The 230686-nt window shown below is 38.1% G+C and carries 222 protein-coding genes, 4 pseudogenes and 1 other annotated feature (2 of these 227 running past the window's edge); of the genes and pseudogenes, 162 read left to right on the forward strand and 64 right to left on the reverse strand.

Going from position 1 to position 230686, the window contains the following annotated elements; translation table 11 throughout:
- The 13 genes and pseudogenes from IGI63_RS09460 to IGI63_RS09520 form a co-directional block, all read right to left on the reverse strand.
- On the reverse strand, positions 1–35 hold the 5' portion of the coding sequence (locus tag IGI63_RS09460) for a site-specific DNA-methyltransferase (protein WP_002403332.1). Its footprint begins 991 nt before the window's first position; the window shows 35 of its 1026 coding nt (coding positions 1–35); the start codon lies at positions 33–35; the stop codon falls past the left edge of the window.
- A 17-nt stretch (positions 36–52) separates the two neighbouring features.
- Positions 53–571, reverse strand: coding sequence for a hypothetical protein (locus IGI63_RS09465; protein ID WP_002403333.1), 519 nt, complete (start codon positions 569–571; stop codon positions 53–55).
- A gap of 6 nt (positions 572–577) precedes the next feature.
- Positions 578–832: a hypothetical protein gene (locus tag IGI63_RS09470; RefSeq protein ID WP_002403334.1), complete on the reverse strand. Its 255-nt coding sequence runs from the start codon at positions 830–832 to the stop codon at positions 578–580.
- Between the two features lie 27 nt (positions 833–859).
- Positions 860–2839: a site-specific DNA-methyltransferase gene (locus tag IGI63_RS09475; protein WP_002403335.1), complete on the reverse strand. Its 1980-nt coding sequence runs from the start codon at positions 2837–2839 to the stop codon at positions 860–862.
- A gap of 27 nt (positions 2840–2866) precedes the next feature.
- Entirely contained in the window at positions 2867–3574 is a 708-nt protein-coding gene (locus IGI63_RS09480) for a DUF4391 domain-containing protein (RefSeq protein ID WP_010717427.1), read from the reverse strand.
- A 15-nt stretch (positions 3575–3589) separates the two neighbouring features.
- Positions 3590–6847 (reverse strand): helicase-related protein, encoded by a 3258-nt coding sequence (locus IGI63_RS09485; protein ID WP_429975726.1) that lies wholly within the window; start codon positions 6845–6847, stop codon positions 3590–3592.
- A 47-nt stretch (positions 6848–6894) separates the two neighbouring features.
- Positions 6895–7095, reverse strand: coding sequence for a helix-turn-helix domain-containing protein (locus tag IGI63_RS09490; protein ID WP_002403339.1), 201 nt, complete (start codon positions 7093–7095; stop codon positions 6895–6897).
- Positions 7096–7444: 349 nt separating this feature from the next.
- Positions 7445–8065, reverse strand: a pseudogene (locus IGI63_RS09495) (site-specific DNA-methyltransferase); the annotation flags it as partial.
- A gap of 198 nt (positions 8066–8263) precedes the next feature.
- Positions 8264–8854 (reverse strand): annotated as a pseudogene (locus IGI63_RS09500) (type I restriction-modification system subunit M N-terminal domain-containing protein); the annotation flags it as partial.
- A 498-nt stretch (positions 8855–9352) separates the two neighbouring features.
- Positions 9353–10078, reverse strand: coding sequence for a hypothetical protein (locus IGI63_RS09505; protein ID WP_002403342.1), 726 nt, complete (start codon positions 10076–10078; stop codon positions 9353–9355).
- A 153-nt stretch (positions 10079–10231) separates the two neighbouring features.
- Positions 10232–10558, reverse strand: a complete 327-nt coding sequence (locus IGI63_RS09510) for a hypothetical protein (protein ID WP_034691945.1) — start codon at positions 10556–10558, stop codon at positions 10232–10234.
- 45 nt (positions 10559–10603) lie between these two features.
- The gene (locus tag IGI63_RS09515; protein WP_010717431.1) at positions 10604–10966 is read right to left on the reverse strand and encodes a zinc ribbon domain-containing protein; all 363 of its coding nucleotides are present in this window, start codon (positions 10964–10966) and stop codon (positions 10604–10606) included.
- Between the two features lie 36 nt (positions 10967–11002).
- Entirely contained in the window at positions 11003–11218 is a 216-nt protein-coding gene (locus tag IGI63_RS09520; protein WP_002404111.1) for a helix-turn-helix transcriptional regulator, read from the reverse strand.
- A 127-nt stretch (positions 11219–11345) separates the two neighbouring features.
- Here IGI63_RS09520 and IGI63_RS09525 point away from each other — a divergent pair, with 127 nt between their 5' ends.
- Complete coding sequence (locus tag IGI63_RS09525; RefSeq protein ID WP_002403347.1) at positions 11346–11681, forward strand: helix-turn-helix domain-containing protein; 336 nt, start codon at positions 11346–11348, stop codon at positions 11679–11681.
- A gap of 75 nt (positions 11682–11756) precedes the next feature.
- On the opposite strand, the gene IGI63_RS09530 is transcribed toward IGI63_RS09525, so the two are convergent.
- Positions 11757–13754: a hypothetical protein gene (locus IGI63_RS09530; protein ID WP_429975727.1), complete on the reverse strand. Its 1998-nt coding sequence runs from the start codon at positions 13752–13754 to the stop codon at positions 11757–11759.
- A gap of 93 nt (positions 13755–13847) precedes the next feature.
- Entirely contained in the window at positions 13848–14126 is a 279-nt protein-coding gene (locus IGI63_RS09535; RefSeq protein WP_010717432.1) for a helix-turn-helix domain-containing protein, read from the reverse strand.
- A gap of 233 nt (positions 14127–14359) precedes the next feature.
- Between IGI63_RS09535 and IGI63_RS09540 the strand changes: the two genes are divergently transcribed.
- Positions 14360–15088, forward strand: coding sequence for a helix-turn-helix domain-containing protein (locus tag IGI63_RS09540; RefSeq protein ID WP_002403351.1), 729 nt, complete (start codon positions 14360–14362; stop codon positions 15086–15088).
- A 129-nt stretch (positions 15089–15217) separates the two neighbouring features.
- Positions 15218–16381, forward strand: a complete 1164-nt coding sequence (locus tag IGI63_RS09545) for a tyrosine-type recombinase/integrase (protein WP_429975728.1) — start codon at positions 15218–15220, stop codon at positions 16379–16381.
- 76 nt (positions 16382–16457) lie between these two features.
- Here IGI63_RS09545 and mnmG read toward each other — a convergent pair whose 3' ends face one another.
- From mnmG to IGI63_RS09620, 15 genes and pseudogenes are all read right to left on the reverse strand, one after another.
- Positions 16458–18356: a tRNA uridine-5-carboxymethylaminomethyl(34) synthesis enzyme MnmG gene (gene mnmG, locus IGI63_RS09550; RefSeq protein WP_429975729.1), complete on the reverse strand. Its 1899-nt coding sequence runs from the start codon at positions 18354–18356 to the stop codon at positions 16458–16460.
- Between the two features lie 19 nt (positions 18357–18375).
- The gene (gene mnmE, locus IGI63_RS09555) at positions 18376–19773 is read right to left on the reverse strand and encodes a tRNA uridine-5-carboxymethylaminomethyl(34) synthesis GTPase MnmE (RefSeq protein ID WP_002355989.1); all 1398 of its coding nucleotides are present in this window, start codon (positions 19771–19773) and stop codon (positions 18376–18378) included.
- Between the two features lie 232 nt (positions 19774–20005).
- Positions 20006–24430 carry an Ig-like domain-containing protein gene (locus IGI63_RS09560; RefSeq protein WP_429975730.1) on the reverse strand — a complete coding sequence of 1475 codons (4425 nt, stop codon included), beginning with the start codon at positions 24428–24430 and terminating at the stop codon, positions 20006–20008.
- 741 nt (positions 24431–25171) lie between these two features.
- Complete coding sequence (gene citG / locus IGI63_RS09565) at positions 25172–26041, reverse strand: triphosphoribosyl-dephospho-CoA synthase CitG (RefSeq protein WP_002355991.1); 870 nt, start codon at positions 26039–26041, stop codon at positions 25172–25174.
- A 6-nt stretch (positions 26042–26047) separates the two neighbouring features.
- Positions 26048–27219 (reverse strand): annotated as a pseudogene (locus IGI63_RS09570) (NAD(P)-dependent malic enzyme).
- Between the two features lie 117 nt (positions 27220–27336).
- Positions 27337–28734: an oxaloacetate decarboxylase subunit alpha gene (locus tag IGI63_RS09575; protein WP_002359205.1), complete on the reverse strand. Its 1398-nt coding sequence runs from the start codon at positions 28732–28734 to the stop codon at positions 27337–27339.
- Positions 28727–29263 carry a citrate lyase holo-[acyl-carrier protein] synthase gene (gene citX / locus IGI63_RS09580; protein ID WP_002386428.1) on the reverse strand — a complete coding sequence of 179 codons (537 nt, stop codon included), beginning with the start codon at positions 29261–29263 and terminating at the stop codon, positions 28727–28729. Before citX ends, IGI63_RS09575 begins: the two co-directional genes overlap by 8 nt.
- Complete coding sequence (gene citF, locus IGI63_RS09585; RefSeq protein WP_002355996.1) at positions 29256–30788, reverse strand: citrate lyase subunit alpha; 1533 nt, start codon at positions 30786–30788, stop codon at positions 29256–29258. The genes citX and citF overlap by 8 nt, the downstream gene beginning before the upstream one ends.
- Before the next feature lie 2 nt (positions 30789–30790).
- Complete coding sequence (citE, locus tag IGI63_RS09590) at positions 30791–31678, reverse strand: citrate (pro-3S)-lyase subunit beta (protein ID WP_002355998.1); 888 nt, start codon at positions 31676–31678, stop codon at positions 30791–30793.
- Positions 31666–31974, reverse strand: a complete 309-nt coding sequence (gene citD / locus IGI63_RS09595; RefSeq protein WP_002355999.1) for a citrate lyase acyl carrier protein — start codon at positions 31972–31974, stop codon at positions 31666–31668. Before citD ends, citE begins: the two co-directional genes overlap by 13 nt.
- 5 nt (positions 31975–31979) lie before the next feature.
- A complete protein-coding gene (citC, locus tag IGI63_RS09600; protein WP_002410311.1) occupies positions 31980–32972 on the reverse strand; it encodes a [citrate (pro-3S)-lyase] ligase in 993 nt (330 codons plus the stop codon).
- A gap of 32 nt (positions 32973–33004) precedes the next feature.
- Positions 33005–33139 carry an OadG-related small transporter subunit gene (locus IGI63_RS09605; RefSeq protein WP_002356001.1) on the reverse strand — a complete coding sequence of 45 codons (135 nt, stop codon included), beginning with the start codon at positions 33137–33139 and terminating at the stop codon, positions 33005–33007.
- Positions 33140–33160: 21 nt separating this feature from the next.
- On the reverse strand, positions 33161–34276 hold the full coding sequence (locus IGI63_RS09610; protein ID WP_002383526.1) for a sodium ion-translocating decarboxylase subunit beta: 1116 nt from the start codon (positions 34274–34276) through the stop codon (positions 33161–33163).
- A gap of 29 nt (positions 34277–34305) precedes the next feature.
- Positions 34306–34707 carry an acetyl-CoA carboxylase biotin carboxyl carrier protein subunit gene (locus tag IGI63_RS09615; protein ID WP_002363547.1) on the reverse strand — a complete coding sequence of 134 codons (402 nt, stop codon included), beginning with the start codon at positions 34705–34707 and terminating at the stop codon, positions 34306–34308.
- Positions 34691–35053, reverse strand: coding sequence for a hypothetical protein (locus IGI63_RS09620; protein WP_202256382.1), 363 nt, complete (start codon positions 35051–35053; stop codon positions 34691–34693). The genes IGI63_RS09615 and IGI63_RS09620 overlap by 17 nt, the downstream gene beginning before the upstream one ends.
- Before the next feature lie 404 nt (positions 35054–35457).
- Here IGI63_RS09620 and IGI63_RS09625 point away from each other — a divergent pair.
- A pseudogene (locus IGI63_RS09625) lies at positions 35458–36856 on the forward strand (CitMHS family transporter).
- 133 nt (positions 36857–36989) lie between these two features.
- On the forward strand, positions 36990–37685 hold the full coding sequence (locus IGI63_RS09630; RefSeq protein WP_429975731.1) for a GntR family transcriptional regulator: 696 nt from the start codon (positions 36990–36992) through the stop codon (positions 37683–37685).
- A gap of 43 nt (positions 37686–37728) precedes the next feature.
- On the opposite strand, the gene IGI63_RS09635 is transcribed toward IGI63_RS09630, so the two are convergent.
- From IGI63_RS09635 to rpmH, 5 genes are all read right to left on the reverse strand, one after another.
- Positions 37729–38451 (reverse strand): response regulator transcription factor, encoded by a 723-nt coding sequence (locus IGI63_RS09635; RefSeq protein WP_002363545.1) that lies wholly within the window; start codon positions 38449–38451, stop codon positions 37729–37731.
- 244 nt (positions 38452–38695) lie between these two features.
- On the reverse strand, positions 38696–39472 hold the full coding sequence (gene jag, locus IGI63_RS09640; RefSeq protein WP_002361456.1) for an RNA-binding cell elongation regulator Jag/EloR: 777 nt from the start codon (positions 39470–39472) through the stop codon (positions 38696–38698).
- Positions 39473–39486: 14 nt separating this feature from the next.
- Entirely contained in the window at positions 39487–40314 is an 828-nt protein-coding gene (locus tag IGI63_RS09645) for a YidC/Oxa1 family membrane protein insertase (RefSeq protein WP_429975732.1), read from the reverse strand.
- Entirely contained in the window at positions 40314–40670 is a 357-nt protein-coding gene (gene rnpA, locus IGI63_RS09650; RefSeq protein WP_002356011.1) for a ribonuclease P protein component, read from the reverse strand. The genes IGI63_RS09645 and rnpA overlap by 1 nt, the downstream gene beginning before the upstream one ends.
- Positions 40671–40873: 203 nt before the next feature.
- Positions 40874–41008, reverse strand: a complete 135-nt coding sequence (gene rpmH, locus IGI63_RS09655) for a 50S ribosomal protein L34 (protein ID WP_002356012.1) — start codon at positions 41006–41008, stop codon at positions 40874–40876.
- Between the two features lie 522 nt (positions 41009–41530).
- On the opposite strand from rpmH, the gene dnaA reads away from it, so the two are divergent.
- From dnaA to IGI63_RS09755, 20 genes are all read left to right on the forward strand, one after another.
- Entirely contained in the window at positions 41531–42874 is a 1344-nt protein-coding gene (gene dnaA, locus IGI63_RS09660; protein ID WP_002356013.1) for a chromosomal replication initiator protein DnaA, read from the forward strand.
- Between the two features lie 201 nt (positions 42875–43075).
- Positions 43076–44206, forward strand: coding sequence for a DNA polymerase III subunit beta (gene dnaN / locus IGI63_RS09665; RefSeq protein WP_002356014.1), 1131 nt, complete (start codon positions 43076–43078; stop codon positions 44204–44206).
- Between the two features lie 579 nt (positions 44207–44785).
- A complete protein-coding gene (yaaA, locus tag IGI63_RS09670) occupies positions 44786–45031 on the forward strand; it encodes a S4 domain-containing protein YaaA (RefSeq protein ID WP_002356015.1) in 246 nt (81 codons plus the stop codon).
- Positions 45018–46145, forward strand: coding sequence for a DNA replication/repair protein RecF (gene recF / locus IGI63_RS09675; RefSeq protein WP_002356016.1), 1128 nt, complete (start codon positions 45018–45020; stop codon positions 46143–46145). The genes yaaA and recF overlap by 14 nt, the downstream gene beginning before the upstream one ends.
- Entirely contained in the window at positions 46142–48091 is a 1950-nt protein-coding gene (gyrB, locus tag IGI63_RS09680) for a DNA topoisomerase (ATP-hydrolyzing) subunit B (protein WP_002359210.1), read from the forward strand. The genes recF and gyrB overlap by 4 nt, the downstream gene beginning before the upstream one ends.
- Positions 48092–48146: 55 nt before the next feature.
- Positions 48147–50648 carry a DNA gyrase subunit A gene (gyrA, locus tag IGI63_RS09685; RefSeq protein WP_002361457.1) on the forward strand — a complete coding sequence of 834 codons (2502 nt, stop codon included), beginning with the start codon at positions 48147–48149 and terminating at the stop codon, positions 50646–50648.
- A 174-nt stretch (positions 50649–50822) separates the two neighbouring features.
- Entirely contained in the window at positions 50823–51125 is a 303-nt protein-coding gene (gene rpsF, locus IGI63_RS09690) for a 30S ribosomal protein S6 (RefSeq protein ID WP_002356019.1), read from the forward strand.
- A 44-nt stretch (positions 51126–51169) separates the two neighbouring features.
- Complete coding sequence (gene ssb / locus IGI63_RS09695) at positions 51170–51736, forward strand: single-stranded DNA-binding protein (protein WP_002364599.1); 567 nt, start codon at positions 51170–51172, stop codon at positions 51734–51736.
- Between the two features lie 25 nt (positions 51737–51761).
- Positions 51762–52001 (forward strand): 30S ribosomal protein S18, encoded by a 240-nt coding sequence (rpsR, locus tag IGI63_RS09700; RefSeq protein WP_002356021.1) that lies wholly within the window; start codon positions 51762–51764, stop codon positions 51999–52001.
- A 156-nt stretch (positions 52002–52157) separates the two neighbouring features.
- On the forward strand, positions 52158–54182 hold the full coding sequence (locus tag IGI63_RS09705) for a DHH family phosphoesterase (RefSeq protein ID WP_429975733.1): 2025 nt from the start codon (positions 52158–52160) through the stop codon (positions 54180–54182).
- A gap of 5 nt (positions 54183–54187) precedes the next feature.
- A complete protein-coding gene (gene rplI, locus IGI63_RS09710; RefSeq protein ID WP_002356023.1) occupies positions 54188–54640 on the forward strand; it encodes a 50S ribosomal protein L9 in 453 nt (150 codons plus the stop codon).
- A gap of 272 nt (positions 54641–54912) precedes the next feature.
- On the forward strand, positions 54913–56280 hold the full coding sequence (gene dnaB, locus IGI63_RS09715; protein ID WP_002381331.1) for a replicative DNA helicase: 1368 nt from the start codon (positions 54913–54915) through the stop codon (positions 56278–56280).
- Positions 56281–56516: 236 nt separating this feature from the next.
- Complete coding sequence (locus IGI63_RS09720) at positions 56517–57809, forward strand: adenylosuccinate synthase (protein ID WP_002359213.1); 1293 nt, start codon at positions 56517–56519, stop codon at positions 57807–57809.
- 124 nt (positions 57810–57933) lie between these two features.
- Positions 57934–58803, forward strand: coding sequence for a DegV family protein (locus IGI63_RS09725; RefSeq protein ID WP_429975734.1), 870 nt, complete (start codon positions 57934–57936; stop codon positions 58801–58803).
- A gap of 196 nt (positions 58804–58999) precedes the next feature.
- A complete protein-coding gene (locus IGI63_RS09730; RefSeq protein ID WP_174115138.1) occupies positions 59000–60898 on the forward strand; it encodes an ATP-dependent nuclease in 1899 nt (632 codons plus the stop codon).
- A 4-nt stretch (positions 60899–60902) separates the two neighbouring features.
- On the forward strand, positions 60903–61181 hold the full coding sequence (locus IGI63_RS09735) for a UvrD-helicase domain-containing protein (protein WP_429975735.1): 279 nt from the start codon (positions 60903–60905) through the stop codon (positions 61179–61181).
- A gap of 26 nt (positions 61182–61207) precedes the next feature.
- Entirely contained in the window at positions 61208–62782 is a 1575-nt protein-coding gene (locus tag IGI63_RS09740) for a UvrD-helicase domain-containing protein (RefSeq protein WP_429975992.1), read from the forward strand.
- A 23-nt stretch (positions 62783–62805) separates the two neighbouring features.
- Entirely contained in the window at positions 62806–63180 is a 375-nt protein-coding gene (locus IGI63_RS09745; RefSeq protein ID WP_429975736.1) for a HEPN/Toprim-associated domain-containing protein, read from the forward strand.
- Between the two features lie 64 nt (positions 63181–63244).
- Positions 63245–63532: a HEPN/Toprim-associated domain-containing protein gene (locus IGI63_RS09750; RefSeq protein ID WP_429975993.1), complete on the forward strand. Its 288-nt coding sequence runs from the start codon at positions 63245–63247 to the stop codon at positions 63530–63532.
- Positions 63472–63726 (forward strand): hypothetical protein, encoded by a 255-nt coding sequence (locus IGI63_RS09755; RefSeq protein WP_429975998.1) that lies wholly within the window; start codon positions 63472–63474, stop codon positions 63724–63726. The genes IGI63_RS09750 and IGI63_RS09755 overlap by 61 nt, the downstream gene beginning before the upstream one ends.
- A 300-nt stretch (positions 63727–64026) precedes the next feature.
- On the opposite strand, the gene IGI63_RS09760 is transcribed toward IGI63_RS09755, so the two are convergent.
- Positions 64027–65658, reverse strand: coding sequence for an ABC-F family ATP-binding cassette domain-containing protein (locus IGI63_RS09760; RefSeq protein WP_002359215.1), 1632 nt, complete (start codon positions 65656–65658; stop codon positions 64027–64029).
- Between the two features lie 252 nt (positions 65659–65910).
- Between IGI63_RS09760 and IGI63_RS09765 the strand changes: the two genes are divergently transcribed.
- The 7 genes from IGI63_RS09765 to IGI63_RS09795 all read left to right on the forward strand — a co-directional run bounded on the left by IGI63_RS09765 (position 65911) and on the right by IGI63_RS09795 (position 73824).
- Positions 65911–68796, forward strand: coding sequence for a sigma 54-interacting transcriptional regulator (locus IGI63_RS09765; RefSeq protein ID WP_002356028.1), 2886 nt, complete (start codon positions 65911–65913; stop codon positions 68794–68796).
- A 202-nt stretch (positions 68797–68998) separates the two neighbouring features.
- Positions 68999–69511, forward strand: coding sequence for a mannose/fructose/sorbose PTS transporter subunit IIB (locus IGI63_RS09770; RefSeq protein ID WP_002385473.1), 513 nt, complete (start codon positions 68999–69001; stop codon positions 69509–69511).
- A gap of 234 nt (positions 69512–69745) precedes the next feature.
- Positions 69746–70738: a mannose/fructose/sorbose PTS transporter subunit IIA gene (locus IGI63_RS09775; RefSeq protein ID WP_002356030.1), complete on the forward strand. Its 993-nt coding sequence runs from the start codon at positions 69746–69748 to the stop codon at positions 70736–70738.
- Positions 70739–70772: 34 nt separating this feature from the next.
- Positions 70773–71576 carry a PTS mannose/fructose/sorbose transporter subunit IIC gene (locus IGI63_RS09780; RefSeq protein ID WP_002356031.1) on the forward strand — a complete coding sequence of 268 codons (804 nt, stop codon included), beginning with the start codon at positions 70773–70775 and terminating at the stop codon, positions 71574–71576.
- Positions 71577–71598: 22 nt separating this feature from the next.
- Positions 71599–72510 carry a PTS system mannose/fructose/sorbose family transporter subunit IID gene (locus IGI63_RS09785; protein WP_002356032.1) on the forward strand — a complete coding sequence of 304 codons (912 nt, stop codon included), beginning with the start codon at positions 71599–71601 and terminating at the stop codon, positions 72508–72510.
- A gap of 161 nt (positions 72511–72671) precedes the next feature.
- Positions 72672–73049, forward strand: coding sequence for a DUF956 family protein (locus tag IGI63_RS09790; RefSeq protein WP_002356033.1), 378 nt, complete (start codon positions 72672–72674; stop codon positions 73047–73049).
- Positions 73050–73296: 247 nt separating this feature from the next.
- Positions 73297–73824 carry an HdeD family acid-resistance protein gene (locus IGI63_RS09795; RefSeq protein ID WP_002356034.1) on the forward strand — a complete coding sequence of 176 codons (528 nt, stop codon included), beginning with the start codon at positions 73297–73299 and terminating at the stop codon, positions 73822–73824.
- 47 nt (positions 73825–73871) lie between these two features.
- On the opposite strand, the gene IGI63_RS09800 is transcribed toward IGI63_RS09795, so the two are convergent.
- Complete coding sequence (locus IGI63_RS09800; RefSeq protein WP_002381332.1) at positions 73872–74075, reverse strand: hypothetical protein; 204 nt, start codon at positions 74073–74075, stop codon at positions 73872–73874.
- A gap of 197 nt (positions 74076–74272) precedes the next feature.
- Between IGI63_RS09800 and IGI63_RS09805 the strand changes: the two genes are divergently transcribed.
- The 5 genes from IGI63_RS09805 to mprF all read left to right on the forward strand — a co-directional run bounded on the left by IGI63_RS09805 (position 74273) and on the right by mprF (position 81252).
- Positions 74273–75043 carry a MurR/RpiR family transcriptional regulator gene (locus IGI63_RS09805; protein WP_289853868.1) on the forward strand — a complete coding sequence of 257 codons (771 nt, stop codon included), beginning with the start codon at positions 74273–74275 and terminating at the stop codon, positions 75041–75043.
- Between the two features lie 148 nt (positions 75044–75191).
- A complete protein-coding gene (malX, locus tag IGI63_RS09810; protein ID WP_429975737.1) occupies positions 75192–76760 on the forward strand; it encodes a maltose/glucose-specific PTS transporter subunit IIBC in 1569 nt (522 codons plus the stop codon).
- A gap of 14 nt (positions 76761–76774) precedes the next feature.
- Positions 76775–77989, forward strand: coding sequence for a MalY/PatB family protein (locus IGI63_RS09815; protein ID WP_142961123.1), 1215 nt, complete (start codon positions 76775–76777; stop codon positions 77987–77989).
- A 99-nt stretch (positions 77990–78088) separates the two neighbouring features.
- On the forward strand, positions 78089–78469 hold the full coding sequence (locus IGI63_RS09820) for a RidA family protein (RefSeq protein WP_429975738.1): 381 nt from the start codon (positions 78089–78091) through the stop codon (positions 78467–78469).
- Between the two features lie 191 nt (positions 78470–78660).
- Positions 78661–81252: a bifunctional lysylphosphatidylglycerol flippase/synthetase MprF gene (gene mprF, locus IGI63_RS09825; protein WP_002378676.1), complete on the forward strand. Its 2592-nt coding sequence runs from the start codon at positions 78661–78663 to the stop codon at positions 81250–81252.
- A gap of 36 nt (positions 81253–81288) precedes the next feature.
- On the opposite strand, the gene IGI63_RS09830 is transcribed toward mprF, so the two are convergent.
- The 3 genes from IGI63_RS09830 to IGI63_RS09840 all read right to left on the reverse strand — a co-directional run bounded on the left by IGI63_RS09830 (position 81289) and on the right by IGI63_RS09840 (position 85678).
- Positions 81289–83904 carry a YfhO family protein gene (locus IGI63_RS09830; protein WP_002361467.1) on the reverse strand — a complete coding sequence of 872 codons (2616 nt, stop codon included), beginning with the start codon at positions 83902–83904 and terminating at the stop codon, positions 81289–81291.
- 789 nt (positions 83905–84693) lie between these two features.
- The gene (locus tag IGI63_RS09835) at positions 84694–85203 is read right to left on the reverse strand and encodes a ClbS/DfsB family four-helix bundle protein (RefSeq protein WP_002364588.1); all 510 of its coding nucleotides are present in this window, start codon (positions 85201–85203) and stop codon (positions 84694–84696) included.
- Positions 85204–85210: 7 nt separating this feature from the next.
- Positions 85211–85678, reverse strand: a complete 468-nt coding sequence (locus tag IGI63_RS09840) for a VOC family protein (RefSeq protein WP_429975739.1) — start codon at positions 85676–85678, stop codon at positions 85211–85213.
- A gap of 64 nt (positions 85679–85742) precedes the next feature.
- Here IGI63_RS09840 and IGI63_RS09845 point away from each other — a divergent pair, with 64 nt between their 5' ends.
- Positions 85743–86690 (forward strand): helix-turn-helix transcriptional regulator, encoded by a 948-nt coding sequence (locus tag IGI63_RS09845; protein ID WP_002385468.1) that lies wholly within the window; start codon positions 85743–85745, stop codon positions 86688–86690.
- 91 nt (positions 86691–86781) lie between these two features.
- Here IGI63_RS09845 and IGI63_RS09850 read toward each other — a convergent pair whose 3' ends face one another.
- Both IGI63_RS09850 and proB read right to left on the reverse strand, forming a co-directional pair.
- Positions 86782–88035, reverse strand: a complete 1254-nt coding sequence (locus tag IGI63_RS09850; protein WP_002385467.1) for a glutamate-5-semialdehyde dehydrogenase — start codon at positions 88033–88035, stop codon at positions 86782–86784.
- Positions 88022–88837, reverse strand: a complete 816-nt coding sequence (gene proB, locus IGI63_RS09855) for a glutamate 5-kinase (RefSeq protein WP_002389550.1) — start codon at positions 88835–88837, stop codon at positions 88022–88024. The genes IGI63_RS09850 and proB overlap by 14 nt, the downstream gene beginning before the upstream one ends.
- A 319-nt stretch (positions 88838–89156) precedes the next feature.
- On the opposite strand from proB, the gene IGI63_RS09860 reads away from it, so the two are divergent.
- The 20 genes from IGI63_RS09860 to IGI63_RS09955 all read left to right on the forward strand — a co-directional run bounded on the left by IGI63_RS09860 (position 89157) and on the right by IGI63_RS09955 (position 112182).
- Positions 89157–89642, forward strand: a complete 486-nt coding sequence (locus IGI63_RS09860) for a dUTP diphosphatase (RefSeq protein ID WP_002361472.1) — start codon at positions 89157–89159, stop codon at positions 89640–89642.
- Between the two features lie 78 nt (positions 89643–89720).
- Positions 89721–91091, forward strand: coding sequence for a DNA repair protein RadA (gene radA / locus IGI63_RS09865; protein WP_002356050.1), 1371 nt, complete (start codon positions 89721–89723; stop codon positions 91089–91091).
- 100 nt (positions 91092–91191) lie between these two features.
- Positions 91192–92337 carry a PIN/TRAM domain-containing protein gene (locus tag IGI63_RS09870; RefSeq protein WP_002368622.1) on the forward strand — a complete coding sequence of 382 codons (1146 nt, stop codon included), beginning with the start codon at positions 91192–91194 and terminating at the stop codon, positions 92335–92337.
- A gap of 18 nt (positions 92338–92355) precedes the next feature.
- Positions 92356–92829 (forward strand): 2-C-methyl-D-erythritol 2,4-cyclodiphosphate synthase, encoded by a 474-nt coding sequence (gene ispF / locus IGI63_RS09875; protein WP_002356052.1) that lies wholly within the window; start codon positions 92356–92358, stop codon positions 92827–92829.
- A gap of 52 nt (positions 92830–92881) precedes the next feature.
- Positions 92882–94339, forward strand: coding sequence for a glutamate--tRNA ligase (gene gltX, locus IGI63_RS09880; protein ID WP_002381335.1), 1458 nt, complete (start codon positions 92882–92884; stop codon positions 94337–94339).
- Positions 94338–94544: a binding site (T-box leader), on the forward strand. It overlaps the preceding gene by 2 nt.
- A gap of 64 nt (positions 94545–94608) precedes the next feature.
- Entirely contained in the window at positions 94609–95148 is a 540-nt protein-coding gene (epsC, locus tag IGI63_RS09885) for a serine O-acetyltransferase EpsC (RefSeq protein ID WP_002356054.1), read from the forward strand.
- On the forward strand, positions 95141–96553 hold the full coding sequence (cysS, locus tag IGI63_RS09890) for a cysteine--tRNA ligase (protein ID WP_429975740.1): 1413 nt from the start codon (positions 95141–95143) through the stop codon (positions 96551–96553). Before epsC ends, cysS begins: the two co-directional genes overlap by 8 nt.
- Positions 96550–96948, forward strand: a complete 399-nt coding sequence (locus IGI63_RS09895; RefSeq protein ID WP_002356056.1) for a Mini-ribonuclease 3 — start codon at positions 96550–96552, stop codon at positions 96946–96948. The genes cysS and IGI63_RS09895 overlap by 4 nt, the downstream gene beginning before the upstream one ends.
- Complete coding sequence (gene rlmB / locus IGI63_RS09900) at positions 96938–97795, forward strand: 23S rRNA (guanosine(2251)-2'-O)-methyltransferase RlmB (RefSeq protein WP_429975741.1); 858 nt, start codon at positions 96938–96940, stop codon at positions 97793–97795. The genes IGI63_RS09895 and rlmB overlap by 11 nt, the downstream gene beginning before the upstream one ends.
- 14 nt (positions 97796–97809) lie before the next feature.
- Complete coding sequence (locus IGI63_RS09905; RefSeq protein WP_002356058.1) at positions 97810–98340, forward strand: NYN domain-containing protein; 531 nt, start codon at positions 97810–97812, stop codon at positions 98338–98340.
- An 85-nt stretch (positions 98341–98425) separates the two neighbouring features.
- A complete protein-coding gene (locus tag IGI63_RS09910; RefSeq protein ID WP_002356059.1) occupies positions 98426–98992 on the forward strand; it encodes a sigma-70 family RNA polymerase sigma factor in 567 nt (188 codons plus the stop codon).
- A 57-nt stretch (positions 98993–99049) separates the two neighbouring features.
- Positions 99050–99352, forward strand: coding sequence for a Veg family protein (locus IGI63_RS09915; protein WP_002383497.1), 303 nt, complete (start codon positions 99050–99052; stop codon positions 99350–99352).
- A gap of 180 nt (positions 99353–99532) precedes the next feature.
- Entirely contained in the window at positions 99533–100384 is an 852-nt protein-coding gene (gene ispE / locus IGI63_RS09920; RefSeq protein ID WP_002356061.1) for a 4-(cytidine 5'-diphospho)-2-C-methyl-D-erythritol kinase, read from the forward strand.
- Positions 100385–100550: 166 nt separating this feature from the next.
- Entirely contained in the window at positions 100551–101504 is a 954-nt protein-coding gene (locus IGI63_RS09925; RefSeq protein WP_002367576.1) for a metal ABC transporter substrate-binding protein, read from the forward strand.
- A gap of 25 nt (positions 101505–101529) precedes the next feature.
- On the forward strand, positions 101530–102222 hold the full coding sequence (locus IGI63_RS09930; RefSeq protein ID WP_002356064.1) for a metal ABC transporter ATP-binding protein: 693 nt from the start codon (positions 101530–101532) through the stop codon (positions 102220–102222).
- 161 nt (positions 102223–102383) lie between these two features.
- Positions 102384–103223 carry a metal ABC transporter permease gene (locus IGI63_RS09935; RefSeq protein WP_002383493.1) on the forward strand — a complete coding sequence of 280 codons (840 nt, stop codon included), beginning with the start codon at positions 102384–102386 and terminating at the stop codon, positions 103221–103223.
- 143 nt (positions 103224–103366) lie between these two features.
- Entirely contained in the window at positions 103367–104188 is an 822-nt protein-coding gene (gene purR, locus IGI63_RS09940) for a pur operon repressor (protein ID WP_002381336.1), read from the forward strand.
- A 201-nt stretch (positions 104189–104389) separates the two neighbouring features.
- A complete protein-coding gene (glmU, locus tag IGI63_RS09945) occupies positions 104390–105775 on the forward strand; it encodes a bifunctional UDP-N-acetylglucosamine diphosphorylase/glucosamine-1-phosphate N-acetyltransferase GlmU (protein WP_002361483.1) in 1386 nt (461 codons plus the stop codon).
- Between the two features lie 440 nt (positions 105776–106215).
- Positions 106216–110367, forward strand: a complete 4152-nt coding sequence (locus IGI63_RS09950; protein ID WP_429975742.1) for a 5'-nucleotidase C-terminal domain-containing protein — start codon at positions 106216–106218, stop codon at positions 110365–110367.
- A 135-nt stretch (positions 110368–110502) separates the two neighbouring features.
- A complete protein-coding gene (locus IGI63_RS09955; protein WP_002361487.1) occupies positions 110503–112182 on the forward strand; it encodes a peptide ABC transporter substrate-binding protein in 1680 nt (559 codons plus the stop codon).
- Positions 112183–112228: 46 nt separating this feature from the next.
- Here IGI63_RS09955 and IGI63_RS09960 read toward each other — a convergent pair whose 3' ends face one another.
- Both IGI63_RS09960 and IGI63_RS09965 read right to left on the reverse strand, forming a co-directional pair.
- A complete protein-coding gene (locus IGI63_RS09960; protein ID WP_010709117.1) occupies positions 112229–112453 on the reverse strand; it encodes a DUF896 domain-containing protein in 225 nt (74 codons plus the stop codon).
- Between the two features lie 14 nt (positions 112454–112467).
- Positions 112468–113454 (reverse strand): LLM class flavin-dependent oxidoreductase, encoded by a 987-nt coding sequence (locus IGI63_RS09965; protein ID WP_002356071.1) that lies wholly within the window; start codon positions 113452–113454, stop codon positions 112468–112470.
- Positions 113455–113672: 218 nt separating this feature from the next.
- Between IGI63_RS09965 and ruvA the strand changes: the two genes are divergently transcribed.
- Positions 113673–114287 carry a Holliday junction branch migration protein RuvA gene (gene ruvA, locus IGI63_RS09970; RefSeq protein WP_002361491.1) on the forward strand — a complete coding sequence of 205 codons (615 nt, stop codon included), beginning with the start codon at positions 113673–113675 and terminating at the stop codon, positions 114285–114287.
- 12 nt (positions 114288–114299) lie between these two features.
- The gene (gene ruvB / locus IGI63_RS09975) at positions 114300–115316 is read left to right on the forward strand and encodes a Holliday junction branch migration DNA helicase RuvB (protein WP_002381340.1); all 1017 of its coding nucleotides are present in this window, start codon (positions 114300–114302) and stop codon (positions 115314–115316) included.
- 123 nt (positions 115317–115439) lie between these two features.
- Here ruvB and IGI63_RS09980 read toward each other — a convergent pair whose 3' ends face one another.
- Positions 115440–115877 (reverse strand): hypothetical protein, encoded by a 438-nt coding sequence (locus tag IGI63_RS09980; protein WP_002388691.1) that lies wholly within the window; start codon positions 115875–115877, stop codon positions 115440–115442.
- A 212-nt stretch (positions 115878–116089) separates the two neighbouring features.
- On the opposite strand from IGI63_RS09980, the gene IGI63_RS09985 reads away from it, so the two are divergent.
- The 3 genes from IGI63_RS09985 (at position 116090) to IGI63_RS09995 (ending at position 120769) form a co-directional block, all read left to right on the forward strand.
- Complete coding sequence (locus IGI63_RS09985; protein WP_002370615.1) at positions 116090–116788, forward strand: N-acetylmannosamine-6-phosphate 2-epimerase; 699 nt, start codon at positions 116090–116092, stop codon at positions 116786–116788.
- A 177-nt stretch (positions 116789–116965) separates the two neighbouring features.
- Entirely contained in the window at positions 116966–119305 is a 2340-nt protein-coding gene (gene ygjK, locus IGI63_RS09990) for an alpha-glucosidase (protein ID WP_002386404.1), read from the forward strand.
- Positions 119306–119851: 546 nt separating this feature from the next.
- Positions 119852–120769: a helix-turn-helix domain-containing protein gene (locus tag IGI63_RS09995; RefSeq protein WP_002367583.1), complete on the forward strand. Its 918-nt coding sequence runs from the start codon at positions 119852–119854 to the stop codon at positions 120767–120769.
- Between the two features lie 43 nt (positions 120770–120812).
- Here IGI63_RS09995 and IGI63_RS10000 read toward each other — a convergent pair whose 3' ends face one another.
- A complete protein-coding gene (locus tag IGI63_RS10000) occupies positions 120813–121466 on the reverse strand; it encodes a Crp/Fnr family transcriptional regulator (protein ID WP_002356081.1) in 654 nt (217 codons plus the stop codon).
- 272 nt (positions 121467–121738) lie between these two features.
- Between IGI63_RS10000 and IGI63_RS10005 the strand changes: the two genes are divergently transcribed.
- From IGI63_RS10005 to IGI63_RS10040, 8 genes are all read left to right on the forward strand, one after another.
- Positions 121739–122632, forward strand: a complete 894-nt coding sequence (locus IGI63_RS10005; protein WP_429975743.1) for an SDR family oxidoreductase — start codon at positions 121739–121741, stop codon at positions 122630–122632.
- 12 nt (positions 122633–122644) lie between these two features.
- The gene (amaP, locus tag IGI63_RS10010) at positions 122645–123217 is read left to right on the forward strand and encodes an alkaline shock response membrane anchor protein AmaP (RefSeq protein ID WP_429975744.1); all 573 of its coding nucleotides are present in this window, start codon (positions 122645–122647) and stop codon (positions 123215–123217) included.
- A 12-nt stretch (positions 123218–123229) separates the two neighbouring features.
- The gene (locus tag IGI63_RS10015) at positions 123230–123421 is read left to right on the forward strand and encodes a DUF2273 domain-containing protein (RefSeq protein ID WP_002356087.1); all 192 of its coding nucleotides are present in this window, start codon (positions 123230–123232) and stop codon (positions 123419–123421) included.
- 12 nt (positions 123422–123433) lie between these two features.
- Complete coding sequence (locus IGI63_RS10020; protein WP_002383483.1) at positions 123434–123946, forward strand: Asp23/Gls24 family envelope stress response protein; 513 nt, start codon at positions 123434–123436, stop codon at positions 123944–123946.
- Between the two features lie 58 nt (positions 123947–124004).
- Positions 124005–124565 (forward strand): Asp23/Gls24 family envelope stress response protein, encoded by a 561-nt coding sequence (locus IGI63_RS10025; RefSeq protein ID WP_002356090.1) that lies wholly within the window; start codon positions 124005–124007, stop codon positions 124563–124565.
- A 23-nt stretch (positions 124566–124588) separates the two neighbouring features.
- Positions 124589–124831: a GlsB/YeaQ/YmgE family stress response membrane protein gene (locus IGI63_RS10030; RefSeq protein ID WP_002356092.1), complete on the forward strand. Its 243-nt coding sequence runs from the start codon at positions 124589–124591 to the stop codon at positions 124829–124831.
- A 366-nt stretch (positions 124832–125197) separates the two neighbouring features.
- Complete coding sequence (locus tag IGI63_RS10035) at positions 125198–126433, forward strand: MFS transporter (RefSeq protein ID WP_353973448.1); 1236 nt, start codon at positions 125198–125200, stop codon at positions 126431–126433.
- A 20-nt stretch (positions 126434–126453) separates the two neighbouring features.
- Positions 126454–126633: a hypothetical protein gene (locus IGI63_RS10040; protein ID WP_429975745.1), complete on the forward strand. Its 180-nt coding sequence runs from the start codon at positions 126454–126456 to the stop codon at positions 126631–126633.
- Between the two features lie 356 nt (positions 126634–126989).
- Here IGI63_RS10040 and IGI63_RS10045 read toward each other — a convergent pair whose 3' ends face one another.
- Both IGI63_RS10045 and IGI63_RS10050 read right to left on the reverse strand, forming a co-directional pair.
- A complete protein-coding gene (locus IGI63_RS10045; protein WP_010709082.1) occupies positions 126990–128474 on the reverse strand; it encodes a helix-turn-helix domain-containing protein in 1485 nt (494 codons plus the stop codon).
- Positions 128468–129955 carry a helix-turn-helix domain-containing protein gene (locus IGI63_RS10050; protein ID WP_002381348.1) on the reverse strand — a complete coding sequence of 496 codons (1488 nt, stop codon included), beginning with the start codon at positions 129953–129955 and terminating at the stop codon, positions 128468–128470. Before IGI63_RS10050 ends, IGI63_RS10045 begins: the two co-directional genes overlap by 7 nt.
- A 710-nt stretch (positions 129956–130665) precedes the next feature.
- Between IGI63_RS10050 and fss1 the strand changes: the two genes are divergently transcribed.
- The 7 genes from fss1 (at position 130666) to IGI63_RS10085 (ending at position 145140) form a co-directional block, all read left to right on the forward strand.
- Positions 130666–136764, forward strand: coding sequence for a fibrinogen-binding MSCRAMM adhesin Fss1 (gene fss1 / locus IGI63_RS10055; RefSeq protein WP_429975746.1), 6099 nt, complete (start codon positions 130666–130668; stop codon positions 136762–136764).
- Positions 136765–137037: 273 nt separating this feature from the next.
- A complete protein-coding gene (locus IGI63_RS10060) occupies positions 137038–137952 on the forward strand; it encodes a diacylglycerol/lipid kinase family protein (protein WP_010818113.1) in 915 nt (304 codons plus the stop codon).
- An 82-nt stretch (positions 137953–138034) separates the two neighbouring features.
- On the forward strand, positions 138035–139540 hold the full coding sequence (locus tag IGI63_RS10065) for a helix-turn-helix domain-containing protein (RefSeq protein WP_429975747.1): 1506 nt from the start codon (positions 138035–138037) through the stop codon (positions 139538–139540).
- A gap of 344 nt (positions 139541–139884) precedes the next feature.
- Entirely contained in the window at positions 139885–140124 is a 240-nt protein-coding gene (locus tag IGI63_RS10070; protein WP_002356115.1) for a hypothetical protein, read from the forward strand.
- A complete protein-coding gene (locus IGI63_RS10075; protein WP_429975748.1) occupies positions 140121–143261 on the forward strand; it encodes a glycosyl hydrolase family 28-related protein in 3141 nt (1046 codons plus the stop codon). The genes IGI63_RS10070 and IGI63_RS10075 overlap by 4 nt, the downstream gene beginning before the upstream one ends.
- Positions 143262–143437: 176 nt before the next feature.
- On the forward strand, positions 143438–144199 hold the full coding sequence (locus tag IGI63_RS10080; RefSeq protein WP_002389593.1) for a formate/nitrite transporter family protein: 762 nt from the start codon (positions 143438–143440) through the stop codon (positions 144197–144199).
- 155 nt (positions 144200–144354) lie between these two features.
- Positions 144355–145140, forward strand: coding sequence for a hypothetical protein (locus IGI63_RS10085; protein WP_429975749.1), 786 nt, complete (start codon positions 144355–144357; stop codon positions 145138–145140).
- Positions 145141–145198: 58 nt separating this feature from the next.
- Here IGI63_RS10085 and IGI63_RS10090 read toward each other — a convergent pair whose 3' ends face one another.
- A complete protein-coding gene (locus IGI63_RS10090) occupies positions 145199–145819 on the reverse strand; it encodes a helix-turn-helix transcriptional regulator (RefSeq protein WP_429975994.1) in 621 nt (206 codons plus the stop codon).
- Positions 145820–146135: 316 nt separating this feature from the next.
- Between IGI63_RS10090 and IGI63_RS10095 the strand changes: the two genes are divergently transcribed.
- From IGI63_RS10095 to serS, 4 genes are read left to right on the forward strand one after another with little or no spacing between them, the layout of a single operon-like run.
- Complete coding sequence (locus tag IGI63_RS10095) at positions 146136–147236, forward strand: PTS sugar transporter subunit IIC (RefSeq protein ID WP_002386389.1); 1101 nt, start codon at positions 146136–146138, stop codon at positions 147234–147236.
- Complete coding sequence (gene sdaAB, locus IGI63_RS10100; protein WP_002392236.1) at positions 147223–147918, forward strand: L-serine ammonia-lyase, iron-sulfur-dependent subunit beta; 696 nt, start codon at positions 147223–147225, stop codon at positions 147916–147918. The genes IGI63_RS10095 and sdaAB overlap by 14 nt, the downstream gene beginning before the upstream one ends.
- Before the next feature lie 14 nt (positions 147919–147932).
- Positions 147933–148826, forward strand: a complete 894-nt coding sequence (gene sdaAA, locus IGI63_RS10105) for an L-serine ammonia-lyase, iron-sulfur-dependent, subunit alpha (protein ID WP_002356122.1) — start codon at positions 147933–147935, stop codon at positions 148824–148826.
- A 26-nt stretch (positions 148827–148852) separates the two neighbouring features.
- On the forward strand, positions 148853–150124 hold the full coding sequence (serS, locus tag IGI63_RS10110) for a serine--tRNA ligase (RefSeq protein ID WP_172759355.1): 1272 nt from the start codon (positions 148853–148855) through the stop codon (positions 150122–150124).
- 36 nt (positions 150125–150160) lie between these two features.
- On the opposite strand, the gene IGI63_RS10115 is transcribed toward serS, so the two are convergent.
- Both IGI63_RS10115 and IGI63_RS10120 read right to left on the reverse strand, forming a co-directional pair.
- The gene (locus IGI63_RS10115) at positions 150161–151111 is read right to left on the reverse strand and encodes an alpha/beta hydrolase (protein ID WP_002396728.1); all 951 of its coding nucleotides are present in this window, start codon (positions 151109–151111) and stop codon (positions 150161–150163) included.
- Positions 151112–151241: 130 nt separating this feature from the next.
- The gene (locus tag IGI63_RS10120; protein ID WP_002356125.1) at positions 151242–151721 is read right to left on the reverse strand and encodes an arginine repressor; all 480 of its coding nucleotides are present in this window, start codon (positions 151719–151721) and stop codon (positions 151242–151244) included.
- 218 nt (positions 151722–151939) lie between these two features.
- Between IGI63_RS10120 and IGI63_RS10125 the strand changes: the two genes are divergently transcribed.
- The 6 genes from IGI63_RS10125 to IGI63_RS10150 all read left to right on the forward strand — a co-directional run bounded on the left by IGI63_RS10125 (position 151940) and on the right by IGI63_RS10150 (position 158277).
- Complete coding sequence (locus tag IGI63_RS10125) at positions 151940–152452, forward strand: arginine repressor (protein WP_002383454.1); 513 nt, start codon at positions 151940–151942, stop codon at positions 152450–152452.
- Positions 152453–152748: 296 nt separating this feature from the next.
- Positions 152749–153975: an arginine deiminase gene (arcA, locus tag IGI63_RS10130; RefSeq protein ID WP_002356129.1), complete on the forward strand. Its 1227-nt coding sequence runs from the start codon at positions 152749–152751 to the stop codon at positions 153973–153975.
- A 25-nt stretch (positions 153976–154000) separates the two neighbouring features.
- A complete protein-coding gene (gene argF, locus IGI63_RS10135) occupies positions 154001–155023 on the forward strand; it encodes an ornithine carbamoyltransferase (protein WP_160747730.1) in 1023 nt (340 codons plus the stop codon).
- Between the two features lie 105 nt (positions 155024–155128).
- Positions 155129–156061 carry a carbamate kinase gene (gene arcC, locus IGI63_RS10140; protein WP_429975750.1) on the forward strand — a complete coding sequence of 311 codons (933 nt, stop codon included), beginning with the start codon at positions 155129–155131 and terminating at the stop codon, positions 156059–156061.
- Positions 156062–156085: 24 nt separating this feature from the next.
- A complete protein-coding gene (locus IGI63_RS10145; RefSeq protein WP_429975751.1) occupies positions 156086–156778 on the forward strand; it encodes a Crp/Fnr family transcriptional regulator in 693 nt (230 codons plus the stop codon).
- Between the two features lie 47 nt (positions 156779–156825).
- Positions 156826–158277, forward strand: coding sequence for a YfcC family protein (locus IGI63_RS10150; RefSeq protein WP_429975752.1), 1452 nt, complete (start codon positions 156826–156828; stop codon positions 158275–158277).
- 90 nt (positions 158278–158367) lie between these two features.
- Here the strand turns inward: IGI63_RS10150 and IGI63_RS10155 are convergent, their stop codons facing one another.
- Both IGI63_RS10155 and IGI63_RS10160 read right to left on the reverse strand, forming a co-directional pair.
- A complete protein-coding gene (locus IGI63_RS10155) occupies positions 158368–159048 on the reverse strand; it encodes a type 1 glutamine amidotransferase domain-containing protein (protein WP_429975753.1) in 681 nt (226 codons plus the stop codon).
- Positions 159045–159380, reverse strand: a complete 336-nt coding sequence (locus IGI63_RS10160; RefSeq protein WP_002359261.1) for an ArsR/SmtB family transcription factor — start codon at positions 159378–159380, stop codon at positions 159045–159047. The genes IGI63_RS10155 and IGI63_RS10160 overlap by 4 nt, the downstream gene beginning before the upstream one ends.
- A 179-nt stretch (positions 159381–159559) precedes the next feature.
- Between IGI63_RS10160 and IGI63_RS10165 the strand changes: the two genes are divergently transcribed.
- The 3 genes from IGI63_RS10165 to IGI63_RS10175 all read left to right on the forward strand — a co-directional run bounded on the left by IGI63_RS10165 (position 159560) and on the right by IGI63_RS10175 (position 164847).
- On the forward strand, positions 159560–160576 hold the full coding sequence (locus tag IGI63_RS10165) for an NADP-dependent oxidoreductase (protein ID WP_002407563.1): 1017 nt from the start codon (positions 159560–159562) through the stop codon (positions 160574–160576).
- Between the two features lie 210 nt (positions 160577–160786).
- Positions 160787–163294, forward strand: a complete 2508-nt coding sequence (locus tag IGI63_RS10170; protein ID WP_429975754.1) for an EndoS/ChiA family endoglycosidase — start codon at positions 160787–160789, stop codon at positions 163292–163294.
- Between the two features lie 284 nt (positions 163295–163578).
- On the forward strand, positions 163579–164847 hold the full coding sequence (locus IGI63_RS10175; protein ID WP_429975755.1) for a RidA family protein: 1269 nt from the start codon (positions 163579–163581) through the stop codon (positions 164845–164847).
- A gap of 49 nt (positions 164848–164896) precedes the next feature.
- On the opposite strand, the gene IGI63_RS10180 is transcribed toward IGI63_RS10175, so the two are convergent.
- Both IGI63_RS10180 and IGI63_RS10185 read right to left on the reverse strand, forming a co-directional pair.
- A complete protein-coding gene (locus IGI63_RS10180; RefSeq protein ID WP_429975756.1) occupies positions 164897–165340 on the reverse strand; it encodes a MepB family protein in 444 nt (147 codons plus the stop codon).
- Complete coding sequence (locus IGI63_RS10185) at positions 165337–166749, reverse strand: PLP-dependent aminotransferase family protein (protein ID WP_429975757.1); 1413 nt, start codon at positions 166747–166749, stop codon at positions 165337–165339. Before IGI63_RS10185 ends, IGI63_RS10180 begins: the two co-directional genes overlap by 4 nt.
- A 97-nt stretch (positions 166750–166846) precedes the next feature.
- On the opposite strand from IGI63_RS10185, the gene IGI63_RS10190 reads away from it, so the two are divergent.
- Positions 166847–167812, forward strand: a complete 966-nt coding sequence (locus tag IGI63_RS10190) for an ornithine cyclodeaminase family protein (RefSeq protein WP_429975758.1) — start codon at positions 166847–166849, stop codon at positions 167810–167812.
- A 1-nt stretch (position 167813) separates the two neighbouring features.
- Complete coding sequence (locus tag IGI63_RS10195) at positions 167814–168602, forward strand: PhzF family phenazine biosynthesis protein (protein ID WP_002373798.1); 789 nt, start codon at positions 167814–167816, stop codon at positions 168600–168602.
- Positions 168603–168649: 47 nt separating this feature from the next.
- Here IGI63_RS10195 and IGI63_RS10200 read toward each other — a convergent pair whose 3' ends face one another.
- Together IGI63_RS10200 and IGI63_RS10205 are read right to left on the reverse strand one after the other, a co-directional pair.
- Positions 168650–169195, reverse strand: a complete 546-nt coding sequence (locus IGI63_RS10200; RefSeq protein ID WP_002387479.1) for an ATP:cob(I)alamin adenosyltransferase — start codon at positions 169193–169195, stop codon at positions 168650–168652.
- A 150-nt stretch (positions 169196–169345) separates the two neighbouring features.
- The gene (locus IGI63_RS10205; protein WP_429975759.1) at positions 169346–169687 is read right to left on the reverse strand and encodes a hypothetical protein; all 342 of its coding nucleotides are present in this window, start codon (positions 169685–169687) and stop codon (positions 169346–169348) included.
- Positions 169688–170166: 479 nt separating this feature from the next.
- Here IGI63_RS10205 and IGI63_RS10210 point away from each other — a divergent pair, with 479 nt between their 5' ends.
- From IGI63_RS10210 to IGI63_RS10265, 12 genes are all read left to right on the forward strand, one after another.
- A complete protein-coding gene (locus tag IGI63_RS10210) occupies positions 170167–171318 on the forward strand; it encodes a retron Ec67 family RNA-directed DNA polymerase/endonuclease (protein ID WP_429975760.1) in 1152 nt (383 codons plus the stop codon).
- A 56-nt stretch (positions 171319–171374) separates the two neighbouring features.
- The gene (locus IGI63_RS10215) at positions 171375–171866 is read left to right on the forward strand and encodes a hypothetical protein (protein ID WP_429975761.1); all 492 of its coding nucleotides are present in this window, start codon (positions 171375–171377) and stop codon (positions 171864–171866) included.
- A gap of 187 nt (positions 171867–172053) precedes the next feature.
- Complete coding sequence (locus tag IGI63_RS10220) at positions 172054–173016, forward strand: hypothetical protein (protein ID WP_429975762.1); 963 nt, start codon at positions 172054–172056, stop codon at positions 173014–173016.
- A complete protein-coding gene (locus IGI63_RS10225) occupies positions 173000–173491 on the forward strand; it encodes a hypothetical protein (protein WP_429975763.1) in 492 nt (163 codons plus the stop codon). The genes IGI63_RS10220 and IGI63_RS10225 overlap by 17 nt, the downstream gene beginning before the upstream one ends.
- 531 nt (positions 173492–174022) lie before the next feature.
- On the forward strand, positions 174023–174364 hold the full coding sequence (locus tag IGI63_RS10230; protein ID WP_429975764.1) for a hypothetical protein: 342 nt from the start codon (positions 174023–174025) through the stop codon (positions 174362–174364).
- Positions 174365–174368: 4 nt separating this feature from the next.
- On the forward strand, positions 174369–175682 hold the full coding sequence (locus IGI63_RS10235) for an FtsK/SpoIIIE domain-containing protein (RefSeq protein ID WP_429975765.1): 1314 nt from the start codon (positions 174369–174371) through the stop codon (positions 175680–175682).
- Between the two features lie 168 nt (positions 175683–175850).
- A complete protein-coding gene (locus IGI63_RS10240) occupies positions 175851–176672 on the forward strand; it encodes a rolling circle replication-associated protein (RefSeq protein WP_429975766.1) in 822 nt (273 codons plus the stop codon).
- Positions 176660–176869: a DUF3173 domain-containing protein gene (locus IGI63_RS10245; RefSeq protein ID WP_429975767.1), complete on the forward strand. Its 210-nt coding sequence runs from the start codon at positions 176660–176662 to the stop codon at positions 176867–176869. The genes IGI63_RS10240 and IGI63_RS10245 overlap by 13 nt, the downstream gene beginning before the upstream one ends.
- Positions 176870–176888: 19 nt before the next feature.
- A complete protein-coding gene (locus tag IGI63_RS10250; RefSeq protein WP_429975768.1) occupies positions 176889–178058 on the forward strand; it encodes a tyrosine-type recombinase/integrase in 1170 nt (389 codons plus the stop codon).
- 14 nt (positions 178059–178072) lie between these two features.
- Positions 178073–178555: a hypothetical protein gene (locus IGI63_RS10255; RefSeq protein ID WP_429975769.1), complete on the forward strand. Its 483-nt coding sequence runs from the start codon at positions 178073–178075 to the stop codon at positions 178553–178555.
- 26 nt (positions 178556–178581) lie between these two features.
- Positions 178582–178941, forward strand: coding sequence for a hypothetical protein (locus tag IGI63_RS10260; protein WP_429975770.1), 360 nt, complete (start codon positions 178582–178584; stop codon positions 178939–178941).
- A 25-nt stretch (positions 178942–178966) separates the two neighbouring features.
- Positions 178967–179761 carry a metallophosphoesterase family protein gene (locus IGI63_RS10265; RefSeq protein ID WP_429975771.1) on the forward strand — a complete coding sequence of 265 codons (795 nt, stop codon included), beginning with the start codon at positions 178967–178969 and terminating at the stop codon, positions 179759–179761.
- Positions 179762–180000: 239 nt separating this feature from the next.
- Here the strand turns inward: IGI63_RS10265 and guaA are convergent, their stop codons facing one another.
- Positions 180001–181563: a glutamine-hydrolyzing GMP synthase gene (gene guaA, locus IGI63_RS10270; protein ID WP_002356158.1), complete on the reverse strand. Its 1563-nt coding sequence runs from the start codon at positions 181561–181563 to the stop codon at positions 180001–180003.
- A gap of 311 nt (positions 181564–181874) precedes the next feature.
- On the reverse strand, positions 181875–182798 hold the full coding sequence (gene coaA, locus IGI63_RS10275) for a type I pantothenate kinase (RefSeq protein WP_002356160.1): 924 nt from the start codon (positions 182796–182798) through the stop codon (positions 181875–181877).
- A gap of 154 nt (positions 182799–182952) precedes the next feature.
- Here coaA and IGI63_RS10280 point away from each other — a divergent pair, with 154 nt between their 5' ends.
- Both IGI63_RS10280 and IGI63_RS10285 read left to right on the forward strand, forming a co-directional pair.
- Complete coding sequence (locus IGI63_RS10280) at positions 182953–183540, forward strand: SGNH/GDSL hydrolase family protein (RefSeq protein ID WP_010823372.1); 588 nt, start codon at positions 182953–182955, stop codon at positions 183538–183540.
- A 14-nt stretch (positions 183541–183554) separates the two neighbouring features.
- Positions 183555–184163 carry a class I SAM-dependent methyltransferase gene (locus IGI63_RS10285; RefSeq protein ID WP_002356162.1) on the forward strand — a complete coding sequence of 203 codons (609 nt, stop codon included), beginning with the start codon at positions 183555–183557 and terminating at the stop codon, positions 184161–184163.
- 32 nt (positions 184164–184195) lie between these two features.
- Here IGI63_RS10285 and add read toward each other — a convergent pair whose 3' ends face one another.
- A complete protein-coding gene (add, locus tag IGI63_RS10290; RefSeq protein ID WP_002356163.1) occupies positions 184196–185227 on the reverse strand; it encodes an adenosine deaminase in 1032 nt (343 codons plus the stop codon).
- A 141-nt stretch (positions 185228–185368) separates the two neighbouring features.
- Here add and IGI63_RS10295 point away from each other — a divergent pair, with 141 nt between their 5' ends.
- From IGI63_RS10295 to deoD, 13 genes are all read left to right on the forward strand, one after another.
- Positions 185369–186376 carry a substrate-binding domain-containing protein gene (locus tag IGI63_RS10295; protein WP_002356164.1) on the forward strand — a complete coding sequence of 336 codons (1008 nt, stop codon included), beginning with the start codon at positions 185369–185371 and terminating at the stop codon, positions 186374–186376.
- Between the two features lie 140 nt (positions 186377–186516).
- Positions 186517–187818, forward strand: coding sequence for a pyrimidine-nucleoside phosphorylase (locus tag IGI63_RS10300; RefSeq protein ID WP_353631268.1), 1302 nt, complete (start codon positions 186517–186519; stop codon positions 187816–187818).
- Positions 187819–187845: 27 nt separating this feature from the next.
- Complete coding sequence (deoC, locus tag IGI63_RS10305; protein WP_002356166.1) at positions 187846–188508, forward strand: deoxyribose-phosphate aldolase; 663 nt, start codon at positions 187846–187848, stop codon at positions 188506–188508.
- Positions 188477–188941 carry a cytidine deaminase gene (locus tag IGI63_RS10310; RefSeq protein WP_002387503.1) on the forward strand — a complete coding sequence of 155 codons (465 nt, stop codon included), beginning with the start codon at positions 188477–188479 and terminating at the stop codon, positions 188939–188941. The genes deoC and IGI63_RS10310 overlap by 32 nt, the downstream gene beginning before the upstream one ends.
- Positions 188942–189036: 95 nt before the next feature.
- Positions 189037–190110: a BMP family lipoprotein gene (locus IGI63_RS10315; protein ID WP_002356168.1), complete on the forward strand. Its 1074-nt coding sequence runs from the start codon at positions 189037–189039 to the stop codon at positions 190108–190110.
- Positions 190111–190163: 53 nt separating this feature from the next.
- Positions 190164–191249 carry a BMP family lipoprotein gene (locus IGI63_RS10320; RefSeq protein WP_002356169.1) on the forward strand — a complete coding sequence of 362 codons (1086 nt, stop codon included), beginning with the start codon at positions 190164–190166 and terminating at the stop codon, positions 191247–191249.
- Between the two features lie 205 nt (positions 191250–191454).
- Entirely contained in the window at positions 191455–193023 is a 1569-nt protein-coding gene (locus IGI63_RS10325) for an ABC transporter ATP-binding protein (RefSeq protein ID WP_002381361.1), read from the forward strand.
- Positions 193016–194149: an ABC transporter permease gene (locus tag IGI63_RS10330; RefSeq protein ID WP_002356171.1), complete on the forward strand. Its 1134-nt coding sequence runs from the start codon at positions 193016–193018 to the stop codon at positions 194147–194149. Before IGI63_RS10325 ends, IGI63_RS10330 begins: the two co-directional genes overlap by 8 nt.
- On the forward strand, positions 194149–195102 hold the full coding sequence (locus tag IGI63_RS10335; protein ID WP_002356172.1) for an ABC transporter permease: 954 nt from the start codon (positions 194149–194151) through the stop codon (positions 195100–195102). The genes IGI63_RS10330 and IGI63_RS10335 overlap by 1 nt, the downstream gene beginning before the upstream one ends.
- Positions 195103–195377: 275 nt before the next feature.
- Positions 195378–195971, forward strand: a complete 594-nt coding sequence (locus IGI63_RS10340; protein ID WP_002367631.1) for a TMEM175 family protein — start codon at positions 195378–195380, stop codon at positions 195969–195971.
- 301 nt (positions 195972–196272) lie between these two features.
- Positions 196273–197439, forward strand: a complete 1167-nt coding sequence (gene deoB, locus IGI63_RS10345; protein WP_429975772.1) for a phosphopentomutase — start codon at positions 196273–196275, stop codon at positions 197437–197439.
- A 16-nt stretch (positions 197440–197455) separates the two neighbouring features.
- Complete coding sequence (locus tag IGI63_RS10350) at positions 197456–198274, forward strand: purine-nucleoside phosphorylase (RefSeq protein WP_429975773.1); 819 nt, start codon at positions 197456–197458, stop codon at positions 198272–198274.
- A gap of 17 nt (positions 198275–198291) precedes the next feature.
- The gene (gene deoD / locus IGI63_RS10355) at positions 198292–198999 is read left to right on the forward strand and encodes a purine-nucleoside phosphorylase (RefSeq protein WP_002359338.1); all 708 of its coding nucleotides are present in this window, start codon (positions 198292–198294) and stop codon (positions 198997–198999) included.
- A 39-nt stretch (positions 199000–199038) separates the two neighbouring features.
- On the opposite strand, the gene IGI63_RS10360 is transcribed toward deoD, so the two are convergent.
- A complete protein-coding gene (locus tag IGI63_RS10360) occupies positions 199039–199977 on the reverse strand; it encodes an iron-hydroxamate ABC transporter substrate-binding protein (RefSeq protein ID WP_429975774.1) in 939 nt (312 codons plus the stop codon).
- Between the two features lie 230 nt (positions 199978–200207).
- Between IGI63_RS10360 and IGI63_RS10365 the strand changes: the two genes are divergently transcribed.
- The 4 genes from IGI63_RS10365 (at position 200208) to IGI63_RS10380 (ending at position 204338) form a co-directional block, all read left to right on the forward strand.
- Positions 200208–201014: an ABC transporter ATP-binding protein gene (locus tag IGI63_RS10365; protein WP_429975775.1), complete on the forward strand. Its 807-nt coding sequence runs from the start codon at positions 200208–200210 to the stop codon at positions 201012–201014.
- The gene (locus tag IGI63_RS10370; protein WP_002356184.1) at positions 201011–202021 is read left to right on the forward strand and encodes a FecCD family ABC transporter permease; all 1011 of its coding nucleotides are present in this window, start codon (positions 201011–201013) and stop codon (positions 202019–202021) included. The genes IGI63_RS10365 and IGI63_RS10370 overlap by 4 nt, the downstream gene beginning before the upstream one ends.
- A complete protein-coding gene (locus IGI63_RS10375) occupies positions 202018–203022 on the forward strand; it encodes a FecCD family ABC transporter permease (RefSeq protein WP_002396705.1) in 1005 nt (334 codons plus the stop codon). Before IGI63_RS10370 ends, IGI63_RS10375 begins: the two co-directional genes overlap by 4 nt.
- A 128-nt stretch (positions 203023–203150) precedes the next feature.
- Positions 203151–204338 (forward strand): iron-containing alcohol dehydrogenase, encoded by a 1188-nt coding sequence (locus IGI63_RS10380; RefSeq protein ID WP_429975776.1) that lies wholly within the window; start codon positions 203151–203153, stop codon positions 204336–204338.
- Positions 204339–204394: 56 nt separating this feature from the next.
- Here the strand turns inward: IGI63_RS10380 and gpmA are convergent, their stop codons facing one another.
- From gpmA to rpiA, 3 genes are all read right to left on the reverse strand, one after another.
- The gene (gene gpmA / locus IGI63_RS10385; protein ID WP_002359343.1) at positions 204395–205081 is read right to left on the reverse strand and encodes a 2,3-diphosphoglycerate-dependent phosphoglycerate mutase; all 687 of its coding nucleotides are present in this window, start codon (positions 205079–205081) and stop codon (positions 204395–204397) included.
- A gap of 174 nt (positions 205082–205255) precedes the next feature.
- The gene (locus IGI63_RS10390) at positions 205256–205831 is read right to left on the reverse strand and encodes a recombinase family protein (protein WP_002379899.1); all 576 of its coding nucleotides are present in this window, start codon (positions 205829–205831) and stop codon (positions 205256–205258) included.
- Between the two features lie 41 nt (positions 205832–205872).
- Entirely contained in the window at positions 205873–206553 is a 681-nt protein-coding gene (rpiA, locus tag IGI63_RS10395; RefSeq protein WP_429975777.1) for a ribose-5-phosphate isomerase RpiA, read from the reverse strand.
- Between the two features lie 344 nt (positions 206554–206897).
- Here rpiA and rpsL point away from each other — a divergent pair, with 344 nt between their 5' ends.
- The 38 genes from rpsL to IGI63_RS10585 all read left to right on the forward strand — a co-directional run.
- Positions 206898–207311 carry a 30S ribosomal protein S12 gene (rpsL, locus tag IGI63_RS10400; RefSeq protein WP_002356190.1) on the forward strand — a complete coding sequence of 138 codons (414 nt, stop codon included), beginning with the start codon at positions 206898–206900 and terminating at the stop codon, positions 207309–207311.
- A 55-nt stretch (positions 207312–207366) separates the two neighbouring features.
- Positions 207367–207837, forward strand: coding sequence for a 30S ribosomal protein S7 (rpsG, locus tag IGI63_RS10405; protein WP_002356191.1), 471 nt, complete (start codon positions 207367–207369; stop codon positions 207835–207837).
- Between the two features lie 83 nt (positions 207838–207920).
- Positions 207921–210002: an elongation factor G gene (gene fusA, locus IGI63_RS10410; RefSeq protein WP_002356192.1), complete on the forward strand. Its 2082-nt coding sequence runs from the start codon at positions 207921–207923 to the stop codon at positions 210000–210002.
- A gap of 150 nt (positions 210003–210152) precedes the next feature.
- Positions 210153–211340, forward strand: coding sequence for an elongation factor Tu (gene tuf, locus IGI63_RS10415; RefSeq protein ID WP_002356194.1), 1188 nt, complete (start codon positions 210153–210155; stop codon positions 211338–211340).
- Between the two features lie 179 nt (positions 211341–211519).
- Positions 211520–212344: a bifunctional hydroxymethylpyrimidine kinase/phosphomethylpyrimidine kinase gene (thiD, locus tag IGI63_RS10420; protein ID WP_429975778.1), complete on the forward strand. Its 825-nt coding sequence runs from the start codon at positions 211520–211522 to the stop codon at positions 212342–212344.
- Positions 212345–212615: 271 nt separating this feature from the next.
- On the forward strand, positions 212616–213782 hold the full coding sequence (locus tag IGI63_RS10425) for a class I SAM-dependent methyltransferase (protein WP_429975779.1): 1167 nt from the start codon (positions 212616–212618) through the stop codon (positions 213780–213782).
- Positions 213783–214130: 348 nt separating this feature from the next.
- On the forward strand, positions 214131–214439 hold the full coding sequence (rpsJ, locus tag IGI63_RS10430; protein ID WP_002389727.1) for a 30S ribosomal protein S10: 309 nt from the start codon (positions 214131–214133) through the stop codon (positions 214437–214439).
- A gap of 21 nt (positions 214440–214460) precedes the next feature.
- Positions 214461–215090, forward strand: a complete 630-nt coding sequence (rplC, locus tag IGI63_RS10435; RefSeq protein ID WP_002356199.1) for a 50S ribosomal protein L3 — start codon at positions 214461–214463, stop codon at positions 215088–215090.
- A 25-nt stretch (positions 215091–215115) separates the two neighbouring features.
- Positions 215116–215739, forward strand: coding sequence for a 50S ribosomal protein L4 (gene rplD, locus IGI63_RS10440; RefSeq protein ID WP_002356200.1), 624 nt, complete (start codon positions 215116–215118; stop codon positions 215737–215739).
- Positions 215739–216029 (forward strand): 50S ribosomal protein L23, encoded by a 291-nt coding sequence (locus tag IGI63_RS10445; protein WP_002356203.1) that lies wholly within the window; start codon positions 215739–215741, stop codon positions 216027–216029. Before rplD ends, IGI63_RS10445 begins: the two co-directional genes overlap by 1 nt.
- A 39-nt stretch (positions 216030–216068) precedes the next feature.
- Positions 216069–216899 (forward strand): 50S ribosomal protein L2, encoded by an 831-nt coding sequence (gene rplB, locus IGI63_RS10450; RefSeq protein ID WP_002356204.1) that lies wholly within the window; start codon positions 216069–216071, stop codon positions 216897–216899.
- A gap of 42 nt (positions 216900–216941) precedes the next feature.
- Complete coding sequence (gene rpsS / locus IGI63_RS10455; RefSeq protein ID WP_002356205.1) at positions 216942–217220, forward strand: 30S ribosomal protein S19; 279 nt, start codon at positions 216942–216944, stop codon at positions 217218–217220.
- A 21-nt stretch (positions 217221–217241) separates the two neighbouring features.
- On the forward strand, positions 217242–217589 hold the full coding sequence (rplV, locus tag IGI63_RS10460; RefSeq protein WP_002356206.1) for a 50S ribosomal protein L22: 348 nt from the start codon (positions 217242–217244) through the stop codon (positions 217587–217589).
- A 66-nt stretch (positions 217590–217655) separates the two neighbouring features.
- Positions 217656–218312, forward strand: coding sequence for a 30S ribosomal protein S3 (gene rpsC / locus IGI63_RS10465; protein WP_002356207.1), 657 nt, complete (start codon positions 217656–217658; stop codon positions 218310–218312).
- 2 nt (positions 218313–218314) lie between these two features.
- Positions 218315–218749, forward strand: a complete 435-nt coding sequence (gene rplP, locus IGI63_RS10470) for a 50S ribosomal protein L16 (protein ID WP_002356208.1) — start codon at positions 218315–218317, stop codon at positions 218747–218749.
- A complete protein-coding gene (rpmC, locus tag IGI63_RS10475) occupies positions 218739–218927 on the forward strand; it encodes a 50S ribosomal protein L29 (protein ID WP_002383858.1) in 189 nt (62 codons plus the stop codon). Before rplP ends, rpmC begins: the two co-directional genes overlap by 11 nt.
- A gap of 23 nt (positions 218928–218950) precedes the next feature.
- Positions 218951–219217: a 30S ribosomal protein S17 gene (gene rpsQ / locus IGI63_RS10480; RefSeq protein WP_002359348.1), complete on the forward strand. Its 267-nt coding sequence runs from the start codon at positions 218951–218953 to the stop codon at positions 219215–219217.
- Between the two features lie 57 nt (positions 219218–219274).
- Positions 219275–219643 carry a 50S ribosomal protein L14 gene (rplN, locus tag IGI63_RS10485; protein ID WP_002356211.1) on the forward strand — a complete coding sequence of 123 codons (369 nt, stop codon included), beginning with the start codon at positions 219275–219277 and terminating at the stop codon, positions 219641–219643.
- 35 nt (positions 219644–219678) lie between these two features.
- Positions 219679–219990 carry a 50S ribosomal protein L24 gene (rplX, locus tag IGI63_RS10490; protein ID WP_002356212.1) on the forward strand — a complete coding sequence of 104 codons (312 nt, stop codon included), beginning with the start codon at positions 219679–219681 and terminating at the stop codon, positions 219988–219990.
- A gap of 25 nt (positions 219991–220015) precedes the next feature.
- The gene (gene rplE / locus IGI63_RS10495) at positions 220016–220555 is read left to right on the forward strand and encodes a 50S ribosomal protein L5 (protein WP_002356213.1); all 540 of its coding nucleotides are present in this window, start codon (positions 220016–220018) and stop codon (positions 220553–220555) included.
- Positions 220556–220573: 18 nt separating this feature from the next.
- Entirely contained in the window at positions 220574–220759 is a 186-nt protein-coding gene (locus IGI63_RS10500) for a type Z 30S ribosomal protein S14 (protein WP_002356214.1), read from the forward strand.
- Positions 220760–220794: 35 nt separating this feature from the next.
- Positions 220795–221193, forward strand: coding sequence for a 30S ribosomal protein S8 (gene rpsH, locus IGI63_RS10505; RefSeq protein ID WP_002356215.1), 399 nt, complete (start codon positions 220795–220797; stop codon positions 221191–221193).
- 31 nt (positions 221194–221224) lie between these two features.
- Positions 221225–221761 (forward strand): 50S ribosomal protein L6, encoded by a 537-nt coding sequence (gene rplF, locus IGI63_RS10510; RefSeq protein ID WP_002356217.1) that lies wholly within the window; start codon positions 221225–221227, stop codon positions 221759–221761.
- 160 nt (positions 221762–221921) lie between these two features.
- Positions 221922–222278, forward strand: a complete 357-nt coding sequence (gene rplR / locus IGI63_RS10515) for a 50S ribosomal protein L18 (RefSeq protein ID WP_002356218.1) — start codon at positions 221922–221924, stop codon at positions 222276–222278.
- A 20-nt stretch (positions 222279–222298) separates the two neighbouring features.
- Positions 222299–222799: a 30S ribosomal protein S5 gene (gene rpsE / locus IGI63_RS10520; RefSeq protein WP_002356219.1), complete on the forward strand. Its 501-nt coding sequence runs from the start codon at positions 222299–222301 to the stop codon at positions 222797–222799.
- A gap of 14 nt (positions 222800–222813) precedes the next feature.
- Positions 222814–222993, forward strand: a complete 180-nt coding sequence (gene rpmD / locus IGI63_RS10525) for a 50S ribosomal protein L30 (RefSeq protein WP_002356220.1) — start codon at positions 222814–222816, stop codon at positions 222991–222993.
- Between the two features lie 47 nt (positions 222994–223040).
- Positions 223041–223481, forward strand: coding sequence for a 50S ribosomal protein L15 (gene rplO / locus IGI63_RS10530; RefSeq protein WP_002356221.1), 441 nt, complete (start codon positions 223041–223043; stop codon positions 223479–223481).
- Complete coding sequence (secY, locus tag IGI63_RS10535; protein WP_002359350.1) at positions 223482–224780, forward strand: preprotein translocase subunit SecY; 1299 nt, start codon at positions 223482–223484, stop codon at positions 224778–224780.
- Between the two features lie 86 nt (positions 224781–224866).
- Entirely contained in the window at positions 224867–225517 is a 651-nt protein-coding gene (locus IGI63_RS10540; RefSeq protein ID WP_002356223.1) for an adenylate kinase, read from the forward strand.
- Between the two features lie 210 nt (positions 225518–225727).
- A complete protein-coding gene (gene infA, locus IGI63_RS10545; RefSeq protein ID WP_002356224.1) occupies positions 225728–225946 on the forward strand; it encodes a translation initiation factor IF-1 in 219 nt (72 codons plus the stop codon).
- Positions 225947–225978: 32 nt separating this feature from the next.
- On the forward strand, positions 225979–226095 hold the full coding sequence (rpmJ, locus tag IGI63_RS10550) for a 50S ribosomal protein L36 (RefSeq protein ID WP_002288710.1): 117 nt from the start codon (positions 225979–225981) through the stop codon (positions 226093–226095).
- 19 nt (positions 226096–226114) lie between these two features.
- Positions 226115–226480 carry a 30S ribosomal protein S13 gene (rpsM, locus tag IGI63_RS10555; protein WP_002356225.1) on the forward strand — a complete coding sequence of 122 codons (366 nt, stop codon included), beginning with the start codon at positions 226115–226117 and terminating at the stop codon, positions 226478–226480.
- A 27-nt stretch (positions 226481–226507) separates the two neighbouring features.
- Complete coding sequence (gene rpsK / locus IGI63_RS10560; RefSeq protein WP_002356226.1) at positions 226508–226897, forward strand: 30S ribosomal protein S11; 390 nt, start codon at positions 226508–226510, stop codon at positions 226895–226897.
- Between the two features lie 80 nt (positions 226898–226977).
- Complete coding sequence (locus IGI63_RS10565; protein ID WP_002356227.1) at positions 226978–227916, forward strand: DNA-directed RNA polymerase subunit alpha; 939 nt, start codon at positions 226978–226980, stop codon at positions 227914–227916.
- 73 nt (positions 227917–227989) lie between these two features.
- A complete protein-coding gene (gene rplQ / locus IGI63_RS10570) occupies positions 227990–228373 on the forward strand; it encodes a 50S ribosomal protein L17 (RefSeq protein ID WP_002356228.1) in 384 nt (127 codons plus the stop codon).
- Positions 228374–228418: 45 nt separating this feature from the next.
- Positions 228419–228631 (forward strand): hypothetical protein, encoded by a 213-nt coding sequence (locus IGI63_RS10575; RefSeq protein WP_002387511.1) that lies wholly within the window; start codon positions 228419–228421, stop codon positions 228629–228631.
- Between the two features lie 16 nt (positions 228632–228647).
- Positions 228648–229847: a hypothetical protein gene (locus IGI63_RS10580; protein WP_429975780.1), complete on the forward strand. Its 1200-nt coding sequence runs from the start codon at positions 228648–228650 to the stop codon at positions 229845–229847.
- Positions 229848–229862: 15 nt separating this feature from the next.
- On the forward strand, positions 229863–230686 hold the 5' portion of the coding sequence (locus IGI63_RS10585) for a M20 family metallopeptidase (protein ID WP_429975781.1). 352 nt of this gene lie beyond the right edge of the window; the window shows 824 of its 1176 coding nt (coding positions 1–824); the start codon lies at positions 229863–229865; its stop codon lies beyond the right edge, outside the window.

The raw sequence follows: 230686 nt of genomic DNA on the forward strand, positions 1-230686 counted from the left end.
AATTGATTAACTGGTCGTAACTTTTTACCTTCCATACCATTTTCTCCTTAATTTATCGTTCAAACAAATTATTGTATAAATCTTCAAAACTATCAACTGAATTTAAAAGATTAATTTTTGTTGTATGGTACTTTGTTTGCCCTTTACTCATCCATTTATTATAGTTACCTTTAGATATCATCTGTTGCTTATCGCAAGCCACAACTATATACAATTTGACCTTTTTAGACTTGACTAGTTCGATTGAATTTTTAGGAATTGCATCACTCAATTCATTTAGCTGTAATATTGGTCTAAAAAAGAAATCCGACATTTCTTTTGTTTTTTTACTTTCATGAGTGTAAGTGCCCAAAATATCGTACATTCTACAAAAATCAGAAATGCTAGTTTTATAAGACCATGAGTTTCGAACTTCACATTTCTTTTCTACGCTATTTTTAATGACCTTAATATCATATTCTTCCCCAGCCCTGTATTCAGAATCAGCTCGTTCTGCATCATAAATATGAATATTACTGGGTGTTTCGTTAAAAATTTGCACGAGAAATTTTGCTACTGCTAATTCTGCCAAACAACCTTAAAATTGTTTGTTTTTCTTTTCTTCTGGGGTTCGGCCCTCATCATACTGATTGTTATTATTTGTATATTTACTTTTTTCAGTTGCTATTGCCTCGACTAATGCAATATCAAAGTCCGAAGGAATAAACTCATAATAGTTTTTACTTAATTGGTCATCGTGCACTTTAACAAACTGTTCAGAAAGCAGATTATTATATAAATACTTTCTGTTTGACAAAAACCAATTATCATTTGTGTTAAAGCAATTTCCCATACTCTGTTATCCCCTCAAATTTAGTTATTAAATCGACAATATGTCGTTATAATCCACACCACCAGCGTTCAAAATTTCAATGGAATTCAACTTCTCACTGTCATTTGCAAAGCCGGTATCTTGAAGCACCACTGCCACGTTTTCAAGTTCTTCATCCTTGATGAACTCAACAATTTTCTTGGCAGCGTCACTTGTAATATTTTTACCCAAAACGATGAACAACGAACCAAACGCAATCTTATAGATATTGGCATCATCTTCAACAAACTTTTCAATTGGCAACGTCAACTCCAAGCCTTGCTTCAGCATGATTTCATAAACCAAATCATCTTCAGTTGAACCAGGTTCAAGATTGTCTTGGATTGTTCCAAGCATAGTGACCAAATCTTCAGGTTCAGTGTTCCACTTCTTGAGATTTGATTTTTCAAGTTCAAAGACTTTGAAACCGGGATCGAATGTATCCTCATTTACATTTTCACCCTTTGCTATTTTTTCACCAGCGAGTTTGATTCTTTCCTCAGCAATTTCTGTTAAAACGTGTGGCCTACCTAATTTATCAAGTACGTCTATTGCTGTTTCCAAGGTTTTAACTGCATCCTTTTGTGCCACCTTTAAAGCATCATCAAGATTTTCTGGAAGAGATACCAAAATATACTTCCTTAACTGTCCAGATGCCGTAGTTTCCATTACGGATTCGGCTGTACTTCCTGAGCCAGAGAAAAAGTCCATTATTATATCTTCATCTTCTGTATACCAATCAATGAATGTTTTCATCATTCCTACTGGTTTTGGAGAATCAAATGGTGAGTCTGGAACTCCAAATAATTCAGCTAACTTCGTAGAAACGGGACCTTGAGAACCCCAACGTTGAGTGGTTTGAGGTGATTCTGCTGAACGTCGTTTTACAACTTTTACCTTTCCCGCAGAGTTAAGATAAAATTCAACAATCTCTTGCCCCTTTGTATCAACCAATCCATCTCTATCCCCATAGAAGTACTGCTGCATTTGATTAATTTGTGTATATGCGGCCCGGATGGTTGCATCTTCTGTAGTTTTCCCATTTTCAGCTTTTAATATTCCTGAAACAACCTCAATAGATTCTACTCCATCAGTTTTTCCCACTATTTCTTTCCCATCAGGAGCATCAAATCTTGTCCCTTTTGGAAAAGTAAATTCTCCTAGAGAGTGACGTCCAGATGCCTTCTTCATTGCACCCGCTTCAAACAATTCATTGTTCTCTGAATTTGCATGTCCAATCTCATTTACATTTTTGGCATACACTACTACATACTCATGATAGACTTTAAAGCTTCCGGCTTGAGCGCTATGATTTTTATCCCAAATGAGCGTTGCAAGGTGATTCGTTTCGCCGAACAACTCATCCATAACATTCAGTAAATTTGAAACTTCATCGTCAGATATACTTATAAATATTAGCCCATCATCTGTAAGTAAATTCCTACCTAATTTCAACCTTGGGTAAATCATATTTAGCCAGTCAGTGTGGAATCTTCCGCTCGTTTCACTGTTATGAGAATACTTATGCCCATCAGAATCGACTTGACCAGTTTCCTCCAGATAGTTCTTAATCGTATCATGAAAATTATCTTGGTAGACAAAATCATGGCCTGTATTGTAGGGTGGATCCAAATATATGAGTTTCACTTTATTCGCATAAGATTTCTGCAAAATCTTCAACACCTCAAGATTATCTCCTTCGATATAAAGATTTTGCGTTTCATCCCAGTTCTTTGATTTTGCTTTATTTGGCTTCAGTGTTGCCACAGTAGGCTGCTGCGCCAGCTGCATCGCTTGCTTCTTACCGTTCCAAGTGAAGCTATAACGTTCTGGTGCCGTTTCAACTTCATCCCCAAGAATCAAGCGCAATTTATCAAAGTCGATTTTCTTCTCAGTTAGTACCTCAGGAAATAATTCCTTCAGTTTTTCAATATTTTGTTCAGTGATATCAAGAGAACTTGAAGGCACTTGAGTATTCTCATTTATCATAAACTCGATTTCCTTTCACGCTTTCACTTACTTATTAATCTTACTTGAAAGCTCCTCTTTTAACTTTTTCAATTTAATCTGCATATCAATTTTGCGATTTAACTGACGTTCCTTTTTAATTTGGCCACGCAAATCTTCAATCTGTTTCTTTAATGCATCAAGCTGGTCTTTTTCTTCACCAGTGATATTGCCAACTGCTTCACCATATTGTGACTTAGCCGTAGCTGTCGCAATCTCATCCCGAAGTCCATCATAAAAAGTTTTCAGATTCTGCCGTGGTAAATCAATCAGTGATATTTGCTGCAACACTTCTTCCAAGTTTTCATCTTGATAAACCGGGGATGGATACACATTCACCAACTTCAAAAAGCCTGTTGATAACTTCTCAAAGCGACCCGTGTAGATCGTAAAACTATCCGGTTCATCGGTGAGGATAACTAATGGATATGGAATCAGGTGTGCCAACATTTTATAGATTTTAGTCGAGTCACCTTTATCCTTGGTTTTCACATAAAGAAACTGGATTTCTCGGTAGAGTTCCTTGTCATCTTCGTACACAGCAATATGTGTATTGTCAGTTTTCAGACTGGCCAACATATAGATGCTTTGGACGGAATCTTGTAAGAATTGCTTGTCCGCCGCATTTTTCATATGTGGATAGATTTGCGTTTTTGGTAGATTTCGATTGATGATTGTAGCACTTGGAAATTTCCACCATTTGATTATGTCTTTCATTTCCAATTCGCTCACCTACCTAATAATCAAAAATGAAATTAACTCAACATCATCTAAATCATCCAATAGTTCAGTTTGGACGCTAGTACCACCAGGTGAAAACAATGAACCCATCCCTACTTCATCTTGCTTACCTCGAATTGCTTCAATCGCTTTACTCAAGATTTCAGAATAGGCACTCATGTCCTTACCACCATTCGTTTCCTCATAAAACTCATCTACAAGTGGTTGGTTGACCGTCTTTTTACCGACCGTCAGCTTTTTAAAGAAGTCAAACACTTGCTTGGCGTACATGTAGTTTATTTTGACTGTTCCATCCATTCGCATATAAACAACAATGTACGGCAAGATACTGTTTTCTTGTCCCAAGTCATTCGTCTGCTGCTTCAAGGTCAATATGACACCCGGTTCAGCTTCAGGGAAGTTGGTTGTATCCGTAATTGCATACATGCCTAGCGGCGCTTCATTCAACAACTTCTCATGCTCTTTCAAAGCATTCTGCAAATCTGCTTTGAAGTCATTGAAGGTCATGTCGGTAATGGAAATTGCCCCATTGACGTCTTCCAAATCAATGACTTGAGTTTGGAGTTGTTCCAACTGTTTCTTACGGTATTTCAAGTCGTTCATTTCTTTATTAGACTTGATATTCAACAAGTCATCTTCACCAGTTGCTGCCGTATTTAACATGACCATACGTCCCTTGACACGTTGTTCCAGATTCAGATAAGTATCCAAGTCCACATTTGGCCAGAAGTTTACTAGTTGAATCTGTTTATTACGTGAGCCAATACGGTCAATACGCCCGAAACGTTGAATGACACGTACTGGATTCCAGTGAATATCGTAGTTAATCAAGTAATCTGCATCCTGCAAGTTTTGCCCTTCAGAGATGGTATCCGTTGCAATCAACAAATCAATTTCTTTGGTTGCGTTCGGATTGATCTGGTCACGCCCTTTTGATATCGGTGAGAAGTTCGTCAAGATATCACTCATATCATTGACGGCCACACCTTTCATGGTTGTTTTGTTCGGTGTAGAACCACCCGTCACCAACGCAGAATTCAGACCATAAAGTCTTTTTACTTTGTCAGCTAAGTTCTCATAGAGATAGTTAGCCGTATCTGCAAAGGCAGTAAAGATGATTACTTTCTTGTTGTTGCCATTAATTGGATGCTCATACTTATGCTTGAGAATTTTCTCCAAGTCCATCAACTTATCATCTTTGTCCGGTGTTACTCGATGCGTGACGGTTTGCAATTCTTTCAACGTTTCAAGATCTTCATTAAGAGCTTGGGACCACTTCACCAAGTCCATATCACCAATCAATATTTTAGTTTTTGTCCCCACTGCCTGTTCGTCAAAGGCACTTTCCAAATCCTCATCATCAAAATCAGTGATACTTGGCATTTCCACGTTACCCGCTTGATGCTCTTTGATTTTTTCAAGGATACCTTCAATCCCGCCAACCATTCGGTCAAGGGTTAATCCAAACGAATAAATGGAACTTTCCAGTCGTTTGAACAAATTGGCACGAATCAATTTAGCCAAGGCTTGTTCACGGTCAACTTGCCTGAATGACGACTTCCCTTCTTTTACCTTGGTGTCATACAATTCTTCATAGCGCTTCCTTTTTGTTGAAAGCACATACTGGAGTGGTTGGTACATTGCCATGTTCAAGTAACCGATTGAATCATAAACATGCTGTAAGTCAGGGAACTGCCCTGATGCATCAATATTTGGTTTCACTGTCATTGGCTTCAAGCGTTCAGGGAAATCTCCCAATGAAGTCGTATCATAATATTTTTCAATGTGTTTCCGACTACGAGCAATCGTCAACATATCCAGTAACTTGAAATAATCCGGATTGACCTTATCAAGGAAGCTTTGCGTTGTCCGTTCATATTCATCCAGTTCCATCCATTGATTAAAAGCTTGTTGTGCTAAACGCAGTGTCGTGTCAATATCATCAACACCATACTTCGCTAACGCGTCCGTTTTGCCTTCAGTGATGAAACCAATCTGATTTTTCAAGTCATTCATTTGGTTGTTGATTGGTGTAGCTGAAAGCATCAATACTTTTGTCTTACGTCCCTTTTGAATGATATCTTCCATCAAGCGTTGATAACGTGTTTTGGTTTCACGATTGACGCTGGTATCGTTATTACGGAAGTTGTGGGATTCATCAATAACAACCAAATCAAAATCAGACCACAGAAAAGTATCCAGCTTGATTCCGTCACTTTCACCTTTATAACGGCTAAGGTCAGTGTGGTTCAAAACAGTGTAGTTAAAGTAGTCATCCACTAAAACATTTCTTACATCAGGTCGTGTATAAAGTGTCCAGTTATCCCGTAGTCGTTTTGGAGCGAGAACGAGCACTCGTTTACGTTGCAACTCAAAATATTTGATAACGGCCAAGGCTGAGAAAGTTTTACCTAACCCAACTGAATCAGCTAGAATCGCACCGTTGTATTTTTCAAGCTTACGAATTAAGCCCATCACACCATCTTTTTGAAATTGGTAAAGCTTATTCCAAATTACTGAATCCTTGAACCCAGAACCTTCTGGCGCAATATCTTGCTCATCCAATTCACTCAACTTGTCATGAAAAATATGGTAAAGCGATACAAAATAAATCCATTCAGGTGGATTTTCTTGATAAATCGTTCTGACTTTTTCAAGCACCTTGTCTGTTACTTCTTTTGACTTTTTAGGGTCATTCCAGACAGCGTCAAAGTCAGCTTTTAAACCAGCTAAGTGATTAGGTTCTCCAATAATTCCCGTCATTGAAGAAACGTTATTTGACTCTGTAAGTCCTAAGCCATCTGAAGTAAATTTGAACATTGAAGGAACTACCACATTACCTTCAATATCTGCTTCATTTTCAATCAGTAGTTCATCCAAAGCATTTTGATTTGGTCCCAGCTGATGAACCTTTACTTTTTCCTCAATCAACCTTGCCGTTTCACGAGCAATAAAAGCCGTGTTCATTTTATTTCTGAGCTTAATTTCATACTTATTTCCAGAAATATCTTCTTCACTTTGCGCAATTTCATACCGCTTTAAAAAACTAGTTTCTTCCTTCTCAAAGAAAGATTTCGTCAAAACCAAACGTAACTCCTTTGAACGCTTGATTTCCTTCTGTAATGCGTGAAAAGCAAAAATTGAAAATGCAGCCGTTTGAATACTGATTTTCGAATGTTTCGTCACCTTTTCACTTATTAAATTTTCTAGGGTGTTATCCCCCTTGTTATCAATTAATTTTAATTCCATGAGCGTCTCCCAAGGCTATAATTTTAATTCTTCTATCCTTTGCTATGTTACGCAGCCACCACTTCACAAATATCCCCGACATCACAATTCAGTGCGATGCAAATTTTAGCTAGTGTCTCAGTTGTCACTGTGCCACTATTATTTAATTTGTTGATGGTGTATTGACTAAGGTCAGCCAGTTCAGCTAAATCTTTCTTTGACATGTCTCGGTCAATTAATAACTTCCACAATTTTTTATAGCTCATCATCTTATCACCTATTTTCTCTACAATCTGATATGCCGATAATAAATATATTATATCACGATTAATATGATATTTTATACAAAAATATAGCGAACGCTTAATTATTTTACGATTGATTAGATTTTGATAAATATTTGTAGGAACGTAAATTTTAGGGGATGTTTAGGGGTGTCATAGGGTGTTAATTCGAAACCTAGGGGTGTTATATTTTTACCCCCTTGGAAATTATGCCTGTATCTCATTGATGAAATTCATCGTAAAATAAAAAAGCTTCTCAAGCCACAAGCTCAAGAACTCCCGTATTATCGTCTTTTCTAGCAGTTTGTATTTGTATCGATTGCGTGGTTTTAATATCAATGTAAATTAGCTTTACCTTTCCAGCATAATTGTCCAATAGTGAATGTAAAGCTAATAGATTATTGCCCTTAATTATCAAATTATCATTATCGATATCAAAGGCTGTATTCACATTTTCACCGTTAGGATCATAACGTTTCACTTTTTGGAATGCTTTATGGTCGAATAATTGATCTATTTCATCCTTTTCGATCACTTCATTAAGGAGTGCATCATCATAGCCATTCTCATCATCTTTCGTCATAGATGCGGTTAGCACACTATCCTTAAAAGGAAAATCTAATACTACATCTTGACTATCTTGAAGAAATTTTCCATTAGTCGTTAATCCAATACGATTTTCATATTTTGTATAGCTTGTATCCCAATAATCATTGTAAAGAATAGCTTCTTCTAGCTGTTCAATTTGAAATAATTTTTGCCCAGCAACCTCAATGAGGAAATGTTGTTTAATGTACTCTACCTCAAATAATTTACTAAGTAAGGCTTCATCATACCTGCGCAAATCATCGGATAATTTAGAACGATTTAATTCTTCACCCACAAAATACTTATCGCTAAATGAAGTAAGAATTTTTTTCAATTCATCAAATATTCTTGGTTCAATTTTCCCCATACTATTACCTTCTTTCAAACGAAAATTTTTATCGCCCTACTAATTTAGGTAACCATCATAATTTAATTTTAATAAGCGTTAATTAATATCTTTTGTAAGTATAATGTTGTTGTTTTAAGTACTAATTAATTTTGGAGTATTGGCAAAAGTGTTCAGATAATAGCTACTTTTTATGAACATTACTCATAGTTATGATATGTAAAATTCTCCGGCTTTCTTCCCTGCTTCTGAAGCAAATTGACTGATCAGAAATTCATACGCATCCCCAATCACGTCCCCATCGTGACCTAAAACTTCCACATCATTCAATTTCTTAATGACTTCGGTAATCGTCACATTTCGTTGTTGCTCATCTGTCCCTAGTTTTTTTGATTGGAGATCCACATCATCAAATAACCCATTAAATTGATTGTAGGTAGATGCCAATTGCACAAAGGCTTTATTTAGATCATTCAATTGAAACGTTGCTTGTTTTGCTTGATCTGCTAATACATTGAAAAGATACTCTGGCGCAATCGCATACCCCAAAATATCAACGATTGTTGCAATCAGATCTTCTTTTGATTCTTCATCTGAAAGTAATTCGCGATACAACATCGTTTGTTTGCTTACTGTGTCATATTCCTCTAAGGATTCATCTGCTAAAAGAACCACTTGTTCCAACAAACGATCGGATAAATATTTATAGAAAATCAGCCCCAATAAATAATTTTTATATTCTGACGCATCCATTTTGCTACGGAGATTATCTGCCGCACTAAATAATTTTTGATTTAATTCTGCACCCAAAAAGATACACTCCTATCTCTTATTTAAAGTTGCTATATACCCTCTTATTTTAGCATACTCAGTTTTAGAAAAAGAAAAAAACTTATTCTTGCTAATAAACCACGTGAGAGGAGTCTAACGTTGCTTGACATAACTTAGACTAGATCGTTAACTTATTTTTTATATTTCTACATAGTTATCTTTAGAACCATTTCAGATACATATGAAACAATTACATATGATTTTTTCATAAAAAAACAGTACTGTCTAGTAGTATAAAATATACAAATTTCTTAAAAATTTTTTCACTAAAATCACTACCTGAAACAGTCTAAAACACTTATATATCAACGTTTAATGAAACTATCTCCGTTTCATTTCAGATACAAATAAATATAGTCGGGCTCCAAATCCGAAAAAAAAATACCCCCAGTAGCTTATCCTAAGCTACTGGAGATGTATAAGTACGGTCATATAACAACGGGGTAGGGTAAATGAATGAAAAAGATGGAAGAATCATTATTCAATAACTTTTTTAAATACTTCGTTGTAATCAGTTACCTGTCCGTTCTTAAATACCACAGAATAATCTTTTTTCCCATTTTCAAGTAACCGAAGTGGAATATCTTTACCAACTTTCTCTGTCACTGCATTACTGATACCTGTTAGATTAGCTAATAAATCTGATAAGGATTGAGCATCTGTAGAAATCTCTGTATCAGTATTTATCGTGATTCCTTTATCTTCATTTACAAGTTTCCAAGTAGGTGGTATAGCTGTGTATGTTTCTACAAATGAATTAAGTTTTTCATTAAGTGGCTTCTCTTTTATATTTCCATCTAAAAACTCTATATATATGGCTTGAGCCATACTAAAACAAAGCTGACCTTGTTCCAATAATTTTACATCGTTAGTTAGTAAAGCTGTGTTCACTTTATCTATCGCTTCAAGAAGAGTATCTTTGGTGTCCCTAACAGCTTTAGGCGTGCCTTCTGGAATTTCCCTACTTGATACCTCGTCCATTTTATCTTCCATAAAACCCTTAAAATCATATCTTTCTGCCAACCCCATAGAAGTTTTTGAGAAAGTTTTCATTTCTGAGTCTATTTCTTCAATAATATTTAACATGTCTGATACATATTGTTTAGGCTGATTCGTTTTTAATCTATATGTGGTAAATATCTCAATTCCTCCAATTATCAATAAAATTGCCAAACAAATCCATAATAATTTTTTCTTTTTCATTTTTCCTCCTATACACTGCTGTTATAACAGTGACTAATGTAAAGATTTTCCCAGTAATCATCAGACTATTATTTACAGGGAATCAAAAAAACTCCTTAGTAAGCTTACACCTTTAGGAGTTCCTGTTTGGACGGTATGCATAATACATTTAAATCAATTTAACATTAACACCTCAGTATATGGTATCTCTACATATACACGGTCTTTTTTTGGATAGTACTCGACATTTATATTGATAGCACTTCCATTGTCTAACGTAGCTTTAGCCCGGTACGTGTTATCACCATTATCATGAGTGATCGTCACATCATCACATGACCGATTTAAGTTATACTGTTCTTGTAAAATCTGAGTTACCAATGGTTCAGATGACTTCTCTAGTCCAGATGAACCCGTCATTCTTGAAAAAATTATACCTATAATAGCCAATACAACGATACCTATAATGACAAACTTCTTGTTCATATTTACTTTATTCAACTTTTTATCTCCTATCTCCAAAATAATTTGCTCTTATCCCTCTTATCAGTACATTGACATCCCTAAAAGTACACCAAAGATTGCTCCAGCTACCCCTGCTATCATCAAAATCGTACCCATTTTCTCATCTTTTTCTCGATATAAGTAGCCCATAATAACAGCAACAGCACCAAATACAACAGGAATAAATGCTAACGATACTACCATAGAAATCCAACCAATAATCAAATACAGCTTCCCTGTCTCTTGTCCATGTACGATTTGTTCCTTCATTTCATTAAGTGCCTGCTCAGTACTTTTCTTTACTGCGTCTGCTCCGGTTGTCTCATCTGTTTCTTGTAGTGCTCCGCAAAACTGACAATACTTACTTTCATCTGTTATTTCTTTACCACATTTTCTACAATACATGTCTTCTCCTCCTAAAATCATTCAATTGCTTATTAGCTAACTGTTTACTTTATTAAACACATCAGAAAACAGCTCGTTTATTGGTACACTTAATATTTCAGAAAGCATTTTCATTTGATAGGGTTTAGGAATCGTTCTCCCTGTTTGCCACGAACTTACACATTGCTGTGTAACATTCATTTTTTTGGCTAACTCAGTTTGAGAAAATCCTTTTTCTTTTCTGTATCGGCTGAGATTACTTACTTTTTTCATGATTCTCCCCTCCTGTTTTATTATATACAACAATATGATGTATTTCAACTCTTAAAATATATAAAAACTTCAAGTATCATTACAAATACAACAACTTGTTGTACTCTACTGAGAAGGGGGTGTATTAATGAAACAGAAACAATATGCAAAGGTCATTAGAGAAAAGCGGAAAGCACTCGGGTGGACACAAAAAGAATTAGCTAAAAAAATCTTCTCTACACAACAGGCAGTAGCAAGATGGGAAAATTCTGTGACAGAACCTAACCTCGATAGCTTAACAGCTCTTTCTAGAGCCCTAGGAACCCCTGTAAGCCATTTTCTAGACAATGTTGTCGTAGATTATGAGGAAGAGTTTTTGGCTCTCTATCGCTCTCTTAGCACTGAAGATGCAATTCGAACAATTGACTATATGAAGCTATTAAAAAGGCAAGAAAATGAACGCAATCAGCTATTGAAAGATTGAAAAATAAATAACCCACCGAACTTTAACGGTGGGTGTATTGAGATGAAATAAGATTAAGAGCTATGGATAACCTGTCTAGTTTAATACAATTGGGGCTTTTCTCTTCCTTACTCTCCGTCCATCATCTCTTGTTACACTTGTAAATTGATAAAGAGGAACTAATTCAACTCCTGATAATATCAATTCTTTTATTACTTCATCTATCCCTGCCCCTTTTGCTAGGTAGACTAAAAAACTACTACTTGCTTTCACATTGTATAGTCTCTTAATATCCTTAGAAGCTCGTTCAAGAGTGAATCCTTGTTTAACAAAGTAGCTTCTGTTTTCTATTAAAGCATTTTTCACGCTGTTATACTCAACATTACGTAGACTTTCACAAACAGTGTCAATAAGTTCTTTCTCTGTCATTATATATGTTCCTTGCCACGATAACCCCTGTAAAACTTCATGTGCCTCATCTAGAATCAATTGTTTTTCCTTGCTGAGTTCTGACCGAAAATTTTGAGGAAATACTCTTTTAGCCTCTTTTTCGTTAAAACATATCTTAACCCATGCATAAGAAAAATATTGATATGTAAAATGAAATTTTTTCAAAAGTGGAAGGATGTCTTCATTCATTTTTTGAATTACAGAAGTTGCATTAAAAACGTCTAATCGATAGACATTGCTTCTCTTATGATTAAAGTTTCCTAACGCTTTCTCTTCCTTTAACTTATTTAGGTATTCGAGCATCTTCAAAGTAACATCTTCATCATCTAATTTTTTTATCAATCCTATAAATGTCATAAATGATAATAACTTATTACATTTATCTATGCCATAAGCTTTACCATAGTAAGAACTCATTTTTTTAGCTAGCTGTTCTCCTGACAAAATACAAGTTACACTTTCCTTACTATCATCAAAAAAATTAACATCAGAAAGCAAGATATCATAGACACGTCGCATTTCCTCTAGATAATTCTTTACTGTCCTGAAAAGCTTGTCTTCCATCGATTCAAGAGTGTCAAAAAGTACTTTTGATTCCTCTTTCAATTTTCGAAAATGTGTAGGATACAGGTCTAGGTTCTCTAATAGCCAATTAAATGTTTCTACCCGACTGTCTTTCTTTAAAATTAGCATCACAACTCCAATAAAATTTTCACTGATACCACAATTACTGGAATGACAATAAAAAATGGAATGCCCAGTTTTACTGGAAAAAATACTAGCAGATGGATTATGGTCGTCGTGAAACAGACATCTTAAGTTTTTACTTGACTTAAGTAATTTATTCATATCAATAGTTAGCAATCTTTCATAAATCTCATTGAAAGACATATCGGAGGAATCAAACAAGCAGTCTTTAAACCACTGTTTCATTTCTTCTTTGTCATCATTTTTTATCAACTTAACAAAATCAGTTTCATTGACTAGTTCATACTCTCTCCCTGAATCACTTTGACAATTTTTAGAACATGTCATAGTAAAATCAATCGGAAGCTCAGTAATATCTAACATGTTGTCTTCATTAATTATTATCACTGCGTCTGACTTATATCCTCCAAAAAACATTCTATTCGAAGCATTTACATTGTCATCACACCCAGGTATGACTTTTTTCAAGTATTCGTAAACAGCAACCATTTTACTATAGTCAGTAATTGCTTCTTTTAATAGAAAGACAATCTTGAATTTTTCTAGATTTTCAGAGTATCGAATACTTTTTTGTATCGCAAACGCAGAATTATGAACTAAATTGATAGATAAAGCCTTTTCTATGCTTAAGTATCTACTATCATCTTTACTTAAATCTACTACCTTCCCCTTCTCACCTTTAACAGTGTTATCGACATCCAGAATAATAACTCTAGTTTCTAAAAAGTCTTCACTTTTGTTGCCTTTATTCTTTGTCTTGCTTGGAATAAAGGATTGTGATGAATTTAGTATCTCTAGAAACTCATCTATTGTAACTTCTCTGTAGTTATCTAAACACCTATCTCTTACATCAGTTTTTTCTTTTTTTGTAACTGGCTTCTCTAATAGTTTTTCTTTATCCACATAGATTGGAATATTAATCATTGATGTTTCCATTTGTGTTTCCTCCTTATAAAATTCTGTTAAAGACTAAAACATACAGATAATAAAAACAAACTCTTTATTACTATATGTTTTAGTCTTATTTGTTTACTCAACCTTATACTGTTCCATGAAACTATCAATATCAGATTTTTTGAATCTAATGACCGTATCAATTTTTATAACAGGTAACCCGTATTGAGAAACATATTTTCTAATCGTTCCTACTGATACACCTAGATATTCACTTGCCTGCTGATAGTCCATATACTCTAGAGTAACTCCAGAAATAATGTCTTCTAGCATAGGCTTTAGCACTGTAATTATCTCTTTCACTTGTTGTTCAACTTGTATAGAAACAATGCTATCAATGATTTGTAGAGACATATTTCCCCCTCCTTTCGTGATTACTTGAACAAATTTTCTAAGAATTATCTTCATATTCTTTGCTCAAAATAAAAGTGTTTTGTTGTTATTAACCGATTAATCAAATAAAAAATGATTACCAGTTCATCGACATACACATAATACCTCGATAAAAAAGGGGTGTCAATATATTATATAAATTTATTTACAACACCCCTTTTTAGGGTATACTAATTTTAGGAGGTGTGGTCAATATGATAAAGCGTCCACCAATAAATTATTTAGAACGAAAAAAGATACTCGGAACAAAGATAAAAGCTATAAGAAAGAGTAAAAAATTAACACAACCAGCATTTGGTCTTATGATTAACAATGGTCAATTGATTGACAAAAAAACTATCTACGAATGGGAGAAGGGAACCTATTTACCAATACCAGAGCGATTATCCCGAATTGCTGATTTAGGAAATATAAGTATAGAGGAGTTAGTTTGTGGCAATGTAGAAGAATATATTTTGGGAATTATTCTTTATAGAGATAGCATTGTACTAGATGGTATAACATTTCCAGATAAAAACCTGTTCCAGCATCTTCGTCAACAGTTCCCGCCAGTACACTCTAATTTAGATACATGGCTAGATAGATATTCCAAATTAGAACCAGAGATGCAAGAATTTATTGCTAACAAAACTTGTAATAAAGTTAAAAATGAAAAAATTAGTCTTTTCAATATCTTAAAAATAGAAGAATTATTCATCAATGCTATTATAGAAGAATTTGACAATAACATTCTTCTGCTCACTAGCAGTATAGAGGAACAACTAGAAGAAATGATAGATGAAGGGATACATAGTCAAGCGGAAGACATGAATTATCCCGAAGAAGCTGTGAAAGAAATTACTGATAATATAAACAAGCTAAAACAAACGATTTCATCAATTGGGAAAAAATACACTAAGAAAATTTACCAGAAAAAGGAATAAATTCTTTATTAGAGCCCATCCGTACTTAGTTAAAATATTGATTTGAAAGGTGGGATACGATGAGTTGAATCCTTTATAGCTGACAAGCTCTCAGCGGGCTTTTATGGCTTTTTCAAGGAGGAATTATTAATGGCAACTATACAACAGTACAAAAAAAGTGACGGTACCACAGCTTGGCTTTACAAAGTGTATATGGGTAAAGACCCAGTGACAGGTAAAGAAAAACGGACAACACGTAGAGGATTCAAAACAAAAAAAGAAGCCTCTTTAGATTTAGCTCGATTCCAGATAGAAATCGAATCTACTGGAATAAGTCATCACTCTATCAAGACATTTAGTGAGTTATACGATTTATGGATGAACCAACACGTTAAAAATATTCGAAACACAACAGAACAACGGATTAAGAATCACTTCACAAATCAGATTCTTCCCTCTTTTGGAAAAATGAGGTTAGAGGTTATCACTCCTGCCATATGCCAAAAAATACTAACTGAGTGGTCAACGAAGTATCATTCTTATCAGAAAATAAAGAGTTACACTTCACAGGTATTCAATTACGGTATTTTGATTGGTGTAATCAAGACCAATCCAATGGAACGTACCATTACACCTAAATCTAACCATAGCTTCAATGAAATAGAAGAAGAGTTTTACACGAAAGAAGAGCTTCGACAATTCTTTGATTGCTTACAAGAATTAAAAGATGACCGTGCTCTAACGTTCTTTAGATTAGCTGCTTATACAGGAGCTAGAAAAGGAGAAATACTAGGGTTGACGTGGAAAGACATCGACTTTGATAAAAAGACTGTACAATTCAATAAAACGCTAGTAGAACTATCTGATGGCTCCCTATGTGTCAATCCTACAAAGACAGAGTCATCTAAGAGAACAATTACAATAGACGACGGGACTTTGACTATTCTTAAGAAGTGGAAACGTACCGTCATAAAAAAGAATCTTTCTCGAGGTATCAGAATCGATAATATAGATGATGTACCTGTTATCAGCACTATTAAAGCAAATAAAAAAAGGGACTTCCTGTATAAGGGCTACCCTAATCATGTAATGAGTAAAGTAGCTAGGAAGTTCCCTGATATGAAAATAATCAAAGTGCATGGCTTTAGAAAAACCCATGCCACATTGCTTTTTGAAGCAGGTGCTCAAGTAAAAGATGTGCAAGATAGATTAGGACATTCTTCATCTAAGACAACCATGGACATCTACATCCAAGTATCGAAAAATCGACAAGAAGAAACAGTTGAATTGTTCGACTCCTACATGAATGCATGATATACGGAGTCAAAAACGGAGTCAGTTGATACGATAAGGATTCATTTATTCTCAAGAATCCGTTCATATCCACTTATTATCCTTGCACTTTCGCGATTTTTCCTTGTTCGATGTAGACCATCAAAATGCTAATGTCAGCGGGGTTCACACCGCTGATACGGCTTGCTTGGGCAATCGTTTCTGGTTGGATTTTTTGTAGTTTTTGTTTTGCTTCTGTAGCCAAGCCGTTAATCGCTTGGTAATCGATGTTTTCTGGAATGCGTTTTGCTTCCATGCGTTTTAGTTTCTCAACTTTTTCCATGGCTTTTTTAATGTAGCCTTCGTACTTGATTTGAATTTCTACTTGTTCAATCACTTTTGGATCGAGCGCCTCTTCAGGTGCGGGAATAAATTGAGCGACTTCTTGATAACTGATTTCTGGGCGTTTCAGAAAATCTCTAGCTAAAATACCATCTTTTAAGCCAGCAGCGCCTTTGGTTTCCAAAAATGCTTGCACTTCTTTGGTTGGTTTAATCCGATGTTTGCCTAAGCGGGCAATTTCCGCTTCAACAGCCGCTTTTTTTACTAGATAGGCGGCATATTGTTCTTCTTTGACTAAGCCAATTTCATGACCCATTTCTGTTAAACGTAAGTCCGCATTGTCATGTCGTAAAATCAAACGATACTCCGCACGTGACGTTAATAAGCGATAAGGTTCGTTAGTGCCTTTTGTAACTAAATCGTCAATCATGACGCCAATATAGCCATCACTACGTTTTAAAACAAGAGGCTCTTTGCCTTGAATTTTCAATGCAGCATTAATTCCTGCCATCAAGCCTTGACCAGCAGCTTCTTCGTAGCCACTAGTTCCGTTCGTTTGACCTGCTGTATAAAGATTCTCAATGACCTTTGTTTCTAATGTTGGGCGTAATTGGTGAGGGACTACCACATCGTATTCAATGGCGTAACCTGTACGCATCATTTCTACTTTTTCTAATCCTTCAATAGAATAAAGCATTTCTGTTTGGACATCTTCTGGTAAAGAAGTAGATAAGCCTTGGACGTAAACTTCTTCGGTATTCAACCCTTCTGGTTCCAAGAACAATTGGTGTCTTGGTTTGTCTGCAAAACGAACAATTTTGTCCTCGATGGATGGGCAATACCGAGCGCCCACACCTTCAACAATCCCAGTAAACATTGGGGCGCGGTGTAGATTTTTTTGAATAATTTCATGCGTTGTTTCATTCGTATAAGTTAACCAACAAGGTTCTTGGTTTTGATTGTAGGCACTATCTGGCGTGCTGTAACTAAAGTGGTTGGGTTCTTTATCGCCTGGTTGTTCCTCTGTCACAGAATAATCAATCGTACTTGATTTTACTCGTGGCGGCGTTCCTGTTTTAAAGCGATCGATTTCTAAACCTAATTCTTTTAAATGATTGGCTAAACCAACGGAAGGTTGCGAATTGTTTGGTCCTGATGAATATTTTAATTCACCAATAATAATTTCGCCACGCAAGGCAGTACCGGCAGTAATCACCACTGCTTGACTACGGTATGCGGCACCTGTTGAAGTTACAACACCACGACAAACGCCATCTTCCACGATTAATTCTTCAACAATCCCTTGACGAAGGGTTAAATTTTCTTCTTTTTCAATGGTATGTTTCATTTCTGTCGCATAGGCATGTTTGTCAGCTTGCGCGCGCAACGCACGCACTGCTGGACCTTTACCAGTATTTAGCATCCGCATTTGGATGTAGGTTTTATCAATGTTTTTACCCATTTCGCCGCCTAATGCATCGATTTCTCGGACAACGACTCCTTTGGCAGGTCCACCAACAGAAGGGTTACATGGCATAAAAGCAACCATATCTAAATTAATCGTTAAAAGTAACGTTTTAACGCCCATTCGTGCGGCTGCTAAGGCTGCTTCAGAGCCAGCATGTCCAGCACCGACGACAATAACATCATATGATTCTGCTTGATATTGATTCATAAAAAATTCCTCTCTTGTCTTATTTTCCTAAACAAAATTGACTAAATAACTGTGTAATTAATTCATCTTGGACACTATCGCCGACGATTTCCCCTAAATAATCCCAACAACGGGTCATATCAATTTGAACTAAATCGACTGGCATACCTGCTTCGATGCCGTTAATCACTTCTTGTAACGAAAGCGCTGCTTGATCTAGCAAAGCAATATGACGTGTATTAGAAATATAGGTAGCATCTTTTTCGCCTGTTTGGCCGCCAAAGAAAAGATCAGCAATTTTCGCTTCTAACTGGTCTAAGCCTGTGTTTGACAACACCGAAACGGATAAAATTTCTTCTGCAGGGACTAATTCTTGTAATTCGTTAGGATCCAGTTTTGTCGGTAAGTCCATTTTATTTAAAAGAATAACGCGTTTTAAGCCTTTCGTTGCTTCCAACAGTTGACGATCTTCCTCTGTCAATTCTTCGCTTTGATTTAAGACTAACAAAATTAAATCCGAATCTGCTAACGCTTTGCGGCTACGTTCGACACCAATTCGTTCCACAATGTCTTCTGTTTCGCGAATCCCCGCTGTATCAATTAATTTTAAAGGAACGCCGCGAACGTTAACGTATTCTTCAATGACATCACGTGTCGTTCCAGCAATATCTGTAACGATGGCTTTTTCTTCTCGTAACAGATGGTTTAACAAACTGGATTTCCCGACATTTGGTCGGCCAATAATTGCTGTACTTAGACCTTCTCGCAAAATTTTTCCTTGTTTAGCGGTCGTTAATAATTGTTGAATCTGCGCTTTCACAAATTCGGCTTTTTCTAAAAGTAATTTCGTGGTTAATTCTTCGACATCATCATACTCTGGATAATCGATATTAACTTCTACTTGTGCTAAAGTATTTAAAATTTCTTGTCTTAATGAACGAATTAACGCCGACAAGTTACCATCCAATTGATTCAATGCAACATTCATCGCTTTATCTGTTTTAGCACGGATTAAGTCCATCACTGCTTCTGCTTGTGAAAGATCCATTCGGCCATTTAGAAAAGCACGTTTTGTAAATTCCCCAGGTTCGGCCATTCGTGCGCCTTCACGTAACAGTAATTGCAGTAGTTGGTTCACCACGACAATGCCGCCATGACAGTTAATTTCTACCACGTCTTCTCGTGTAAATGTTTTCGGTGCCCGCATCACAGAAAGCATGACTTCATCAATCAATTGATCGTTTTGCGGATCAACAATATGACCATAATGAATCGTGTGCGTGGGGACTTTAGCTAAATCTTTAGTGCCTGACCGATAAACTTTGTTTGCAATAGCAACTGCTTGCTCGCCACTTAAACGAACAATACTAATAGCACCTTCACCTGGCGGCGTAGAAATCGCCGCAATTGTATCAAATTCCATTGTAGCTGATTGCATAATTAGCTTCCTTTCTTCATAACAACAAAAAAAGCGCCCACTCCTCCTGCATTAAAAAATTCAGGTTGGATTTAGCACTTTCACTGCTTGTTCCTTCGATTTTCTGAAAATAGAATAGCACATTTTATTCTATTTGGCAATTTTTCTTCATTAAATGGAACGAGAAAACGTATCATTGAGTGGGGAATTCTCAACAATACGTTTTCTCATCTATAGGAATTAAAGGAGAGAGCTAGTTTTTACGTTTGCGTTTGATGATTCCCATGCTCGCAAGGAGTGCGACAAAGGCGCCAAACAAACTTGTTGTCACGGCTGAGGACTCTTTTTCACCTGTACTAGGTAAGTAGCCTGTTTTCCCGTGATTTCCAGTGCCATAACTGATGGTACTTAGTTTCGGATTGTAGCCACTACCATTTGTACCGAGGCCATTGCCTAGTGAACCTAAGCCAGAACCTGTTGTACCTAAACCAGAACCTCCATTTGGATTTGAACCTGTGTTTGAACCATTTCCATTATTCCCGCCAGTTGCGCCATTGTTTCCTGTGTTGCCGCCTGTATTGCCGTTATTTCCGCCAGTGTTACCATTGCCTCCTCCAGGATTTGTTGGGTCGGCTGGCGTCATGAAGGTTGTAGCCGTACTGTAATGTCCTGCGCCATCGGTAGCTGTCGCAAGTAAACTTTGTTGAGCAGTCGCTTGTCCCGCTGTTAATTGGATAGCGAAGTTGCCTTCAGCATCGGTGGCACCTACAGCAATCACACTTCTTAATAGTCGGTTACTAATTTGAATGATTCGGTTTGGTTCAGCTGTTCCTTTGATGAGGTAGCCGGCTTTAGACGTTCCTAAAACTGAAGAAACAGTTGGTGCCGCAATTTTAATTTCTGGTTCTCCCGCAATATCGGCTGGCGTCATAAATGTGGTTTTAGGACTCACATTTCCTTGTGTATCTGTGGTTAGTGCGGTTAATGTTTCTTTTTCTGTTGCTAACCCTGCTGCAATATGAACGGAGAAGGTACCTCCAGTAGTTGTATTGCCACTTGCCAATAATTGTTCACTGCTATTGTAAAATTGAACCGTGACATTTGGATCAGCAGTTCCAGTGACTGTATAGCCATTGGCTTTGTTTCCTTCAACCTTCGTAATAGTTGGCGCCGCTAAAACGACATCCGCTGGAATAACGGCTGTAGCTGGTTGACTTTCATTACCAGCGCCATCTTTGCTAATAATCGTAATCGTTTCTCCTGGTGTCACTACGCCAGCTGGTAGAGTCACCGTATATTGGCCGGTTTCGTTAGCAGTTGTAGCAGCAATGATGGTTCCGTCTGCGTCACGGACATCAATAGTGGTTTTGGGCTCCGCCGTTCCAGTGATTTCGTAACCTTTACCAGAATTTCCGGTAATAGAATCAATGGTTGGTGTGGCTAAGTCGGCTGGTGTAGTTGCTGTAGCCGGCTGACTTTCTTTTCCTGTTGCATTTTTCGCTACGACAGTTATTGTTTCGTTAGCTGAGGCCTTCCCTGGCTCTAAAGTCACTGTGTATTTGCCATCAGTTCCAGTAGTTGCCATGCCAAGGACTGTGCCATCGGCGTCACGCACCTCAACTGTTGTACCAACTTCTGCTGCTCCTACTACTTGATAGCCGTTTGTCGTGCTACCAGTGATTTTGTCAACAGTAGGTGTCGCGACTGGTGCATCTGGATCAGCAGGTGTTTTGAAAGCAGTCGGATTACTTTCTTTCCCAGCAGCATCTTTCGCAATGGCAGTTAAGGCTTCGTTAGCTGTTGCTGTGCCCGTCGGAAGAGTGATTGTAAATGCGCCAGCACCATCAGTCGTTCCCGTAGCAATAACTAAACCTGCTTCATTGTGAATCTCAATGGTGACATTTGGCTCTGCCGTGCCGGTTACTTGATACCCAGTGGCAGTTGTTCCTGTAACAGTCGTCACAGTTGGTGCTGCTACGGTTGCATCTTCAGGGACCGTCACTTCCGTTGGTTGACTTTCATTGCCGTCACCGTCTTTTCCAACAACTGTTAATGTATCACCAGGATTAGCGGCTCCCGCTGGAAGGTCCACAGTAAAGTTCCCTTGATCATCCGTTGTCGTTGTACCAATAATTGTTCCATCTGGGTTCCGTACTTCAATGGTGGTATTAGGGTCCGCCGTCCCAGTGATTTCATAACCAGTTGTTGAATCTCCAGTAATGTCACCAATTGTTGGTGTGGTAACATCAGCGGGTGTCATAGCTGTAGTTGGTTGACTCTCAAGTCCAGTATCATTTTTAGCAACTACATTCACTGTTTGTTTAGCTGTTGCTTTTCCTGAAGCTAACGTCACAGTATATTGGCCAGTCGGTCCAGTTGTTGCGGTGCCTAAAACTGTTCCGTCTGTTGCACGAACTTCAATGGTGGTGCCAAGTTCAGCGGTACCTGTCACTTGATATCCTTGTGTTGTATTCCCAGTAACTTTGTCGACACTTGGCGGTGCCACTACTTCATCTGCTGGTGTTTGGAAGGTTGTCGGTGTACTTGTATTGCCATCAGGATCATTGGCTAACGCTGTCAATGTTTCATTCGCATTTGCCGTCCCAGCTGGAAGGTTCACGGCAAAGGAACCAGTCCCATCAGCAGTCCCTGTTGCAATCACGTTCCCATCTGCATCACGAATTTCGATGGTAGCATTCGGATCAGCGGTGCCTGTCACCTGATAACCAGCAACTGAATTACCTGTTACTCCTGTTACAGTTGGTGCTGTAACCGTGGCATCAGCAGGAACAAGGACTTCAGTCGGTTGACTTTCATTTCCCGCGTTATCCTTTCCAATCACTGTTAACGTATCCCCAGGATTGGTCGTTCCCGTTGGTAGCGTTACAGTAAAATCACCATTCGCATCAGAGGTACCTGTACCAATGACTGCCCCAGATGGATCACGAACTTCGATTGTTGTGTTAGGGTCTGCTGTTCCTGTAATTTCATAACCCGAACCAGAGTTGCCTGTGATGTTATCAACTGTTGGTGCAGTGACATCAGCTGGTGTTGTCGCCGTTGCTGGTTGACTTTCCGTGCCACTAGCGTTTTTCGCTACAACGCTCAGCGTTTGATTTGCTGTTGCTGTTCCTGAATCTAAAGTCACTGTATATTTTCCGTCAGTTCCAGTTGTTGCAGTACCAAGGACCGTGCCAGCTGCATCGCGAACCTCAATGGTGGTGCCAACTTCAGCAGTCCCTTTGACCTCATAGCCTTTTGTTGTACTACCTGTTACAGTCTCAACAATTGGCGTCGCCACGGGCGTATTAGGATCCGCTGGTGTTTGGAACGTTGTTGGCGTACTTTCTGTACCGCTGGCGTTTTTCGCTACGGCGGTTAACGTTTCATTGGCGCCTGCTTCACCTGCGGGAATGGTAACTGTAAATGCCCCTGTCCCATCAGCAATACCTGTGCCTATCACGGTGCCTCCTGCATTTCGGATTTCAACCGTGGCATTGGCATCGGCAGTTCCTTTAACTTCGTAACCTGCTGTTGAATTGCCTGTTACTCCTGTTACGGTAGGTGCGGTTACTTCACTAGTAGTACCTGCAGCAAAATAAATGTTGGATACACCGTCTGCTGTTGCTAATAAATTAACGTCTAAAAGATCTGTTTGAACGACTGTTCCTACAAAACGAGCATCTAAATTATTGGATAAATTTTGAGGTGTTGAAACGGTAGTTGGTAAAGTAACCGTGGTTGCGCCTAGTAAAGAAGCATCCACTAACTCATTTACGCCTGAACCACCAACCGCTAATAAAGGCAAAGCACCTGAAACAGCCACGTTCACCGTGCCTTTGACAGGAAGCAAGGCTGCATTTATGGCTGTAGCGACAAGATTACTTGGGATACTGGTTCCTTTTGCCTCCAAAGCTTGAACTGCCGCATTCAAATCTTGTAAGATGTTTGAAACATTTTGGGCTAAAACTAACCCTAAACCATCACTAATTGGTGCGCTAATGTATGAGCCGTCAGCTGCTAATGTTTCCGGAGCTGTAAATGAAGCAGCACCTAAGTTTTCAATGTTATTCACTAATTCCAACTGACGATTCACTTCCGTCAAATCAATATCAACACCAGTTAAATTCCCTAAAGCCCCACTGGTAATTTGAGTAATCACATTGGTTAAATCATTGGCTGCATTCAAAACGGCGGTCAAAAAAGTAACTTTTGAAAGATCAATCGTGACATTGGTATTGATTGCTGCGCTGCCTGCTGCAGCTACATTTCCTCTTAACTCAGGAGGAACCACTAACACCGCTTGTTTTTGTCCACTAAACACAGCGGAAGCATCTGCTAAAGCGCCACCAGAAACCGTAAAATTAACTGGTTGATTTTGGTTTGCGGCTGTCCAACGATTACTCGTTGAAGTGCCACTGTCATTATTTGACGTAACATTTGATAATAGTTCGATATCCAAGACCGCTGCTGATGCACTGATTGTGCCAGAGGTAACAGCTATACTTACAGGGATTGCTAATGACGTAAATAATAAACCACTTGATATTGCTAAATTAAGCATCTTGCGTTTTGTCCATTTTTTATGCTGACTTTTCCGATTAAAATCCTCAACAATTTTCTTTTTCATCTGATCGTCCCTCTTTTCTTTAAAATAAACGATAAATACCAAGATCATTAGCTTCCCCTAGTTGTTCATCTCCCCCTTTAGCGATTTAAATGGATTTAACACCTGCAGTTTAGTACATTTCCTCAGCTTTTCAAAATATAATGCTGTGAATTTTTATATAAAAATTCATTTGATAACAAACATCCTGGATATGTTAAAAAACTCACTAATTCATTAGTGAGTTATTATACAATGAGAGGAAAATGAGGAAGTTTATACATTTCTCCTCAATCATTAAAGATAAATAAATTATTTTATTATAACTTATCGTTTGATAAATCGATAATTAAATAACGGAAAATTTTTTTATTTTTTTGAGAAATTCCACTATTATTTTTTCTGCTTCTTTGACTGTTTTTATCAATTTTATGGCTGTAAGTCATAAAAACTTTACATCAAAAAAATGACTCTAATCTATAACAATTTTTTCTGTTTTTAAGATTTTTTTTATGAAATTTTTTATATTAAAAAAATTTCATAAAAAAAGGCGACAGCCGTTTTTGAACGAATGCCGCCTTTTAGATAAACAAAAACCTGATTCTAAAAGAATCAGGTTTAGGAAAAGCAAATCAAGATTCGCTTCAACTGTTTATCATCGTATTTGTATACTCTGATAAGAATGATTTCGTAATAAAATATACTGTGTTTCGTGGTATTTGTCAATCGCTTTCTTGAATTCTCTTGAGACCTTTCCATAGGCATATAAGGTCAAAATAACTGACCAAATCAGCGTTGTAACTATCTTTTTAATTAAGGGGTCAGCCAATTTAATTTCATTAGTTTATCTAAAAACACCACCAAAATTAAAGCATCTGCACTGCCACCAATACTCCAATTTTTTTCTTTGAATAAGTGATTCAATCTTTCTAAACAAAGGGTTCCCCGTAACGTTTGTGTCCCCCCTAAAGCAAAATATTCCTGGATTAACGGTTGATATATTTCAAAAATTTGGACATTTTGACTTCGTTTAATCAAATTCGTATCCTCAACATAGAGCGATAAATAAAGGAGCGTATCAATGAGTTTTTGTTGTTGTGTGCCTTGATGTTTTTGATAATAAGGCACTCCCTGTTCAAAGACAGCGGGATAACCTTGTTGCGCCTCACCACGGATTCCAGTCAAGCCATGCTGAACAAATAGTCGTTCACCCCAAGTTAGTTTTTCTAGCTCATTCGTAGCGAGGTTTTCAAAGTCAGCCAATAAGTCTTGCGTCATTGTTTGAAGCGTTTGTTGAAACAATTGTAAGGTGCAAGGGGTCTCCCAAATCATTAAACGACCACAGATAGCTAAAAAAATACCTAGAGAAAAAATCGCTCCTTTATGTGTATTGATACCTTCTGTTGCCTCAAACATCGCTCGTTCTGCTTCTAAACCAACTTGTCGAATTGCGCGAAATGTTGCCTCAATCGGCAAATGACGTAGCTCTGTCCCAGCTTGAACGAAGGTTTCAAAATAAGGAGTCAAAACCACACTACTTTCTAAAAAAGTGAAAACATCCATATCTTGATGGGCGCCTGCATCGACTGGATCCACCAAGCCTGGTTTATTTAAACAGGTCACTTCATAGAGTAGTGCCAATTGTGCTTGCTGCGCTAATTTACTCCTTGCTTGCTTTGTCATTGCCTCTTACGTCCCTTCTTCTGCCGTGGTCTTTTCTTGTTTTATATAGTCTAGTACAGCATTAAAAACCGTGTCAACTACGCCGCCATCAAATACATTAGGTATGAATTTTTCTGCTGTGGGTTCTGAAATCATAGCGGCCAAGCTTCGTGCTACTGTCATTTGCAAACCGACATCGACTTTTCTGCCTTTCGCTGCCAATAACCCTTTAAAAAGACCTGGAAAAGCTAAAATGTTGTTCACTTGATTCAGATATTTGGAAGAACCAGTTGCTAATAAACGGACGCCATTGGCTTGGGCGAGGGCTGGTTCAATTTCTGGTTTAGGATTTGCTAAAGCAAAGATAATTGGGTCTTGGTTCATTGATTTAATCAGGGCTGGCGTTAGCACATCCGCTTCTGATAAGCCTAAAAAAACATCCTGATTGACGACAGCGGTGGCTAAATCTTTGTTTTCTACTGATGGTTTTATTACCTGTCGAAGCAAAGCACGTTGGTAAGGATTCAATGTCGGGTCTTCTTCTCTTAAAACACCTTGGCGATCTACTAAGGTGAGATGCGTAATCCCCGCTTGAATACATAACTTAGCGGTCGCTACACCAGAAGCACCAACTCCGTTAATCACCACACGTAATTCATTTAAAGGTTTTCCTTTAATTTTAGCTGCGTTAATTAGTCCAGCTAAAACGACAATGGCTGTGCCTTCTTGGTCATCATGATACACAGGAATGTTCAAACGTTGTTGAAGTTTTTCTTCAATTTCAAAACATTTTGGTGCAGAAATATCTTCTAAGTGGATTCCTGCAAAACTATTTTGTAAATTTTCAATTGTTTGAACCATCTCGTCAACTGATTTTTGTTCCAGTGCTAAAGGAATAGCATCGACCCCCGCCAAATTTTTATAAAGTAAAGCTTTGCCTTCAACAATTGGCAAGCCCGCTTGCGTGCCCATATTGCCGAGACCCAGAACAGCTGACCCATCTGTAATAACCGCAATTAACTTACCACTAATGGTCCACTCGCGCGCTAATTCATGATTTTGAGCAATCATTAAACTCAATTCTGCGACACCAGGTGTATACATTTTGGCTAAATCATGATGGTTTAATACCGCTTCTGTTGCTTCAAGACTTAGCACACCAATATTTTTTGATGAATTGCTAGAACTTCTTCTAACACATTGTCACTTCCTTTCACGGGCTGCCTTTTTTCTATTTGATGAAGCAAGGGTTTGAACAACCGTTATCGTCGCTCAAACCCTTGCTTCTTTATACATTTGCGGAGCACTTGCCCGTTCTATTCTGGCAAGTCAAGTTTGACTGTCACTTTCTGTAACGGTACATCGTAAAAAGGATCTTCGCGACGTCCTAAAAAGTCTTTTCCTTGTTGTGGGAACATCGCATATAATAGGACATCCTCTTCAGATTTTGCATATTGTTGGATTTCATTTTCTAAACTATGCAACTCTGGTTTCAATAAATCCGCTGGTCGACAAGTAATTACTTCTTCATCCCCAATGATTTTTTGCTTAATCTCTTCTGCGATAGGTGCTGGTGATTTGCCGTATTCTCCGCGCACATAATCTTTGATTTCATTCGGTATTAAGGAATATCTTTCCCCAGAAATCACATTCATTAAGGCTTGTGTTCCAACCATTTGTGAAAGCGGCGTAACTAGTGGTGGATACCCTAAATCCGCTCTTACTTTAGGTACTTCAGCTAAAACTTCTTCATATTTGTCTTGTAAACCTTGCTCCGTTAATTGACTTAATAAGTTTGATAACATACCACCAGGCACTTGATAAATCAATGTTTTCGGTTCCGTATCTTTAACTTTAGGGTTTAAAATGCCTTCACTTCTAAAACGATCACGAATCGGATTGAAATAGTCAGCAATCTCTGTTACTTTTTCCATATTTAAACCTGTTTCAAAGCCTAAATCTTCTAACGCAATGGCTACAGATTCTGTGGCTGGTTGACTCGTACCGCCAGCGAAAGAAGAGATAGCTGTATCGATGATATCCGCACCTGCTTCAGCAACTTTTAAATAGGTCATCTCAGAAATACCACTAGTCGCATGCGTATGCACCTCTAAAGGTAAATCAATGGCATCTTTCATTTTGCTCACTAATTCAAAACCCGTTTGTGGCGTCAAAACGCCTGCCATATCCTTAATACAAATGGAATCCGCTCCTGTTTGACTTAATTCTTTGGCTAATTTTACAAAGTAATCGATGGTATGAATTTCACTCGTAGTATAAGAAATCGCTGCTTGACAGTGTCCGCCAGCTTCTTTTGTTGTTTGAATTGCTGTTTGTAAATTACGGACATCATTCAAGGCATCGAAAATACGAATAATATCAATCCCATTTTCAACTGATTTTTCGACAAAGGCCCGCACCACATCATCAGCGTAATGACGATATCCTAGTAAATTTTGTCCTCGTAATAACATTTGAAGTTTGGTATTTTTAACTTCTTTGCGAATTTGGCGAAGACGTTCCCAAGGATCCTCGTTTAAATAGCGGACACAGGAATCAAACGTTGCCCCGCCCCACATTTCTAATGCATGAAATCCTGCCTCGTCCATTGTTTTAATAATCGGCAGCATATCTGAGGTTGGCATCCGTGTTGCAATTAAACTTTGTTGTCCATCCCGTAGCACCGTTTCTGTAAAACGAATTTTTTTACTCACTTGGCTGCTCCTTTCGTGTCAAAATTATTTCTGTTATTTTTTCTTGCATTGCTTCAAGACTGTGACGTCGATTTCGTCCACAGACTTTCGCCTCTTCTTGGCACATAAAACAGCGCCGTGGTGGCAAGCCTAAATCTCCTCGATGAAGGCTTTTTAGCTCCTCATTTCCCCATAAAACATCTAGGTCCACTAAACGACCATAAGGATGTGTTTCTTCAATTTTGACCATTCTTTGTTTTAATTCTTGTGGGGCTAACGAAACCGCCAAATAATATTCAGGCCCTGTTTTTTCATTCCGGTAAAAATTAACAATCGGTACTTGATCCAGCAATTGTTGCTCGACTTCGTCAATTACTTCTAAAAAAACAGCCGTTAAGGTGGGCGAATTTTTTACTTCTCCAGGAATATTCATTGTGGCAGATAAGAGACTAGCTTCTGGTGCTGTTTCTAACAACTCCTTCTGTGTGGCAGCTCTTTGTTCGCGAGCATCCAACATCTCTAAAAGTGTTACTTTTTCCCCATTAAACATTGCGTACCACATCAATTAGACTACCATCTCGGTATTCAATTAACGCAACAACTTTGTCTCCATATTTAATTGGTTCCGGGGTGCCAACAATGTTGTAGGCTTTGTCTTTCAACTCTTCTAACGTAAACTGAGGAACATCTAAGGTTTTAAAACAATCAATTAAGTCTGTTCTTTTTGGATTGATTGCAATGCCGACTTCTGTTACTACGACATCGACACTCGTACCTGGTGTAACGACTGTATTTACTTGCTCAACGATTGTTGGAATCCGTCCACGAACAAGTGGTGCAATCACTAGACTCATTTTACAAGCCATACTTGTATCGGAATGTCCGCCAGAAGCACCACGGATGACACCATCTGAACCAGTAATGACATTTACATTAAAATCTGTGTCCACTTCTAAAGCAGATAAAATAGCTGTGTCTAATTGATTAATAACCGCCCCTTTGCTAAGCGGTGAGGCATACATATTGGCATCAATTTCATAATGATTGGCATTTTCCCCTAAAGAAATAGCTGATGGATGATCAAAGTCTTGGACGTCAATAATTTTTTCTACTAAGCCTTCTTCCAAAAGTTCCACCATTGCATTCGTAATTCCGCCTAAAGCGAAACTTGCTTTAATGCCATCTTTAAGCATTTGTTCTCTCATGAACCGCGTAACTGCTAGTGAAGAGCCACCTGTTCCTGTTTGGAATGAGAAGCCTTCTTTGTAGTAAGGAGAATGTGTAATTATTTTTGCGGCATATTCAGCAATCAATAATTCTTTAGGATTCTTTGTAAAACGTGTCGCGCCTTTGGCAATTCCATCTGGATCACCAATTGCATCAATTTCTACCACATAATCAACATCTGTTTGTGGAATACTAATAGGGGTATTAGGATATGGTACTAATGTGTCAGTAATGATGACCACTTGATCCGCATATTTTGCATCGACCATCGCATATCCAAGAGAACCACAGGTAGCTTTTCCTTTGGTTCCATTCGCATTTCCATAAGCGTCTGAACTTGGTGCACCTAAGAAAGCTACATCAATATGGATATCACCTGCTGCTACTGCCCGTGCCCGGCCACCATGTGAACGAATCACCACAGGATTTTCCATGATACCTGCTGAAATAGCGGCGCCTACTTTATCTCTCAAACCTGAAGAAGTAATGTTGGTGACTACTCCATTTTTAATGTGTTCGATCAAAGGTTCATGAACATTTGCAATTGAACTAGGTGCAATCGAAATGTTTTTCAGCCCCATGGCGGCAATCTCGGCTAAAACTAAATTCATCACATAGTCTCCTTCACGGAAATGGTGATGGAAAGAGATGGTCATGCCATCTTTTAAACCTGTTTTTTCAATTGCTTCACGAATACTTCCTAAAAGTTTTGTCTCCCGAGGTTTCACTGGTTTAATTGCTCGGCTCGCTTCTTGATAAGCATCAATGTGTGCTAATTCTCCTTCATAAATGCCATATTGCTCTGCATAAGATTGAGGAATGTCTTTGCCTACTTTATTTACTACCATGTCTATATTTCCTCCTCGGTAATTAATTTAGCCGCCAATGCTAACGCAATGACCCGTTCAGCTCGTTCAACAATTGGTTTATCAACCATTTTTCCATTTACGGAGATAACACCGGAACCTTTTGCTTCGGCTTCCCGAATGCCCCAGATTACTTCCTTAGCATTCTGGATTTCTTTTTCTGTTGGCGCATAAATAGTATTAACTAATGGGATTTGACGAGGGTTAATCACCGATTTCCCATCGAAACCTAGCTGTTTAATCAAACGAACTTCGGCTTCAAAGCCTTCCGTATTGTCTACATCTGAATAGACCGTATCAATAGCTGCAATCCCAGCTGCTCGAGCGGCATGTAAAATCATGCTACGAGCAAAGAATAGTTCTTGGCCATCTGGATGGCGCCGTGTTTTCATATTGGTAACATAGTCTTCGGCGCCTAACGCGATGCCAATCAAGCGAGTTGAACTTTTGGCAATCGCGGGCGCATTTAGAACACCTTCAGCCGATTCGATAGCAGCCATCATTTTCGTTGTTCCTACGGGAATGTCATTTTGCTGTTCTACTTCTGTAATGACGGCCTCGACATCAATGATATCTTGGGCTGTTTCTGTTTTTGGTAAACGAATCACATCGACACCAGCTAAGACCATTGCTTCAATATCTTCTGCGCCACCGGCATCTAAAGCATTGATCCGAACAACAATTTCAATATTGCCATAATCGAAAGTTTTCAAAGCAGAATGGACTAAAACACGGGCAGAGTCTTTTTCTTTTAATGAAACTGCATCTTCTAAATCAAACATGATTGAATCTGCCCCATACAAAGGTGCATCTCTTAGCATTGCTGCGTTCGCTCCAGGGACAAACATCATTGTTCTTCTTAAACGTTCCATGAGTCCAACTCCTTCCAATCATACGTTTCTTTTTCAGCGCCTCGATGTAAAACTGTAATCATCCGAGCTTTGATTGTACAATCTAATGCCCCTTTATCAATCGCCTTGACCGCAACGCCTTGGACATCTAAATGTTCCAAAGTTGTCGTAATCACCTGACGAATTTGATTGCCAAATTGTTTTTCGACACTACTTTCTAATTCAATGGTATTTTCTGTTGATTCAATGGGTTGGACGGTAATCATAATATCACTTGATTCTACTGTCCCTGCAGTAGCATTTTTGATAATCTTCACTTTCTTCACCTCATTAGTTTCTTGTGTTCTACTAAGTATTGATAACTTGTTGCTGGTAAAAACTTCTTGAGTGTCTCTTTGTCGCCTTCAGCCATCGCTTTGCGAACTTTCGTCGCACTAATCAGCTCTCCATCACTCGCTAATCGCGGGACAATGGTTAGCGTTATCGTTTGTCCGAAAACTTGTTGCATTGCTTGATTGTAGACATCGGTCACTTCTGAATAAGGCTCTTCTCCCACATAACGTTGTTGAATTTCAAGTATTGGCGCAATTCTTTCTTTAAATAACGTTGCATCAAGCGTTGCTTGAATTGCAGCTACCTCTAATGGCGCTTTTTCTTTCAAAAAATAGGTAGGAAAAGTCGCAGACGAAACTAAGTAATCTTCTGTAGATAGGACTGTCACATTGGGTAAATGGGCGACCCCTTTTTGCACCATTGCGAAACGTGCTTCTTTTGAAAACAGCGATTTATCTTCAGCTAAAACAAACACATAAACGTGCGGACTTTCTTTGGCTGCTTTTTCGACTAAGTACTGATGGCCTTTCGTAAAAGGATTTGCATTCATGACAATGCTACTGGCTGGCCCTGCTTTTTTATGCTGTGTCAGGTAACCAAGATAATCGGCAAAATCTGGTTTGCCTTGCTCCATAAATAGCACCTCTTGATTCGCAACCACTTTTTGAAAGCCTAGCGACTGAAAAATTTGTTCATTTTTTGGTTTTGTATACAAAAAACTGTGTAATTGGTTTTCTTCTCTCAGTTTTTCAAGTAGATGAACCACCAATTGGGTTAACAAATTTTCAGATTGATATTTTTTACAAACGGCCACGCACTTAATCGTTTTGCCTGAAAGCGAGCCAGAGGCGATTAATGCTGTGTCATCATATATGCCAACGGTGTAATCAAGTGCTTCTGTCGTTTGCAATTCGGCTTTTTCCATTAATTCGCGCCAAGCTTGATAAGCTTTTTTATCTTTTTGCAACCAGATTCTTTTCATTGTATATACGCTGCTCACAGCAATAACCTCCTTTATTTTTTAATTGGAAATAATTTTGTTAGTAATTTAGATGCTAGATAAATGATAAATAAAACAACGAAAACGCCGCCCCAACCAAAACCTAACAGTTCAAAAGCAATTTTTAAATCTTCCATGTTAACAGACATGTATTCGTTCTCCTTTCCGTCCTATGTTAAAAAGGCTAATAGTAAGCCACCAGCAATTACAGAAGCGATTTGTCCTGAAACGTTGGCACCAGCAGCATGCATTAAAATAAAGTTTTGTGGGTCTTCATCTGTAGCCATTTTTTGAATGACCCGACTAGACATTGGGAAAGCGGAAATACCCGCAGCACCAATCATGGGATTGATTTTTTCTTTTCTAAATAAATTCAAGAATTTAGCAAAAAGCACGCCGCCGACTGAGTCCATAATAAAGGCGACTAACCCTAAGCCAATAACCATCAATGTATCGACTTTTAAGAACTCTGCATAGTTCATGCTAACGGAAATTGATAGTCCTAGCAAGATACTAATAATATTTACCAATTCATTTTGAGCTGTAATGGATAAACGATCCAAAACGCCACATTCTCTTAATAAGTTCCCAAACATTAAGAAACCAACTAATGGTAATGACACCGGCGCAATTAAACCTGCGACAATCGTAATAACAACCGGGAAAAGAATTTTCGCTGTTTGAGAAACTTCACCGGCCCGATAAGTCATACGGATCCGACGTTCGGCTTTCGTCGTCACTGCTTTAATCGCTACTGGTTGAATAATCGGAACTAACGCCATGTAGGAGTAAGCGGCAACCATTATGGCCCCCATGTATTTTGAATGTAAGGTATTTGCTACGAAAATAGACGTTGGGCCATCAGCGGCACCAATAATCCCAATCGAAGCAGCATCGTTTAAATCAAAACCTAATAAAACAGCCATAATAACTGTAAAGAAAATCCCAAACTGTGCAGCGGCACCAAACATCAACATAAACGGATTTTGTAACAATGGCCCGAAATCAATCATTGCCCCAATCCCAATAAATAATAATAACGGGAATAATTCTGTTTTTATTCCAAAATCAAAAAGAACATTAAACGGACCTGGCTCGCCGCCAGCGCTCAATACGCCGGAATTAGGAAAGTTCACTAAAATCGTTCCTAAACCCATCGGCACTAAAAGTGTTGGTTCATACTCTTTTTTTATTCCTAAATACATTAATAGTCCACCAATCAGCATCATCACAATGCGTCCTGGTTCTTGGCCCATTCCTATAACACCTTGAATCAGTGTCTCCACACAAATCACTTCCTCTTCTTAAATTAATTCTAGTTAATTGTTATTAATGGTTCCCCTGGATTCACAATTTGGCCTTGGGTAACATGAATTCCTGTTACCGTACCTGCTTTTCCTGCAACGATTTCATTTTCCATCTTCATTGCTTCTAAAATTAACAATGGTTGGTTCTCAGACACCGTATCACCAACATTGACTAATACTTTTAACACAGTTCCTGGCATTGGCGCAGGCATTGCATCTGCTCCTGCTGGGGCGGCTGGCTGTGCTGCTGGCGCTGGGGCTTCTTCAACAGCAGGGGCTGGTGTTTCTGTCGTAGCAACTGGCGCTGTTGGTTGTGGCGCAACAGGTGCTGGTTGTGGGACGCCACCGATTTCTTCCATCTCGACTAAATATTCTTTCCCATCAATTGAAATTTTAAATTTGCGTAACATAATGATCCTCCTCAAGGTTTTGTTTTGAAATTCTTTTGACAACTAGCTGAGACTCTTCTGAAAGCTCTGCAGCTATACTGGCTGCAATAATGGCAACTTCTTTTGCTTCTGGATTTCGTTTTGCGATTTTTTTGATAACAAAACGACTTTCTGGAAACTCTCCTGCTGCGATGGCAGTGGCCACAATACTTACCAATTGATATTCTTTTGGCTCAGCAGGTATATATGCTGGTATATCTATCCATCGCTTTTCCAAGTTATCCGCTTCACGATGGATAACGCTTTCATTAATCTCGGTATCCTGCGTGTGTTGCTCTTTCTTGAATAAGGACTTAAATAGGCCCATATTGTCTCTCCTTTCACTAATTCTTGGTATACGTCCATTATAGAAAAAACCGTTAAAAAACCTAGTGAAAACACTAGCTCAGATTGTTCTTTTATTGTTTATTTTGTGAAAAAAACTCTGTAAACATTGGTATATAAGCATTTATCATCCGTTAAGATTCTATTAATATTATATTAAGTTATTAATAAGAATTTGATTGTTGAATTGTTTTTTTGATGTTCTTTTTGTTTTAGGCTATTTATTCTCTGCGAAAGTTTGTATATTCTCACACTATAGACAAACACAAAAAATATTTTTTGTTGTAAACCAGAATACTGTGAAACATTTCTCATGGCTATTCTTTTTTATTAACACCGGTTGTTAACGCTTACAAAAAAGTTCTAAAAAAAGAAAGGAAGAAAAACATGTTACTCACTATTTTAGCTTATGGTATGATTATCATCTTTATGTATGTAATCATGAAAAAGAAATTGTCACCGTTTACATCTTTAGTAATTATTCCTCTTATTTTTACTTTGATTGCAATTGCAACGGGAGTAGCGAGTCCGCCACCTGGTGCTGACGGTGTCGTCCCTGAAGTCAACATTGGGAATTTCGTCTTAGATGGGATTTCAACTACTTCAAAAACTGGTATTATGTTATTATTTGCCATTCTTTACTTCTCTATTATGTTGGATGCTGGCTTGTTTGACCCAATCACTAAAAAAATGATTTACTTTGCTAAAGGCGATCCAATGAAAGTCTTGATGGCTACTGCGGTAGTTGCTGCTGCTGTTTCCTTAAACGGAGATGGAACAACCACGACCTTGATTTGCTGTTCTGCGTTTATTCCCATCTACAAAAAACTTAATATGAAATTGATGAATTTAGGTGTGCTTGTTATCTTACAAAACACCATTATGAACTTATTACCTTGGGGGCGGTCCAACAGCTCGTGCCATGGCCGTACTAGAAGTTGATGCCGACATTCTTTCTTATTTAGCACCTGGTATGATTTTATCTGTATTGTATGTTATCTTCTTTGTTGCTTATCGCATGGGGAAAAAAGAACGTGCTCGCTTAGGCGTGACAACGCTTACTGATAAAGAATTGGAAGAAATGACTATTGTTAACGATCCTGAGTTATTAGAAATTCGTCGTCCAAAGAATTTTGCGTTCAATGGTATTTTAACGATTGTCTTAATCGGTTGGTTAGTCCTAAGTTCATTCGTTGGTCAATTAGGTTTGCCTTCGTGGATTGAAATGCCACCGTTATTATTATTCCTAGTTGGTACTTGTATCGCTTTAATGATCAACTATCCAAAATTAAAAGATCAAAGCAGCCGCATCAGTGCAAATGCTGGTGACGCTGTGCAAGTAGTTATCTTAGTTTTTGCTGCTGGCGTCTTCATGGGCTTATTCCAAGGTTCTGGTATGGCCAATGCCTTAGCAAATAGCTTTGTTAATATTATTCCAAAACAATTAGCCGGCGCTTGGGGCTTAGTGATTGCGTTCATTTCAGCACCAGGAACATTCTTTATTTCAAACGATGGTTTCTATTTCGGTGTCTTACCAGTCCTAGCAGAAGCTGGACGTTCTTATGGATTTGACAATATGTCTATGGCTTTAGCTTCCTTAATGGGGCAAGCGTTCCACTTATTAAGTCCATTAGTGGCATTTATTTACTTGCTATTACGTTTAACTGGTTTAGATATAGGTCAATGGCAAAAAGAATCGGCAAAATATGCCTTAGGAATTTTCGTTATTTTCGTTGTTACAATTGTTGCTTTAGGTCACATGCCTTTATTTATTCCACAAAATTAAACGTCGTCGCTGAAACCGTAGGAGTGCCTTTTCTCCTCGGTTTTCTTTTCATTTTGTCTTTTCTTGCGTTATATTTTCATTTTTAATATTATATTTATTATCTATAAAAATAATCTATAGGGAGGTGCCTCATATGAATCCAACGGTTGAAGCAGTAAAACGGAACTTAGATTTAACCAGCAGTAAACCTCTAAAAATTTGTACCTACGAAGCCTTTAAAAAAACCATTATTTTAGGGAATATTCCTGCGGGTGAACGGATTAACGAAAAAGAATTTTCCGAGCAATTAAACATTAGTCGGACGCCCATTCGCTTTGCTTTACAAGAATTGGTCAAAGAACAATTGGTGGAAAATATACCTATAGTGGGTATCGTGGTTAAAGGGATTAGTATGAAAGATGCTTATGAAATTTATGATATTCGTAAATCTTTGGACACTTTAGCAACCATTAAAGCCATGGAACTCATGACACCAGAAGATTTTGATGAATTGGAAGCCTTACTTCTCGAAGGAGAACAATACAATAAAAATAACCAAGTAGATGACTTACTACAGAACTTTTCAGATTTTAATTCCTTTATTTATACTAAGAGTCAGATGCTACGTTTAAAAAAAATTGTGACTGATCTCCATGCTTACTTAATCTATTTCAGAGATATTGCGATTCGTGCCTCAGAACGTCGTAGTATTGCCCTAGAAGAACATTGGTTAATTTTCCGCGGAATGAAAACAAAGAATATTGACCAGATCACACTTTTAACCCATGAACATCTAAATCGTTCGCTTCAATTTATTTTGAAAGAAATGGAACGTCGGCAAATTGAATAAGCAAAAAAGACCCGCAGTCGCTCGTGCAACTGCGGGCCTTTTTTCATTTTTTTTGTACGCAACCATCTGGCGTAAAGGTATAACCAATGCCCCAAACGGTCCGAAGGTAACAAGGTTCTTTCGGGTTTTCTTCTAATTTACTTCGTAAACGATTAATAAAAACCATAATCGTATTCGCATCGACATCCCCAGTACCCCAAACACTGCTGTAAATTTGTTCTTTAGAGAATACTTGCTCGGGATTCTCCAGAAAAAATTGAATTAATTGAACTTCTTTCGAAGACAATGAAATAGGTAAATCCTTTTTAAATAGTTGATAACGACCATAATCAAAACGGAAATCGCCTACCTGTAGCTCTTCTTTTTTATAAACATTCAATTGTTTTCGAATCATTCGAGCTCGATTCAACGAAGCAATCACCTGAGCCTTAAAAACATTCAAGGAAAAAGGTTTCGTTATATAACTATCCACGCCCATTTCCAAGGCTGCAATGATATCCTCTTCTTCTTTTTTGCTACTAAAAAAGATAATTGGCACCAGTGGATATTTCTCTCTAATCATTTGGACTAAGTAGTAACCATCGCTGTCATGTTCCAAGTTATCATCTAAAATGAACAAATCAAAGGTAACTCTGGACACAATATCTTTTGTTTTTTCAATTGATTCACTTTGGTAAATAAGAATACCTGTTGATTGTAATGCTTTCCAAATCAAGCGACGAACTGCTGCATCATCATCTACAACCAGTATTTTCTCCGTACGCATACCTGTTGCTCCCCCTACGTCTCTTTACAAAACTTTTTCATTTGAATTTACTACTGGAGTAATTACTGATTATCATAACATAAAAAAAGAAACGGAGACGGCTAAAAAATCATTTAACTGGGAAAGAGCCTGGAACAGAACCAACTCCTTCGGAAATAAGCCGAAATTCTCCAAAAATTAAAAAGCAATTTTCGGAAATTCCTTCTTATTTCTCGGAGCTAAACGGTTCCGTCCCGACCTCTGTTTAAAAATACTTCTTAACTGGTTCAACCACTAAATACCGATAAGGTTCATCCCCTTCAGAATGGGTTTTGATTTGCTCATCTTTACTTAGCGTGTGATGAATTTGTTTTCTTTCAAAAGCCGGCATTGGTTCCAAGAAGACTGGCCGCCCAGTGCGTTTGGCTTTTTCCGCGGTGCGTTTCGCTAAACGTTCCAAAATTTCATGACGTTTTTCACGATAATTTCCGACATTTACAACAATCGATAGCTTATTGCTTGCAATGCGGTGAATAAAGACTTGCGCTAAATACTGTAACGCATTTAACACTTTTCCGTGTTTTCCAATCAAGATGCCTTGTTTTTCTGTTTCTAAATGGAAGATAATATTGCCATTCTCGCGCGCTATGCGAACCATGGCAGGGGCGTTCAGTTCATTTGAAATATTCGTTAAATACATCGCTAATTCAGTAATAGCAGCTTCGTCTTCCAGATTTTCTAAAGAATGTGTTGATTCCTCTGAGAGACTAGGAATTGCTTCGGTTAATTCCTCAACTGCTTCTTCCACTGCTGTTGCTTCATCGGCAACAACAATATCTTCCACTGTTTCTTCGACCGCTTCTGTGACTTGCTCACTAATCGTTGGTTCCATTGAAATTTGGGCAAGTTTTTTTCCTAGACCTAAAAATCCTTTTTTTCCTTCGTCTAACACATCAATTGTAACATCCTCTTTGGTTAAACCAAGTGCTTGTAAGCCTTTCTGCGTTGCTTCTTCGATTGTATTTCCTTCATAAATCGGCATCTGAACGACCTCCTTTATTTTTTCTTCCCTTTTTTCTTAGGACTTTTTGCTCGTTCAAGCGCTCGCTCCCGTGCTTTGGCTTGACGTGCTGCTTCCTCCCGCTCTTTACGGATTTTGAATGGATTGTTTAATAACAATGTTTGCCCTGTTTGGAAGGCATTTGAGACCACCCAGTAAAGAGGTAAACTACTGGCTAATGAAATCCCCATAAAGAAGATCATCGCTGGCATAACGTAATTCATAATTTTCAGTGAGGCATTTGTTTCTAGTTGGCTCATACTTGAAAGATACGTACTAGCAAACGTAAAGACAGCTGCTAAAATCGGTAAAATTAAATACGGATCCGGCTTATCGAGGCTTAACCACAAGAACGTTCCTTCTTTTAACTCAGGCACGCGTGAAATGGCTTGATACAAAGCCATCATGATTGGTAGTTGAACCAACAGTGGTAAACAGCCAATGTAAGGATTCACATTATTCTCTGCATACAAACGTTGCTGTTCTTCTCGGAATAAGCGTTGTGTTTCAGGATCTTTTGAAGAATATTTTTGTTGCAAGGCCTTTAATTGCGGTTGCAACTCTTGTGTTTTACGCATACTCTTCGTTTGGAAATGCATCAACGGCAATAAAATAATCCGGATGACTAACGTAAATAGGATAATCCCAATTCCGACACTGCCGCCTAATGATAGGAACTTAATCGCTTGGGCAAAATAATAAACAATGTATCGATCCCAAATTCCTGTACTACTTTCACTTACGGGCGCGGTTCCGCAGGCGGATAAAACAAAGACTAAGGTCACTAACCCAGCCATTAATAATAAGCGCTTATACTTCTTCACTACTCAATTCCCTCTCTTACATCTAATATTTTAGCTAAATTTAACACATGTGTTAAATTAGCTTTCACTTCTTCAGACGATAACTTTTCCAATCCTGGACGTGCAATCACGATAAAATCAATTTCTGGAGAGATACGGTCTTTTAATTGAAATAAACTCGCGCGGATTTTCCGCTTCACAGCATTTCTTGTGACCGCGTTTCCAATTTTCTTCCCAACAGAAATCCCCACTCGAAAATGGGCTTGTTGTGGTTTCTCTAAAACGTACACTACGAAACGACGATTTGCACAAGATTGTTTTTTATTAAACACCTGTTGAAATTCTTTTTCTTTCTTGACACGGTAGGACTTTTTCATCGGCATCCCTTTGTTTCTATATTTTTTTACTTCTTAATAATAATAGCATATTTCCGCTCTTTTTTAGTAGCCTTTTCTATAGAATCCTGCTTTCTTTTATTGAAAACAGAAAAAGAACCCTTAGTTATCTTCACATCTTCCAAAAAATTATGGAGATAACTAAGGGTTCTTAGAAATTGACTGTTTAAAAGACCAGACCATCATTAAGCAGAAATAACTTTTCTACCTTTACGACGACGGCTTGCTAATACGCGACGGCCATTTTTAGTGCTCATACGTTTACGGAATCCGTGAACTTTTTGGCGTTTACGTTTGTTTGGTTGATACGTTCTTTTCATGCAATTACACCTCCTGAAATTGTAACTATCCATCAATATATAGACATACTTTGATAGTATAACGAGTAATAGGGTCTTTTGTCAATAAAATTTAAGAAATATTTCCTGAGAAAGATTCGTTTCAATTATCCACAAATTAAATTTTCCTGTGAGTAGCTTGTGGATAGTTTTCCACATTTTTTTCTGTTCACAGCCATTTTTCCACTAGTTTTACACAAAAAAACAGCCTGTTAAAAAGTTTTGCACAGGTGTTTTTTTAGCTGTTGATAAGTTCTTGAAACATGATTGTGTCAAGCTTAATTATTCTCAACTTTTTGTGGATAACTCATTCAACAACCACTTTCTTCCGCAAGTGTCGACACCCTGTGGAAAACTTTTTTCACCCTTGTGTACTTTTTTTCCACATTGAACAATTGCTTGTGGAAAAAGTTTTAAAAAAATGCTAAAATCGACTATGCTCATTCTTTTAAGTTATCCACATTTTTTAGATAACCAAAATTTAAACATATAGGAGGTCACTGTATGCCCGACGTGGAAAGTTTTTGGCATAGCCTTGAAGAAGCCTATCAAGCGATTTTGTCGGCGCCAAGTTTTGATGCTTGGATTAAAACCACACGCCCTTTGAAATTAGACAACAATCAATTGTGGCTAGAAGTCCCTTCTGCAGTTCATCGTGATTACTGGGAAAAAAATCTTTCGGCAAAAATTGTCGAAACTGGATTTAAATTGACCGGTGCAGAAGTGATGCCCCATTTTGTTGTTGCCGATGAAAAAGACGCAGCACTGGCACAAGAACTCGAAGAACCTGCCGAAGAAGAAGTTGTTTTTAGTGAACAAAGTAAAAAAGCGATGCTTAATCCTAAGTACACTTTCGACACCTTTGTTATTGGTAAAGGAAACCAAATGGCGCACGCTGCAGCGCTTGTTGTTGCCGAGGATCCTGGTTCGATTTACAATCCCCTTTTCTTCTATGGTGGTGTAGGGTTAGGGAAAACCCATTTGATGCATGCTATTGGTCATCAAATGTTAGTGAATCAACCAGATGCCAAAGTCAAATATGTTAGTAGCGAAACGTTTACGAATGAATTTATCAACTCAATTCAAACAAAGACATCCGAACAATTTCGGAAAGAATATCGCAATGTTGACTTATTATTAGTCGATGATATTCAATTTTTGGCGGAAAAAGAAGCAACATTGGAAGAATTTTTCCATACCTTCAACGATCTTTACAATGAAAATAAACAAATTGTTTTAACAAGTGATCGCCCGCCGAATGATATTCCAAAATTACCTGAACGATTAGTTTCTCGCTTTGCTTGGGGTTTGTCTGTCGATATCACCCCGCCTGATTTAGAAACACGGATTGCAATTTTGCGCAAAAAAGCAGATGCCGAGCGTTTAGAAATTCCGGATGATACACTAAGTTATATCGCTGGTCAAATTGATTCCAACATCCGTGAATTAGAGGGTGCTTTGGTCCGCGTTCAAGCCTTTGCAACTATTAATGGAGAAGATATTACCACTAGTTTAGCGGCGGACGCCTTGAAATCTCTAAAATCAGTTGGTAGTAAAAATCAATTGTCCATTTTACAAATTCAAGAAGAAGTATCCAAATATTATCATGTGCCTCTTAAAGATTTAAAAGGGAAAAAACGGGTGAAAACAATTGTGGTTCCTCGTCAAATCTCAATGTATCTTGCTAGAGAAATGACCGACAATTCCTTGCCAAAAATTGGTGCCGAATTTGGCGGCAAAGATCATACAACGGTGATTCATGCGCACGAAAAGATTCAGCAATTATTGGAAAAAGATCCAGCGATTCAAAAAGAAGTCAGTGAAATTAAAAATTTATTGAACTCTTAGGATGTGGAAAACTAAACAAAAAAGAACAAAGTTATCCACAACTTATACACAAGTGGATAACTTAGTAAAATCAATGCTCTTTTGACTTTTCCACAGAATCAACATGCCCTATTACTTTTATTATTTATTTATATATAATATACAAAACAGTGGCGTACAAAATTAGAACGTATTGAAAATACTTAAAAAGGAGTTTACATTATGAAATTAACGGTCAAACGAAGTGTCTTTTTACAAGAATTACAAACTGTTCAACGAGCAATTTCTTCTAAAACAACGATTCCAATCTTAACAGGTGTTAAAATTGTGTTATCAGAAGATGGCTTATCACTTACTGGGAGTAACGCGGATATTTCAATTGAAAGTTTTTTAAGTAAAGATGATGAAAAAGCTCAAATGACCATTGAACGCACAGGTAGCATCGTTTTACAATCTCGTTTCTTTGGCGAAATTATTCGTAAATTACCAGAAGATATGTTCACAATGGAAGTTCTAGATAACAATCAAGTTGCAATTACTTCAGGAAAAGCTGATTTTACGGTTAATGGATTAGATGCGGATAATTATCCGCACTTACCAGTAATTGATACTCAAAACCAAATGAAATTACCTGTTCATTTATTGACAAAAATTATTAGTGAAACAGGTTTTGCTGTATCAATGCACGAAAGTCGTCCAATTTTAACTGGGGTTCACTTTATTTTAGAAAATCAAAAATTACTTGCCGTTGCGACAGATTCACATCGTTTAAGTCAACGTGTGATCCCGACAGAACAAGCAGTAGAAGACTTTAACATTGTAATTCCAGGAAAAAGTTTAACTGAACTTTCTCGTTCATTAACCAATGAAGAAGAAATGGTTGAAATCAGCATTATGGAAAACCAAGTGCTATTTAAAACAGAAACAATGTACTTCTATTCTCGTTTGTTAGAAGGAAATTATCCTGATACCAACCGTTTAATTCCAACTAGCCATAACACGCAAATTGAATTTTATGTACCAGAATTGCTTTCAGCAATCGAACGTGCCTCTTTACTTTCTCATGAAGGACGTAACAATATTGTTCGCCTTTCAATTTCACCAGATTCTGTTGTTTTATATGGAAATTCACCTGAAATTGGAAAAGTCGAAGAAGCTTTAAACTATGAAAATGTTTCTGGTGAAGCGTTGGATATTTCTTTCAACCCAGATTATATGAAAGATGCGTTGCGAGCGTTTGGCGATATGAATATTACCGTGAAATTCCTTTCTCCAATTCGTCCGTTTACATTGGAGCCAACCGAAACAGAACTAGATTTCATTCAACTAATTACACCGGTTCGTACAAATTAATCATGTTTAAAAAAGACCTTCGGAAAATCACTATGATCGCCGAAGGTTCTTTTTTGTCGTCTGTTTAAAGCCGATAAACGCTGCTAGATAAGCTTTTTAAAACTAGAATAGCTTTTACGCTAATATGATTGTGAATGTTTGAACTATCGTTTGACGAATAAATTCTGCCTTTTTTTTCGTGGATAAAGAAAAAAGCCCTTTAATTTTTCGTTTAAGGGCTGTTCATTTTTTTATGAATATTTCCTAGTGAAAGAAGTTCACGTTGCTTAAAACGACGCTCAGGCCTCTACAAGCTACTTTTCTTCATTGCGCGCCCTCTTCGTTTGTCTTTGAGTTACCCCTAATTGTTTTTTAGTTAAACGCTACTCGTCATTTCTGCCAAATCAGGCCCCTTTTTTCTCAAGAAAATATCAATTTCCGTTTTAAAATGCTTTTTAAGAGTTTTTTTATCCTAATAATATTTTCGGTCATTTAGAATTAAAATTGCTTAGAATGAAAATTAGACAGATAAATTTGTTTTCTCTTATGAAAAAGGGTATAATATATATGAGAACGTATTAGAAAAAAGAGGGATGCACATTGAAAAAAACGTTTGTTTTAGCAACTGAGTATATAACGCTTGGTCAGTTTCTTAAAGAAATCAACGTCATTGGTAGTGGCGGCCAAGCCAAATGGTATTTGGCAGATAATAGCGTGTTTGTTGATGGCGAGTTGGAAAATCGTCGCGGACGGAAACTTTATGCGGGCATGATGATTGAGATACCTGAAGAAGGTACTTTTTTTATGGTGAAAAACGGAAACGAGTCCGACGATGCGGCTGAATGAGCTGACACTTCAGCATTATCGTAATTATGAAACAGTCAGCTTAGATTTTCCAAAAACGTTAAATCTTTTTTTAGGCGAAAACGCCCAAGGAAAAACCAACTTGTTAGAAAGCATTTATGTTCTAGCAATGACACGAAGTCATCGAACCAGCAATGAAAAAGAATTAATTGGCTGGGAACAAGCAGCAGCTAAAATTAGCGGTGTGGTTGAAAAAAAGACAGGCACCGTGCCGTTGGAAATTTTAATTTCCAACAAAGGACGTAAAACCAAGGTTAATCACATTGAGCAAAAAAGGCTCAGTGCGTACATTGGGCAACTGAATGTTATTTTATTTGCCCCAGAAGATTTATCTTTGGTGAAAGGCTCACCTCAAGTCCGCCGGAAATTTATTGACATGGAACTCGGACAAGTGAGTCCTATTTATCTTTATGATCTTGTCCAATATCAGTCTGTTTTAAAGCAACGGAACCAATACCTAAAACAACTAGCTGAAAAGAAACAAACAGATACTGTTTATCTGGATATTTTGACAGAGCAGCTAGCTGAATTTGGCGGGAAAGTTCTATACGCTCGGTTAGGTTTTCTTAAAAAATTAGAACACTGGGCAAACTTACTCCATCAAAAAATTAGTCATGGACGCGAAACGCTCACCATTGACTACGCATCAAGCATCCCAATTGACAACACGGATCTTTCCTTAGAAGCACTTCAAAATCAATTGCTCCAACAATTAATGAACAATCGTAAGCGTGAATTGTTTAAAGCGAATACTTTTTTAGGCCCTCATCGTGACGATTTGCTATTTATTGTCAATGGTCAAAATGTTCAAACGTATGGCTCACAAGGCCAACAACGAACGACAGCTTTAAGTATTAAATTGGCAGAGATTGATTTGATGCATTCAGAAACAGGAGAATATCCTGTGTTATTACTAGATGATGTCATGAGTGAATTAGATAATGAACGTCAAATTCACTTGTTAGAAACGATTGAAGGCAAAGTTCAAACGTTCTTAACGACAACTAGTTTAGATCACATAAAAGACAAGCTAACAGTTGAACCAGATATTTTTTATGTTCAACAAGGCAAGATAGAAAGGAATTCAGCGACATGACAGAAGAAGAAAAAAACATGAGAGAACGTGCGCAAGAATATGACGCTAGTCAGATTCAAGTTTTGGAGGGCTTAGAAGCTGTCCGGAAACGTCCTGGTATGTACATAGGTTCTACTAGTGGCGAAGGGTTACACCACTTAGTATGGGAAATCGTTGACAACTCTATCGACGAAGCCTTAGCAGGATTTGCTAAATCAATTCAAGTAATTATCGAACCAGACGATAGTATTACTGTTATCGATGATGGTCGTGGAATTCCAGTCGGGATTCAAGCCAAAACAGGTCGCCCAGCTGTGGAAACAGTGTTTACAGTGCTACATGCCGGCGGGAAATTTGGCGGTGGCGGCTATAAAGTATCAGGTGGCTTGCACGGTGTTGGTTCCTCTGTTGTTAATGCTTTATCGACCAGTTTAGATGTTCGTGTTTATAAAGATGGCAAAGTGTATTACCAAGAATATCGTCGTGGTGCGGTTGTTGATGACCTAAAAGTTATCGAAGAAACGGATCGTCACGGAACTACTGTTCACTTTATTCCAGATCCTGAAATTTTTACAGAAACAACCGTTTATGATTTTGATAAATTAGCAACACGGGTTCGTGAATTAGCCTTTTTAAATCGAGGCTTACACATTTCAATTGAAGACCGTCGTGAAGGACAAGAAGATAAAAAAGAGTATCACTATGAAGGCGGGATTAAGAGTTATGTTGAGCATTTAAATGCCAATAAAGACGTTATTTTCCCAGAGCCAATCTTCATTGAGGGAGAGCAACAAGATATTACAGTGGAAGTGTCAATGCAGTATACAGATGGCTACCACTCAAATATTTTAAGTTTTGCCAACAATATTCATACTTATGAAGGCGGAACGCATGAATCTGGTTTTAAAACTTCTTTAACACGTGTGATTAATGACTATGCACGTAAACAAAAATTGATGAAAGAAAACGATGAAAAATTAACTGGGGAAGATGTTCGTGAAGGTTTAACCGCAGTGGTTTCCATCAAACATCCCGATCCTCAATTTGAAGGACAAACCAAAACGAAATTAGGGAACTCAGAAGTACGGACCGTTACGGATCGTTTATTCTCAGAATACTTTACAAAATTCTTAATGGAAAACCCAACAGTCGGCAAACAAATTGTCGAAAAAGGCATGTTGGCTTCAAAAGCTCGTTTAGCCGCTAAAAGAGCCCGTGAAGTCACCCGTCGTAAAGGCGCGTTAGAAATTAGCAACTTGCCAGGGAAGCTGGCTGATTGCTCAAGTAAAGATCCGGAAAAATGCGAATTATTTATCGTCGAAGGAGACTCGGCCGGCGGTTCAGCAAAACAAGGCCGTAGCCGTGAATTCCAAGCCATTTTACCAATTCGTGGGAAAATCTTGAATGTTGAGAAAGCCAGCATGGATAAAATTTTAGCCAATGAAGAAATTCGGTCATTATTTACAGCTATGGGAACAGGCTTCGGCGAAGATTTCGATGTTTCTAAAGCACGTTATCACAAACTAGTGATTATGACCGATGCCGATGTCGATGGTGCGCATATTCGAACGTTGTTATTAACCTTGTTCTATCGCTTCATGCGGCCAATTGTTGAAGCTGGTTATGTGTATATTGCCCAACCACCACTATATGGTGTGAAACAAGGGAAAAACATCACCTACGTTCAACCGGGCAAACATGCTGAAGAAGAACTAGCAAAAGTGTTAGAAGAATTACCTGCTTCACCAAAACCAAGTGTTCAACGTTACAAAGGGTTGGGTGAAATGGATGATCACCAACTTTGGGAAACAACAATGGACCCAGAAAAACGATTAATGGCGCGAGTGAGTGTCGATGATGCCATTGAAGCTGACCAAATTTTTGAAATGCTAATGGGCGATCGTGTGGAACCACGTCGTGCGTTTATCGAAGAAAATGCCCATTACGTGAAAAATTTGGATATTTAATGTGTCGCAACGTTGTAAGAGACGCTAGAACATATATTTAGAGGGGAAAAAATTCATGAGTGAAGAAATTAAAGAAAACATTCAAGACGTCAATCTGACCAGCGAAATGAAAGAATCTTTCATTGACTACGCAATGAGTGTTATCGTAGCCCGCGCGTTACCTGACGTTCGTGACGGTTTAAAACCTGTTCATCGCCGAATCTTATATGGAATGAACGAATTAGGGGTAACCCCTGATAAACCACACAAAAAATCAGCCCGGATTGTTGGGGATGTTATGGGTAAATATCACCCCCATGGGGACAGTGCGATTTACGAATCAATGGTGCGGATGGCACAACCTTTTAGTTATCGGGCTATGTTAGTTGACGGCCACGGAAACTTCGGTTCTGTCGATGGTGACGGCGCTGCCGCTATGCGTTATACCGAAGCACGTATGAGTAAAATTGCTTTAGAAATGCTACGAGATATTAACAAAAATACAGTCGATTTCCAAGGAAACTATGATGATTCAGAACAAGAACCAGTAGTCTTACCTGCTCGTTTTCCAAACTTACTAGTTAACGGAACAACGGGGATTGCGGTGGGGATGGCAACAAATATTCCACCACACAATTTAAGTGAAGTGATTGATGCAACAAGTTTATTGATGGACAATCCTGATGTAACGACGAATGAATTGATGGAAGTGTTACCTGGACCAGATTTTCCAACAGGCGGTTTAGTGATGGGAAAATCAGGGATTCGCCGAGCATATGAAACAGGGAAAGGTTCGATTACTGTTCGTGCAAAAGTTGAATTGACTGAAATGCCGAATGGAAAAGAACGTATTTTAGTAACTGAATTGCCTTATATGGTGAATAAAGCCAAATTAATCGAACGAATTTCTGAATTACACAGAGATAAACGAATTGAAGGAATTACCGATTTGCGGGATGAATCTTCTCGTGAAGGCATGCGGATCGTCATCGATGTTCGTCGAGATGTGAGTGCCTCTGTTGTGTTAAACAACTTGTACAAAATGACTGCCTTACAAACATCTTTTGGTTTTAACATGTTAGCCATCGAAAAAGGCGTACCGAAAATTTTAAGCTTGAAACGTATTTTAGAAAACTACGTCGAGCATCAAAAAGAAGTCATTACTCGCCGGACGATTTTTGACAAAAACAAAGCAGAAGCACGGGCGCATATTTTAGAAGGTCTACGAATTGCCTTAGATCATATCGATGAAATCATTGCCATTATTCGTGGATCACAATCAGATGACGAAGCAAAAGCAACGTTAATTGAACGCTTTGAATTTTCAGATCGTCAAGCGCAAGCGATTTTAGATATGCGTTTACGCCGTTTAACAGGCTTAGAACGCGACAAAATTGAAAATGAATATCAAGAGCTGTTGAAATTCATTGCGGACTTAGAGGACATTTTAGCCCGCCCAGAACGTGTCATTGAAATCATTAAAACAGAGTTAAATGACGTTCGCACAAAATTTGGTGATGCACGACGCACAGAATTATTAGTAGGTGAAGTCTTAAGTCTTGAAGATGAAGATTTAATCGAAGAAGAAGAAGTCGTGATTACATTAACCAATAACGGCTACATTAAGCGGATGGCAAACTCCGAATTCCGGGCGCAACGCCGCGGCGGACGTGGTGTCCAAGGCATGGGCGTTCATGATGATGATTTCGTGAAAAACCTAGTTTCTTGTTCAACACACGACACGTTATTATTCTTTACGAACACTGGGAAAGTTTACCGAGCAAAAGGTTACGAAATCCCTGAATACGGTAGAACAGCAAAAGGAATTCCAGTAATTAACTTACTGGGAATTGATTCTGCAGAAAAAATTCAAGCGATTATTTCTGTTGAGGGCAAAGCGGAAGCAGGTAAATACTTGTTCTTCACAACCTTAAAAGGAACCGTCAAACGGACAGCCGTAACAGCCTTTTCTAATATCCGTAGTAATGGATTAATCGCCATTAGCTTAAAAGAAGATGATGAGTTAGTTAACGTAGTAACGACTAATGGCAATCAGAAGATGATTATCGGAACACATGCAGGATACTCTGTCACATTTGATGAAAATACTGTACGTGATATGGGCCGGACAGCATCAGGCGTTCGGGGAATCCGTCTCCGCGAAAATGATTATGTGGTCGGCGCAGCGATTCTGGATGAAAATAAAGAAGTCCTAGTCATTACTGAAAATGGTTATGGTAAGCGTACAAAAGCTTCTGAATATCCAGTTAAAGGACGTGGCGGTAAAGGGATTAAGACAGCAAATATCACTGAGAAAAATGGTCCATTAGCTGGTTTAACCACGGTCAATGGGGATGAAGATATCTTGTTGATTACGAACAAAGGCGTCATTATCCGCTTTAACGTAGATTCTGTTTCTCAAACAGGACGCGCAACATTAGGGGTTCGTTTAATGAGAATGGAAGATGGTGCCAAAGTGGTAACAATGGCCGTTGTAGAACCAGAAGAAGTGGAAGAAGAAATTGTTGAAGTTGTAGAAACAACAGAAAACGAAACAACATCAGAAACAGAAGAATAACATAAAAAAGTTTCGCCAGTTGGCGAAACTTTTTTATTGGGGCTTTTCAAAACTATTTCTTGCTTTTGTCCATCAATTAGCATATAATTAGAGATTGTGAACTACCTTTTTAGGTATGTTCTCCTTGCTCTTAGCCAACTAAGAGCCTTGAAGTCCATAGGGAGGTGAAAATCAATGAGTCAAGATACGAAGTACGAAATCATGTACATTATTCGTCCGAACATTGATGAAGAAGCAAAAACTGCTTTAGTAGAACGTTTCGACACAATCTTAAAAGATAACGGAGCAGAAGTTATCGAATCTAAAGATTGGGAAAAACGCCGCTTAGCATATGAAATGAACGGATTCCGTGAAGGCATCTATCATATCGTTAATGTTACTTCTCCATCAACAGCTGGCGCAATCAACGAGTTTGATCGTTTAGCAAAAATCAATGACGATATTATCCGTCATATGATCGTGAAGGTAGAAGCATAATTTGTTTCACATGAAACATTTATTGACGAAAGGAGATGTTTTGAATGATTAATAACGTTGTATTAGTCGGAAGATTGACAAAAGATCCTGACTTACGTTACACCGCTAGTGGTTCAGCTGTTGCGACCTTTACACTTGCTGTAAACCGTAACTTTACGAATCAAAATGGTGACCGTGAAGCAGACTTTATCAACTGTGTGATTTGGCGTAAACCCGCAGAAACAATGGCTAATTATGCCCGTAAAGGTACATTATTAGGTGTTGTCGGAAGAATTCAAACTCGTAACTACGAGAACCAACAAGGTCAACGTGTCTACGTAACTGAAGTGGTTTGTGAAAACTTCCAATTGTTAGAATCTCGTTCTGCTTCAGAACAAAGAGGAACTGGCGGCGGTAGCTTTAATAACAACGAAAATGGTTATCAATCACAAAATCGTAGCTTTGGTAATAACAATGCCGGTTCTGGATTTAATAACAACAACAATAGTTTCAATCCATCATCTTCTCAGTCGCAAAACAATAACGGTATGCCTGATTTCGATAAAGATTCTGATCCATTTGGTGGCTCAGGTTCATCTATCGACATTTCAGATGATGATTTACCATTCTAAACGAATTTGATAGGAGGGAACAAGAATGGCACAACAAAGAAGAGGCGGACGTAAACGTCGGAAAGTCGACTACATCGCAGCAAACCACATCGAATACATCGATTATAAAGATACTGAATTGTTAAAACGATTCATTTCAGAACGTGGCAAAATTTTACCACGTCGTGTTACAGGTACTGGCGCTAAAAACCAACGTAAATTAACGATTGCTATTAAACGCGCACGTATCATGGGATTATTACCATTCGTTAGTGACGAACAATAATTTTATGACAATTTCCAGAACCAAAGAGCTTGCTCTTTGGTTCTTTTTTATCTTGACTAGTGTTTCACGTGAAACATAACAAGGTTCGCAGAATGAAGTGTTTTGTGATAAAATAAGGGATGAAATAACTAGTGAATCACCAGAGCAATACGCTCGTTGGAACAAGTCGCCTCAAAGGTCTGCAGAAAGATTGGAGGCAAAAAAATGCAAAAGAAGAGAATTCAAAAAAACGGTTTCTTAATTGTTGTGGGTCTTCTCTTAGTAGAATTTCTCCTCTATTTCTTACTAACAAATAAATGGCTGCTATTGGCGGTAATTATCGCATTAGATATCTTTCTCTTAGTGGTTATTCGGCTGTTGATTAGAGATGTAGAAATTACGAACGTAGAAAAGATTCAAGAAGCAAGTTCCATTGCTGAACAATCGTTGGATTATGTTGTGAATGAAGTACCTGTGGGGATTATTACGTATAACGGGGAAACACGCGCGGTAGAATGGCTTAATCCTTATGCTGCTTCTATTTTTAATAAAGACAATAAGCTAACGTTAACCGCTAGCCAAGTTACGTCTTATTTAGAATTAGCAGAACGAAACCAAGATATTTTTACGATTGACGAAAATACCTATCGCTTTAGCGTCAATAAAGAACAGCATACAATTACTTTTGAAGATATCACTAAAGAAAGTAATTTGTATCAAGAAAAAGTCGAAATGCAAACGGCTATTGGCATTGTGTCTGTCGATAATTATGATGATGTCACCGATACAATGGATGAGAAAGAAATTTCTTATTTGAATAGTTTCATTACGACGATGGTTTCTGATTGGATGGACCAATACAAAGTTTTTTATAAGCGAATCAACGCAGAACGTTATTTTTTCATTGCCCAATGGGAAGATATTCAAAAAATGATGGACGAAAAATTTTCTATTTTGGATACGATCCGTAAGGAATCAGCTAACCATGAAGTAGCCATTACGTTAAGTATGGGGATTGCTTATGGGGGGCCAACCTTAGGTCAAACCGGGACCACGGCTCAAACGAACCTAGATACAGCTTTAGTACGTGGTGGTGATCAAGTGGTTGTAAAAGAAGCCAAAGATGAAGCGAAGCCGTTATTTTTTGGTGGAAAAACGGCAGTAACGACGAAACGTTCCCAAGTACGTTCTCGCGCAATGAGCATGGCAATTAAGGGAATTATTGCGGAATCTGCTGACATCTATATTATGGGCCATCGTTATCCAGATATGGATGCGTTAGGTTCAGCATTTGGTGTTGCTCGTTTAGCCTCGTTTAATAATCGAAAAGCGTGGATTGTTTTAGATGAAAATGAAATCATTCCCGATGTCAAAAGAGTGTTAGAGGCGATTAAAGAGTACCCAGAATTAGAAGAGAGCATTATTAGTCCTAAAGAGGCCATGAAGCGCAAGAAAGAAAGTAGCTTATTAGTTATGGTAGACTACCATAAACCGTCTCTATCGATCTCACAAGAGCTCTATGAGCGTTTTGATAAAGTGGTAATCATTGATCACCATCGACGAGGAGACGAATTTCCAGCAAAACCCTTGCTTTCTTATATTGAATCTTCTGCCTCTTCTGCTTCAGAATTAGTCACAGAATTGATCGAATACCAAAGTAATAGCGCAAATAAACTGCAGGCCTTTGAAGCAACCATGATGTTGGCGGGAATTGTGGTTGATACGAAAAGTTTCAATACACGAACGACGGCGCGAACATTTGATGTGGCTAGTTATTTACGAACTTGTGGAGCAGACTCATCTTTAGTACAATATCTATTAAGTTCTGATCTTACAAGCTATCTGGAAATGAACAATTTAATCTCTAAAAGCGAATATGTCACAAAAGATACCGTCGTTGTTGCAGGGAGTGAAGACAAAGAATATGATAGTGTCACAGCTGCCAAAACAGCGGACACATTACTTTCTATGGCAGGGATTAATGCAGCATTTGTCATTACCAGGCGGACGGATCAACAGATTGGCATTAGTGCTCGGAGTAATGGTTCAATTAATGTCCAAATTATTATGGAAAATTTAGGTGGTGGCGGTCACTTTACTAATGCGGCAGTACAATTATCAAACGTAACAGTAGCAGAAGTAAAAGAGCAACTACTTGATGTAATTCGTCAAAATATTAATGAAATGTATGAACAGGAGTGAAGGAAATGAAAGTCATTTTTTTACAAGACGTTAAAGGAAAAGGAAAAAAAGGGGACGTAAAAGAAGTGCCAACTGGTTACGCCCAAAACTTTTTAATTAAAAATGGTTATGCGAAAGAAGCCAATAAAGGGAGCATGAGTGCGTTAGCGGGTCAAAAGAAAGCCCAAGAAAAACATGAAGCAGAAGTTTTAGCACAAGCAAAAGAAATGCAAGCCTTTTTAGAAGATGAAAAGACTGTTGTAGAGATCAAGGCAAAAGCTGGAGAAGACAGCCGTTTATTTGGCTCAATTCCTTCAAAACAAATTGCAGAAGCCTTAAACAAACAATACAATGTAAAATTGGATAAACGCAAAATCGAATTAGCCAACCCAATTCGTTCTCTAGGTTACACTAACGTACCAGTCAAACTACATCATGAAGTTACAGCGAAAATTAAGGTTCATGTCGTAGCGGAATAATACAATCGATAAAAAAGAAGCCGATTTCTCCGGCTTCTTTTTTATGCCTAATAAATTACTCGAATTATTTTTATAATATTTAAAAATCAAATAAACAACACTTTAAATTAACAAAAGTATTATATTTTTATTATTTGTATATTTTTTAAAATTGGAAAGTGAACTAAAAATAAAGAAATCAGCAGAGAAAAAATGTACTTTTTTTAATGAAATTGTGTTAAAATGGATAGACTAAATGAACCAGAAAGTAAGACATCGTGGGAGAGAACAAAATGAATGAATTATTGCAAGATAGGGTACCGCCACAAAATATTGAAGCGGAACAAGCCGTTTTAGGTTCTATTTTCTTAGATGCAGATGTGCTAATAGAAGCGATGGAATATGTGGAACCTAAAGATTTCTATCGTCGTAGTCATCAGTTGATTTTCCAAACGATGATGACCTTAAGCGACCGAAATGAAGCGATTGATGTGGTAACAATCAAAGATCGCCTAGAACAAGAGAATTTGTTAGAAGATGTTGGTGGACTAAGTTATCTGTCAGATTTAGCTTTAGCTGTACCGACAGCTGCCAATGTCATTTATTATGCAAAAATTGTTGAACAAAAATCGTTGCTGCGCAACTTAATCCAAACCGCTACAGAGATTGTAACTAAAGGCTTTGAGCAAGGTGAAGATGTTGAATCTATTTTGGATGATGCAGAACGAAGCATTTTAGAAGTCTCCGAAAAGCGGAATCGTAGTGGCTTTTTATCAATTTCAGATGTTCTAAATACAACTATTGCGAATATTGACCAATTATACCAAAATGATGAAGAGATTACTGGTTTACCTACAGGCTATCAAGCATTGGATAAAATGACTGCCGGCTTGCAAGCGGAAGAGCTAATTATTTTAGCGGCCCGTCCAGCGGTAGGGAAAACCGCTTTTGCATTAAATATTGCCCAAAATGTCGGCACCAAAACAGATAAAGCTGTCGCTATTTTTAGTTTAGAAATGGGGGCAGAATCATTAGTGAACCGGATGCTTTGTGCAGAAGGATCCATTGAGGCCAGCCATTTAAGAACAGGGCAATTATCTGAAGAAGAATGGCAAAACTTAATTATTGCGATGGGTAGTTTGTCCCGTGCGAATATCTATATTGATGACACACCAGGGATTAAAATTACCGAAATTCGTGCGAAATGCCGTAAATTAGCACAAGAAAAAGGCAACTTAGGTCTAATTTTGATCGACTACCTACAATTGATTGAAGGAACTGGAAAAGAGAACCGCCAACAGGAGGTTTCTGATATTTCACGTCAATTAAAAAAATTAGCGAAAGAATTAAAAGTCCCGGTTATCGCTTTGTCACAGCTTTCTCGTGGCGTGGAACAACGTCAAGATAAACGTCCTGTGTTAAGTGATATTCGTGAGTCAGGTTCCATTGAGCAAGATGCCGATATCGTTGCCTTTCTTTATCGTGATGATTACTATGATCGTGGTGAAGGAGAAGACGGCGATCATGAGCCACCAGAAGTTGACAATGTTGTAGAAGTCATCATTGAGAAAAACCGTAGTGGTGCGCGTGGAACGGTCGAATTACTTTTCATTAAAGAATATAATAAATTTTCTTCGCTTTCGCCGAGGACAGAATTTTAAAAAACGAACTCATTTTTTGAGTTCGTTTTTTTGCTTATTAAGGGATTAAAATCAGAGAGTAAAACACGAACAATATTCGTATATTTTATTATTTTACAAAAACATAGCTAAAAATGTTCGTATTTTTGACAGAAACGCTTTTGATTGTGAAAGAATATTCGATTTTTACCCTTGAAAGGGACTGGTTTTACTGGTACAATGATTCAGGACAAAAAAATTATGAACGAGGTGTTCGAATGTCATCAGTAGTAGTTGTTGGAACGCAATGGGGCGACGAAGGTAAAGGAAAAATTACAGACTTTCTAAGTGAAAACGCAGAAGTGATCGCTCGTTACCAAGGCGGAGATAACGCCGGACATACCATTAAATTCGACGGCGTAACGTATAAATTACATTTAATTCCTTCAGGGATTTTCTATAAAGAAAAAATTAGTGTAATTGGTAACGGCGTAGTTGTGAATCCAAAATCTTTAGTAAAAGAATTAGCTTATTTAAAAGAAAATAATGTTGCCACTGATAATTTACGTATTTCAGATCGTGCCCATGTCATCTTGCCGTATCATATTAAATTGGATCAATTGCAAGAAGATGCGAAAGGTGAAAACAAGATTGGGACAACGATTAAAGGAATTGGCCCAGCCTACATGGATAAAGCAGCACGGGTGGGAATCCGTATCGCTGATTTATTGGATAAAGAAATTTTTGCGGAACGTTTGCAAATCAACTTAGAAGAAAAAAATCGTCAATTCGTTAAAATGTTTGATAGCGAAGCCATTGAATTTGATGATATTTTTGAAGAATACTATGAATACGGACAACAAATTAAACAATATGTTACAGATACTTCGGTTATTTTAAACGATGCATTAGATGCTGGAAAACGGGTTTTATTTGAAGGGGCACAAGGTGTCATGTTGGATATCGATCAAGGAACCTATCCATTTGTTACTTCCTCTAATCCAGTAGCTGGTGGCGTAACTATCGGTAGTGGCGTTGGTCCATCAAAAATTAATAAAGTGGTTGGTGTCTGCAAAGCGTACACTTCACGTGTCGGTGACGGCCCATTCCCAACAGAATTATTTGATGAAACAGGAGAAACCATTCGTCGTGTCGGTAAAGAATACGGAACAACAACAGGACGTCCGCGTCGTGTCGGTTGGTTTGATTCAGTAGTTATGCGTCATTCAAAACGTGTATCAGGGATTACGAACTTGTCATTAAACTCGATTGACGTGTTAAGTGGTTTAGAAACGGTGAAAATTTGTACAGCTTATGAACTTGATGGTGAATTAATTTATCATTATCCAGCAAGCTTGAAAGAATTAAGCCGCTGTAAACCAGTTTATGAAGAATTACCAGGTTGGTCTGAAGATATCACTGGTTGCAAAACTTTAGCTGATTTACCAGCTAATGCTCGTAACTATGTGCATCGGATTTCAGAATTAGTTGGTGTGCGCATTTCAACATTCTCTGTAGGTCCAGACCGTAACCAAACGAACGTTTTAGAAAGCGTTTGGGCACAAATTTAAGCAGATTTTTAAGGGAACGTAAAGGATGGCTTATGCCAGTTCAGCCTTTACGTTCTTTTTTAATTTTATATAAAAATGAAAAACTATGGTAAAATAAAAGAAAACATGAAGGGGGCAATTGTCCGTGAATTATCAATTAGTGACAGATTCTTGTTGTGACTTGCCGTATACATACTTAAAAGAAAACCAAGTACCTTTTATTAGCATGAATATTCAAATTGACGGGAAAGAATATCGCGATGATTTAGGTGAAACGTTTGATTATCAGAACTTCTTAACGGCTATTAAAAATGGAAGTATGCCCACTACCTCTCAAGTTAATGTAGGACGCTACAATGAATTTTTCCGTCCTTTTGTGGAGCAAGGGTTACCGGTGATTTATTTAGCTTTTTCATCTGGGTTAAGTGGCTCTTATCAAAGTGCGTTGCAATCAGTAGAGATGTTAAAAGAAGAGTATGATAATGTAGAAATTCATATTATTGACACAAAAGCAGCTAGCTTAGGTCAAGGGATGTTAGTCCGAGAAGCCATTCGATTACAAATAGATGGTCATTCATTAGGAGAAGTTGTTGCCTATCTTGAAGAGCAAAAAATGAAACTTCATTCGTGGGTAACGGTAGATGATTTAAAACATTTAGAACGTGGCGGACGGATTTCTAAAACAGCGGCTGCACTTGGTGGCTTAATGAACATTAAACCAATTATTCGCGTGGATGCGGCAGGCAAACTAGCATCCGTTGGTAAAACTCGTGGACGAAACAAGTCCTTGCAAAAGATTGCGCAAGAAACGATTCAAGGCATTGTAGAGCCAATGAAACAAACACTGTTGATTGCATATGCGGGAACGAAAGATGACGCGGAAAAAGTCAAAGAATTAATTGAAAAAGAAATAGAGGTTAATGAGATACTGATTTATCCTCTAGGACCCACCATTACTAGTCATACTGGAATAGGTTGTATTGCTGTGTTTTCTTTTGGTGAAAAAAGAAAATAAAAGGTTATTCGCTTTTGTGTGTCCTGGTTTTTAGCCGTAGGTTTTTCAAGTTATCCTATCTTAATATAGTTTTTATTAAATAGTGTTTAACTGGTAACTGTCGTAGGTTCATTTGTACTAATATTTATACCTCTTATTTTCTTATTCATATAGTATAATATAGTTATTGTATACTAAAAAGACGGGATTGATCAGTATGATATTGAAACAATTAAAAATATGGAATTTTAGACAATTTTCTAGTAAAGATGATTCACCAGGGTTAGAGGTTCAATTTCATAATGGTGTAAATGTATTGATTGGAGAAAATGATTCAGGAAAAAGTACAATTATCGATGCTATAAAAATTGTGTTACAGACACAGAGTAATGAGTACATACGTATTACAGAAGACGATTTTTATTTAGACTCGGCTGGTAATAGTTCAGAAATAATTAAAATTGAATGTATTTTATCAGATTTTTCTGTTGAGGAAGCGAAGAATTTTATTGAATGGCTTCAATTCGAAAAAAATGATGCTGGCAAAACTATATATAACTTGAAACTAACATTTAAAGCTTGGAAAGAAAAAAATAGAATATTCACCGATTTGCGTGCCGGGATGATTGGTGATGGAAATAAAATGGACGGAAAAGCCCGTGAGTTATTGAAATGTACTTATTTGAAACCGCTTAGAGATGCTGAAAGAGAAATGGCTTCAAGAAAAGGCTCCAGACTGTCTCAAATTTTATATAACCATAAATCATTTCAAGAAAAAGAAAATCATAAACTAGTTGAGATAATAAAAAAAGCGAATAAAGAAATTGATCAGTATTTTATAAATGATGATGATGTGGTTTTACAAACCCTAAAAAGTAATGTTGCCGCTTTTTTAGAGAAACAGTCTAGAATAGAACCTAGCTTTGTAACATCAAACCTTCAATTAAAATCTATATTAGAGAGTCTATCTCTCAATCTTTCTGAAATAAAACCAGGTTTAGGAGTTCAAAACTTACTTTTTATAGCAGCTGAATTACTTTTACTTGGGCAATATGATGACGAAGGAATAAAGCTAGCTTTAATTGAAGAAATAGAATCCCACTTACATCCACAAGCACAACTACGATTAATTGAATATATACAAAATGAGTTCGACGACTCAGGTATTCAATTTATTTTATCTACACACAGCACCACATTATCATCCGAAATTAATATAAAAAATGCTTTGATATGTAAAAATTCAAAAGTATATTCTTTAGCGCCCGAGAATACGAAATTAGACAAAGGGGACTATCTCTTTTTGCAAAGATTCTTAGAATCTTCTAAAGCAAATATGTTTTTTTCTCAAGGTGTAATCATGGTGGAAGGTGATGCGGAAAACTTACTTCTACCAACAATCGCTAAAATAATAGATTCCAACTTATCACAATATGGAGTAAGCTTAGTAAATGTTGGCAGTATAGCATTTTTACGTTATTCAAAAATATTTTTACAGAAGAAACAGCCAGAGATACTGATGCCTGTATCTATTATTACTGATGTAGACATTAAACCTAAATGGGACCAAGAAAAGAAAGAATTAGATATTAAACTTGAATTAACACAACAAAAGAATTCTGAAATTACTTCAAATTATTCAGAGGGTACGGTAAAGACTTTTATTTCACCACATTGGACATTAGAATTTTCTCTTGCGTTAAGTTGTCTAAAAGAGGAGTTGTATAAATCAATTTTGTATGCTGAAAAAATTGCAAATAGTAACAAATATGCTTTAACGGCTAAAAAAATAGAAGAAGTAGACAATATTGTAAAGGAAAATTTATCTTCTTGGACTAGTAAAGGTTGGAGCGATTATCGTATAGCATACGAAATATATAATAATACTTTGTTAGAAAAAAACATTTCAAAAGCAATAACTGCACAATGTTTAGCAAGTCTGTTAGAATATCAAATCGTTACCACAACCACAAAAAAAGAAGAAATGTTTGATCTTAATTTATCTCAAAAGAAAATCGATACTCAGAAAAAGGAGGAGCTTGCTAAGAAATTGCGAAAAGATAAATATATAGGTTATATAGTAAAAGCAATTGATTACTCAGCAGGTAAAGATTAGATTCATGAACATTACAGATGACGATATTCAAATTTGTGAAGAGCTACTTTTGCCTTCTGGCTGTAATTTCACTGAAGAACAAATAAAATTAATAAAATGTTTAGATTCTACAGAAATAATTGCATGTCCAGGAAGCGGTAAAACTACCTTACTTTTAGCCAAATTATTGAGCGTTACCAACCATTACCCCTTAAAACATAATTCTGGCGTGTGTGTGCTTTCACATACAAATGTGGCAATAAATGAAATACAAGATAAATTTGACAAAAAATTGGCGAACTAAATTCATATCCAAATTTCATAGGAACAATTCAATCTTTTATTGATAAATTTGTAGTTTTTCCATATCTCACACGATTTACTTCTGAACAAATTTCTATATTGGACCAAGAAAGTTATTCAAATATTCTTTGGGAAACTGCCAAAGCTAATTATCCTAGTTTTGGTATCTTCTACTCATTCATTAATAAAAAAGCTGAAAACCTTCAACATATCTCAAGTCCAGTTGACTATGTAAAAGATCTGAAATCTGATTCAGATAAAAATCTGCTCTACAAAGAAAAAATAATTACGAATAAAGATAGTGAAAGTGCGAAACAATTTGCTAATTTAAAGAAATTTTTATTGACAAAAGGAATAACTAATTTCAATGATACTTACCTTTTTGCAAATCTTGCTTCTAAACATTTTGGAGAGGAATTAAATAATATACTTTCTAAGCGTTTTTCTTATGTTTTTATTGACGAATATCAAGATTGTGATGAAGTACAAAGAAATGTATTGGATACAATTTTTAACAGTTCTAATATTACGGTACAAAAAATTGGTGACATGGATCAAGCAATTTTTTGTAGCCAAAATAAGCAAAGTTCAATCTGGGTTGCTGACACCAATGCTTTGCATATGAGAGGTTCAAATAGATACCATCAAGCTATTGCTAATGAGGTAGTTAAGTTACGTACAAATCATGAAAAAATAGATTCATTAGTCACAGATAGCTCTATAAATCCGTGTTTAATTGTATTTGATGATAGTTGTATTGATGAGGTAGTTCCAACGTTTGCTAAAATTATTAAGGAAAATGAAATACTATGTTCTTCCTCTTCTTACCCTATCAAAGCTATTGGAATGATAAAAAATAGTACTGGATTGACTATTTCTGATTATTGGAAAAAATATAAGTTAAAAACTGGTAATGATACTAACTCAGATAGTTTTCCAACTTGTATAGAATCAATTAAGGAAGCATTACTTAATGGTAATTTAGCAAGTGTTCATAGTTCAATGATAAGCATTTTCAAAAAAATATTTATTTTGTGTGGCAAGAGAACCAATACCGGTGGATTGTATTCAGAATCTAGCATTAAACAATATTTATTAGATCAGACAGAAGGCTACAAAGATTTTCTATTAACATTAACTAATATAGATTTTAATAACACTATTCTTTATAAACTAATCATTGATCATATAAAAAAGGTATTGGATGAAAATGAGTTTCAATATGAAACTGTTCAAAAGTATCTAACCTCTGGTAAAGCAGAAAAAAATAATGAAAGCGTTGATTACGTTGAAGATGACTTGAAAATAATCTTTGAGACAATATATAAAACTAAAGGAGAGACTCACTTAGCCACTTTATATCTTGAAACAGAAACAAGTAACTCTTCGGATATCAAACGTGTGTTGCCATTGTTAAACAACAAGAAACTAAAAAAGAATAGTAGCTTGCTACACGAAAAAAGTCGTAAGGTTGTTTATGTTGGTTTTAGTAGGCCTTCAAAACTATTATGCTTAGCCATTCAATCAAGTACTTATGAAAAAAGCGAACAGGCCTTCAATGATTGGACAATTTACAAATGTTCTAATCCTAATATCAAATAAGAAAAATCTTTAAGGAGCATGATATGGGTACCTATATACAATTAATGGTTAATAAAACTTGTATTGATTTGGGGAAAAATAATCATTTCCAGAAACATTCTTGGTTATTTCCACCGAATAGTAAAAAGAAAATTCAGTACGAATATGCAAACAATATAATAGAAAACAAAGAAGGCTATTCAGCTAACTTAGCTAAAGTAAAGTTCAGGTTAGATAACTTGGGCTATTCATTTGCTGAAACAAAAAAAAGATACAAGAATCAATTGACTAGCTGGAATAGGGTTAATGATTTAACATTACCGTTTGAACTCTTGCTGGATATAGTAAATAGCATTGACTTAAACTTAGTTTCTGATGACTATATATTTAGTTTAAATGATGATTTAAATGGTTTTTAGGGAATATTTATGTTTCATAATTGAGCGTAATAATAAATTTAAGAAATTGAATATTTCAAATAAAATGGAAGATTATAATCATTATTATAGCTTAGATGATTTCTTAATTGAATCGCTAGATCCGTATATTTTATTAAGATTATTTTGTGAAAATAGTGAAAATTTGAAGTATAATCTTGAGTGGCAATATATAGATATTATTGAAAGTGGCTGGGCATCTTATCAAGATATTGAGGAATTTGATAAAAAGACTTTATTATCAATCATAATAAACTATATGGAGAATTACAATTGTATGCTATTGGAAAAAACAGTAAATATTATTACGAAAAAGAGTTTGATGATTGGCTAGTTAATGAGGGGCTTGTCAGAAACAAACATTACTTGAAATTATTAAAGAATGGAACCACACATAATGTATTGGTAACTCTTCCGGTTTATATAAGAAATGTGATTCATCATCCTGAAAATATTAATAATAGTTTTTCCGATGACGAATTAAATTTTTCAATAACTAAAATGCTTGAAATCATAAGTAGGATATGATTTTGTACTAAATTTAAATTATATCTTAAATAGTCTAAAAAAGACTTTCGAAAGAGAAAGTCTTTTTTTAGTATGGGCGAGTCCATCTTATTCAGTATTTTTATTTGTCCTTATGAAAGTTAACACTTTCGTTTAATCTTATTATATCAGGCTATGTTTAATAAAAAGAAAAACAGGACTTGCTTTTTAAACAAGTCCTGTAAGTTTAGCCGTAGAGTTTCTCAAGTTCTTCTATTAAAATAGTGTTCTTATTAAATAGTGTTTTATGGAACCCTAGCTTTTAATGACTTCTCTATTTTTTTAATAATCTGAACTGAATAAAACGTCCATTTGTTTTTGAATTTCTGGGTTTTCCAAGAATTCATCATAGGTTGTTTCTGCCCGATCAATGACCCCTTTATCAGAAACAGCAATAATTCGGTTCGCTAATGTTTGGATAAATTGGTGGTCATGTGAAGCAAAAAGAATTGAACCAGTGAAAGCCATCAACCCATCATTTAATGCAGTGATTGATTCTAAGTCTAAGTGGTTCGTTGGATCATCTAAAACTAAGACATTGGCTTTGGAAAGCATTAATTTTGAAAGCATGACACGCACTTTTTCGCCTCCGGAAAGAACATTGACTGGTTTTAGTACCTCTTCACCAGAGAATAACATCCGACCTAAGAAACTACGTAAGAACGTATTGTCATCTTCTTCTTTACCAGCAAATTGACGTAACCAATCTAAAATGGTTAATGGCTCTTCAAAGTCTTTGCTGTTGTCTTTTGGTAAATAAGCTTGGCTAGTTGTAACGCCCCAACGAACAGAACCTGTATCGGGAGTAATTTCGCCCATAATCACTTTGAATAACGTAGTCGTTGTAATATCTGAGTCAGCGATGAATGCCACTTTATCATCTTTTGTTAAGTTGAACGAGATATTATCTAAGATTTTTTTGCCATCAATCGTTACAGAGACATTTTCAACTTGTAATAAGTCATTGCCGATTTCACGTTCTGGTGTAAAACCAACGAATGGATAACGACGAGAGGAAGGTTGAATGTCATCTAAGGTAATTTTATCTAACATTTTTTTACGAGACGTTGCTTGTTTTGATTTTGAGGCATTGGCGCTAAAACGAGCGATAAAGTCTTGTAATTCTTTGATTTGTTCTTCTTTTTTGGCATTAGATTGTGCTTGCAATTTTGTCGCTAGTTGGCTTGATTCCAACCAGAAATCATAGTTACCAACGTAAAGTTTGATTTTACTAAAGTCTAAATCTGCCATATGAGTGCAGACTTTGTTTAGGAAATGACGGTCATGGGAAACCACGATAACGGTATTTTCAAAGTTGATTAAAAATTCTTCTAACCAATTGATTGAGCGGGTGTCTAAACCATTTGTCGGCTCGTCTAATAGTAAGACATCTGGTTTACCAAAAAGAGATTGAGCTAATAATACTTTGACTTTTTGACCAGCTGTTAATTCGCTCATTTTTTGATCATGTAATTCTTCTGGAATGTTTAGCCCTTGGAGTAAAACAGCTGCCTCAGGTTCTGCTTCCCAACCGTCAAGTTCAGCAAATTCGCCTTCTAGTTCTGCGGCACGAATCCCATCTTCATCTGAAAAATCTTCTTTCATATAGATAGCATCTTTTTCTTTCATTACTTCGTAAAGACGTTTATGTCCCATAATTACAGTTTCTAAAACAGTGTAGTCTTCGTAGTCAAAGTGATTTTGTTTCAGCGTTGCTAGTCGCTCATTAGGACCCATTGAAACCACGCCAGTTGTCGGTTGAATCTCACCTGATAAAATTTTAAGAAACGTTGATTTTCCTGCACCGTTTGCGCCGATTAAGCCGTAACAGTTGCCAGGAGTAAATTTAATATTCACTTCTTCAAAAAGTTTACGATCTGGAAATTGTAAACTTACATCATTAACAGTAATCAATTGTTTTCCTCGCTTTTAATATATTCTTGAACCTCTCTGCATTATATCGGCTACAGAACCTTTTTTCAAGGAGTTTCAATCTTTTTACAGAAACGAATAAAAAGGTGGGTTTTTTATAGAAAAAAGGCGCTTTTTTAAAATGTTTCATGTGAAACAGAAATTTTTTTCATGAAAGGGTTTTTAGTGTATTTTTTTAATGATACACTGTATCATGTAAATTAATTAGTGTATCGATTAAAGGAGCCATCAAAAATGAAGCGGATTGAAAAAATCTATCAATATGTTAAAGAGCAAACGAAGAATTTAACGCCAATGACCTTAACAAGTGATGCGGGAGTCACGACACAAGAAATTTCAGAACGTTTAAACATTCAGCGGACCAATGCTAGTAAAGATTTGAATCAACTCGTTCGTGAAGGGCGCTTGAAAAAATTATCTGGTCGACCAGTAAAATATGTCGCGCAGGTGGCGTTTCAGCATCGACCATTAACCAAGCCAGTTAAAAGTTATCGGGAAAAATCAATGGATCACTCCACAAAAACTTTTATCGAACCATTGGTTGAACCAGTAGTCACGACAAGTAAAACCCCAGAAGTTGAAGATATTTTCAAAAAAATTATCGGTTCAGCTGGAAGCATGAAAACGCCGGTGGAACAAGCCAAAGCAGCGATTTTATATCCGCCAAAAGGCTTGAATTGTTTAATTACTGGACCAACAGGTTCTGGGAAAACTTATTTTGCTCATGCCATGTTTCAGTTTGCGAAGCTGAACCAAATTGTGGCCAAAGAAAAAGAGTTTGTGGTGTTTAACTGTGCAGACTATGCGCATAATCCAGAACTTTTGATGTCGCATTTATTTGGGTATGTAGAAGGGGCCTTCACAGGCGCTACGAAAGCGAAAGAAGGGATTATTGATGAAGCAGATGGCAGCATTCTGTTTTTAGATGAAGTACATCGGTTACCACCCGAAGGACAAGAAATGATTTTTTATTTTATGGATCACGGCGTGTACGCGCGTTTAGGTGAAACAGTGAAATCACATCATGCGGATGTTCGGATTATTTGTGCTACGACGGAGAATCCTACTTCTTCTTTATTGAATACTTTTGTGCGACGCATTCCGATTATCATTCAATTACCGAACTTTAGTGACCGTCCTGCGAAAGAAAAAATTGACCTCCTAAAAGTGATGGTTTCAATGGAAGCAGCGCGGATTCAACGGCGAATCTCTTTGTCAGAAGATGTGGTCAAAGCGTTAATTGGAAGTGTTTCTTATGGAAATGTCGGTCAGCTAAAATCGAATGTGCAACTTGTGACTGCGCGAGGGTTCCTTAATCAGATGGAACAAGAGGAATTAATGATTACGATGGACGAATTAACGGACAATATTAAAGAAGGCATTATGCAACTTGCCAGTAATCGAGAAGTATTGTCGGAGTTATCGAAATATCTGGAACCGCAATTAGTGGTATCACCAAATGAATCTTTAGTAGCTATTCAGTCAGATGCCTATGAATTGCCTTACAATCTATATGAGATTATTGGAGATAAAGCGGCTCTCTTAAAAGCAGACGGCTTGGACCAAGAACTAATTAATAATTTTATTACAACGGATATCAATGTTCATTTAAAATCTTTCTACAAAGATTATGGATTCACCTTTGATACAGAAAATAAATTGGCCGAAATTGTGGACCAACGAATTATTGATGTCACTAAGAAAATTTATAATTTTGCAGCGAAGCGGTTATCGTATTCGTTTCAACCCAATTTTATTTATGCAATGAGTTTACACATTAGTTCTTTCTTGAAACGCATCCAATTAGGCAAAGATCCTAAGCATCCTTTAAATGAAAGTATTCGAAATATGGTTTTAGATTATCCAACAGAGTTTGAAACAGCGAAAGAAATTAAAAATATTATTGAAAGTAGTTATCAGATGGAGATTCCTGAATCTGAAAGTTACTATTTAGCTGTTTTGCTCATTTCTTTAAGAGAAAATCCTGAGGCTGGCCGGATTGGCATTGTCGTGGCTGCGCACGGAAATAGCACCGCTAGCAGTATGGTACAAGTAGTTTCTCAATTGTTAAATGTTGATAATTTGAAGGCTGTGGATATGCCTTTAGATATGCCACCGAAAGAAGCTTTGCGTAAAATCGTTGAAGCAGTTGGTGAAGTGAATGAAGAAAATGGCGTACTATTATTAGTGGACATGGGTTCATTAAGTACGTTTTCAGAAGAAATTGTACGCCAGACAGGCATTGATGTGCGGACAGTAGACATGGTGACCACGCCAATTGTTCTTGAAGCGGCCCGCAAAACCGCATTAATTGATACACAATTGGAAACACTTCACGAGTCTTTAAAAAACTTTCATGGCTATGCCGATATTCGCCAAAGTGAAACGAAACAAATCATTGAAAATTGGAAAACAAGAGCAATTATTGCTATCTGCGCTTCTGGAGAAGGAACTGCGCGCCGAATGAAAGAGCTTATTGAGGAAGCTGTCTTGCCACAAATAGACTGGCATTTAGAAGTGATTCCTTTGTCCATTGTAAATATGAAAGAAGTCTTGCCTAAAATTCAAGAAGACTATGAAATTATTGCGACAACTGGGATTACCAATCCCAAAATTGGTGTTCCTTATATTTCCATGGAAAATTTCTTTTCCGGTGAAGCAGAAAAAATTATTCAGCAATTACTAGCAGAGCGGAAAGAAGAAGTAATGAATAAGCCGTTGGACGAAGCGGCAGCAAAAGAAATTTGTCTAAAATATATGGAGCAAAGTTTCACTTTCATTAATGGAAAAAAAATCATTGATCTGTTGTGGTCATTCGCTAAAAATATCCAAACCCAATTAGCGATGCCAGAAGAGTACACATTTTACATCAATTTGATTATGCACACATCGGGCATGTTGGAGCGTATTTTACGGAATGATACACTGACGGTTTCAGAAAAAGAACTTGGTCGATTGGTTCAAGAGCCAATTTATCCAGTGATTGTGGCCTCAATTGAGACTATGGAAGAAGCTCTTAATATGGATGTTCCAGCAGAAGAAGTTTATTTTATCGCACAGTTAGTCAAAAATGCTCAGTGTATCGAAGATAAAATCACCGAAATTGATACACTAGATTAATACAGAAAAAACGATACACTATTTATTAGTGTATCGTTTTTTTTATTTTCTTAAAAAAACCTATAATTTTCTAGGTTTCGAACCGATACACTAAAGTTGGCACGAAACTTGCTTATAATAAGGTGTCCCTTTTTACCTAAAATTTTTAGGTAAAAAGACAAAGGTCCTAACCTTTAAAAATGAATTTAAAGGAGCATTCCCGATGGTAATGGATATTCGTTTAGCTCGAATTGATGATCGATTAATTCATGGCCAAGTAGCAACTGTTTGGGCAAAATTGACGAACATTAATCGCATTTTAGTGGTTAGTGATTCCGTTGCTCATGACAATTTGAGAAAAGCCTTGTTGGTTCAAGCTGCTCCACCTGGTGTCAAAGTAAATGTCATCACTGTTCAAAAAATGATTGATGTTTACCCTGATCCTCGTTTTGATTCGTTTCGAGCCATGTTGTTATTCACTAATCCTTTGGACGTGAAACGAGTGGTCGAAGGCGGTGTACAACTAACTTCTGTGAATATTGGCGGAATGAGTTTCAGTACAGGCAAGCGAATGATTACGAATGCAGTCGCAGTGGATGCCAACGATTTAAAAGCATTTCTGTTTTTAAATGAACAAGGTATTGAATTGGAAATTCGAAAAGTCGCAGCAGACAGCCAAGTGAATTTGATGGATTTACTGAAAAAAGAGCGTAGCAAAGAAAATAACGCCAGCTGACGTTAATTTTTACAGACGAAAGACATTGAAAGGATGTGGTGGCCTAGGACCAACATCATTGCTTCATGAACTGTATTGATAAAGGCAAGTGCTGATGTTGAAAAAAATCAAGAACTATTGAAATTTTTTCATTTATTTTTGTCAGAATCTGATTTATCTGATTTTTTTCAAAAAGTGAAAGCGTTTAGCAGTACAACCATGAAAAAAAACATCAATTATACAGGAGGTATAAAAATGGTAGGAATTATCCTAGCAAGTCACGGTGAATTTGCTGAAGGGATCTTGCAATCTGGTGCAATGATCTTTGGCGAACAAGAAAATGTAAAAGCAGTTACGTTAATGCCTAGCGAAGGTCCCGATGATGTAAAAGCAAAAATGCAAGAAGCCATTGCATCGTTTGACAATCAAGACGAAGTACTATTTTTAGTTGACCTATGGGGAGGAACACCATTTAACCAAGCGAACTCATTGTTAGAAGATCATAAAGACAAATGGGCAATCGTTGCAGGTATGAACTTACCAATGGTTATTGAAGCATATGCTTCTCGTTTCTCTATGGAATCAGCACAAGAAATTGCGACACACATTCTTGAAACAGCAAAAGATGGTGTCAAAGTTAAACCAGAAGAGTTACAACCAGCAGAAGCACCAAAAGCTGCTGCGACAGAAGATGCACAGCCAAAAGGTTCGTTACCACCAGGTACAGTTGTTGGCGATGGCAAAATTAAATTTGTGCTAGCACGTATTGATTCACGTTTATTACATGGTCAAGTAGCAACAGCTTGGACAAAAGCAACACAACCAAACAGAATTATTGTTGTTTCTGATGCCGTTGCAAAAGATGACTTACGTAAGAAATTAATCGAACAAGCAGCTCCTCCAGGAGTAAAAGCCAATGTTATTCCAATCAGTAAAATGATTGAAGTAGCGAAAGATCCACGTTTTGGCAATACAAAAGCATTATTATTATTTGAAAATCCTGAAGACGTCTTAAAAGTGGTTGAAGGCGGCGTAGAAATCCCAGAAGTAAACGTTGGTTCAATGGCTCACTCTGTTGGAAAAGTCGTTGTAAGCAAAGTATTATCAATGGGTCAAGAAGACGTTGATACGTTTGATGAATTAAAAGCCAAAGGCATCAAATTTGATGTGCGTAAAGTGCCAAATGATTCAAAAGCGAATATGGACGAAATTTTGAAAAAAGCAAAAAATGAGTTAGCAAACGCGTAACTCGCCAAATACAAATCAAAATAGGAGGCTTATCATGTCTGTTATATCAATTATTTTAGTTTTACTCGTTGCCTTTCTAGCTGGTATGGAAGGGATTTTGGATGAGTTCCAATTCCACCAACCGTTAGTAGCATGTACATTAATCGGATTAGTTACTGGTAATTTAGAAGCCGGAATTGTTTTAGGTGGTACTTTACAAATGATCGCGTTAGGTTGGGCGAACATCGGGGCTGCCGTTGCACCGGATGCCGCTTTAGCATCTGTTGCCTCAGCAATTATTTTAGTTTTAGGTGGCCAAGGTGTTAAAGGTGTTCCTTCAGCGATTGCCATCGCAGTTCCTTTAGCGGTTGCAGGTTTGTTCTTAACAATGATCGTTCGGACAGTTGCGGTTCCAATCGTTCACATGATGGATGCGGCTGCTGAAAAAGGCAACATTAAACAAGTTGAAATGTTACACATTTTCGCTGTATGTTTACAAGGTATTCGTATTGCGATTCCAGCAGGTGCTTTACTATTCATTCCTGCTGACACTGTTCGTAATTTCTTAGAATCAATGCCAGCTTGGTTAACTGATGGTATGGCTATCGGTGGTGGTATGGTCGTTGCCGTAGGTTATGCATTAGTAATCAACATGATGGCAACAAAAGAAGTATGGCCATTCTTCATTATCGGTTTCGTAGTCGCAGCGATTTCTCAATTAACATTAATCGCATTAGGTGCTTTAGGTGTCGCTTTAGCTCTTATTTACTTGAACTTATCTAAAATGGGCGGTTCTTCTAACTCAAATGGCGGAGGCAACTCTGGCGACCCATTAGGCGATATTTTAAACGACTACTAATTCTGAAGGAGGAGCAAAGAAAATGGCAGAAAAAATTCAATTAACTAAAAAAGATCGTTTAGCTGTAGCTTGGCGTTCAACATTTATCCAAGGTTCTTGGAACTATGAACGTATGCAAAACGGCGGCTGGGCATTCTCAATGATTCCAGCAATCAAAAAATTATATAAAACGAAAGAAGAACGTTCAGCGGCGTTAAAACGTCACTTAGAGTTCTTTAATACACACCCATACATTGCCTCACCAATCCTTGGTGTAACATTAGCTTTGGAAGAAGAACGTGCCAATGGCGCACCAGTTGATGACGTAGCGATTCAAGGGGTTAAAGTTGGGATGATGGGTCCTTTAGCCGGTGTCGGTGACCCAGTTTTCTGGTTTACTGTTCGTCCAATGTTAGGAGCTTTAGGTGCTTCCTTAGCAATGGGTGGTAACATCTTAGGCCCAATCTTATTCTTCGTTGCTTGGAACTTAATTCGTTGGTCATTCATGTGGTATACACAAGAGTTTGGTTACAAAGCAGGTTCTAAAATTACTGATGACCTTTCAGGTGGTTTACTACAAGATATTACAAAAGGTGCTTCTATTTTAGGGATGTTCGTACTGGCCGCATTGGTTCAACGTTGGGTATCGATTAAGTTCTTACCAATTGTTTCACAAGTTAAGTTAGACAAAGGTGCTTATATCGAGTGGGATAAACTTCCTGCTGGCGGTGAAGGAATGCATAAAGCCTTTGAACAAGTGAACCAAGGCTTGGCGCTTTCACCAACGAAAGTTACTACTTTACAAGATAACTTAGATCAATTGATTCCAGGTCTAGCACCATTACTACTTACATTCTTATGTATGTGGTTATTGAAGAAAAAAGTTAGCCCAATCGTTATCATTCTTGGTTTATTCGTAGTCGGCGTAGTCGGCCACTTAATCGGCTTATTATAAGAATGACGAAGTAAGTTCATTACTTCTAATCAAAAAAAGCGGAAGAGAAGTCGAGAAACTTTTCTTCCGCTTTTTTAAACAAAGATGTAATTTTGTTTGTTTCGATCAGGAAAGAAACGTATAATAAAGAGGAATTAGTCGAATGAAATGGAGCAGATAACATGGTACAATCATTAAACACAAAAGTTGATTTAGTTATAGATGCGACGGCATTTACAGGATTAACAGATTATGGACAAATTATGATAGGTGACCGCGGGTTTGAATTTTACCATGCCAAAGATCCACGTAAGTTTATCCAAATTCCGTGGGAAGAAGTCGATTACGTGTTGGCTTCAGTAATGTTCAAAGGAAAATGGATTCCTCGTTATGCGATTCAAACCAAGAAAAATGGGACGTATACGTTTGCTTCAAAAGAGCCGAAGCGAGTGTTACGAGCTATTCGTGAATATGTTGATCCAGATCACATGGTCCAATCTTTGAGTTTCTTTGATGTCATAAAAAGAGGGATCCTCTCGATTGGGAAAAAGAAAAAATAATTTATAACTGTTACTTTTTTATAAACTAGATGAAAAAGTAGCGGTTTTTTTGTGGGAAAACGAGGGACTTATTTATACAAAAAAGGCACAATTTTGCACCAAAAAAGAGACAATCAAGTGATACGTTGTTTTTAATGGAGTTATCATTGAAATGGTTTTCAGAAAGCACGATGAAAATATTTGACACCTTGTAAAATAGTAGTAACATAATAAGTGTAATAAATTATTTTATAGAGGAGTGAGTGTCATGGAACAACGACAACATCATGGAATGGACTGGGGTTCATTAGTATTAGGAATTCTATTTGTTCTGACTGCATTAATTTCTTTCCAAAATCCTGCCGGTAATTTAATTGCCATTGTGATGGTTTTTGCGATTTTTGCTATTATTAAAGGGATTTTCGAAATTTTTGTACGTAATCGTATGAAAGAATTGCTAGGCTACAAAGCTTATGCACCAATCATCTTAGGGATTATTGATATCCTAATTGGTGTTTACTTATTGTTTAACTTAAATATTGGTGTCGCTGTGTTACCATTTGTTTTTGCAATTTGGTTTTTATTCGACTCAATTTTCGGCTTATTTACTTTAGATTTTGCTAAACGAGTAAGCACAGGTTACTTCTGGTTCACATTAATTGTTGACGTTTTAGGGATTATCTTAGGTGTAATGTTATTATTTAATCCATTGTCTTCAGCATTAACTCTAAGCTTCTTAGTTGGCTTCTACTTTATGATGTTTGGTATTAGCAATATTGTATATGCTTTTAGATAAAAGAAGTAAAAAAAACAGGTTTTCCGAAAAGGAAAACCTGTTTTTTTTTAATAACGACGGCGGCAGTTGCCATTATTTCCCGAAATTGTTCGAACAAGCCACACGATAATCGCTACGGGAACTAAAATTTTTACTGCTAGCCACAATAAGCTTCCCACGATACCGACAACGGCACTGAAGAGTGAACCGACAACTAAAAATAAAAGGACCACTAAAAGAATATTTATAAACATTGGTCGTTGATTATTCATACGTACTACCTCCAAATTTTTCCTGTTTTCTATATACAGAGTATAGCAAGAACACGCAACAAGTACCTCCATCGGAAGGCTGATTTTTTTCTCTGGCGAATGATGGAGCCGCTGTTGATTATTTTGGACTTTCTTATTGAAATAATCAGAATATTCTGGTGTATAATTATAAAAAAGGATTTAAAGTGAGGGATTGGATGTTGACTGAAGGATTAATCGCTTTGTTAGAAAAGAAACGAAATGATTTAAGTAAAATTGAAAATCAAGTACTGGATTATATTTTGACGCATATGACGGAAATTAGTTCACAAACCATTTATGAGGTGGCGCAGGCGTTGTTTGTCTCAACAGCCACTATTTCTCGAACAGCAAAACACTTAGGTTATCGAGGCTTCCAAGAATTAAAATACGCGATCGTCCAATCGGTGCAGAGCGAGAGCACAGAAAGCGATAGTCGTAGTTTTCAAGCCATTACACAACAGTTGATCGCCAATGTGCAAGACAGTTTTCAACAAATGGATGAAGCCAAAGTCGCGGAAATGCTTAAAATGATTGAGCGTGCGAATACGATTGAAGTGTTCGGTGTTGGTGGCAGTTTTCCTATTTGTACTGATTTTGCACGAAAGCTAACATTTTTAGGAAAAAAAGCCTATGCACGATCTGATTGGGATGAACAAGCGGCAGCAGTTAAGAATCTGGATGGACAGGATTTAGCCATTTTTGTCAGTTATACAGGAGAAACTAAGGGGATTTTAGCGTATGCACGTGTAGCGCAGGAACAGCAAGTGCCGATGATTAGTTTGATTTCGACTAAAGGAAGCACCTTGGAAAAATTGTCGACGACGACGTTATTTGCCAAAGGGACGACACGTTATCATCAGCGCGTGGATTTAAGTTCAAGAATTGCTGTCATTTGTTTGTTCGATACGGTTTTATTAATGTATGCAGAGGCAAAGCAGCCGCGGTAATTTTATGCAACACCATACTAAATGATGTAAGGGGATACATAAAGAGTGTAGCCTCTTTTTTCTTTGTTTTGGGCTAGTTATAATGAGGGCAATGAATGTAAACGCAATTATTTTTAGTTTTGTAAAGAATGAATGGAGGAGTTAAGAAATGGCAGTAAAGAAAAAGAAAGCGACTTTCTGGGAGTTTTTCCAAGGATTAGGTAAAACGTTTATGTTGCCAGTGGCTTTATTAGCTTTTATGGGGATTTTGTTGGGATTAGGAAGTTCTTTTTCCAGTGAATCCATGATTGAAACGATCCCGTTTTTAGGAAAGCCCGCAGTAAAAATTATTTTCCAATTTATGTCGACAATTGGTGGTTTTGCGTTTGCCTATTTACCTGTCATGTTTGCAATGGCCATTCCGTTGGGGTTAGTTCGGAAAGAAAAAGGAATTGCTGCGTTTTCAGGTTTCGTAGGCTATACGGTGATGAATTTAGCGATTAATTTCTATTTAGTGCAGACGAATCGCCTTGTGGATCCTGAACAGTTGCGGGAAGCCGGCCAAGGAATGGTTTTTGGGATTCAAACGATTGAAATGGGCGTTCTTGGTGGAATTATCGCTGGGCTTATTGTCTATAAGTTGCATAATCGATTTTATACGGTGCAACTACCAGATAGTTTTGCCTTCTTTTCTGGCGCACGGTTTGTACCAATTATTACTTCATTAGTGATGGCATTCGTGGGCTTAGTAATTCCGTTAGTTTGGCCACTTTTCGCGCTAATGATTATGGCGATTGGCCAACTTATCCAACGTTCTGGTATTTTTGGGCCTTTTCTGTTTGGGTCAGGGGAACGTCTACTGTTACCGTTTGGGTTGCATCATATTTTGGTTTCCATGATTCGTTTTACTGAAGCAGGGGGTTCAGCGGTGGTGGCTGGCAAAGAAGTGTTTGGTGCGTTAAATATTTTCTATGCAGAATTGCAAAATAATTTACCGATTTCACCAAGCGCAACAGCTTTCTTGTCACAAGGGAAAATGCCGACCTTTATTTTTGGCTTACCAGCGGCGGCACTTGCGATGTATCATACTGCAGCTCCGGCGAATCGACATAAGATTAAAGGCTTACTCCTTTCGGGTGTAATTGCTACGGCTATCACTGGCATTACAGAACCAATTGAATTTTTATTCTTATTTATTAGTCCATTATTATGGCTGTTTCATGTCATTATGACTGGTCTAGGTTTCATGGTAATGGCTTTATTAGGTGTTGTGATTGGGAACACTGATGGCGGGCTACTGGACTTTGTTATTTTTGGCTTGTTACAAGGAACTTATACAAAATGGTGGTGGGTTCTCATTGTCGGCGCTATCTGGTTTGTTGTTTATTATTTCGTCTTTAAAACAGTCATTGTAACCTTTGATTTAAAAACACCTGGACGAGACAAGGTCTTAGATGAGACTGAATATACCGATCAAGAAGTTCAATATAAGAAAACGGGTAGCTATGATGCGCCTGGGATTTTAGCGGCTTTGGGTGGGCAAGAGAATATTCAAGCTATTGATAATTGCATTACGCGTTTACGTTTAGTGTTAGCAGATGCTGATAAAGTAGATGATGACAAATTAAAGCAATTAGGGGCTTTAGGCGTTGTACATTTAGATGCGCAGAATGTACAAGTGATTATCGGAACCAAAGTGACAACGGTCCGTAATCAATTAGAGATGATTTTAGGTTAGAAAAAAGACAGAAGGTGAAGAGTGTGTCGTTTGATAAAGCAATTGATCGACGAGGAACGTATTGTACACAGTGGGATTTTGTAGAAGACCGATTTGGGGAAGCAGACTTGCTTCCATTCACTATTTCCGATACGGATTTTGCTGTGCCAGAGGCAGTTCTGGCAACATTACAGGAGCGTTTGAAACATCCCGTATTTGGCTATACGAGGTGGAACCATCCGCAATTAAAAGAAGCAATTCAAACGTGGTACCAGACAAGATTCCAGACGAAGATTGAAGAACACTGGATTATGTATACCCCGACTGTTATCTATGGTATTTCTGCTTTGATTCAATTATTGACTAACGAAGGGGAGGGCATTATTTTACAAACACCTGCCTATGATGCATTTTTTAAAGTTATTCAGGAAAATAAGCGGCAAGTAGTGGCGAATGAACTGCTTTATCAAGAGAAGCGCTACAGCATTGATTTTATTGATTTAGAAAAAAAACTAGCGCAACCAGAAAATCGCTGTTTGCTTTTATGTTCCCCGCATAATCCAACAGGACGTGTTTGGGAGCAATGGGAATTAGAGCGAATGGTTTCATTGTGCCAACAGTATGATGTGTTTTTACTTTCTGATGAAATTCATATGGATATCGTTAATAAAGGCCATGTTCATCGACCAATTACGCAATTTGATTATAAAAAATCTGCTATTATTACCAGTGGCACGAAAACCTTTAATTTTCCAGGACTGATTTTTGCTTACGCCTTAATTCCAGATAACGAATTGCGTGACGCTTTTCAGCTCAAATTAAAAAACGCCGATGGTCTATCATCAACAAGTATTTTGGGAATGCTAGCAACCATGACGGCCTATCAAAAATGTGGTACTTGGGTTGACGAGTTGAATGATTATTTAGCGGAGAACCAACGTTACGTGAAAGATTTTTTACAGACATATTTGCCAAAAATTAAAGTGACGGAGCTGGAGGCAACTTACTTAATGTGGTTGGATGTATCAGCGGCAGTTCCAGATGTGGCCCGCTTACAAGAGGCTTTAGTTTCTGTGGGGAAAGTCGCCATTATGGACGGCTCGATATATGGTGGTAATGGGCAACGATTTTTACGGTTAAATATTGGCTGTTCGCAAGCAAAACTACACGAGGGACTTGAAAGGATGCGCCAAGGTTTTGAAGCTGTTTTACAAAAGGATGGCACAGCATCAGCGCTTGGGAATAATTGAGAAAAGATAGCATTCCGAAAATGGTTGCAGTACAATGGAAAAATAGAAACAAATAAAATAACAAAAAGTAACAACTTGTCATTTACTGGGGGAAAAGAAATGAAAACAATTAAAACAAAGCAAGCACCACAAGCAATTGGACCATATTCACAAGCAAAAATTGTGAATGGTTTATTGATTACTTCTGGTCAGATTCCACTGGATCCTGAAACAGGCAAGGTGGTTGGTACAACGATTAAAGAACAAACCAATCAAGTACTGAAAAATATTCAAGGGATTTTAACAGAAGCTGGTAGTGATTTTGCTCATGTAGTCAAAACGACATGCTATTTACAAAATATGGCGGATTTCACGGCATTCAATGAAGTCTATGCTGAGTATTTTAGTGCGGAATATCCTGCACGCACAACGATTGAAATCTCTAAATTACCGATGGATGTGTTGGTGGAGATTGAGATTATCTCAGAAGTAGTGGCGTAAAAAATACAGTTAAAAGAGTGAGAAAAAAATCGTCTTAGATTTTTTTCTCACTCTTTTTTTCAATAAAACAATACGATTCAGCCAAAATGTCTAGCCGTGCTGGAAAATTTTCAGCAAATAGGCTACCATGGAAGAAAATCGATAAAACGAAAGTTAAATGAATAGAAAAGAGATATGAAAGAGGCTATAAGATGAAAAAAAATATTAGCCAACTAACGCAGTGGTTGAAAGAACACAGTTTATTATTGAAACTAATTTTTCTTGGTTCTGTATTAGTTTTCGTGGCTAACCAAGTGACACATATCGCTCAAGGCATGACCTGGGCGGATATTTTTTCCACGATGGAACAACAAAGTACGGGGCGTTTAATTGGTATGGTCTTGGCAGGACTATTAGGGGTTATTCCGATGCTCCTTTATGACTATGTAGTCGTTAAATTATTGGAAAAAGAAGGTAAGCCACCAATGAAACGAATGGATTGGTTAACTTCGGCTTGGGTCACTAATACCATTAATAACTTAGCGGGTTTTGGCGGCGTGGTTGGGGCAACGCTACGGATTAATTTTTACGGAAAAGATGTACCGCGGGGCAAGGTTGTAGCAACGGTCTCAAAAGTTGCTCTGTTCTTGATTTCAGGGTTATCTATTTTATCTTTTGTGGCGTTTGTTGATTTATTTTTTATTCGAACCCAAAATGTTTTTCGTGAATATTGGGTTTGGTTATTATTGGGCAGTCTGATTGCGCCAGCGCTCTGGTTTTTCACGTATTTAAAACGGCGAACATTGTTTAAAACATTTTTTCCAAAAGCGGTGCTCCTTTTATTCGGCGCTTCATTAGGTCAATGGCTAGGTGGGATGTTTGCTTTCTTAATGATAGGTCGTTTGATGCAGGTGCCAGTTTCGATGGTTTCTGTTTATCCAATGTTTGTTATCGCTACGTTGATTGGGATGTTAACTATGGTTCCTGGTGGTATGGGAACGTTTGATGTCTTAATGATTTTGGGCTTATCACAATTAGGGATTGATCGATCACAAGCGGTCGTCTGGTTGTTGTATTATCGTTTGTTTTATTATGTGACGCCTTTTATGACAGGAGTTATTTTGTTCTTGCAACAAGCAGGCATGAAAGTTAATCAATTTTTTGATAATTTACCTCGGTTATTTTCACAAAAAGTGGCGCATTTTATTTTGGTGGCGGCGTTATATTTTGCAGGAATTATGATGGTTCTATTATCGACTGTGACGAATTTGTCGAATGTCAGTCGTTTATTCCAAGTGTTACTTCCCTTTTCTTTTAATTTTTTAGATCAAACATTGAATTTATTTGTAGGATTCTTGTTATTAGGTTTAGCTCGAGGCATTTCTATGAAAGTGAAAAAAGCTTATTGGCCTACAATTATTTTACTAGGATTTTGTATTGTAAATACGGTGGCACGAACGACTTCGTGGCAGTTGATTGCTGTTTATGCTGTTATTTTATTGGCGGTTATTTTGGCTCGTAAAGAATTTTATCGTGAAAAGTTTGTTTATTCATGGGGCGCTTTAACGGTAGATAGTATTTTGTTTGGCTGCTTGTTTATCGGTTATGCGGTTGCTGGCTATTACGCCGCACGACCAGCTGGTGGCAATCAAGTTATCAATCACTTTTTGTTGTTTCCGTCAGATGATGTTTGGTTTAACGGATTGATTGGTTTAAGTATTTCCTTGATTGGTTTATTCTTTTTGTATCAATATTTAGCCGAAACAACTGTTACTTTAGGTGAGGGGTTTGAGGAAGCGCGGTTGACACGCTTTTTGGAAAAATTTGGTGGCAACGAAGGCAGTCAATTTTTGTATTTAAAGGATTATGGTCATTTTTATTACCAAGAAGAAGGCGAAGATCAAGTACTTTTTGGGTTTCAAATGAAGTTTAATAAATGCTTTGTCTTGGCGGATCCAATTGGGCAACGAGAGAAATGGACAGCGGCGACACTGGCGTTTATGGATCAAGCTGATTTGTTAGGTTATCAATTAGTTTTTTATCGTATTTCGGAAGAATATGTTATGAATCTTCACGATTGCGGCTTTGAATTTATGAAAGTTGGGGAAGAAGGCTTGATTCAATTTGATGAGCCGTCAACAGTGAATCAAACAGCCTGGACGGAAACAGTGACTGAAAAAATAGCAGCGGAAGCAGCGGATTTTCAGTTTGAATTTTATCCCGAAACGATTAGTGATGCCTTATATCAAGAGTTAGAACGAGTTTCTGCGGACTGGTCACGGAATCAAAAAGAGCGCTACTTTATTGGTGGACGGTTGGATCCCGAGTACTTGAAATGCAGTAGCGTGGGCTTGGTGAGACAGAAACAAACGGTCATCGGTTTCATTACTGGAAAAGAAATGGAAAAAGGCAAAAGTATTTCGTATGATTTGTTACGTATTCGTTCAGAAGCACCTGCTTTTACTAGAGAATATTTGTTCACTCATTTTATTGAAACCTATCAACAGCAGGGCTATCAATTAATTGATATTGGGATGGCGCCGTTGGCTAACGTAGGGGAGAGCAAGTACTCTTTCTTAAAAGAACGCTTTGTTAATATTTTTTACAAGTATAGTTATCAAATTTATGCGTTTCAAGATACACGCAAGCGCAAAGAACAATATGTCACTAGTTGGCAACCACGTTATTTTGCTTATCCTAAGCGGACCAGTGTACTCTTTGCTTTTGTGCAACTTTCCTTGTTGATTACGAAAGGAAGACATCAAAGTGTTTCGCTTGTGGAAGAAGCAATGACTGAAATTTAAAAAAATCACGCGATGACTTAGCCATCGCGTGATTTTTTATTTGTCTTCTTTTTTACGGTTTCGTCTAGCAGGAATCAAGGTTACGTAGGCAACGAAACCACCAGTACATAGAACGAATAACACGATGCCAGGAATCAATCCTTCTGGTAAATAAGAGAACTGAATAGTATGGGTTCCAGCGCTGACAGGAACGCTTAGAAAGGCATCTTTAAAGGCTTTTGGGGTAACTTTTTTGCCATCAATTTTGACACGCCAACCTTTGTCATAAGGAATTGTAGTGACGAGTACTTGATCTTTGTCCGCGGTAAAGGTACCTGAAGCAGAGCGTTTGCCAGTGGTTAAATCAACGCCTTTTTCTTGCACGGCGGAAATGGCTTTTTCAAATGCATTGGTATTTAAGCCAACTACTTGCGGCTGAACAAAACTTACTGCTTTGGTTCCATAAAAACTTACTTTGAAGTTAACAGTTGTATCTTTTGGATAGTAGCCTAAATTATAATATTGGCCAGTAATGCCAATTTGTGATTGCTGACTCGAGCCGTTCACGGTGACCGTCGCAGTGGAACTTTCCAATTGAGCAAAATCCGTTGGGAATAAACTCAAATAAGCTTGCGTATTGGCGGGCACATTGACTGTATAAGAAATCTCTTTGGCTACGTTATGTTGTTTCTCCGTAAAAGTTACGCCAGCTGTATTTTGCGTAATTGTCACGTTATTTTGAAGCGTCATCGTTGGTTGATAAAAGGTAAAATACCGTTCATTGGTATTGGCTAAAGCATTTAGTAAATTTGTTTGACTACCTAAATTATCATTGAGAGGTTGCCGAACATTGTAAATCTCTTTGTCTGCTAAAAATCCTAACGGCAAAGCATTTTCGTTACGATAAAGCTGATATTTACCAGCAGCTGCTTGTCGCTCAAAGCCGAATTTCATTGGATTGTTTTCAGCAATATTGTATTTAATGCCCATCAAAGCATCCATTAACAAGGTATTATTTTGGTAACGAATATTTAAATTCGTGCCTCGCGAGCGGAAACCTAAGGCGTTTAGGTATGTTGAAGAATGTCGGTTCCGTACGGAAGAAAACATGCTAATGCCACTGTAGCCATAGTTAATGCCGTCATTGGCCGAAACACCATTTAAATTTTCCAAGCGATAAAAGGTATCATTTTCTTTTTTTGTTTGATCGACTAGATTTTTTAAGTCAGGGTAAGGCTCAGAATACAAGCTGCGTGATGCGTAGTTCCAATCATCTAAAATACCAGTGACCATCGCCCGTGTATTAATGATTGCTTCACCAGAAACGAGCAGCAATAACAAAATCACTAAGTATTGCATAGGGGCTTTTTTCAATTGATAAAAAGCAATTCCGAAAAAGTATAATAGTAAAAAAGTTGCCGTTAATACGAAAGAGGTTAAAGTCACATACGTATAACTAGTAGCACCTTTTGTGCCCATTGCAAGAGCAAAAATTGCTAAAAGAATCAAAATCAAGCCGCTTAAGACGCCGAGATCATCCTTTTCAAATTTTTCCCAACCATAACCAGCAAGCAAAATAACTAGGAATGAAAAGAGGAAACTATAGCGGAAAAGAAACATGTTCGGCGCATGCATACCGTGCCAGAATAAATTTAAGGGCGTGATGTAAAAGCTAGCAATTAATAGGACAAACAAACTGCCAAAAAGTAGTTTGTTTTTCAATGGAACTTCTTTCGTAACGAAATAGAAGAGACAAAAAATCAAAGGCAACAACCCAATGTAAATAAAAGGAATGGACCCATATTTGGTTGTATCGTAAACGCCAATCATATTTTTCATAATAATATCTAAAAAGGCAGTCGCTTCTGTTTTAAAGGTTGTAATTTCAGAAAGAGTTTCACCATTGGTTCGTAAATCTAAGACAGCAGGTAAGACCATAATCATGGATGCTCCACCAGCTAAAAGAGAAGTAGTAAAATACGCAACGATTCGAGATTTATATCGTTGCCAGTCTGTAAACGTTCGTGCAAAATAGTACAGGAAGGAAAACAACCCAATCATAAAGCCAAAATAATAATTTGTAATGAAAAGCAAGAAATAACTGACAAACAATAATGTCGGTTTTCGTTGGTCCATTAAACGATGAATTCCTAAAATTACGAGTGGCAGATAAATAAAGGCATCCAGCCACATAATTAATTCTGAATGGGCCACAATGAAGGACATTAGCGCATAAGACACACTTAAAGTCACATGGGACCATTTAGGAATCTTAAAGGTTTGTTTTGCCAAGAACCAAAAACTCAAGCCAGCACTCCCAATTTTCAACAACGTTAGGAAATAGAGCGCATCAGGCATGTTTTGATTGTTAAAGAAAAAGACGAGCGGCGTAAATAAGCCACCAAGATAATAGGAAATTAAGGACAAGTAGTTTAGTCCCAAAGAAGCATTCCACGTATAGAAAAGACTTTGTTTTCCATGAAGAACATTGTTAAAGCTTGCGTGAAAATTTGAAAATTGAGAAAAGGCATCGCTGGCTAAAACACTGCGACTACTTCCTGGATAAATCCCAATACTCAAATAGATAATTGCCATAATTAAAAATGGAATGAAGAAACTGGCTAACATATAAGGCCAGTTGTTTTTTAAAAACTGCCTACTTTTATTTTTCATAAATAACCTCACCTGATTTTTCGAAAGTACCTATAGTTTATCATACTCTTTATTTGATGTACCAATAGAAGAAAAACTTTAAAATTTTATTAGGATTCTAAGGGTGGAGTGAAGAAGAATTAGTAGTAAGGGATTGACATTCAAATGCTAAATCACCAGCTATGTTTAGAAAAGAGCGTAGAGTCGAATAAACAAATTACTGAAGGATTTACTATTGAATGGGGTGTTATTGTGTATCAATTCATTTCATTCGCACTTCCAGTATCACATGTTTTTAAAGTAGGTCAAGTTTTGTGGTTATAAATTAAGTTGAAATGAAGCGATTGTTCTACACTCAAGCTAGCTTCTAGCGAGGGATTAAAAGACTCTCAAACGGTTATATGAAGTCGATTTTCCAATCACCACATCAAACAACGAATATTCTCCGAAAAATTGCTGAAAACACCCTGTGGATAACTTTGTGCATAACTCTGTTGAAAACCACAAAAAAGCTTTTTATCTCGGTTTATCCACAAGGATAAGTTTTCGAGTTGCTAAAAAAAATAGACGCAAGTTCAGAAGTCCTGCTTGCTAAAAGTAAAGGAATCCCTAAAGTTGAAAGAAGATGAAAACGTTATTAAAACAATGTTTTCATCTTCTTTTTTCTAGAATTTACAAAGATTTAATGTCGAACAAATAAGCACTGTGGAAAAGTTTTTTGGAAAAAACAAGAAATTTCATCCACAAAGTTTTCTGTGGAGAATTTAAAAATGCTTGTCAAGCTTTTTTTGAAAAAATGTGGATAACTTTTTAAAGACACGCTTTTTTCCATTTGCGAATTTGCGTTCGGAAACTAGTAAAAGGGGCAACGCTATTAATGTGAATCCATTTCCAAAGAGGCCATTGTGCTTTGGTGGTCGCCCAAGCCCGTTGTTGAGGTAAAAATAATTCGTCTTCGGAAAGCGAGTCAATCCAATGAAGTAATTTTTCTAAGGTGTCTTGCAACGCAATCATCTGACTTTCTAAACTCATTTGTCCATAGGTTTGATAAAATGATTGATAGAGAGCACCCAGTTGATTCCATTTATAACCTTCAGCTGGCGTTTGAACGGTCAGACCACGTTGTTCTTGTTCTTCCCAAGAAAGCAGCAAGTTGAGCCAGCCTAATTGATAGGCTAAGTTCTCTGAAGGTGTTTTAGCTACTGTTTCAATTCGGTGATCTTTAAGTGTTTCAGGAATTTCTGCAAATTCAGCTAAATATTTTTGTGAAGCTATTTGAATGGCCTCAATCAAGGCTTCTTTTGATTCATAGGTTCGCATTCTTCGGCTAACTTCCTTTCTTGGTAGGATCTGCTTGTTTTTCTTGAGTAATTTGAGTGACTAAACCAAAAGGATCTTTCACAATCGCATAAAATGTTGCAAATTCATTTTCAATTGGTTCTTGGATAATACAGGATTCGGGATGGCGCGTGAGTTTTTCAAAAATTGTTTTGGCAGAGTGACGGCTCTCGACGGTTAAGCTGAGGGTCAATTGTTCTGTGGGCGTGGTATTCATTCCTGCAAACAAAGGATTATCAGCTAGTTGTAATTGAAAAGTGTCCATTTGTAAAATCGAGTGCGAAAGCCAGTGTTCTTCGCCAGCGGGAATGGTCAAAGAAGGATTTAAGCGTTCTTTAAATTCTTGATTAGTAATTTTAAAAAGAATATCACCAGTAAAGGCTTCTTGGTAAAACGTCAAGGCTTCCGTTGCTCGTCCGTTTAAGACCATAAAAAGGGCAAATTGTGTGTTTTTCATTGTTTGAACCTCCTAAGATTGATAAGATAAGCATAACAATAAAAGGTGTCAAAAAGTGACACCGATGGAGGGGAAAATGAAAAAATCAGAACGTTTAAATCAGGAACTTTTTTTCTTGAGAACCCATCCTCAGTTTAATTTAAATCAGTTAATGAAAACTTTTGGGATTTCTAAAAGCACAGCTTTGCGGGATATTGAAGCTTTGGAAAATTTAGGCGTGCCGCTATATGTGGAGAATGGTCGTTATGGTGGCTATCGAGTTTTAAACAAACCGTTGTTGCCGCCGATTTATTTTAACGAAAATGAAGTGTTAGCAATCTTTTTTTCGTTACAATTACTGAAATTAGTCGCAGAGTCACCGTTTGGTCATTCCTATCAGCAAATTCAGCAAAAATTATTGCATTCTTTAGATGAACCAACCCAATTTAAAATCAGTCAAATGAGTAAGGTCGTCTATTACGAAGGAATTGAACAAGTAGAAGCACCAGGCAATTTAGAGCAGCTGTTTCATTGTATTTTGGCGCAACAAGTAATTCAGTTTAACTATACCAGATATGAAGCAACAACGAAAAAAATCTTACCAACCCGGTTAACTATTTTAGAAGGGTATTGGTATTGTTCAGGCTATGATGTGACTAAAAAGGCTTGGCGTACTTACCGCTGTGATTTTATGGAGGCTATTCAGCAGTTAAACCAAACACTGGATTTTACGACTGAAGAACTGAAAGAATCGTATCGCCATCAACAAACGACGGCACGTACGATTCCATTTAAAGCAATCATTACAGAAAAAGGCAAAGAATTTTTTTATAAACATCGCTTTGACAATATTCAGTTGGAAGAAACGCCCACGCAGTGTTTTTTAGTTGGACAGATTCATCCAACAGAAACACAATTTTTAGCCAACTATTTTATGGGCTTTGGTGAAGAAGTGACAATTTTAGAGCCAGTCCAAGTGAAACAAGCATATGTAGAAAGTATAATGAGGATTCAAAAAAAATATCAAGAATAGATTGTGGAACTGTGAACAATCTCATGTGTAAAAATGCACATTGGAGAGGAGAAAGAAAAACCCTTGATTTTTAAATCAAGGGTTTTTCTTTCTAAGAACGTGCTTGCCCATTTCCATAAATAACATATTTTGTCGAAGTAAGCTCTGCTAAGCCCATAGGTCCACGGGCATGTAATTTTTGCGTACTAATGCCGATTTCGGCGCCAAATCCAAATTCAAAACCGTCCGTGAAACGAGTTGAAGCATTCGCATAAACAGCGGCTGCATCCACTTGTTGTAAAAATTGTTGTGTGGCAAAGTAATTATCACTAATAATACTTTCAGAATGTTTTGTATTGTAGCGATTAATATGCTGGATGGCTTCGTCCAAAGAATCAACGACTTTCACTGCTAAGATAAAGTCGAGAAATTCCGTTTCCCAATCTTGTTCAGTCGCTGGAATGGCTTCTTCAAAAATTGCTAACGCACGTTCATCTGCCCGAAGTTCCACGTGAAACTCCTTCAAGGCTTTTTCAATTGTTGGTAAAAAGGCTTCAGCCACCTCTTGATGAATTAATAACGTTTCGGCGGCGTTACAGACAGAAGGACGTTGACATTTAGCATTGACAATAATTTCAGTTGCCATTGTTAACTGGGCGTCTTTGTCCACGTAAATATGACAATTGCCTGTGCCCGTTTCAATAACAGGAACAGTGGCTGTTGTCAAAACAGTTTTGATTAAGTTGGCGCCGCCACGTGGAATGAGGACATCCAAGTAGTCATTTAAGCGCATAAGTTGTTGGGCTGTTTCTCTAGAAGTATCATCAACAAATTGAATGAGATGGGGAGAAACGGCTTCTTGGATTAGCGCTTCTTGTAAAATTGTCACCAATATCTGATTGGAGTGAAACGCTTCTTTTCCGCCTCGAAGAATAACAGCATTTCCTGATTTGAAACAAAGGCTAGCGGCATCTGTTGTCACGTTTGGCCGCGATTCATAAATGATTCCAATAACACCTAAAGGCACGCGTTGTTGCCCAATTAACAGCCCCGCTTCATTGCGCCACATTTTATCTACTTCCCCAATTGGATCGGGTAAAGTAGCGACTTGGCGTATGCCCTCGGCCATCGCTGTGATCCGTTCTTCTGTTAAACGTAAGCGGTCTTGCATTGTTTCAGAAATTCCGTGGGTAGCGGCTTGCTCTAAATCTAATGCGTTTGCTTGTAAAATGCGGGGCGCATTGGCTTCAATGGCTGCGGCCATTTTGTTTAACAAAGTATTTTTTTGACGAGTATCCATCAAGCCTAGCGTATAAGAGGCTTCTTTAGCTTGTTGCCCTAGTTGCTTTAAATCAGTCACTTTCATGCCCTCCTTTAATAAATAACGTACCGATATCTTTTCCTTCTAAAATTTCAAAAATGATTTTTGGCTGCTTTCCGTTTGCTAAAATCATCGCCTGTTGATTAGCTAACACACGTTCAGCAGCTTTTAATTTACTAGACATCCCACCAGTGCCAAAGCGGCTCCCCTTACCACCGGCTAATTGGAACAAGTCTTCATTAATTTCATTGATTTCAGAAAATAACGTGGCTTCTTTGTTGACAGTAGGGTTATCTGAAAAGAAACCATCAATATCTGATAACATAACTAACAAGTCAGCTTGAACAATTTGGCAGACAATGGCTGACAATTGATCGTTATCCCCGAACTTGGTTAAGTGATCCAATTCTTCAATTGCGACAGTATCATTTTCATTGACGATAGGAATAATATTCATTTTTAACAGTTGTTCAAAAGTATTGGTAACATTATTGCGACTTTCAGGGTATTCAATAACATCACGTGTTAATAAAACTTGTGCCATTTGTTGGCTATAGGTTGAAAACCGCTGATTATAAATGTTCATTAATTCTGCTTGGCCGACTGCAGCGACTGCCTGTTGTTCGGGAATTGTCGTTGGGCGCACAGATAGATTTAATTTATTCAGTCCGACACCAATTGCGCCAGAAGAAACTAAAATAATTTCTTTGCCTTGGTTGCTTAAATCACTCAAAGTAAAGGCTAATTGATCAATTGCTTTTAAGTTAATATTGCCATTGGGATAAATCAGAGAACTGGTTCCGACTTTGATCACAATTCGTTTGGCCTGTTGGAGTTTGTTTCTCATAAGTGCCTCGTTTCTTTTTACAGTAAAATTTGACACTCATTATAACAAAATCAGCGGCTACTAGAAAGTGCTAAATAATGAATAGTAAAGAAAGTTTAATGAAAGTGTGAACTTTTTGAGGGAATCTTGGGACTTTTTGGGATTTGGTCTGTTTATTTTAAGAGAAGATGATAGACTAAAAGAAGGAAAATAAACAAAAATTCTCCTCTTTTTTGCGTAGTCTAGATTAACTGGGCTTTTAGAAATGAGAAACTTACTAAAAACAACCAGAGTATCAGAGATTATGGTAAAATAGGAGTAGTTTAGACAGTAGGGGAGAATGAATATGAAACAACGTGGTTTTGAGATTATTTCTAAGTATCAAGAAGAGGGCTTGAGTGTCCCACAACGAGCAACAAAAGGTGCCGCGGGGTATGATTTTCAAGCAGCCGAAACGGTCGTTGTACCAAGTCTTTGGAAGTTACAACAAGCTGGAGAAAATCCCAAACCAATTTTAGTTAAAACAGGAATTAAGGCGTATATGCCTGATTCTGAATATTTAGAATTGGTAAGTCGTTCTTCGAACCCGCTAAAACGATTCCTACTTTTAGCGAATGGTGTCGGAGTCATTGACAGTGATTATTATAATAACGAGAATAACGAAGGACATATCATGTTCCAATTTTTAAACTTTGGATATGAAGATGTTGTCATTGAAAAAGGTGAACGAATTGGCCAAGGGATTTTTAAGCCGTTTTTATTAGCGGATGATGACCAAGTCGAGGCAGAAAGAACGGGCGGTTTTGGTTCGTCTGGACAAAAATAAAGCCCATTTTTTCAGTAGGCAACGTTATTCAAACCATTTAATAAATGTTAAAATAAACAACAGATAAGGAGATTCTACATGGCAAAAAAAGCAAAAGTTCAATTTGAATGTCAAAGCTGTGGGTATGTGTCTCCAAAATATCTCGGCCGCTGTCCTAATTGTGGACAATGGAATTCGATGGTGGAAGAGGTTATTCAAGATACTTCTGATCGTCGTGCTAGAGTAAGTTTGACTGGTAAAAAGACACAACCACAACGGCTATCTGAAGTCGTACCTAAAAAAGAGCCGCGTGTAAAAACTGAATTAGTGGAGCTGAATCGGGTTTTAGGTGGTGGCGTTGTTCCAGGTTCGTTAGTTTTAATCGGTGGCGATCCCGGAATAGGTAAGTCAACATTGCTCTTACAAGTATCGCAACAATTAGCAGCCACAGGTGGCACGGTTTTATATGTTTCTGGTGAAGAAAGTGCTGAGCAAATTAAATTACGAGCGGAGCGTCTAGGCACCGTCAACGAGACATTTTACTTATACGCAGAAACAGATATGCATGAAATATCACGAGCCATTGAAAAATTAGAACCAGACTATGTCATTATTGACTCGATTCAAACAATGACTCAGCCAGATGTTACCAGCGTTGCTGGTAGTGTCAGTCAAGTCCGAGAAACAACTGCCGAATTATTGAAACTGGCAAAAACGAATGGGATTGCCATTTTTATTGTCGGACACGTAACGAAGGAAGGGTCTATCGCAGGGCCACGGATGTTGGAACATATGGTAGACACGGTTCTTTATTTTGAAGGAGATAAGCATCACACCTTTAGAATCTTACGGGCTGTCAAAAATCGGTTTGGCTCAACGAATGAGATTGGTATTTTTGAAATGCAGACACATGGATTGGTTGAAGTTATGAATCCTTCTCAGGTCTTTTTAGAAGAACGTTTAGAAGGAGCCACCGGATCTTCAATTGTGGTAGCAATGGAAGGTTCACGCCCCATTTTGGTGGAAATCCAAGCGTTAGTTACTCCAACGATGTTTGGCAATGCCAAGCGAACGACCACCGGGTTGGACTTTAATCGCGTTTCTTTAATCATGGCGGTTTTAGAAAAACGGGCAGGCCTTTTATTACAAAACCAGGATGCGTATCTAAAAGCGGCTGGTGGAGTCAAAATTAATGAACCAGCTATTGATTTAGCATTAGCAATCAGTATTGCTTCTAGCTATAAAGAAAAAGGAACCTCATCTTCGGAATGTTTCATTGGTGAGATTGGTTTAACTGGTGAAATTCGCCGCGTGAATAGTATTGAACAACGAGTGCGTGAAGCGCAAAAACTAGGCTTTACAAAAGTCTATGTCCCTAAAAATAACCTTGGTGGCTGGGAAGCGCCTGAAGGGATTGAAATTATTGGCGTTTCAACAATTGGTGAAACGTTAAGAAAAGTTTTTAAATAATGAAAGTAGAAATAATCCGTTTAGGTTGTTGGTGGCGTATGATTTTTGTACGCCCCACAACACTAGACGTCTTTATTAAATAAACGAGGAGGATGGCTATATGCAAAAACGAATCATCACGTTGCTGATGATCATTGCTGGTGCAAGTTTAGGAATTTCTCTTTTCCCAATGGCTTGGGAAATGGCTAAGCAAGGCAATAACAGTTGGTTAAACAATAACTTTACGAACGGATTAATCGGTGCAATTATTTTCTTTATTTTATCTTTAGGGTTAGCAAAGTATATTGTTTCCGCTGTCAAAAAAATCGAAGCAGCTTTAAATGAAATGAGTTTAACCTATTTATTATTTGGAAGTATTGGTGCCATCATTGGTTTAACAATTGGCGTCATTATCTCCATTCCAATGTACAACTTACAAATTCCTGTCGTGAATAGTTTACTACCAATTCTAGTTATGATTATTCTGGGTTACTTAGGTTTCCGAATGGGAACAACACGGATTGAGGAGTGGAAAAAAGTTTTCACACCTCGCCAAAAGAAAGCAAATACGGAAGACACCGAAGGACAAATGTTGGAACGTAAAGTGGAAGACAACTTCCATAAATACAAAATTTTAGACACCAGTGTCATCATTGATGGCAGAATCTACGATATCGCTAAAACAGGCTTTTTAGAAGGTGTTTTGCTCATCCCTAACTTTGTTTTATATGAATTACAATACATTGCTGATTCTGGAGACAGTTTAAAACGGGTGAGAGGTCGTCGTGGCTTAGATATTTTAAATGCTTTACAAAAAGAAGAAGGTATCTCCGTTGAGATGTATGACGGAGATTTCGAGGATATCTCTGAAGTAGACAGTAAATTAATCAAATTAGCAAAATTATTAGATGGCGTGGTTGTGACCAATGACTACAACTTAAATAAAGTCTCTGAATTTCAAAATGTGCCTGTTTTAAACATTAATGCTTTAGCTAATGCTGTGAAACCAGTGGTGATTCCAGGTGAAACGATGAATGTGATGGTTGTAAAAGCCGGAACAGAGCGTCAACAAGGGGTCGCTTACTTAGATGATGGCACAATGGTTGTGGTAGAAGATGGCCAGCATTACATGAATGAGCAAATCGAAGTGGTCGTCACAAGTGCTTTACAAACCGCAGCTGGGCGTATGATTTTTGCCAAACCGGCGCACGCGGGTCGCGGGATTAATGATCGCAAGGATAACCATCCTAAAAACGATAAAAATTAAGCAAAGTGAGGACTTAGTATGATTCGAATCGGTCAAGGTTTTGATGTTCATCAATTAGTTCCGCAACGACCTTTAATTATTGGTGGGGTTACTCTTCCTTATGAAAAAGGTCTGTTAGGTCACTCAGATGCTGATGTTTTAACACATGCAATTATTGATGCAATCCTTGGTGCCGCTGGTCTGGGTGATATTGGACAACTGTTTCCCGAAACCGATCCGCAGTTCAAAAATGCGAATTCTGTAAACTTATTAAAAAAAGTAAATGAAAAAGTTGGGCGGTCGGGCTTTACTATTGGCAATATTGATTGTACAATTTTAGCGGAAGAGCCAAAGATGAGCCCATACTTGGCAGAGATGAAAAAGAATCTAGCCGCGAGTTGCCACTTAGCGGTCACACAAGTGAACATTAAGGCAACGACCATGGAAGCGATGGGCTTTGTTGGTAAAAAAGAAGGAATCGGCGCAATTGCCGTTGCTTTATTGGAAAAATAACTGAAAACGACGTTAAACCGTCTGTTTTTAAAAAATGGAAAGAGGAATGAACATGACGAAAGTTCGTGTGCGTTACGCACCAAGTCCAACTGGACACTTGCACATTGGGAATGCAAGAACAGCATTATTTAACTACTTATTTGCCCGCCACAATGACGGAGAATTTATCATTCGTATCGAGGATACCGACCAAAAACGGAACATCGAAGACGGCGAGAAAAGTCAGTTGGAAAACTTAGCATGGTTAGGGATGGAATGGGATGAATCACCTGCTCATCCGGGAGAATATGGTCCATATCGTCAATCAGAACGTAAAGAAATTTACCAACCATTGATTGATCAATTATTAAGTAGCAATCGTGCGTATAAGTGTTATTGTACGCCAGAAGAATTAGAAGCAGAACGTGAAGCACAACAAGCTCGTGGGGAAATGCCTCACTACGCAGGCACTTGTGCGAATTTAACACCTTCTGAACAAGCAGCCAAAGAAGCGGCTGGTCTAGAACCAGTGATTCGCTTCCGTGTGCCACGTAACACAGAATACAAATTTGATGACATCGTGAAAGGTGAAATTACTTTTGAGTCAGATAACATTGGTGGCGATTTTGTCATCCAAAAACGCGATGGGATGCCAACGTATAACTTTGCCGTTGCAGTAGATGATCACTTAATGAAAATTTCTCATGTTTTACGTGGCGATGATCACATTGCGAACACACCAAAACAATTAATGATTTACGAAGCGTTTGAATGGACACCACCTGTCTTTGGCCATATGACCTTAATCATTAATTCAGAAACTGGCAAAAAATTGAGCAAACGTGATGAAACAATTTTACAATTTATTGAACAATACCGTGAATTAGGTTACTTACCAGAAGCCATGTTCAACTTTATTGCTTTACTAGGATGGTCTCCTGTTGGCGAAGAAGAAATCTTCTCACAAGAAGACTTGATTAAATTGTTTGATGAACAACGCTTAAGCAAGTCACCAGCGGCCTTTGATGCGAAAAAATTAGAATGGATTAACAATCAATACATGAAACAAATGGACTTAGGTGAACTAACAGATATGTGTATTCCTTATTTAGTCGCTGACGGTCGTGTTGAAGAAAATCCATCTCCTGAAAAAATCGAATGGTTAAAACAATTAGTTAGCTTGTATCAACCACAAATGAGTTATGCAGCTGAAATTGTGGAACTATCAAACTTGTTCTTTAATGAACATCCAGTTTTAGATGATGCTGCGAAAGAATTCTTGCAAGGAGAAACAGTGCCAACTGTGTTACATGCGTTTAAAGAACAATTAGAAGCCTTGGACGTTTTCGATGTCCCAAGTATTAAAGCAGCGATTAAAGCCGTCCAAAAAGAAACCGGCGTTAAAGGCAAAAACTTGTTTATGCCAATTCGAATTGCTGTTTCTGGACAAATGCATGGTCCTGAATTAGGCGAAACCATCGAATTATTAGGCAAAGAAAAAGCATTAGATCATTTAAATAAAGTGTTATAAAAACACAAAGAATAGAAGAAGTAGACAATCAGATGGATTTCAGAGACGCTGTGGGTGGTGAGAACAGCGAGCATCTTTTGTCGAAATGCATCTATGAGTGGCTTTGGTGAAAAAAGTAACCGAAGACGTCGGCAGGCGTTAACTGTATCGAGGCAAGAGCTAGTTCTTGTGAAGAAAAGTGGAACCACGCATGGGCGTCTTTTAAGCAACGTTTTTTTGTTGCTTAAAAGACGTTTTTTATTTTTGTATAATAGAAAGGAGTTCACCATATGAGTTGGTTGAAACGTAGCGTCGCAGCTGTTAAAAGAAACGATCCTGCAGCGCGGACCACACTAGAAGTTCTTTTAACGTATCCTGGCTTGCACGCCCTGTTTTGGCATCGCTTGTCTCATTTCTTATATAGGCATCAGTTGTTTTTGTTGGCGAAGATTCATGCACAATTTTGGCGTTTCATAACGGGCGTAGAAATTCATCCCGGAGCCACAATTGGAGCGGGAGTTTTTATCGATCACGGCATGGGCATTGTGATTGGGGAAACCGCGGAAATAGAAGAAGATGTTGTTTTGTTTCACGGAGTGACGTTAGGTGGGACCGGTCGTGATACGGGTAAACGCCATCCAACAGTGAAAAAAGGAGCGATGATTTCGGCACGAGCTCAAATTTTAGGGCCAGTTGTGATTGGTGAACGTTCAAAAATTGGGGCGGGTGCTGTTGTTATTTCAGACATCCCAGCAGATGCTACAGCTGTGGGTGTTCCTGCGAAAGTCGTTCGTCTAAATGGAAGAAAGGTGGAAAAAGGGCATGATTAAAATTTATAATACATTGACCAGAGAAAAAGAAGTATTTACGCCAATTGAGGCGCATAAAGTTCGGATGTATGTCTGCGGACCAACCGTGTATAACTATATCCATATCGGTAATGCGCGCAGTGCGATCGCCTTTGATACAATTCGTCGTTATTTTGAATATCGTGGGTATGAAGTGAATTATGTCTCGAATTTTACAGATGTCGATGATAAAATTATCAAGGCAGCCAAAGAATTGAAAATTACTGCGCCGGAAGTGGCGGAGCGTTTTATCAAAGCCTTTGAAGAAGATACGCAAGCATTGAATGTCCAACCAGCAACGTTACATCCTCGGGTGATGGACCACATGCCTGATATCTTATCTTTTATCGACGTTTTAATTGAAAAAGGTTTTGCTTATGAGGTCGCAGGTGATGTGTATTATCGCACCCGTAAATTCCCTAATTATGGTAAATTAAGCCATCAATCGATTGATGAATTAGAAGTGGGGGCAAGTCAACGAACTGGCGTTGAACAACAATTAAAAGAAGACCCATTGGATTTTGCTCTTTGGAAAAGTGCCAAAGAAGATGAAATTTCTTGGGATTCTCCTTGGGGGAAAGGACGTCCCGGCTGGCATATTGAATGCTCTGTCATGGCGACAAAACACTTGGGAGAGACGATTGATATTCACGGTGGTGGACAAGATTTAGAATTTCCACATCATGAGAATGAAATTGCACAGAGCGAAGCCAAAACAGGCCATACCTTTGCCAATTACTGGATGCATAACGGCTATGTCACAATTGGTGAAGACGATGAAAAAATGAGCAAATCCCTAGGTAACTTCATTACTGTTCATGAAATGATTCAAAAAGTGGATCCGCAAATTTTACGTTTCTTTATGTCCACCACCCAGTACCGTCGCCCGATTCGTTATAGCGAAAGCACTCTAAAAGAGGCAGCAGCCAATTATCAAAAATTGAAAAATGCGTTTGAAAATTTACGTTTTAGACAAGCAGATGCGGTCGCAAGTTTGCCAGAGGATGAACACTATTTGGCTCAATTAAACGAATTAGAACAACGTTTTATTACGGAAATGGACGATGATTTCAATGCAGCTAACGGGATTACGGTCGTTTATGAATTAGCGAAGATGATGAATCAGTATAGTGAACAAGCGGCAGTTTCGGAACCAATTCTAGTGGCGATGGATAAGCTTTTCAGTGGCTGGTTAGCTATTTTTGGTTTATTCTTTAAAAACGAAGAATTAGTGGATGCACAAGTCGATGCGTTAATTGAAGAACGGAACCAAGCACGGAAAGACCGTGATTTTGCCCGAAGTGATGAAATCCGCGATTTATTAAAAGAACAAGGCATTGTTTTAGAAGATACTCCGCAAGGAACGAGATGGAGAAGAAGTGAATGAGAGATTACAAACAATTAAACGGTTTAGCTTTGGCCTATGTTGGCGATGCGATTTATGAAATTTACATTCGTGATTATTTAGTTTCCTTAGGACAAACGAAACCGAATGTTTTGCATCGCATGGCGACACACTACGTGTCAGCAAAAGCCCAAGCAAGCTTAATGCAAGCGATGTTAGCGGGAGAAATGCTAACGGAGGAAGAAGAAGTGATGTACAAACGCGGTCGGAATGCTAAAAGTCACACCTTTGCCAAAAATGCTGATGTGACGACCTATCGGGTAGCGACCGGTTTCGAATCCTTGATGGGTTATTTACATTTAACACAACAAAAAGAACGTTTAGAAGAATTAATTAACTGGTGTATCAAGAAAGTAGGTGAAACCAATGAAAAATGAAAAATCTCGTCCTTTTAAAAAAGGTAAGAAACGTCCAGAACGTTCAGATAAGCGTTCAAAAGAACGGAACCCACGACCAGCGACAGCAGGTGCTGATGGAACCTCAGAAGAGCTAGCAGATAACTTTGTCTTTGGTTTCCATGCCACTGTTGAGGCGTTGCAGCAAGGACGCGGAAATAAATTGTTTTTACAAGAAGATGCTCGTGGCGAGAAAATTGAGCAATTAAAACAAGCAGCGAAAGAACAGGCTGTTCCAGTCAAATGGGTGCCTAAAGCAAAATTAGATACGATGAGTGATCACGGCGTGCATCAAGGCATGGTTTTAGCAATCACGGCGTATCAATATTTAACTTTAGAAGAATTATTGGAACAAACAAAAGAAAAGACAGCAACACCATTTTTCCTAATTTTAGACAGTCTAGAGGACCCACATAACTTTGGCTCAATTTTGCGAACAGCTGATGCGACAGGCGTGGACGGTATTATCATTCCGAAACATCGTGCAGTGGGAATTACACCAACCGTAACCAAAGCATCAACAGGGGCCGTGGAACATATTCCAGTGGCTCGTGTAACGAATCTAGCGCAAAGTATTGCAACGCTAAAAGAGAATCAATTTTGGATTTTTGGTACAGATATGTCTGGGACGGATTATCGTCGCTGGAATACACAAGGCGCAGTTGCCTTAATCATCGGAAATGAAGGTCGTGGCATGAGTCAAGGTCTTCATAAAGAAGTGGATGAATTATTAACGATTCCAATGACTGGACACGTTCAAAGCTTAAACGCTGGTGTGGCTGCAGGCTTGCTAATGTATGAAGTCTATCGTGGCCGCAACCCATTATAGAAGAAGGCGATTGTATGAAAAAACAATTGTTAATCGTTGATGGCTATAATATGATTGGTGCTTGGCCAGAATTGGTCCAGTTGAAAAAGCAAGAGCGTTTAGAGGATGCGCGTGAACTGCTTCTTAGTCGTCTGTCCAATTATGCCAAATATGAAGGGTTGGAAATCATTGTGGTCTTTGATGCCCAATTAGTCCCAGGTATTCAGCAAACGTACAAAAAGTACCTTTTGACCGTGGTTTTCACCAAAGAAGATGAAACAGCAGATAGTTATATTGAACGTCTAGCTGGTGAAAAAAATGATCGTTTAACGCAAGTAACAGTCGCAACGAGTGATTTGGCTGAACAATGGGTGGTCTTTTCACAAGGTGCATTGCGGACTTCGGCCAATGAACTTTACAAAGCTGTCCAGAAAACAGAAAAGACGATTGCCATTCATGCAACGGATATCCATTTCCAGCAATTTCGTCGAAATTCTCCATGGAACGTGGAGCAGTTATCAAAACTTTCTGAGAAGCTAGAAGAATTGTCTCAAAAAAAAGATTAAACAAATGTTCGCTTAAGTCATAAATTTCTAACATGCTATGCTCTCCTAAATCATTCGATACGTTTATCGAAAAGGAGGGCTTTTTATGTTAGAACAGATTCAACAAGCATTAGCAGGAGACCAAGAACAATTTCAAGCCTTATATGGGCAATATCAGCCAGTGATTTATAAGTGCATGAAAAAATACTATTTAAAAGATTATGATACTGAGGACTGGCTTCAAGAAGGGCGAATTGTCTTCTTTCGGACGTTAGAACGATTTGATTCAGAAAAACAAGCATCATTAGGAAAGTTTTTTAAACGAAATTTTGAAAATCACGTACATAGCTTAATTCGCCATCAATGCGCCTATAAGCGGCGAACAGATACCTTGTCTATTTCTCTGGAACAACGATTAGAAAGCGCTGGTGAAGAGTTAGTGGACTATTTAGGGACAGCGGCTACCGACCCATTAGGTCAATTAATGATTCAAGAAAAATTGGCAGCTTTTCCGACACGTCTTTCCTCGTTGGAACAACAAATTTTAAACGCATACTTAAAAGGCTACACGTTAGAAGAAATCGCTAAAGTACGTGGGGGAACTTTTTCAGCTGTCCGAAGTGCCTATGATCGTGCCAAAGCAAAAATGAAATATACATTAGAAAATGAATAAAAATTCGACAAAACAGCCGGTTTGTCGAGCAAAAGTAGTTGCAAACAGACTTCTAGTATGATAAACTTGAAATTTTTTAAAAAAAGTGATATAATGTTTCTCGAGGTGAATGCAATGCCAACAACGTTATCGTCAATTAAGAAAGATTTGGAAGGCCGTATCGGCAGTGAAATTATGTTAGTTGCTCAGACTGGAAGAAAGCGCCAAACAGAACGTAAAGGAATCTTAACGGAGACTTATCCATCTGTTTTTGTTGTTGACTTGGATCCAGACGAGAACTCATTTGAACGTGTATCTTATAGCTATTCAGATGTTTTAACACGCACCGTTGAAATCGAATTCATCGGTCAAGCCGTATAATTTAGAAAGTCCGCTTAGGAGTGAAGGAAGAGCCCTTCGTTCCTAAGCTCTTTTTAATTTCAGCCATCTGTCGTCAGAGAAAGAGCAATCTTCGGTGTACTTCTTCATGGACATATGATAGAATCTAAAAGATTAAAATGTTGGTAGACAAAAGATTAAGGAAGGTGAATCAGGGAACCGATGGAAATAATCGAACGAGCTCCTGCGAAAATTAATCTTGGGTTAGATGTTCTGCATAAACGTGTGGATGGCTATCATGAAGTTGAATCTATTTTTGCAAGTGTAGATTTAGCCGATCATTTAACTTTTGAAAATCTAGAAGAAGACATCATTCGTATTGAAACGGACAGCTCTTTTTTACCCGTGGATCGACGGAATCATGTCTATCAAGCAGTTGACTTATTAAAGCGTACCTATAATATTCATAAAGGAATTAAAATATATATTGAAAAACGTATCCCCGTGGCAGCTGGTTTAGCAGGGGGGAGCAGTGACTGTGCCGCAGCATTACGAGGCTTGAACAAACTGTGGAATCTGGGGTTGACGATGGACGAACTCTGTGAAATTGGCAGCCAAATTGGTATGGATGTTCCTTATTGTTTAAGGGGCGGAACAGCCTTTGCAAACGGACGTGGGGAGAAAATTGAAGCATTACCGACCATGCCTCAATGTTGGATTGTGTTAGTTAAACCGAGAATTAGTGTATCCACTAGTACCGTTTTTAATGATTTAGCGGTAGATGAATTGCACCATCCAGATATTGCTGGACTAAGAATAGCTATTGAAAATGGTGATTATACTGGGATGACCCAAACGGTCGGCAATGCGTTGGAAAGTGTCACGATTGCCAGACATCCGATCGTGCAACAAATCAAGGATCGCATGCTGAAGTACGGCGCTGATGCAGCGTTGATGAGCGGCAGTGGACCGACAGTCTTTGCTTTATGTGAAAAGAAAACACGAGCACAACGGATTTATAATGGACTTAAAGGCTTTTGTGAAGAAGTTTATTTGGTTCGGACATTGAAATAAATAAAAACAACAGAGCGTGGAGCAAAAACCCAAAGTGATTTTTGTCCCACGCTCTGTTGTTTTTTTAAATTTATTCCTTGACGTCCCGTGATCCATTTGGTACATTATTCCTGGCAAATCGTAAATATTACGGTTTATAATAGGTAAATCGAAAAGAGGACAGAACATGACGAAAATCTACCGCCGTTTGATAATCGGCGTTACTTTAGCAATCAGTGCTTTTCTTTTAGCTAGCTGTGGGCAAACCACACAATCGCCAAAAGAGAAGAAAGAGCTCACGGTAATGACTACTTTTTATCCGATGTACGACTTCGCAAAACAAGTCGTTGGTGATGAGGGAGAGGTTGAGCTGTTGATTCCAGCTGGAACGGAACCACACGATTATGAACCAAGCGCAAAAGACTTAGCGAAAATTACTGATGCGGATGTCTTTGTTTATAATAGTAAAGAGCTAGAAACTTGGGTTCCGAATGTTATTGAAAACTTGGACACGAAAAAAGTTTCAATCGTGGAAGCCAGTCAATCCATTCAATTGATGCAAGGAACAGAAGAGGAAGAATCTGGCGAAGAAGGTCATGAAGGCCATAACCATTCCCACGAACTGGATCCGCATGTCTGGTTAGATCCCGTGTTAGCGCAAAAAGAAGTGACAGCGATTCGGGATGCGCTTATCAAAAAATATCCTGAGAAAAAAGCCGTATTTGAAAAAAATACCGCTGCTTATTTGGAAAAATTGACTGCGTTAGATAAGGAATACCAAGCTGCGTTTGCAGGCGCTAAAAATCGGACCTTTGTGACGCAACATGCTGCATTTGGCTATTTGGCGAAACAATATGGTTTGACCCAAGAACCGATTGCTGGGATTTCTCCAGACCAAGAACCTTCGCCAAGTCGTTTAGCCGAATTAAAAAAATATATTAAAACAAACAATGTTTCTGTGATCTATTTTGAAGCATCGGCTTCTACAAAAGTAGCCAAAACATTGGCAGACGAGACAGGCGTCGAATTAGCCGTATTGAATCCTTTAGAGAGTTTAACTCAAAAAGAACAAGAAGCAGGCGAGAACTACGTGTCTGTCATGAAAGAAAACCTCGCTGCTTTACAAAAAAGCATTCATTAATCTGGCAACAGAAAGGAGCCAACTTATGCATTATATTGAAGTCGAAAATTTAACCTTCTATTATGATGATGAACCTGTTTTAGAAGATGTTTCTTATTATGTTGATCCAGGGGAATTCGTTATTTTAACAGGAGAAAATGGCGCTGCCAAGTCAACGCTGATCAAAAGTACCTTAGGGTTATTAAAACCAACAAGTGGCAAAATTACGGTCGCTAAAAAAAATAGTGCTGGTGAAAAAATCAGCATTGGCTACATTCCACAACAAGTCGCTTCTTTCAATGCGGGCTTTCCTAGCACCGTAATTGAATTAGTACGTTCAGGTCGCTTTCCCAGAAATCGTTGGTTCAAACCGTTGACGAAAAAAGATCATCTTCATGTGGAAAAAGCTTTGAAATCAGTGGACATGTGGGAAATGCGCCACAAACGAATTGGCGAGCTTTCTGGAGGGCAAAAGCAACGAATTAGTTTAGCACGAGTGTTTGCGACCGATCCAGATTTGTTTATTTTAGATGAGCCAACAACAGGTATGGATGAACAATCGCGAAACGAATTTTATCAATTGTTGCAACACAGTGCGCATGAACATGGAAAAGCTATTTTGATGATTACGCATGATCATGAAGATATCAAAACCTATGTGGATCGTCAAATTCGTCTTGTCCGCAAAGAAGATTCGAAATGGCGTTGTTTCCATATGAGTGAAGAATCGTATACGTAAATTTTCCAATAAAACGTTATCTGGCTCGATCATAACGAAAGCCAAGGAACGACTTAAAGAAATGTTGGAAAAATTTAAAAAATAAGCAGGAATTAAAAAATTAATTCGCTTAAACGTCGCTACAATGGTAGTGTTCATTTTAGCGGTAAGGAGTGAATCGTATGGCAGAAATGCTTTCTTATGCATTTATGCAAAAGGCCTTTTTAGCAGCACTGTTTATCTCAGTGATTGCCCCAATGCTCGGCGTCTTTCTAGTTATTCGCCGACAATCTTTAATGGCAGATACCCTTTCACATGTGTCATTAGCCGGTGTGGCACTAGGCTTCTTTTTTAATTGGAATCCTAATTTAATGACCTTAATTGTCGTGATTGTGGCTGCAATCATTCTAGAATATTTACGAATGATTTATAGCACCTATTCAGAAATTTCGATTGCTATTTTAATGTCAGGCGGTTTGGCTTTGGCGTTAGTTTTAATGAATTTAACAGGAGGCAATTCAGCTGCTAGTATTCAATCGTATTTATTTGGTTCCATCGTCACGATTACGTGGGATCAAGTGGTTATGTTGGCAATTTTATTCGTAGTTTTAGTTCTATTGTTTATGTTATTTAAACGTCCAATGTATGTTTTAACATTTGATGAAGATACTGCTCATGTTGATGGGCTACCTATTCATTGGATGTCGATGCTTTTTAATGTAATTACTGGTGTGGCGATTGCTGTGATGATTCCGATCGCGGGAGCCTTGTTAATTTCAGCAATTATGGTCTTACCAGCTGCAATAGGTATGCGAATTGGTAAAGGCTTTAACACGGTGATTATTATCAGTGTGTTTATGGGCTTGATTGGCATGCTAACAGGGTTGACTAGCTCGTATTATTTGGAAACACCACCGAGTGCAAGCATTACCCTAATTTTTATTGGTTTATTCTTATTAGTCAATATTTATCGCCGAGTGGTTGTTATGGTCCAACGAAAACAAAAAATGCAAAGAAACTAAGGAGAAAAACGAAAGTTTTTCTCCTTTATTTCTTTTTTTTAAAAGAAATGGCGAACTATTTTCAGTTATTTGAAAAAAATCCTCGAATTTTTCGGTTAAACCCCTTATAATAAGGAACGATAGAATGAAAAGGAGTGACGAATTTGAAAATTCGGAGAAGTGAACGATTAATCGATATGACCCAGTATCTTTTAGATCATCCCCATACATTGGTTTCTTTGACATATTTTGCTGACCGATACCAATCTGCCAAGTCTTCCATTAGTGAAGATTTAGCAATTGTTAAAAAAACATTTAAAGAACGTGGAACAGGTATTTTAGAAACGATTCCAGGCGCTGCAGGCGGTGTCCGCTTTATCCCTGAAATTCCTTATGAGGAAGCGGAGCAGTTGATTATGGATTTATGTGATCGTTTGTCAGAACAAGATCGCTTATTACCTGGGGGCTATGTTTATCTTTCAGATTTACTTGGTGAACCGAATTTATTAAGACAAGTGGGCCGGATTATTGCTTCTAAATATTTAGGCAAACAAATTGATGCGGTAATGACCGTTGCGACTAAAGGAGTGCCAATTGCGCAAGCTGTGTCTTATTACTTAAATGTTCCGTTTGTGATTGTTCGTCGCGATTCTAAGATTACTGAAGGTTCAACGGTGAGCGTGAACTATGTATCAGGGTCTTCAGAACGTATCGAAAAAATGGAACTTTCAAAACGCAGTTTAAAACGCGGCTCAAAAGTTTTAGTCGTGGATGACTTCATGAAAGGCGGCGGCACCGTCAATGGTATGAAGAGTATGATTGAAGAATTTGAAGCAGAACTTGTGGGCATTACCGTTTTTGCTGAGTCAAAATTCAATGGCCGTCGTGCAATCGATGACTACACTTCGCTATTATATGTGGAAGATGTGGATACACAAACAAAAACGATTAGCGTAGTCCCAGGAAACTATTTCACAGAGAAATAATTTGAAAAAGAACCTGAAAATGGTCCATTCCATTTTCAGGTTCTTTTTTTCTGTTTTATTCCTTTAAAAAAAGATGAGAAAATAAATTGGTCTACCTTTTAAATGCCTTATTTTGTTGAAAAAGACAAAAGAGTAAGATAAACTAGAAAAGGTATAATGAGGACGATTTAGAAGAAAATCAAACAATTTAGTTAATTTGAGGTGGCAAACGTGGAAAATAGATACGCAATTATTTTAGCAGCTGGTAAAGGAACACGCATGAAATCTAAACTTTATAAAGTATTGCATCCAGTTGCTGGTAAACCAATGGTCGAACATATTTTAGATCAAGTAGAACAAACAGAACCAACAGAAATCGTGACAATCGTTGGACATGGGGCGGAAATGATTAAAAGCCATTTAGGCGAACGTAGTCAATATGCCTTACAAGCTGAACAATTGGGAACTGGGCATGCAGTCATGCAAGCACAAGAGTTATTAGGTGGTAAACAAGGAACAACATTAGTTATTACAGGGGATACGCCGTTATTAACTGCGGAAACCTTGAAAAATTTATTCGATTACCATCAAGGTAAGAATGCAAGTGCGACTATTTTAACAGCGCATGCGGAAGACCCAACAGGCTATGGTCGAATTATTCGTGACCATGTGGGCATTGTTGAACGAATCGTGGAACAAAAAGATGCCAGTGAAGAAGAAGCACGTGTTCAAGAAATTAATACAGGAACCTTCTGTTTTGATAATGAATCATTGTTTGAAGCGTTAGCGAAAACAGATACAAACAATACACAAGGGGAATACTATTTAACAGATATCATTGAAATTTTGAAAAAAGAAGGCAAAGCTGTCGCTGCTTACCAAATGGCAGACTTTGACGAAGCAATGGGTGTAAATGATCGTGTTGCTTTATCCACTGCTAATAAAATTATGCATCGTCGTTTAAATGAGATGCATATGCGAAATGGTGTTACATTTATTGATCCAGATACAACATATATTGATGAAGGCGTGGTAATTGGTTCAGACACAGTCATTGAAGCGGGAGTCACTATCAAAGGAAAAACAGTGATTGGCGAAGATTGCTTGATTGGCGCACATTCAGAAATCGTTGATAGTCATATCGGCAATCAAGTGGTTGTTAAACAGTCTGTGATTGAAGAAAGTGTGGTTCGCGAGGGGGCCGATGTGGGTCCGTATGCACATTTACGTCCTAAAGCAGATGTGGGGGTAAACGTACACATTGGTAACTTCGTGGAAGTAAAAAATGCAACAATCGATGAAGGCACAAAAGTGGGCCATTTAACATACGTTGGTGATGCAACATTAGGCAAAGATATTAATGTCGGTTGCGGCGTTGTTTTTGTTAATTATGATGGCAAAAATAAACACCAAACAGTCGTGGGTGATCACGCGTTTATTGGCTCTGCAACGAACATTGTTGCGCCAGTCACGATTGGTGATCATGCGGTGACTGCTGCTGGTTCAACTATCACAGAAGATGTCCCTTCAGAAGATTTGGCGATTGCCCGGGCACGTCAAGTGAATAAAGAAGGCTATGCTAAAAAGTTACCTTATATGAAGGATTAATCTCAAATAAAAAAGAACGCTCTTTTGCTTAAGCAAAAGAGCGTTCTTTTTCCTCCTTAAAGACTAGACCAATTGCTGCTAATATTTGTTTAGAGACGTCCAAGGACTAGACCAATGCTGTTTATTCGGTATTTTTAGTTATTTTTTTCAAAAAAATAGTTTTTGTTCCGCTTTTCCAATATAAAAAGACTTTCTTTTTTATAAAGTTCGTGTTTTGGTCAAAATTACTATTTTTTTAACAAACAAATTCGCTATATTGTCCAAAAATAAAAACAATTTACAGGAAAAACATCTTATTTTAACGGAATTTACTGTTTTTTATTTAACGGATATATTATGATAGGAAAAGAAGAGCAGCGTGATGGGGGAAGGCTCTTTTTGTTGTTTGTTACTTTGACAATTGTTTGTTGCAAATGGGTTGAAACACAAGGAGGAAATTTGTGAAAAAGTTGAGCTTTAAAAAAGTGAAGTGGGGCATGCATTTTTTAATGGCTGTTGCGTTGATAGCGCCAAGCGTTACTAGTACGGCATATGCAGTAGAAACAACGAGTCAACAAAGTTCAGAAGCAGTAACAAGTACCACCGATTCAAGTAGAAAACAAGAACCAGTCATCACACAGGAAACAACAGACATCAGACAAGAAGCACCAAATCAGGCTACGAGTGACAGTGTCAAGCAGTCACAAAAAACCACGGCACCAACAGAGACGACGAATTTAGAAACGTCAACCGCTGAAAAAGAAGAAACGAGCACGCCGCAAAAAATAACAATTTTAGGTACGTCAGATGTTCATGGTCAATTATGGAATTGGTCTTATGAAGATGATAAAGAATTACCAGTTGGTTTGTCCCAAGTAAGTACAGTCGTCAACCAAGTCCGGGCACAAAACCCAGCAGGCACCGTTTTAATTGATAATGGCGACAATATTCAAGGCACTATTTTAACAGATGACTTGTATAATAAAGCGCCTTTAGTGAATGAAAAGACCCATCCAATGATTACCGCCATGAATGTGATGAAGTATGATGCAATGGTTTTGGGAAATCATGAGTTTAATTTTGGTTTACCGTTAATCAAAAAAATTCAACAAGAAGCCACTTTTCCAATCTTGTCTGCGAATACCTACAATAAGGAAGATGCTCGTCGTTTTGTTGAAGGGACTACCACGAAGGAACTTGATTTTAATCAAGATGGGCAGCCAGATTTAAAAGTTGGGATTATCGGCTTAACAATTCCGCATATTCCTTTGTGGGATGGCCCTCGTGTTACTTCGCTTAATTTTTTACCTTTGAAAGAAGAAGCAGAAAAAGCAGTTACTGAGTTGAAAGCTAACGATCAGGCTGACATTATTGTTGCTTCGATTCATGCGGGACAACAAAATAGTGATCCGGCTGCCAGTGCCGACCAAGTAATTGAAAATGTCGCGGGGATTGATGCGTATATTCTAGGCCATGACCACCTTTCTTTTACCAAGCAAGGAGCAGCGCCGAATGGAAAAACTGTACCGGTAGGGGGACCGAAAGATACGGGGACAGAAGTTGTTAAGATTGATCTTTCAGTTGCTAAAAATGCCGATAAGTGGGAAGTGCAAGAAGGTACAGCAACGATTGTACCAACAACGAATGTTCCAGCAGATGAAGCAGTTAAGGCAGCGACAAAAGAATACCATGAGCAAACGCGAGCGTTTATTCAGAAGGAGATCGGCACAGCAACAGCTGATTTTTTACCAAAACAAGAAATTAAAGGAATTCCCGAAGCACAATTACAACCAACAGCGATGATTTCTTTAATTAATAATGTTCAAAAAGAAGTAACAGGCGCACAATTAAGTGCGGCAGCGTTGTTTAAATACGACAGTAAATTACCTGCGGGGAAGATTTCCTATGCCACGATTTTTGATATCTACAAATACCCGAATACCTTAGTGAGTGTTCCCATTAACGGTGAAAACTTACTGAAGTATTTAGAAAAACAAGGGGCGTACTATAACCAAACACAGCCAGATGATTTGACCATTAGTTTTAATCCAAACATTCGTGTATATAACTATGACATGATTTCTGGAGTGGACTACAAGATTGACATTTCAAAACCAGTGGGTGAACGAATTGTAGATGCGAAAATTGACGGCCAACCGCTGGATCCTGCCAAAGAATATACGATTGCTATGAATAATTATCGTTACGGCGGTTTAGCTAGCCAAGGGATTCAAGTAGGGGAACCTATTAAAAATTCTGATCCAGAAACCTTACGAGGAATGATTGTTGATTATATTAAGAAAAAAGGAACTCTTGATCCAGAACAAGAAATCGAACGAAATTGGTCAATTATTGGGACAAATTTTGATGAAAAATGGCGTGCCAAAGCAATCGAATTAGTGAATGACGGCACTCTTCAAATTCCGACTTCTCCTGATGGACGTACACCAAACGCCGCTGCTATTACGAAACAAGATGTCCGTAATGCGGGCTTTGATTTAGATAATGCATATACCATTATGCACACAAATGACGTTCATGGCCGACTAGAAGCAGGGAAAGGCGAATTAGGTATGGCGCGTCTAAAAACCTTTAAAGACCAAGAAAACCCAACCTTGATGGTGGATGCAGGGGATGTTTTCCAAGGATTACCAATCTCCAATTTCTCCAAAGGCGCGTATATGGCCAAAGCAATGAATGAAGTTGGTTATGATGCCATGGCGGTGGGAAATCACGAGTTTGATTTTGGTTTAGAGATTGCACTAGGTTATAAAGACCAACTGAATTTTCCGATTTTATCTAGTAATACGTATTACAAAGATGGCAGTGGACGGGTTTTTGATCCGTATACTATCGTAGAAAAAGCCGGGAAAAAGTTTGCCATTGTAGGTGTGACGACCCCAGAAACAGCAACGAAAACACACCCGAAAAACGTAGAGAAGGTGACATTTAAAGATCCGATTCCAGAAGTAGAAGCAGTGATTAATGAAATTAAAGAGAAGTACGCGGATATTCAAGCTTTCGTGGTTACTGGGCATTTAGGCGTAGATGAAACGACGCCGCATATCTGGCGTGGTGATACGCTAGCAGAAACCCTTAGTCAAACATATCCTGAGTTAGATATCACTGTGATTGATGGACATTCGCATACAGCCGTCGAAAGTGGCAAACGTTATGGCAAAGTGATCTATGCTCAAACAGGTAATTATTTAAATAATGTTGGGATCGTCACAGCACCAGAGAGTGAACCAACTAAGAAAACAGCAAAATTGATTTCAGCAGCAGAGTTGCTAGAATTGTCAGAAAACCCGGCAGTTAAAGCCATCGTTGATGAAGCACGAACGAATTTTAACGCTGAAAATGAAAAAGTAATTGTCGATTATATTCCATTCACATTGGATGGACAACGAGAAAATGTGCGCACACGAGAGACCAACTTAGGGAATTTGATTGGTGATGCGATTATGTCATATGGCCAAGACGCGTTTAGTCAACCTGCTGATTTTGCAGTAACTAATGGTGGCGGCATTCGCACTGATATTAAACAAGGGCCAATTAAAGTTGGGGATGTCATTGCTGTGTTACCTTTTGGCAATAGCATTGCGCAAATTCAAGTAACCGGTGCTCAAGTTAAAGAAATGTTTGAAATGTCTGTTCGTTCGATTCCACAAAAAGATGAGAATGGCACAATTTTACTAGATGATGCTGGCCAACCAAAACTTGGCGCAAATGGTGGTTTCCTACATGTTTCAAGCTCCATTCGTATCCACTATGATTCCACAAAACCAGGTACTCGCTTGGCTAGTGACGAAGGCAATGAAACAGGACAAACGATTGTCGGTAGTCGCGTATTAGGAATAGAAATTAAAAATCGGCAAACACAAAAGTTTGAACCATTGGATGAGAAGAAACAATACCGGATGGCTACCAATGATTTCTTAGCTGCTGGTGGTGATGGTTACGATATGCTAGGTGGTGAACGAGAAGAAGGGATTTCACTAGATGCTGTCTTAATTGAATACTTAAAAAGTGCAACCAGCTTGCGGTTGTATCGTGCAGCAACGACGATTGATTTAGCACAATATAAAGAACCATTCCCAGGCGAACGAATTGTTTCTATTTCGGAAGAAGCTTACAAAGAGTTAATCGGTGGAGGAGAGACGCCAAAACCAGATCCGAAACCAGATCCAACACCAGATCCAAAACCAGACCCAGACCCGAAACCAGACCCGAAACCAGACCCGAAACCAGACCCGAAACCAGACCCGAAACCAGATCCAAAACCAGATCCGAAACCAGATCCAACACCAGATCCAACACCAGACCCAAAACCAGATCCGAAACCAGATCCAACACCAGATCCAACACCAGATCCAAAACCAGACCCGAAACCAGATCCAACACCAACACCAGAAACACCAGTAGCAACCAATAAACAAAACCAAGCGGGAGCAAGACAGAGCAATCCATCCGTAACAGAGAAGAAAAAGTATGGCGGCTTTTTACCTAAAACGGGTACAGAAACAGAAACGCTTGCATTATATGGTTTACTGTTCGTTGGACTTTCTTCTTCTGGCTGGTATATTTATAAACGACGTAACAAAGCTAGTTAGTCATTTTTTAAGAACCGTCCTTCGGGATTGGTTCTTTTTTTATTTTAACGCTTGCCATTTGTTTTTAATTTTAGTATTATAAGAATATTCTGAAAATTAAAAAATGAAGAATTTTTTCTGTGAAGGGAGAAAGGCATGAAAAGTAAACGTATAAAAGGACTTATCGGGTTAAGTTTAACAACGCTGTTAGTTTTAGCTGCTTGTGGTGGTGATGGGGGAGCTGGCGCCGAAAAAGCAAAAGGCGGATCAGAGAAAACTGCCGCTAAACAAGAATTTAAAGTAGTAGTTCAACAAGAAATGCCTTCTGCAGATTTATCTTTAGGAACAGATACAATTAGTTTTACGGCACTGAATAATGCGTATGAAGGAATTTATCGTTTAGATGATAAAAGCAAGCCACAACCAGCAGGGGCTAAAGAAAAAGTGCAAGTCAGTGATGATGGTCTGACGTACACAGTGAAACTAAGAGAAGAAGCAAAATGGTCCAATGGTGATCCTGTCACAGCTGCCGATTATGTTTTTAGTTGGCAACGTACAGCAGATCCTCAGACTGGCGCTGAGTATGCTTATTTTCTAGAAATGATTGAAAACGGTGCAGACATTGTAGCTGGTAAGAAACCAGTTTCTGAATTAGGCATTAAAGCAAACGGAGATTACGAGCTAGAAATTAAACTGGCAAAACCAACACCATATTTTGATTATTTACTGGCCTTTCCACTATTTTTCCCGCAACATCAAGCAACCGTAGAGAAATATGGCAAAGATTATGCTGCTTCCAGTGAAAAAGCAGTCTATAATGGTCCGTTTGTCTTAGCTAACTTTGAAGGGGCTGGCTCAGATACCAATTGGACTTTGGAAAAAAATGAAAACTATTGGGATAAAGACAATGTCAAATTAGATAAAATCAATTTTGATGTTGTCAAGGAGGCGCCAACTGCCTTGAACTTATTCCAAGATGGTCAAGCAGACGATGTTATTTTAAGTGGCGAATTGGCCCAGCAAATGGCGAAGGATCCAGAATTGGTTATCGAAAAAGAAGCACGAACCAGCTATTTGGAATTTAATCAGCGAGATAAAAATTCACCGTATAATAATGTGAATTTACGCAAAGCAATTTCAGCAGCGATTGATCGCAACGCATTAGTAGATAAAATTTTAGGCGACGGCTCAGTAGTCGCTACCGGCTTAATTCCAGAAGGGATGTCGTATTCGCCGACAGATGACAAAGATTTTGCTGATGAAAATAAAAAAATTGTTGAATATAGCCCAGAAAAAGCAAAAGAATATTGGGCAAAAGCGAAGAAAGAATTGGGCATAACAACACTCAAAATGGATATTGTTGCCGATGATGTCGATTCTACGAAAAAGTTAGCGGAATATATTCAAGGTACGTTAAAGGATACTTTAGAGGGCATTGATGTAACAGTGAGCCCAGTGCCGTTTTCAGTTCGAATTGATCGAGGTAGTCGCGGCGATTTTGAGACAATCTTAGGTGGTTGGGCTGCGGATTACGCAGATCCAAGTAGTTTCTTAGACCTTTTTGTTACTGGTAATAACTATAATCGCGGGCGTTTTTCAAGTAAAGCCTACGATGAGTTGATCGAGGCTTCAGCTACAAGAGATGCTTCAGATCCTGAAAAACGTTGGGAAGACATGGTTAAGGCTGAGAAGTTATTGATTGGTGAAGAGACCGCTTTAGCACCACTTTATCAAAAGGCGACTGCCCATCTACGCAGTAAAGAAGTGAAAGGCGTCGTTGCCCATGGTGCTGGCGCACAATATGATTATAAGTGGACATATGTGACAGAAGAGTAGTTAAAAAGAGACACAGAATAGTCAAATCGACTGTTCTGTGTCTCTTTTAATTAAAATATTTCTGCTGTTCTTCTTTTAATTTTTCTGGGGTCACATCTTCACCAGTAGGATCATAAATAGTGACGCCCATTAATGTTTTATTGAATTGTTCACGAATGGTCCGCAAATATTCTTGTCGCAAATCGACACGAAGAGCTTGTTCTTCAGATGTTAAACCTTGTTCACGCTCTTTTTGTGCAAGCGTATTAATTCTTTTTAAAACCTCTAACATTTCTCATTTCCTTTCTATAATAATTCTTTTGCTAGGCGTTCAAATGATTGAAAGCGCGTTTGTTTGTCATAACCTGGGGTGATTAGCATTGCTTCTGTCAACCCTAGTTCTTCTTGTTGGTGGAAAAACTCCGCAACTTCTTGGCTACTGCCAATGACAAAGCGTTGTTTATTTTGTTCTAAAACCAGTTTGTCCATTTCACTGTAAGGGAAAGCTAGGGCTTCTTCTGGCGATAAAAATTTATTTGGAAGCCCATGTTCGGTGGCAAAGATATAATGCTCGAAACTAGCCGCATGGTATTCTGCTTCTTCTTTCGTGTCGGCGGCAAAAGTGAAATACGCAGCGCTCACTTGCGGCTCTTGTTGTTCAGTTACTGGTCGGAAATGCTTGTAATATGCTGACAATACTTCTTTGGGCAAATGTCCATGAATAAACTGCGCAAAGGAAAAATTAATGCCATATTCACCAGCTGAACGTGCGCTTTCTTTACTAGCACCTAGTAACCAAGGTTGTGGTAATAGAACTTCCCGCGGAACAGCTGAAATTTTAGAATATAAATGATCTTCAGGAAATTCCTCTCTTAAAAAGAGTAAAATTTCAGGTAATTTATCAAATTGATCTAGTTGTGGTGGCTGACCATTATTTAACGCCAACGTAGTTAAAGGGCTGCCGCCAGGCGAGCGGCCCATGCCTAAATCGATTCGATCAGGATATAAAGCTGCTAACGTTTTAAACGTTTCTGCGACTTTAAATGGCGCATAATGCATGGTCATGATGCCACCCGCGCCAACACGAATTTTTTCGGTGGCACTAGCAATATGTGCAACTAAAATTTCTGGCGTTGCACTGGCAAAGGCGTCTGAGCCGTGATGTTCGGCATACCAAATTCTTGTGTAACCAAGTTTTTCCGCTAATTGAGCGAGCTCTTTGGCTTCTTGTAATGTGTCGCTTGCTGATTGATTTTTAGGAACCGTTAATTGATCTAAGATACTTAATTTCATGTATGTAGTCTCCTTTTTAGTTATTTTTTTGAAGCTACCGCTATTATTACGCAAGCATGTCAAAAAAAACAGTACGCACTTTTTAATTCCCTAGCGAGCGAAAAGTAACAAATAGATGTAGCCAAGATCGATGATAAAAAATTCTCCGCTATGGCTTTTTGATGCTTTGTGTTAAAATGGAACATATGTACGCAATCAGCAATTGGAAAGGTGACAACATGTACGAATATATTATTGGAAAAGTAACGTTTGTTAGCCCATACTATATTGTCGTTGAAACAAATGGCATTGGCTATCAGATTTCAGTCGATAACCCGTATCGCTATTCAGGAAAAATGGATACGGACATTAAACTATATCTTCACCAAGTCGTGCGGGAAGATGCACAACTTTTATTTGGTTTTGGCAGTTTAGAAGAAAAACAATTGTTCTTAAAATTAATCAGTGTCTCTGGAATTGGACCTAAAAGTGGCTTAGCTATCATGGCTTCTGTGGCTGATCATGGTGGTTTAATCAATGCAATTGAAGGGGAAGATGTTACATATTTAACGAAGTTCCCAGGTGTTGGCAAGAAAACAGCCCAACAAATGATTTTAGATTTAAAAGGAAAACTAGGCGAATTAGAGTCTTCCGAAGCAGCGGTGGCGGCCATGACCGCAACCGAAGTAGTGACAACAAGCAATCAAGCATTGGCAGAAGCGTTAGAAGCATTAAGTGCCCTAGGCTACAGTGACCGAGAGATTAAGCGTATCACTAAGCAATTGGAAGCGTTAGGTGAGACAACGACAGATGTTTATTTAAGCAATGCGTTAAAATTCATGATGAAACGCTAAGGAGGAATAACGATGACAGAAGAAGAACGGTTGCTTTCAGCTGCAAGTCAAGAAGCAGAAGCTTCAATTGAAAAATCGTTACGTCCACAATTTTTAGCACAATATATTGGTCAAGACAAAGTAAAACAAGAACTAACGATTTATATTGAAGCGGCGAAAAATCGGAATGAAGCGTTGGATCATACCCTTCTTTATGGTCCGCCAGGTTTAGGGAAAACGACAATGGCGATGGTCATCGCCAATGAAATGAATGTGAACATTCGTACCACAAGTGGACCAGCCATCGAACGGGCGGGAGATTTAGTCGCTATTTTGAACGAATTAGAGCCTGGTGATGTGTTATTTATCGATGAAATTCATCGTTTGCCGCGAGTGGTGGAAGAAATGCTGTATTCCGCAATGGAAGATTTTTACATTGATATCATGGTCGGTCAAGGAACCACGGCACATCCCGTTCATTTTCCGTTACCGCCTTTTACTTTAGTGGGCGCTACCACACGGGCAGGGATGCTTTCAGCACCATTACGAGATCGTTTTGGGATTATTTCTCACATGGAGTATTATCAAGAGCAGGATTTAAAAGAAATCGTTCTCCGTTCCGCGGATATTTTTCAAACGGAGATTTTTGAGGAAGGTGCCTTTGAAATTGCGCGCCGCTCAAGAGGAACCCCCCGAATTGCTAATCGTTTGTTAAAACGTGTCCGTGATTTTGCCCAAGTCCAATCAGATGGCAAAATCGACCGAGCGATTGCAGACAAAGCGTTAACCTTACTGCAAGTGGACCATCAAGGCTTGGATTATGTCGATCAAAAATTGTTGAAAACAATGATTGATTTATACGGCGGCGGTCCGGTTGGTTTAAGTACCTTGTCTGTAAATATCGGTGAAGAAACCGAAACGGTGGAAGATATGTATGAACCCTATCTTATTCAAAAAGGTTTCATTAAACGAACACCACGAGGACGAATTGCAACGCCATTTGCGTATGCACATTTTGGGTATGATTATTTAGAGGGTCGTAAAAATTAAAGGGTTAAATAAGAGAGAAGGGCCTTCAACAGGATAGAGTATGTTGAAGGTCTTATTTTTCATTTTTTCAAAGTTTATGTAACGGAATAAATATTCTTTTTTTGATAGACCATTATAAGTATATTAACGAATAATTTTTAAAAGTTTCATCTCTTGATAATATAAATCTTTGTAAGATAAATCAGACAGTTTGCGAGTAACTGTTTTTGATATCGGTTTGTTTTCAAAACCATTTAAAGCGGACAAAATATATAACTTAGTTGTGCAGGTATTTTTAAAATGATTTCGGATGTAGCCAAGAAGAGCGACTGCTGAGGGTGTTTCAATATTTTGATTATCTGACGGTAGAGAACACATAGAGCAAACCTGATAATTCAATGTTTTTAAATAGTTGCTGTATGAAAATTTACCTGGTGGATCACCTTCAAAATCATTTATAAAAAAGAAGAACTCTTTATTTAATAGATTGCCAGTGGGCTTGCTCAGTCCATTTAAAGTTATACTGCCTGTAGATAAAGGTTGCTCGCTAGCTAAGTAGATGTATTCTGTCAATTTTATCACCTCTTTCTTATCGATATGAATTATCGTATCATGATATAATCAAATCCGCTATATCTTAAGGTGAAATGCTAAATGGAAACAAAAGAAAGCAAGCGGTTAAGGCTTGCTTTCTTTTGTTTCACGTGAAACGTTTGTTCTTATTTAGAAGAGTGGCATATTTCAGCTGTTGTAGGTATACTGTGTTTGTAATCGCTTTTAAATTGGAGGGATCAATGTTGAATAAAGAAATCAAAGGGGCATTAATTGTTTCTTGCCAAGCGTTGGCAGACGAACCGTTGCATAGTTCTTTTATCATGTCCAAGATGGCTTTGGCCGCTAAACAAGGAGGGGCTAAAGGTATTCGAGCAAATTCTGTGGTAGACATTCGAGCAATCCGGAAAGAGGTTGATTTACCAATCATTGGGATTATTAAACGAGATTATCCTGATGCAGAAGTATATATTACTGCAACTATGCGTGAGGTAGATGAATTAATGGCTGTTCAGCCAGAAATTATCGCTCTCGATGCAACCCATTCAAAACGACCAAATGGCGAAACGTTAGCCACATTTTTCAAAAGAATAAAAGAAAAGTATCCTAACCAAGAATGGATGGCAGATTGTTCCACGCTGGAAGAGATGATTGAAGCGGCGGAGTTAGGTTTTGATTATATTGGCACAACGTTAGTCGGCTATACGCCGCAAAGTGAAAATCAGCGGATTGAACAAAATGATTTTGAACTGTTAAGAGAAGCAAAGAAGCATTTTACTACACCAATTATTGCAGAAGGAATGATTGATACGCCAGCAAAAGTCCAACGTGTTCTGGAGCTAGGTGCTTATAGCGTGGTGGTGGGATCTGTTATTACACGACCGCAAAAAATTACTGAAAAATTTGTGGAAGCTACGAAAATAAAACAGAATCAAGCATAAACTAAATACACTATCGATACACTCGTTATTTTTTGATCAATACACTTAGATACGGTCGCTTTTTTTCTAGAGAAAGTTGAATCTTTCAATAATAAAAAGGGATACACTCCATTTGGCATAGTCCTTGCTGATAATAAATCAGTGTATAAAGCGCTATCATTTTATAGGAGGGGTTTTATGAAGGGTTTATCAAAAAAGAAACGGGTGTCTACTTGGTTAGCGTTAGGAATCACCGTAGTCAGCTGTTTTGCGTTAAGCGGGGAAGTGCAAGCAAGTGTTGAAAGAACAAAAGTTGATGAATTTGCAAATGTTTTAGATGTGAGTGCATCACCAACCGAACGGACGAATGGCGTATACGATACCAATTATTTTAATAATTTTTCTGATTTAGGTGCATGGCATGGCTACTATTTACCTGAAAAAAGCAATAAAGAGCTACTGGGTGGTTTTGCGGGGCCATTGATTATTGCGGAAGAATATCCAGTAAACTTGGCGGCAAGTTTAAACAAATTAACGGTCAAAAATAAAAAAACGGGAGAAACCTATGATTTAAGCCAAAGCAACCGCATGGACCTGTCTTATTATCCTGGGCGCCTAGAGCAAACCTATGAATTAGACGATCTAACGATTCATTTAGCTTTAATTTTTGTCAGCAATCGAACGGCGCTTATCCAAACGACACTTGAAAACACTGGTGAAGAGCCCTTGTCACTTGAAGCAAGCTGGACAGGTGCGGTCTTTGACAAAATTCAAGAGGGAACGGAAACCTTAGATATTGGCACTCGTTTAACTGCTAAAGACAATGACATTCAAGTGAATTTTGGCGAAGTCAGAGAAACGTGGAATTATTTTGCTACGAAAGACACAAAATATACGATTCATCATGCGGATAAAGTTTCAACAAAAATTGATAATCGGAATTATACAGCGACCGCTGAACCAATTGAATTGAAGCCTAAACAAACGTACAACACCTATACGACAGAAAGCTATACTTTTACAAAAGAAGAAGAGGCAAAGGAACAACAACAAGCACCCGAATATACCAAAAATGCGGCGCGCTATTTCAAAGAGAACAAGCAAAGATGGCAAGGATATCTAGATAAAACGTTTGATCAAAAGAAAACAGCAGAATTTCCTGAATATCAAAATGCGCTAGTCAAATCGATTGAAACGATTAATACCAATTGGCGAAGTGCGGCAGGTGCCTTTAAGCATGACGGGATTGTTCCGTCCATGTCTTATAAATGGTTTATTGGTATGTGGGCTTGGGATTCGTGGAAAGCGGATGTAGCAACGGCTGATTTTAATCCTGAGTTAGCTAAAAATAATATGCGGGCCTTGTTTGATTATCAAATTCAAAAAGATGATACCGTACGTCCACAAGATGCAGGAGCGATCATTGATGCTGTCTTTTACAATCAAGACAGTGCGCGTGGTGGTGAAGGTGGCAACTGGAATGAACGAAATTCTAAACCACCATTGGCTGCATGGGCAGTTTGGCATATTTATCAAGAAACCAAAGATAAGGAATTTTTAAAAGAAATGTATCCCAAACTTGTGGCTTATCATAATTGGTGGTATACCAACAGAGACCACAATAAAAATGGGATAGCAGAATATGGAAGCATGGTCAGTGATGCTCACTGGCAAAAAGACGACAAGGATCAAATCATTAAAGATAAAAATGGCCAACCTAAAGTGGATGATGATGCTGTTATTGAAGCAGCTGCGTGGGAAAGTGGCATGGATAACGCTACACGGTTTGACAAAGAAGGTGTGGGCAAAGGCGACGTTGGAGTTAAAGTTTTTGAAAACAAAAATAAAGGAAAAGTAGTGGGGTATTCGATTAATCAAGAATCGGTGGATTTGAATGCGTATCTCTACGCTGAAAAGGGCTATTTAGCTTCGATAGCAGAAGAACTAGGCAAAAAAGAGGACTATAAGAACTATCAAAAAGAAGCGAAGAAACTAAAAAAATATATTCAAGAAAATATGTTTGATGAAAAAACAGGCTTCTTCTATGACTTACAAATAAATGAAGACGGCTCGAAAACAAAATTGTTAGTCAATCGTGGCAAAGGAACAGAAGGCTGGTTGCCGCTCTGGGCAAAAGTAGCGACCAAAGAACAGGCGGCGGCAGTTAAGAAAAACATGATGAATCAAGAAATGTTCAATACCTTTATGCCATTCCCAACAGCATCCAAAGACAATGAAAAATTTGCTGCAACGAAATATTGGCGGGGACCAGTTTGGCTTGATCAAGCCTTGTTTGGTGTAGAAGCTCTTCAAAACTATGACTATACAAAAGAAGCGAAAGAAATGACACAAAAACTCTTCTTACATGCTGAAGGATTGATGGGAGAAGGACCTATTCATGAAAATTATGATCCACTAACAGGGAAGGGCCTAAGTACGAAAAACTTTAGTTGGTCAGCGGCAGCATACTATTTACTGTATAAAAACACCTTATTAAGTAATAATCCCACAACGCAAACCGCTTTTGAAATAAAATAGAAAAACAGCTCTTGAGAAAATATCTCTCAAGAGCTATTTTTTTCTTCACTTGCTACAATCTGTTTCCCTCTGATTTAATTAAATGTAATTTATCTGTTTAAATAAATATATTTCAAATAATTAAATAAAATATCTAAAAATAAACGATATGTACTTTTATTAAAAATGTTATTTAATAAAAATGAAATAGATATTAAATGGAATTGATTGTACAATGGTTAGTGAAGAGTGGGTTTAACGAAATAGTGTAATAAGGAATAAGCTGATATTAAAACCAAACATATGCGACACCTCCTTCTCTGTTAGTTCTATTGAATTCTATTATAGAACATTTCTTTTGGTTTTTTCAAGGGAAGTTAAGTATATAAGTTTTTGTGATTATCAAAATATTACAATATTATAATTATGGAAATAATAAAAATGAATATTTCGAAATATTTATTAATGTTTTCTCTGATTTTGTTTAATTTGTACAGGTATTGTTGGGTCTTTACGTTAATAAAAAAATAATATTTAATATTATTTTTGTTATAAAAGGAGGATATTATGGATGTGCTAGGTGCTCTAAAATATTTTAGAAAAAAGAAAAAAATTGCTCAGAAAGATGTTTTGCCAAAAAAGGGGAAACAAACCTATCGAAGAATCGAAATTGGTGAAGCCAAGCTAAGTTACGAGGATTTAATGACGGCATTACAGTCATTGGGGATTACTTTTAATGAATTTTTTTTTATGGTATCTGATACGAGAATCATGGCTTCTTCAGAAGTCAAACATCAAATTGAATGTTGTCAAATGGGGTTGAACAATACAAGTGAAAAAAAGAATCTGATTCATTATTTTTATCAATTAGAGCGCAATCCTCATAAAAATGCGTTGGAAATGTCTATTTACACAGATATTAAATTAACGTTTAGTAATGATTGGGAGGAAATTCCAGAATTTGATGAAACCGATCGAATGGTAATTCTCGCGCTTATCTCTAGCAAAAGCTACTATACATACTACGATTATCAAATGGTGACTAATCCTGCCGCCTTGTTTTCTGAAAATGAAGTCCTTCAGATTCTTGAGCAGATGTTTCCTGTCAAAGATGCTGAATTACGTGATACCCAAACACTAAATGTTGCCTATGGTTTTTACCTAAATATCATTACTGGGGAACTTTATAAGAAAAATTATGCGAAAGCCCGGGAATATTTAGCGCTAGTGAGTGTTACCACGATTCCTGCTGAAATCTACTATATTCATTTTAACTTACGTTACTTAAAAAACCTTACGTATTATCTGTACACTGGCAAAATGAGATATTATAAAGAAGTAATCGCCGTTATTGATATGATTGAAAGCTTTGGCGATGTACGTTTGGCGGAAGGCATGAAAAAAGAAATGCTTCAGCTGACGGCTGGTCGGACATTTAATTTAGAAAAAGGTCAGTTTCCATTGAATATTGTCACTGAAAAATAAAAAGCACCCCCCGCAAGGTCAAACTTGCGGGGGGGTGCTTATGTTAAACAATAATGTTATCTCTAATCATATCTAAATCTTTAATCAAAATTTTGCGGTTACGTAGTTCAATTGCCCCTAACTCTTTTAGTTGCTGCATCATCCGGTTAACGCTACTAGCAGAAGTTATCCCACAAAAATGCGCAATTTCTTCATTGGTCACCACGAAATCAATTAAAATACCTTCCTCTGTTTCTACGCCAAATGAATCGTACATTTCATAGATTTGTGTACAAACGGCCCCAAATTTGCCATTCATCAACATTTGCTGCATCTTTTTCATGGAATGCATTAAACGGTCCCGATAGTATTCTTTGACATACATTTGCAAGTCTTTACTATTATTGATATCCCGCCAAAATTGAACACGGTCGATTTGGTAAAGTTCTGCTTGTGGAGATTCGATGCGAATATTAAAAGGTGCATCAATAAATTCTGAATATTCATCACGTAGCAATGAAACAATTTCCAAATTGTTGATATAACGTAAATTAAATTCACGACCGTCTTTGGAAATAACGCTAGTTTTGATGATGCCACTTTTTAAAATATAGGCATAACGATCTTGCAGTCCTTCATAAGTTAAATAATTTTTCTTCTTTTTTACAACGACTCGAAAGGAATGTTCATCTAAGTAGTCTTGTAAAACATTTCTCATTGGCGGTAACTCCTCAATTATCTCTAAATATTTTTGTTTTTGCCTGTTGGGCTTCTTTCTTATTTAAGCGAATTGGACATCATATGTCAATAACAAATGTTGATAAAACAGGTCAATTAAACGCTATTTTGAAAAATAAAATCAGCTTTTAGATAATTTTGCCAAAAATTTCGCTTAATGAGTATTAAAAATATTTTTTTATTTTATGTGCTCAAATATTTTTCAAAAAGAAAAAATTGTATTAAGGTAATAGTAGAAAGGGAGGAGATTTAATGACAGAACCAAACTTAAAAGACCCAAGAAAGTTATTTTATAGTGATGGATTTCCGCAACAAGATCAAGAAACTCCCGCATTACAGGACAAAATGGTCCCTAAACCAGATTGTGGGGAAGGCAGCTATGTCGGAAATCACAAATTAGAAAATCGTCGGGTATTAATTACAGGCGGTGATTCTGGGATTGGACGAGCTGCGGCGATTGCTTTTGCTCGCGAAGGTGCAGATATCGCATTACATTTTTTCCCAGGTGAAGAAAAAGACGCCGAAGAAGTGGCGCACTATATACGAGAAGCTGGCCGAAAAGTCTTTCTTTTGCCAGCAGATTTAAGAGATAAACAGGCACCTGAAGAATTGGTTGCACAAGCTCGTGAATCTTTAGGCGGCTTGGATACCCTCGTTTTAAATGCAGCCCAACAAATTTCCTGTGCCGCTATTGAAGAATTACCAATGGAACAAGTGATAGACACTTTCCATGTCAATATTATTGCGATGTTTGGTATTGTCAAAGCAGCAGTGCCTCACTTGCCTGCCGGAAGTAGCATTGTGACAACGACTTCCGTCCAAGCTTTTAATCCCAGTGAGCATTTGTTGGATTATGCAGCAACGAAGGCATCAATTGCCAACTTTACCGTTGGTTTAGCAAAACAACTGGCACCAAAAGGCATTCGGGTAAATGGCGTGGCTCCAGGACCAATCTGGACACCGTTACAGTTAGATCATGGACAACCAATTGAAGAGTTACCAGAATTTGGGCAACATTCTTTACTGGAACGTGCGGGTCAGCCTGCTGAATTAGCCCCTGTTTATGTTTTCTTGGCGTCCAATGATGCAAGTTATGTTACGGCTCAAGTTTATGGCGTAACTGGTGGAGAAGCAATTAATCTTTAGGAGGGATGTTCCGTGAATAAAGTTGTTAAAATACTTTTGCTTCTAGGTTCACTGATTTTAATGGCATTATTTGGCGCGGTGGCCATCACCACTTGGTCAGCCGATACAGCTTGGCAACCACCAGATAATGTCCAATGGTTCTTGCAAGACAACGAGTACGCACGTCAAGCAATCTTTTGGGTAGCGCTGGTTTTACTAGGAATTATGCTCTTTCTATTTTTATTCATTCTTTTATTCCCAAGAAGAAAAGGCACGTTTGAATTAAAAGAAGAGCAAGGAAAGTTAGTGTTACACCGTAAAGCCATCGAAGGATTTGTACGCTCTAGCTTGCAAGACAGTGACTTTCTGGAAGCACCAACCATTCGTGTAAAGGCGACAAAACGGCACATTAAGGTCAATGTCAAAGGCACACTGAAACGAACGGCAGATTTAATTGGACAAACAGAAGCTTGGTCAAAAACAATGGAAGAACGGCTTGCTCGTTTGGTGGGAACTGGTCACAAGATTACGATTGATGTTCATTTTGAAGATATTCAATCAATGAAACGACCACAACAACAGCAAACACAAGCACGTGTGGAGTAGGAGGGATGTACAATGGTTGAATGGATAAAACAATATGCCGTTCCGTTAATTGGTGGCCTAGTCGGCTTGGTTTTTGCAATCTTGTTTCTGTCAATCGGCTTCTTTAAAACATTGTTAGTAGTACTCCTGACAGGACTAGGTATTTGGCTAGGTTTGTATTTGGAACAGACAGGCATTGTCAAAAATTATTTTCATCATAAATAGGAGGTTTTGGCTATGGAAAATGCAAATGTATCGATTGTTAAAGGTGAGTTGACGTTTGAGGATAAAGTAATCCAAAAAATTATTGGCATTGCTTTGGAAGAAGTCGACGGTTTGTTAACTGTGGACGGTGGTTTTTTCTCGAATTTACGAGATAAAATGATTAATAGTGAAGATGTTACAACAGGCATTCACACCGAGGTCGGCAAAAAACAAGTCGCAGTGGATATGGACATTGTAGCCGAATACGGGAAAGATATCGAGACCATTTATGATCAAATGAAAGAGGTTATTACTCGCGAAGTCCAACAAATGACTCACTTGGAAGTAATCGAAGTCAATGTCAACGTAGTAGATATCAAAACACAAGCAGAGTACCAAGAAGAAAGTGAAACGGTCCAAGATAAACTTGGCAACGCCGCTGAAGCGACAGGTAGTTTTATGTCAAAACAAACCAATAAAGCCAAACATGCGGTAACTAAAGGCAAGACAAAAGTCAAAGAAAACACGGCACCTCGTGTTCAATAATTGGTTATTATTTTATTAAAAATAAAGCAATAATAGAAGAAACTAGGAGGAATGAACCATGAGTAACGAAAAATTCAATAATGTACCAAAACCAGCAGGAAACGGACCACACACACCAGAAGATCATGCAATCAAAGGTGAATTAACATTTGAAGATAAAGTCGTTCAAAAAATTATCGGTTTAGCCTTAGAAAATGTCGATGGTCTATTAACAGTCGATGGCGGCTTTTTCTCAAATATTGCTGAAAAATTAGTAAACACAGATAACGTCACAGCGGGTATTGATACCGAAGTTGGTAAAAAACAAGTCGCTGTTGATATGGATATCGTAGTAGAATACGGCAAAGATATTCAAGACATTTACGAAAAAATGAAAGAATTAATCAGCCGTGAAGTGAAAAAAATGACCCACTTAGATGTGATTGAAGTGAATGTTAACGTAGTTGATATCAAATCAAAAGAAGAATACGAAGAAGATAGCGAAACGGTTCAAGATAAAGTCACAGGCGCTGCCAAAAGTACCGGTGAATTTGCTTCTGAACAAACAGAAAAAGCAAAAAAAGCTGTGAATAAAGGAACAGAACAAGTCAAAGAAAATATGGAACCACGTGTAGAATAAACAGTTAAAGGGAGGAAACAATCATGGGCTTTATTTGGGCATTAATTGTCGGTGGTGTCATTGGGGCAATCGCTGGAGCAATTACTAAAAAAGGATCATCGATGGGTATTATTGCCAATATCATTGCAGGGTTAGTTGGTTCAACAATTGGTCAAGCCATTTTAGGCACATGGGGACCAAGCTTAGCTGGGATGGCTATTGTGCCATCGATTATCGGGGCAGTGATTTTAGTTGCCATCGTTTCATGGATTTTAGGACGAAAATAGAGAAAGTTTAAAAAAATAGGGCATAAGTCGTTTCGGCTTATGTCCTATTTTTCTTTTTCTATGTATGAGGAAGTTTCGTATGAAAAGTAAATTTTGAGCAATTAGCCAAGAGCTTATTTTAATTAAAATCATTAGTCATTTTGGCTTTTCAACAAAAATCAACAACATTTGTTGAAGTTATTTGTAGATAACGTTTATCATTCACAAATTTACATTTTTTTGTAACGGATATCTCGTATAGTAATAACTGCAAATGAATTTCAGAAAATTTTTTGATAAGTCATCAAAGTGAGGGGATAGCGGTCTTTTACTGAAAAATAGCAACACAAAATAAACAGAACAAAAGAGAGAGGAATTCAAAGAATTATGACAGAACAAACACCAACAAAGCTTTTGAATAAAGGCTTTATCAGTATTACAGTGATTAATTTCATTGTCTATCTTGTTTATTATTTATTAATGGTTATTATTGCGGTGATTGCGCAAGATAGCTTACACGCTACTTTAGGTCAAGCTGGTTTGGCCTCAGGAATTTACATCATCGGGACATTGCTTGCACGACTTTTCATGGGGAAACTCCTTGAACTGATTGGGCGCAAACAAGTCTTACGTTATGGGGCTTTGTTTTATCTTTTAACGACTGTTGCGTATATGTATATGCCAAGTATGGGCATTCTTTATCTGGTCCGTTTTTTAAATGGGTTTGGTTACGGAACCGTTTCGACAGCGACCAACGCAATTGTTACCGCCTATATCCCTAAAAACAAAAAAGGGGAAGGGATCAATTATTATGGGTTGAGTACTAGTTTAGCAGCCGGCATTGGGCCATTTATTGGGATGTTATTGTTAAATGTTTCCAACTTCCATGTCATTATTAACTTTTCAATTATTTTAATTTTGTTAACAACCATTGCTTGCTTCATTTTCCCAGTGAAAAATATTGAGTTAACACCTGAACATCGTGAAGCTTTATCTAAATGGAATTTTGATAGTTTTGTTGAAAAGAAAGTTTTATTTATTACATTTATCGCCTTTTTAATGGGGCTTGCTTATTCAAGTGTCTTATCTTTCTTATCTTCTTATGTCAAAGTAATCGATTTAGTTGACGTCAGCACCTTCTTCTTTATCGTCTATGCGGTCGTGATTACCTTAACACGTCCATTGACAGGTCGGATTTTCGATGTCAAAGGGGAACGCTACGTCATGTATCCGAGCTACATTTTCTTAACACTAGGCTTATTCTTATTAAGTATGACTACGTCTGGTTGGATGTTATTAGTTTCAGGTGGGTTAATTGGCTTAGGTTATGGTACTTTCATGTCAAATGGCCAAGCGGTTTGTCTTCAAGAAAGCCCAAGTCCTCACCGTATCGGGATTGCTTTATCGACTTATTTCATCGGTTTAGACCTTGGATTAGGGGTTGGTCCGTACGTTTTAGGTGAATTACGTAACTTTATGTCATTCCAACAAATGTACTTCTTAGCAGGCTGTATCCCAATCGTTTGTACCATTTTATATATGGTCTTCCACAAAGCTAAAAATGATGCCAAAGATTTGTCTCTTGAAACGATTGAAGAGATTGAACACGGCTCAGAACTATAAATGGACAAGGAGTGATTTCAATGCCTAACGATGAACGGATTTTAAAAGTTTTACAACAAACACTAACGGAAATTCAACGCATGAACACGCGTTTAGCTAAAATTGAAACAGAGTTAGCCGATGTCGATCAACATCACGCGACTTTGGATCATTACTTGCAAGAGCTAGAATTGGTGACAGAAAATAACAACGTCATGTAAAATGAGTAGTTAGTAAATGAATGTTCTACGTTTCGGTATCACTAGAGTGGAACATTGAAAATTTTCGTAAAAAACGCCAAAAGGTAGCAGTTTTTCTGCTACCTTTTGGCGTTTTTTGTAATTTAAAGAAAATAAGCAAGAAGAGCGTGGGACAAAAATCACTTTGGATTTTTGCTCCATGCTCAAAAACTGATAAACGGCGGGAACAGAAGCAACTCCTTCGGAAATAAGCCGAAATTCTCCAAAAATTAAAGAACAATTTTCGGAAATTCCTTCTTATTTCTCGGAGCTAAACACTTATGTCCCGACCTCCTCTTGCTTATTTTTATCACTTAAAATGTTTCACGTGAAAACTTTTAAAAGTGGCGTGGACTTTGTTTGGTGACAATTTGTGTATTTAAATTTTCTAAGCTTTGCGCTAGTTCACCAATGCTAGCGGAAAAATCAACATAATAAGTGGGAACCGTTGATTTGACACTAACTTCTGAAAAGATATCTGTAATAATTACATCGAAAGGCTTTTCTGGTGAAGCGACAAAAATTAATTTTTTATCCACGGCTTTACTTAGCTTTTCATAAAGGGTATCTAAAATTAAATTACTTTGATTGGTCCTTACTAAGACACGAATCGGTGGTAAAGATTTCGTTTTCAATGTACAAAAAAGAATAAACAAGCAGTCAACTAACAATTTTTCATTGCCAATCAATGTCGGAAGCATTTCAATTGTAAGGCGCTTCACATCTTTGTAGAGACTTGGATTTTTTTGAAGTGCTTCTTTTAAAAAGCTTTCTTGCACAAATGGATTGGCAATCGTGACAAAGGTCTTAAAAAAGACACTTAAATTTTGGATAGAAGTATATAGATAAAGATACTCGTGAAATGTCAATTTAATTTGATAAAAAGACGTTAGTTGATAAATGATCTCTTTAATGGGTGAGCCTAATAGCTGGACCATATGCATCCGTGCTGCAGGAATTTCCAAGACATCTTGTGTGGCGTAGCTGACACTAATCGTCAATAAGAAAAAGGCAAAAAGGCCTTCTTTTTGTATAAATTTTGTTGGAACTTGGTGTAAGGCTTCTTCTTTAAAAAACAATTCAAATTCACTCAGATTAACAAAGGGATTAACAATCGCTTCTTCCTCCACGAAAGTTTCTTTGATAAAAAAGCCCTCTTTCCAACGCGCTAAAATCACAGCAGAAAAAATTAAGTCTTTTGTAAAATCTTGTGTTGTATTGAAAGAAACAGAGTGTTTTAAACGTCGAAAGAGACTATGGACTTCTTTTTTAGTAATCGTGTACAACGGCCAATCCCCTTCAGAGTAATTGTTCCAAAAAAGCATCATAAAGAAAATCCGGATATCTTTTTCTTTGCCCACCAACACATTGGTACGTTTTAAATTGATTTCAATCTGATATTTTTGGAGCCATTGGTTTAATTGTCCAATTTTTCGCGTAAAGGTTGATGAAGAAATTTCTAGGACTTTTTCAAAATGTTTGCTATCAATTGCATTATGGTTAAAGGCATAGGTCAGTACTTGATACGCGAAACTTTTTTTGACAAAGTAGGGCATCAAAAACGACAGTTGGAAATAGGGTGCAAACCAAAATGTGATTTCTTTGGCATTTGCTGATAAAGAAAATAAGTTCTCCCAGCCGTTTTTTTCAATTTCTGTTTGGAGCAAAGCTACAGATTGTAGAATGGTATTTTGTTGCATTTTTAATTGAGTCGCTAAAGTAGAAATCGCCAATGTTTGTTCTTCTGCTTCACGACGTTCGAGTAACTCTTCTAAAAGAGCAAAACTTTTACGATAAGGTACATCAAGTAACCCTGTTAACATCCGATTCCCTCCAAACTGTTTTCCCCACGCAATTTAGCAAAATAAATTTTGCGAACTACTTGTTTTAGGTTATAGTATTCGTCTAAATAAGGAACGGGATGCCAATAAAAAGTTTTACTGGCGTGAAAAAGCGGATTATTTTTGTCAGTAATGACTAAGTCAGGCACTTCTTGAATATGATTAACAAATTTCAAAGGAACATCGCAATAATTATTGATTTCCTTCGCTAACCAATTTTCTTGTATCTGATTAATAGATGAATGAAGTAAAATTTTAACAGGAATTTGTTTATTTAATAAAACGCTCCGAATAATTAAAAAAATGGTTTCTTTAAATAACGCATCTAGTGGATGTTGTTTGTCAAAAGGCAAACGCTTTAAGAAATAGTTGGTTGTTCGTGAAACATTTGGGTATTGTTTTTCATACAAAGAGACATTAGCAACCTCATAGCTCAATTCCTCTTCCACAGGGAAATGAATCAGTCGTTCACTGGCATTGGATAAATTAACCAACAAAAAGACCACTTCTATTGCGCTTAAATCCAACTGTAATTGCGTACATTTTTCAAAAATCCAAGTAGCGTGTGGACTGTTATCCATTCCCATGATCGCTAAGTTGGCAAAGTTGATGGTTTCCATTTGGACCAGAGAGTACATCGTTAATGTGCTGAAGAAATCATAATAAAAATGAATCTCAGCTTGCCAAGTGTCAGGTTCTTTTTGTTCATCAATAAAACAATCATTCACTAATAATTGGAATTCTGAATAAGGAAAGGCCAAATTAATAGCAGCAACTTCTGGATAATTGGTGATTGTAAAACCGGATTGATAACGGAGTAAACCTATGGACATAATTAATTTTAATTTGCGTAAATCAGTATATGTAAAGTAAGGGTAACGGTTTTTGATGATTTCAATGAAGTTCTGCAATTGTGCTTGATTAGTCTTAGATAGAAATGGTACTAGAGAAGTTCCTGAAATGAAGAATAAGGAATAAAAGAAACTGCGAAAATCTTTCTCGTTACCACAAATTTTTTCTCGTCTTTTTAAGTTTAAATAACAATTAAATCTAGCTAGATGATTATTTAAACGGTCACTGACTTGTTTAAAAATAGAAAAGTTAATAAAGTGCTCTTCACAAAAATCTTTGGCTGAAGTGTAGCGTTTTAAAAGTAAATCCAGGGCTAGCATATAGGTTAGTGACCCGCGGACAACAGCTTCTTTCATTAACTCAATCGGGATATTTTCATCGGCGACTAATTCTATGGACTGTTGATTATTAATGATGCGAATATGTACATTTTCATGTGTATTGACTCGAGAAATTAACAAAGTTAATTGATTCAATAAATTGTTGATATTGTAATGGGAAAATTCATATTTTCGTCGGAGTACTTGCATGGGGACTTTTTCTTTACTGTCATACAAGTATTCAATTAGGGAAAGTAACTGAATTTCCTGTTTGGTTAATAAGTTATACATAATAACCACCTTTCTAATTGGTTATGATTGTTTGATTTTTCAGATAATACAGATAGGGCATTCTTTTCTAAACGACATTTGACAATTGGCAGTGAAAGAACTAGTTGTTCTTATGCTACTGTATCTATTCTTAAAAATCAAGAAGAACTGAATGTGTCAAACGGAAGAAAACATGGACAAAAAATGGTAGAGCAAAAAATTATTAAGAAAAACAACCAGTTTATATAAAACATTTAAATAACAAAAATGATAATTTGAGTCTATTGATTTTTTAGCTTAAATAGCTTATACAAATAGGATTTTTTGTCTGGTTAGTTCTTATGAAAAAAATTAAAAAAAACGGTATAGTGGAAGAAGGAATAGTAAAAATAAGAAAGGATAAGGACGTGTTTTCATAAAGATGAAAAGGGTTTCTGGGATTTCATCAACTTTTTCTATTTGGAGGAGAAGTTGTTGATAATTTTTGCTGAAAAATCTCGTTATACTCTTCTTATTCTTATAGAAGAGTCTATAGGAAAAAGCAGAAAATGAATCCGCATTCGAAGTAAGAGTGCGTTTTGAGGAGATAAAAAGAAAAGGTGTGTTGGCTGTCTGTTTTAGCAAGGAAGAAAGACAACAGAAGAGCACTCACTTATTTGGTTTAAAATAAAAAATTGGTACGAAGTGAACGTTCTCTTCTATGTGTCGTTAGTAGAGGAAGGATGAAAGAAATGAGAAAGAATGGTCCAATGGTAAACCGTTGGCTCTACGGGTTGATGTGTTTGTTACTTGTTCTAAATTATGGCACACCACTCATGGCTTTGGCGGAAGATGTTAACAGCGATGGCCAGTTAACGTTAGGAGAAGTGAAGCAAACCAGCCAACAAGAAATGACCTTAGCGCTTCAAGGAAAAGCACAACCAGTAACACAAGAGGTTGTAGTGCATTACAGTGCCAATGTGTCAATCAAAGCTGCACATTGGGCAGCGCCCAATAATACGCGCAAGATTCAAGTGGATGACCAGAAGAAACAGATTCAAATTGAATTGAATCAGCAAGCGTTAGCAGATACGTTAGTCTTAACGTTGAACCCTACAGCTACAGAAGATGTGACGTTTTCTTATGGACAACAGCAACGAGCGTTGACGTTAAATACTGGTACTGATCCGACAGAATCAACGGCAATCACGAGTTCGCCAGCCGCATCAGCGAATGAAGGTTCAACAGAAGAAGCATCTACAAACTCCTCTGTTTCTCGTTCGTCCGAAGAAACTGTCGCCAGCACGACAAAAGCGATAGAAAGTAAAACAACCGAGTCTACGACTGTCAAACCGCGCGTAGCAGGACCAACAGATATCAGTGACTATTTTACAGGTGATGAAACAACGATTATCGATAATTTTGAAGATCCGATTTATTTAAATCCTGATGGCACACCAGCAACACCGCCGTATAAAGAAGATGTGACCATTCATTGGAACTTTAACTGGTCGATTCCAGAAGATGTGCGGGAACAAATGAAAGCAGGCGATTACTTCGAGTTTCAATTACCTGGCAATTTGAAACCTAATAAACCAGGTTCAGGTGATTTAGTTGATGCAGAAGGCAATGTCTATGGAACCTACACAATTAGTGAAGATGGTACGGTTCGTTTTACCTTTAATGAGCGAATCACGTCTGAAAGTGACATTCACGGGGACTTTTCTTTAGATACTCATTTGAATGATTCAGATGGGCGGGGCCCAGGAGATTGGGTGATTGATATTCCTACACAAGAAGATTTGCCGCCTGTAGTGATTCCAATTGTCCCAGATACCGAACAACAAATTGATAAACAAGGCCATTTTGATCGAACGCCCAATCCTAGTGCGATTACTTGGACGGTAGATATCAATCAAGCGATGAAAGATCAAACAAATCCAACTGTGACGGAAACATGGCCAACAGGGAATACCTTTAAGTCCGTGAAAGTCTATGAGTTAGTGATGAATCTTGATGGAACAATTAAAGAAGTGGGTCGCGAACTTAGTCCAGATGAATATACCGTTGATAAAAATGGCAATGTGACGATTAAAGGTGACACCAACAAAGCGTATCGTCTTGAGTACCAAACGACGATTGACGAGGCGGTTATTCCAGATGGCGGCGGCGATGTGCCTTTTAAAAATCACGCGACGTTAACAAGTGATAATAATCCAAATGGGTTAGATGCTGAAGCAACTGTTACCGCCACATATGGCAAAATGTTAGACAAGCGCAATATAGATTACGACGAAGCCAATCAAGAATTCACTTGGGAAATTAACTACAACTATGGTGAACAAACCATTCCAAAAGACCAAGCAGTCATTACAGACACAATGGGCGATAATTTAACGTTTGAACCAGATTCTTTACATTTATATTCAGTGACATTTGATGACAAAGGAAATGAAGTCGTTGGAGCAGAACTTGTGGAAGGAAAAGATTACAAAGTGGTAATCAACGGAGACGGTTCCTTTGCAATTGACTTTTTACATGATGTGAATGGCGCAGTCAAGATTGATTATAAAACCAAAGTTGATGGAATTGTCGAAGGCGATGTTGCCGTGAATAATCGTGTGGATGTTGGTACTGGTCAGCATTCAGAAGGTGATGGCACAGCCAGTCAACAAAATATTATTAAAAACACTGGTGCAGTTGATTATCAAAATTCGACGATTGGTTGGACGTTAGCTGTGAATCAAAATAATTATTTGATGGAAAATGCCGTGATTACGGATATGTACGAACCAGTTCCTGGCTTAACTATGGTACCCAATTCGTTGGTTGTCAAAGATACAACCACTGGTGCTCAGTTGACGTTAGGCAAGGATTTCATGGTAGAAATAACTCGTAATGCAGAAGGTGAAACAGGCTTTAAGTTAAGTTTCATGGGGGCGTATGCCAAAACAAGTGATGCCTTTTACGTAACCTATAATACCTTTTTCGATGTTACCGAGTTAGATGCTAACAATCCTGCATTGGACCATTACCGAAATACCGCTGCCATTGATTGGATGGATGAAGCAGGAAACAATCATCATTCAGAAGATAGTAAACCGTTTAAACCTTTACCTGCTTTTGATTTAAATGCGCAAAAAAGCGGTGTTTACAATGCCGTCACCAAAGAAATCACTTGGACGCTTGCGGTTAATTTAAGTAATAATCGTTTAGTCGATGCCTTTTTGACGGATCCAATTTTAACCAATCAAACCTATTTGGCTGGGAGCTTGAAAGTCTATGAAGGCAATACAAAGCCAGATGGTTCGGTTGAAAAAGTGAAACCAACGCAACCGTTGACGGATATCACAATGGAAGAACCAAGCGAGAAAAACCAAAATACTTGGCGTGTTGATTTTCCTAATGATAGTCGTACGTATGTGATTGAATTTAAGACGTCTGTTGATGAAAAAGTTATCGAAGGTTCGGCTAGTTATGACAATACCGCATCTTATACAAACCAAGGTTCTTCACGTGATGTGACAGGAAAAGTTTCCATTCAACATGGTGGCGAATCAGTGAAAAAAGGTGGCGAATACCACAAAGATGATCCAGATCATGTGTACTGGCATGTAATGATCAATGGCGCCCAATCGGTTTTAGACGATGTGGTTATTACTGATACACCCTCACCAAACCAAGTGTTAGATCCCGAGTCATTGGTGATTTACGGTACCAACGTAACAGAAGACGGAACTATTACGCCAGATAAATCTGTTATTTTAGAAGAAGGAAAAGATTACACACTGGAAGTTACCACCGATAATGAAACAGGACAACAAAAAATTGTCGTTAAAATGGCCCATATTGAAGCACCTTATTATATGGAATATCGTAGTTTAGTGACTTCTTCAGCGGCAGGGAGTACAGACACGGTATCCAACCAAGTGTCAATTACTGGAAATGGTTCAGAAGTCGTTCATGGGGATGACAATGGCGATGTGGTCGTTGACATTGATCACAGTGGCGGGCATGCCACAGGGACTAAAGGCAAAATTCAGCTGAAGAAAACAGCCATGGATGGGACGACTATTTTAGCAGGCGCCCATTTCCAAATTTGGGACCAAGCCAAAACACAAGTCCTACGTGAAGGTACAGTAGACGCTACTGGGGTTATCACATTTGGTGGGTTGCCGCAAGGGCAATACATTTTGGTGGAGACGAAAGCACCAGAAGGCTATACAGTTTCGGATGAATTAGCTAAAGGTCAAGTCATCACTATTGATGAAGAAACTTCAGCAGATGGTGCACAACCAACTATTATTAAAAACGATGTCAATAAAGTAATTTTAGAAAAAACAGATGAGAAGGGCAAAAAATTAGTCAATGCACGCTTTAAATTAGAGCATGCCGTAACCACGCCGTTTACTCATTGGGAAGAAGTTCCCCTTGCGCCGGATCGAACCAACGCAAATGGCCAGTTAGAGGTGGATAGTTTAAAACCAGGGCTTTATCAGTTCACAGAAATCGAAGCACCGACAGGCTATCTTTTAGACACGACACCCAAACGGTTCATTGTGACACAAAACACGAGCGGACAAATTCGTGATGTTCATGTTAAAATGCTTAATTACCAAGGTTCTGCTGAACTAATTAAAAAAGACCAAGCAGGCAATCCATTAGCAGGTGCTGAATTTTCAGTCCTTGATACCACAGGACAAGCGGTTCGAGAACACGTAGTTTCGGATGCAAACGGAAAAGTCACAGTGACGGATTTAGCCCCAGGCAAATATCAATTTGTGGAAACCAAAGCGCCAGCAGGGTACCTTTTAAACACTGAACCAAGTGCTTTCACGATTGCAGCAAGCGATCGGGGCAAACCAGCAACAGTTATAGCAACGGCTAACTTTGTTAACTATCAAGGCACGGCTAAATTAATCAAAAAAGATGTGAATGGACACTTATTAAATGGTGCGACATTTAAAGTGCTTGACGCGAAGGGACAAACGATTCAAACAGGCTTGACGACAAATAGTCAAGGGGAAATTGTTGCAGAGCACTTAGCTCCAGGTAAATATCGCTTTGTAGAAACCAAAGCGCCAACAGGCTATTTATTAAATACCACGCCAGTCCCATTTGAAATTGCTGAGAAAAATGCTGGTAAACCAGCGGTCGTTGTTGCTAGTGACAACTTTGTGAATTACAAAGGGGCTTTCCAAATCGTGAAAACGAATAGCGCAGACCAACCATTAGCAGGTGCTGTTTTTGAACTATATGATCACAATAAACAATCATTAGGGATTACAGCAACGAGTGGCAAAGATGGCAAAATTATCTTTAGAGACTTGGCGCCAGGTACCTATTATTATAAAGAAATCAAAGCACCAAAATTACCAGATGGCGCAGATTATATTATTTATCCTGAATTAGTAAAAGTAGAAATTCGTGGTGATTTCAAAGGTGATCCGGAGATCTTCCAATTAGGCGCCTTCGCCAATTTCAAAGGACGTGCCGTCTTTAAGAAAATTGATGCCAATGCGAACCCACTTCCAGGAACGATTTTTAAATTGTATCGAATCGAAAACGGGGAAAAAATCTTTGAAAGAGAAGTAACTGCTGAAAAAGATGGTTCATTGGCTATGGAGGATTTAGGCGCTGGTAGTTATGAATTAGATGAACTGGATGCAACGGATGGCTATATCGTCAATAAACAACCCATTTATTTTGTAGTGAAAAAGAATTCAAATGATAAACAACCACTAGATGAGTTAGAATTTGTAAATTATCAAGCGGAAGTAACGGGACGTAAAGTCAACGAGCAAGGTCAAACCTTAGCGGGTGCAGTTTTTGCAATTTACAACGCCGATAATCAGAATCAGCCACAAGGTTCACCAATAACATTCTTGAATCGTGCAGGAGAGAAAGTTTCTGAAATAACAACGGATAAGACTGGCGAAATTTACGCTAAAGGGCTGAATGAAGGGCATTACGTTTTAGTGGAAACGAAAGCACCAACAGGTTATCTGTTAGACACAACGCCACATCCATTTGATGTAACCGCCCAATTAGGAAAAGAGCAGCCAATTGCTTTAGGCGATCTTATCAATTATCAAGGAACTGCTCAATTAACCAAAGAAAACGAAACAGGTGAAGCATTGGCAGGTGCGGTGTTTAAGGTCATTGATGAAACAGGGCAAACCGTGGCTGGACAAACCAATCTGATGTCTGACAAGCAAGGCAAAGTCATTGCGAAAAACTTAGCACCGGGAACGTATCGTTTTGTGGAGACACAAGCGCCAACAGGCTATCTTCTTAATGAAACGCCAAGCGCAAGCTTTACGATTGCGAAAGACAACCAAGGCAAACCAGCCACTGTGGTACTTAAAGCACCTTTTATTAATTACCAAGGTGCTGCCAAGCTGGTGAAAATTGACCAGCAAAAGAATGCCTTAGCAGGTGCTGAATTTAAAGTGACAGATGCAGAGACAGGGCAAACTGTCGCTCGTTCATTACGTTCTGACAACCAAGGGTTAGTTCAAGTGAACCACTTACAACCAGGAAAATATACCTTTGTGGAAACAAAAGCACCGGATGGTTACCAACTGTCTAAGCAAGCAGTCGCATTCACTATTGCGGCAACAGCGAAAGACAAACCTGAACTCGTGGATGCGGGCACGTTTGTTAACGAGAAACAACCTGTATCCAAAAAAACAAAACCAAATCAGCCAACAACGAAACAAGCAGCTAGAGAGACAGGTTGGCTTGGTTTACCGAAAACCAACACACAAGTCAATTACTTCTTTGTCTTTATCGGCCTCCTGTTGGTCGGTTTGGCAAGTTGGCTCTTCTATAAAAAGAGCAAGAAATAAGCAAAAACTATAAAAAAACAGGCCATCCATCCTTTCGACGGATGGCCTGTTTTTTCATCTTAAGCTAATCAACTGAACAAAAGTAGCTCCTTCTTATTGACATTCTCAGGTAAGCCTTCATCTCAGTTTACCCTTTGAACAGAACTTACTGGGTTCTTGGAGATAACCGCTTGTGCCTCAGCCTTTGTTTTTCGATGCTATCTTTAGGTATTTTGGCTAAAATATTGTACACTTTACATGTGCAAGAAATTTAGTTAGAGATATGAGGATAGAATGATGAAAAAGATGATGGTTTTATACAACGAAACTTCAGGAAGTAGTGAAAGTAAAGAGATTGCAGAACGCTTTAAAAAAGCTGCAGAAGCGAAAGGGGAAGCGGTTATTTTGCAACCTTCCAATCCAGACATTGATCCTGAAGAAATGCGGAAAAATGCCAAAGAAAATCAAGTGGGTGTCTTGGTCGTCATTGGTGGTGACGGGACCATTCATCATGCCGTTCAAAATTTTAAAGACACCATTCGTGACTATCAAATAGGGATTATTCCAGGTGGAACAGTCAATAATTTTGCACGTGTGTTAAGTATTCCTTTGAAAGAAGAAGACGCCTTTGAGACTATTTTGGCAGGACAGACCACGCCAGTTGACTTTGGAATGGTAAATCAAGATGTGATGATTTCGACCTTAACGATTGGACTATTGGCGGACACAGCAGCAAATGTGACCCAACAGGAGAAACAAAAATATGGTCCTTTAGCCTTTACAAAGCAATTTTTCCGCTTATTAATGAAAAAGAAAAAATACAAACTAAAAATTGATGGCGATGAAAGACGTTGGCATGGCAAAGCCCAATTATTAACGATGACTATGACGAATTCTGCTGGCGGCTTTACCAATTTTGATGCCAATGCCACGCCAGATGACGGCGAAGTCCACATTATCATTTTACCTAAGTTAGTTTTTTACAAGTTTGTCTATTATTTACCTAAAATTATCAGAGGACAATTAAATGAAATTCCTGGTGTCGTGTATTTCTCTGGAAGTCAATTTAAAATTAGTGGCGAAAAAGACAAGAAAGTCCAAACACGAACAGATGGCGACCCTACTGATAATTTACCGATTAAAGTAACGGTGGAAGCTGGGGGACTCAACGTGTTTGTTCCTGAAACGTCCACATCTACGAAAGAATAAAAGAAACAACTGTTATTTTTTTCGTGGAATAGATTTCTCATTTTGTGTACAATAGAACAGAAGAGAGGCAGTTGAGTGAACAGTGAAATGGGATGAATATGTTGATATATTCGATACAGATGTCGTTTCTAAAATTATTATTTTAAGAAACTTGCCAATTAATGAAGGCTGGATTTACATCAATGAGTTAGCAGAAGAATTACAATTAAACAAAAAATCAGTCAAAAAATACGTAGAGCTTCTAAAAGATGACATTACGTATTATGCTGTGGATAATGATGCTTCTTTGGCTTTTGAAAAGGGGCATGGCTATCGCTTGAAATTGGCGTCTAGCCAAGCGTTCCAGAAACTTTATACAGCAATTTTTCGGGATAGTTTAACTTATCAAGTAATGGAAGATTTATTCTGGGGTCGATTTAATGGGATTGTGCCAGCGACAGCAAAATATCATACCAGTGATGCCACGATTCGGCGCTTGCTTAAAGGGTTTACAGAAATTTTAGCGCCATTGGGGTTAGTGATTAATAAAAGCACCTGGAAAATTGAAGGCAATGAAGCGTATTTGCGCCATTTTGCTTACACTATTTTTATGGACTTAATCCGTGATACTTGGCCTTTTGACTATATACAAGAAACGGAAGTCGCACAAACCGTTCAAAAAATGATGGCTTTTTTCAACGTAGAAGTTGCGGAAACGGTGATACGCCGAGTTAAATATATGGTCGCTATCTCAAAAGTCCGTAGTGCGCAAGGCGCCGAATATCGACTTTCAGCCGAGCAAGAAACTTATTTAGAAGGTAATAAACATTACCAAGCCTTTATAGAAGAGATGACAGCTACAACCCTTTTCCTTAACAAAAACGATTTAACTTTTGTGTACTTTTTCTTGTTAGCCAATGACCAATTTTATCAAGACGAAGCCACTGCACAAGCAATTTTAGCGCATTTTGATGAGACTGAAGCACCTGTTTACATGTTGACTCATTTAGTCCAACATTTCTTATTAGAAGAAATACACATGACGCCGCAATTGGAGAAAATTCGTCCGCAAATTTTTTATTATTTGTTTGCTACACATTTATTTGCCGAACTTTACTATGTCCAAAATGTGAAAATGTACAATGTCTTTTGGAATAAAGTTAAAGAAAAATATCCAGTTCTTTTAGAAGAATTAAGCCAAGGCTTAAATCAACTTTACGAACAAACAGGCAATGAATTATTTACAAATAAAGAATTTTTGGCTTTGCGTTATTCTAGTGTTTTGGCGCTGTCTAATGATTTAATTCATCGTGAACAAAAAATTGTTTTAGGGTTAAAATCAGGCTTGCCAGTACTGGAAGAAGAACGGGTGAAACTTTCGATTGAAAATAATTTTCGTCGGTTTTATGCATTGGAAGTCTTACGATACAGTGAAGCAAGCAAAGAAGAATGGCAAAATATTGATTTACTATTAGTGACTTCTTTGGCAGATGTAGAAACGGGCCATCCAGAGATCTTTTTACTTTCAAGTGAGTTAACGTTTGAGCAATATAATCGTTTGAACCAAAAAATAGTAAAAATTAACGAGAAAAGAACCACGTCACTTTAATAAAAAATCAAAAAAATGGGCTTTTTTGAGGTATATGTCCGATAAATTGTAAAAAAATTTTTCTAAAAAGTAAAAAAAGACAAGAAGAAAACGTCAATAAGTAGGTAATCAACACCTACTTATTGACGTTTTCTCGTTGTTTTTTAATAAATACTGCGTCAATTCTTCTGAAAATTATGTCAAAAAGGTACTTTTTTTGCTTTTTTTATCGTAAATAATAGATGATTAGCTATTGATAGTAAAGGAACTACTACTTTTTTTAACAGGCAGTTAAAAAATATTGAGGGTTCTCACAAGAATTTTTCTATATAATAGAAAGAGCAAGGGAAGGAAGGCGGGATAGAATGAAAAAACGGATGGAACAAATTGAAGAAATCTTAAGTTGTGAAGAAAATAGTGCCGGTGTTCGATTAAAGGAATTGGTTGAGGCCTTAGAATTAGAAGTCACAAATCAAAACTTGTTAAAGGTAACAAGTATCTTACATATGAATCCAAAATTTAAAAAAATTTATGCATACGAAGACAGTCGTGTTATTACGCTGTATCAACTTTTACAAAATAAGCCGTTGGAAGTAACGGAATGAAAAGAGGAAAACACATGAAGAAAACAATACTTATTCTTCTATTTGGTTTATTGACGGTGGTTGGTCTACCAATGGTGACTGAAGCGGCTGAACCAGTTGATGCAACAGATGCAACAATTTTTGGTGCGCAAGCGATGGTACCTAATAGCACAGAGGATCAAACAGATAAGTTACAGACATTACTGAGTCAGACAGCAAAGGAAGGACGGGCATTATTTTTACCACAGGGAAGTTATGCTCTGTCAAAAGATATTGCGATTTCTTCAAATTATCAATTAATTGGCGATACAACAGGAGCCACTATTTTACATAATGCTACAGGTACACCGATTCAACTAACAGACACAACGTACGGGACGAAAACCAATGTACGACTTCAAAATATTGCTTTTGACGGCATCAATGTGACCTTAAAATTGACGAATCAATTAACGCTAGCAAACAATATCTTTTATAATCCATTAAAAGGATTCGTGGTCAATTTAAATGCAGATATTGGCGTTAAAATTTCAGGTAATATTTTCATGCGAGACACAGCACATATGCAGCCAGGGATTGATTTTAACCGAGCGATTTACATTGGTGGTTATTCAACACCAAGTCGCTTCCAGTATATGTCAGATGTAGACATCGTGGACAATTTATTTGGGTTAAAAGTGACGGAATTAGATGCGATTAAAAGCACCAGTCGTTCAGACTTAGCAGCAACTATTACACGTTTACAAACAGCCATTGAAGCAGGTGCTATTTCAGTACCTAATGAACAAAATTATCTATCCACCGGGGTTAATTCTTTTAATATGTTGAAGGATGTAACTGTCCAACATAATTTTTTCTATTCACCCTATGACAATGAAAACTTAAACGGCTTAGGTGGCGATCATGCGATTTATTTCCGTGGTGCCCAAAATATCACGGTGGTGGGGAATCACTTACGTGGACTACAAAATGGTCCAGCTGGCGGATTTAAGTTTAAATCAGGCCGTAATATTACGATTATGAATAATTATTTGCGAAATACAGGCCTCATTATGTATGGAACACCAGAGATTGGTTTGGCAGAAACGCAAGCAGAGGGTGCTATTTCAGAATTATCCAACTGGCTAGTGGCTAATAACATTTTTGATTGGAAGTATTGGAACAATCAATATGCAATTGGAATGGAATACAATCGACATACAGGAAATAACAATGTGTTCAATGGCGTATTTATCAACAATCAGTTTGTTAACTACCATAATATTCCGCAAAACCGACGTCGGGAATTGTTAATCGCTAGTGGCGGTGGTTTCCGACCAGAAACGAGTTTTGTGAAAGACAATACTCGAGATGATGGCCTTAAAAACGGCCAATTATTGGTAGAAAATTGGACAGAGGCGGACTATCGCTTAATGCCAGCAACATGGGAATCATTAATTTCACCAACGCTTTATGAGCAATATAAAAATACGCCAATTCCGGTTAGAAATACTTTAGCAACCCCTGTGGCTACAACGATTGTGCAAGGACAATCAATCGATCCGCAGCAACTGGTTGCTAATACAAATGACGCGGATGAAGCAGTCCCAGCCGCTAAAATCGTCAATCCAGAGGTCTTAAATGAAATCGGCCAACAAAAAGTGACTGTTCAATTAACTTATGAAACAGGGTCATTGGTAACAGTGAACGTACCGGTGACGGTAGAGGCCCCTGCAAAAAAGCTTGATTTGTCCCAGCTACAAACCGTTTATGCTTCGATTGGTGAAGCAAACCAATATACAGTTTACTCTTGGCAGCTATTCACTGCCATTGGGCCTAAAACAATTGTTCCTTCCTATTATCAGCAGGCGACACAATTGTTAGCAGAAGGTCAGGAGAGTCAGGACAAAACCCAAGAGCAAGTGGATCAGTTAACAAGTAATTTGCAATCTGCAATGAAAGTATTAGTCAAAAAAGCCGATATCACGCTAGAGCGTACAGAAGCAGAAAATGAACTGGCAAGCGTTCATAAATTAGACGAATCTGTATATACCACAGACTCTTGGCAAGCCATGCAAGAAGCCTTAATAGATACAACAACTGGCGAAGGAAGCTCTAAGCAGTTACAACAACTGCTTGCTTGGTCAGATGAAGAATTATTAGAGCCAATACTTGGTGGCTTTAAAACGCCTGCAGATGCACAAAAGCGTATTAACCAATTAACACAAACCATAAAAACGGCGTTACTTCTGTTAGTTGAAAAATCAACAGAGACAACTAGTAACACAAGCGAAAGCAGCACCTCAAGCACAACCAGTGAAACCAGTAATACAAGCGAAAGCAGCACCTCAAGTACAACAAGTGAAACAAGCAATACAAATGAAAGCAATACACCAAGTACAACCAGTAAAACCAGTAATACAAGCGAAAGTAGCACCTCAAGCACGACAAGTGAAACAAGCAATACAAATGAAAGCAACACACCAAGTACAACTAGCGAAACCAGTAATACCAGCGAAAGTAGTACCTCAAGCACGACAAGTGAAAGCAGTAGTACCAGCGAAAGCAGCACCTCAAGCACGACAAGTGAAACCAGTAATACCAGCGAAAGCAGCACGCCAAGTACAACTAGCGAAACCAGTAATACCAGCGAAAGCAGCACCTCAAGTACGACAAGTGAGAGCAGTAATACTAGCGAAAGTAGTACCTCAAGCACGCCAAGTGAAACAAGCAATACGAATGAAAGCAACACACCAAGTACAACCAGTAAAACAAGTAGTACCAGCGAAAGCAGTGCTTTAAGTACGACCAGCGCAACCAACAGTACAAGTGAGAGTAGCACCCCAAGCCCTGTAAACGAAAACAGTCAAAGCAAAGGCCAGAATTCTGTCATTTACGTGGTAGAGTCTAATCAAGATCCTAATGACGCTCAAAGTAATTCAAAGCCCTCTGCCAAGGCTAGTAAAACAAAGGAATCAGTAGCAGAAAACCAAGCAACTAAACAGATACAGACGAATCAAGAATCGTCAGGAACAGTCAAAAAAGCGGATAATACGACCAAAATTGCCAAGAAAAAATTCCCCAAAACAGGGGAACAATCTTCAGCAGTTGGGAGCTTCCTAGGCCTGAGCTTTTTATCGTTAGCCATAGCAACCTATTGTTTTAAAGTGAAAAGATAACTCTTTAAAAACGGATAAGTAAACATCCTGAAACAAGAAATAGGACTTGTTTCAGGATGTTTTCATATAAAATTAAAAGAACTACAGTTTTTAGTGAAAAAATACACAAAAGTACTTGAAATTCTGTGATATAAGGGTAAAGTAAAGGAGGACAAAAAACAAAGGAAGTGAAATGTTTGTATACACCAGATGAAATTTTAAGTATTAGTATTGAAAATGGTCAGAAAAAAATTCAAAAGCCTTTGGTAGCAAAACTCATTTTAGGATTTATCGGCGGGGCTATGATTTCCCTCGGCTATTTGGCTTATGTGCGTGTTTCCGCCTCTATTCCAGCAGATTTAGCCAGTGTTCAAGCTTTAGTGGGAGCTGCGGTTTTCCCAATTGGTCTAATTGTTATTTTAATGGCTGGTGGTGAGTTAATCACAGGAAATATGATGGCGGTGAGTACGGCTTGGTTTGCTAAAAAGGTCTCTTTCAGAGAATTACTCGTGAACTGGGTCACAATTACATTGGCAAATATGGTTGGCGCCCTATTTGTTGCCTATTTTTTTGGCCATTATTTAGGTTTAACCAGTAGCGGTGCCTATTTAAATCAGGTTCTTTCTCTTGCAGAACATAAAGTTGCAGCAACTTGGCTTCAAGCAATTATTTCAGGTATTGGCTGTAACTGGTTCGTAGGTCTGGCCTTATGGCTTTGTTATGGTGCGAAAGATGCAGCGGGGAAACTATTAGGCATCTGGTTTCCAGTAATGATTTTTGTTGCAATTGGCTTTCAGCATAGTGTGGCGAATGCATTCATCATTCCAGCCGCAATTTTTGAAGGCGGCGTTCAGTGGGGAGACTTTTTCCGTAATTTTATTTTTGTTTATTTAGGTAATATCATTGGTGGTGCCATTTTTGTTTCTGGCTTTTATTATTTAAGCTATCGCAAACATTAAATCCATTTAGCAGATAAAAACCTACACAAAGGCTAAATGCCTTTGTGCAGGTTTTTTCTTTTTAAACAAAAAGGAAAACGGTTGAAAAATTATTGCTAGATTTTTAAAACAATGTTACATTAATGTTACAAAAAGATTTCTGGAGGTAACGAAAAATGAAAAAAATTGCTTTGTTCAGTATGTTAACGTTCAGTGTATTGTCTTTAAGTCTAGCAGGATGTGGAAACAAAAAAACAGCAAGCACAAATGATTCTAAGCCAAAGCAAGAAACAAAGAAAGCCACGCAGAAATCCTCTAGTCAACAAGAAATGAAAAGTAGTCATTCGTCTGTCACGGGTCAAAATTCTAATGTGACAGGGGAAAATCCGTCAGAAAATGCCACGCAGCCTTCTGCAGGAACTGATGAAACGAATGAAGTCCCTCAAAACCAAGCACCTGATACAAACATTACAATTACCAATGTTGTTTTCAATCCTGAAAGAAATGAAATTAATGGTACTACATTACCTAATGCAACCATTACAGCAACGGTAGTCGGTGATGCTTCTACACAAGCAGGTGTTTTTTATGCGGATGCCAATGGCAATTTTACAGTAATTAGTCCCAGAGCGGGAGCGACTACTCAATTAATCGCAACCGTTGATCAACGGAATAGTGCACCTGTCCAAATTGATATTCCAAGTTCAGGACAAGAAGCAGCGCTTTCTTTTAGCAATATTACGATTGATCCGAAACAAGGGACAATTTCTGGTAAAACAGCACCGAATGCAACTATTTTAGTGTCACGTGCAGATGATGCGCGGGTGATTTTAGCAAGTTTTACTGCGGATGCCCAAGGGAATTTCACAGCCAGTAATTTAGTTCCCAGCACAAAAAATCGCTTAGATGTTACGTTAAATGGAGAAATAGGGACACCTTACTTGTTTGATTTACCAAATTAAAATAGAAGAGAAGTGATCAAAGCCACCAACGCTAGTTAGCGTTGGTGGCTTTGATGTTTTAAGCTTCTTCTTTTTTATGATTGCGGATATGTAAATAGATGGTATTTTTTGAAATACCTAATCGATCGGCAATCTTTATGACAGAATCTTTGAGATTAAAAATTCCTTGATCATATAAACGAATAACAATTTCTTTATTTTGATTCAAATGTGATACATTTGGATCGCTTTCTACTGCTTGTTTTACTTTTGTCAGTGAAGTAGTGATTAATTCGTCAATATTGTCAGAAAAATGTTCAGAATTTTTAAGCTCTTGGGACATATCATTTTGTTGTCCTGAAGGTAATAAGTCTTGCAAGTAATCAATTAATGGCATTTCTAAATGCATATTGATACAGATCAATCCAATAATACGATCATTTTCACCGATAATTGGAATGGTGGAAGATTTTAAAATAACCCCTTTTTGATTTTTATTGTAGTAGGGTTTCACAGCGTAATCATGTTCCGACTCTACTTGACTTAACATTTTTAACGCCATATCAGTAATGGGGGCACCTTCCTTGCGGTTACTGAAATGGCCATTGATGACTTTGATAGCTGAACTTTCCAAATTTTCTAAACTATGAAGAATGACTTCATGGGTACTACCAAAGAAGTTCCCTAATCCATCAAGCATTAAGGCATGTGAATGTAAGATTTGTTTATCTACTTCACTTAAACGTAAATATGACTCCAAGTGATATCCTCCCCTACACTGAAATTAATTTTAGTGTAATACTTTTTTAATGGAAAAGCAATAAGATTCTTTACGTTAAAAAAATACATTGACTAAACTTTTGTTTAGTCGTATACTCTGAATGTGGAATGAAATTTTTGTTACTCATTGTACTTTAGTTCATCGGAATGCTCGTTCATTCTTTCACTTGTTGAGCAATAAAAATTTTATTCAGGAGTACCATCCGTTATAAAAAAATATAGTTGGAGGCAAAGAAATGAAAACGTTATCAGGAATCTTGATGTTAGTCTTAGTTTTATGTGGCATGTCCCTATTCTCTTTTAAAGCACCGCGAGGGAAAAAATCTTTAAGTGCTTTGTCTGGTGCAGCTTGTGCCACCTTTCTACCAGAGGCGTTTTTGCGGTATGCAGTAGGCGGCGTTTTTCATTTAGATTATGTGTCGCAAATTGGTGAAACTATGGGTAGTCTAGGTGGTTTAGCAGCTGGAGCTCTTGTGCCGCTTGCTTTCGGGATTAGTCCAGTTTTTTCAATTATTTTAGGTCTGTCATTGATTAAAGTCAGCTTGTTACCAGCTTTTATTACCGCGTATCTTTTATCTTTTGTTGTTGAGCAGATGCAAAAACGTATTCCAGAAGGGATTGACTTATTAGTCGTTATTTTAGTCATTCCAGTCGCTGCTTCGTTAGTTGCTGGTTTTATTCAACCCGTTGTATTAGGTGTCCTAGAAGTTATTGGGGGCACGATTTTAAGTGCAGTAGATGGCAATCCATATGTGATGGGCGCAATTTTAGGTGCTATTATCCCGATTGTTGGTATGACACCGTTAAGTTCAATGGTTTTAACTGCCTTGATTGGTTTGACTGGTGTACCAATGGCTGTCGGTGCGTTGACTTGTTACGGCAGTTCCATTGTCAATGCGGCGCTATTTAAAAAGTTAAAACTAGGCACAGCTTCAACCCCGTTAGCTGTGGCAATTGAGCCATTAACACAAGTCGATATCATCAGCTCCAATCCAATACCTATTTACGCAACGAATTTATTTTCAGGAATGGTTAGTGGTATTGTAGTGACTTTCTTTGGCTTAAAAGTACCTGTGACAGGAATGGCAACACCGTGGGCTGGTTTACTTGTGACATTAGGTAACAATGCCATTCAAACGACTTTACTAGCAGTAGCGATTATCACAGTGGTCAGTCTGATGTTTGGATTTTTAGGTGCGCTGGTCTTTAAACGTTACAGAATTGAAGCGGTGGATAATACACCAGAATTTGAAGGAACGACGGAAGTAACCAGTGAAAAAGAAGCAGTAAAAACCAAAGGAGGAGTTACGTATGAACACAGCTATGGCCATCAATAAACCTAAAAAAGTGAACAAAGTAATGAACTACAAAAGTTGTTTTGACATTATTGGTCCTATTATGATTGGTCCTTCTAGTTCGCATACAGCTGGGGCCTTAGCAATTGGCTTAGCGGCAAGAAAGTTATTCGGCGGAACACCAGAAAAAATTGTGATTAAATACTATGAATCTTTTGCAGACACGCATAAAGGACATGGGACTGATTTTGCAATTATTGGCGGAATTCTTGGACTAGCAGCAGATGATGCCAACGTAACACAATCCATTGAACTTGCGGAAGAACAAGGAATTGAGATTCAATTTTTAGAAATGAGTGAAGAAAGTCCAGTGAAGCATGCTAATACAGCATGTGTGACACTCAGTGATGCAACGCACGAAATTCATTTAACAGGAATTTCTGTAGGTGGCGGCACTATCGAGGTGAAATACATTGAATTAGACGGTTTCAATGTCCAACTACATGGTCCTTTACCTATTTTGTTAGTCATTAATCAAGAAGAGCAGGCGATGCAAGCTTTTAAAGATACGTTACAAAAAAATAATATTCAAGTGAATGCGGTGTCTCGTTATGTGGAAGGGGATCAAATTTTATTCATCTTTGACTTAGATTCGGCACCAATTTCCTCGGTGAAAGAACAACTGTTTTCACTAGATGACACATCGAAAATAATCTTATTATGATAGGAGTTTGACATATGTACCTTTCGATTGAAGAATTTATCGATAAAGCTGAAAAAACAGGAAAAAAAATCTCTGATTTGATGATTGAGCAAGAAATGGAGCGTAGCCAAAAAAGCTATGAAGAAATTTGGACACAGATGGGTCAAAATTTGGATGTCATGGATGCTGCTGTCAAACGCTCGCAAGAAGGAGCAGGCGTTTTTTCTCCTACTGGGTTAACGGGCGGTGATGCGGCTCGTTTAAAAAAATACCGCGCAGCTGGCAAAACGTTATCAGGTGATTTAATGATGTCTGCAGTTCAAGCCGCACTAGGTACTAATGAAGTCAATGCAGCAATGGGCGTTGTTTGCGCAACGCCAACCGCTGGTGCAAGTGGCACCTTACCAGGGGTTTTAACAGCGATTAAAAATACCTTGAATTTAACGCGTGATCAACAAATTCGTTTCTTGTTTACCAGTTCTTTATTTGGAATGGTCACAGCCAACAATGCGATGATTGCTGGTGCTGTTGGTGGATGTCAAGCCGAAGTAGGCAGTGCTTCAGCGATGGCCGCCGCTGCAGCTGTTGAAGCGGCTGGCGGAACACCACGCCAATCTTCTGAAGCTTTTGCTATGGCTTTAGGGAATTTATTAGGTTTAGTTTGTGACCCAGTGGCTGGGTTAGTCGAAATTCCTTGTGTCAAACGAAATACAGTAGGTGCAGGCAATGCGTTAATCGCTGCAGATATGGCTTTAGCTGGAATTGTAAATAAAATACCAGCAGATGAAGTGGTGGAAGCCATGAATAAAGTCGGCCGTCAATTACCACGAGAATTGAGAGAAACGGGTTTAGGTGGCTTAGCTGGCACAGCGACTGGCCAACGAATGAAGAATGAAATTTTTGAAAAAGTAAAATTCACCATTGTTTAAAATTTAATCATGAAGAGGGAAATAAGATGCTGGATATGAAAAAAATTCGCCAAAATGTAGAAGTGGTACAGAAAAAGTTAAAAACACGTGGTGTGGACGAGGAAGTTTTATTACGCTTTTTGGCTTTAGATGAAGAACGAAGAGCGTTACTTGTTAAAGTTGAAGAACTGAAAAAACACCGTAATCAGGTATCAGGAGAAATTGCACAATTAAAGCGTGCACAAAAAGATGCTTCACAACAGTTGCTAAATATGCAAGAAGTTAGCGAGCAAATTAAAGTTTTAGACCAAGAAGTTGTTCATTTGCAAGAACAATGCACAGCAATTGCAGAACGTCTGCCTAACTTACCTCATGAGAGCGTGCCTGTTGGCGCAGACGAAGCCGCCAACGTAGAAGTTCGGCGGTGGAGTACGCCGAAAACTTTTTCATTTGAACCGAAACCACATTGGGAAATCGGTGAAGCCTTAGGAATTTTAGATTTTGAAAGAGGCGCGAAAGTATCTGGTAGCCGTTTTCTTTATTACAAAGGCTTAGGGGCTCGTTTAGAACGAGCGGTCTATAATTTTATGTTAGATCAACATGTTAATGAACATGGTTATACCGAGGTGATTCCTCCTTATTTGGTCAATAGCAAAGCAATGTTTGGCACCGGTCAGTTTCCTAAGTTCAAAGAAGATGTCTTCCAAGTTGCAGAAAGTGATTTGACGCTGATCCCCACAGCGGAAGTCCCGTTAACTAACTACTATAATAATGAAATTTTAGAGGCGCAAGAGTTACCGATTTATTTTACTGCTTTAAGTCCTTCTTTTCGCTCGGAAGCGGGTAGCGCAGGCCGTGATACCCGAGGATTAATTCGTTTACACCAGTTCCATAAAGTAGAAATGGTTAAATTTAGTGATGCAGAACACTCCTATGAAGAATTAGAAAAAATGACCAATAATGCTGGAGACATTTTAGAAAAATTGGGCCTCCCTTATCGAGTGATTATTCTTTCGACAGGTGACATGGGCTTCTCGGCAGCGAAAACCTATGATTTAGAAGTTTGGATTCCGGCACAGAAAACGTATCGAGAAATTAGTTCTTGTTCAAACTGTGAAGACTTCCAAGCACGTCGGGCGTTGATTCGTTATCGTGATAAAACGGGTCATGTTCAATATGCCCACACTCTTAATGGGTCAGGGCTTGCTGTTGGTCGAACAGTGGCTGCCATTTTGGAAAATTATCAAAATGAAGATGGCACCGTAACGATTCCAGAAGTTCTACGTCCTTATATGGGCGGTTTAACGAAAATAGATTAAAAAAGAAGGTTGATGTTGTGACATCAACCTTCTTTTTTAATTCGTTAAATCCGTTAACCAATGCCCAATTTCTTGAAAAACTGTAGCTTTTTCCGTTTCTAATAAAATTTCATGACGCAATGTGGGAAATAGTCGTAACGTCACGTGTTGAAAACCTGCATGCTTTAATTGCTTTTGAATTTTCGCTGGCCCCTTGCTGAAATCACCAACTGGGTCTTCAGCGCCACTAATGATTAAAATAGGCAATTCTTTTGGGATCGCTTGGTACCAATTCCTTTGATTTGCTCGTTTAACAAGCGAAAAAAGGGTAGCAAAACCATTATTGGTAAATACGAAGCCCATTAATGGGTCATTTTCATAGTCAGCCACATTGGCTTGATTTTTAGAAAGCCAATTAAAGGAACTTGCTTCAGGAAATTTTTTGCTAAAAGAACCAAATGCCAGCTTGTCAATGAACGGAGCTGGTTTTTTCGGCTGTTTCTCGGCCATTTTTTTAATAAAAGGCAATGCGGCGGTTAAAGGTAACGGACTTGTTCCAGTACCCATGAAAATGACTCCTTGCATAGTCACAGGATAGTCTTGCAGATAGTTGCGCAAGGCGAAAGACCCCATGCTGTGACCCATCATAAAATAGGGCAATTGTGGATAGCGATTCACAGCCCATTGTTTCACTTGATGAATATCTGTAACGACATTTTCAGGCCCTTGTTCTCCAAAAAAACCATAGATTGGTGCGCTTGGTTGTACAGATTCGCCATGACCTAGATGATCATGACCAATTACGGCAAACCCTAATTGATTTAAAAAACGAGCAAATTCATCATAACGTTGGATATGCTCTGCCATGCCGTGAATCAATTGAACTACGGCTTTGGGTGAAGGGCAGGGCCAATGACGTACATTGAGCTGAGTTTGTTGATCGTTTGAAGTGAGTATGAATTGTTCAGTCATAAGAAACCCTTTCTTTGCTTTTTGATTATTATACAAAAAAAAGACGGTGTTCAAAAGAAAAACTCATGAGAAAACGCCTCAGCTTTCACTGAGACGCCTTTTTTTATTTATCTTTAATAAAAATAGCAATGATGTCAAAAAATAGTCGATTTTACTAAGTGATGAATTATGGGTGGTACAAATACTGCTGGAAATAGTTGTTAACTTCAAGGGCATCTTCTTTATTTTTTGAAAGAATTAAGATGGTATCATCCCCAGCGATGCAGCCCAAGATATGAGGGTTGTGGATACGTATGCGATCAATTAAAACCCCAATGGCTTGCCCGTTGCCAGGTAAGACGGTTAAAAGATTTGTGAACTCTATTTGTGTTAAAGAAACACCAGTTTCAATAATAATGTCAACAAGACGTTCTTCATCTGTTTTATATTTTGGACGAAGGGCAGAATTATTCAAGATACGATAATAGGCTTCTCCTTGACCATTGTCTACTTTGTTTAAATTCAGCTCACGAATGTCACGAGAAATAGTTGCTTGTGTGGTGTGAATATTTTCTTTTTCCAATAATGCTAGTAATTCACTTTGTGTATGGATTTCATTTTCTGTGACCAATCGCTTAATCATCGTTTGGCGTTTTAATCGGTTCATTACTTTCCTCCAGTTCAGTTAATCATGCAAAAAAACATCATTGCTGTTATTTAAAACGGTGCCAGTAATTCCCTAAAATCACTGTACAACGTTTTACTAAATTGTGCAAGTCTCACTTTTTTGAATGCGAAATATCCGACAAAATCAATGAGAACCTTTTAGCTAAACGACCCTTTTTCTATTCTAATTAGAGAGATTCTGCTAGTATTGCTTTGTAAATGTCTGGAGGAAGGGTGTTATTTGTGAATAAGCAAACACGCCAAAGTTTGATTAAAAAAATCATTCAAACAACTGTAATTCATAGTCAAAATGAGTTGTTAAGAGAATTAAAAAAGCGCGAGATAAATGTCGCACAAGCAACGATTTCACGGGATTTATGGGAATTAAAAGTCGTCAAAGCATTGGATGAGTCTGGCGAGATGCGGTTAACGATTTTTGAACAATTCACTTCTTTAGAAGAACGAAAAAAAGAACAGTTGATACAAGCAATTCGTGAGGTAGTGACCAAAGTTGAACGTGTCGCCTTTTTACTAGTGGTTCATACATTACCAGACAACGCAACATTGTTTTCAGCTGTACTTGATGAAGTGTCTTTGTGTGAAAAGAAATGTTCTGTCGCTGGCTTCGACACTGTTATTATTGTTTCATCATCCGAGGAAAAAGCACAAGAACTAGAGCAGTATTTTCAACAATTTATTCAGCCAACACCTTTGTCAAAAAGTAACGCATAAAAGGAAGGGAGCCAGAAGTCGTTTTGACTTCTGGCTCCCTTCCTTTTACATCTATAAGATTATAACTTTATGAAATGCATGGAGAAATAATTTTTTTTGAATAAATGCATTTTTTTTTATTTAATTATGCATTATTTTTTTAGAATATCTATGAAAGCGCATTCTTTTAGGTTGAAAATATGCATAAGAAAGAATACCGTTGTATATTTGGTATTTTGTTTGGCAAATGGCTCACGTCCTAGGTTAATCAGGTCTGTTATTCTGTGTTTGTAATTAAGTTGAGGAGGTTATTTCACATGAGTCATCCAATTAATGTATTTTCTGAAATCGGGAAATTGAAAACAGTGATGTTACATCGTCCAGGTAAGGAATTAGAAAATTTAATGCCAGATTATCTGGAGAGACTGTTGTTTGATGATATTCCGTTTTTAGAAAAAGCACAAGCAGAACATGATGCATTTGCAGAGTTGTTACGATCAAAAGATATCGAAGTGGTCTATTTAGAGGACTTAGCTGCTGAAGCGTTGATTAATGAAGAGGTCCGCCGACAATTTATTGACCAATTCTTAGAAGAAGCCAATATTCGCAGTGAATCAGCAAAAGAAAAAGTTAGAGAGTTAATGTTAGAAATTGACGACAACGAAGAACTGATTCAAAAAGCGATTGCTGGCATTCAAAAACAAGAATTACCTAAATATGAGCAAGAATTTTTAACAGATATGGTTGAAGCGGATTATCCATTCATTATTGATCCAATGCCTAACTTATACTTCACGCGTGATAACTTTGCGACAATGGGCCACGGGATTTCTTTAAATCATATGTATTCAGTAACTCGACAACGGGAAACTATTTTTGGGCAATACATTTTTGATTATCATCCTCGTTTTGCTGGAAAAGAGGTTCCTAGAGTCTATGATCGTTCAGAATCAACCAGAATTGAAGGTGGCGATGAATTAATTCTTTCAAAAGAAGTGGTGGCCATTGGGATTTCTCAAAGAACGGATGCCGCGTCAATTGAAAAAATTGCGAGAAATATTTTTGAACAAAAATTAGGATTCAAAAATATCTTGGCTTTTGATATCGGTGAACATCGTAAATTCATGCATTTAGATACCGTTTTTACCATGATTGACTATGATAAATTTACGATTCATCCAGAAATCGAAGGCGGCTTGGTTGTTTACTCGATCACTGAAAAAGCAGATGGAGACATCCAAATTACAAAAGAAAAAGATACATTAGATAACATTTTATGCAAATACTTGCATTTAGACAATGTTCAATTAATCCGTTGCGGTGCTGGAAATTTAACCGCAGCAGCCCGTGAACAATGGAACGACGGTTCAAATACATTAGCAATTGCCCCTGGGGAAGTTGTTGTTTACGATCGGAATACGATTACGAATAAAGCGCTAGAAGAAGCAGGCGTGAAATTGAATTACATTCCAGGAAGTGAACTAGTACGTGGCCGTGGTGGCCCTCGTTGTATGAGTATGCCACTTTACCGTGAAGATCTTTAAAAAACACCCAAAAATAGGAGGAATCATCATGAATTCAGTATTTCAAGGACGTAGTTTATTAGCAGAAAAAGATTTTACAAGAGCAGAATTAGAGTATTTGGTAGACTTCAGTATTCACTTAAAAGAATTGAAGAAAAAAGGGATTCCACATCACTATTTAGAAGGAAAAAATATCGCTCTTTTATTTGAAAAAACTTCGACACGGACACGCTCTGCATTTACTACAGCAGCGATTGATTTAGGGGCACATCCTGAGTATTTAGGCGCCAACGATATTCAATTAGGTAAAAAAGAATCTGTTGAAGATACAGCGATTGTTTTAGGTAGTATGTTTGACGGGATTGAGTTCCGTGGGTTTAGTCAAGAAGTAGTGGAAGATTTAGCGAAATATTCTGGTGTTCCTGTTTGGAATGGTTTAACGGATCAATGGCACCCAACACAAATGATTGCGGACTTTATGACAGTGAAAGAAAACTTTGGTCGTTTAGAAGGAATCACTTTAGTATATGTCGGCGATGGCCGTAACAACATGGCAAACAGCTTGTTAGTGACAGGTGCTATTTTAGGCGTAAATGTTCGCATTTGTGCACCAAAAGAATTGTTCCCTTCTGATGAAGTCGTTAATTATGCAAAAGAATTTGCGAAAGAATCTGGTGCAGAATTAATGATTACAGACGACGTTGCTAAAGGTGTTAAAGGAGCCAACGTGTTATATACAGACGTTTGGGTGTCCATGGGTGAAGAAGATAAATTTGAAGAACGTGTCAATCTGTTGAAACCTTATCAAATTAATATGGCTATGTTAGAAAAAACCGAAAACATGGATGGCGATTTAATCGTATTACACTGTTTGCCAGCCTTTCATGATACGAAAACACAATACGGAGAAATGGTTGCTGAAAAATTCGGCATTACTGAAATGGAAATCACGGATGAAGTCTTCCGTAGTAAATATGGTCGTCAATTTGAAGAAGCAGAAAACAGAATGCATTCTATTAAAGCGATCATGGCAGCTACTTTAGGCAACTTATTCATTCCTCGTGTGTAGGAAGCAACTGAAAAAACATTGAAAAAAGAATAGTTGTTTCGCCCTTTAAGAGTTTCTTTTGAAGGGCGGCCTATTCTTTATTATGATAGGAAAGAAGGATTTGTAATGGGGAAAAAAATGGTCGTTGCACTAGGCGGAAATGCCATCCTTTCAAATGATGCTAGCGCACACGCACAACAGCAAGCATTAGTTCAAACATCTGCCTATTTAGTTCATTTAATTAAACAAGGGCATCGGTTGATTGTTTCACATGGCAATGGTCCACAAGTTGGAAATCTATTATTGCAACAACAAGCAGCTGATTCTGAAAAAAATCCAGCGATGCCGCTAGATACGTGTGTTGCTATGACACAAGGAAGTATCGGCTACTGGTTGTCCAATGCGCTTAATCAAGAATTAAACAAAGCAGGAATCAAGAAACAAGTGGCTACTGTTTTAACACAGGTGGTCGTAGATCCAGCAGATGAGGCATTCAAAAATCCAACAAAACCGATCGGTCCATTTTTAACAGAAGCTGAAGCCAAAGAAGCAATGCAAGCAGGTGCTATTTTTAAAGAAGATGCAGGACGTGGCTGGCGCAAAGTCGTTCCAAGTCCTAAGCCAATTGACATCCACGAGGCTGAGACTATTAATACCTTAATAAAAAATGATATAATTACCATTTCATGTGGTGGTGGCGGCATCCCTGTCGTAGGACAAGAATTAAAAGGTGTCGAAGCAGTAATCGATAAAGATTTTGCTTCTGAAAAACTAGCAGAATTAGTGGATGCGGATGCACTAGTTATTTTAACTGGCGTGGATTATGTGTGCATTAATTATGGCAAACCAGATGAAAAACAATTAACCAATGTCACTGTAGCAGAGTTGGAAGAATACAAACAAGCGGGTCATTTTGCACCAGGTAGTATGTTACCGAAAATTGAAGCCGCCATTCAGTTTGTAGAAAGCCAACTCAATAAACAAGCAATTATCACTTCTTTGGAAAACTTAGGAAGTATGAGCGGCGATGAAATCGTAGGAACGGTTGTGACAAAATAAAGTATAGTATTTAGGAGAATTAAGATGATGATAGAGAAAATAATCACTAAAAATAATCAAGATTTTCAATACTTTTCTGAATCAGAACTAACAGAATTGCGCAACGAGAGTTTCGTTCGCTCCTATAAAAAAGGCCAAGTCCTTTTTTATCCAGGTGATCCGAGAAATCATTTGATTTTATTGGTTTCAGGTGTCATTAAAATTGAAAAAAATGATCGCAGTGGTAATTTTTCCTATCTGCATTTTATGAAAAAGCAGGTTCTTTTTCCGAGAATCGGACTGTTTCAAGATGAGGTTCATTACGACTCCGCGATTGCCTATACGGATATTGAGGTTGTGTTTGTGCCAGTTAAACTGTTTGAGCGTTTTCTCCAAAATAATCCCCAGCAATTGATTCATTGGATTCAAGAACAATCGGTCCTTTTAAAAGAAAGCATGATCAAAATCCAAAAAGGAACAACCAATGATGCATGTGAACGGATTGTGACATCACTGGCGATGTTATTAAATGATTTAGGAGAACGAATTGACAACAGAGAACGCGTTGCAATTGCTTGTCCAATTACCATTAATGACATTGCACGGATGAGTGGAACTACGCGGGAAACAGCAAGCAGTGTTATGAAAAAATTAGTCCAAATGAACCGTATTAGCTACAGTCATAAATTCTTAACTTTTCTAGATACGCCATTCTTTATTGATCGATTGAGTAATTAATCATAGAGAAGGGAGATACAGGAAAGTAGGTTCCTGTATAAAAGGATATGGCAGAAAAAAAGAAGAAAAACAAAAAACAGCTTTCGTCTTTTAGTATTTTATTTATTATTTTAATTGTTTTAGGTATCGTAACGGTCTTGCTAAATGGCCAGCCATTTACCCCAATAGAAATTGATGGCAAAATGGTTGACCACGTGGTAGGGGCCAAATTATCGGATATTATCATGGCTCCATTCAATGGGTTTAAAGATGCCATTGAAATTAATATTTTTATTTTAGTACTCGGTGGCTTTTTAAATATTGTGACACAAACTGGGGCTCTTGAAGCAGGGATTCAATCAGTCGTTAAAAAGTTAAAAGGGAACGAATTGAAAATCATTCCGATTTTAATGATTTTATTTTCTATTGGTGGTTCGACTTATGGAATGGCAGAAGAAACAATTCCTTTTTATGGTTTATTGAGTGCCACCATGGTCGCCGCTGGTTTTGATACGTTTGTCGCAGTGGGTACTGTGCTATTGGGTGCAGGATCAGGTGTTATCGGTTCAACGGTTAACCCTTTCTCCACAGGGGTAGCGATGGATGCGTTGCGAGGTATTGGCATTCAGCCGAATACAGGAATTATTTTAATTGTCGGTGCTATTTTGTGGGCGGCCTCTACTAGCTATTCTATTTTCATTGTGATGCGTTATGCGAAAAAAGTGAAGGCGGACAAAGGTTCAACAATTTTATCTTTACAAGAACAAGAGGATATGGAAAAAACGTATGGACAAGCAGCGTCGAAAGAAATGCCATTTACGAATCGTCATAAAAAAATCTTAATGGTATTCGCTTTCTGTTTTGTCATTATGATTGTTTCCTTAATTCCATGGAACGACTTTGGAGTGACGATTTTCAAAGGCTGGACGTCTGTTTTAACAGGCAACAGTTTCGGTGACTGGTACTTTGGCGACTTAGCGATGTGGTTCTTCCTTTTAGGGATCATTGCTGCCTTGATTGGTCGCTTTACTGAAAAAGAAACCATTGAAGCATTTATCGACGGTGCCAAAGATATGTTATCCGTTGTTTTAATTATCGTAGTTGCTCGCGGGGCATCTGTTTTGATGTCTAAAACGTATTTAGATTCATTTATCCTTGATAAAGCGGCAGGCTTATTACAAGGACTCTCCCCAGTCTTATTTGTCATCGGTGCCTTTGTTTTATACTTAGGTTTATCTTTCCTAATTCCTTCAACTTCTGGTTTAGCGTACGTTTCTATTCCTGTAATGGGTGCGTTAGCTAAAAACATTGGTTTAAGTCCAGAAGTGATGGTTATGATTTTTGCTTCAGGTTGTGGCTTGATTAATTTGATCACGCCAACATCTGGTGTCGTAATGGGTGGTTTGGAAATTTCCAAAGTTCAATATGCCACTTGGACAAAATTCATGGCCAAACCAATGATTGTCTTAGGCTTAATTAACCTAATTATCTTAATTGGCGCGATGTTACTCTTTAGCTAATCAAAAATTTTTTATGTTAGGGCTTCGGCTTTCGGAAAAAAGAAGAAGCAATGAAACAACAGCGACTACCTAAAAGTAGTCGCTGTTGTTTCATTTTGATAGTTGTTGAATTAACAATCTTGCGACAGCGCGGACAGAAAAAGGATTTTGCCCAGTGATTATACGGCCATCTTGATACGCAAATTCTTTATAGGGACGCTTTTTCGCAAAAGTAGCACCATGTTCTTTGGCAATTGTTTCGTTTAAGAAAGGAACAACTGCTTTTTTCATGGCAAAAATTTCTTCTGCAGTAGTGAATCCAGTAATGGTTTTATCTGCAATCAAATAATTTCCTGACGCATCTTTGACATTTAAAAGGCCAGCAATTCCGTGACAAACAGAAGTTAGGTACTTGCCCTGTTCGTAAAGGCTACGAGTGATTGCTTGCAACTGAGGATTATCAGGAAAGTCCCACATAACGCCATGGCCTCCTGTAAAGTAAATCGCTGCGTATTCATCTGGATCAATTTCTTCAAGAGAGAGGGAATGCGCTAGCGCTCGTTCTTGAAAATCGGCACTTTCATAAACAGCCATAATGGATGAATCTACATATTTCATACTCCGGGGATCCAAAGGGACATAGCCTCCTTGGGGACTAACATAGTCAACTGAAAATCCTGCTTTGGTTACTTCTTCCACGAACTCCGTGGCTTCACCTAGCCAGAGGCCCGTTGGTTCTTCGGTGCCGTGATAACGGGAAACGTTTGTGAGGACCACGAGAATTTTTTTCATGCTTGCTTCCTCCCTGGCATAATCGACGTAATGTGGGTCAATAGTTGTTGGAGTTGCTCAATTTTGGTGGTATCGTGAGAAAGTGAGTAATAATTTTTAGTTCCTTCACTGCGACAATCAATTAATTTGGCTTGTTTCAAAATTTTTAAGTGGTGAGAAACAGCGGGACGTGAGAGTTGTGTCGCCTCTGTTAACTCAGTGACACGACGGCCAACACAGGCCTGGTCTTCTAACAGTGCAATAATAATTGCTTGGCGTTTTTCATCACCCAATGCGATTAAAAAATCACTAAGCGCAGTAAATTCTGTTTGAATTCCTTCTAATTCTTTCATATTCTTTCGCCTCTTTGGTTCGTATTTTTAAACGATTAAACCATTTTTCGTGTTTTTTGTCAATAAAATACGCTGAGGGCTGAAACTTGACGTGGATCCCATTTTTCGTTAAGATACTAATTGATTAAAGGTTTAAACTTTTAAACCAATAAAAGGGATAGAAAGAGAGGAAAGATTCAATGATGAAAGCCGCTTTAATTCATAAATACGGACAAAAAGAATTATCAATCGAGGAGGTGCCCTTACCCACCATTCATGACAATGATGTTTTGGTCAAAATTATCGCTGCCAGTATCAACCCGATTGATTTAAAAACAAAAGATGGCAAAGTAAAGATGCTTTTAAATTATCAAATGCCACTGATTTTAGGCAGTGATTTTGCTGGGATTGTTGTTTCTGTTGGAAAAAATGTTCAAAATTTTAGGCTGGGCGATGCAGTTTACGGGCGAGTACCCAAAAATCGCGTGGGAACTTTTGCTGAATATATTGCAGTGGATCAAGCGGCTGTAGCTATGAAGCCGAAAAATTTAACGTTTGAAGAAGCTGCGGCCATTCCGTTAGTCGGTTTGACAAGTTATCAAGCGCTACATGATATTATGAATGTACAGCCAGGCCAGAAAGTCCTGATTCAAGCAGGTTCAGGAGGGATTGGAACCATTGCGATTCAATTAGCAAAACTAGCGGGCGCTTACGTTGCCACCACAACGAGTAGTAAAAATAAAGAATGGGTTCAAGCGTTGGGAGCAGATGAAGTGATTGACTATCGGACACAAAATTTTGAAGAAGTTTTATCCGACTATGATTATGTGTTTGATACAATGGGGGGTACAATCTTAGAAAAAGCTTTCTCAGTGGTTAAACCTCAGGGAAAAGTTGTTACATTGTCAGGCATTCCCAACGAACGTTTTGCTAAAGAGTATGGCTTGCCGCTTTGGAAACAATGGGCCTTTAAAATAGCTACTCGCAAGATTCATCGATTGGAGCAAGCCACAGATGTTAGTTATCATTTTTTGTTTATGCGTCCCGATGGCGAGCAATTAGCTTTACTCACTGAGCTCATTGAACAGGGAAAATTACAGCCGATAATTGACCGAGTCGTACCTTTTAGCCAAATTCAAGAAGCAGTGGACTATTCACTGACAGGGCGAGCACAAGGGAAAATTGTTGTGAAAATCGCCGATGTTGATCACGACTAAGTAAAGGAGACTTGCAAGAAAAATAGGCCTGTTTTTCTTGCAAGTCTCAAAGTTTACCATTTAAACGCCGTCTAACAAAAGTGATTTTAGGCGGGAAAAGATTTTTATAGAAAATCCTCATTTTTCCAGTTTCTATTTTGCAAATTCGTTATTTTTTGTTATTCTATTGATGGTTGTGTATGCGCTTTCTTTTTAGGTGGATACACAAAAATGAACGGAGTGCAGAAAGGAATGGTGTTCAAAGTGGGGAACAATTTATCGACAAGAAAAGGAGAAAACAGAGAAACAATTGTCAGTTGGCTGGGTCTTTCGTTATTGGTTGGCTTGGCGTTTATCTTATTTAGTCTGTTTCATCAACCAATGATCAGCCAAGCCAATGAGCCGACCCAAGAGAAACATTTTATGGTTTATTATCGGGCCTGGCGTGACAAAACGATGCAAGGAGTTAATACAACATTGCCAGATGAAAATTGGCTAACGATGCACGATATTCCTTATGGTATTGACATTGTGAATGTCTTTAGTTATGTGCCAAAAGGACAAGAAGCACTTGCACAGCCATTTTATGATACGTTAAAAAATGAGTATGCGCCAGCATTACATGCACGAGGTGTTCGTTTAGTTCGTGGGATTGATTATAGCGAGCTATTAAAAGTTCCTTATGCAGGAACAACGCCTACAGAAGCAGAATTTGATGCTTATGCGAAAGAGCTGTTAACCAAATTTGTCGATGATTTAGGAATTGATGGGTTAGATATTGACATGGAAACTCGTCCAAGTGAAAAAGATATTGTTCTATCTAATGGTGTCATTCGTGCATTATCAAAATACATTGGACCGAAGTCGGGAACGGATCGTCCATTTTTGTATGATACCAATGCAGAATATTTACCACCTTTACAAGATGTCAGTGACTGTTTCGATTTTCTCGCGTATCAACAGTATGGTAGCGATGACCAACGCACGCAACGAGCATTAAATAATTTAAGTCCGGTTCTCAATGGGGAACGATTTGTTCCAGGATTAACTTTCCCAGAAGAGCAAGATCGCAACCGCTGGTATGACACAAAAGAGCCGTATATGGAAAGTAACATGTATAAAGTAGCTCGTTATTCTTATGAAAATAATTTAGGGGGCATGTTCCTCTATGCCTTAGATCGCGATGGTCGCACCTATAATGAAGACGATTTAAATCAGATAAAACCTTCTAATTTACTTTGGACAAAAACGGCCATTGCAGAGAGTAAAGGCGTTTCTCTTGCAGAGATGAAAGCGGCTGCGCAACACTATTTAAAACGAATTAGCTACGCCAACACAGACCTTGAAGCACAAAATAAAGCCGCAGAAGCAGTGACACAAGCAACAACGCTTTATGATGTGAATAAAGCTATTTTAGGTGGCGATTATGGCCAAGGGATTTCAAACACCTATGATGCTGAATTAGAAAAAGGCCTGTTAGCCATTGACTTAACCACTTTATATCGTGCGTTGGATCAAGCAGTTACAGCCATTGAAAAGGCAGAAAGCTATACACCAGAAACGATTCAAGCACTACAAACAACAAAAGAGACAGTCGCAACAGAACTTGCGGGAAAAACGTATACAGCCGCGCAAGTGACTACTTGGCAAACGGAGGTCCAAACAGCTTTGGATAATTTAAAAGAGAAACAAACACAACCTTTAAAAAGTGTCTTCTCCATTGATGCGGGAAGAAAATATTTTTCCGTGGAACAACTGGAAGAATTAGTGGCCAAAGCCAGTCAAAATGGGTACACAGATGTCCAATTAATTTTAGGAAATGATGGCTTACGGTTTATCTTGGATGATATGTCGGTCAATGTGAATGGTAAAAAATACAACCACAACCGGGTTTCAAAAGCAATCCAACGAGGCAACAACGCGTATTACAATGATCCTAATGGCAACGCGTTAACACAAAAAGAAATGGATCGGTTGTTGGCTTTTGCGAAAGCGCGCAACATCAACATCATTCCCGTGATTAACAGTCCAGGACATATGGATGCCTTGTTAGTGGCCATGGAAAAACTAGCGATTAAAAATCCCGCTTTTGATGGCTCAAAACGAACAGTAGATTTAGGGAACCAAAAGGCAGTGAATTTCACAAAGGCGATTATCAGTAAGTACGTGGCTTATTTTTCCGCGCATAGTGAAATTTTCAATTTTGGTGGCGATGAGTATGCAAATGATGTCGACACAGGCGGTTGGGCGAAACTGCAATCTTCTGGGCGCTACAAGGATTTTGTCGCTTATGCGAATGATTTAGCTAAAATAATTAAAGATGCGGGCATGCAGCCAATGAGCTTCAATGATGGCATTTATTACAACAGCGACGATTCTTTCGGTACATTTGACCCAGAGATTATTATTTCTTATTGGACAGCCGGTTGGAGTGGGTATGACGTAGCCAAACCTGAGTACTTTGTTCAAAAAGGACACAAAATTTTTAATACCAATGATGCGTGGTATTGGGTAGCTGGCAATGTTGATTCTGGCATTTATCAATATGATGATGCTTTAGCAAATATGTCGAAAAAAGCATTTACAGATGTGCCAGCAGGTAGCCCGAATCTTCCAATTATTGGAAGTATTCAATGTGTTTGGTATGATGACCCTCGTCGTGACTATGATTTTGAACGAATTTATACGCTAATGGATACGTTCTCGGGAAATTATCGTGAGTATATGGTGGTTAAATAAAACTAGTTAAAGCTAATGAGTTATCTATAAAGACTGGCACGAATCAAGCTTGATTCGTGCCAGTCTTCTTTAACGGAAGAAGATTTGTTTGAGGGCCAACAATCAATTTAGGAATGCCTTATTGAAATGTTCCTGTTCTTATTGTAGACTGAAAGAAGTGGTGGTGGAAAGCTATCACCATTAATAGAAAAGCAGGAAAATAAAAAGGATCTTGTTGGAAGTTTAATGCTTGGAAATGTAAGCGGAATCATCTTTGTTGGAATGCTAAAAAAGGGAGTAGAGTTATGAGTAATGAAAATATCGTCTTAGCAAGAAATACAGAGCGTGCACCAAAGCATCCTCTCGCAGCCCAAACAGTCGCATTTTCCCACTATAATCATTTGTCGGCACAGTTACCTATTGAGCCAACCTCTGGACAATTGGTAGAAGGTGGCATTCGGGCCCAAGCGACACAATGTTTGAAAAATATCCAAGCGGTTGTTGAAAGTATCAACCATGTGATGAGTGACATTGTCAGAATGACCATTTTTGTCAAAGATATGCGGGATGTTGCCGCAGTTGAGGAGGTCTATGCGGCCTTTTTTACCCATTATTATCCAGCTAAAACAGTGGTTGCCGTCGCAGATTTGCCGTTAGGCGCTTCTGTTCAAATGGAGGCACTTGTTTCAAATGGGGAAGGAACTATCCCTAATGCACCTCAAGCTGGGGATTTAATTAAATTAACAAATCAGACTGTTCAGGCACCAATTGATGCTCTAGCCAGTCAAACGGTCGCGTTTTCTCACTATAACAATCTGTCTGCACAATTGCCTATAGATCCTCAAACGGGCAGAGTTGTGGCTGGCTGTGTTAAAACGCAAACAAAACAATGTTTGAAAAACATAAAAGCCATTTTAACCAGTATTGATGTGCCTTTTGATGATATTGTGAAGGTCAATATTTATTTAAAAGATTTATCTAAGCTAGAAGCTGTCAATCAAGTATATGCCGCTTTTTTCCCAGATTCAGGAATTGCGCGTACGGTCAATTACATGCCAGCACGAACAGTGATTGCTGTTGCTGATTTACCAATGGGCGCGGCGGTTCAAGTAGAAGCGGTGGTTTCTCATGGGGATGGTACGCCACCACAAGCGATTGAAGATCGACATGGATTAATTATTGAAGCAAATAATACAGATCACGCACCGAAGTGTCCATTTTCGACACAAACTGTTGCTTTTTCTCATTACAACCATCTATCAGCTCAGCTACCATTGGACCCTAAAACAAATGCGTTAGTCGCTGGCGGAATCAAGGAACAAACGACGCAATGTTTAGAAAACATCAAAGCGACTATTGAAAGTGTGGATCACAGCTTAGCTGATCTGGTGAAAGTGAACATTTTTGTGAAAGAGATTGAAGAGCTGGCGGCAGTAGATGATGTCTACCAAACGTACTTCCCTGAAGGCACGCCTGCCAGAAGAGTGATTGGTGTGACGGATTTACCAAAAGGTGCCCAGATTCAAATCGAAGCGATTGCTGGGAACGCAGAAGGTACGCCACCAATTGGCTAAACAGTAAAATAAACAAACGTCAGCTGGCTTCTGAAGCCAGCTGACGTTTTTAGTATTTAGATAAATCAGTAAAGTAAGCTAGTTGCCATTTTTGTGTTTTTTTGGCGGTTTGATTAAGATTTTGGCACCAAGAAGGATAAAAACGGGACGCCATTTTGCCTTTTTGTTGGTGCGTTTTGAGAATTTTTTGTTGGATTAAACATTCTTTTGGTAGAAGAAAGAGACCTTGCTTTTCTTGATCAGCAATGACAATTGCTAACATTTCAGGGGCTTCCGTAGCATCAAAGGCTTCGTTCTGATTTTGTTGATTTTTTTCCCAGAAGGCTGCAAAATAGCCTTCTTTTTTCGGCGTTTTTTTGGCTAAGCGACTGCGGATAAGTTGTTGCGATTCATTAACTTGACATAAAAAGCCTTCATATTCGGCATTTTGTTTTTCTTCGGAAAGCAGGGTGATCGCGCCCACTGCTTTTTCAAGTATTGGCAATGAATTCATAGGGAATGTCCTTTCTTTTCGTTTAATGTCGGTAAGAGTTCTTGGATAATGGTTAATCCTTTCGCCAATACCTCAAGCTGATTGGAGGCTAAGGAAATTCGTAAAAAAGCATCTGGCTGATTTTGCACAGTAAAGCGGCTCGAGTGAAAAAGACGTACCCCATTTTGGAGAAATTCTTGTTCAATTTGCGGCGCCGTTTTTTCGGTAGAAAGGGGAATAGTTCGGTAGTACGGCAAAGGATTGCTAGGTCTAGCTAACCCAAAAATGGTATCAAATAAGTCATTGGCTTGTTTTGTTAAAGCCAATTTTTCTATCACTAATTCTTCTGCAACTGGTGAGCGTAAGACTTGGGTGACAATTTCAGCATCAAAGCCAGAAGTTTTAACGTTAATGTTAAAAATCGCACGCTCTATTTCTTGGCGAAGAAGCGGAGGGAAAACAAGGTACGCAATGCGTAAGCCTGTACAGACAAATTTTGTCATCCCCGCTAAGTAAATCGTTTGTTGAGGTAAGAGTTCTTGAAACGTTGGTAAAACTGCTTGCTGTGCATAAGTTGTTAAAAAAGAATGAATGTCATCTTCAATTACCCATAAGTGTTCTTGCTGAATGATTTCAGCTAAAGTCATTCGGCGGGCGCTAGACATTTGGAAACCAATCGGGTTATTACATGCGGGCATTAAGAAAATACCATGTATTTTTTTCTTTTTGCATTCTTGCAGTAAATGCTCTGGGTCCATCCCCTCGGAATCATAGCCAATCGGGACGATTTCTAAATGATAAAGCTGGGCGAGTTCAATAAAATTTGAATACGTGTATCGATCTACGGCAATCCGCTGACCTGGAGAAAAAGCGGCGGCTAACGTCACGGCCAGCCCATTCTGGACACCAGATACAATGGCAACTTCTTCGGCATTGGTCCGAACGCCTTGTGTCTGAAGCCATTCGGCAGCGGTTGCTCGTTGAAAGTGCGTACCTAAAGGATCGCGATAATTTAGCAAACTGTTAAGGGCCGCATTTTTACTAACGGATTCAATAAAAGGTAAAATCCGCTGATTACACATATCAAAGGAACTAACCAGCCCTAAATCAATTAGATGGTCCGCTACTTGGTTGGTAGAGATTGTAATTGAGTGAAACGCGTTGGGAGAAACGAAAGTGCCGCTACCGATGTTGGTATAAAGTAAGCCTTTTTCCATAGCGTGTTTATAGGCTTGACCAATCGTCGTGAAATTCAGATCCAAGTAATCAGCTAATTCTCTTTGCGAAGGCAATTTCACATTTTTTTGAAGCACACCAGATAAGATATCCGCTTCTAATTGTTGAACCAATGATTGGTAATAAGGTCTTGTTAAACGTTCTTTAACAGGGCGCCATGACAACGCATAGTTCTCATAGGAATTAATCGGCATGAGGGGAACTTCCTTTCTATAAAATTGTATTCCATACAATTATAGCATTGAGTGTATTGTTTGTCTGGTTTATGATAGCGCAAAGGGAGGAATTCAGATGGACATTATTTCTTATGAGAGGGTTATTCAACAATTGTCGTTTTCCGAAGCAATTCAAGTGATGAAACGTTGCTTTGCAGAGTTTCAAAAAGGAAAAATTTCGCAAAGTGAGCGCCATGTAGAGGTTTTACCAGATGGGAAAAATCAAAATCTTTTTGCATTAATGCCTGCTTACTTAGGAAAAAATCGCTTTTTTGGGGCAAAAATCATTACAGCTTTTCCAGAAAATCCACAAAAAAATTTGGCCTCACATCTTGGTCAAATTTTATTGTTTGATAGTTCTACTGGAAGACCAGTCGCAATGATGGACGCCAATGCGATTACGTGGCTTCGCACAGCAGCTGTTTCTGCTTTGGCAACCGATTATTTAGCAGCTCCAAAGGCAAAAAGTATCGCTTTGATTGGTGCAGGTCAACAAGCTTCGCCTCATCTCGCAGCGCTACAAAGCGTTCGGGCGATTGAAAAGGTTTTTATATATGACCGCACAGCAGAACGCGCACGAAAATTAATCGCTAAGCAACAGCACAATTACCCCGAATGTACCTTTATTGGTTGTTCTTCTGTCCAAGAAGCCGTCCAGGAAGCGGAAATTATCTGTACACTAACTTCCAGTCAGGACGCATTTTTAGAAGAAAAAGACGTTTTGCCGAATGCCCATATCAATGCAATTGGTACATTCACGCCGACTTCCAGAGAATTAACAAGCGACCTTGTTAAAAACAGTCAAGTGTTTGTAGATGAGTATGCGGCTGCATTAAAAGAAAGCGGGGATCTTTTAATTCCGATTTCAGAAGGTGCCTTTTCAGCTGAAAAAATTGTAGGTTCTCTCGGCGAATTAGTGACTGGCAAAGTTAAACTAAAGGCGGAGCAGAAAGGCCGCACGATTTTTGATGCGGTTGGCTTATCAGTTGAGGATTTGTGTTGCGCGGAATACATTTATCAAAAAATACAAGGAGAGAAATAAAATGAGTTATCCCTATTATATTGTCGATGCTTTTGCGGAGGAAGTTTTTAAAGGCAATCCCGCCGCTGTTTATGTTTTGGAAAAGTGGTTGCCAGAAGCGGTGATGCAAAACATTGCGATTGAAAATAATTTGTCAGAGACTGCTTTTACAGTCAAAGAGGGAAAAAGTTACGCCCTGCGCTGGTTTACGCCGGAACGAGAAATCGATCTCTGCGGGCATGCTACATTAGCGACGGCTTTTGTGTTATTTAACTATTATTCCGTTGCGGAAGAAACGCTTCATTTTACTAGTCAAAGTGGACCGCTCGCAGTGACCAAAAAAGAGGAATACTATTATCTAGATTTTCCTTACATCCTACCGGAAAGGATTCCAATTTTGCCAGAGTATGAAGTCGCTTTAGGCGCGAAAATTTATGAAGCTTATTTAGGCCGCGATTTATTTTTTGTCTTAAAAGACGAAGAGACAGTGGCAAAAATCACACCAGATTTTTCTGCATTAAAAGCATTGGATTTAGGAGTAGGAGTCATTGTAACGGCACCTGGAGACTCGGTGGATTTTGTTTCACGGACTTTTTTCCCGAAACTAAGAATTAACGAAGATCCAGTTTGTGGTTCTGCGCACGCCAATTTAATTCCTTATTGGGGAAAACGGCTCAATCAAACGACCCTTTCCGCCTATCAAGTGTCCCCAAGAGGCGGCTTTTTAACTTGTGAAGTGAAAGAAGATCGAGTCATTATTGGTGGTACTGCTAAACTATTTGCAAAAGGGGAAGCGTACTTGCCTGTATAAAAGTACACCGTCCGCTAGCAATTCGTTGTTAGCGGTCGGTGTACTTTTTAAATAGAATAGTTGCGAGAAACAAAGGGAACTTCTTCACCATTTTCGAGCTGATTTAGATACAAAGCTAACATGAAAAAGTAACCTGAGAGTAAGTTGACTACATCATACAGCTGCGGATCAATTTTTTTACCACCATAGTCCATGCGATAAAGTAAACGAACAATATCTTTGGCTTTGGCTCTTAAAATGTGTGCATAAGAGGAACAGATTGTGCCCATCGGTAAAACAAAAGGACGATTTTCTTCGTATGTCAGTTCATTCATAGCATTGACACGTTCCAAAAGCCAGGCTATTTCGTCCTCTGTGACTGTTAATTTTGTTCGGGTCGTTGGATTGACATGGTAGATTAACTCGCAAATTTTAGCTAGTTCTTCTGTTAGTGCAGGCTGTTCAGGGACGTCTAATTGTTGCACATATCCTCGTAGAAGACCTGTCATCGAGGCCAATTCATCAGTCATTAATTCAAAATCACATCGTAAATCTTCTGGTTTAGAAGATAAATACGGGTACGCTTCATACGGACTGCGGTACATTTTTTCCATTCAATTTCCCTACTTTCTAAAAATAAAAAGCCCTCAAAAAGAATGCACGAAAGCCAATCTTTTTGAGCGCCGTTGCTCGACTGTTCACAGTACACCATTGTACTTGCTAAGGTAATCATAGCCAAGAGTGAAGGGAGAGTCAAGGGGGAATCAAAGTTGGAGAAAGAAAATGAAGCTAAGAATTACCAGAAGTAAACCAATCAATAAACTGACAAGACCAGAAAGTTGACCTAATCGTTGTTGGGTAGAAGAAGGTTGATCGGTAACAGTGAGCAAACTTGAGAAAAAGTTCATTTTTTTCACGAGTATTAAATACGCAACAATAAGCAAAAGAATATCCGAAAAAAGGTACGAAAGGGGCTCAGAAATAAATTTTTGGGCACGAAGTAAAAAAATTCCTATGAAGAGGACAACAAAACCATACTTAAGAAAAGTTTCTTTCGACATGTTGAAATCGCTTCCTTTTAATTGATGAATTTTATTAATAGTCACTATTCTTATGATTAAATTATAGGACTTTGAGGGCGGTGGAGCAAAGGAAAAATGGAGAATGGTGGGAGGAAAGTGTGACCAATAAAAAATAAACCCGCTAGAAAACCTATTTTATAGGTTTTCTAGCGGGTTGATTGTTATTCCCACTCTGTGAGAGTCTAACTTTATAAGGAGTGGTTTGTTGTAATTAAGCGGGTTTCGATTGTTAGAAAGAGCATGAATTTGATAGATGTTTCTTGTATTGGTTGCAAAATGGTTGCAGTAATATGTTGCTAGATATACTAAATAATTAAGACGTATGGTATATTAAAAGAAGGACGTGTGGTTAGATTTTTGACTTGTGATTCGCAAGTTTTGGCAATAATGGTAGAGAGGTTTGTTCTCTGTGCTCCATAACAAAGGTTTCCGAGTAATCGTCGGATAACCTGTCAAAGAACGTAATGAGTAACCACACGTTCGTTTAATAGGGAAGTGAATAAATGAAAACGTTTGATAATATAAATAATCTGGAACAACTCTCTCAGGTGTTAAAAGTACCTAAGAGAAAATTAACATATATTTTATATGTAAAAAGAATTGAAAATCTTTATATAGATTTCGAAATACCTAAGAAAACTGGGGGAACAAGAAAGATTAGTAGTCCATCAAATGATTTGAAAGAAATTCAGAAGAACATTGCTAAACTTTTGGAAAAACAACAAGAGATATTTTTGAAAGAAAATAATATAAAATCTAATATATCGCATGCATTTACTAAAGATAAAAGTATTATGACCAATGCGCTTATTCATAAACACAAAAAGTACGTTTTAAATATTGATTTAGAAGATTTTTTTGATTCATTTCATTTTGGTAGAGTAGCGGGATATTTTGAAAAAAATGAGAATTTCTTGTTTCCTAAAAAAACGGCTGTGATTTTGGCTCAACTTACTTGTTATAATGGGAAATTACCTCAAGGAGCCCCTTCATCACCAATAATTACTAATTTAATTTGTAACATACTGGATATGAAATTATTGAAAATATCAAAAAAGTTTAAGGTAGATTATTCTAGGTATGCAGATGACCTTACTTTTTCAACTAATAATAATAATTTTATTGAAGAACTAGATACTTTTTTATCTCAACTAGAACAAATAATAAATAAAAGTGGATTTGAAGTTAATAAAAAAAAGACTAGAATACAATATAGAGAATCTAAACAAATGGTTACTGGATTAGTAGTGAATAAAAAAGTAAATATAAATAGAAAATTTTATAGAGAAACACGTGCTATGGCGATTAGTCAATATCTTACAGGAGCGTTCAAAATTGATAATGAAGAAGGGAATCTTAAAAGATTAGAAGGACGTTTTTCGTTTATTAATCAAATAGATAGATTTAATAAAAAAAGAAATTCTAAAAATACTGTGGTTGGAAAAAAGAACGGTATCTTAAATGGTAAAGAAAAGCAGTATCAAATGTTTTTATTTTATAAGTATTTCTATTGTAATTCTAAGCCATGTATCGTTACTGAAGGAAAAACGGATATTATGTATATAAAAGCAGCATTAAAGAATTTGTACAAATTCTATCCGAAGTTAATCGAAAAAAATCAGATGGAACATTCCATTACAATATATCATTTTTAAAAAGAAGCAAGAGAATTAGATATTTTTTTGGTTTAAATCTTGATGGAGCTGATACCATGAATAAAATATATAATTACTATTGTGATGTTAATAATGCTAACTTTCCTAATTATGCAAAATTTTTTGAAAATAAAGGAGTATTATATACAAATCCAACTATTCTAATCTATGATAATGAAATGAGTAATAATAAAAAACCTTTATATAAGGCTTTAAACGTGACTAAAATAAACGAAAACAAAGAAAAATCAGAATTTCTTAGTAGGAATCACTATACAAATATTACTTCAAACCTATATATCTTAACACACCAATTAGTAAATGGACTAGCTGAATGTGAAATAGAAGATTTGTTTGATTCAAAAATATTAGAAATGAAAATAAACGGAAAGTCATTTGAGAGGGAATTAAAAGATTTTAATGATACTGAACATTATGGAAAAGCAGTTTTTGCTAATTATATATTAAAAAATTATCATACTGTTAATTTTGATAATTTTAGGCCATTTCTTGATTGTCTAAACCAAATTGTTGAAGCATCTAGATAGATAATAAAAGATTATGGGGACGGCTAAAGCAGATTCTAAAACATACAATAATTATAAAATATTAAGTCGTGCAATGCCTGTTTTATCAAGGTAAACACGATTTTTTTATTTTTTATGAATTAAAAAAATTGGATTCTAAACATATTTGTGGTAAAGTTAGAACCACAAAAGAAAAACGAGGTGAAAAATGCTGATTGATGAATTAACTTGGGATTATGATTTCAAAAAAATATTATTAGGAGATATAGTCTATGTTAGCAACGAGAATGAAGCAATTAAAAATATATTACTAGCTAAAAATTTTTCTAACTATGTGGATAGTGAAATTGATTATAATAAATATTATCCAGGACACATTGAAAATTATCAAGTTGTAGAAAATGTTTTCAAAAAAGTTTTTCAAGAAGGGAATGGAAGTCATAAGGATGTTATGAATTCTTTTTGGACTACTTATAAATTTTTCTTGCAGATTGAATATCCTGATGTGTTTACTCCTGACGGATCGCTTAGGAATAAAGTCCCATTGCAAAAAAACACAAATTTAACGATTTCTAAAGTAGATAATGGGTACCCTCCTTTTGATAGTAAAGATTATCAACTGATTCATAAAAAGTATATAAGTTATTACAAAACCAATTTTCCGCAGTTTATTGTTGAGGAAGGATATACTTGGAATCGATTTTTAATTGAAAATTTTGACCAATTTATTAAGGTAAATAGTTGTTTTGAGTTAGTTAAGTTTGCTAAATTAACTCACAGTATCGGAAATCTAATATTGGTACCGAAAGGTTTTAATAGTTCTAGGTATTGTCCACATCTTGATTATTGGGATTTATCACTTAATTCATTAAAAAAAATATTTATTGAAGAAGAAAGTAATTGTTTTTCGGAATATACAGTCAAATCAATAAAGAGCTATATGTCTGATTACTATTCTTGGGAATCATTCATAAATTCTCATTATTTAAACGATTATGTTGATGAGAATTATAATGTAATTCCTTTTTGGAAAAATCATTTTGAAAGAATAAAACCAGTCACTCGTGAAGAAATAATCATGTTTTTAGAACAAGTTAATGTTAGCATTGAAAATAGAGGAAAAAAAATTTTAAGTCGGATAGAAGGGAACAACAATGGCAAAAGTATATAAAACAGTTAGATTAGCATATGAAACAAAAATATGGATTGATAAACTAATAGTATATAGAGAAAGACAATTGCAAGTTGAAATTAAAAATGGTTTGATTAAAAAACTAGAGGAAGAAATACAAAGTCAATTCAATGAATTGGTTAATGGTGTCTCTCTCAATCTTGTTTTGAAAGTTTCCAGTGGTAGTGTTTTGGAGCAGGCATATCGATATTGCGAAAAACAAAACTTATCGAATGAAGAATGGTCAAAAATTGAAAAAAGAATGAACCATGCGGTTAAGGAAAATGATTTTAAAACTGAAACCACAGTTACACCAAAGTTTTACTTAGATGAAGATATTTTAGATGGCTTGGAACATTATAGATATAGATTTAAGATTGATGAACCAGGGAAACGTCTTCCATTATTAAGTTATATTATTAAATTAGTAGTCTTTGCTTTTTATGACAGTCTGATACAGACAGGGGATATATAAAAGTAAAGCTTTTCTAAATAGTTTAGCAGCTATTTAGAAATTTTTTGGATACAAATGTTTATTTGTGGAACCACTATATCATATAGAAAGGGGCGTACATGAATAAAAATGAGAAAGTAAAAATTAATACTAAGAGGAATTGAACACTACTTACAATTCGCTACTATAAGAACGTGAATATGCAGAAAAAAGGAATTTTAAAAGCTTTAAAAAAATTGAAAAAGAGGAAAAGAAACATGAAATCTGATAATTTAAAATTTTTTATTTCTCTTATTATTGGCTGTTTGTTTGGATTTATTGCAACTAAATTTGAGGGTATAACTAATGGACTGTTAAATATAATAGGGTGTTTATCATTAGTTGTCTGTTTAATATTTTTTATCAGAATGAGAATTAGAAATTTTCTAGGCTTTATTTTAATAGTGTGGAATAAATTTAGGGGTGATTGATTGAACACGAGAAATAGAGGTTCACCTAGTTAAGTTACTGGTAATAGTGTCATATAGATATAAAATGAAAGGATTTGAAAGAATGGCTATTAAACCAATTATTGATTCTGTTGCAACTGTAGGTAATTCATTACTATTAGTAGATTTGAACCCAGCGTTTGAAAGGGTTAAAAATAGTGATGGAGGATTTGAAAAAACAGATAGAATTACTCATTACAATTACACAGTTGTATGTCTTGAAAAGAAATTTGAAAAAATTAGTGTGAAAATTGAAGAAATACGACCTCTGTTTGATACGGAGAGAGAAGATATTCCTGAAAATACTTATGTGAAGTTTGAGAATTTAACATTTACTCCATACGTTTCAAATGGCTGGATTCAGTTGTCTTCCAAAGCGGACAAATGTGTAGCTGTTAAGGTTTAATATTATGCAATGGAGACAGAAAGATGATTTTATAGAAGTTTCAGCATTTTCACCAAGCATACTACTACGGTACCGTTGGAGTTTTTTACTTGCTGTCCTAAGTGTTGAGTTAATAATTTTTCTTTTCATTATAGGACACCTAGTTAATGGATTTTTACACATTTTCGTTTTTGTTAGTTATTGTTATCTGTTTACCAGTACAATCTATAAATTTGTGATGTATAGAAAAATAAACTGGGAAAATTCTCCGTATAGCTTGATTAAAAGGTTTATTAACGATAATCGGCTTTTCCTAGAAGAAATACAAGTTTTAGGAAAAGACAGCAATGGCAAAGCTGTAAAGAGAAAAGTAATAACGGAAAGTGTTTTTATATTATATAAAGAAACTCCCAACGAACTAATTATCCGATTCTGGAAAAATGGTGATAAATGGAACGAGCTAGCTAATGCTAGTAGCAATAAATTATCGGCTATTTTTGGTCTTAATTGCACAATAAATGATGATATTCAATACTGTGACTATATCTTTGAAAAAGTGTCAGATAATCGCTTACACCTTTCACATGGCATTCCCAAAACTAATGGAACAATCATTCAAGTCACTGAAAAAATTTCTTATGATGTCAGTAAGGTTAGTCACGGTTTGACTATTGGAAACACTGGGAGTGGAAAATCAGTTTGGATTGAATACAAGATTTTAGTTTATGCACAAATGGGTGCAATAATTTATGTAGCTGATCCGAAGTCAGCAGATTTATCGTTATTAAAATATGTTCATGGCTTTGAAGATAGAGTAGTAAGCGAACCGAATCACATTGCAAGGGTACTAAGAGAAGTAACAGAAATTATGGAAACAAGATATAGGCAGTATTTCAGTGAAGTTTCAGCATTCGGTAAAACCTTTGTTGATTTCAACTTACCACCTGTTGTGCTAGTATTTGATGAATTTGCAGCATTTATCAAGAGTGCCGATAAAAAATTAAGTACAGAATGTATGTCTTATCTATACTCACTTATTTTAAAAGGTCGTGCAATGGGGTGTTTCGTTGAAATTATTCTTCAACGTCCAGATAGTTCTATTTTAGATGGTGCATTACGTGACCAGCTTGGCTGTAGAACACTGTTAGGTACCGCGAGTAAAGAGGCTACTATGATGTGCTTTGGCTCGTCTAGCGTAGAACATAAGTCTATTTTTGTCAAAGGTGGAGGATATATCAAGATTGATGGACAAGGAGAAGAAAAATACTTTGAAACACCATTTATGAAAGATTTTGATTTTATTGCAGAATTGGAAAATATTTTCTATAAACGACAATAATACCTTTCAAAGTGAGTGAAATAGGAAGGTAGTCGCCTTAGCGACTAAACGGAGTGTCCGAGTCTTTTCACTCACTTTGAGAGGTGCAGTCGGGCGTTCTTTGCCCGACACTTAACTTGATATATAAAACAACATCTGCTCGCAAAATATATTTTTGAGAGGTGTGTGATGTATAAAGAAACACGTGCCTATAATACAAAAATTATTGAAACTTCAACTTATATTGAAGTTTATCAGTATGAAGAGCCTATTTTTTATAGTAGACATATCGAAGATGAATCAAGATCTACACAGTTAGAGTGGTTAGATGGTGATATCGAGAAACGTACTTTTGAAGAATTGTCTAATAGTGAAAAGTATGACAGTTTGAAAAGAAAGCAACGGCATTATGAAGATATGCGTTGGGAAATAGCTCGCATTGTTGATTGTAATTTTGATGAGGCGACAAAGTTTGTGACATTGACTTTTCGCGAAAATATATCTTCAGTAGATTATACCAACAATGAATTTAAAAAATTCATCCAAAGGCTAAATAGAAGATTAAAAAAGCGTAATCAACGTGCTAAGTATTTAGCAACATGGGAAAAACAAAAAAGAGGTTCAATTCATTATCATGTTGTCTTCTTTTCATTGGGTTATATTAAAAATTCTGAATTAGAAAAAATATGGCAAAATGGTTTTGTAAAGATCAATAAGGTAGACGTTGATAGTGTTGAGAATAGAGGTCGTTATTTGAGTAAATATTTTTCAAAAGACCTCGAAATTAAAGAGCATAAGAAAAAAGCGTTTTTTAAATCTCAAAATTTAAAAACGCCTCAAATTAGGAAAATAACTACGTCACAACCGTATGATTTTTCCAATAAAAATATTATTTATACAAAAGATTATAAACGGAAAGTTCTAGATTTTAAAGAGTTTACAGGAGAATATCTTAATTTTAAAGAAGGAACTGTTCACTATACGAAAATTTTAAAGGGGTGGTTTACTTGACTAATAACACTATTACAAAAAAAGAATTATGTGACTTAGGATTCGGACCAAGTCAATCCTCTGATATTATCCGAAAAGCAAAATATTTAATGGTAAATAAAGGATATTCCTATTATGCAAGTAAGCGATTAGGGAGAGTACCTGTTTCCGCTGTTGAAGAGATACTTGGATTTAAAATTATTATGGAACATGTTTAGATAAAAGGAGAACAAATTAATGCCTAAAATATCCAATGTTTATCAAGATAAAAAAAGTGGTAAGTGGTATTTTGTAGCTAATTTAGGGTATGACGAAAAAGGAAATCGCATTAGGCATTGGGGACGTGGATATAATTCTCAAAGAGAGGCAAAGCGTGCCTATGATGATTATATGAATGATTTTTCGGATACTGCTATCAAAAAAAATAGCACGATGTCTTTTAAAGAGTTTTACGAAACGTATTTTAAACCAGATTACAAACGTTCAGTTAAATCAAGGACATATGAAAATCGAGTGTCGTCTATGGATATCCATTTTGCCTATTTCTTCAACCGAAAATTAAAAGATATTACACCACCTATCATTAAGAAATGGCAGAACATTTTATCGGAAAACTATTCTTCCGCTTATATTCGTAACATTTATGGATTATTTCAAAAATCACTAGACTTAGCGGTGACACTAGGATTATTAAATAAAAACGTAGCTAAACAAGTGGGTAATGTAAAAAAGGTAAAGAAAAAAGTAGATTTTTGGACAAAAGATGAGTTTGAAAAAGTTATTGCAACATTTGATTTATCAGATTACCATGAATATTTTAGTTTTGTTTTAATTTGGTTGTTATTTATGACTGGATTACGTTTTGGAGAGGCTCAAGCATTAGAGTGGGAAAAAGATATTGATTTTGACAATCGAACACTGAGAGTAAACAAATCCATGTACTACAAGAATGCTAGTGAGTACTATTTAACTGAACCAAAAACAAAAGCCAGTAATCGAGTAATAGCTTTAGATGATGATACCGTTGAATTACTGAAACAATGGAAAACTCTTCAAACTAAAAATATTCCTTCTAAGTATGTGCTATCATATAATGGAGTGCCAACAAATAAGAGTGCTACTTATCATGTAATAACACGTCATTCTAAGCTAGCTAGTGTTCATAGAATTAAAGCCCACGCACTAAGACATTCTCATGCTTCCTTGTTAATTTCAATGGGTGAAAATGCACTAGTTGTTCGAGATAGGTTAGGTCACGAGGATATACAAACAACTTTGGGAACATATGGACACTTGTATGAGAATGCTAATAAAGAAGTAGCGAGAAAACTAACAAATATAATTGATATTCCAAAAGCTAATGTGACTAGAAAACTTATTACTAATCAGTATATTAAACGAAAGTAAAGGAGTGGTTTTCAATGGATAAAGTTACCATCATGAGCCGAAAAAAATTTTTGGAGTGGATACCCCCAATTTCAAAAGAGCAAATTGTTGCCATTAGAATTGGCGATAGACCACCAGTGAAAGACACTGCCTCTAAACGATATTTAGATACCTTATCTTTAGCTTTTTATGATGAATGGACATTTGCTGATGAAATAGACCGAAATACGCCAGAAGGTAGCAATCGATTAACGGAACAAGATAAGGTGATAATAGATGAGTTTATAGACCAATATGCTGATAAAAACTTTGTTCTCCATTGTGAGCAGGGTATTAGTCGAAGCTCAGCAATTGGTTATTATATTTTAAAACGCCTTGGATATATTGAAGAACTCAACGATAAAAAAGATAGTTCTTTATTCTTTCCGAATATTGAAGTATATGGGCTATTGATTGGGAAGCCTTATACAAAAGATACTGCTACGGAGCTAAAGAATGAATTGAAGAGTTTAGAATAATTAGTCTCACAGAAGGTTGTGGAGCAATGAATAGAATAGGAATTTTTTTTATTTGTAGTAATGGTGAAATTATCGCAAATCATATACCTTATAAAAAAGGAAGGATTTTAAATGGGTTATATGATAGTAATAGCGATCATTGGGAGTTGTTCGATTCGCTTATTTTTAAGTTTGATACAGATGACTATATCAATGTACCCCGAGGAAGAGTTATTTTTGATGAACTAAATAATCAAAGTATTATCTATATAGATAAGTGCTATCTTTCAGATAAGGAAGTTTTGAAAAAAATTATTAAATTATTTCAAGTGAAAAATTATGTAACAAAAACAGACATTCATTATCAGTGTCCAAATTGTTTGGGAAATATATGGGACGATTGGTAACTGATTAAATAAATGAGGTGACCATATGAAAACGATTCTGGTGGGAGATTTACACTTAACAGCACAAATAATCTTACCAATGGTTGAGCAGAAAGTTAAAGAATTAGGCATTAAACGAGTGATTTTGCTAGGCGACTATACAGACGCATACGAGCAAGAAAGAAACTTTGACCTTTACATGAATGAATTGGATTATTTGTTCATATGGAAATCAAAGATGAAAGTTTTCGGTGTCGAAGTGATAAACCTCTTAGGAAATCATGACGTGTCTTATTTGACGGTTACACCTAGAAGGTATTCACTTCAAGATGCAGATGGATTTCTTTCAGTCGGTCGAAAGCTATTGAAATTAAATTTGCAAATTGCCTTTCAGTTAGATGATTATTTGGTTAGTCATGCTGGTTACACTCAAGACTTTGATTTAGAAGACTGGCACTTTGAAACGATAAATGAAAATTTAATCGATAATTTAGATAATTTAGAAGACCATGTCGGCAAGGCAAGAGGCGGGGAATACTTTTTAGGTAGTCCATTATGGGCTGATTTTGACCATGAATTAAGCTGTTTGCCAAACCCAAAGTATCAAAAACAAATTGTAGGGCATACACCCCAAGCGAAAATCACGACTGTTCATAAGGGAGAGTTTGAACTTGTGGGAATTGATACGTTTACGATTATTCCAATTAAAAGAAAACCTTTTTTCAAAGAAATTGGTAGTGGTGAAATTTTACTTTATGATAACGGACTAACACCGCTTCAACTTAGTTGGCAAAATGATGAAGTATTTGAAAAGCTGAGTAAAACTTTTGATAGAAGCTGACGTATTGAATACTGAAATTTAGATTTTGAAATATGACAAAATTTTCAAAGCAAATAATAATATTTCGATTGATTGAGGTTGTGGTTAAGGCAGTTTGCTTGGTGTAATTCAGTTAGACGATTTGTATGAATTCTAAGTTTAATGATTAAGAATAATATGTATTGGTTGCAAAATGGTTGCATAATATAAAAAAAAGAGCCTAGAATCCTTATAAATAAAGGGTTCTAAGCTCTTTTATCTTATTCCCACTCCACAGTTGCAGGTGGTTTTGAAGTAATATCGTACACGATACGGTTTACATGTGCAACTTCGTTCACGATGCGCACAGAGATTTTTTGTAAAACATCCCAAGGGATACGGGCAAAGTCAGCGGTCATGCCGTCGATAGAAGTCACAGCACGGATACCGACTGTGTAATCGTAGGTACGGCCATCGCCCATAACGCCTACTGAGCGGATGCCAGGTAAGACAGTAAAGTACTGCCAAATGTCACGATCTAAGCCAGCTGCTGCGATTTCTTCACGTAGGATAGCATCTGAATCACGAACGATTTGTAATTTATCTTCTGTAATTTCACCAAGCACACGAATACCTAATCCTGGTCCTGGGAATGGTTGGCGCCAAACGATTGCATCAGGCATGCCAAGTTCAGTTCCTAAGGCACGAACTTCGTCTTTGAATAATGTATTTAAAGGTTCAATTAATTCAAATTGCATGTCTTCAGGAAGACCACCAACGTTGTGATGTGATTTAATTGTTTGCGCAGTTTCTGTACCAGATTCGATGACGTCTGTGTAAAGAGTTCCTTGTGCTAGGAATGAAACGCCTTCTTCCCCAGCAAGTTTAGTTGCTTCGTCATCAAAAACATACACAAATTCGTTACCGATGATTTTACGTTTTTGTTCAGGGTCAGAAACGCCTGCTAATTTGCTTAAGAAGCGTTCTTTCGCATCTACTTTAATAATGTTTAAGCCAAATTTACCACCTAAACTTTCCATTACTTGTTCTGCTTCACCTTTACGTAATAATCCATGGTCAACGAAGATACAAGTTAATTGGTCGCCAATGGCTTTTTGTAAAAGCACGCCGACAACACTTGAGTCAACGCCACCTGATAAACCAAGTAAGACTTTTTTATCGCCTACTTGTTCACGGATTTTAGCGACTTCCATATCGATGAAGTTTTCCATGCTCCAGTCACCAGTACAGCCACACACATCAAAAGCAAAGTGACGTAATAAGTCGTTACCATATTCTGAATGACGAACTTCTGGGTGAAATTGTACGCCGTAGAATTTGCGGTTGGCATCTTCGATAGAAGCGATTGGACAGTCGTTGCTTGTCCCAACTTTTTCGAATCCAGGAGCGATTTCTGTTACTAAATCACCGTGGCTCATCCAAACGGTTTGTTTCGCAGGTGTTCCTTGGAATAATGTCGCATCACCAAGGATTTCTAATTCTGCTTTTCCGTATTCACGGTTTGCGGCAGGTTCTACTTTTCCGCCTAAGTTATGAGTCATTAATTGCATACCGTAGCAGATGCCAAGAATGGGAATTCCTAACTCATAAATTTCTGGATCAATGCTAAAAGCATCTTTGTCATATACGCTGTTTGGTCCACCTGAGAAGATGATTCCTTTAGGCGCGATTTTGCGAATTTCTTCTGCCGTAGTTCGGTGGCTTAATAACTCAGAGAATACGCCAAATTCACGAATACGACGAGTAATCAATTGGTTAAACTGACTACCAAAGTCTAAAACAATAATTTTTTCGACAGATGTCAAATCGGCAACGTTAGTCACGTCTATTACCCCTTATCCATTTAAATTTATCTAAAGAAAAGGCGGTTAAAAAGTGGTCAGCACCAAGAATTAAGAAAGGATTTTCAAAAATTGTTTTACGATTTTTAGAAAATTTTGGCTTAATTCCGCAGGGGCTACTTTTAAACAGCCGAGAATCAGGCGGTTAAAAAGTGGTTCACTTTTGTTCCGTACTCTTCTTTGTCTAGCTATACTTATTAAAACATTTTACTCCTTGAAAGTCATGCATTCTGCTGAAAATTTTCAAGGATATTTCTACAAAAGATACAGGATATTTCTTAGCTCGTCAACCCTTAATATTTACGTAGATAGATTTGGTCAATCAAATGATTTTCCGTTTTATGCAAAATAATGTCCGCACGTCCGCGCGTTGGCAAGATATATTCCTCCAAGTTCGGTAAGTTCACGGTTTTCCAAACATTCCGTGCCATGGCGAAAGCATCTTCTCGTTTGCCAATTGCATATTGGTAATAATAATTATTAGGATCTAAGAAAGCCGTATCTAATAAGGCCCCAAAACGTTCTAGGTACCATTTTTCAATTAAGGCTGGATCGGCATCCACAAAAATAGAAAAATCAAAAAAATCACTCACATAAATTTGTTGATTGGCGGGTAACTGTAATGTGTTAATGCCTTCAACAATCAGAATATCTGGTTGTTGAATCAACTCATATTCGCCTTCGATAACATCGTAGACACTGTGAGAATAGACGGGTGCTTTAATTTCGTCTTTGCCGCTTTTGACTTCGTTTAAGAAATTAATTAGCTTCTCCATGTCATAACTTTCAGGAAACCCTTTTCGGTCCATAATTCCCTGTTCTTCTAACACTTTATTGGGATACAAAAATCCATCCGTTGTAATGAGTTGAACGTTTCTTCGTTTAAACGTTCGGGCCAGAATTCTTTGCAAAAGACGAGCGGTGGTGCTTTTACCAACGGCGACACTGCCGGCAATTCCAATGATGAATGGTGGTACAGAGACATATTCATGTAGGAATAATCCTTTGCTAAGTGTTAGCGATTCAAATTCTTTCATGTACAAATGAATAAGATGCGTTAAGGGTACATAAATTTCTTGTACATCTTTTAGTGAAATTTGGTCGTTCACACTTTTAATGTTATCCAATTCTGCTTCGGTTAACGGTGCTTTGCCGTCATGATAAAACCCATGCCATTCTTCTCTGGAAATTGGGTAGTAATTCATTTTATCGTCCATTGTTCCTCCACCAAACCCTGTTCAATCTTTGTACATTTTACCATAATTTCACAAGGGAAACAGAGGATTTTACAAAAGAATTCCCTTCTTCGCCAATTTATGATGAAAATGGTATCATGAAAAGAGAAAACTGTTAGAAAAGAGGGGAAAAGCCATGAGAAAAATTGTATTATTTGGTGATAGCATTACTGCTGGTTATTTAGACGAAGCCGTCTCACCTGTTCTTGTTGACTTAGTGAAATGGGATATTGCTGCGATGGGTCTAGAAGAAGTGGCTGTCATTAATGCTGGAATGCCTGGCGATACAACAGAAGATGGTTTAAAACGATTAAATAAAGAAGTGCTAATTGAGAAACCTGATGAGGTGGTGATTTTCTTTGGCGCCAATGATGCGTCACTGGATCGAAATATAACAGTAGCCACGTTTAGAGAAAACCTTGAAACAATGATTCACGAAATTGGTTCAGAAAAGGTGATTTTAATTACGCCACCATATGCGGATAGTGGCAGACGTCCAGAACGTCCACAAACGCGTATCAAGGAATTGGTCAAGGTTGCACAAGAAGTCGGAGCGGCACATAACCTGCCAGTTATTGATTTGTATAAAGCGATGACTGTTTATCCTGGAACGGATGAATTTTTACAAGCGGATGGTTTGCATTTTTCACAAGTGGGCTATGAATTATTAGGTGCCTTGATTGTTCGAGAAATAAAAGGTAGACTAAAACCAAAACAAGCATAGATAGGAAGAACAAAATGGCGAATCATTATTATACAGAAAATCCAGAATTAGCACATGATTTAGAAAGCTGGTCTTTTCCATTACGTGGTCGGACCTTTCAGTTTACGACCGATAGCGGGGTCTTCTCAAGAGGAACAGTGGATTATGGTTCTCGTGTGTTGATTGATGCCTTTGAATGGGAAAATTTACCAGCAGGCCGTTTGTTAGATGTTGGTTGTGGCTATGGACCAATTGGGTTGTCCTTAGCAGCGGCGACTGGTCGACTGGTGGAAATGGTGGATGTCAACCAACGGGCAGTTGGGCTAGCTCAAATGAACGCCCAACGCAACCAAATTACTACTGTGGATATCCATTCTTCCAATGTGTATGAAACCTTAAACGAAACGACCTACGCGGCGATTGTTAGCAATCCGCCCATTCGTGCAGGCAAAAAAGTTGTCCATGGCATTTTAACAGGGGCTTTTCCGTTGTTGAAAGTTGGTGGCACACTAACGGTGGTTATTCAAAAGAAACAAGGTGCACCTAGTGCAGAAAAGAAAATGGCTGAAGTATTTGGCAATGTTGAAATTGTGACAAAAGACAAAGGCTATTATATTTTACGAAGTGTTAAAGAAGCAGAGTAAAAAAGAACCTCCACTTTAGTGGAGGTTCTTTTTTAGAATAGATATGCTTGATCAATTTTTTGGTTCAACAGTTTTTTTTCGTCTGGCGATAAAAAAGCACCTGCAAGCGCATTTTTAGTGAGTTGCTTCATTTCGTCATAACTTAATTGATACCAAGTGGCCAATTTCATGAATTCCTTCGTTAACGTAGTATCTGAAACAGTGCGATTATCGGTATTGATGCAGACGGCTAAGCCAGCCTCTATAAATTGTTGAAAAGGGTATTCAGCCAATGTTTTGACGGTGCCTGTTTGGAAGTTGCTAGTTGGACACATTTCTAAAAGAACCTTTTTTTCTTTTAAGAGCGCCAAGTATTCGGGTGTATCTTTCAAAGCAATACCGTGACCAATCCGAGTAGCACCTAAAGTGACAGCATCAGCGACGTTTTTGCCACAGCCGCATTCCCCAGCGTGGAGTGTTAATGGAATTGACAATTGGTTGGCTAAAGCTAATACGTCTTCAAATGTGTATGGAGGGAAATCGACTTCATTGCCAGCTAAATCAAAGCCGACAACGCCTGTCTCTCTGAAATCATGCGCTAAGTGAACGATTTTTTCTATGGCTTGTTGTTGGTCATGCCGCATGCCGCATAACAGTGCATTGCTTTTTACACCAAAATCTTCTTCGCCTTGTTTTAAGCCAGTTAAAACAGCGGTCACGATTTCAGGTAACCGTAAGCCTTTTTCTGTATGTTGGGAAGGCGCAAAACGCACCTCTATGTAAGCTACGCCATCTTCGGCAGCTTGGCTAATCACGTCATACGCAGCTGCTTGCAAAGCTTCAGCTGTTTGTAGACAGGTTAGCACGAAGTCAAACCGAGTTAAATAATCATTCAAATCGGTGCATTTTTCAGGGGCAACCACTAACTCTTTCAAGGCTTGTTCGTCTTGGGGTAATGGAATGTTTTGTTTTTCAGCAATGGTGCGTAAAGTGGTTGGTCGAATCGACCCATCTAAGTGACAGTGCAGCTCGATTTTTGGTAATTGACGGACACGGGATTCTTCCATGAAAAAAATAGCCTCCATTTTCTTTTGTTTTTTAATCTTTTTAGTCTATTTCTTTTGTCTTTTTTTTGTTAAAATGTAAAAGATTCGATAAGTATTTTGAAGACTGTAACACGTCTACAAATGTCTGTCAATGCAAAAGGAGACGTTGGGAGGGGCGCGATGAAACTAACGATTAAAGAAATTGCTGATATGGCTGGTGTTTCTGTCACAACCGTCTCACAAATTCTGAATAATAAAGGGAGTCGTTTCAGTGAAAAAACCCGCAACAAGGTGTTGGCGGTAGTTGCTGAAAATCATTACAAACCAGATTACTTTGCTTCGAATGTAATCAACCGTCATTCCAAAACCATTGGTATGATTGTGCCAGATGTGACGGATTTCTTTTTCTCAAAAGTGATTGAAGGTGTGGAAACATATTTAAATTCGTTAGGCTACATGATTTTGTTATGCAATTCAAAGCATGATTCCGAGCAAGCGATGCAATATGTTAGCGAGTTGATTCATCGGTCGGTGGATGGCATTATTTTTGCCACGCCGAATGTTTTGCCAGAAAATCATATTTTAAAAGACCGACGAGAACATCCGATTCCTGTCATTCTTGTCGATCGTGGGATTAATCCACGAGATAGTGGACGATTAATCGTTAAAGAGTACGAAGGTGCTTATCAAGCGGTCCATCATTTGATTCAACAAGGGCATCAGCATATTGGCATGTTGCGTGAAAGTGCCGGCTATTATCGTTTAACGGAACGAGTGACGGCGTATCAGCATGCGTTACAGGACAACAATTTACCTTTTCGTCCGCATTATGTTTGTGCTGGGGAATTGAACTTGCATGGCGGCTATGCTGCGGCGAAAGAAGTTTTGAAAAATGAAGAAATCACAGCAATTTTTTGTGGCAATGATGAAATGGCGATGGGAGCTTATCAAGCCATTGAAGAAGCGGGCAAGAAAATTCCTGACGATATTTCGGTGGTTGGCTTTGATGGCTTGGAAATTTCCGAATATTTGGTGCCGAGTTTAACAACCGTCTATCAGCCGAGTTTTGATATTGGCTATTATGCAGCAAAATTTTTGGTGGAAGCTATTGCAGATCCAACAGGGAAAGTTCCGAATAAAGTTTTTGATGCGACGTTTATTGCTAGAAAAAGCACAAAACCGATTTAAAAAACAGCTTAGAAATGGAATGTTCGTGTTGTTTGCGTTTTCACAAGAAAAAAATAATAGTAAACTGGTTTACTAAATGGTTTAAAGCTGAACGATTTTGTTGTATAATACATTATCGGGAAATCGGAGGGAACGAATTCATGAGAATGGTAGACATTATTGAAAAGAAACGTGACGGGCATCAACTAACAAGCGAAGAAATTCAATTTATTATCAACGGATACACAGATGGTTCAATTCCAGATTATCAGGTAAGTGCCTTTTTAATGGCTGTTTTTTACCAAGATATGACAGACGAAGAAATTACACAAATGACGTTAGCAATGGTCCATTCAGGCGAAATTGTGGATCTTTCTTCTATAGAAGGAATCAAAGTCGACAAGCATTCTACAGGTGGCGTAGGCGACACTACGACGCTTATTTTAGCGCCATTAGTTGCTAGTGTCGGGGTCAATGTAGCAAAAATGTCTGGTCGTGGCTTAGGCTACACGGGCGGTACGTTGGATAAATTAGAAGCGATTCCTGGTTTTAAAGTTGAATTGACAGAAGAACGTTTTATTCAATTGGTCAACGATACAAAAGTGGCAGTGATTGGTCAGTCAGGTGATCTAGCACCAGCAGACAAAAAACTTTATGCGTTACGTGATGTGACCGCCACTGTTGACTCAATTCCATTAATTGCAAGTTCCATTATGAGTAAAAAAATTGCCGCAGGGGCAGATGCGATTGTCTTAGACGTGACTACTGGTGAAGGGGCCTTTATGAAAGACCTAGCAAGTGCTCGTCGATTAGCGGAAACAATGGTTCGCATTGGGAAACTGGCAAATCGCCAAACGATGGCAGTAATTTCAGACATGTCACAACCTTTAGGGGAGGCCATCGGAAATAGTTTAGAAATCGTTGAAGCAATCGAGACCTTGCAAGGAAATGGGCCAGAAGATTTAGTGGAGATGTGCTATGTCTTAGGAAGTCAGATGGTTGTTTTAGCTAAAAAAGCCGAGACGTTAGACGAAGCACGGGCTTTATTAGAAGAAGCATTAACAAGCGGTCGAGCGCTCGCAAAATTTAAAGAAATGATTGAAAATCAAGGCGGCGACAGTTCCGTTGTTGACCAGCCAGAAAAATTATTAACCGCAACTTATCAATTTGATTTACCTGCCAAAGAAACAGGTGTGGTACAAAAAATCGTTGCCAATGAAATTGGCGTTGCCGCAATGTTGCTGGGCGCTGGTCGGGCTACGAAAGAAGATACGATTGATTTTACAGTTGGCTTGAAACTTCACAAAAAAGTAGGGAGCCCAGTTGAAAAAGGCGAATCATTATTAACCATTTATGCCAATCGTGAAGACGTGACAGAAGTCGAACAATTGCTTTATAAAAACATTGAAATTGGACCAACCGGCGAAGAGCCTATTTTGATTCACGATATTATTACGGAATAAAACAAAAAGAAAAGAGGAATTCTCATCATGGAATTAAACCGCATGATTGACCACACTATTTTGAAACCAGAAGCGACAGAAGCCGCTGTCCAAAAAATTATTGACGAAGCTAAGGAGTACAACTTTTTCTCTGTATGTATCAATCCTTGTTGGGTCGCTTTTGCTAGCGAGCAATTAGCAGATACCGACGTCGCTGTGTGTACCGTTATTGGCTTTCCTTTGGGGGCAAATACACCAGAAGTTAAAGCATACGAAGCAGCTGATGCAATTAAAAATGGTGCGAATGAAGTGGATATGGTGATTAATATTGGTGCATTAAAATCACAACAATACGATTACGTACGTCAAGACATTCAAGGCGTAGTAGATGCAGCCAAAGGAAAAGCGTTAGTCAAAGTGATTATTGAAACAGCATTATTAACAGACGAAGAAAAAGTTAAAGCTTGTGAATTAGCCAAAGAAGCAGGTGCCGATTTCGTTAAAACATCTACTGGCTTCTCAACAGGCGGCGCTAAAGTAGCAGACATTCGTTTAATGCGTGAGACAGTTGGTCCTGACATGGGCGTTAAGGCTTCTGGTGGCGTGCATAATGCAGAAGAAGCGTTAGCAATGATTGAAGCTGGGGCAACACGCATCGGTGCAAGTACGGGTGTAGCAATTGTTTCTGGCGCAACTGGCGAAGGGTATTAATTCGTATTTCAAATTAAACGAAGGTGTGGCGAAAAAGATGACAGTAAAACAAGAATGGCTTGATTGTGCCGTAGAAGCATTGGCACACGCCTATGTACCGTATTCTAACTTTCCTGTGGGCGCTTGCTTAGTGACTGCAGACGGGAAAATGTATCAAGGAGTCAACATTGAAAATGCCTCCTTTGGTTTAACAAATTGTGCAGAAAGAACGGCGATTTTTAAAGCCATTTCAGAAGATGAACGGACCTTCCAACATTTAGTTGTAGCAGGTAATACAGAGGCACCCATTTCTCCATGTGGCGCTTGTCGTCAAGTAATGGCTGAATTCTTTGATCCACAAATGCCGGTCACGCTAGTTGGTAAAGATGGCGCGACTAAAACAATGACAGTTGAGGCATTATTGCCCTATTCATTTACAGATAAAGATTTTTAAAAAAAGGACATAAGGTTTCGTTGGGCTCAAAGTAGATTTCAATAGCATAAATGCGAATGAAATAATAGATAAAATAGTAGGGGGCTTTTCGGAAAGTGAAACAAGCAAAATTTTTAGGTCTAGGATTGGCAGCAGTTGCCTTAACCATTGGGTTAGCTGCATGTGGCGGCAATAGCAAAAAGAACGCCAACACAAAAGGTGATCCACAACATAGTGTCGTAATGGTCACAGATACAGCCGGCATTGATGACAAATCTTTTAACCAATCTGCGTGGGAAGGAATGCAAGAGTGGGGCAAAGAGCACAAACTTCCAGAAGGACCTCAAGGGTATGCGTATATTCAATCAAATGAAGCATCTGATTATACATCAAACATTGACCAAGCCATTTCAAGTCAATTTAAAACGATTTTTGGCATTGGCTATTTACTAAAAAATGCAGTAGTAGATGCAGCGGACGCCAACCCAGAAACGAATTTCGTTCTAATCGACGATACAGTTAATGGGAAAAACAACGTCGCTTCTGCAACATTTAGAGATAATGAATCTGCGTATTTAGCAGGTGTGGCAGCAGCTAACACTACGAAAACCAACAAAGTAGGATTTATCGGCGGGGTTGAAGGACCTGTTATTGGCCGTTTCCAAGCTGGTTTTGAAAAAGGTGTAGCAGACGCTGGCAAAAAATTAGGCAAAGATATTCAAATTACGTCTACTTATGCAGGGACATTTGCAGACGCTTCAAAAGGACGGGCCTTAGCTTCTTCTATGTATCAAGCAGGTGCCGACATTATTTATCACGCAGCGGCGACTACAGGACAAGGAATCTTCCAAGAAGCCAAAGCGCTAAATGAAACAGGTTCAAAAGATAAAGTTTGGGTGATTGGTGTTGACCGTGACCAAAACGAAGACGGTAAATATACAACCAAAGATGGCAAGGATGATAACTTAACGTTAGCTTCAACCATTAAAGGTGTAAATATTGCTGTGAAAAAAATCTCTGATCTTGCATTAGAAGATAAATTCCCTGGCGGCGAACATTTAACTTATGGATTGAAAGATGGCGGTGTTGATTTAACAACAGAAGCCTTAAGCGATCAAGCCAAAACGGCAGTTAAAGAAGCCAAAGAACAAATCATCTCTGGTGACGTAAAAGTCCCAGACCAACCTTAGAAACAACTTAGTTGTTTAAATACATTAAACTATTTTTAGGAGGCTTTACAGAAATGAAAAAAGCAAAATTATTCGGTTTTAGTTTGATTGCATTAGGTTTATCAGTTTCGCTTGCAGCATGTGGTGGTGGCAAAGGCAAAACCGCTGAAAGCGGCGGTGGCAAAGGGGATGCAGCGCATAGTGCTGTAATCATTACAGATACAGGCGGCGTGGATGACAAGTCGTTCAACCAATCTTCTTGGGAAGGATTGCAAGCTTGGGGTAAAGAACATGATTTACCAGAAGGTTCAAAAGGGTATGCATATATTCAATCGAATGATGCAGCTGACTATACAACCAATATTGACCAAGCGGTATCAAGTAAATTCAACACAATCTTTGGTATTGGCTACTTGCTAAAAGATGCAATTTCTTCTGCAGCAGATGCCAACCCTGATACAAACTTTGTTTTAATCGATGATCAAATCGATGGCAAAAAGAATGTTGTTTCTGCAACATTTAGAGATAATGAAGCAGCTTACTTAGCCGGTGTTGCTGCTGCAAACGAAACAAAAACGAACAAAGTCGGTTTTGTTGGTGGTGAAGAAGGGGTCGTAATTGACCGTTTCCAAGCTGGTTTTGAAAAAGGTGTGGCTGATGCTGCGAAAGAATTAGGTAAAGAAATTACTGTTGATACAAAATATGCGGCTTCATTTGCTGATCCTGCCAAAGGGAAAGCTTTAGCTGCTGCAATGTACCAAAACGGCGTTGATATCATCTTCCATGCTTCTGGTGCGACTGGACAAGGGGTCTTCCAAGAAGCAAAAGACTTGAATGAATCAGGTTCTGGCGACAAAGTTTGGGTAATCGGTGTTGACCGTGATCAAGATGCTGATGGCAAGTACAAAACAAAAGACGGCAAAGAAGACAACTTCACGTTAACTTCAACCCTTAAAGGTGTCGGCACAGCGGTTCAAGATATTGCCAACCGTGCGTTAGAAGACAAATTCCCTGGTGGCGAACATTTAGTTTATGGATTAAAAGATGGTGGCGTTGACTTAACAGACGGCTATTTAAACGACAAAACAAAAGAAGCTGTTAAAACAGCAAAAGATAAAGTAATCTCAGGTGACGTAAAAGTCCCAGAAAAACCAGAATAATTTAAGCTCCTAAATGAAAAAAGAAGGGCTCATTATTGTTCCTTCTAAAAATAAAGTGGTCCTTGGCAGCGACGGCTGCCAAGGAAACCCTTTATGATGTTTGGATTTTTAACTAAATAGTTGAGGTTCTTCAACTACTTAGTTAAGGGTCAAAATTACCCTCTAAAGTATTGCCAATATAATTTTGTTAGGAAGTGAATAGACCTTGTCTCAAGAAGAAAACGTAATTGAGATGCGTAAAATCACCAAAGAATTTGGGACGTTCAAAGCCAACGACCAAATTGATTTACAAGTAAAACCTGGTGAAATCCACGCACTGCTAGGTGAAAATGGTGCAGGCAAGTCGACCTTGATGAATATCTTATCAGGGCTATTGGAACCGACCTCAGGTGAGATTTATATGAATGGCGAAAAAGTCAACATTACAAGTCCTACTGCAGCCAATCGTTTAGGAATCGGAATGGTCCATCAGCATTTTATGTTAGTTGAAGCCTTTACTGTGACTGAAAATATTATCTTAGGTAGTGAACCTACCCATGGCGGTATTTTAGACCGGAAAAAAGCGAAAAAAGAGATTGAAGAAGTGTCTAAGCAATACGGGTTGGATGTAAATCCCAATGCCTATATTCGCGATATTTCTGTGGGTATGCAACAACGGGTTGAAATTTTAAAGACCTTATATCGTGGTGCGAACGTTTTAATTTTTGACGAACCAACCGCAGTATTAACGCCACAAGAAATTGATGAATTAATGATTATTTTGAAAGAACTAACCGATGAAGGCAAATCGATCATTTTAATTACACATAAGTTAGATGAAATTAAAAAAGTGGCGGACCGTTGTACGGTTATTCGCCGGGGGCAAAGTATTGGCACCGTCAATGTGAAAGACGTTTCTTCGCAACAGTTAGCCGATATGATGGTGGGTCGTTCTGTTTCCTTCAAAACAGAGAAAAAACCAGCACAACCGAAAGAAACAATTTTATCAATTAAAGATTTAGTAGTGAAAGAAAGCCGCGGCTTAGATGCAGTGAAAAATCTTAGCTTAGATGTCCGAGCAGGGGAAGTTGTTGGGATTGCGGGGATTGATGGCAATGGACAAACAGAATTAATCCAAGCCTTAGCAGGATTAACCAAAGTCGAAAACGGGTCCATTCATTTGAATGAAAAAGAGATTACTAATCGCAAACCTCGGGAAATTACGGAAATGGGTGTCGCCCACGTTCCTGAAGACCGACATAAATATGGCTTGGTATTAGAGATGACATTGGCTGAAAATATTGGCCTACAAACGTATTACCAAAAACCATACAGTTCAACAGGTATTTTAAACTATCGAATGATTAACAAACACGCCCGTGAATTAATTGAAGAATACGATGTACGGACTCCTAATGAATTAGTACCAGCTCGGGCGCTTTCAGGTGGGAATCAGCAAAAAGCGATTATTGCCCGAGAAGTGGACCGCGATCCAGATTTGTTGATTGTTTCTCAACCAACACGCGGTTTAGATGTCGGAGCTATTGAATACATTCATCGTCGACTAATTGAACAAAGAGATAAAAATAAAGCTGTTTTATTAGTAAGTTTTGAATTAGATGAAATTTTAAATGTTTCTGATCGTATCGCTGTTATTCATGCGGGGGAAATTGTCGGAATTGTTGATCCGAAAGAAACGACAGAAAATGAATTGGGCTTGTTAATGGCTGGCTACTCATTGGAAGAAGCCCGTGCTGAGTTATCAAAAGTAGAGGCAGGTGAAACTGTTGAATAATCGTTCTGAAAAAATAAGAAATATTTTAGTCCCTGTGTTATCTGTTATTATGGGTTTCCTCTTAGGGGCAATTATTATGGTTATCTTTGGCTATGACCCAGTGGCTGGGTATCAAGCGATGTTTGAAACAGCTTTCCAAGGAAAGAAAAGTATTGGTGAGATTTTTGTCACCGCAGCACCGTTGATTTTTACCGCTTTAGGATTCTCGGTGGCAAATTCGGCTGGATTCTTTAATATCGGGCTTTCAGGACAAGCCTTATGTGGTTGGGTGGCTAGTATTTGGGTCGCTTTATCCATGCCTGATGCACCCCGGATGATTGCGTTGCCGGTGGCGATTATTGTTGGCGCAGTTGCAGGAGCTTTAGCAGCAGCCATTCCAGGTTTCTTGCGTGCCTATTTTGGGACGAGTGAAGTTATTGTTACGATTATGTTGAATTATATTTTATTATACACAGGAAATCATATTGCTAATAATGTCATGAAACCAAGTATTATGGCGAATAAAGGGATCACCAAAATGATTGGTGCGAATGCATCATTACGCTCACCGTTTTTAACAAGTATCAGTGATGGCTCTCGTTTGAACATTGGCATTTTCTTGGCCTTCATTTTCCTTATTCTTGTGTGGTTCTTGATGAAAAAAACAACGCTTGGTTTTGAAATTCGGTCGGTGGGGTTAAACCCATTTGCTTCTGAATATGCTGGAATGAGCAGCAAGCGAACGATTATTTTATCCATGATGATTTCAGGAACGCTGGCTGGTTTAGGTGGTGCTGTCCAAGGATTGGGGACTTTCCAAAACTTCTTTATTCAAAACACATCGTTGAGCATTGGGTTCGATGGTATGGCCGTGTCTCTATTAGGAGCAGGTAGCTCAATCGGGATTTTACTTTCCGCATTACTGTTTGGAATGTTAAAACTTGGTGGACAAGGAATGCCGTTGATAGCTGGTGTACCAACCGAATTAGTTGATGTTGTTATTGCAGCAATTATTTTCTTTGTGGGAATTAGTTATTTAATTCGTTTCTTGTTAGCGAAAGCGTCTGGTAGTAAAAAAGAAGTAGCGATTGTAGAAACAATTGAAGCGGCGCCAGACAAAAACAATCAAGAGGGGGGAGACATCTAATGGATTTAGCAACAATTTCCTCAATCATCACGCAAACATTAGTGTATGCAACTCCGCTCATCTTGACAGCATTAGGCGGAACGTTCTCAGAACGAAGTGGTGTGGTTAACGTTGGTTTGGAAGGTATTATGGTAATGGGCGCTTTCAGTTCGGTCGTTTTTAACTTGACGTTTGCTGATACATTTGGCGCGGCGACACCATGGATTGCTTGTTTAGTAGGAGGCGTTGTCGGGATTGTCTTTTCTCTCTTACATGCCGTTGCAACTATTAACTTACGAGCAGATCATATTATCAGTGGTACTGTCATTAACTTGATGGCACCGGCGCTAGGGGTTTTCCTAGTAAAAGTTATTTATCAAAAAGGACAAACAGATATGATTACACAATCATTTGGTTATTTTTCTTTCCCAGGATTGTCAAAAATTCCAGTGATTGGTGAACTATTCTTTGCAAAAACCTCTTTACCAGCTTTCGTAGCAATTTTGATTGCGATTTTAGCTTGGTTTGTCATTTATAAAACACGTTTTGGCTTACGGTTACGTTCTGTGGGGGAACATCCACAAGCGGCAGATACATTGGGAATTAATGTCTACTTAATGCGTTATTCTGGCGTCTTGTTATCGGGCTTCTTAGGCGGTATGGGCGGAGCTGTCTTTGCTCAAAGTATTGCGGGTCGTTTTGGGATTACCACAATTGCAGGACAAGGGTTTATTTCAATGGCCGCAATGATCTTTGGTAAATGGAATCCACTTGGGGCAATGGGCGCAGCCTTATTCTTTGGCTTTGCACAAAACTTAAGTATTGCTGGGGAAAACTTACCAATTATTTCAGAAATTCCAAAAGTTTATCTACAAGCAGCACCATACGTATTGACCATTTTAGTCCTAGTTGTGTTCTTCGGAAAATCATCGGGACCAAAAGCGAACGGGAAAAATTACGTCAAAACGAAATAAGAAAAGAAATAGGCCCTCCGTCAAAGCGACGGGGGGCCATTTCTTTTCTTAGGATAATCAGTTGAACACAAGCGACATTAGGCACTGCTTCACTGCAAAAAAGCGAGTTGATAAAGGAGACTTAACTTTTTTCCTTTGGCTGTTTTTTACAATTCGAAGGAAGTGTCGAAATTTTGAAAAAAACCAAACAGGTCTAGCAGCTTTTTTTCAAAAATCGTTGGTTTTTCTGCTATACTTTTGTTTGTAGTAAGAATAGGAAAAGTGGAGGACGTTCAATGAATAAAACACGTGTAGAAGCATTTAGTGATGCAGTCATTGCCATAATCATGACCATCATGATTTTAGAAATTAAGACTCCTCAAGTGGGTGTTTTGGCAGGTTTGATAGAAAATATCCCATATTTTTTATCGTTTATTGTCAGTTTTATTTTTATCTGTATCGCATGGTACAATCATCATTACATAATGTCCGTAACTCATTGGTTTTCTAAAAAAGCGTTTTGGGCAAATAATTTTTGGTTATTCTCCATGGCCTTCATTCCGGTAGCAACTGCTTGGGTGAGTGAATTTTGGTGGATGCGGGCACCTGTTTATTTTTATCTTGTTGTGTATACGGTTTGGGATTTTGCCTACTTCTTGCTAACAAGGATCATTTATGAAGACAATGTAGTGAAAGATCCACAAGGTGCAGCTAAGTTAAGAAAATCGAAATCTTATAGTAAGGCAACAAAAATCATTCATCTTTGTCTTTTCGCAATCGGATATATCGGTATTTATTTTTATCCGCCCATTGGCATTGGTGTGATTTTATCAGAAGCGGTTATCTGGTATTTAAATGTGCCAAAAGAGGGAGACCGCTTGGAGTGTTAAAAGTTTCGATTGGATAAAGAGTCGTGTTCTTTTTAAGGAGCAGGCTATTCGAAAAAAACAATAAAAAAGTTTCCTAATTACGGTGGGAGACTTTTTTTCTTTCAGTTTTTAAGCCCTGCTAAAATCGAAGGAATCAGTGAAAATTTTAATGCTCTTTCAGGCAATAATAGCGGATTCATGGTATAATTGAAGAGCTGAGAATAAATAGATTATTCTGTTTGATTCTCGAGACTATTTAAAAGGCTAGCGTAAAATAATTGTCATTCTTGACGTATTTACGACCTTAGAGGAGGAAGCAAGTGTGTTTAAACGTGTTCATTTAATCGTACTAGATTCAGTCGGTATTGGTGAAGCACCAGATGCTGAAAAATTTGGAGATGTCGGCAGTGATACACTAGGTCATATTGCCAAAGAAGCGGGACTAACCATTCCTCATTTAGAAAAACTTGGATTGGGAACTATTGCTCCTTTAACAGGTGTCAAAGCAGTGGCAGACCACGATGGCTATGCCACCAAATTAGAAGAAATTTCTGTTGGAAAAGATACTATGACCGGTCACTGGGAAATTATGGGCTTGAACATCAAAAAACCTTTTCGAGTATTCCCAAACGGCTTTCCTGAAGAATTACTGAAACAAATTGAAGATTTTTCTGGGCGAAAAGTTGTTTGTAACAAACCATATAGCGGGACAGCAGTCATTGATGATTACGGCGAACATCAAATGAAAACAGGGGATTTAATCGTTTATACTTCAGCGGACCCTGTTTTACAAATTGCGGCGCATGAAGACATTATTCCATTAGAAGAATTGTATAAAATTTGTCAATATGTTCGTGACATTACGAAAGACGAACCTTATATGATTGGTCGGATTATCGCTCGCCCGTATGTTGGTGAACCAGGTAATTTCACTCGAACCAGTAACCGTCATGACTATGCTCTAGATCCTTTTGGCCATACTGTTTTAGATTCGTTGAAAGAAAACGGCAATGATGTGATCGCTGTTGGGAAAATTAACGACATCTTTAATGGACAAGGAATTACTGAAGCTATCCGCACGAAGAGCAATATGGATGGGGTGGATCAATTATTAACGGTCATGAACAAAGATTTCACAGGTTTAAGTTTTACTAACTTAGTGGATTTCGATGCGCTGTATGGCCACCGTCGTGATGTGAAGGGCTATGCAAAAGCCATCGAAGATTTTGATGGTCGTTTGCCAGAGATTATGGCAGCTATGGCCGAAGATGATTTGCTTTTAATTACAGCAGATCACGGGAATGACCCAACTTTCCCAGGAACAGACCACACACGTGAATATGTGCCTTTATTGGCTTATAGTAAAAAAATGACAAAACAAGGCAGCTTGCCACAAGGATTTTATTCAGATATTTCAGCAACGATTGCTGAAAACTTTGAAGTTCTTGCAACGGAAAACGGTCAAAGCTTTTTAAATCAATTACAATAATTCGAGGAGGCAACACATGACAACGTTAACGAACCATTTAAACGAAACAACTGAGTTTTTGAAAGAAAAAGGGGTGCAACAAGCAGACTTCGGTCTAATCTTAGGTTCTGGGTTAGGTGAATTAGCTAATGAAATAACCGATGCGATTGCTATTCCTTTCTCTGAAATTCCCCATTTTTCTGTTTCAACAGTCGTTGGACATGCTGGACAATTAGTTTACGGAATGCTTTCTGGAAAAAAAGTTTTGGCGATGCAAGGACGTTTTCATTATTATGAAGGACATTCGATGCAAACGGTCACTTATCCCGTTCGTGTGATGGCTGCTTTAGGCATTCATTCAATGATTGTAACCAACGCAGCTGGCGGCGTAAATGAAACATATACACCGGGGAATTTGATGTTAATCAATGACCACATTAATTTTACAGGCGATAATCCGTTAATTGGTGAAAATGATGAAGAAATCGGGCCGCGTTTTCCAGATATGAGTCATGCTTACACGCAAGAATATCGGGAAGTGGCAAAAAAAGTGGCTGCGGAACAAAATATTGATTTAAAAGAAGGCGTGTATATGGGCTTTTCTGGCCCGACATATGAAACGCCTGCAGAAATTCGGATGTCACGGACGATGGGTGCGGATGCAGTTGGCATGTCAACTGTTTCGGAGGTCATTGTAGCTGTGCATAGTGGCATGAAAGTACTAGGCATCTCTTGTATTACGAATTTAGCAGCTGGTATGCAAAGTAGCTTAAATCATGCAGAAGTAGTTGAAACAACTGAACGCGTTAAAGGACAATTCAAAGAGTTAGTGAAAGGAACACTAGCAGCTTTATAAAAAAGGAGTAAACCAGAATGAGTGTGCATATCGAAGCAAAACCAGGTGAAATTGCCGATAAAATTTTACTACCAGGGGATCCCCTCCGAGCAAAATATATTGCGGAAACTTTTTTGGAGAATCCAGTCTGCTATAATCAAGTTCGTGGGATGTTAGGTTACACAGGAACGTATAAGGGACAGCGTGTTTCGGTCCAAGGAACAGGGATGGGGATGCCTTCAGCAGGTATTTATGCCCATGAGTTAATTAACTCTTACGATGTGAAGAAGTTAATTCGTGTTGGTACGTGTGGTTCTATTTCAGAAAAAGTCAACGTTCGTGAATTAGTTATCGCACAAGCAGCAGCGACACCTTCTTCCGCGATTCGCAATGATTTTCCTAAATATGATTTTCCACAAATTGCGAGCTTCGACCTTTTACTCAAATCTTACGAAATTGCTAAAGCAAAAGGCTTTACTACCCATGTTGGTAACGTATTGTCGGATGATGTTTTTTACAAAGATAGCTTAGATGATGTCTTTCGTTTAGGTCGATACGGGGTATTAGCGATTGAAATGGAAGCGGCAATGTTATATTATTTAGCAGCAAAATTTGATGTAGAAGCATTGGCGATTATGACGGTGAGTGATAGCTTGGTGACAGGCGAAGAAACAACGGCAGAAGAACGCCAAACGACGTTTAATGAAATGATTGAAGTTGGTTTAGAAACGGCAATTGCTAATTAAAAAAATGCTTGGATGATTATTTTCATCCAAGCATTTTTTTTAATTTAAGAGCGCTTTTTTTACATCTTCAACAATTTGAGTATTCGCAATAGGTCCGTTGTATAACCAACTACTTTTTTTATCATAGGTATGAACTTGGTTATTTTTCACAGCAGGTAAGTTCTTCCAAATTGCTTCTTGGAAAAGAGGTGCTGATTCATCGCTGTTTACAAGGAAAATGTGGTCTGCGTCAAGCTCAGCTAATTTTTCTAAAGAAACTTGATTCCAATCCGCAGTAGCGTTTTTAGAAATTTCTTCCACTAATTTTGGAACTTGGAGGCCTAAGTCCTGATAGAGCACGGTCCCGCTTGAGCGATTATCGTTAACCATAAAGACTTGGTTGTTGGTTACCCATAAGACTGCCGCAGATTTGCCAGCATCTTTTTTGCCACGGTCTTCTTGGACGCCTTTGGTTAAGGTATCATAATCTTCTAACACTTTTTTCGCTTGTTCTTTTTTATCTAAAACAGTGGCAATATCTTCCAATTGATCACGCCAGGTGACATTTTCGCCGTTTTTGACTACATAAGTTGGCGCAATTTTACTGTATTCTTTGTATTTACCGCCTTCAACTAGAGCAGATGAACTGATTAATAATAAGTCAGGTTCAAATTTTAGAACCGCTTCATATGGCAAGTCATAGGAAATAGTGGGGACATCTTTCAATTCTTTCGCTAAATAATCTTGAATGCTGCCTTGTCCAACTGTCCATTGTGCCACTGGTTTTTCTCCTAATGCAACTAGATAATCTTCTAAATAACTCGCAATAATCCGTTTGGGTTTCGCGGGGACGGTTACTTTATTGCCTAAGGTATCTGTTACTTCATGTGTTTTGTCAGCGTTGTTGGCTTCTTTATTCGTATTACCACAAGCTGCGAGTAAGAATGAACCAAGAAGAAGGGTTGTACCAATTAGGACCGTCTTTTTTAAAAGTTTCATTGTGTAACTCCTTTATTTTTAGTTGATAACGATTCTCATTATCAGTTAAAAACGACCGCTTGTCAATCATCGCTTGCTTTTTTGAGCAAATAAGTTGCATTTTTTAGATAATTCGTTTTTTTGATTGGAAGAAACATTGCTTTTTAAGGAAGGGTCTTTTATAATCAAGGAACAATGAGTGAGAACGATTCTCAATAAATGTAAAATAACGACAGAAAAATTAAAGAGGAATGGTTATGAATTATTTAGAGGCAGAGGACTTAACTACAGGATATGGTCGTCAAGTGATTAGTGAAGCGCTGAACTGTTCATTTGAAGCGGGAACTATTACAAGTATTATTGGACCAAATGGTTGTGGCAAATCGACCTTGTTAAAAACACTTGCGCGTATTTTGCCAGCTGAGAAAGGCAAGGTGTTCATTAAGAACCAAGAACTTCAACATTTTTCTTCAAAAGAAGTGGCGCAAGAACTAGCGATTTTATCACAAACGCCAGAAAATACAATCGATTTATCTGTTTTTGACCTCGTCTCTTTCGGGCGATATCCTTATCAATCGGGCTGGAAAAGTGTCACCACAGAAGATCAAGAGTACATACAATGGGCATTAGAATTAACAGGCTTAACTGAGTTAGCTAGAGAGTCTGTGGCAATTTTATCAGGTGGACAAAGTCAACGGGTTTGGATTGCTATGGCGCTAGTGCAGGATACAGATATTTTAATTTTAGATGAACCGACCACCTATTTGGATCCAGCGCATCAGCTAGAAATTTTAAATGTGTTAAAACGAATTAATCAAGAACATCAGAAAACTATCGTGATGACGATTCATGATATTAATTTAGCTTCTCGTTTTTCTGATCGCGTGATTGCGATGAAAGAGGGAAAGATTATCAATGAGGGAACACCGCAAGAAGTGATTACTGTTACTGGCTTAGCAGATGTTTTCGCTATTCAAGCAGAAATTAGTTATCATAGTCAGACACAGCGGCCACTAGTGCTTTCTTATGAGTTGATGGAAATGGAGCTGGATGGATGAAAGGCATAAGCGGATTTTATAGACACCAATGGCAAGTGTTACTTGTCTGTCTTTTTTTGCTACTGGGGACAATGCTTCTGTCGCTGATGTTTGGTGCGACGTCGGTTTCGATTCAAACGATTATTGATTCATTTACGCACTTCGATGCGACTAATCAAGCGCATCAAGTCATCCAAACGGTTCGGTTGCCGCGGATTTTAGGCGCCGCTTTTGTGGGAGCAAGTTTAGCGGTGAGTGGGGCGTTAGCGCAAGGGATTACACAAAATCCATTGGCAGATTCTGGCTTGCTGGGTATCAATGCTGGGGCTGGCTTGGGCTTAGCGCTTGTTTTTGCTTTCCTCCCTCAGGCAAGTTATTGGTGGCTTTTAGTTGTTTCTTTTCTTGGTGCTGGCGTGAGTGTGGCACTGATTTATTATCTTTCTAATCATTCAATTCGAGGAGCAAGTCCCATGCGTCTGACCTTGGTGGGAGCTGGTATTAGTGCCCTTTTTTTATCATTTAGTCAATTCTTAGCCATTCAGTTCAATTTGAGTCAAGAGTTAACGTTTTGGTTTCTTGGCGGTGTCAGCGTTATTTCTTGGGCACAATTAAAAATAGTCGTCCCTATCTTTCTGGGCGCATTTGCATTAGCAATTCTGATTAGTCCGTCGGTGACTATTTTACGGTTTGGCGATGATGCAACAATTGGTTTGGGGCGAAATCCGCAGCGTATTCGGTTGTTTGCCAGTATAACGATTTTGCTTTTATCAGGATTGTCTGTGGCGCTAGTTGGCTCGGTCAGTTTTGTTGGTTTGGTGGTGCCTCATGTGATGCGAACAGTTTCTGGAGAAAATTACCGTCGCTTGATTCCGTTCTCGGCATTAGGCGGTGCGCTCCTCGTTTTGGTGGCAGATTTAATCGCTCGAATGGTGAATCCGCCTTTTGAAACACCATTTGGGATTATCACGGCCTTAATTGGCATCCCATTCTTTCTTTATTTATTTCGTAAAGGAGGGCAACTAGGATGACACAGAAAAAAGTGTCCCGTTGGGTGGCTATCTTAATAGTTGGGATTATCCTAACTGCTTGTATCAGTTTAACGCAAGGGGAATTATCTGTTTCCGTCATGGATTTAAAAGCCCTTCTTTTGGGACAGGGAAGTCAGGCCAAACAACTGTTAGTTTGGGATTTTCGGTTACCACGGATTGTGCTTGCGGTCCTAGCGGGCGCAGCTTTAGGCTTAAGCGGCGCTATTCTTCAAGGGATTACTCGGAATCCGTTAGCAGATACTGGGATTTTAGGCATTAATGCGGGTGCGGGTTTGGCAGTGATTTTGTTTATTAGTTTTGTTGAGACGACAAGTATCACGACGTTTGCACTTCCGCTCGTGGCCTTAGTTGGCGGCTTGCTAGCGGCTGTTGGGATTTTGGTAATCGCGTATCATCATCGTTTAGGATTGACGCCAGTTCGAATGGTCTTATCGGGTGTCATTTTGAGTACGGGTATTTCAGCACTCACCTTATTAATTACATCAAAAATTGACACTGAAAAGTACCGTTTTGTTACAATGTGGCAAGCAGGCAGTATCTGGGGCAGTAATTGGTTCTTTGTGGGCGCTTTGTTGCCTTGGCTAGTCATCGGGTTCTTTTTTGCGATGAAGCGTCATCGTCTGTTGGATATTTTACAATTGGGGGACGAAACAGCTATTTCTGTAGGTATTGCTGTGAAAAAAGAACGAATCGTTTCGTTGCTGTTAGCGGTGATGTTGGCGGCATCAGCGATTTCCGTTACAGGGGGAATTAATTTTTTAGGTTTACTTGCGCCACATATTGCTCGCAAATGTGGTTTTACGCAACAAAAACAGGTATTGCCATTGGCGGCGTTGTTTGGGAGTTTACTTTTATTGGTTAGTGATACGATTGGTCGGCTATTGCCTGGCAATGGAGAAATGCCTGCAGGGATTATTGTTGCGATCATCGGTGCGCCTTATTTTCTTTATTTGTTAATCAAAACAAGCGATTCGTTATAAAAAAGAATCAAAAGCTGGGTCAAGCGATCGTTGTGAAAGCAACTGTCATTTGCTCGGCTTTTTGATTGGCGGATTTTTGAAAAAATAGTATGATAAATGCGTAAGAGCATTGAATGGAGGATGAAAGAATGGAAAACTTTAATTTTTATGTACCAACAGACATCCGTTTTGGGAAAGATCGTTTAGACGAATTACCTGCTGTGTTAGATCAATTTGGCAAAAATGTCTTACTTGTTTATGGTGGCGGTAGTATCAAACGTAATGGCTTGTACCAACAAATTACTGATTTGGCCCAAAAAAACGGGCATACACTAATTGAGTTGAGCGGTGTCGAACCAAACCCGCGCATTGAAACCGTTAGAAAAGGAATTGCGTTGTGTAAAGAAAACCAAGTCGATGTTATTTTAGCAGTTGGCGGTGGTTCAACCATTGACTGTTCCAAAGCAATAGCTGCGGGCTTTTATTCGGAAGAAGATATCTGGACAGTTATTGCAGCCAGAAAAGGGTATACTGGTCCTGCTTTACCAATCGTGACCATCTTGACTTTAGCAGCAACAGGTAGTGAAATGAACGCAGGTGCTGTCATTTCTAACTTAGAAACCAATCAAAAATTAGGCTTTGGTGGTCCGAATATGATTCCAAAAGTTTCGTTCTTGGATCCAACGAATACTTTTACGGTTCCTCAAAATCAAACAGCAGCTGGCTCAGCGGATATTTTCAGTCATTTGATTGAAAACTATTTTAGTATTTCGACAGGCACGGACGTCCAAGATTTTGTGTCAGAAGGCTTAATGCGAACGGTTATCAAAAATTGTCCTATTGCTTTAGAAAATCCAGAAGATTATGATGCACGTGCTAATTTAATGTGGGCAAGTAGTTTAGCCTTAAATGGGTTAACAGGGCGCGGCAAACAAGGTGTTTGGTCTTGTCACCCAATGGAACATGAATTAAGTGCGTTTTATGACATTACGCATGGGATTGGCTTAGCAATTTTAACGCCTCGTTGGATGAATTACGTTTTGTCTGAACAAACCGTAGGCAAGTTTGCACAGTTTGCTCGAAATGTGTGGGGAATAGTCGAACAAGAAGAGGAAGTAGCAGCGAAAAAAGGTATTCAAGCATTGTATGATTACTTTGTGGCTTGTGGCATTCCAATGACATTACCAGAAGTTGGCATCGAAGCAGATAAATTTGAAGAAATGGCACAACAAGCTGTGGACCATAGTGCAATTGCCGAAAAGGCTTATGTACCATTGGATGCAGCGGATATAGTAGCGATTTATAAAGATTGTTTAACCGAAAGTCAATTTATTTAATCCATAAAAAAGCGGTTTGCCGAGGCAAACCGCTTTTGTTAATAAGAAACAAGTTCTTATAAGTAGTATTTTTCTTTCACAGTTAAATCATCGTTTAATTCATAAACTAATGGTTTACCTGTTGGGATTTCAAGATCCATAATATCTTCATCAGAAATGCCTTCGATGTGTTTAGCTAAAGCACGTAATGAATTACCATGAGCCGCTACTAAGACAGTTTTGTTGTCTTTTAAAGCTGGCGCAATTTCATCTTGCCAGAATGGTAATGCACGTTCCAAAGTAACTTTCAAGTTTTCGCCACCAGGAATATCGCGTTGGTCTAACATTGCATAACGACGGTCGTTTGCTGCAGAACCTTCATCTGTTGCTTCCATTAATGGAGGAAGAGTATCGTAAGAACGACGCCAGATGTGGACTTGTTCGTCTCCGTATTTTTCAGCAGTTTCTTTTTTGTTTAGTCCTTGTAATTTACCATAGTGACGTTCGTTTAAGCGCCAAGATTTGATTTGAGGTACCCATAATTGATCTGAGTATTCTAGTAAATAGTTACAAGTTTTGATGGCACGAGTTAAAACAGAAGTATAAGCAACGTCGAATTCGATGCCTGCTTCTTTAATTTTACGGCCGCCTTCTTTTGCTTCTTCAACACCTTCAGGTGCTAAATCTACGTCAGCCCATCCAGTAAATTGGTTTAAGGCATTCCATTCGCTAAGTCCATGACGAGAAAAAACTAATTTTGGCATGTATAAGCTCTCCTTTGAGTTTAGTTTTCTGAAAATAAGATTTCCACGTTTATTGTACACCGTTTTGCGCAAGATTTCCAATGGAAAATAGTAAAAAAACGTGAAAGTTGCTGAAAAATTAGAGTGAAATCGAATCAAAAAAGAAGCCCCATCTGAAGGACTTCTTTTTTATTCTTAGGAATACAACCTCTCGACATCTGTCTCAGGTAAATTGATGTACTTATAACAAGTGCCCACCGAAACGCCGCATTTATTAGAAATAAATTGGATTGTTTCTTTGTTTTCGTAATATAATGCACGGATTTTGCGGACGGTGCGTCCATCGATTTTTGGACGTCCACCTACTTTTCCGTTTTCACGAGCTTTGTGGAGCCCGACGAGTGTTCGTTCTTTAATTAGTGCACATTCCATCGCGGATAAGCTCTCCATTAATTGGAAATAGGCTTCACCTGTTGGAAGGTGAGTATCAATTCCTTCTGAAATGCTGACAAAATCAACTTGTTTTTCCTTTAGCATTTTCATAAAGTCTGTTAATTGGCGGGTTGTTTTACCTAAATGGTGCAATTTACAAACAATAAGTGTATCCCTAGCAGAAAGAAGTTTTTCGACTTCGTCTAAGACACTGATCTCCGCTTGAGGATCAAATGTCTCTTGGAAAATATCATCACAACCAAACGATTGGAGAGTGGTTAGTTGATTTTTTAAATCGTCTTCAATAATAGTTGTGCGTGCATAACCAATTCGTTTCATATATTATCCTTCCTATATAAATAATCTTTTTTCACACATTCTTAACGTGCGGGAACATGTAAGGTTTTCGGTCCATCTTCATAACCGACGATTACCATAGAAACCATATTTAAAAATAAGCCGTGTTCAACGACGCCAACCAAGTTGTCTAAATAAGAACCCAAAGCTTCTGGATCTGTAATTTTTTCTAAATGCAAATCGATGATATGGTGGCCTCCATCTGTTATTAATGTTTCGCCAGCAGCGTTTAAACGAAGTGTTGGGTGATAGCCTTTTTCTTCAAATAAATGCACTAGTTGGCAGCTGCCATAAGGGACAACCTCAACAGGAAGTGGGAAAGCCCCTAAATCGTCCACTATTTTTGATTTATCCACAATCCAAATACATTTCTTTGAATAAGTGGCCACAATTTTTTCAAAAAGTAAGGCAGCGCCACCGCCTTTGATTCCTTGAAAATCAGCGCTGATTTCATCGGCGCCATCAATCGTAAGATCTACATACGGAACCTCATCAATACTTTTTAAAGGAATGCCCAAGGCCAAGGCTTGCTTCTCTGTTTCTTTTGAAGTAGTAACCCCTACTATTGACAATCCTTCTTCTTTTACGCGACGACCAATTTCGTCTACCATAAATTTTGCTGTTGAGCCAGTACCCAAACCGACAATCATGCCGTCTTCTACATATTTTGCAGCTTCGATTCCTACCATTTGTTTCAGATTCATCGCTGTTTTCCGCCCCCTTCAATAGTCAAAGATATTGTACCGTTATTTAACTAAAAAAGATAGAAAGTTTTTGAAAAAGTCATAAAAATTTTTAAAGGAAAAGTACGTTTAAATAGAAGGAAAAGCTTTTTTTCGAAAGGCGAAAGAAGAGGGTTGACAGCTGATACTTATCGTGGTATCCTAACAAAGGTGCTTTATCTACAGGTTCCTTATAGGGACGTGCTGACTGTCTATCAAAGCATATTTGATAAAGAGTGCAGAGATTGCATTATTTTTTATCGCGAAAAAAGAACCACCTGGATGTGTGGAACTAGAAGCGAAGTAAGGAAGGAGGAGAACAAGGAATGCCTACAATTAACCAATTAGTACGTAAACCTCGTAAATCTAAAGTAGAAAAATCTGATTCACCAGCCTTAAACAAAGGATATAACAGTTTTAAGAAAACTCAAACAAACGTTAACTCTCCGCAAAAACGTGGAGTTTGTACACGTGTGGGTACGATGACACCTAAAAAACCGAACTCAGCTTTACGTAAATATGCCCGTGTTCGTTTGTCAAACTTAATCGAAGTTACAGCTTATATCCCAGGTATCGGTCACAACTTACAAGAACACAGCGTGGTATTATTACGTGGTGGACGTGTAAAAGACTTACCAGGGGTACGTTACCATATCGTTCGTGGTGCGCTTGATACTGCCGGTGTTAACGACCGTAAACAAAGCCGCTCTAAATACGGTACAAAACGTCCTAAAGCTTAATTATAATAAGACAATAACAACTTGAAAAATCATATTTCGGAAGGAGGAGTTACGGATGCCTCGTAAAGGTCCTGTTGCAAAACGTGATGTTTTACCAGATCCAATTTATAACTCAAAATTAGTAACTCGCTTAATCAACCGTGTAATGGTTGACGGTAAACGCGGGATTGCTGCTAACATTATCTATAATTCATTTGATATCATCAAAGAATCTACAGGTAACGATCCATTGGAAGTTTTTGAACAAGCAATGAAAAACGTTATGCCTGTTCTTGAAGTTAAAGCACGTCGTGTTGGGGGTTCTAACTACCAAGTACCAGTTGAAGTTCGTCCAGAACGTCGTACAACTTTAGGTTTACGTTGGGTAGTTAACTACGCACGTCTACGTGGTGAACACACAATGGAAGAACGTCTAGCGAAAGAAATCATGGATGCTGCTAACAACACTGGCGCTTCTGTTAAAAAACGCGAAGACACACACAAAATGGCAGACGCAAACCGCGCATTTGCTCATTATCGTTGGTAAGATCCTCTCTGTCTGTCGCGTAAAGTGGCAGCAGAAAGTCAATTTACAATCGATTTAAATAAAGAGAGGAGTAAACATACAAAATGGCAAGAGAATTTTCACTTGAAAAAACTCGTAACATTGGTATCATGGCCCACGTTGATGCTGGTAAAACAACAACAACTGAGCGTATCTTGTACTACACTGGTAAAATCCATAAAATCGGTGAAACCCATGAAGGTGCTTCACAAATGGACTGGATGGAACAAGAACAAGAACGTGGTATCACGATTACATCCGCTGCGACAACTGCACAGTGGAAAGGCTACCGTGTAAATATCATCGATACTCCAGGACACGTGGACTTCACAATTGAAGTACAACGTTCTCTACGCGTATTAGATGGTGCGGTAACAGTTCTTGACTCTCAATCAGGTGTAGAACCTCAAACAGAAACTGTTTGGCGTCAAGCGACTGAATATAAAGTTCCTCGTATTGTATTCTGTAACAAAATGGATAAAATCGGTGCGGACTTCTTCTATTCAGTAGAATCATTACATGATCGTTTACAAGCAAACGCTCATCCAATTCAAATTCCAATCGGAGCTGAAGAAGACTTCACTGGAATCATTGACTTGATTAAAATGAAAGCTGAAATCTACACAAATGATTTGGGAACAGATATTCAAGAAACTGATATTCCTGAAGATTATTTAGAAAAAGCGCAAGAATGGCGCGAAAAATTAGTTGAAGCTGTTGCTGAAACTGACGAAGACTTAATGATGAAATATCTTGAAGGTGAAGAAATCACTGAAGAAGAATTAGTCGCTGGTATCCGTCAAGCAACAATCAACGTTGAGTTCTTCCCTGTATTAGCTGGTTCAGCATTCAAGAATAAAGGGGTTCAATTAATGTTGGACGCTGTTCTTGATTACTTACCATCTCCATTAGATATCGATGCTATCAAAGGGATCGATACTAAAACAGACGAAGAAACAACTCGTCCAGCTGATGACGAAGCACCTTTCGCTTCATTAGCATTTAAAGTTATGACTGACCCATTCGTAGGTCGTTTAACTTTCTTCCGTGTTTATTCTGGTGTCCTTGAAAGTGGTTCATACGTATTGAACGCTTCAAAAGGCAAAAAAGAACGTATCGGTCGTATCCTACAAATGCACGCCAACACTCGTCAAGAAATTGACAAAGTGTACTCTGGTGATATCGCTGCTGCTGTTGGTCTAAAAGACACAACAACTGGTGATACATTATGTGCATTAGATGCACCAGTTATTCTTGAATCTATTGAATTCCCTGACCCAGTTATCCAAGTCGCTGTTGAACCTAAATCAAAAGCTGACCAAGATAAAATGGGCGTGGCTCTACAAAAACTTGCTGAAGAAGATCCATCATTCCGCGTTGAAACAAACGTTGAAACTGGTGAAACAGTTATCTCTGGTATGGGTGAATTGCACTTAGACGTTTTAGTAGACCGTATGAAACGTGAATTCAAAGTTGAAGCTAACGTAGGTGCTCCTCAAGTATCTTACCGCGAAACATTCCGTGCTGCGACTAAAGCAGAAGGTAAATTCGTTCGTCAGTCTGGTGGTAAAGGACAATACGGTCACGTATGGGTTGAATTTACACCAAATGAAGAAGGTAAAGGCTTCGAGTTTGAAAACGCAATTGTCGGTGGTGTGGTTCCTCGTGAATACATCCCAGCAGTTGAAAAAGGGTTAGAAGACTCTATGAACAACGGTGTTCTTGCTGGTTATCCATTAGTTGATATCAAAGCAAAACTTTACGATGGTTCATACCACGATGTCGATTCAAATGAAACGGCCTTCCGTGTAGCTGCTTCTATGGCATTGAAAGCTGCGGCTAAAAATGCAAACCCAGTTATTTTAGAACCAATGATGAAAGTTACAATTACTGTTCCTGAAGATTACTTAGGTGATATCATGGGACACGTAACAAGTCGTCGTGGACGTGTTGAAGGTATGGAAGCACACGGTAACTCTCAAATCGTTAATGCGATGGTACCTTTAGCTGAAATGTTTGGTTATGCTACAACATTACGTTCAGCAACACAAGGACGCGGTACATTTATGATGGTATTTGACCACTATGAAGACGTACCTAAGTCTGTTCAAGAAGAAATCATCAAGAAAAACGGCGGCAACGCATAATTTTCCTTGAGAATAAAAGGTTTGTTTTTAGAACTATCCTTTTTTCAAGATTTCGTGTAAAATAGCTTATGATGATCAGACGATTTTTAGTAACGTCTATCACATATAAAACAAACAATAAAATTTATATTTTTAGGAGGAACATTCAAAATGGCAAAAGAAAAATTTGACCGTTCTAAATCCCATGTTAACATTGGTACTATCGGACACGTTGACCATGGTAAAACTACATTAACAGCTGCAATTGCTACTGTATTATCAAAACACGGTGGCGGGGAAGCACAAAGCTACGATTCTATCGATAACGCTCCAGAAGAAAAAGAACGTGGAATCACAATCAACACTTCTCATATCGAATATGAAACTGAAACTCGTCACTATGCACACGTTGACTGCCCAGGTCACGCGGACTACGTTAAAAACATGATCACTGGTGCTGCTCAAATGGACGGAGCTATCTTAGTAGTTTCTGCTGCTGATGGTCCTATGCCTCAAACACGTGAACATATCTTATTATCACGTAACGTTGGTGTACCATACATCGTTGTATTCTTAAACAAAATGGATATGGTTGATGACGAAGAATTATTAGAATTAGTAGAAATGGAAGTTCGTGACTTATTATCAGAATACGATTTCCCAGGCGATGATGTTCCAGTTATCGCAGGTTCTGCTTTGAAAGCTTTAGAAGGCGACGAGTCTTATGAAGAAAAAATCTTAGAATTAATGGCTGCAGTTGACGAATATATCCCAACTCCAGAACGTGATACTGACAAACCATTCATGATGCCAGTCGAAGACGTATTCTCAATCACTGGACGTGGTACTGTTGCTACAGGCCGTGTTGAACGTGGTGAAGTTCGCGTTGGTGACGAAGTTGAAATCGTTGGTATTAAAGACGAAACATCTAAAACAACTGTTACAGGTGTTGAAATGTTCCGTAAATTATTAGACTACGCTGAAGCAGGCGACAACATCGGTGCTTTATTACGTGGTGTAGCACGTGAAGATATCGAACGTGGACAAGTATTAGCTAAACCAGCTACAATCACTCCACACACAAAATTCAAAGCTGAAGTATACGTATTATCAAAAGAAGAAGGCGGACGTCACACTCCATTCTTCACTAACTACCGTCCTCAATTCTACTTCCGTACAACAGACGTTACTGGTGTTGTAGAATTGCCAGAAGGTACTGAAATGGTAATGCCTGGTGATAACGTTGCTATGGACGTTGAATTAATTCACCCAATCGCTATCGAAGACGGAACTCGTTTCTCTATTCGTGAAGGCGGACGTACTGTAGGTTCAGGCGTTGTTACTGAAATCGTTAAATAATTAATTTTTTACTATAGTTTTAACCAGCGTGAAAAACTGGGGTATTTGGACGTAAGACCAGAGAATTTATTCTCTGGTCTTTTTTTGTTTAGAAATTGGCTGGCTAAAAAATAAGCCAATTGGCTGTTTTAGCAGACTTGTTTCTTCCGTATACTTGGAGAAAAAGGTTAGGTGATTTAATGGAAAAAGTATTGACGATTGCAGGCTCCGATTCAACTGGAGGGGCAGGGATTCAAGCAGATTTAAAAACATTTGAAGAGTATGGAGTTTTTGGATTTTCAAGTTTAACCTCGATTGTGACGATGGATCCTACGACAGGTTGGTCGCATGAAGTAACTGAATTGCCAGAAACGCTCTTAGAAAAACAATTGATTTCGGTTTTTGCAGGCGGTCTAGTAGCGGCCTTGAAAACAGGGATGATGGGCAATGAACAAAATATTAAAATGGCTAGCAAATACATTAAACAAGAGAAAATTCAAAAAGTCGTGATTGACCCAGTCATTGCTTGTAAGGGAACGGCACAAATTCTGCAACCCAAAAGTGTGGAAGGCCTAAAAAACGATTTACTGCCATTAGCATTAGTTGCCACGCCTAATTTAATTGAAGCGGGCATCTTATCTGGTTTAGGCGAAATTTCTTCCGTGGCGGAGATGGAAGAAGCGGCAAAACGAATTGTACAAATGGGAGCCAAACATGTCGTGGTTAAAGGGGGACATCGCTTAGCTGGTGAAAAAGCACTGGACTTGTTTTACGATGGTCACACCGCGCATCTTTTGGAAAATGAATTATATCCTACTGATTATAATCATGGTGCAGGTTGTACTTTTTCAGCGGCGATCACAGCTGGCTTGGCGAAAGGTTATTCGGTGTTAGAAGCAGTAACTTTAGCAAAAAAATTTGTAGCGGCGGCGATTAAACACGGTATTCAAGTTAATCCTTATGTGGGGCACGTGTGGCATGGTGCATACACCCATGCGGAACAACGGATGCGTAAGAAAGCATAATGTTTAGAACTAGAGGAGTCTGTCAAGGACTGGCTCTAGTTTTTTTGTGATAAAGAATAACAATAGTAGGTATTACGTTAAAAGAATGTTCAAATTTTTAAAAGAGGAGTAGAATAGAACTGTAATTGCAAAAAAAGAAGCGGAACATAGAAGGGGTGTTAACTTTTCTGTGCTTCAGTTTAGAACGGACTGTGGTGTTTGTTTTGACGAACTACCGGAAAGCGACTTCTTTTTGTTTTGGCTTCAAATGGTATTTAATGGAGGGAATGCAATGTTAGAAAAAGAAACGTACAGTCAACTGTTTAAATGGTCTTTTTCAAAAAAGACACAAGTCACATACTGGGATGGTACCGTCAAAGAGTATGGGCAAGGGTCGGGGGATCCGGTTTTTAAAATTGTATTCAATGAAAAAATTCCTGTGAAGGATTTACTGAATAACGCTTCGTTAACTTTAGGGGAAGCCTACATGGATTGCAAAATTGAAATCGAAGGCGATATCCAAGCACTGATTTATGATGTGTATAACCAAAAGGATAGCTTTTTACACAATGCTAAATTTATTAAATGGCTTCCTAAAGAAAGTCATTCAAAAAAACGTTCGCAAGAGGATATTCACAGCCATTACGATCTAGGAAATGATTTTTACAAAAAATGGCTTGACCAAACAATGACGTATTCATGTGCTTATTTTAAAACGCCTGAAGATACATTAGAACAAGCGCAAGTGAATAAAGTTCATCATATTTTAGATAAATTGTTTATCAAAGAGGGCGACACTTTACTGGATATTGGCTGCGGCTGGGGCACGTTAATTTTAACTGCGGTGAAAGAATATGGAGCCAAAGCAACTGGGATCACATTAAGTGAAGAGCAATTTCATCATATTCGCCATATTATAGAAAAAGAAGGTCTACAAGATCGAATGACTGTCAAATTGATGGATTATCGTGATTTAAAAGGAGAGTCTTTTGACCATATTACGAGTGTTGGGATGTTTGAACATGTCGGTGCGGAAAATCTACATGAATATTTTGATGTCGTTCAGCGGAATTTAGCGCCTAAAGGTACGGCGTTGATTCATGGGATCAGTCGCCAACAAGGTGGGGCTAAAAATGCTTGGATTAATCGTTATGTTTTCCCAGGTGGCTATATTCCTGGTGTCACTGAGCTAGTCGGCCATATGACAGAAAACGACTTGCAAGTGATTGACTTGGAAAGTTTGCGCAGAGATTATCAATTGACGTTGGAACATTGGACAAAAAACTTCCATAATATAGAAACAGAAATTGTTGACGAAAAAGGTGAGCGCTTCTATCGAATGTGGGACTTATATTTGCAAGCATGTGCAGCCTCATTCCAAGCAAGCAATATTGATGTTATTCAATATTTATTGGTTCATCCAGATAACAATGATATTCCAATGCGCCGGATTGGTTAATAGAATAAAAAAGAAAGAATTTGAGATTCTGGTAAAAAAGGAATCCCAAATTCTTTTTTTATAAAAATAGAATGAAAAGAATTGAAAAACAAAACAAATGCTTTTCAAAACAAGAAAAAATTCTTTCAAAAAAACGCAGAAAATCCTTGCTAACACTATCCTTTCATAGTATAATCAAAAAGGTGCTGTTTACAAGAGTGTAAAAAGCATTGGTAGATCAACGATTTGATTTGCCGGCTGTGAAGCGAGAGGTTGCGACACGCTCGGACGCTTTGCCATGAACGAGCATGCCGGATAAATTTTCGTGGAGCTATGTCTACTTTTAAAATAGGCGAAGGAGGGAACAAGATGGCAAAACAAAAAATTCGTATCCGTTTAAAAGCGTATGAACACCGTATTTTAGATCAATCAGCGGATAAAATTGTGGAAACAGCAAAAAGAACTGGAGCTGACGTATCAGGTCCGATTCCATTACCAACAGAACGCTCACTTTACACAGTTATTCGTGCGACTCATAAATACAAAGATTCTCGCGAACAATTCGAAATGCGTACTCACAAACGTCTAATTGACATTGTGAACCCAACACCAAAAACAGTTGACGCTCTAATGAAGCTTGACTTACCGTCTGGTGTTAATATTGAAATCAAACTATAAAATTAAGATGGAGGTGTACTCATGACCAAAGGAATCTTAGGGAAAAAAGTGGGAATGACACAAATCTTTACTGAGTCTGGTGAATTAATTCCAGTAACAGTAGTTGAAGCTACGCCAAACGTAGTTTTACAAGTAAAAACTGTTGAAACTGACGGATACGAAGCTATCCAAGTTGGTTACCAAGACAAACGTGAAGTTTTATCAAACAAACCTGCGAAAGGTCATGTTGCAAAAGCAAACACGGCTCCTAAGCGCTTCATTAAAGAATTCAAGAATGTTGAGCTAGGAGAATATGAAGTAGGTAAAGAAATCAAAGTAGATGTTTTCCAAGCAGGAGACGTTGTTGATGTTACAGGTACTACGAAAGGTAAAGGATTCCAAGGGGCAATCAAACGTCACGGCCAAAGCCGCGGACCTATGTCTCATGGTTCTCGTTATCACCGTCGTCCTGGGTCAATGGGTCCAGTAGCGCCTAACCGTGTATTTAAAAATAAACGACTAGCCGGCCGTATGGGTGGCGACCGCGTAACAATTCAAAACCTTGAAGTTGTTAAAGTGGACGTAGAAAGAAATGTTATCTTAATCAAAGGAAACATTCCTGGAGCGAAAAAATCTTTAATCACAATCAAATCAGCTGTGAAAGCTAAATAAGTGTAGGGAAAGGAGGAACTAAGGAATGCCGAATGTAGCATTATTCAAACAAGATGGAACTCAAAACGGTGAAATCACTTTAAATGAAGAAATCTTCGGAATCGAACCTAATGAAAGTGTTGTCTATGATGCAATCATCATGCAACGTGCTTCATTAAGACAAGGAACACACGCAGTTAAAAACCGTAGCGCTGTTCGTGGCGGTGGCCGCAAACCATGGCGTCAAAAAGGAACTGGTCGTGCTCGTCAAGGTTCAATCCGTTCACCACAATGGCGTGGAGGTGGCGTAGTCTTTGGACCAACACCGCGTTCATACAGCTACAAACTTCCTAAAAAAGTTCGTCGCTTAGCAATGAAATCTGTATTATCAGATAAAGTTGCTGAAAATAACTTGGTAGCAGTAGAAGGTTTAAGCTTCGATGCACCAAAAACAAAAGAATTCAAACAAGTTCTTGCTAACTTGTCTATCGATACTAAAGTATTAGTTGTTTTAGAAAATGGTAACGACTTTGCAGCTTTATCAGCTCGTAACTTACCAAACGTTTCTGTAGTAACTTCTGATAACGTTAGTGTGTTAGATGTTGTGTCAGCTAACAAAGTCTTGGCAACACAAACAGCTCTTACTCAAATTGAGGAGGTGCTTGCATAATGGAATTACTAGACGTAATCAAACGCCCAGTGATCACTGAAAAATCCATGTTAGCTATGGACGAAAAGAAATATACTTTCGAAGTGGACACTCGCGCAAACAAAACTTTAGTAAAACAAGCTGTTGAATCAGCATTCGATGTTAAAGTAGCAAACGTAAACATCTTAAACGTGCGTCCAAAATTCAAACGCATGGGTAAATATGCAGGTTATACAAAAAAACGTCGCAAAGCGATCGTTACATTAACTGAAGATTCAAAAGAAATTCAATTATTCGAAGCTGCTGAATAAGCAGTCCTGAACAATATCAACGTAGGAGGGAAATAAGACGTGGCGATTAAAAAGTACAAACCTACCACAAATGGCCGTCGTAACATGACAAGTTCTGATTTCGCTGAAATCACAACTTCAACACCAGAAAAATCATTGTTACAGCCATTAAAAAACAATGCCGGTCGTAACAACAACGGTCGCATTACGGTTCGTCACCAAGGTGGCGGTCACAAACGTCAATACCGTGTGATTGACTTCAAACGTAATAAAGATAACGTCGCAGCGGTTGTTAAAACGATCGAGTACGATCCAAACCGTTCTGCTAACATCGCGTTAGTTCATTACGAAGACGGGGTTAAGGCATACATCTTAGCACCAAAAGGATTAGAAGTAGGCATGCGCCTAGTATCTGGTCCAGAAGCAGATATTAAAGTAGGTAACGCATTACCATTGGAAAACATTCCAGTTGGTACAGTTATCCACAACATTGAAATGAAACCTGGTAAAGGTGGACAATTAATCCGTTCAGCTGGAACAAGCGCGCAAGTACTTGGTAAAGAAGGCAAATACGTATTAATCCGCTTAAACTCTGGCGAAGTTCGTATGATCTTAGCAACTTGCCGTGCAACAATCGGTTCAGTTGGTAACGAACAACACGAATTAATCAACATTGGTAAAGCTGGCCGCTCTCGTTGGATGCGTAAACGCCCAACTGTTCGTGGTAGCGTAATGAACCCTAACGATCACCCACACGGTGGCGGTGAAGGTAAAACACCAATTGGACGTAAAGCGCCAGTATCTCCATGGGGTCAACCAGCAATTGGATACAAAACACGTAATAAAAAAGCTAAATCAGACAAACTTATCGTTCGTCGTCGTACTAAATAATTTTTTTGACCATGTGTCGTACATTTTGAGAGGAGGTTCACCATGGGTCGTAGTTTAAAAAAAGGACCTTTCGTCGATGATCATTTGATGAAAAAGGTCGAAGCACAACAAGGTGCCGAAAAGAAAAAAGTAATTAAAACTTGGTCTCGCCGCTCTACAATTTTTCCATCATTCGTAGGTTTCACAATCGCTGTATATGATGGACGGAAACATGTCCCTGTTTACATTCAAGAAGACATGGTAGGACATAAATTAGGTGAATTTGCACCAACTAGAACTTATCGTGGCCACGTTGCTGACGATAAAAAAACTAAACGCTAATTTTGAGGGGAGGATATGCAAATGTCAGAACAAATTACATCAGCTAAAGCAACTGCAAAAACAGTTCGCACTTCACCTCGTAAAGCACGTTTAGTAATCGATCTTATCAGAGGGAAAAGCGTTGCGGATGCAATTTCAATCTTGAAATTCACACCGAACAAGTCTGCTGGAATCATTGAAAAAGTTTTAATGTCAGCAGTTGCTAACGCAGAAAACAACTTTGACTTAGACGTTGAAAGCTTAGTCGTATCTGAAGCATTTGTTAACGAAGGACCAACAATGAAACGTTTCCGTCCTCGTGCAAAAGGTTCAGCTTCACCAATCAACAAACGTACTAGTCACATCACAGTAGTTGTAACAGAGAAATAAGTCTCATGAAATAGGCTGTTTTCTTTATGAAAACAGAGCTTAAACATTTAAGAGGAGGGACAATCAGTGGGTCAAAAAGTACATCCAATTGGAATGCGTGTAGGCATCATCCGCGACTGGGATGCGAAATGGTATGCTGAAAAAGAGTATGCTGAATTCTTACACGAAGATTTAAGAATCCGTAAATTTATCGCAACAAAACTTGCTGATGCTGCTGTATCTACAATTGAAATCGAACGCGCTGCAAACCGTGTTAACATTTCAATTCACACAGCTAAACCAGGTATGGTTATCGGTAAAGGCGGATCTGAAGTCGAAAACCTAAGAAAAGAATTAAACAAATTAACTGGCAAACGAGTTCACATCAACATCGTTGAAATCAAAAAACCAGATTTAGATGCAAAATTAGTAGGCGAAGGAATTGCACGTCAATTAGAAAACCGTGTTGCTTTCCGTCGTGCTCAAAAACAAGCTATCCAACGCGCAATGCGTGCTGGCGCTAAAGGAATCAAAACTCAAGTATCAGGTCGTCTAAACGGTGCGGATATCGCTCGTTCAGAAGGATACTCTGAAGGAACTGTACCACTTCACACATTACGTGCGGACATTGATTACGCATGGGAAGAAGCGGACACTACTTACGGAAAACTAGGAGTTAAAGTGTGGATCTATCGTGGAGAAATTCTTCCAACGAAAAAAAACACTGAGAAAGGAGGGAAATAATCATGTTAGTACCTAAACGTGTAAAACACCGTCGTGAATTCCGCGGAAAAATGCGCGGTGAAGCTAAAGGCGGAAAAGAAGTAGCATTTGGTGAATGGGGTTTACAAGCAACTGAATCTCACTGGATTACTAACCGTCAAATCGAAGCAGCCCGTATTGCAATGACTCGTTACATGAAACGTGGCGGGAAAGTATGGATTAAAATTTTCCCTCACAAGTCTTACACAAGTAAAGCTATCGGCGTACGTATGGGTAAAGGTAAAGGGGCACCAGAAGGCTGGGTATCACCAGTTAAACGTGGTAAAATCATGTTTGAAATCGCAGGCGTTCCTGAAGAAGTAGCTCGTGAAGCTCTTCGTCTTGCATCTCACAAATTGCCGGTAAAAACTAAGATCGTAAAACGTGAGGAAATGGGTGGTGAATCGAATGAAGGTTAAAGAAATCAGAGAATTAACCACTGCCGAAATGCTAGATAAAGAAAAACAATTAAAAGAAGAATTGTTCAACTTAAGATTCCAATTAGCAACAGGTCAATTAGAAAACACTGCACGTATTAAAGAAGTACGTCAATCGATTGCACGCATCAAAACAGTATTGCGTGAACAAGCTAACTAATAGTGGAAGGAGGCCAAACGCGTATGACTGAAGAAAGAAATCAACGTAAAGTTTACCAAGGTCGCGTGGTGTCAGACAAAATGGATAAAACAATCACAGTTGTCGTTGAAACAAAGAAAAACCACCCTATCTATGGCAAACGTATGAAATATTCTAAAAAATATAAAGCGCATGATGAAAACAACACAGCGAAAGTTGGAGACATCGTAAAAATCATGGAAACTCGTCCATTATCAGCTACAAAACGTTTCCGTTTACTAGAGGTAGTCGAAGAAGCAGTTATTATCTAATAAAACGAGAATTTCCTAATAGATTGAAGCACAAAATCTGAAAGGGGGATACACATCGTGATCCAACAAGAAAGTCGTTTAAGAGTCGCTGACAATTCTGGCGCACGTGAAATTTTAACGATCAAAGTCCTAGGCGGATCTGGTCGTAAAACTGCTAACATCGGTGACGTTATTGTTGCTACTGTCAAACAAGCAACGCCAGGTGGGGTTGTTAAAAAAGGTGAAGTAGTTAAAGCCGTTATCGTTCGTACAAAATCTGGCGCTCGTCGTGCTGACGGTTCTTACATCAAATTTGATGAAAATGCTGCGGTAATTATCCGTGACGATAAAAGCCCACGCGGAACACGTATCTTCGGACCAGTTGCACGTGAATTACGTGAAAACAACTTCATGAAGATCGTTTCTCTAGCACCAGAAGTATTATAATCTCGAGCCCACGTTAAAGGAGGTGCGAAACAGTAATGTTTGTTAAAAAAGGCGATAAAGTAAAAGTTATCACTGGTAAAGATAAAAACAAAGAAGGCGTTGTCTTAGCAGCGTTTCCTAAACAAGATAAAGTTATCGTTGAAGGTGTCAACGTCGTTAAAAAACACCAAAAACCAAACCAAGCAGCCCCACAAGGTGGAATCCTTGAAGTGGAAGCGCCAATTCATGTTTCTAATGTAATGGTGATTGATCCTTCAAACGGAGAAGCTACTAAAGTTGCGTTTAAAGAAGTCGACGGCAAAAAAGTCCGCGTTTCTAAAAAAACAGGTGAAGTTTTAGATAAATAAAAATTGCGGAAGGAGGGCTTACTGAATGAACCGCCTGAAAGAAAAATATATTAAAGAAGTAACACCATCATTGGTGGAAAAATTTAATTACAGCTCAGTTATGCAAACACCTAAAGTTGATAAAATCGTTATCAACATGGGTGTGGGTGATGCAGTATCAAATGCTAAAAACTTAGACAAAGCTGTTGAAGAATTAGCATTAATCACTGGTCAAAAACCACTTATCACAAAAGCTAAAAAATCTATCGCTGGATTCCGTTTACGTGAAGGAATGCCAATCGGTGCGAAAGTAACGCTACGCGGCGAAAGAATGTACGAATTTTTAGATAAATTAGTAACAGTTTCTTTACCTCGTGTACGTGACTTCCACGGTGTCAGCAAAAAAGCTTTCGATGGTCGTGGTAACTATACTTTAGGTATTAAAGAACAATTAATCTTCCCAGAAGTTGATTATGATTTAGTAGATAAAGTACGCGGTATGGACATCGTAATTGTTACAACAGCGAACACTGACGAAGAGTCTCGCGAATTGTTGGCACAATTAGGTATGCCATTCCAAAAATAATATAAGGAGGCGAACTACGTGGCTAAAAAATCAATGATTGCTAAAAACAAACGTCCTGCTAAACATTCAACACAAGCTTATACTCGTTGTGAACGTTGTGGACGTCCACATTCAGTTTATCGTAAATTTCATCTTTGCCGTATTTGCTTCCGCGAACTTGCCTATAAAGGTCAAATTCCCGGCGTGAAGAAAGCTAGCTGGTAAACAAGTAAACTCGCATAAAGGAGGTAAATAGTTCAATGGTCATGACAGATCCAATTGCAGATTTTCTAACTCGCATTCGTAATGCGAACATGGTTAAACATGAAACTTTAGAAGTACCTGCTTCAAAAATCAAACGTGATATCGCAGAAATCCTGAAACGTGAAGGATTTATCCGCGACGTAGAATACATCGAAGATGACAAACAAGGCGTAATCCGTGTTTTCCTAAAATATGGTAAAAACGAAGAACGTGTTATCACAAACTTAAAACGTATTTCTAAACCAGGTTTACGTGCATACGTAAAAGCTGACGAAGTACCAAAAGTATTAAACGGTCTAGGAATTGCAATCATCTCTACATCAGAGGGTGTAATTACTGACAAAGAAGCTAGAGCGAAAAATATCGGCGGCGAAGTAATCGCCTACGTATGGTAATTCTAAAAAATACACAAGGAGGTGTCTCTAAGTGAGCCGTATTGGTAATAAAGTTGTTGTTCTTCCTGCTGGTGTTGAAATCAAGCAAGACGGAAACAACATTACAGTTAAAGGACCTAAAGGTGAATTAACACGCGAATTTTCTTCTGATATCAAAATGAACATCGAAGGAAACGAAGTGACATTCACTCGTCCAAACGATTCAAAAGAAATGAAAACAATCCACGGAACAACTCGTGCAAACTTCAACAACATGGTTGTTGGTGTTTCTGAAGGTTTCCAAAAAGCACTTGAACTTATCGGGGTCGGATACCGTGCCCAAGTACAAGGCAACAAATTAACTTTAAACGTTGGTTATTCTCATCCTGTCGAAATGACAGCACCAGAAGGCGTAACATTTGAAGTACCTGCGAACACACAAGTTATCGTTAAAGGCATCAACAAAGAAGTTGTTGGTGAATTAGCTGCTAACATCCGTGGCGTTCGTCCTCCAGAACCTTATAAAGGCAAAGGGATTCGCTATGTTGGTGAATTTGTACGCCGTAAAGAAGGTAAAACTGGTAAATAATAACAGCTGTGTAGAAAACAGAAGTCAACAACAAGCAACTGTCATTTTATGGGATTTTTCCAATAAAATGCTTTTGTCTTGTCTGCCAGCTTCTCTTTTCCGTAATCTGCTGACTGCTTGAAATATTAGTAGTAAACATTAAATCAAAGAGGTGAAAATTGTGATTACAAAACCAGATAAAAACAAAACACGTCAAAAGAGACATCGTCGTGTACGTAACAAAATCTCTGGTACTGCTGAGTGCCCACGCTTGAACATTTTCCGTTCTAACAAAAACATCTACGCGCAAGTCATTGATGACGTAGCGGGTGTGACGCTAGCAAGTGCCTCTGCCTTGGATAAAGAAATTTCAGGTGGAACAAAAACAGAAACAGCTGCAGCTGTTGGTAAACTAGTTGCTGAACGTGCCGCTGAAAAAGGCATCAAAAAAGTAGTCTTCGACCGTGGTGGATACCTTTACCATGGCCGCGTGCAAGCTTTAGCTGAAGCTGCTCGTGAAAATGGACTAGAATTTTAGGAGAAGGAGGAACACCATTCATGGTTTATATTGATCCAAAACATTTGGAATTAGAAGACCGCGTTGTAGCGATCAACCGTGTAACAAAAGTTGTTAAAGGTGGACGTCGTTTACGTTTCGCAGCTTTAGTTGTTGTCGGTGACAAAAACGGACACGTTGGTTTCGGTACTGGTAAAGCACAAGAAGTACCTGAAGCTATCCGTAAAGCAATCGAAGACGCGAAGAAAAACTTAGTTGAAGTGCCTATGGTTGGTTCTACTATCCCGCACGAAGTAATTGGCGTATTCGGTGGCGGCCGTATCCTTATGAAACCTGCAGTAGAAGGTTCTGGGGTAGCTGCTGGTGGACCAGTTCGTGCCGTATTGGAATTAGCTGGTGTAGCAGATATTACATCTAAATCACTAGGTTCAAACACACCTATTAACGTTGTTCGCGCAACTGTTGAAGGTCTAAAACAATTAAAACGTGCCGAAGAAGTGGCAGCACTTCGCGGTAAATCTGTAGAAGAAATTATCGGTTAAGGAGGACAAAAATAATGGCTGAATTAAAAATTACTTTAAAACGCAGTGTTATCGGACGTCCTCAAAACCAACGTGCTACAGTTAAAGCGTTAGGTTTAGGTAAAGTGAATAGTACTGTTACAAAACCTGCCAATGAAGCAATCAAAGGTATGGTTAACACTATCTCACATTTAGTGGACGTAGAAGAAGTTTAAGATTTATAGATTTGTAATAGAAGATTGCTTAAGGAGGTGCCAAACCTATGAAACTTCATGAATTAAAACCTGCTGAGGGCTCACGCCAAGTACGTAACCGTGTTGGACGTGGTACTTCATCTGGTAATGGTAAAACAGCTGGCCGTGGACAAAAAGGGCAAAAAGCCCGTTCAGGCGGTGGTGTTCGTTTAGGATTTGAAGGGGGTCAAACTCCATTATTCCGTCGTTTACCAAAACGTGGGTTTACAAACATTAATCGTAAAGATTACGCTGTTGTGAACTTAGATACTTTAAACCGTTTTGAAGATGGAACAGAAGTAACTCCTGTTGTCCTAAAAGAAGCAGGAATCGTTAAAAACGAAAAAGCGGGAATCAAAGTTCTTGCAGATGGTGAGTTAACGAAAAAATTAACTGTGAAAGCAGCTAAATTCTCGAAATCAGCACAAGAAGCTATCGAAGCTGCTGGTGGTTCAATCGAGGTGATCTAATTGTTCAAGCTATTAAAGAACGCCTTTAAAGTCAAAGACATTAGATCAAAAATCTTATTTACAGTTTTAATCTTGTTTGTATTTCGCCTAGGTGCGCACATTACTGTGCCCGGGGTGAATGCAAAGGGATTGTCTGATTTAAGTAGCTTACCCTTTTTGAATATGTTGAATATGGTGAGTGGTAGTGCCATGCAAAACTTCTCTATCTTCTCGATGGGGGTTTCGCCATACATTACAGCCTCTATTATTATTCAACTATTGCAAATGGATATTGTACCTAGATTTGTAGAATGGTCAAAACAAGGGGAAGTTGGGCGTAAGAAATTAAATCAAGCTACAAGATATCTAACGATTGTCTTGGGTGTGGCTCAGTCAATGGGGATCACTGCTGGTTTTAATAGCTTAAGTCAAACTGGGATTGTAAACAATCCAACCTTAGGTACCTTTGTGATGATTGCAGTTATTTTAACTGCTGGGACGATGTTTGTGACTTGGATGGGTGAACAAATTACAGAAAAAGGAATCGGAAATGGTGTTTCAATGATTATCTTTGCCGGGATTATTTCTCGTTTGCCAGGAGCAGTCAAAGAAATCTATGAAGATTACTTCGTCAATATCGAGTCTTCTCGTATTTGGCAATCTGTTATTTTCATTGCAATCTTAGTTATTGCTATTTTGGTGATTGTTACAGTCGTAACGTTCTTCCAACAAGCAGAACGTAAGATTCCAATTCAATATACAAAACGTGTTTCTGGTGCACCAACAAGTAGTTATTTACCGTTAAAAGTAAATGCTGCTGGGGTTATTCCAGTTATCTTTGCCAGCTCGTTAATTGCAACACCAAATGCCATTTTACAAGCTTTCTCATCAAAATTCGCTGGTGAAAATTGGTATGACATTATGACAAAAATCTTCAGTTATAACACAGTTCCAGGGGCAATCATCTATACTGTCCTAATCGTTGCGTTTACGTTCTTCTATGCATTTGTTCAAGTAAACCCTGAGAAATTAGCGGAAAACTTACAAAAACAAGGAAGCTACATTCCAAGCGTGCGACCAGGTAAAGGTACAGAAGAATATGTATCTGGCGTGTTAATGAGATTAAGTGTTGTCGGCTCAATTTTCCTAGGACTTGTTGCTTTACTTCCAATCATTGCGCAAATGGTTTGGAACTTACCTCAATCAATCGGTTTAGGTGGAACAAGTTTACTAATCGTTATCGGGGTTGCATTAGAAACAACGAAACAATTAGAAGGATTAATGATGAAACGTCAATATGTCGGCTTTATCAATAAGTAAGAATCGAGTGTTGAGGTTTTACCTCAGCACCATTCTCACATATGGCTAGCTTCATAAGCCGGTCTTTAAAATTAGGAGGAGAATATATGAACCTCATTTTAATGGGATTACCTGGAGCAGGTAAAGGCACCCAAGCAGAAAAAATCATTGATACGTATGGCATTCCACATATTTCTACTGGAGATATGTTCCGTGCAGCAATGAAAAATGAAACTGCCTTGGGCCTAGAAGCGAAATCTTATATCGATAAAGGGGAACTGGTTCCTGACGAAGTAACAAACGGAATTGTTAAAGAACGCCTTGCTGAACCAGACACAGACAAAGGATTCCTATTAGATGGTTTCCCACGTACACTGGATCAAGCAAAAGCATTAGATACAATGCTTAAAGAATTAAACAAAAAAATTGATGCTGTCATTGACATCCATGTAGAAGAAGATGTATTAATCGAGCGTTTAGCTGGACGATTCATCTGTCGCACATGTGGCGCAACGTATCATAAATTATTCAACCCGCCAAAAGTTGAAGGCACTTGTGATCGCTGTGGCGGACATGAATTCTACCAAAGAGAAGATGATAAGCCCGAAACGGTTAAAAATCGTTTGGCAGTCAACATTGAAAGTAGCGCACCAATCTTAGCTTTCTATAAAGAACAAGGCTTGATGCATACAATCGATGGCAATCGCGAAATCGATACTGTTTTTTCTGATGTGAAAAAAATCATTGACGAAAACTAATTTCCAATTGCCCGCAGTTTAACCCTGTTGTTGTATTCAGTTTCTCTTGCCAAAACATAACTAAATATGGTAGAATATATCAGTCCGACTTCTACAGTTTTGTGACATCAAAATGAATAACGAAGTTAGTTGAGAATTTCTAGGTGGGAGCTGGAGTTTCCGCCGTTTTATCGTGTGAAAACGCGAAACAAGTACAAGGAGGTACTGTGCGTGGCAAAAGAAGATATGATTGAAGTCGAAGGTACAGTCGTCGAAACTTTGCCGAATGCAATGTTTAAAGTCGAACTAGAAAATGGACACCAAGTTCTTGCTACTGTTTCAGGTAAAATCCGTATGCACTACATCCGTATCTTACCTGGTGACAAAGTAACAGTTGAATTATCACCGTATGATTTAACGCGTGGCCGTATTACTTATCGCTTTAAATAATTGTACTCCGTAAAACCACAGGAGGTATTATCATGAAAGTAAGACCATCAGTAAAACCAATGTGTGAACATTGTAAAGTAATTCGCCGTAAAGGACGTGTTATGGTTATTTGCCCAGCAAATCCAAAACATAAACAACGTCAAGGATAATTAGGAGGTGTAACGAATAATGGCTCGTATTGCAGGAGTAGACATCCCTCGTGACAAACGTGTAGTAGTTTCTCTTACTTACATTTATGGTATTGGTAACACTACAGCTAAAAAAGTTTTAGCAAACGTTGGCGTATCTGAAGATGTTCGTGTACGTGATTTAACAAACGAACAAACAGATGCGATTCGTGCGGAAATTGATAAGTTAAAAGTTGAAGGGGATCTTCGTCGTGAAGTGAACTTAAACATCAAACGCTTGATGGAAATCGGTTCATACCGTGGAATCCGTCACCGTCGTGGATTACCAACTCGTGGACAAAACACGAAAAATAATGCACGTACTCGTAAAGGCCCTACTAAAACAGTAGCAGGCAAGAAAAAATAATTCCTAAGTGAAGGAGGTTAGAACTTCATGGCAGCAAAAAAAGTTAGTCGTAAACGCCGTGTCAAAAAGAATATAGAATCAGGTGTAGCACATATCCATTCTACATTCAACAATACAATCGTAATGATTACTGATACACATGGTAATGCATTAGCATGGTCATCAGCAGGATCATTAGGCTTTAAAGGAAGCAAAAAATCAACTCCTTTTGCCGCTCAAATGGCTGCAGAAGCCGCAACTAAAGTGGCAATGGAACATGGACTTAAAACTGTAGACGTAACAGTTAAAGGACCTGGTTCTGGACGTGAAGCAGCAATTCGTTCATTACAAGCAACAGGTTTAGAAGTGACTGCAATTCGTGACGTGACTCCAGTTCCTCATAATGGATGCCGCCCTCCAAAACGCCGTCGTGTTTAATGAGCGCCACTCATTCTGAGTTTGAATTAGGAACGTCATTGAACAAGACACTTTTCGTTTTGAAAGGGGTATAGATAAGAATGATTGAATTTGAAAAACCAAGAATCGAAAAAATTGATGAAAATAGAGATTATGGTAAGTTCGTCGTTGAACCATTAGAACGCGGTTACGGAACTACTTTAGGTAACTCTCTACGTCGTATTTTATTGTCTTCTTTACCAGGAGCTGCAATTACGAATATTCAAATCGATGGTGTTTTACACGAATTCTCAACCATTCCAGGTGTACGAGAAGACGTAACACAAATTATTTTGAATATTAAAGGCTTAGCATTGAAATTATATGCTGAAGAAGAGAAAACCCTTGAGATCGATATTACAGGACCCGCTACCGTGACTGCCGGCGATATTATCGTGGACAGTGATGTTGAGATCCTAAATAAAGATTTAGTTATCTGTAGTGTTGCTGAAGGAGCTACTTTCCATGCTCGCTTAACAGTGAAACCTGGTCGTGGCTATGTTCAAGCAGACGAAAACAAAAAAGAAGATATGCCAATCGGTGTACTTCCAGTTGATTCCATCTACACACCCGTTCGTCGTGTTAACTACCAAGTAGAAAATACACGTGTTGGTCGTCGTGATGATTTCGACAAATTAACAATGGAAATATGGACAGATGGTTCAATCATTCCTCAAGAAGCACTAAGTTTAGCTGCGAAAATCATGACTGAGCATTTAGATATCTTTGTAAACCTTACTGACGAAGCGAAAAACGCTGAAATCATGGTGGAAAAAGAAGAAACTCAAAAAGAGAAAATGCTAGAAATGACGATTGAAGAACTTGATTTATCAGTTCGTTCATATAACTGTTTAAAACGTGCAGGCATTAATACTGTACAAGAACTTACAAACAAATCTGAACCAGAAATGATCAAAGTACGTAATTTAGGTCGTAAATCTCTTGAAGAAGTAAAACTTAAATTGCATGATCTAGGATTAGGATTACGTAAGGACGATTAAGACTTTTACGAAGTTTCCAGTCCTGCTTAACAGCAGTGGCTCGTGAGAACAGAAACGAAGGAGGGAACCCAACGTGAGTTACCGTAAATTAGGACGCACATCAAGCCAACGTAAAGCTATGCTACGTGATATTACAACTGATTTAATCATCAACGAACGCATCGTAACTACTGAAGCTCGTGCGAAAGAAGTACGTTCAACTGTAGAAAAAATGATTACTTTAGGTAAACGTGGAGATCTTCATGCACGTCGTCAAGCAGCTACTTTCGTTCGTAATGAAGTTGCTAGTGTTCGTGAAGAAGATGAGTCTATCGTTGTTGAATCAGCTTTACAAAAGCTATTTAACGATTTAGGACCTCGTTTCGCGGAACGCCAAGGTGGTTACACTCGTATCTTGAAGACAGAACCAAGACGCGGCGATGCAGCACCAATGGTAGTTATCGAATTTGTTAAATAATTAATAAACCGATCACTTTATAGATGTTTCTTTTAGAGTGTTATGATGTTGGAGGCGACTCCGAGTCTAGCTCTGCTTTCCCTGCTAAAGATGGCTTTAGCAGGGGAGCACTCATCATATAAAGGTGATTTTTTTTTGCTTTGGGAAAACGCTGTTTTCTCAAAGCTTTTTTGTTTCTTAAAAGCATTGCAGAAGCTTTTCCGGTTTGTTATACTGATTATTAATTGGAATTTTCAGATAATTAAACATCTGAGTTAGTAGAAGGGGGAATTATATGTCGCAAATGTTTGCTTTTTCGTTGCTGATGGTTATTTTATACATTGGTGATGTAGTTTCTATCAAAACAAAAGCTTGGATTCCATCTGTTTTTGTTTGTGGTGTTTTATTTATTCTTGGTTATTGGACTATTTTTCCACAAAATATTGTGGAAGTGGCAGGGATTCCTACAGTGGTTGCCACTTTATTAATGTATCTGTTGATTACTAATATGGGCACTCTGCTCTCTATTAAAGAATTGGTTAATCAATGGAAAACGATTGTGATTGCTTTGTCAGGTATTCTGGGCATTATTGCCTTGTTATTAGCTGTAGGGACTTTTGTTTTTGACTTAAAAACAGTTTTAGTTGCAATCCCGCCGTTAGTAGGAGGTTTAGTTTCTTCATTAGTAATGTCAGAAGCGGCTCAATCAGCTGGTTTAGCCTCACTTTCAGTTTTGGCAATTTTAATTTATGTCATTCAAGGGTTTGCTGGTTATCCCTTAACTTCAATTGTTCTAAAAAAAGAAGGAAAGAGGAAGCTTCAAGAATATCGAGCAGGGATATGGCAGCCGGTTCATGAACAAGAGGGGCAAGAAACAGGAGCAGAACCAGATGTGCCTAAACTATTTGAAAAAGTACCCAAACGATATCATACAGATTATTCACGAATTTTACGTTTAGCCTTAGTTGCCACACTCGCTTATTATGTTTCTGTGTGGACGGCACCGTTTGTGACGATTAGTCCTTTTGTGCTGTGTTTATGTTTTGGCGTGATTGCAACGTCTTTAGGCTTTTTAGAAAAGCAACCATTGCAGAAAGCAAATAGCTTTGGTTTTGCGATTTTAGGGTTAATGCTTTTTGTCTTTGATGGCTTAAAACAAGCCACACCTGAAATGTTGATGGATTTATTTTTACCAATGATTGGGATTATTGTGATTGGTGTTATCGGGATGTACATCTTTTCAGCAATTGTTGGTCGTGTATTAGGTGTGAGTAAAGAGATGGCATTCGCAGTTTCATTGACAGCTTTATATGGCTTTCCAGCCGATTATATTATTACTAATGAAGTGATTCAATCATTGACAGAAGATGAACAAGAACAGGCGGCTTTAACGAGCCATTTAATGCCACCGATGTTAGTGGCAGGTTTCGTAACAGTCACTATTGTTTCGGTTATTTTAGCGGGTATTTTTTCAAGTATTTTATTAAGTTTGTAGAAACGGGGCGTAAGTATGAAAAAAATCAAAGCACTAGTCAAGCAGCATTCACAAGAAATGATTGCTTTTCGACGGGATTTACACCAACATCCAGAATTACAATTTGAAGAATTTCGAACGACAGAAAAAGTCGCGGCAGTTCTTGATCAATTAGGAATTACTTATCGCAAAACAGAACCGACGGGTTTAATTGCTGAAATTGTGGGCGGCAAACCAGGCCGAGTGGTTGCGCTGCGGGCTGATATGGATGCCTTACCTGTACAGGAATTAAATGAAGATTTAGCTTATAAATCTTTAGAAGCTGGCAAGATGCATGCATGTGGGCATGATTCCCATACCGCGATGTTAGTAACAGCGGCTAAAGTATTAAAAGAAATCCAGGAAGAACTTCAGGGAACAGTAAGATTAATTTTTCAACCATCTGAAGAAAATGCGCAAGGTGCTAAAGCAATGATTGCGCAAGGCGCAATGACCGGTGTTGATGATGTATTTGGCTTACATATCTGGTCACAAATGCCTGTAGGAACCGCTTCGTGTCGAGTGGGCTCAAGTTTCGCATCCGCAGATATTTTTTCTGTTGATTTTAAAGGCCGTGGTGGCCATGGTGCCATGCCAAACGCTTGTATTGATGCGGCAGTCATAGCTTCTTCTTTCGTGATGAGTCTGCAAACGATTGTTTCTCGAGAGACAGATCCTTTAGATCCAGTAGTTGTCACGATTGGACGGATGGATGTGGGGACCCGTTTTAATGTGATTGCTGAGAATGCACGTTTAGAAGGAACGGTTCGTTGCTTTAGTGTAGCAACGCGTAATCGAGTAGAACAGGCGCTGCAACGCTA

Origin of the sequence: Enterococcus sp. DIV0086 (assembly GCF_050498705.1) — a bacterium.
GTDB lineage: Bacteria > Bacillota > Bacilli > Lactobacillales > Enterococcaceae > Enterococcus > Enterococcus faecalis.

Coding starts and splice junctions, on each gene's coding strand:
- IGI63_RS09470 (WP_002403334.1), bottom strand. CDS start 832: ATGGGAAATTGCTTTAACACAAATGATAATTGGTTTTTGTCAAACAGA.
- IGI63_RS09475 (WP_002403335.1), bottom strand. CDS start 2,839: ATGATAAATGAGAATACTCAAGTGCCTTCAAGTTCTCTTGATATCACT.
- IGI63_RS09480 (WP_010717427.1), bottom strand. CDS start 3,574: ATGAAAGACATAATCAAATGGTGGAAATTTCCAAGTGCTACAATCATC.
- IGI63_RS09485 (WP_429975726.1), bottom strand. CDS start 6,847: ATGGAATTAAAATTAATTGATAACAAGGGGGATAACACCCTAGAAAAT.
- IGI63_RS09490 (WP_002403339.1), bottom strand. CDS start 7,095: ATGATGAGCTATAAAAAATTGTGGAAGTTATTAATTGACCGAGACATG.
- IGI63_RS09505 (WP_002403342.1), bottom strand. CDS start 10,078: ATGAAAAAGAAAAAATTATTATGGATTTGTTTGGCAATTTTATTGATA.
- IGI63_RS09515 (WP_010717431.1), bottom strand. CDS start 10,966: ATGTATTGTAGAAAATGTGGTAAAGAAATAACAGATGAAAGTAAGTAT.
- IGI63_RS09520 (WP_002404111.1), bottom strand. CDS start 11,218: ATGAAAAAAGTAAGTAATCTCAGCCGATACAGAAAAGAAAAAGGATTT.
- IGI63_RS09525 (WP_002403347.1), top strand. CDS start 11,346: ATGAAACAGAAACAATATGCAAAGGTCATTAGAGAAAAGCGGAAAGCA.
- IGI63_RS09530 (WP_429975727.1), bottom strand. CDS start 13,754: ATGGAAACATCAATGATTAATATTCCAATCTATGTGGATAAAGAAAAA.
- IGI63_RS09535 (WP_010717432.1), bottom strand. CDS start 14,126: ATGTCTCTACAAATCATTGATAGCATTGTTTCTATACAAGTTGAACAA.
- IGI63_RS09540 (WP_002403351.1), top strand. CDS start 14,360: ATGATAAAGCGTCCACCAATAAATTATTTAGAACGAAAAAAGATACTC.
- IGI63_RS09545 (WP_429975728.1), top strand. CDS start 15,218: ATGGCAACTATACAACAGTACAAAAAAAGTGACGGTACCACAGCTTGG.
- mnmG (WP_429975729.1), bottom strand. CDS start 18,356: ATGAATCAATATCAAGCAGAATCATATGATGTTATTGTCGTCGGTGCT.
- mnmE (WP_002355989.1), bottom strand. CDS start 19,773: ATGCAATCAGCTACAATGGAATTTGATACAATTGCGGCGATTTCTACG.
- IGI63_RS09560 (WP_429975730.1), bottom strand. CDS start 24,430: ATGATCTTGGTATTTATCGTTTATTTTAAAGAAAAGAGGGACGATCAG.
- citG (WP_002355991.1), bottom strand. CDS start 26,041: ATGACAAAGCAAGCAAGGAGTAAATTAGCGCAGCAAGCACAATTGGCA.
- citX (WP_002386428.1), bottom strand. CDS start 29,263: ATGTTTAATGGGGAAAAAGTAACACTTTTAGAGATGTTGGATGCTCGC.
- citF (WP_002355996.1), bottom strand. CDS start 30,788: ATGGTAGTAAATAAAGTAGGCAAAGACATTCCTCAATCTTATGCAGAG.
- citE (WP_002355998.1), bottom strand. CDS start 31,678: ATGGAACGTTTAAGAAGAACAATGATGTTTGTCCCTGGAGCGAACGCA.
- citC (WP_002410311.1), bottom strand. CDS start 32,972: ATGAAAAGAATCTGGTTGCAAAAAGATAAAAAAGCTTATCAAGCTTGG.
- IGI63_RS09605 (WP_002356001.1), bottom strand. CDS start 33,139: ATGTCTGTTAACATGGAAGATTTAAAAATTGCTTTTGAACTGTTAGGT.
- IGI63_RS09615 (WP_002363547.1), bottom strand. CDS start 34,707: ATGTTACGCAAATTTAAAATTTCAATTGATGGGAAAGAATATTTAGTC.
- IGI63_RS09620 (WP_202256382.1), bottom strand. CDS start 35,053: ATGGGCCTATTTAAGTCCTTATTCAAGAAAGAGCAACACACGCAGGAT.
- IGI63_RS09630 (WP_429975731.1), top strand. CDS start 36,990: ATGAATCCAACGGTTGAAGCAGTAAAACGGAACTTAGATTTAACCAGC.
- IGI63_RS09635 (WP_002363545.1), bottom strand. CDS start 38,451: ATGCGTACGGAGAAAATACTGGTTGTAGATGATGATGCAGCAGTTCGT.
- jag (WP_002361456.1), bottom strand. CDS start 39,472: ATGCCGATTTATGAAGGAAATACAATCGAAGAAGCAACGCAGAAAGGC.
- rnpA (WP_002356011.1), bottom strand. CDS start 40,670: ATGAAAAAGTCCTACCGTGTCAAGAAAGAAAAAGAATTTCAACAGGTG.
- rpmH (WP_002356012.1), bottom strand. CDS start 41,008: ATGAAAAGAACGTATCAACCAAACAAACGTAAACGCCAAAAAGTTCAC.
- dnaA (WP_002356013.1), top strand. CDS start 41,531: ATGCCCGACGTGGAAAGTTTTTGGCATAGCCTTGAAGAAGCCTATCAA.
- dnaN (WP_002356014.1), top strand. CDS start 43,076: ATGAAATTAACGGTCAAACGAAGTGTCTTTTTACAAGAATTACAAACT.
- recF (WP_002356016.1), top strand. CDS start 45,018: ATGCGGCTGAATGAGCTGACACTTCAGCATTATCGTAATTATGAAACA.
- gyrB (WP_002359210.1), top strand. CDS start 46,142: ATGACAGAAGAAGAAAAAAACATGAGAGAACGTGCGCAAGAATATGAC.
- gyrA (WP_002361457.1), top strand. CDS start 48,147: ATGAGTGAAGAAATTAAAGAAAACATTCAAGACGTCAATCTGACCAGC.
- rpsF (WP_002356019.1), top strand. CDS start 50,823: ATGAGTCAAGATACGAAGTACGAAATCATGTACATTATTCGTCCGAAC.
- ssb (WP_002364599.1), top strand. CDS start 51,170: ATGATTAATAACGTTGTATTAGTCGGAAGATTGACAAAAGATCCTGAC.
- rpsR (WP_002356021.1), top strand. CDS start 51,762: ATGGCACAACAAAGAAGAGGCGGACGTAAACGTCGGAAAGTCGACTAC.
- rplI (WP_002356023.1), top strand. CDS start 54,188: ATGAAAGTCATTTTTTTACAAGACGTTAAAGGAAAAGGAAAAAAAGGG.
- dnaB (WP_002381331.1), top strand. CDS start 54,913: ATGAATGAATTATTGCAAGATAGGGTACCGCCACAAAATATTGAAGCG.
- IGI63_RS09720 (WP_002359213.1), top strand. CDS start 56,517: ATGTCATCAGTAGTAGTTGTTGGAACGCAATGGGGCGACGAAGGTAAA.
- IGI63_RS09730 (WP_174115138.1), top strand. CDS start 59,000: ATGATATTGAAACAATTAAAAATATGGAATTTTAGACAATTTTCTAGT.
- IGI63_RS09735 (WP_429975735.1), top strand. CDS start 60,903: ATGAACATTACAGATGACGATATTCAAATTTGTGAAGAGCTACTTTTG.
- IGI63_RS09745 (WP_429975736.1), top strand. CDS start 62,806: ATGGGTACCTATATACAATTAATGGTTAATAAAACTTGTATTGATTTG.
- IGI63_RS09750 (WP_429975993.1), top strand. CDS start 63,245: ATGGAAGATTATAATCATTATTATAGCTTAGATGATTTCTTAATTGAA.
- IGI63_RS09765 (WP_002356028.1), top strand. CDS start 65,911: ATGAAGCGGATTGAAAAAATCTATCAATATGTTAAAGAGCAAACGAAG.
- IGI63_RS09770 (WP_002385473.1), top strand. CDS start 68,999: ATGGTAATGGATATTCGTTTAGCTCGAATTGATGATCGATTAATTCAT.
- IGI63_RS09775 (WP_002356030.1), top strand. CDS start 69,746: ATGGTAGGAATTATCCTAGCAAGTCACGGTGAATTTGCTGAAGGGATC.
- IGI63_RS09780 (WP_002356031.1), top strand. CDS start 70,773: ATGTCTGTTATATCAATTATTTTAGTTTTACTCGTTGCCTTTCTAGCT.
- IGI63_RS09785 (WP_002356032.1), top strand. CDS start 71,599: ATGGCAGAAAAAATTCAATTAACTAAAAAAGATCGTTTAGCTGTAGCT.
- IGI63_RS09790 (WP_002356033.1), top strand. CDS start 72,672: ATGGTACAATCATTAAACACAAAAGTTGATTTAGTTATAGATGCGACG.
- IGI63_RS09795 (WP_002356034.1), top strand. CDS start 73,297: ATGGAACAACGACAACATCATGGAATGGACTGGGGTTCATTAGTATTA.
- IGI63_RS09800 (WP_002381332.1), bottom strand. CDS start 74,075: ATGAATAATCAACGACCAATGTTTATAAATATTCTTTTAGTGGTCCTT.
- IGI63_RS09805 (WP_289853868.1), top strand. CDS start 74,273: ATGTTGACTGAAGGATTAATCGCTTTGTTAGAAAAGAAACGAAATGAT.
- malX (WP_429975737.1), top strand. CDS start 75,192: ATGGCAGTAAAGAAAAAGAAAGCGACTTTCTGGGAGTTTTTCCAAGGA.
- IGI63_RS09820 (WP_429975738.1), top strand. CDS start 78,089: ATGAAAACAATTAAAACAAAGCAAGCACCACAAGCAATTGGACCATAT.
- mprF (WP_002378676.1), top strand. CDS start 78,661: ATGAAAAAAAATATTAGCCAACTAACGCAGTGGTTGAAAGAACACAGT.
- IGI63_RS09830 (WP_002361467.1), bottom strand. CDS start 83,904: ATGAAAAATAAAAGTAGGCAGTTTTTAAAAAACAACTGGCCTTATATG.
- IGI63_RS09835 (WP_002364588.1), bottom strand. CDS start 85,203: ATGCGAACCTATGAATCAAAAGAAGCCTTGATTGAGGCCATTCAAATA.
- IGI63_RS09840 (WP_429975739.1), bottom strand. CDS start 85,678: ATGAAAAACACACAATTTGCCCTTTTTATGGTCTTAAACGGACGAGCA.
- IGI63_RS09845 (WP_002385468.1), top strand. CDS start 85,743: ATGGAGGGGAAAATGAAAAAATCAGAACGTTTAAATCAGGAACTTTTT.
- IGI63_RS09850 (WP_002385467.1), bottom strand. CDS start 88,035: ATGAAAGTGACTGATTTAAAGCAACTAGGGCAACAAGCTAAAGAAGCC.
- proB (WP_002389550.1), bottom strand. CDS start 88,837: ATGAGAAACAAACTCCAACAGGCCAAACGAATTGTGATCAAAGTCGGA.
- IGI63_RS09860 (WP_002361472.1), top strand. CDS start 89,157: ATGAATATGAAACAACGTGGTTTTGAGATTATTTCTAAGTATCAAGAA.
- radA (WP_002356050.1), top strand. CDS start 89,721: ATGGCAAAAAAAGCAAAAGTTCAATTTGAATGTCAAAGCTGTGGGTAT.
- IGI63_RS09870 (WP_002368622.1), top strand. CDS start 91,192: ATGCAAAAACGAATCATCACGTTGCTGATGATCATTGCTGGTGCAAGT.
- ispF (WP_002356052.1), top strand. CDS start 92,356: ATGATTCGAATCGGTCAAGGTTTTGATGTTCATCAATTAGTTCCGCAA.
- gltX (WP_002381335.1), top strand. CDS start 92,882: ATGACGAAAGTTCGTGTGCGTTACGCACCAAGTCCAACTGGACACTTG.
- epsC (WP_002356054.1), top strand. CDS start 94,609: ATGAGTTGGTTGAAACGTAGCGTCGCAGCTGTTAAAAGAAACGATCCT.
- cysS (WP_429975740.1), top strand. CDS start 95,141: ATGATTAAAATTTATAATACATTGACCAGAGAAAAAGAAGTATTTACG.
- IGI63_RS09895 (WP_002356056.1), top strand. CDS start 96,550: ATGAGAGATTACAAACAATTAAACGGTTTAGCTTTGGCCTATGTTGGC.
- rlmB (WP_429975741.1), top strand. CDS start 96,938: ATGAAAAATGAAAAATCTCGTCCTTTTAAAAAAGGTAAGAAACGTCCA.
- IGI63_RS09905 (WP_002356058.1), top strand. CDS start 97,810: ATGAAAAAACAATTGTTAATCGTTGATGGCTATAATATGATTGGTGCT.
- IGI63_RS09910 (WP_002356059.1), top strand. CDS start 98,426: ATGTTAGAACAGATTCAACAAGCATTAGCAGGAGACCAAGAACAATTT.
- IGI63_RS09915 (WP_002383497.1), top strand. CDS start 99,050: ATGATAAACTTGAAATTTTTTAAAAAAAGTGATATAATGTTTCTCGAG.
- ispE (WP_002356061.1), top strand. CDS start 99,533: ATGGAAATAATCGAACGAGCTCCTGCGAAAATTAATCTTGGGTTAGAT.
- IGI63_RS09925 (WP_002367576.1), top strand. CDS start 100,551: ATGACGAAAATCTACCGCCGTTTGATAATCGGCGTTACTTTAGCAATC.
- IGI63_RS09930 (WP_002356064.1), top strand. CDS start 101,530: ATGCATTATATTGAAGTCGAAAATTTAACCTTCTATTATGATGATGAA.
- IGI63_RS09935 (WP_002383493.1), top strand. CDS start 102,384: ATGGCAGAAATGCTTTCTTATGCATTTATGCAAAAGGCCTTTTTAGCA.
- IGI63_RS09955 (WP_002361487.1), top strand. CDS start 110,503: ATGAAAAGTAAACGTATAAAAGGACTTATCGGGTTAAGTTTAACAACG.
- IGI63_RS09960 (WP_010709117.1), bottom strand. CDS start 112,453: ATGTTAGAGGTTTTAAAAAGAATTAATACGCTTGCACAAAAAGAGCGT.
- IGI63_RS09965 (WP_002356071.1), bottom strand. CDS start 113,454: ATGAAATTAAGTATCTTAGATCAATTAACGGTTCCTAAAAATCAATCA.
- ruvA (WP_002361491.1), top strand. CDS start 113,673: ATGTACGAATATATTATTGGAAAAGTAACGTTTGTTAGCCCATACTAT.
- ruvB (WP_002381340.1), top strand. CDS start 114,300: ATGACAGAAGAAGAACGGTTGCTTTCAGCTGCAAGTCAAGAAGCAGAA.
- IGI63_RS09985 (WP_002370615.1), top strand. CDS start 116,090: ATGTTGAATAAAGAAATCAAAGGGGCATTAATTGTTTCTTGCCAAGCG.
- ygjK (WP_002386404.1), top strand. CDS start 116,966: ATGAAGGGTTTATCAAAAAAGAAACGGGTGTCTACTTGGTTAGCGTTA.
- IGI63_RS09995 (WP_002367583.1), top strand. CDS start 119,852: ATGGATGTGCTAGGTGCTCTAAAATATTTTAGAAAAAAGAAAAAAATT.
- IGI63_RS10000 (WP_002356081.1), bottom strand. CDS start 121,466: ATGAGAAATGTTTTACAAGACTACTTAGATGAACATTCCTTTCGAGTC.
- IGI63_RS10005 (WP_429975743.1), top strand. CDS start 121,739: ATGACAGAACCAAACTTAAAAGACCCAAGAAAGTTATTTTATAGTGAT.
- IGI63_RS10015 (WP_002356087.1), top strand. CDS start 123,230: ATGGTTGAATGGATAAAACAATATGCCGTTCCGTTAATTGGTGGCCTA.
- IGI63_RS10020 (WP_002383483.1), top strand. CDS start 123,434: ATGGAAAATGCAAATGTATCGATTGTTAAAGGTGAGTTGACGTTTGAG.
- IGI63_RS10025 (WP_002356090.1), top strand. CDS start 124,005: ATGAGTAACGAAAAATTCAATAATGTACCAAAACCAGCAGGAAACGGA.
- IGI63_RS10030 (WP_002356092.1), top strand. CDS start 124,589: ATGGGCTTTATTTGGGCATTAATTGTCGGTGGTGTCATTGGGGCAATC.
- IGI63_RS10035 (WP_353973448.1), top strand. CDS start 125,198: ATGACAGAACAAACACCAACAAAGCTTTTGAATAAAGGCTTTATCAGT.
- IGI63_RS10040 (WP_429975745.1), top strand. CDS start 126,454: ATGCCTAACGATGAACGGATTTTAAAAGTTTTACAACAAACACTAACG.
- IGI63_RS10045 (WP_010709082.1), bottom strand. CDS start 128,474: ATGTTAACAGGGTTACTTGATGTACCTTATCGTAAAAGTTTTGCTCTT.
- IGI63_RS10050 (WP_002381348.1), bottom strand. CDS start 129,955: ATGTATAACTTATTAACCAAACAGGAAATTCAGTTACTTTCCCTAATT.
- fss1 (WP_429975746.1), top strand. CDS start 130,666: ATGAGAAAGAATGGTCCAATGGTAAACCGTTGGCTCTACGGGTTGATG.
- IGI63_RS10060 (WP_010818113.1), top strand. CDS start 137,038: ATGATGAAAAAGATGATGGTTTTATACAACGAAACTTCAGGAAGTAGT.
- IGI63_RS10070 (WP_002356115.1), top strand. CDS start 139,885: ATGAAAAAACGGATGGAACAAATTGAAGAAATCTTAAGTTGTGAAGAA.
- IGI63_RS10075 (WP_429975748.1), top strand. CDS start 140,121: ATGAAAAGAGGAAAACACATGAAGAAAACAATACTTATTCTTCTATTT.
- IGI63_RS10085 (WP_429975749.1), top strand. CDS start 144,355: ATGAAAAAAATTGCTTTGTTCAGTATGTTAACGTTCAGTGTATTGTCT.
- IGI63_RS10090 (WP_429975994.1), bottom strand. CDS start 145,819: ATGCTTGATGGATTAGGGAACTTCTTTGGTAGTACCCATGAAGTCATT.
- IGI63_RS10095 (WP_002386389.1), top strand. CDS start 146,136: ATGAAAACGTTATCAGGAATCTTGATGTTAGTCTTAGTTTTATGTGGC.
- sdaAB (WP_002392236.1), top strand. CDS start 147,223: ATGGCCATCAATAAACCTAAAAAAGTGAACAAAGTAATGAACTACAAA.
- sdaAA (WP_002356122.1), top strand. CDS start 147,933: ATGTACCTTTCGATTGAAGAATTTATCGATAAAGCTGAAAAAACAGGA.
- serS (WP_172759355.1), top strand. CDS start 148,853: ATGCTGGATATGAAAAAAATTCGCCAAAATGTAGAAGTGGTACAGAAA.
- IGI63_RS10120 (WP_002356125.1), bottom strand. CDS start 151,721: ATGAACCGATTAAAACGCCAAACGATGATTAAGCGATTGGTCACAGAA.
- IGI63_RS10125 (WP_002383454.1), top strand. CDS start 151,940: ATGTCTGGAGGAAGGGTGTTATTTGTGAATAAGCAAACACGCCAAAGT.
- arcA (WP_002356129.1), top strand. CDS start 152,749: ATGAGTCATCCAATTAATGTATTTTCTGAAATCGGGAAATTGAAAACA.
- arcC (WP_429975750.1), top strand. CDS start 155,129: ATGGGGAAAAAAATGGTCGTTGCACTAGGCGGAAATGCCATCCTTTCA.
- IGI63_RS10145 (WP_429975751.1), top strand. CDS start 156,086: ATGATGATAGAGAAAATAATCACTAAAAATAATCAAGATTTTCAATAC.
- IGI63_RS10150 (WP_429975752.1), top strand. CDS start 156,826: ATGGCAGAAAAAAAGAAGAAAAACAAAAAACAGCTTTCGTCTTTTAGT.
- IGI63_RS10155 (WP_429975753.1), bottom strand. CDS start 159,048: ATGAAAAAAATTCTCGTGGTCCTCACAAACGTTTCCCGTTATCACGGC.
- IGI63_RS10160 (WP_002359261.1), bottom strand. CDS start 159,380: ATGAAAGAATTAGAAGGAATTCAAACAGAATTTACTGCGCTTAGTGAT.
- IGI63_RS10165 (WP_002407563.1), top strand. CDS start 159,560: ATGATGAAAGCCGCTTTAATTCATAAATACGGACAAAAAGAATTATCA.
- IGI63_RS10170 (WP_429975754.1), top strand. CDS start 160,787: ATGAACGGAGTGCAGAAAGGAATGGTGTTCAAAGTGGGGAACAATTTA.
- IGI63_RS10175 (WP_429975755.1), top strand. CDS start 163,579: ATGAGTAATGAAAATATCGTCTTAGCAAGAAATACAGAGCGTGCACCA.
- IGI63_RS10180 (WP_429975756.1), bottom strand. CDS start 165,340: ATGAATTCATTGCCAATACTTGAAAAAGCAGTGGGCGCGATCACCCTG.
- IGI63_RS10185 (WP_429975757.1), bottom strand. CDS start 166,749: ATGCCGATTAATTCCTATGAGAACTATGCGTTGTCATGGCGCCCTGTT.
- IGI63_RS10190 (WP_429975758.1), top strand. CDS start 166,847: ATGGACATTATTTCTTATGAGAGGGTTATTCAACAATTGTCGTTTTCC.
- IGI63_RS10195 (WP_002373798.1), top strand. CDS start 167,814: ATGAGTTATCCCTATTATATTGTCGATGCTTTTGCGGAGGAAGTTTTT.
- IGI63_RS10200 (WP_002387479.1), bottom strand. CDS start 169,195: ATGGAAAAAATGTACCGCAGTCCGTATGAAGCGTACCCGTATTTATCT.
- IGI63_RS10210 (WP_429975760.1), top strand. CDS start 170,167: ATGAAAACGTTTGATAATATAAATAATCTGGAACAACTCTCTCAGGTG.
- IGI63_RS10215 (WP_429975761.1), top strand. CDS start 171,375: ATGAATAAAATATATAATTACTATTGTGATGTTAATAATGCTAACTTT.
- IGI63_RS10220 (WP_429975762.1), top strand. CDS start 172,054: ATGCTGATTGATGAATTAACTTGGGATTATGATTTCAAAAAAATATTA.
- IGI63_RS10225 (WP_429975763.1), top strand. CDS start 173,000: ATGGCAAAAGTATATAAAACAGTTAGATTAGCATATGAAACAAAAATA.
- IGI63_RS10230 (WP_429975764.1), top strand. CDS start 174,023: ATGGCTATTAAACCAATTATTGATTCTGTTGCAACTGTAGGTAATTCA.
- IGI63_RS10235 (WP_429975765.1), top strand. CDS start 174,369: ATGCAATGGAGACAGAAAGATGATTTTATAGAAGTTTCAGCATTTTCA.
- IGI63_RS10240 (WP_429975766.1), top strand. CDS start 175,851: ATGTATAAAGAAACACGTGCCTATAATACAAAAATTATTGAAACTTCA.
- IGI63_RS10250 (WP_429975768.1), top strand. CDS start 176,889: ATGCCTAAAATATCCAATGTTTATCAAGATAAAAAAAGTGGTAAGTGG.
- IGI63_RS10255 (WP_429975769.1), top strand. CDS start 178,073: ATGGATAAAGTTACCATCATGAGCCGAAAAAAATTTTTGGAGTGGATA.
- IGI63_RS10260 (WP_429975770.1), top strand. CDS start 178,582: ATGAATAGAATAGGAATTTTTTTTATTTGTAGTAATGGTGAAATTATC.
- IGI63_RS10265 (WP_429975771.1), top strand. CDS start 178,967: ATGAAAACGATTCTGGTGGGAGATTTACACTTAACAGCACAAATAATC.
- coaA (WP_002356160.1), bottom strand. CDS start 182,798: ATGGACGATAAAATGAATTACTACCCAATTTCCAGAGAAGAATGGCAT.
- IGI63_RS10280 (WP_010823372.1), top strand. CDS start 182,953: ATGAGAAAAATTGTATTATTTGGTGATAGCATTACTGCTGGTTATTTA.
- IGI63_RS10285 (WP_002356162.1), top strand. CDS start 183,555: ATGGCGAATCATTATTATACAGAAAATCCAGAATTAGCACATGATTTA.
- add (WP_002356163.1), bottom strand. CDS start 185,227: ATGGAGGCTATTTTTTTCATGGAAGAATCCCGTGTCCGTCAATTACCA.
- IGI63_RS10295 (WP_002356164.1), top strand. CDS start 185,369: ATGAAACTAACGATTAAAGAAATTGCTGATATGGCTGGTGTTTCTGTC.
- IGI63_RS10300 (WP_353631268.1), top strand. CDS start 186,517: ATGAGAATGGTAGACATTATTGAAAAGAAACGTGACGGGCATCAACTA.
- deoC (WP_002356166.1), top strand. CDS start 187,846: ATGGAATTAAACCGCATGATTGACCACACTATTTTGAAACCAGAAGCG.
- IGI63_RS10320 (WP_002356169.1), top strand. CDS start 190,164: ATGAAAAAAGCAAAATTATTCGGTTTTAGTTTGATTGCATTAGGTTTA.
- IGI63_RS10335 (WP_002356172.1), top strand. CDS start 194,149: ATGGATTTAGCAACAATTTCCTCAATCATCACGCAAACATTAGTGTAT.
- IGI63_RS10340 (WP_002367631.1), top strand. CDS start 195,378: ATGAATAAAACACGTGTAGAAGCATTTAGTGATGCAGTCATTGCCATA.
- IGI63_RS10350 (WP_429975773.1), top strand. CDS start 197,456: ATGACAACGTTAACGAACCATTTAAACGAAACAACTGAGTTTTTGAAA.
- deoD (WP_002359338.1), top strand. CDS start 198,292: ATGAGTGTGCATATCGAAGCAAAACCAGGTGAAATTGCCGATAAAATT.
- IGI63_RS10360 (WP_429975774.1), bottom strand. CDS start 199,977: ATGAAACTTTTAAAAAAGACGGTCCTAATTGGTACAACCCTTCTTCTT.
- IGI63_RS10365 (WP_429975775.1), top strand. CDS start 200,208: ATGGTTATGAATTATTTAGAGGCAGAGGACTTAACTACAGGATATGGT.
- IGI63_RS10370 (WP_002356184.1), top strand. CDS start 201,011: ATGAAAGGCATAAGCGGATTTTATAGACACCAATGGCAAGTGTTACTT.
- IGI63_RS10375 (WP_002396705.1), top strand. CDS start 202,018: ATGACACAGAAAAAAGTGTCCCGTTGGGTGGCTATCTTAATAGTTGGG.
- IGI63_RS10380 (WP_429975776.1), top strand. CDS start 203,151: ATGGAAAACTTTAATTTTTATGTACCAACAGACATCCGTTTTGGGAAA.
- gpmA (WP_002359343.1), bottom strand. CDS start 205,081: ATGCCAAAATTAGTTTTTTCTCGTCATGGACTTAGCGAATGGAATGCC.
- IGI63_RS10390 (WP_002379899.1), bottom strand. CDS start 205,831: ATGAAACGAATTGGTTATGCACGCACAACTATTATTGAAGACGATTTA.
- rpiA (WP_429975777.1), bottom strand. CDS start 206,553: ATGAATCTGAAACAAATGGTAGGAATCGAAGCTGCAAAATATGTAGAA.
- rpsL (WP_002356190.1), top strand. CDS start 206,898: ATGCCTACAATTAACCAATTAGTACGTAAACCTCGTAAATCTAAAGTA.
- rpsG (WP_002356191.1), top strand. CDS start 207,367: ATGCCTCGTAAAGGTCCTGTTGCAAAACGTGATGTTTTACCAGATCCA.
- fusA (WP_002356192.1), top strand. CDS start 207,921: ATGGCAAGAGAATTTTCACTTGAAAAAACTCGTAACATTGGTATCATG.
- tuf (WP_002356194.1), top strand. CDS start 210,153: ATGGCAAAAGAAAAATTTGACCGTTCTAAATCCCATGTTAACATTGGT.
- thiD (WP_429975778.1), top strand. CDS start 211,520: ATGGAAAAAGTATTGACGATTGCAGGCTCCGATTCAACTGGAGGGGCA.
- IGI63_RS10425 (WP_429975779.1), top strand. CDS start 212,616: ATGTTAGAAAAAGAAACGTACAGTCAACTGTTTAAATGGTCTTTTTCA.
- rpsJ (WP_002389727.1), top strand. CDS start 214,131: ATGGCAAAACAAAAAATTCGTATCCGTTTAAAAGCGTATGAACACCGT.
- rplC (WP_002356199.1), top strand. CDS start 214,461: ATGACCAAAGGAATCTTAGGGAAAAAAGTGGGAATGACACAAATCTTT.
- rplD (WP_002356200.1), top strand. CDS start 215,116: ATGCCGAATGTAGCATTATTCAAACAAGATGGAACTCAAAACGGTGAA.
- IGI63_RS10445 (WP_002356203.1), top strand. CDS start 215,739: ATGGAATTACTAGACGTAATCAAACGCCCAGTGATCACTGAAAAATCC.
- rpsS (WP_002356205.1), top strand. CDS start 216,942: ATGGGTCGTAGTTTAAAAAAAGGACCTTTCGTCGATGATCATTTGATG.
- rplV (WP_002356206.1), top strand. CDS start 217,242: ATGTCAGAACAAATTACATCAGCTAAAGCAACTGCAAAAACAGTTCGC.
- rplP (WP_002356208.1), top strand. CDS start 218,315: ATGTTAGTACCTAAACGTGTAAAACACCGTCGTGAATTCCGCGGAAAA.
- rpmC (WP_002383858.1), top strand. CDS start 218,739: ATGAAGGTTAAAGAAATCAGAGAATTAACCACTGCCGAAATGCTAGAT.
- rpsQ (WP_002359348.1), top strand. CDS start 218,951: ATGACTGAAGAAAGAAATCAACGTAAAGTTTACCAAGGTCGCGTGGTG.
- rplX (WP_002356212.1), top strand. CDS start 219,679: ATGTTTGTTAAAAAAGGCGATAAAGTAAAAGTTATCACTGGTAAAGAT.
- rplE (WP_002356213.1), top strand. CDS start 220,016: ATGAACCGCCTGAAAGAAAAATATATTAAAGAAGTAACACCATCATTG.
- rpsH (WP_002356215.1), top strand. CDS start 220,795: ATGGTCATGACAGATCCAATTGCAGATTTTCTAACTCGCATTCGTAAT.
- rpsE (WP_002356219.1), top strand. CDS start 222,299: ATGGTTTATATTGATCCAAAACATTTGGAATTAGAAGACCGCGTTGTA.
- rpmD (WP_002356220.1), top strand. CDS start 222,814: ATGGCTGAATTAAAAATTACTTTAAAACGCAGTGTTATCGGACGTCCT.
- rplO (WP_002356221.1), top strand. CDS start 223,041: ATGAAACTTCATGAATTAAAACCTGCTGAGGGCTCACGCCAAGTACGT.
- IGI63_RS10540 (WP_002356223.1), top strand. CDS start 224,867: ATGAACCTCATTTTAATGGGATTACCTGGAGCAGGTAAAGGCACCCAA.
- rpmJ (WP_002288710.1), top strand. CDS start 225,979: ATGAAAGTAAGACCATCAGTAAAACCAATGTGTGAACATTGTAAAGTA.
- rpsM (WP_002356225.1), top strand. CDS start 226,115: ATGGCTCGTATTGCAGGAGTAGACATCCCTCGTGACAAACGTGTAGTA.
- rpsK (WP_002356226.1), top strand. CDS start 226,508: ATGGCAGCAAAAAAAGTTAGTCGTAAACGCCGTGTCAAAAAGAATATA.
- IGI63_RS10565 (WP_002356227.1), top strand. CDS start 226,978: ATGATTGAATTTGAAAAACCAAGAATCGAAAAAATTGATGAAAATAGA.
- IGI63_RS10575 (WP_002387511.1), top strand. CDS start 228,419: ATGTTGGAGGCGACTCCGAGTCTAGCTCTGCTTTCCCTGCTAAAGATG.
- IGI63_RS10580 (WP_429975780.1), top strand. CDS start 228,648: ATGTCGCAAATGTTTGCTTTTTCGTTGCTGATGGTTATTTTATACATT.